Here is a 226028-nt window from a genome sequence, read left to right as displayed (position 1 = left end):
CCAGGGGTGGAAGGCGGAGAACGCCCAGCGCCGCATGGACACCCTCCTCAGCGGCAGCTACACCAGCGCCAACGTTGACGGCGTCCTGTCCCCCAACGACACCCTGGCCCGTGCGATCCTGACCTCGGTCAAGGCCGCAGGCAAGCCGATTCCGGTGGTCACCGGGCAGGACTCCGAGGTTGAGTCGGTCAAGTCCATCCTCGCCGGCGAGCAGTACTCCACCATCAACAAGGACACCCGCAAGCTCGTTGAGCACGCCATCACCATGGTCAAGGACCTGCAGGCCGGCAAGAAGCCTGAGGTCAACGACGACAAGTCCTACAACAACGGCAACAAGGTGGTTCCCGCCTACCTGCTGGAGCCGGTCATCGTGACCGCCGCCAACGTCAAGACGGCCTACACGGACGATCCCGTACTCGGCCCGATCACCAAGTAATACCTTCCTTACAGGAACAGCCCGGTCCCTTCATGGGGACCGGGCTGTTCCCTTTAACGGGCGTTCGTGCTCCTGTTACTGATTCACGGTCAGCACTCCCGGCCCGGTGAACTGCACGGCATGGTTCTTGACCGCCTGCGGCGTGGTGAACGCCTTGTAGCCGTAGACATCCGCCGGGTTCCAGCCCACGTCAGTGGTGAATTGCCAGCCCGTCCAGTCGGGAGCGGGCGAACCGCTGGCCTCGGCTTCGGCGAGCGCCGTTTCCCGGTGCTGTTCGAAGGAGGCCCTGGCGATCGCATTGAGATCCGCCGGCTTGCCGTTGAACCAGGAGCCCGTGTCGCTGAAGCGATGGCCGTTGTAACTGCTGACCGTGATCGACGGGTCGGCGCCGGGCCCGGTCAATTCGAAGGCATTGCGTTCGGAGAAGATCCGGGACTCGTAGCCGGCTCCCAGGAAGTAGCTGCTCCCGCCCTGGGCTTCGCTGGTGAGCGGATAGTTGGGGTCGTCAGTGCTCCCTGTGAAGTAGTTGTTGACCACGTGCACCTGGCCAAACCGGACGCGGGGCGCACGTTGCTGCAGGTTTTCGAAGTAGTTGCCGATGTAGCTAACCCGCAGCTTGCCACCGTCCTTGTCCACGTGTTCGTCGCCTGAACCCAGCAGCATGGTTTTGTCGTGGTTGGAGAGCCTGCTGTTGGAAATCGTCACGAAATCCGTGCCGTCCTTGAGGTCCAACAGGCCATCGTGCCGGTTGGCCGGTTTGCCGTTGGGGCCCAGCGGCGCCTCACTGTCGGGGAAGCGGCCATCGGACAGACGCACGTGGTCGATCCAGAGATGGTCGGACGTCACCGAGGAAACCGCATCGAACCGCGCGTTCCAAGCACCGTTTCCGTCGTCGGGTGACCAAGTCGTGAAGTAGTCGACCGGAGCCTCAACGCTCAGGTTCCGGAGCACGACGTTCGTGGCGCTTAGCATCACGATATTGGCGCCCACGAAGCCTGAGTCCGCACCCAGCCCGATCACGGTGGTGTTGCTGGGGATGCTGACCTCGATCTGTCGCTTCATGTTGTTGCTTCCGGTCTGCCGCAACTGCCGCTGCTTCTTGCAGTAGTCGAACGCCTGGTCGCTCCACACTTTTCCGTTCGGACCGAAGCAGGAGATGTACTTGGCAATGTCGTAGCCTGCTGCGTAGTCCTGCTCGCCAAGGATGCGCCCGTCCAATGCCTGGTTACCGTCGATGGTTCCCTTGACGTAGATGACCTTGGGTGCAGTGGGCTGGCCGTTATTGGCCAAGGCCGCTTTCAATTCACTGAGCGTGCCTACCTCGTAGCGGCTTCCGGCAGATGCGCCGGCACCGCCGTCTGTCCCGCGTCCGACGGCAGCCCAGCCGGTAGGTTGTGCGTGGTGCGGACGCCGGGACGCAGCCCTTTTCCAGCGCTTAGACACGGCGCATGGGGGCCCGTTCGGTCGCTGGGCGACCTTCCGCGCCCGATGCGCCGCGATGCGCGCCTACAAAAAGGGCAGCGACCCCGCTGTTGCCGGGCACCAGGAGGATTGCGGGTCTTCGTGTAGGAGCGCATCGCCGACCAGAGCAGCGCGCAGGTCGCCCAGCGACCGAAGCGGTGCGCCGGGAGGTGTCTAAGCGACGGCGAAGAGCCGCATTCCTCCGTCCGTTGCAGTCGCCGGACTCGGCTGCCTCCGGAGCCCTTCACAGCCCAAACACAGCTTCGGCCGGATACCCGCACAGGATGCACGGCGAAGGTTGATGCGAAGCCGGCCCTCCGCGCCGGCCCCTGAGTCGTAGGAGTAACGTGAGCGTCCTTGCCCGAAGCGTAGGCAATGCCTTCAGAAACAAGGTCCGCACCGCAGCCGTCGTTGCGGTGCTGGCCGTCGCCATCGGCCTGGCCCTGGCCATGCTGGTGGCCAACCAGGCGGTTGGAGCCAAAGTCCAGGAGCTCAATGCCTCCGTGGGCACCGTCCTGACCGTCAACCCCGCCGGCGGGCAAGGCTTCGAAGGCGGCGGGGAACCGCTCACCACCGGGCAGGCAACCACCGCCGCGGGCGTTCCCAACGTCAGCGCCGTCGTCGGAACCTCCTCACTGCGCCTGCGGAATGCAGCAGCGGCGGCAGCGCAGGCGTCCAGCCAGGCAGGACAAACCGGCCAGGCCCGTTCCGGAGGACAGACCGGCCAGGCAGGCCCCGGCGGCCAGGCCGCAGCCACCCTCACCACCAGCCTTACAGCCGCAATGGATGCCGGCACCCTGGGCAACCGCAACCAGCAGGCCAACGGGACCACGGGATCCACCGGGACCACGCAGCAGCCCAGGTCGCTGCCGATCACCGCCACCGGCATCGGAGCTGAGGTGGACGCCACGGGCAAGGCACTGAACATCACCAAGGGTGCGGGTCTTGGGGACTACACGGCAGCATCCACCGGGGCGCTGCTGGGCACCACCCTGGCGGAGAAGAACAACCTCAGCGTCGGATCCACCTTCACCATCAATGACCAGAGCTACACGGTTTCAGGGTTGTTCGACGCCGGCACCGCCTTCGGCAACAACGCCGTGTACATCACCCTCCCCACCGCCCAGACCCTGGCCGGAACCCCCGGTGAACTGTCCAGCATGATCGTCACGGTCAACTCCATGGACAACGTCGCCTCCACCAAGACGGCGCTGCAGGCCGCCCTGGGCACCGACAAGGCCGATGTCACGCAGGGCCAGAACCTGCAGACCGCAGTCAGTTCCCTGGACAGCGTCAAGAACATCTCCTTCATCGCCTTCATCGCCGCGCTGGGCACCGCCGGCCTGATCATCCTGCTCATCATGGTGATGCTGGTCCGCGAGCGCCGCCGCGAAATCGGCGTGCTGAAGGCCATTGGGGCGCCCAACCGGACCATCGGGCTCCAGTTTGTCCTCGAAGCCCTGGTCCTGGCGGCCCTGGGCAGTGCAGTCGGCGCAGCCATCGCATCGTTCGCCAGTGGCGGCATCGCGTCCGCCCTGATCAGCAGCAACAGCACCACCGCTTCTGCCAGCGCCGGCCGTGGCTTCCCGGGCGGGGCTGGAGGCTTCCGCGGCGGGCAAGGTGGTCCCTTCGGCGGCGCTTCCCAGCTGCTGAACTCCGTGACCGCAAGCGCGTCCCCCGGTGTCATCGCCGGCGGCATAGCGGCCGTATTCGGCGTCGCCATCATCGGCGCCCTGGTTCCCGCGCTGCTCACGGCGCGCATCCGTCCCATCGAAGTCCTGCGAGGAGAATAGCCATGATTGAAGTCAAGAACCTGATCCGCACCTTCAACTCCGGCGACCGCACCATCAAACCCGTCAACGATGTCAGCTTCGTCCTGGAGCAGGGCACCCTCGCCTCGATCGTGGGCAAGAGCGGCAGCGGCAAAAGCACCTTGTTGTCCCTCCTGGGTGCACTGGACAAGCCCACCAGCGGAGACGCCGTCGTCAATGGCGTCAGCCTGGCCAGTTTGCCGGACAGCAAGCTGACCGAATACCGCCGCCGGGACATCGGCTTCGTGTTCCAGCAGTTCAACCTGATCCCCAACCTGTCCGCCGTGGACAACGTCATGCTCCCCATGGAGTTTGCAGGGGTCCGGAAAGGGGCCAGGCTGCAGCGCGCCCAGGAACTGCTGGAACAGGTCCAGCTGGATCCGTCCAAGCACGAACGGCGCATCAACAGGCTTTCGGGCGGCGAGCAGCAGCGTGTGGCCATCGCCAGGGCACTGGCCAACGAGCCCAAGCTGATCCTCGCCGATGAACCCACGGGCAACCTGGACGAGCAGACCGGGGACCACATCATCGAACTCCTCAGCTCACTGAGCCGCGACCACAACACCACAATCCTGGTGGTCACCCACGACAGGGTCCTTGCGAACAAGACCGACCGCCGCTTCCGGCTGCAGCAGGGCAAGCTGACGGAAGAACCGGTGCGGGACCGGGCGGTGGCTGCCACCGCCTGACGCGCGCAAAAGGGGCCAAAGGTGGGGCGGGCGCTTCCATCTTTGGCCCTTTTCCGTTTCCTTCTCCGGCCGGCCCGCACTTCCGCATTCCTTCCACATCCCTGTGACAGGATGGCAACTATGACTGCTCCCATCGCCACGCCATGGCTGTCCAGCCAGCCCAACCAGGATCCCCGCGCCGCAACCGGGAATCCCCTGCGCTGGGGAATCATTGCAACCGGCAGCATTGCGCGCGCCGTCTCACAGGATCTGGCGCTGCTGGAAGACGCCGAGCTGTATGCGGTCAGTTCCAGGACCCAGGACACCGCCGATGCATTCGCCGTGGCCTACGACTTTGCCAAGGCGTACGGGGACGACGGCGGTGTGCCCGGCTACCAGCGGCTGCTGGCTGATGACGCCGTGGATGTTGTGTACGTTGCCACGCCGCACGCACAGCACCATGAGATTGTCCTGGCCGCCCTCAACGCCGGCAAGCATGTACTCTGCGAGAAGGCTTTCACCATCAATGCGCGGGAGGCAGCGGAGCTCATTGACGTTGCGCGCAGCCGGAAGCTTTTCCTGATGGAGGCGGTCTGGAGCCGGTTCCTGCCTTCGATGCAACGGGCTTTCGAGATCGCAGCCTCCGGGGAACTGGGTGACATCCACTGGGTCACGGCGGACCTTGGCTTTCCGGCACCGTACTCCCCCACCGCCAGGCTGTGGGCACGGAATGACGGCGGGGGCGCCCTGCTGGATCTGTCCGTCTACCCGCTGTTGTGGGCGCTCGGTACGCTTGGCTTCCCGCAAACCGTCAGCGCCACCGGGGTGGTCAATGACGATGGCGTTGACGCCCAGAACGCCATGACCCTTGGCTACGACCATGCCGCCCAGGTACAGCTCACCTCCTCGCTCCTGGCCCACGGCCCCCGCACGGCCACCGTGGCGGGAAGCCTCGGTTTCCTGCAGAGCGTGGGTTCCATCAACAACCCGCGCGAGCTCCTCATCGCCAAAGGGTGGGAGGACCGCCGGACGGAAAGTTTCGACGTTGTGGGCAAGGGTTACGCCTACGAGCTGCGCGAGGTAGTGCGCTGCATCCAGCAGGGACTGACCGAAAGCCCGGTCATGCCCCTGGAGGACACATTGAACACCATGCGCCTTTTCGACGGCGTCCGGGCCCAGCTCGGAGTCACTTACCCCAACGACAGGCATTAGAAGCTTCGGCAAAGGGCGTACGACGGCGGCGAGCAGCTTGCGGAGTCAGTGTCAGCAAGGTGGTGGGTTGTCTTTGCGGTTGACACTTTTTCGATTGCGTTCCCGCCATTTGTAAATTCCCTTTAGCAGACGCTGGACTTCCAGCAATAAGCAGTCTTAGTATTTAGGGGCATCAATTGCACCGGTCACTGGGGGGTGGTTCGCATGGCTCGTATGAGTTCTCCATGGCGTGCCGTGCGCCCGGCGCTCCTAGCCGGAGCCGCCGCAGTGACCTGGCTGACGCTTTCTTCCACCGCTGCTTCCGCGGACACCGGGCCCGACTCCTCGTCCCTCCTTGGCGGCGTCACCAGCTCGGTTTCATCGTTGGCCCATGATCTTGCGGACACCATTTCGCCGGCTCCTTTGGGTTCCCCGGCCGGCCCTGCTGCAACCCCCGGGCTGTTGCGGCCCGTGGTAACCCCGGTTTCCGGACTTGCGGACAACCTCATCGCCTCCGTCCCGGTAGTGGAGCAAGTGGTTCCTGCGGGAACGGTCTCTACTGTTTCGGCTCCCCTTATTGAAGTCGCCGACGGCGTGACAACGGGTGTTGTGCAGGTCGTCGTAGACCCTGTAGCCGAGGCAGTCCCGGCGCTCGAACCGGCGCTCCAGCCCGTGACCGACCTTCTGACTGGTGCCGCTCCGCTGCCAGTCCCCCTTCCCGAACAGCCAGTTGACCTCCAGCAACCAATCGAGGGAGTCCCGGCGGAGCTTCCGGCTGCGGAAACTCCTGCTCCTGCGGCGGCTCCTGCCGCGGCGGAAGCATCCGCGGACGTGCAGCAGCCGGTAATCGAAGTGGATCAGGAAGCCCGGGCCTTGGCTGACGCATCGTCAGCCGCCGGCGGCGTAATCCTGGAAGCCCGGGACGCTGCTGGGCTGGCTGGAATGCTGGTTCTGCAGCCGGATATGTCTGACCCCGTTGCGGATGAGCCTCTTCCCGCTGACCCGGCTCCGCTGCCTGCAAACACTCCTGCGGCCCCGGCATCCGGCACGGGAAGCGGTGGGTCGTCAGGAGGCGCCTCCGGTGCCGCCGCATGGCTGAGCCCCTTTTGCTTCAATGTCGAACTTCCCGGCATTGTCCTGGCCGGGGATGCCTCTGAGCACGCTCCTGCGCCGGTGTCCTTCGACCCCGGTTCTTCTCCTGACTAGTTGATGCCCCCTGCCCGTTCATGGGCAGCACGTGGCTATGCCGGCAGCTGACCAGCGCCGGACAACATCAACTTTTCAGGAGTAAGCATCATGAACTGCACCCTTCGCAGGGGGCTGCTTAGCACCCTCTTTGCCGGCGGCCTGCTGGCCTTCGGCTGCGCTGCGGCCAACGCCGCGGACACCACCACCAGCGGGACGGACCTGTCCGCTTCCGCCCTCATCTCGGCGGCGGCGCCCGCTGACTCGACGTCATTGGGCCTGCTGGGTGACCCAACGCCGGCCAGTTCAACCGGTGTCGCCGCCGCAGTGGACGTCAACCTCGGCCTCGGCGGGGTCACCGATCCCGTCACCGCGCCAGCTACAGGTACGACGGACGGCACCACGGCAAACCTCGCCGTCGACGCAGCCGTGAACCTCGGCCTGGGCGGCGTAACCACTGACCCGGCCACCACCGGCACAACCGATGTCGCAGCCGCAGCGGACGTCAACCTCGGCCTCGGCGGGGCCACCGATCCCGTCACGGGAACCACGGACGGCACCACCACCGACCTCGCCGTCGACGCAGCCGTGAACCTCGGCCTGGGCGGCGTAACCACTGACCCGGCCACCACCGGCACCACCGATGTCGCAGCCGCAGCCGACGTCAACCTCGGCCTCGGCGGGGCCACCGATCCCGCAACCGGAACCACGGACGGCACCACCGCCGACCTTGCCGTCGACGCAGCCGTGAACCTCGGCCTGGGCGGTCTCAGCACCGGTGACGCGGCGGCCGGGGTTGATGCAGCTGTTGACCTTGGTGCCGATCCGGGCACTGGAACGGGCAACGGCGGGCTGGATGCTGTAGTTGACCTTGGCATTGGCCTGGGACTTGGAGGTGACACCAACACCGGCACTCCCGGCACCACTGATCCCGGTACCACCAGCCCGGGCGACGGCACCACCGGTGACGCCGGCACGCTTGATCCCGGCACCCCCGAGACCAGCACCCCGGGTTCGGACGACCCCGCGGGCAACGGCGGCGCCGCCCCCGGCGATAATTCCACGGGCATGAATGGCGGCACCGATACCTCCGGCAACGGGAGCGTCTCCGCAGCTCCGGCCGGCTCCACAGCTGTCAGCGGCGCCATCGCCCCTGTCACTGCTCCCCGCAGCACCGCGGGGAACGGCAATTCTGCCCTTGCCAACACGGGAGCTGCCCACGCCGGGCTCGCCAACACGGGCTGGGACGGAACGCTGGTTCCCCTGGCGCTGCTGCTCCTGGCCGGCGGACTCCTGATGCTCCGCAAGCGCAAGGTGTCGTAGAGCCTTTCAAAGACAGCACAACAACCGCCCGCACCCGTGCGCTTGAAGCAGCAGCACTCCGCGGGCTGACGGAAGGAGTACAACAGCCCGGAAACGAAAGAACAGTACAAAACACGTCTTCAGCACACGTGTCCTTGTAGCCAATGGTCCGGTGGCGGAAGTGCTTGAATCCGCCACCGGGCCGTCGGCGTGTCGCAACGTGAACGCCTTGGTCAATCGCTGGTTCGGCCGTCCCGCCCGTATAATTTGAGGTACATCAGTGCCGCAGCGCACCGGGAGGAACGGTCATGGTGGCGGAATCGCCTAGCTCCATCAAGAATGAAGTTGTCGGCAATCGCTATCGTTTGGGTGACGTGATAGGCCGTGGGGGAATGTCCTCGGTTTACTGTGCCAGGGATGAAAACCTAGGCCGCGACGTCGCGTTGAAGCTCTTCGCGCCGCAGGCTCCGGATGCCGACGAGCTGAAGCGCCAGGAAGCCGAGATCCAGCTCCTCGCCACCCTGAACCACCCCGGGCTGGTAACGCTCTTCGATGCCGGCATCGATGACCGCGTCCCGGACGAACCCCGGCCGTTCCTCACCATGGAGCTCGTGGAGGGCCAGGACCTGCGCAGCCGCATCCGGCACAGCCGCGTGCCCCTTGAAGAGCTGTCGGTGATTGGCGCGGGAATTGCCGACGCCCTGGCCTACGTCCACGGCCTGGGCATCATCCACCGGGATATTAAGCCGGGCAACATCCTCCTGGTTCAGATCCGCCCGGGTGAGCCGCTGCGGCCCAAACTCACGGACTTCGGCATCGCCAGGATTGTCGATTCCACCCGGCTCACGGCTACGGGCACCATGGTGGGCACCGCCGCCTACCTCAGCCCTGAGCAGGCCCTGGGCCAACCGCTGTCGTCAGCAACGGACATCTATTCCCTGGGCCTGGTGCTGCTGGAGTGCATCAAGGGCACCGTGGAGTACCCGGGCAGTGCCGTGGAATCAGCTGTTGCCCGGCTTCACCGTGCCCCGGAAATCCCGGACGACGTCCCCGCCGAATGGGCAGACCTCATCCGTTCCATGACGGCCATCGAGCCGCTGGAGCGGCCGGCGGCGGCGGATATTGAGACGGCGCTGCGCCAGGCCCTGGTTTCCCCGGCGTCGACGCCGGGAGAACTCGCCCCGGAAACCACCCGGGTTCTTCCAGCGATGCCCTTCCACCCGCCCACCATCACCGCCGAGGAATCAGTGGACGAAGTGCGGGAGGCGGCAGAGGCCACGGGTGCGATTTCCCCCGTGTCGTCCCCAGAGTCATCTGAGCGGACCCCTGCTTCGCCGTCCGCTGCCGGCTCGGCGGTAACCAGCCCGGCCACCGCCAAGGCTTCCAAAAAGCCGCGGCTGTCCCGGACGCAGCGCATCTGGCTGGCGGTCGTACTCGGTGTCCTGGTGATCGCCGCAGCCGCCGCAGCGGTGATGATGAGCATCTCAGCCCGCCCGGCCGACGTCGTACCCTATCCCACGGTGACCGGTGTCCTGGGCGACCATCTCCAGGAACTTCAAAAGAGCGTGGAACCGTGACCCTGCTGCAGCCAGCTCCGCAGCGGCTGTTGGTGGCGTGCTCAGCGGCGCTGATCGCGGCGGGCGTCCTCAGTGCGTGCGCGGCCCCCGGGAACGGGCTGCAGCGCGAAGCCGCCACGCAGCTCCAGGCGCGGGTGCTCGAAGTGACCCAGGCGTCGTCCCAGAACAATCCTGAATCAGCGCTGCAGGCACTGGCCGGCCTTGAGGCGGACCTCGCCGCGGCGCAGGCGAAGGGCCAGGTTTCCGAGGAGCGGCGGCGCAGCATCACCACCGTGGCCACAGCTGTCCGGGCAGACCTCAACGATGCAGTTGCAGCGCAGAGGGCAGCAGCCGCCAAGGCTGCCGAGGACGCCCGCGCTGCCGCCGGCCAGGGATCGCAAGCCCCCTCCCCCGCACCGGAAGCACCCGCGTCGCAGCAGGCACCTGCTCCGGCCCCGGCTCCGGCGGCAGACCAGGGCAACACGTCCGGCAACGGCGGAAATGCCGGCAAAAACAACAGCGACAAAGGCAAAGGCAAGAACTAAGTCCCGTTCGTCAGTAAGGCCTTATCACTTAACAGCAGGAAGCGGGGCTCCGGAAGGTTATCCGGAGCCCCGCTTCTCTGTAACCACGGCTGCCGCAGCAGCCCGCCGCTAGCTCAGGCTGGCGATGACCTTGTTGAGGGTGGCGGAAGGACGCATCACTGCGGAAGCCTTGGCGTCCTCCGGGCGGTAGTAGCCCCCGATGTCCACGGGTGAGCCCTGGACCTCGGCCAGCTCGCCCACGATCGTTTCCTCCTTGGAGGAAAGCTCGCCGGCGACCGGGCTGAACGCGGCGGCCAGGTCGGCGTCGTCCGTCTGCTTGGCCAGCTCTTCAGCCCAGTAGCGGGCCAGGTAGTAGTGGCTGCCACGGTTGTCCAGCTCGCCTGCGCGGCGGCTCGGGGACTTGTTCTCCAGCAGGAAGGTGCCGGTGGCGCGGTCCAGGGTGTCTGCCAGGACCTGTGCCCGGGCGTTGCCCGTGGTGGTGGCCAGGTGCTCGAAGCTGACGGCCAGGGCCAGGAACTCGCCCAGGCTGTCCCAGCGCAGGTGGTTTTCCTTCAGCAGCTGCTGGACGTGCTTGGGGGCGGAGCCGCCGGCGCCGGTCTCGAAGAGTCCGCCGCCGTTCATCAGCGGAACAACCGAGAGCATCTTGGCGCTGGTGCCCAGTTCCAGGATGGGGAACAGGTCCGTGAGGTAGTCGCGGAGCACGTTGCCGGTGACGGAGATGGTGTCCTCGCCCTTGCGGATGCGCTCCAGCGTGAAGGCGATGGCCTTGACCGGGGCCATGATCTGGATGTCCAGGCCCTCGGTGTCGTACTCCTTCAGGTACTCGTTGACCTTGGCGATGAGGTTGGCGTCGTGCGCGCGGTCCTCATCCAGCCAGAACACGGCCGGGGTCTGGGAAGCACGGGCGCGGGTGACGGCCAGCTTGACCCAGTCGCGGATGGGGGCGTCCTTGGTCTGGCAGGCGCGCCAGATGTCGCCCTCGGAAACCTCGTGTTCGAGCAGGACGTTGCCGGAGCCGTCCAGGATCTGCACCGTGCCGGCTTCCTGGATTTCGAAGGTCTTGTCGTGGCTGCCGTATTCCTCGGCTGCCTGCGCCATGAGGCCAACGTTGGGGACGGTGCCCATGGTGGTGGGATCGTAGGCGCCGTTGGCGCGGCAGTCATCGATAACCACCTGGTAGATGCCGGCGTAGGAGCTGTCCGGCAGGACGGCCAGGGTGTCGGCTTCCTTGCCGTCCGGGCCCCACATGTGGCCGGAGCTGCGGATCATGGCGGGCATGGAGGCGTCCACGATGACGTCGGAGGGGACGTTCAGGGTGGTGATGCCCTTGTCCGAGTCCACCATGGCCAGGGCGGGGCCGTCTTCCAGGCCCTTCTTGATCAGGTTCTGGACGCCTTCGCGGACATCCGCGGGCAGGTCCTCGAGGCTGCTGAGGATGGCGGCAAGGCCGTTGTTGGGGCTGATGCCGGCGGCGGAGAGCTGCTTGCCGTAGGTGTCGAACAGTTCGGAGAAGTAGGCCTTCACCACGTGGCCGAAGATGATGGGGTCCGAGACCTTCATCATGGTGGCCTTGAGGTGCGCGGAGAAGAGCACGCCCTCTTCCTTGGCGCGGGCTACCTGGGCCTTCAGGAACTCGTCCAGGGCGGCGGCGCGCATCACGGTGCCGTCGATGACCTCGCCGGCCAGGACGGGGAACGCCTTCTTCAGGACCTTCACCGAGCCGTCTTCGCGGACCAGCTGGATGGAGATGGTGCCGTCCTTCTCGATGACAACGGACTTCTCGTTGGAGCGGAAGTCGTTCTGGCCCATGGTGGCCACGTTGGTCTTGGACTCCGGGGTCCAGGCGCCCATGGAGTGCGGGTTCTGGCGCGCGTAGTTCTTCACGGACAGCGGCGCCCGGCGGTCGGAGTTGCCTTCGCGCAGGACCGGGTTGACAGCGGATCCCTTGATCTTGTCGTAGCGGGACCGGATGGCGGTTTCCTCGTCCGAGGACGGGTTGTCCGGGTAGTCCGGCAGTGCGTAGCCCTGGCCCTGCAGCTCTGCAATGGCAGCCTTCAGCTGCGGAATGGAAGCGCTGATGTTCGGCAGCTTGATGATGTTGGCTTCCGGCGTCTTCGCCAGTTCACCGAGTTCAGCAAGGGCGTCACTGATCTGCTGTTCGGGCGTCAGGTAGTCACCAAAGACGGCGATGATGCGGCCGGCGAGCGAAATGTCGCGGGTCTCCACCTCCACACCTGCTGTCGAAGCGAATGCCTCGATGATGGGCAGGAACGAATAGGTAGCCAGCATCGGCGCTTCGTCGGTGTGGGTGTAGATAATCTTGGACATGCGCGGGCGTCTCCCTGTGGGTCGGCTTGGTTGTGAAAAATTCGGTCTATTTCACCATGTACAACTTACCCGAGGACGCCACTTCAAACCTTAACGGGGCTCCCGCATTACCGCGGTGAGAGCAGGATTACAGCGATGGAGAACGTACGACGCCGGGCCGGGCCCCCGGGTGCCCGGCCCGGCGTCGCTCCTTCCAGCCCTTAAAGGACGCCGGAAGGGCCCTAAGTCGCTTTCTGATATCTCACTACTGTGTACAAACTTGACTGGTAACGATAAATTCGCTGAGTCACTCCCGATCCCGGGCCCAACCCCGTTCAGACAGGACAACAATGACACGCACCAGGTCTCTGGCCTCCGGCCTCCTCACTCTCTCGGCGGCGGCAGTGCTGGCTCTCGCTTCCGCCGGCGGGGCCTCTGCCGCCCCCGCTCCGTCCGACGGGAAGGCAACGCCGTCCGTCGCCAGCGTCACCGTTGACGCCCGCGGCGCGGCAGATTACTGGACCCCCGAGCGCATGCAGGGTGCCGTCCCCGGCGACACCCTGGCCGCCAAGGCATTTGAACGCGGCAACCGTTCCAGCGTCCTTTCCGTAGAGAAGGGCAAGCCCTCCACCACCAAGGGAACCAAGGGCAAGCCCACCATCGCCAAGAGCGAGAACCCCGTCTCGCACATCGGCAAGGTCTTCTTCACCATTGGCACCACCAACTATGTGTGCTCCGGCAACGCCGTCGCCTCGGACAACGGCAGCACCGTGGCCACTGCCGGACACTGCGTGAATGAGAGCGGCGCCTACGTCACCAACTTCGTCTTCGTTCCGGAATACGAGAACGGCAACGCGCCGTACGGCAAGTGGGCCGCCAAGGCGCTGTACGCGCCCACCCAGTGGGTCAGCAACGGCGACATGACCTATGACACGGGCTTCGCCGTCGTAAACCCGGATAGCGACGGCGCGCTGCTCACGGACGTCGTTGGCGGCTCCGGCACTGCCTTCAACCAGGCTTACGGACTGACCTACAAGGCATACGGCTACCCGCAGGCCTCACCGTTCAACGGCACGTCCCTGTGGAGCTGCACCGGTAAAGCCACGAAGGACACCAACAATCCTCAGTTCGGCACGCAGGGCATCCCCTGCGACATGACTGGCGGTTCCTCGGGCGGTCCGTGGTTTATCCAGACGGACTCCACCACTGGCTCCGATGGCGTGCAGAATTCCGTCAACAGCTACGGCTACAACGGCTCAGCAGTGATGTACGGCCCGTACTGGGGCTCCGTCATCGAGGCCACCTACACCAATGCAGCAGCCTCCTAGCAAGCCCCAGCCGGATGACGAATCCGTCAGCCACGTTGACCTGACCCAGTCGCGCGAGGAGGTCCTCGAGTACTGGACGGAAGAGCGGATGGCGGAAGCCAAGCCCCGGGAGATCCAACTCCCGGAGCCGGGCCCCCGTCCGGACCACCAGGACTAAGCCAGCAACACGACGGCGCCCGTCCCCGCGAAGGGGACGGGCGCCGTCGTTGTAAATCCGGGCACACGCCGCCAGGTTCCCTGGCCAGGCGTGGGATCAGTGGAAGAAGTGGCGGGCTCCGGTGAAGTACATGGTGATGCCTGCCGCGTTCGCTGCCGCGATCACCTCTTCGTCGCGGACGGAGCCACCGGGCTGGACCACGGCGCGGACGCCGGCGTCGATCAGGATCTGCAGGCCGTCAGCGAACGGGAAGAACGCATCGGAGGCTGCCACGGCGCCGCGCGCCCGCTCCGGTGCGCCGGCACCGCTGGCGTTGGACGCGCCGCCGGCACCTTCGACGTCGGACTCCACCGTGACGCCCAGGGTGTTGGCCCGCTCCACTGCCAGGCGGCAGGAGTCCAGGCGGTTTACCTGGCCCATGCCGATGCCCACCGCGGCGCCGTCCTCGGCGAGGAGGATGGCGTTGGACTTCGCGGCCCGGCAGGCGGTCCAGGCGAAGGCGAGGTCCGCGAGGGTCTTGTCATCGGCGGCTTCGCCGGCGGCGAGGGTCCAGTTGGCGGGGTTGTCGCCGTCGGCGTCCACCTTGTCCGTGACCTGGACCAGCATGCCGCCGGAGACCTGGCGGAACTCCGTGGGGTAGCGGCCGTAGCCCTCGGGCAGGGCGAGCAGGCGGATGTTCTTCTTCTTGGAGAGGATTTCCACGGCTTCCGGCTCGAAGCCGGGGGCGATGACCACCTCAGTGAAGATGTCCTTCACAGTGTTGGCCATGCCGGCGGTGACGGTGCGGTTGGCAGCGATGACGCCACCGAACGCGGAGACGGGATCGCAGGCGTGGGCCTTGGCGTGGGCATCGGCGATGGGGTCCGCAGCGCCAGCGGAACCAACGGCAACACCGCACGGGTTGGCGTGCTTGATGATGGCGACGGCGGGCTCGGCGAAGTCGTAGGCGGCGCGCAGTGCGGCGTCGGCGTCAACGAAGTTGTTGTAGCTCATGGCCTTGCCGTGCAGCTGGTCAGCCTGGGCGATGCCCATCGGCGCAGCCTTGTCCACGTACAGTGCGGCCTGCTGGTGCGGGTTCTCGCCGTAGCGCAGCACCTCGGAGCGTTCCAGGGACAGGCCGGCGTAGGCGGGCCAGTCGATGACGCCGTCGCCGTCCTCGTCCAGGAACTGGCTGGCGGTCCAGGTGGCCACCGCGTTGTCGTAGGCGGCGGTGTGCGCAAATGCCTTGGCTGCAAGGCGGCGGCGGGTCTTCAGGTCGAAGCCGCCGGCGGCAGCGGCCTCCACCACCTGGCCGTAGAAGGAGGGGTCCACCACAATGGCGACGGCGGCATGGTTCTTCGCGGCCGACCGCACCATGGCGGGGCCCCCGATGTCGATCTGCTCCACGACATCGTCCTGGGCGGCGCCGGACTTGACCGTCTCGACGAACGGGTAGAGGTTCACCACCACCAGGTCGAACGCTTCGATGTCCATGCTGGCGAGGGTTTCCATATGGGCAGGGACGCGGCGGTCCGCCAGGATGCCGCCGTGGACGCGCGGGTGCAGCGTCTTGACGCGGCCGTCCAGCATCTCGGGTGAACCGGTGACTTCCTCCACCTCCTGCACGGGGATGCCCGCGGCAGCGATCTTCTTGGCGGTGGAACCGGTGGAGACGAGCTTCACGCCGGCGGCATGGAGGCCTTTGGCGAGCTCCTCCAGACCGGTTTTGTCGTAGACCGAGATCAGGGCCCGGCGGATGGGTACACGGTCAATGGATACGCGTTCATGCTGCGTGAAGCTCACAAATGTCTCCGTCTTATCTCGCGGAACGAGGCCGCGGTTGGTGGGGATAGGGCCAGTTTATCGCGATGGGCGCGGTTGCCCGTGTGTCTGCCGGAGTGTGAACGCTTGGGGGCGGGCTAGAGTTTTCAACAGGAGGCGGCGATGAATACTTACACCACTGTGCCCAGCGGCGAACAGGTGGTCCAGGAACTGCCCTGGCGATGGAAAGTCCAGGGCAGGATCTTCCTGGTGGGGGGCCTTGGCTTCATGTTCGACGCCTGGGACGTGACCCTGAACGGCATCCTGATTCCGCTGCTGTCCAAGCACTGGTCCCTCTCCGCCGGCGAGGCCGCATGGGTGGGCACCTCGAACCTGATCGGCATGGCCCTCGGTGCCTTCATCTGGGGCACCATCGCGGACACGGTGGGGCGGAAGAAGGCCTTCACCGCCACCCTGCTGCTGTTCTCGGTGTTCACCGTGCTCGGCGCGCTTGCCCCCGACTTCATCTGGTTCTGCGTCTTCCGGTTCATGGCCGGGTTTGGTTTGGGCGGCTGCATCCCGGTGGATTATGCCCTGGTGGGTGAGTTCACTCCGCGGAAACAGCGCGGGAAGGTGCTGACCGCTATGGATGGGTGGTGGCCGGTAGGTGCTGCCCTGGCCGGCTTCGTCTCGGCGGGGCTGGTGGCCCTCTCCGGCGACTGGCGCCTGACCCTGCTGGTGATGGTGCTGCCCGCCCTGCTGGTCTTCTGGGTCCGGAGGAGTGTGCCCGAGTCCCCCTTGTTCCTGATCCGTAAGGGCCGCCGGGAGGAAGCGGCCCGGATCATCGACGGGCTGGTGGAAGCCACGGGCGCCGAACCCCGCGCTTACAGCCTTCCCGACGCCAAGGACGTGCCGCGGCTTTCCGCCGGCAGCGCCTGGACCCAGCTGCGCTCCGTGTGGCGGTTTAACTGGAAGATCACCACGGCGGCCTGGGCCCTGTTCTTCAGCATCCTGCTGGTGTACTACCTGTCCCTGACGTGGATGCCCCGGATCCTGATCGGCGCCGGATTCGCCGAGTACAAAGCGTTCGTCACCACTGCCTCCATGGCCGCCGTCGGATTCCTGGGCGTGGTGGTGGCCGCCCTCCTGGTGGAACGGGTGGGGCGCAAATGGATCCTTGCCATCACCGGCCCCCTGTCCGCCCTGACCCTGGTGATCGTGGCGTTCGTGGTGGACATCCCCACGGCCGCGGTGTTCTGGCTGCTGGTGTTCGGGTTCGTGGTGCAGGTGGCCATCCCGGTCCTGTACGCCTACGTGTCCGAGCTCTACCCCACCGAACTGCGCGGCACCGGCTTTGGCTGGGCGTCCACGTTCTCCCGGCTGGGCGCAGGGTTTGGACCGCTGATCTTCGCGAACTACTTCTGGCCCGAACTCGGGCTTGCCACGTCGTTCGCCCTGGCCGGTGCCCTGGTCCTGGCGTCGGTGCTGTGGATGGCGTTCTTCTCCCCCGAAACCCGCCAGCGCCGCCTGCAGTAGCCCGCTAGGCGGAGGCGGAGTAGGCGGGGTTCGCGGCGAGCTCGGCCAGGGTTGAGACCAGGAGCCGGCGCTCCACCACCTTGATGCGCTCGTGCAGGGTCTCCTCGGTGTCCGAGTCCTCGATGGCCACCGCTTCCTGGGCGATGATGGGGCCGGTGTCCACGCCGGCGTCGGCCCAGTGCACGGTGCAGCCGGTGACCTTGACCCCGTACGCCATCGCGTCCCGTACGCCGTGGGCCCCGGGGAATGCCGGGAGCAGGGCGGGGTGGGTGTTGAGGTACCTGCCCTTGAACGCATCAATGAAGCCGGGGCTAACGATCCGCATGAACCCGGAAGACACCACAACGTCCGGCTCGTACGCGGCCACGGCGTCGGTGAGGGCCGCGTTCCAGTCGGCGCGTTCCGGGTAGGCCTTAAAGTCCACCACAAAGGTGGGGATGCCGGCGGCAGCAGAACGTTCGACGCCGTACGTCCCCTGGCGGTCGGCGCCCACCGCCGCGATTTCCACGTCGAGCTCCCCCGCCTTGACGGCGTCAATAACGGCCTGGAGGTTGGACCCGGTTCCGGAAACGAGGACGACGATACGCATTGGTCCAGCTTAGGTGCACGCTCGCGTACGCTGGAAAACATGAACAGCGAACCGGGCCGGAGCGGGCCGCAGCAGGTCAAACCCCCGCTCAGCGAGGGGGCCAAGGCTTCCCTTGCCAAGACCCGAACCCTGTTCCGGATGTTTGTTGTCTCGGTCCTCGGCGCGTTCTTCGTGTACCAGCTGGATGTCGGCTACCTCTGGCTGGCCACAGTGCTGACCGCCGTTGGCCTGGTCCTGGGCATTGTCCTGCTGGTGCGGGCCATCCGGTTGAGGGAATCAAAGCTGGTCCTCTTCGGCACCATTTCCGGCCTGGTGGTGGCGGCCGTCATGGTGCTGCTTATAGTCACCACTTTGGTCCTGTACGACCAAGTGCGCGAATACCAGGCCTGCCTTGGCCGGGCACTGACGGACCGGGCCGCCCACGCGTGCATGGTGCAGTTCCAGGACGTCCTGCCCACAAAAGTGCGCTAGCCGGGAATTGGGTCCTAGTGGACCAGCTCCGCGTCCCGTTCCACGGCGCTGCCCTTCTCCCGTTCCAGCCACGGTCCGGCTGCGTAGCCAATGACGACGCCGATGCCCACCTCCGCGGCCACCCACAGTCCCGTCCACAGTGGGTCAGGTCCGATGTCCGTCAGGCGGCCAAGGCCGGCTGAGCCCCTGGCGAGCCAGGCCAGGCCCACGGTCAGCAGTCCGGCAGCCAGGCCGGCCAGGACTGCGAGTACCAGCGTGGAGGCGCTGGCCGTGAACCAGCGGGCGTGGATCTTGATGGCGAGCCATTCGTCAAAGTGGTTTTCGCCCTCCCGAAGGAACCACCATCCGGCCATGACGCCTGCCAGCACCGGAACCACCAGGGCCACGAAGGCGTAGTCGAGGGACCCTGACGGGATGGCCGACAGGACGGGGACGGACGGAACCGGCCCGACCGCGGTGGCCAGCGGACCCACGTGGGAGCCTGCTCCCATGGCGAAACCGGCGCCGGAGGTCCAGGCGAGGGCAAAGACGACAAGGTTGGGCAGGAAGCCGAGCTGTGCGATGGTGAGGGCCGCGCCTCCCACCGGGCCGGCGTCGAGCGCTTCATAGACGGACACCACGAGGTTCCAGTGGATGAACAGGTCGACCGCCAGGAGCGCAGCGGCCAAGGTGAGGGCGGACATCACGGCCACGAATCCGGCTTTCGCCACGGAGGCGAAGTACGAGCCCGCCCAGCGGGAATGCTGGCTGGTGCGCGAGATCCAGTCCACGGCGTCGACGCCGATGAGCCGGCTCCACGAACCTGCTTCCCGTCGTGCCCCGATCACCATGCCCAGCCCGTACGGAATCAGGGGAATCAGCAGGGCGTACCAAAGATTGATGATGACATCGGCAGTGCGGCAAACAAACCCGGTGGCCGCGCCGAAGGCCGCATAGACCACCCATGACCCCAGCAGCGCCTGCCACAGCTGGTCGGTATAGGAGGCGCGGGCCAGCCGGCGGCCGGCGCGCCAGGCCAGCAGGAACGGGATGAGCGTCAGGCCCAGGGGAACCAGGCTCAACATGCCGGAGCCGCCGTGGGAGGCGGCCTCAGGTCCGGCGCCCGCGAGTTCCAGCGGCACGCCGTGGACCAGGAGCCAAGACTGGCCGGCCAGCCTGGCAAGGACCTCGAACTGTCCGTTCTGGAAACCGGCGGTGGCCCACACGGCAACGATGGGCGCCACCACCACCAGCGCGGAAATAACGGCCGCCTGCCCCGTTTCAAGGGCACCCTGCAGCCACAACGGCATGGGAAGGCCACGGTCTCCGGTCTGATCAGCGCGCAGTTTCATCGTGTTCCATGGTGTCACGGAGGGCCCGTCGTGCCCGCGAACGACAGGCTCAGCGGCAGCACTGATAACCAAGCAAATACCCCACGGCCCGGCGCTTTTAGGGGGGCACAGCCGTAAAATTGGTAGCAACCAGCACCCGCCGCCCCGCCCAGGGGGTACTGCGATTTCTGCTGGCGCCGCTGGTCAGTGCCGGCAACGGGCCCGGATTGTCGTAAGCCGGGAAAACAGGAGCCGCGAATGAGAGATGAACCGTAAGTTCTGAAGATATTCGTCCTACTGGCTGGTGCAGCCACCGCTCTCAGCGCGGCTGCACCAGCATCTTAAAACGGTGCGGCGCCGGGAACCTCCAAGTAGGCTCCCGGCGCCGTTCACCATGTCAGGGCTGCTGCTCCCACCAGCCGGCCCAGGGGAACAAGGGGACCGTGTCCCCCGCTCCGATCAGCGGCGGGTGTCGCCGTCGGTGTCGATGTGTTCCTTGCGGACTTCTTCGTTGACGGTTTCCTCGTCGCGGACAGTTTCCTTGTCCAGCCGGACCCGCTCCACCGGAACGGCTTCCTTCTCCACCACCGGGCGTTCCTCGTGGAGGACCACCTCGTGCTCTTCTTCGCTGATGGCAGGCCCGTCGAGGGCGGCGCCGCGGTTGGCGTCCGTGATGGGCTCGCGCTCCACGCGGACCTCTTCACGCTCCACCGGGATGGTCTTGGTGACATTCTCGGTGGTGACGTACTTCCGCAGCCGTGCGCGGCCGGTGGCCTGGCGCTCCGTGCCCACGTGCAGCTGCTCCTCGGAGCGCGTCATGGCGTCGTCCGTGGTGGGCCCGGAGGTGTCGTGCCCAACCGTTCCGCGGGACTCGGTATCGCGCTCGGAGCGGATGCCGGCCGTGGGGGTGCCTGCATTGAGGTCGGCATCGCCCTGGAGGTCGGCGTCGGTCCTGGTTCCGGAGCTGGCAATGTCGGAAGTTGAGTACCCGGTGGTCGCCTCGGTGTACGTCTGTGCACCGTTACGGTCGTAGTAGGTGTAGAGCCGGTCCTCTTCCTCGGGGCTGAGGTGGCCGTCGGCGTCCACGCGGGGAGCGTCCTTGACGTGTTCCTTGCTGTAGGGAACCACCAGATCCTCACCCTGTTCGTGTGCGCCTTCAACCGGCACGAAGGATTCGGACGTACCGAAAAGGCCCGTCTTCACGGTGACCCATGTGGGCTCACCCGTGTCGTCATCTGCGTACAGCTGGCCGATCGATCCAATCTTCGAACCGTCGGACCCGACGACGTTGCCGCCCTTGGTGAGCAGGTTTTCAAGGTTTTCCCTGTTAAGCATGACGTCTCCTTGGATTGTCTTTGCACTGGGTCTGCCAGCAGTGGATGTGATGGACCGGGGCATACTCCCGACGTCCAGTTCCTGCCCCCTTGCTTGAGGCTCTGCGCTGACTGCCCCACTACCGTAAGCATGCTTAGCATCGAATGCCAAGCCTACTTAGTAATTTTTTTGGATCCGGATGCAGCTGTTCACCCCGGCTTCTCCTCCGGGTCATGCTTTCTCCCCCGTCATTTCAAGGAAGGCGCCCACGGTTGAGGGGTGAGGATCGCAATTGTCGCTGAATCATTTTTGCCGTTGATGAACGGTGTCACGCATTCCATCCTGCGGGTCCTGGACCATCTCCAGGAGCGGGGTGACGACGTCCTGGTCATCGCCCCTTCCGCCCATGACGGGGAGCCGGCCGTCCAGGTCAAAGGCGCCGAAGTGCACAGGCTTCCGGCGGTCCCGCTGGCCGGTTACACGAATGTCAGGGTGGCGTTGGGCGGTGTGCACCGGGTCAAGCGAATCCTTGCCGAGTATGCGCCCGACGTGGTGCATCTTGCCTCTCCCTTCGTGCTGGGATGGCGTGCGGCGCAGGCTGCCAGCCAGCTGGGAATTCCCACCGTGGCCGTCTACCAGACGGAGGTCCCCAGCTACGCCGCCCGTTACGGCGTGCCCTTCCTGGAGAACTGGGCCTGGACCCGGGTGGAGAACATCCACCTGCTGGCCACCCGCACCCTGGTGCCCTCCACGTTCGCGCTGAACCAGTTGCGCGGCCGGGGCATCCCGCGGGTCCGGATGTGGCGCCGCGGCGTGGATACCGAGCGGTTCTCGCCGGAAAAGCGCGACGACGGCTGGCGGGCTTCGGTGGCCCCGAACGGCGAGCGGATCATCGGCTATGTGGGCAGGCTCGCGGTGGAAAAGCAGGTGGAAGACCTCGCTGCCCTCTCCGGCATTCCCAACACACGGCTGGTGATTGTGGGAGACGGACCCCAGCGCCAGGCCCTCGAGACGGCACTTCCCGGCGCACTGTTCACCGGTTTCATGGGCGGTGAGGAACTGGCCCGGACGGTGGCATCCTTCGACCTGTTCGTCCACCCGGGCGAGTTCGAAACCTTCTGCCAGACCATCCAGGAGGCCATGGCATCGGGTGTGCCGGTGGTGGCCACAGGTCGGGGCGGCCCCTTGGACCTGGTGGAAAATTCACGGACCGGGTGGCTCTACGAACCGGGCGACCTCTCGGCCCTGCGCGCCCGGGTGCAGGACCTGATGGGTGACGACGCCAAGCGCCGGGCCTTCGCATCGGCCGCACATGCCTCGGTCCAGGACAGGACATGGCCGGCGCTCTGCTCAGAACTGATCCACCACTACGAAGAAGCCATCGCGGCGGCCGGGCCAGTGCCGGCAGGCTCAATCAACACCAAGGGAGCGAACCTTTGAAAATATCTGTGATCGGCTGCGGCTACCTGGGCGCCGTCCACGCCGCAACGCTGGCATCCATGGGCCACTGCGTGGTGGGCATCGACGTCGATCCCGGCAAGGTGCGGCAGTTGGCGCTGGGCTCCGCGCCGTTCCACGAGCCAGGGCTGGACGAACTCCTCCAGGACGGCCGCACCACCGGGCGGCTCCAGTTTTCCACGGACCCGGCAGACGCCAGGGGTGCGCAGGTGCACTTCCTCTGCGTGGGAACGCCGCAGGAGAAGACGTCCGACGCCGCCGACCTCACGTTCCTGGTCTCCGCCACGGAAGCGTTGCTGCCGCACCTGGCCCCGGGGGCCGTCGTCGTGGGCAAATCCACAGTCCCGGTTGGCACGGTGGACGTGCTGGGCGCCATCCTGGCGCCGCGGCCCGACGTGTTGCTCGGCTGGAACCCGGAATTCCTGCGGCAGGGCACGGCTGTGAAGGACTCGCTGGTGCCGGACCGGCTGGTGTACGGCGTGGAGGGCGGACGGTCCGCCGCCTTCAACCCCGCCACCGGGGTGCCGCTGGGGGTAACGGCGGTCCTGGATGCTGTCTATGAACCGCTGCTGGCCGCCGGAATCCCCCGCTTGGTGTGCAGTTTCGCCACGGCGGAGCTCATCAAGTCCGCCGCCAACGCGTACCTGGCCACCAAGGTCAGCTTCATCAATGCGGTGGCGGAACTGTGCGATGCCGCCGGCGCGGACGTAAGCGAAGTCAGCGCGGCAATGGGCCTGGACCCGAGAATCGGAAGCCGGTACCTGCACGCGGGCCTGGGCTTTGGCGGCGGCTGCCTGCCCAAGGACATCCGCAGCTTCCGCACCCAGGCGGCAATGCTGGGCGTATCCGCCGTGGAGGACTGGATGCGCCTGGTGGACGGGGTGAACCTCGGCCAGCGCGCCCGGGCCGTCAGGCTCGCGGCGGAGCTCTGCGGCGGGGCCCTGGCCGGGCGTTCAGTCACCGTCCTGGGCGCTTCCTTCAAGCCCGAGACGGACGACATCCGCGACTCCCCCGCCCTCGATGTGGCAGACCGGCTGGCCGCGGCCGGGGCCCACGTGACGGTCACGGACCCCAAAGCGGTGAACCTTGCCTGGCGGCGCTACCCGCGCCTCCGCTTCGAGGCCTCCACGGAGAAGGCGCTCCAGGACGCCGAGCTGGTGCTTTTGCTCACCGAATGGGACGAATACCGGCGGCTGAGCCCCTCCCTTGCCGGCCAACTGGTACGACGGCGGGTGGTCCTGGACGCGAGGAACGTCCTGGATGCGGAAGCCTGGCAGGAGGAGGGGTGGGTTGTGCGCGGCCTGGGGAACTCCGCCGGAACTTTGAACCCCGACAGCCCGAGCACGGGCACCATGGGCGCCGGCACGTGGAACGCAGGCGATTTGAAGGATGCGGCTGCGGGACGCTGAGTTTTAGCCCAGGAGCCCCAACTCGGCGAAGGCCAGCGCAACCCCGTTGCCGGCAGGCGCAGCGGTAACCCTGTCCGCCACGGCCAGAACGGCGGGATGGCCGCCCGCCACGGCAATGCCCACACCCGCGTACTCGAGCATTTCGATGTCGTTGGCACTGTCGCCAATGGCCACGATATCCGCACGGTCCAGGCCAAGCCGGGCCTCCACCACCTGGATGCCTTGGGCCTTGTGCGTGCCGGCCATGAAGATCTCCCCCGCACGCTCACCCAGCGCCGAGAGGGAACTGGGGATCAGCCCCACCTCCGGGCCAAAGGTTTCCAGCAGGCGGGTCAGCGGCACCGGTGAATCGAAGCACGAGATTTTGGCGAAGGACGTGGCCCGGAGATCATCGCTGTACTGCATCGGGCCCAGGATGTCCTCAAGTGGATCCACATCGGTGCTGAGGATCCCGTCATGTTGTGGACGGCCGGCGAAGATGGGGCCCAGTACCTCCCGCAGCCGCCGGTCCACTCCCGTGCGGCCGTGCAGGGCCTCCGGAGCTTCCAAAATGTAGGCGGCATTATTGGCGTCCAGGGTTTCCACAATGCGTGCGGCGAGATCCGGCTCGAAGCGCGCGTCCTTGAGGATCTCGCCGTCGACTTCCACTCTGGCTCCGGCTCCCGTGATGGTGCCGTCAAAGCCGGCGTCCAGAATGTGCCCCGGGACCATGGACAAGGGGCGCCCGGTGCAGACAAAGACCAGGTGGCCCAGCTTGCGGGCCGTCCGCACGGCGTCCACGTGCGCTTCCGGTGCGAGGCCGTGGTCGGCATAGGTGCCGTCAATGTCGAGGAAGATGGCACGGGGCCTGGCGGTCTGGCTGGGCATGCCTGCGCTCCTTGGTCTGTTGCCGGAGTTGCCATTTTATCTTGGGCCCCGGGCCCGGCCGCAGGCCCAGGCAGTGCAGCAGCGGGACCTGCAAGGGTCTCCCCGCTTATAAGTTTGCGCATTTCTGCTGAAAAAATGACAGCCATCCTGTGATATTCAAAGCCTTGCAGAATAGTAAGCCTGCTGATTGAATGTTCACACCGGAAATGGGGGCCCGGCACAACTTACTGACAAGGAGTGGCAACATGGGCATTATCGGTTTTCTTATTTTGGGCCTGATTGCTGGAGCCATTGCAAAGGCCATCCTGCCGGGCCGCCAAGGTGGCGGTTGGCTGGTGACCATGGTCCTGGGGGTTGTCGGGGCCATCCTGGGCGGCTGGATCGGCTCGCTGATCTTTGGCGGCGGCCTGGCGGAATTCTTCGATCTCAGGACTTGGCTGCTGGCCATTCTGGGCTCGATCATTGTGCTGCTGATCTACGGCGCAGTCACCAACCGCAGCGGCCGCCGGGTGTAGCCGCTCCCACATAATCCATGAGAAAGAAGCGCCGGACTCCGAAAAGGAGGCCGGCGCTTCTTCCGTCCCGCAGGTGTGCTAATTTGCAGTCCCGCTTTCCCACCCTATTTTCGCCATGGCCTTTATGATGGCGAAGGGGTGGTGTAATGACCGGTTTTCCAGACCGTGGCAACAATGTGGCATTACAAACTTTTGGCGTGGTCATGGACGCGAGTCCGGACGCGCTGCTGGCTATAAGCGGTGACGGCACGGTCCTGGCGGCCAACGCTGCGGCGGCGAGGCTTTTTGGCCTTCAGCAGGACTCCTTCACCGGCCTGGACCACCGAACGCTGTTCGCGGCGGGCTCCCGGGACCAGCTTGCCCACTTGCTGCACCAAATCCTGACCCGGCCCGGGGAATCCGCACCGCCCAGGGACATGACGGGGCTGCGCGGGGACGGGACAGAGTTCCCCCTGGAACTGGCAGCGGCTCCGCTCCCGGGACAGGAAGCGGCTGCCGCCGCCGATGCCGGCCCTGGCAAGGCAGGTGCCGGCCAGGCAAAGCCCACCGGGCTCCTGCTCTCGGCCCGCGGAACAGCGCACCGCGCAGCAGCGGACGCAAACCTGCGCGATGCGATGTCGCTGCTGACCGCCACGCTTGAGTCGACTGCCGACGGAATCCTGGTAATGGGCATCGACGGGCGGGTGGCCGGTTTCAACGAACAATTCCTGTCCATGTGGAGCCTTCCGGCGGAAATTTTGGAAGCGGACAGCGATGCGCCTGCGATGCGGCTGGTCATGGAGCAAGTGGCAGACCCTCTGCCATTCACGGCGCGGCTGGGCGAACTCCAGGACGACCCCGCCGCCGAAAGCCACGACGTGGTGGAACTGCGCGACGGGCGTACCTTCGAGCGCTATTCCCGGCCGCAGCGGGTGGGCGAGAAGATCGTGGGCCGGGTGTGGAGCTTCCGCGATGTGACTCCTCGGCGGAAAGCGCAGGAGCAGGCACACCAGGCCATGATGGACCTTGCGGTCCAGGCGGAGAAGCTCCGGGCCATGGCGTTCCAGGACCCGCTGACAGGGCTTGCGAACAGGGCGGTGTTCAACGATGCCCTGGCCGAGGCGCTGCAGGAACCCCGGCTGAAAACCGTGGATGTCCTGCTCCTTGACCTGGACGATTTCAAGGAAGTCAACGACATCCTCGGCCACCAGGCCGGCGACGACATGCTCATCGAAGTGGCCCGCCGGCTCCGCGGCTGCGTCCCCACCGCGGATGTGGTGGCCAGGCTCGGCGGCGACGAATTCGTGGTGCTCCTTACAGCCTGCCCCGATGCGGACGCGATCGCGGCGTGCATTGTGCGCTGCCTGCACGTCCCCGTGACCATCAGCGGCACCGTCCTCAGTCCCAGCCTCAGCCTGGGGGTCGCCTCGCTGGGCCAGGACAGTGTGGGGCCCTCCGAACTGCTGCGGCACGCTGATATTGCCATGTATGCGGCAAAAGCTGCTGGCAAGAACCGGTTCCTGCGCTTCCACCCGGACATGATGCAGGCACTGGTGCAGCGAACGCACATGGAGAGCGGACTGCAGCTGGCCGTGCCGCGGGGCGAGATCACCGTGGACTTCCAACCGATCGTCTCCCACCGCATGGGCCAGGTGGTCCAGCTGGAAGCGCTGGCCAGGTGGGACCGCGGCGGCGAGCGGGTGCCGCCGTCGATCTTCATTCCACTGGCCGAACGTACCGGGCTGATCGGCGAGATCGGAGCCGAAGTGATGGCAACCGGCATGGTGCAGCTGGCCCGGTGGCTCAGCGAGGATCCGTCCCGCTCCCTGGCTGTCAACGTCTCCGGCGTCCAGTTGCAGGAACCGGATTTCGCCGAGAATGTCCTGCAACTGGCGGAGGCCAGCGGCGTGGCGCCCTACCAGCTGGTCGTGGAAGTCACCGAGAGCGTCTTTTTCGACGCCGACTGCAGCCTGATCCAGCAGCTGAGCACCCTCCGGGATGCCGGTGCCCGGGTGGCGCTGGACGATTTCGGTACTGGCTATTCCTCCCTGGGCCGGTTGCAGGACCTGCCAGTGGACACGGTCAAGATCGACAAGACCTTCGTGTCCATGGTGCGGACCGGCAACGAGCGGCTGCCCATCCTCAGCTCGATGATCAACATGGCACACAGCCTGGGCCTGACAGTTACCGCGGAAGGAATCGAGACCGCGGCACAGGCTGACTACCTGACCGCGCTGGAATGTGATTCGCTGCAGGGCTACCTGTTTTCGCTGCCGGAACCGGGCGAACGCCTCGGCCAGGCGCTCCACCACGCGGAAGAGGCCCTGAACGCCCTGAAAGGGCGGTGAGCGGAACCGCCGGGGAGTTAGGCTGCTTCCTTGCGGCCGGGGCGCGGCTTGGTGGGCGCAGGGGCAGAACCGTTGGGCTGTGCCGGCTCGGCAGGTGCGGATGCCCCGGAAGTGACAGGGTCCGACGGCGGCGCGTCGTCAAAGTGCCCAGCGGCAGGTTCGGAGCTGGTTGCCGCAAAGCCGGCAGGTGCCGGGGCGGCCGCGCGGTTCCGGCGCCAACGGCGGATCAGGTCGGCGGCGGCGAGCAGCCCTGCGAGGGGGGTCAGCACGGCGGACGCGTAGACGAAGAGCATCCAGGTCAGCGTGGTCAGCGGCGGCTGGTTGTTGTTGAGCAGGGACAGCCCGCCCAGCAGGCCGACGATCCAGAACAGCAGAACGGCTGTCAGCACGGCTCCGGCGGGGAAATACTGGTTGGTCACGACTTTTTTCAGGGTTTCCATGCACTTCCTCCTGCCTGGCCGGGGGGGGGATCGGCAAAAGCCGCTCAAGAACAAGTATGGGGCCCGGTCCGCACGAAACCGGGTAAGACGACACGGCGAGTGATGAACCTAACGCAGCCACCCGCCGTCGTACGTATCCATGCTCCGAAAAGGCGGGCCGGAAGCCCTTCCCCCAACGGAAACTGCCGAATACCGTAAAGCCTGTCCGCTCGATATCTGGAGGCTCCCATGCGCAATGTCACCGCCGGCCTGTTCCACTCCGTGGACGGCGTGGTGTCCGACCCTTTCAAGTTCCAGTTCGACAGCTTCGACGACGAGCTGGGCGAAGGACTGACCAGGATGATCAACAACGTGGACACCGTGGTGCTGGGCCGGGTCAGCTACCAGGAGTGGGCCGGGTACTGGCCGAACGCCTCAGCTGACCAGGACTTTGCGGCATTCATCAACCCCGTGGAGAAGTTCGTGGCCTCGCGCACGCTGACGGAACCGCTGGAGTGGCAGAACTCCCGGCTGATGGATGCGCCGCTTGAGGAGTTCGTGGCCGGTTTGAAGGAGCGCGACGGCGGCGAGATCGCCGTGTGCGGAAGCATCTCCGTGGTGCGGCAGCTGCTGTTCGCCGGGCTGCTGGACTCGCTGCAGCTGATGACCCACCCGGTCATCGCCGGGAGCGGCCGCCGGCTGTTTGAGGACGGCGACCCGCTGACCCGTTTGGTGCTCCAGGACCAGAAAACCACCAGCAAGGGCAATGTGCTCAGCACCTACGGGGTGCGCGGCGAGTAGCCTGGCGGGCTTAGGCGGCCAGCGGCGACCCGAACAACTCCTCTGCCAGCCGCGCCAGATGCTCCGGAATATCGGCTTCCGCCCCATGCTCGCCGCGTCCCAGGAAGACGGCGGTGCCGCGGATCCCGTCCAGGTCCAGGCCGCATTCGTGCATCAACTGCCCGGCCCGGAAGTTGACCGGCAGGAGCATGGTGACACTTTCGGCGTTGAGGTAAACGTGCCAGTCGCCGCGGATCACCGACTCCAGCGGCCCGCCCACCAGCGCTTCCAGGGCCTGCAGGTCGGCTTCCACCTGCTCGATGCGCATGGGTTCTGAATTGCCGGCCGGTACTACCAGTGCTGTGTAAGTTTTGTTGTCCATCGTTCTGTCTCCACTTGGTTTAACATCTGAGGAGACAGCGGTGTTCCCGGAAAATTAGGCGTGGGCCGCCAGGCGCGTGATGTCCCGGGGGCTGGTCCGGCAGCAGCCGCCGACAATACGGGCGCTGAGTTTCAACCAGTCCCCGGCACCGGCGGCAAGGCTTGCAGGGATCCCAGTATTCCCGTCCGCGGTCCAGGTCTTGGTTGCCGCGTCGTAAGTTTCCCCTGAATTGGGGTACGCCAGCAGCGGTTTGTCCGTACGGCTGCCCAGCGCGGCGAGCGCCGGGCCAACCAGGCCAAGCGGCACGCAGTTGACACCCACCGCGGCGACATTCGGCTCCTCGCCGACGAGCTGCGCCACGTCGGCGAGGGGGGTGCCGTCGCTGATGTGGGCGCCGTCGCGCAGTGAAAAGGAGAACCAGCAGTCGACGCCGTACTCCTGGGCAAGTGCCAGCAGGAACTTCGCTTCGGCAAAGGAGGGCAACGTCTCGAAGGCAAGGAAGTCCACGCCGGCCTCCACCAGCGTTGCGATCCGGGCAGCATGGAAGTCCCTGAAGTCCGCCGGAGTAAGGGAATAGTCCCCCCGGTATTCGGATCCGTCGGCAAGGTAGGCGCCGTATGGGCCCACGGAGCCCGCAACCAGCAGCGGCCCGGCGTCCGGGTGGTCCGCTCGGCGCTCCTGCCGTGCCTCATCCGCGAGCCGGACAGACAGCGCCACCAGCTTGAGGGATTCCTCCCTGCCCATTCCCCGCGCGGCAAAGCCTTGGGGCGTTGCCTGGTAGCTGGCCGTGGTGGCGATGTTGGCGCCGGCGGCGAAATAGTCCCGGTGCACATCCCGTATCAGCGCCGGTTGTTCGAGGAGAACCTTGGCAGACCACAGGGGATCATTCAGGTCGCAACCCCGGGCTTCCAGTTCCGTGGCAAGGGCACCGTCGGAGATCAGCATAGAGGAGGATTCCAGGGCAGCGGAAAGAGCAGCAGCGGTAGGCATGTGATCACTATAGGCATCTACTCATGCTTTTAATGAGTGTGACCAGCCCCGAGCGATCCGGCCCCACTTAAAGGGCCGGCCGGATCGCTAGACTCGCATCCATGTCGAAGACCTCCAGTATGGGCCGCGGAATCGAGGCCCTCCTCGCGGTGGGCACCCGCCAGCCAGGCCGGTCCGGCGGCGTCACGGCAGCCGTCATCGCCGCCCACCTGGGCCGGGACCGCAGCCAGGTGTCCCGCAGCCTGCGCACCGCTGAACAGGAAGGTTTCCTCGGCCGCACCGCGAAGCGCACCTTCACGCTGGACTGGGGCGTTTTCACTGACGCCCAACTCCTCGTGGAACGCCGGCTCCAGCAGGACGGAGGTAGCGCACTGGACGCGCTGGCCGCCGAAACGGATGAGGCCTGTTTCCTTGGGATGCTCCGCGGGGACAGTACGGTAACCATCGGCGAGAGCGTCCCGTCCAGCAGCAACCTGGTGGGGTCATGGCTGGGACGCCCTTACCCCGCGTACTGCAGCGACGCCGGCCAGGCGGTCCTGTGGGAAGCCCCGGACGCAGAAGTCCGCCGGGTGTTTTCGAAGGTGGAGTTCACACGCCATGGTCCCAATACGCCCGCAAGCGTGGAAGAGTTCCTTGAGCGGCGGCAGGCGGCCCGCGGCCGGGGCTACTCGATCGTGGATGAAGAGGCAGAGCCCGGGCTGTATTCACTGGCCGTGCCGGTCCGGGACTTCAAGGATGATGTGGTGGCCGCCCTCCAGATCGTCGGGATCAAGGACCGCCTGGCGCCGCGGCGGGAACAATGCGCTACCGCCCTCATGGCCCGGGGCTCATGGCTTGAATCGAGGCTCGGCTACCGAGGCTAAACCTCCTTCAATGCACCGAGGCCTTGGGCGGCGGACGCAAGCACCGCTGCCGCCACGTCCAAGCCCGCTCCCAGCTCTGCCCGGGTTCCCAGGACACTGAGCGCGCCAATAATCGAACCAGTTGCGTCACGCACAGGAACCGCGAGTTCCACTACCCCGTGTTCGTATTCCTCCTCGGCGGCAATGAAGCCCGCCGTTCGGTCACGCACCAAGAGGTCCCAGATACCGTCCGTGGTGTGGGCAGCCCCGGGCCCGCCGATGCCGATGTAGTTCACGCCTGCAAGCAGTCCGCCCAGGCTGTTCCGGTCTAAGTCCCACAGCAGCGCCCTGCCCGCACCGGTGCACCATACCGGTGTAACCATCCCCGGCACCACAAAGCTGCCGGGCACTGCCTCATTGCTGGAAGCTCGCAGCAGGATGACGCGGTATCCGTCGCGGACCGAGAGCCGTGCGCGCAGTCCCAGGTCAGCAGCCAGCGCCTCGAGCTGCGGTCCCGCTCCCCGGACCCAGCCGGAGTTCAAGGACGCTGCCAGGCTGAAGAAGCGCGGACCGGTCCGGAACGGCCCGCGCTCCGGACGCTCCAGCAGTTCCAGGCCACACAACTCCTGCGCCAGCCGCGACACCCGGCTCTGCTCCATGCCAAGCTCTGCGGCGAGCTGCGAAACCCCCAGCGGTGGCTGTCCACGCTTTTCGCGGTCCACCACCAGCCGCAGGATCCGCAATCCCTGGGCCATCGAGGACGCCTCGGCGGTTGATTCCACGCTTTCCGCCCTCCCGTCCGCTGACAACGGCCCCATTGTTCCACGTATTGCGGAAAGGCCGGCGGCCGCCAAGGGCAGGACACCGACGACGGCGCCACGCCACACGGGCGGGCAGCGGCACCTGCCGAGCTGCCGGCGTCGCCCGTTCCGGCCTAGCTTTCTGCCCGCACGGCCCTGCGTCCATGCCGGAGGTGGAAGTAAACATAGCAGGCGGCGACGAACGGGATGCCGAAGTACAGGGCTGCCGCTTGAGCCGGGTCGAGTGCGATGCCGACCAGGGAGATAACGCAGAGGGAAAACGCGAGGATGGGGACCAGCGGAAACAGCGGCGCACGGTAGGGCAGGGCGGAGACTTGCCCGCCGGCCCGGATGAAGGCGCGGCGGTGGAAGTAGTGCGAGGCGGTGATGGACATCCAGACGCCCACCACGGCGAAGCCCGCCACGGAAACCAGGACCAGGTACACCGTTTCCGGGGCCACCACGCTGCTGAGAAGTGAGGCCAGGCCGCCCACCATGCTGACGCAGAGCGCAACGAGGGGAATGCCGCGGCGGCTCAGCTTCTTCAGGGCGCGGGGTGCATGACCTTCGTCGGCAAGTGAATACAGCATCCGGGCACAGGAGTAGAGGCCGCTGTTTCCCGCCGAGAGCAGGGCCGTGATGATGACGAAATTCATGATGTCCGCCGCAAACGGCACGCCGATCGCGGAAAAGACGGTGACGAACGGGCTTTCGTCCAGGCCCACCTCGGTGTACGGGATGGTGGCGGCGATGACCGTAATGGCGCCACCGAAGAAGATCAGCAGCCGGATCACGGTGGTCCGCAGCGCCTTGGGAATGGCGGTAGCGGGGTCCCTGGTTTCGCCGGCGGCGACGCCGATCAGTTCCGAGCCCGAGAAGGCGTAGAAGACGGCCAGCACCGTGACCAGGATGCCGGTGAAGCCGTTGGGGAAAAGGCCCGATTCCGTGGCGAAGTTCTGGAGCAGGAAAGGGTGGTTGCCGCCACTGCTGAGCGGGTGGAAGCCGAACAGCGCCGCCCCGCCCAGGGCGATCAGGCCGATGATGGCGGCCACCTTCACGATGGCGAACCAGAACTCAGCCTCGCCGAAGAACCGGGAGGAGACGGCGTTGAAACCAAAGAGGATGGCAGCAAAAACCAGGCACCAGACCCACACTTCAACGTTCGGGAACCAGCGCTGCATGAGGAGCCCGGATGCGGTGAACTCGGAGCCGATGGCCACTGCCCAGCACAGCCAGTACAGCCAGGCGGTGGCGAACCCCGTGGCCGGCCCGATGGAACGCGCCGCGTAAATGTGGAAGGCACCGGAGACCGGGTAGGCGATGGCCAGCTCGCCCAGGCACGCCATGACCAGGTACACCACGAAGGCACCCACCAGGTACGCAATGACGGCGCCAAGCGGACCGGCCTGCGAGATGGTGTACCCGGAACTGACGAAGAGGCCGGAGCCGATGACCCCGCCCATGGCAATCATCACCAGGTGGCGGGGACCCATGGAACGGCGGAGGGCGGATTCTGCCTCCTGCGGCGCCGCAGGCCTCGCGTCCAGGGTGAGTGGGGGTGTGGGTTCCACGAGTCTCCAAACGAAGAAAAGCACGGTGTCAGTGCCGAAAGTAGCACGGTTGCCGAATTTAGCAGCATCAGAAGCATGGAAGCATGCTCATATTGCACGGCGTTACGTCGGGCGACCACCCGAGGAAAGGTAGCGACGGCGGCGTGCGGCGGGATGTCGTCGTCGTGCGCTGGCTACCGCGGCGCGTAAAATGGTCCAGTCATGCACTGTTCCTACTTTGATGCCGGCACCTGCCGCTCCTGCACCCAGATGGGCAGGCCGTACGGCGAACAGCTGGCCGGCAAGCAGGCGCACTGCCAGAACCTCCTCTCCGACCACACCGGGCTCGAATGGCTGCCGCCCGTGGACAGCCAGGAGTCGGGCTTCCGCAACAAGGCCAAGATGGTGATCGGCGGGACGGCGCAGAACCCCACCATCGGGATCCTGGACGCGGACGGCCATGGAGTGGACCTGCGCAAGTGCGGCGTCTGCTCCCCCGGGCTGCGCGCCGTCTTCCCGGTCCTGGCCGGCTTCATCCGCAGGCTGCGCCTCACGCCCTACGACGTCCCCAAGCGCACCGGCGAACTCAAGCACGTCATCCTTACCGAGTCCCCGGACGGGGAGGTCATGCTCCGCCTGGTGCTGCGCTCCGAACAGGTGCTGCCGCGCATCCGCAAGCACCTTCCGGACCTCCTGGCAGCCCTGCCGCAGGTGAAGGTGGTATCGGTCAACCTGCTCCCCGAGCACAAGGCAGTCCTGGAAGGCGAGCGCGAGATCCTGCTGACGGAGCAGGCCACCCTGAACATGCGGGTCAACGGCATCAACCTGCATCTCCGCCCGCAAAGCTTCTTCCAGACCAACACGGAGATGGCTGGGGCGCTGTACCGGCAGGGGCGCGAATGGGTGAACGAGCTGGCACCGGCCTCGGTCTGGGACCTGTACTGCGGCGTGGGCGGCTTCGCCCTGCACAGCGCCGCCTCCTCCCGCACGGTGACGGGCATCGAGGCCAGCAGCGAGGCGATCGTCTCCGCCCGGTTGAGCAGCGACGAAGCAGGCCTGGAGGGGATGGAGTTCCAGGCCGGTGACGCCACGGCATTCGCCCTGGCCGCGGAGCAGTCGCCGGAACTGGTAATTGTGAACCCGCCCCGGCGCGGCATCGGCAAGGAGCTGTGCGGCTGGCTGGAATCGTCCGACGTGCAGCACGTGGTCTACTCCAGCTGCAACGCCCAGTCCCTGGCGCGCGACCTGGCCGCCCTTCCCTCCTTCACCGCACGGCGGGCCCGGGTGCTGGACATGTTCCCGCAGACCACGCACTACGAGGTGATGGTGCTGCTGGAGCGGACTGCGTAGGCATCAACGTTCGGCAGGCTCAGGAGCGGACGCGTTCGACGGCGGCCGCGCTGGCTTCCCGGCCGATGCTCCGGAGCCCGGCAGCCACCCCTTCCGCGTCGGTGGCGGAGCGGTTCTGGCTCAGTTTGTCCTTCGCCTCGATCCGGCTAATTACCAGCTCCACGCCCACGATGGCCCGCAGTTGCCCGGCGATGAACTTCTCAGGGGCGTCGTCCACCGCCCACGGCTCCTCCCGCCCGCCCTCGTGCAGCCCGGTCAGGTGCCGGACGTGCCGTGCCAGCCAGCCGGCGTCGTCATGCACCACCAGCTCGCCGTACACGTGGACAGCGCTGTAGTTCCACGTGGGCACCACCCGGCCGTGCTCAACCTTGGAGGCGTACCAGGACGGTGAGATGTAGTCGTCCGGCCCGTGGATAATGGCGAGCGCCTCGCCAGTTGGGGCGCTGGACCATTGCGGGTTGTTCCGCGCCATGTGGGCCTGCAGCGCCCCGTGGTCCCCCACAACGGGGTTGAAGGCAAACGGCAGCAGCGTTGCCAGCAGGCCCCGGTCCGTCATGGTTACCAGGTTGGCGGCGCCGGGGCTTGCGAGGAGGTTCTCAACGGCGTCAGGACGGGCAGCGAAGTGGGCAGGAATGTACATGTCAAGGTCCTTTCGATGGTCAGGAGGTTGTCTTGAGCCGGACGCGGACGGCCGCGGCGGCGCAGAGGATGACGGCAAGGGCGCCGATGACGGTGGTCCAGGTAAGGGCCTCGCCGAGCAGGAGGGCCGCCCAGCAGATGCTCATCACGGGCTGAAGCAGCTGGATCTGGCTCACCTGGGCCATGGGCCCGATGGCCAGTCCGCGGTACCAGGCGAAGAAGCCCAGGAACATGCTCACCACGGCGAGGTAGCCGAAGGCGGCCCACTGCACGGGGGTGGCCGACGGCGGCTGGTCCAGGACCGAAATCCCGGCCAGTACCAGCATGGCCGGAGCGGCGAGGACCAGCGCCCACGCGATGGTCTGCCACGATCCCAGTTCCCGGGCCAGCAGGCCGCCCTCCGCGTATCCCACCGCTGCGCAGGCGACGGCGCCGAGCAGCAGGAGGTCGGCCCAGTGCAGGTGCCCCACACCGCCGGACTGCAGGAACGCGAAGGACACCGCCGCCAGGGAGCCGAGCAGCATCACCGCCCAGAAAGCGGGGCGTGGGCGTTCGCGGGTACGGAGGATGGCCGCCGTTGCCGTGGCCGCCGGCAGCAGGGCGATGACCACCGCGCCGTGCCCCGCCGGGACTGCCGTGAGTGCGTAGGAGGTGAGCAGCGGAAAGCCGACGACGACGCCGGCGGCCACGAGCGCGAGGCGCAGCCAGGTGCGGGGTTGCGGCGGCCGCTGGCGGGTGATGGCCAGGGCTGCGGCGGCGAGGAGTGCGGCCACCACGGCCCGGCCGGAACCGATGAACAGCGGCGGGATCCCGGCGACGGCTACCCGGGTGAACGGGACGGTGAAGGAGAAGGCCGCGACGCCCAGGAGGCCCCACCATAGCCCGGCTGCTCCACGCATTCGGACCGCAGTTGGCGGCGGTATCACTCGGCGTTTCAGCGCAGTAGCGCTACTATGTTCTTTCATGAATAACGGTAGCAGCTCGCGGATCGTTGCGGCATTGCGCCAGCGGATCTCGGACTCCGCCCCGGGCGCACGCTTGCCGTCCACGCGGCAGTTGGTGGCGGCGTACCAGGCCAGTCCCGTGACGGTGCAAAAGGCGCTGCAGGTGCTGACCGCGCAGGGACTGATCGACAGCCGGCCGGGGGTGGGCACCTTTGTCCGGGCCGTCCGCACCGCACGGCCGTCGGACTACGGCTGGCAAACCGCTGCGCTGCGGCCGCCGTCGGCCCCGCTGCCGTCGCCGTCGACCACCATGCGCAACGTTCCGGGCGACGCCATCTGGTTCCACTCCGGTTATCCGGACCGTGAACTGCTGCCGGAACGGCTGGTCCGCTCCGCCCTGGCCCGGGCTGCGCGCGGCGACGCCGCCCTGTCCAGGCCTCCGGCCGCCGGCATGCCCGAACTGCAGCAATGGTTCGCCCAGGAACTGGGATCGGCGACCCCGGTGGGCATCACTCCCCCAACCCCGAATGACGTCATTGGGCTGCCGGGAAGCCAAAGCGGGCTCAGCTCCATCTTCCGGGCGCTGGTAGGTGCCGGCCAGCCGCTGCTCATCGAATCCCCGTCCTACTGGGGCGCCATCCTGGCTGCGGCCCAGACCGGGGTGCGGCTGGTTCCGGTGCCCAGCGGGCCGGAGGGACCGGACCCGGCGGACGTGGAGCGTGCCTTTGCCGAAACCGGGGCGCGCGCCTTCTACGTACAGCCCAACTATTCGAATCCCGCCGGTACCCAGTGGTCCCGGGGCCGTGGCGACGAGATCCTGGAGGTGGCACGCCGCCACGGGGCGTTCCTGGTGGAGGACGACTGGGCGCACGATTTCGGCATTGCCTCGGACCCGATGCCGCTGGCCACCAGGGACGATTCCGGCCATGTGGTCTACATCCGGTCCCTGACCAAGAGCGTTTCCACCGCCATCCGCGTCGCTGCCGTGATCGCGCGCGGACCGGCGCGGGAACGCATTCTGGGCCACCGTGCCGCCGAGTCCATGTACGTGAGCGGGCTGCTGCAGGCGGCGGCGTTGGACGTGGTGACCCAGCCCGGCTGGCAAACACACCTGCGCAGCCTCCGCCAGCAACTCCAGTCGCGCCGTGACCTGCTGGCCACCAGCATCCGCGAGCTCGTACCGCAGGCTCACATCGACAGCCTGCCCAAGGGCGGACTCAACCTGTGGGTGCGGCTGCCGGACACCACCGATCTTCCCCGGCTGGTGCGGGACTGTGGCGATGCCGGCGTCATCATTGCCCCCGGCACAGAATGGTTTCCTGCCGAACCAGCGGGGGCCTTCATCCGGCTCAACTATTCAGGCCCGAACCCTGGCGCCTACCCGGACGGAGCCAGGATCATCGGCGAGGCACTGGCACGGCAGGCCTGAGTTGGTCCGTTTCGGCCCGGTGCATCCGTGGCGGAAGGGACTAATGTTTTGAGTAAAGGTACCGGGGGAAGGCGTGGGCGCTTCAGCCTTTCCTGGGAACAGCGGCCGCTATATTCAGCAGCCCGGCTACCGGGAACCAGCTCCCGTACAGAGGACAAACCGCTGCAGGAGGTAGCACGCGGGATCGTCGACAGTCCAAGCGACGAGCACTAGGAGCCTCTTGTGGATGAAATCGCCAAGCCCCAGGAACAGGCGCAGGCAACCCGGCAAGCCATGGAAGAAGCCGGGATCACCCTTAGTGCCGTCTGGATGCGCTACTTCAGCTTCACCGGTGCCGCCGGTGAATACGAGATTGATGCCTACCTGAACGGGTCACTGGAGCTTCCGGCCCACGAACGGGACCTCGTGTCGCACGCGGTCAACGAGCTCATCAAAGAGCTTCCTCCGCGGCGGATGGCCCCCTACAGCCCCAACGGCAAGCGGCCGGCGCCGGGGCCGAAACCGACGCACGACGGCGCGCGGCGAGACTGTCGACGCCAGCCACGACGGGCACCGGGACGGGACCACCAGCCCCAGCCACGACGGGCACCGGGACGGGAACCGCAAGGCCCGAGCGGACGGATCACGGGACAGGTCACGGGGCCGGCCGCAGGACGAAAAATGACGGCCGCCCGCCATCCCTAAGGGTTGCCCAAGGAATAAATCAAGGTTTGCGCTTAACCCGTTCTCCCCCCGCGGGCGAAGCTACGCTGGCCGTGCCAACGTATCCAGCACACGCAATTGGGGGAAAACTATGCCCGGCTTCCACAACTTCGCCCTGCCCGATTCACGCCGCCAGGAAGACCCAGCTCCGGCAGGCTCCCCACTGCGGAAGGGCACGCACAAGGCGCTGGGCGCCGGGGCCGCGGCCGCCGTCGCGCTTCTCCTGGCCGGGTGCGGCGCACCCCAGGCCTCGCTGACCTCCGCCGCCGGGCCAGCCAGCGACGCTGCCTCAGCAACACCCACGGCGGCACGCACCGCCAGCACTCCCCTCGCCAGTACTCCTTGCACGGCTGTCAACGCCCATCAGGTCTCTGCCGGCACCAGCTACGTGTGCACCAGGGACGAGTCCGGCAAGCTGGTGTGGCTCGAAGCCGCCGAATCCAAGCGGGTTACCGACAAGATCGCCGCCGCGGAGGCAGCGAAAGCGGCGGCAGACAAGGCAGCAGCGGAGAAGGCGGCGGCAGACAAAGCGGCAGCCGATAAAGCCGCGGCAGACAAGGCAGCAGCTGACAAGGCCGCCGCGGACGCCGCAGCAGCCCGGCAGGCCGCCGACGCGAAGGCGGCCCAGGACGCTGCAGCAAAGGCAGCTGCGGAGGCAGCTGCGAAGGCCGCGGCTCCTCCGGCTCCTGTGGCACCAGCTGTTCCGGGGACCAACCCGGGCTGCGACCCGAACTATTCAGGCTGCGTCCCCATCGCCTCCGACGTGGACTGCGCCGGCGGAAGCGGCAACGGACCTGCCTACGTCCGAGGCCCGGTCCAGGTCATCGGACGGGACATCTACGGGCTGGACGCGGACCACGACGGCGTGGGCTGCGAATAGGGCGTGCTCAGGCGAACGCCTTGACCAGTTCTTCGCTCTTCTCCCACAATCCGCGCGCCAGGACGGCGTCGTATGCCTGGGGGTTGGCCTTGGCCAGGGCGCGCTTGGCGTAGTAGGCGCCGGAAATCCAGTCCGTGCCGGCGGTGCCGTTGATCAGCCACAGCATGGTGTCGGCACCCTGGTCGGGGCTGAGCATGAAGCGGTTCAGCAGCGTGGTGTACACGTGCCGGAACGGGCTTGAAGACTCCGCCGCGAAGTTGGTGCGGACCACGCCGGGGTGGAACGCCGCCGTCGTAATCCCTTGTTCGTGGAAGCGGCGGTGCAGCTCGGAGGTGAACAGGATGTTGGCCAGCTTGCCGGTGCCGTAGGCGCGGTTGGTGCTGTAGCCGTGCTCGGCCGTGAGGTCGAAGAGGTCCAGCTTGCCGAAGTTGTTGGCGGCGCTGGAGGTGTTGATCACCTTTGCGTTGCTGGCGGTGAGGGTGTCCATGAGGAGGGTGGTGAGCAGGAACGGCGCCAGGTGGTTGACCTGGAATGTGGATTCGTTGCCGTCCACGGTGAGGGTGCGCTTGCCCATGATGCCGCCGGCATTGTTGGCCAGGACATCGATGCGGGGGTAGTTGGCCTTCAGTTTTTCAGCGAGGTCGCGGATCTGGGCCAGGTCGGCGAAGTCGGCCAGGTAATGGTCGGCGCCGATGTCCCCGGCCAGCGCGCGGGTCTTTTCCGCGGACCGGCCGACGACGACCACCTGCTCCCCTGCCTTGGCCAGGGTCCGTGCTGCTGCCGCTCCGATGCCGTCGCTGGCGCCGGTGATCACGATGGTGCGAGGAGTCAAGGGGTGTCCTTTGGTCGGCGGGCGGCGCACCGGCGTGGCGCACCAAGGGGCATAACGACGGCGGGGCGGCCGGTGTTCCCACCAGCCACCCCGCCGTCGCTTTGCTTTTTCGGGATCAGCCCACCGCGCCGGCCACCAGGAAGATGACCGCCGCAACCGCGAAGCCCATGACGCCGATCAGGGTTTCCATCACGGTCCAGGTCTTCAGGGTGTTCTTGACGTCCATGCCGAAGAAGCGGCCCACCAGCCAGAAGCCGGAGTCGTTGACGTGGGACACCACCACGGAGCCGGCGGCCACGGCGATGACCATGGCGGCGATCTGCATGCCGTTGAGGCCACCCGCAGCAACCGCCGGAGCAATCAGGCCGGCGGTGGTGGTCAGGGCGACGGTAGCCGAGCCCTGGGCGATGCGCAGGATGGCGGAGATCAGGAACCCGGCCAGGATCAGCGGGATGCCCACGTTGCCCAGGACATCGGCCAGCGCCTTGCCGATGCCGGAGGTGCGCAGGACGCCGCCGAACATGCCGCCGGCGCCCGTGATCAGGATGACGGAGCAGACCGGCCCCAGGGAGGATTCGAGCAGCCTCTCCAGGGAGGCGGCGTCACGGCCGCGGCGGGTGCCCAGCACCACCAGCGCCGCGAGCACGGCGATCAGCAGCGCCACCGGGGTCTCGCCGAGGGTGCGCAGGACCTGGAACCACTGTTCCTTCTTGACCGACTCGTCCAGGGCTCCGGAAGAAGCCAGGGTGTTCAGGCCGGTGTTGAGGAAGATCAGCACCAGCGGCAGGAGCAGCAGGCCGATGATAGTGCGGAACTTCGGCGGGTGCGCCTCGGCCTCGGCACTGGCGTGTCCCAGGATCTCCGGGACCGGAAGGACCAGCTTCCTGCCGGTGTACAGGCCGTACAGGTAGGCGGCGACGTACCAGGTGGGGATGGCGGTGATGAGGCCGGCGATCAGCACCAGGCCGATGTTCGCGTCGAAGAAGGCCGCTGCTGAGACGGGACCCGGGTGCGGCGGCAGGAAGATATGCATCACCGAGAAGGCACCGGCGGCGGGCAGGCCGTAGCGCAGCACTCCCCCGCCCAGGCGGTGGGCGACGGCGAAGACCACGGGAAGCATGACCACCAGGCCGGCGTCGAAGAAGATGGGGAAGCCGAAGATCAGCGAGGCCAGGCCCAGCGCGAACGGTGCACGCTTTTCACCGAAGACACCGATCAGGTAGTCCGCCAGGACCTTGGCACCGCCGCTGGTCTCCACGATCCGGCCCAGCATCGCGCCCAAGCCCACCAGCAGCGCCACCGTCCCCAGGGTGGTGCCGAAGCCGTCCACCAGCACCGGAACCACCTTGTTGGCGGGGATGCCGGTGGCGAAGGCCGTGGCGAGGCTGATAAGGATCAGGGCAATCAGGGCGTGCATCCGAAGCCGGATGATCAGGAACAGCAGCACAAGAATCGCTGCCGCGGCGATGAGCAGCAGCGGACCTGCGCCCAGCGTCTGGGTCCATCCTTCGATGGTCATGGTTCTCCTTTGAAACAGGGTTGGGGATTGGGGGGTCAGGACGCCTGGGGCGCCTGGCCGGTGGGGAGCTTGAGGGCGTTGACGACGGCGGCCGCCAGCTCTTCCGGTGAGCGCGCGATGTCGAGGCGGAGGCTGCCGGCGTCGAGCTCTTCCTGGGTGAGCGGCTCGAGCGTGGCCAACTGGCTGGGCAGGAGCGTGGGGGGCATGAAGTGCCCTTCCCTGCCCTGCATGCGCCGGCTGATCAGGTCCGCGCCGCCGTCGAGGTGGAGGAAGATGACGCGGCCGTTGGCTTGGGACAGCAGGTCCCGGTAGCTCCGCTTGAGGGCGGAGCAGGTGAGGACTGTGCTCTTGCCCGCAGCAGCCTGGGCGGACATCCAGCCGCGGATCTCCTGCAGCCAGGGCCAGCGGTCTTCATCCTGGAGCGGAATGCCCTGCGTCATCTTGGCGATGTTCGCTTCCGGGTGGAACTCATCCGCTTCCGCGCACGCCCAGCCCAACTGCTGGGACAGTGCTGCCGCCAGGGTGGATTTGCCGGATCCGGCAACGCCCATGACCACAAGATGCGTGGCTGGATACTGCATGTCATACCTCCGGAGAAGACGTCATTGGCTTTCGAAGAAGCTCACTGCGGGCCTGCATGGAACAGGGCCAAGCGATAAGGTATCACCTTTTCTGGCCATAGATACTATCTATTCGTGTCACAAGTCATACCTTTGCCGCTTCTCCGGGTATTCTTGGAGGGCGCAGCGGCGCGTGACGAGAGCGGGGAAGAATGTCGATGGCGACAATCCAGGACGGCGATGGGATGCACGACGGCGGGCCCTCCCCCGCCGCCCAGGGCCGGGTCATTGAGGCGGTCGGCGTGGCCATCGCCTCCGGGGACCTTGCCCCAGGCAGCCGGCTCACCCTTGAGGGGCTGCAGCAGGAGTACGGGATTTCGCGGACCGTGGCACGCGACACCATGAAGGTCCTGGAATCTATGAACCTGGTCTATTCGCGGCGGCGGGTGGGCATCGTGGTGCAGGAGCCGTCACTGTGGAATGTGTTTGACCCCAAGCTGGTGCGGTGGCGCCTGGCGTCGGACCGGCGGGATCTGCAGTACAGCAGCCTCACCGAGCTGCGCATCGCCGTGGAGCCTATCGCGGCTGCCGGGGCGGCGCGCCGGGCCAGCGCGGCCGAGCGCGCCCAGCTGGTGTCCCTGGCGGCCGACCTCCGCCGGCTGGGCGAGGCCGGCGACCTGCAGTCCTTCCTGGCCGCCGACATTGCCTTCCATCAACTGCTGCTGCGCAGCTGCGGCAACGAAATGTTCCGTGCGCTCGAGGGCATGGTGGCCGAGGTGCTGACCAGCCGGACCAAACAGGGCCTGATGCCGTTCAAGCCGAGGGCCGAAGCTTTGCAGGCCCACGAGGACGTTGCCGCGGCCGTGGCAGGCGGGGACACCGCGGCGGCGGAACAGGCCATGCACCACATCCTCGACGAGGTCCGCGAGGCGATGGGGCTGCGCTAGCGGGCATCCGCTGGCACGCGTGGGTTAACAAAAAGCAGGACCTGCCGAAAATTCGGCAAGCCCTGCTTTTTGAGAAACCTAACGGTCCCGGATCCCTGGGAAATTAGAGAGCCTGGATGTTGGTGGCCTGGGGACCCTTGGGGCCCTGCTCGGTGTCGAAGGAAACCTTCTGGTTCTCTTCGAGGGAGCGGAAGCCGGAGGAGTTGATCGCGGAGTAGTGTGCGAACACGTCCTGCGAGGAGTCGTCCGGGGAGATGAAGCCGAAGCCCTTTTCAGCGTTAAACCATTTGACGGTACCAGTAGCCATTATTTTGTCCTTCGTGAAGGTGGAGGGGATGTCCCGACTTTCGGGCCCTCCGGCGTGGGGTGTTCAAAAACCGCTACTTCAGAAGAACACGGACTTTCGACCGCGCGTACTGCCTGAACTACCAACTGCATAAACACAACAACGGGTTCAACACTACAGGAGATTGGGCCCACACCTAATCGCTCCCCAGTTCAGGCGCGCATTACGCCTCCTCCCCGTCCTCCAGGGCCGTGCTGTACCGGGTGAACCCGGGACGAAGCCGGACGGAGCGGGCACCCACCATGGCAATGTCCTCCCACAGCACCAGGAACGATCCGCGGTGCCGCCACCGCAGGATCCGGGCAATCATGTGCGGCCGGGTGAGGCCGTTCCGTTCGTACCCCATGAACGAGGCCGCGCTGTGCGGGCCCACCACCAGCCCCAGCAGCCGCGGTTCGGCCATCAGCTGGTGCGGGGCCCCGTCCAGCACGAACCGGACGTCGGCCACTCGGCCCAGCCGCCCGCCGTCGGCATCCAGCACCGGGGTGCCCAGCAGGTCACCAAGGATCATGGCGGCCTCCCGGAATGCGTCCGATGATCTTGTCCCGGACCCACCGCTCCACCCAGCTGGCGTCCAGCGGCTCACCCTTGACGCCAAGCTTCACCACCACGCCTACCTCCGCGACGTCCTTCCACGGGATGCGGATCAGCCGGGACGACGGCGGCCTGCCGCCGAAGATGCGCGTCCCCAGGACGGAACCGGTCAGCAGCGCCGTGATCACCGGCACGGGCGTCCCCGGGGCGATCTCCACGTCCAAAGCAGGCCCGCTCACCTCAAGGTCGTCCACGGTGGTGACCGGGACGCCGTCGTGGTCCAACACCTGGCGGTCCATCAGGTGCAGCTGCGCATCGAGGATCCGCCCGGCCACGTGCGGGGCCCTGGGCAGCGGGGCGGACGTCATGAGCCTGCTCCTGTCACGATCATGAGGGGGATGGCAGCGATGGACGCCACCAGGATGATCACCAGGTAGACCATGCCAAGGAGATTCACCGCACGTCCGTTCACGTGCTCGCGCATGTACTGGCGGTCGTTGGCCACGATGAGGATGGGCAGGTAGGTCAGGGGCAGGGCGATCGCGGAGAACACCACCGAGTATTCGGTCACCAGGACGGGGTCGACGCCGGTCGCCAGCACGCCGATGCCCACCAGCAGGCACACGATCATGGACAGGTGGAAGCGGGCGGCCTGGGCGGGGCGGCGGAACTTCCCCCAGGACCAGCCAAAGAACTGGGCCAGGGTGTACCCGCTGGAAAGGGTGGTTTCCAGCGCCGCACCGAAGGTTGCAGCCACCATGCCCACTAGGACGAACGCCAATCCGAGCTTTCCGGCGCCCTCGGCCACGGGCAGGACCACTTGGGACAGCGAGGTCACCGAGATGCCGGCGGGCAGGAGGACGATGGCGGCGCACACTGCGATGGACACGGACAACAGGCCGCCCAGGGGGAAGCCGACCAGGACGTTGATCCTGGACTGCGCCAAGTCCTTGACGCTCCACTTTTCCTCCACCGCACCCGAGGAAAAGAAGAACACTTCGTAAGGGGTCATGGCAGCGCCGAACAGGGCGATCGCGTAGTAGCTGTAGGACCACACCGTTTCCTGTTGCGGCACCATGGGCGCCAGCTGCGCGGCGAGCGGGCCCCAGTCCGGTTTGAGCAGGAACACCGCCACCGTGAAGATGACCAGGGTCAGTCCCAGCAGGCCGGTGACGTTCTCCATGATGGAGAACCGGACACGCCAGATCACCAGCCACACCGCTACCGCCGCCACCGGAATCCACAGCAGATAGTTGACGCTGCTGGCCAGTTGCAGGGAAAGGGCAATGCCGCCGATCTCCGCGGTCACGGTCATCAGGTTGATGAGGAACGACGCCGCGAGGTTGGCCAGTCCCGCCCGGGCGCCCAGCCGTTCGCGGATCACCTCGAACGTGGCACGTCCGGACACGGCAGCCACCCGCCCGGACATGTTGGCGAACAGGCAGATGCCCACCACGCCCACAACCACCACCCACACCAGGGACAAGCCAAAGCGGGAACCCACCACGGCGTTGGTCACCAGGTCCCCGATGTCCACGAACCCGCCGATGGCGGTGAGGATCCCGAGCGCGACGCCGAGGAGCCGCTTCACTTGTCCCCCACCTTGTCTTTGAGCTGCTTGAGGGCGTCCTGCGCGTCCGCGAGCGCCTTGTCCCCGCCGGGAAGGGAGGGGGTGCCGCCGTCGTTCGCTGCCAGTGCCGCGCGCGCCGTGGCGAACCCCGCCGCGCACTGGTCCAGCACGTCCAGTGCCTGCTTCTGCGTTTCGCGGTCCTCCGGCGAGGCGGGCGACAGCTTCAGGACGGTGCTGCGGCTGGTCTGGACCTCCTTGAGCTCATCGTCAAGGCTGGTGGAGGCGGCGGCCTTCGTGAGTTTTCCGTCCATGTCCTGCCGCAGGGCGATGCGGGCCGTGGAAACGGCGGAAAGGCTGTCCTTCACGGCGCTGGACACCGACTGGCTGGTGCCGCCGCTGCAGCCGGTCAGGAAAGCGAGGCTGAGGACGGCGAGGGACACGAGCTTGGCGGCCCGGACCGGGAAGTTGGCAGCCGGGGCTGGCGTGTTCTGCACCGTTGCCTCCAGCCTCCGGACCCACGGATCATGCCGCCTGGCAAGTCAGCGGAAATTAGTTGCCTTGAGCTATATATAGCACTCCCCCCGGAAGTTTGACCTGCTCAGAAGGGTATTAATTACCCGCTGCCCCATGGCAGCGCCGGCCCCTCGACCCCGCCGGCAAACGGGCATATCCTGCATCGAGATCCTGCGGAAAAGACCCCAGCCACCGGGAGATGAAGCCATGGACATGCCCAAGGCCACCGAGGAAGAGAAAGAGCGGTTCCGCCGCGTCGTCCCCGACCACCCGGGGGTGGTGGTGAAGCCGATGTTCGGCAACCTGGGTGCGTTCGTCAACGGCAACATGTTCGCCGGGCTGTTCGGCTCCACCATCGGGGTAAAGCTCTCCAGCGAGGACAAGGAATTGCTGGAATCCTCCGAGCGGACCCTGCCGTTCGGTCCGGCGGACCGGCCCATGGGCGGGTACACCGGGCTGCCGGAAGTGTGGAATGAAGAGGGCGACGGCGACGAGGCCAGGGCACGGGCATGGGCCGAGAAAGCACTGGATTACGTCGCGTCCCTTCCGCCCAAGGAGCCCAAGGCATCAAAGGCGCGCAAGGTCTTGCCGTGAAGCCGTTTCGCGTGATCCTGCTCCCCGGAAGTGTCCTTCCCGCCGGGCCCGCCTACGGCAGGCTGCTGGAAGTTCTGGGAGCTGACGTGGACGCCGTCGCCAAGGACCTGGAGCTCTACAACGGGGACGCACCGCCGCCCGGGTGGAGCCTGGACACCGAGGCAGACGGCGTGCTCCGCGAGGCCGACGCCCGCGGCTGGGATGCCTTCCACCTGCTGGGGTACTCCGGTGGCGGCGCGGCGGCCTTGGCGCTGGCAGCCAAGCACCCTAAACGGCTCCGCAGCCTGGCGTTGCTCGAGCCGGCGTGGGCGGGAAACTGGGACTGGAGCCCAGCGCACATGGCGCTGTGGCAGCGCTACGGGGAACTGCATAACCTCCCGCCGGAGGAGTTCATGCCCGCCTTCACGAGGCTGCAGGTGAAGTCCGACGCCGTCCTGCCGCCTCCCCCGCCCGGCCCGCCGCCGTCGTGGATGGCCAAGCGGCCGGCTGGGATCAGCGCCTTCCTGCAGGGTTTCAACACGTACCAGCTGGACCGGGACAGCCTGGCTGCCTTCACCCAGCCGGTGCTTTTTGTGCTGGGCGGCATGAGCAGTCCGGACGAGCAGGGTGACAACGCGGACCGGCTGTCCCGCCTCTTCCCCGACTTCCGGCTGGAAGTATTCCCCGACCGGCACCATTTCGACCCGCCGCACCGGGCGGAGCCAGAGCGCGTTGCGGGGCTGCTGCGCGCGCACTGGGCTCGGGCGGAAGCGGCCGCGTAGCGTACCGGGACCTTCTCCTCTTTTTCTGTGCCTACCCCGGGGACTGGACTGGAAGGCAGGGCAGGAAACCGCTCCTGCATGAAAGGAGACAGGGAATGACCAGGAACGTTATACGGAGCACCAGGATCAACGCCCCGGTGGACAGGGTGTTTTCATTCCTGAGCGACCCGACGAACTGGATGAAGGCCTTCCCCGGGGACAGCGACGTCACCCAGCTGGACGTTAAGCCCGATGGCGAAGGCACCTCGGCGCGTTGGTCGGCCAAGATGTGGGGCCTGCCCATGCACATCACCCACGAGTACCGGGAAGTGGTTCCCAACAAGCGCATCGTCTCCGGCACATCGGTGGGGCCCACGCTCACTTTCACGTTGGAGCCGGTGGAGGACGGGACCGAGTTGACCGTGGAGGAGAGCCTGGACATCCCCGCACCCCTGGTCCGGGTACCGGCGCAGGCCCTGTTCGCACGGTGGGCGGAAACGGATATCCAGGGCATGGTGGCCAACGTCAAGGGCCTGGTGGAGGCCGGGATGAAGACGGCGCCCGAAAGCGAAGCGAAGTTCACGCAAAACCTGGCGTGGTCCGGCTCCGTCATCATCGATGCCCCGCTGCCGCAGGTTTTCGACCTGGTCAGGGATCCCCGGGTCTGGCTGGGCCCGGACGTGCAGATCTCCGAGTTGAAGACCACGCCCGAGGGTGTGGGGACCACCTTCCAGGCGGCGTGGAAAGTCCTGGGAATCCCGCTGAAAACGACGCACGAGTACACGGAGTTCGCCCGGAACGAGCGCTTCACGTCAAAGGCGGCTCTTGGGCCGGTGTTCACGGTGGAAGTGGCGCCGGCGAACGGCTGGACCAGGCTCAGCATGCGCTCCGACGTTGTTCCGCGGAACATGGCGGAGGCAGCGGTTGATGCCCTGGTCATGAAGATCTCCGAGCGCAGCCAGACCGAACTCCTGGCCAGCATCAAGGCGACCGCGGAGGCACAGGCCCGGTAACACCTCTCCCGCGGGGTGGCAGGTGGCGGCAATGTTCCCGCCGACGGCGGTACTCCTGGTGATTGCGGTGCTCGCCCGGGTGGTGCTCGGCTACGTCGTGCCATGGACGGCGGTGCTGGGCAGGTCCGAGCGGCCGGTGGTCAAGGATGCCAACGGATCGTGGTTCACCTGGTGCGTTGCCAGCCAGTCGGTTGCAGTGGCGGCAGCGTCCATTGAGCCCCTCGCCGCCCCGGACTGGCGCGCCGCCCTGGCGCTCGTCGCCGTCGTGGCCTGGTCCGTGGGGCTCATTCTGTATGCCGCAGTGGGGATTTTCGTCTCACTCCGGCTGATGACCTACCCCATCCGGCCGCAGGACCTTCGCCCGCAATACTTCGTGGCCATGGGCGCCATGGCCATCAGCGTCCTGGCCGGAGCCCGGATCGTGGAGATGGCCGGAGCACCCATGGTGGATGCAACGCGGGGGCTGGTGGCGGGCGCCTCAGTGGTGTTCTGGTCCTTCGCCTCGTGGCTCTTCCCTGTGCTGCTCGCCGCCGGCTGGTGGCGGCACGCGCTGCACAAGGTGCCGTTGTCCTACGAGCCGGGGCTGTGGAGTGTCATCTTTCCCTTGGGAATGTACGCCGTAGCGGGGATCTACCTGGGCCGCGCGGACCAGCTGCCGCTGGTGGCAGCCATTGGCCGGGCCGAGCTGTGGCTGGCGGTTGCGGCCTTCCTGGCCACGCTCGCCGGGATGCTCTGGCACCTGTGGGCAACGCTGCTGGCTCCGTCCCTGCCGCGAAGTGGCACTTAGCGGCAGTATCGGCGCGCGCGGGATTGCCGTTAGCTGCCATCTCGCGGGATGGAGGGCCGGGCCGCTCTGCCTGCCAGGTCCTTCAGCTTGCCCGGGGTCCGGGGCCGTGCGTCTTTTGCCGCCCGTCGCGGTGGGCGAGGTAGGCGTATACCACCAGGGCGGCGCCGGCCACGATCATCACGGCCGGGAAGGCGAAGTCCGCAGGGATCAGGAGGGCCGTGGCCTGGAGGACGAAGATCAGTCCCATCACGGTCAGGATCCCGGCCGGTATCAGCGGCCATTTCATCCGTTCCACCTGGGTGCTGGCTTCATCGATGCGGACGGGAATCAGGGAGAGCACCCCGAAGGTGGCCGCCAGGCCCAGGAAGAGGACGGCAGCGGTGGGCGTGCCCTGCAGTTCCTGCGGGAGGGCGACGATGACCGCCAGGGTGAACATGACACCGGACGGAATCAGGGCCCACCAGTTACCCGGTTCCCGCAGGTAGACAGCGGCGAAACCGGCACCCATGAAGAGGAACAGGAAAGCTGCTCCCCACGCGCCACCCGTAAGCTGCGTGGTGGTGATGACCGCGGCCAGGCCCAGGAACACGGACCCGGGGATGGCCGCCCACCAGTTCTCCCGGCGCCGGAAAAAGAGGGACAGGAACAAGACCCCAACTGCCGCGAAGATCAGCGGCGCCACGAAGGCCGCCGTGTCCATGACGCCGAGCCTGTCCAGCAGCAACAGCACCCCCAGCGCCATGAGGACGATGCCTGCAGTGATGCTTGCGTTTGCCGATTTCACCCTGTGCCTCCCGGGTCCGGCACGCGGCCGCACGCCGCGCTCTCCACATCAGGCTAGGACGGGGCCCGAGCCCGAAAACAGGGCCCAAAGCCCCCGCCTTCCACCGGGTACGGGAGGGCCTGTTCTCAGGACGGGACTTTCAGCCCTATAGCCAGGCGCGGGGCGCTTGGCATTCTGGTAGAGGCGCCGTCCGGGTCCTCACATTGCGAGGCCGGACCGGCATTCCCCATAAACCCCCAGTGACATTGCGCCGGAGGCACCGTCAAGGTTGCCGCCGGCGTGCAGGCGCACCCTGCAGACTGGCTGGATTTTGAAAGGACCCGCATGTCCGCTGATATCCTCGCCTTCCGCCCCGCCCGAGTATCGCAGGCGGAAGCGGCACGCCGAAGGGCGATGCTGCTTCATCCTTCCAACTTCACCCCGGCACCGTCGCCTGCAGGTGAAACGGATGACGCGGCCGAGAAGGTCAAAGCGCTTGCCGTCCGGTTCGAGTGCTTCCACAAGGAACTCGTAGAGGGCGGTGTGCCGGCCGATGAGGCACGGACAGAGGTGGCGCGGGCGGCGGCCCGGGACATCTGGGACGGGTTCGCTTCCCAGCTCCGTGGACACCGGGCCGCCGGGCAGCAGATGGATGCCAACGTCCTTGCCGTCGCGCTGGCATCGATACAGTGCATGACCCAGGCCCTGCCCCGCCACCCCGGGGATGTTGTTTATGCCAGCCGTACGATCAGCACCGCCCGCCGCCGTCTCCAGTACAACGGCGGACTGCTGCACCGCCTGCACCCGCACCGCAACCCGGCTTTCACCGACGCCGTCATCACGCTCCAGTCGCTGGAGCTCTTCCTCACCGGCGGGCAGCAGAAGGCTGCCTGAGCCAGGGCGAAAGATGGCGACCATGGCAACAGCGGACGAGTACAAAGCAGTACACGGCGGCGAGGAACCGCCGGGCGGGCAGGACATCGGCGGCGAGCTCGGAGATGGAGGCTGCAACGTGATCTCCAAGGACAAGGGCGGGGTGGTGGGCCGCTGGAATTCATGGGAGACTGCCAGCGTGGCGCTGAACCGGCTGCAGGAGCTTGGCGGCCGTTATGAGTACCGGTTGGAGGAGTCCCACCAGTGGGTAAGGGGACCGGACCACAGCACCACCTGTTCGGTCTGCGGCATCACGCGGGACCTTCCCGCTTCCGCCGGCACGGCGCTGGGAATCGAGTGGCCCTAAGTGCCGGATGATTCACTGACGATCCTTTCGGAGGGGCGGCGGCACGGAGTGTGCGGCCGGAAAGGACATCAGTCCTACGAGAGCGTCTTGATGGATACACCAACAGCACCCCCTGATGAGGCCCAGTCCCCTGCCCCGCCCATCCGGGTCTTCATCCTCAATGACCACAAAATGGTCCGGCAGGGACTTGGCGACATGCTCGAACATCTCGGGTTCGAGGTGGTGGGAGGCAGCGGCTCCGCGGCAGAGGCCCTCCGCCTCATCCATGTCCTGCAACCGGACATCGCGGTGCTGGACGACAGGCTGCCCGACGGCACAGGCATCGAGGTGTGCCGCGAAATACGCTCCAGCGCCCCTGACGTCCGATGCCTGATCCTGACCGGCTGGGATGAACAGCACGCCGTGAGGGCAGCAGTCCTGGCAGGCGCAGAAGGCTACGTCGTCAAGAGGATCGGTGATAACACCGCCCTGGTCGAATGCATCCGGAGCACAGCCGCAGGCATTCCGGCCATCTGGCCAGGTGTCCGGGAGAGGGTGGCGGAAAGTCTCTACGCAACGGCTTCCGCTCCGTGGCTCAAAGTCATGACGCAGACAGAGCGGGACGTGCTGGCCCTCATGGCGCGCGGACTCACCAACCGGCAGATAGGGCAGGACCTCATGCTGTCTGAAGCCAATGTTGCCGGCTATGTATCCTCAGTGCTCCAAAAGCTGGGCTTCCGGCGCCGGGGCCAGCTCATCCCGGCGCCCATCCCCCGCGCCTGGGACCTGCTGCCCTGACAACCCACTGCGTGCGGCACCTCCACAGCACCCGCACTCAGCCGGCCGCGGGAGCGGTCCATGTCACGCAGGTGCCTTTCCCGGGGGTGCTGTCAATGGTGCAACTGCCGCCCAGGCGCTCGGCCCGGTTCTTCATGTTGTTCAACCCGCTGACCCGTTCGGGATCCTTGAAGCCGCAGCCGTTGTCGCGCACCGTCAGGACCACCTCGTCCTCCTGCGCAGCAAGCAGGATGGAGATGTCCTCCGAGCCCGAGTGCCTGACGGCGTTGCTGACGCTTTCGTGAAGCACGCGCAGGAGCTGTTCTGCAACGTCGTCGCCCACGGCGTCGTCAACCGGTCCGGAGAGCTGGATTCGAGGCAGGAACCCGGCCGCGTTGGCAGCTTCCTGGACCGCGCGCAGCACCCGTCCGCTGAGCAGCTCCTTGTCGGGTTCCCGTGCCTGGAGGGAGTAAATGGTGTCGCGCAGCTGGTGGATGCAGTCGTCCAGCTCACCGGTAATGCCGGCGATGCGGCGCTCGTGGGCAGCAGGATCTGAGGTGTAGCGGCGCAGGCCCTGGATGCTCAGCCCGGCTGCGAAGAGCCGTTGGATCACCAGGTCGTGCAGGTCCGCTGCAATACGCTCCCGGTCGATGAACAACGCGTGCTCTTCACGCAGCTGGTTCGCCTTCAGCAGGTCAAGCGTCAGGCCGATCCTGGACGCGAACACCGCGCTTTGTTCAACATCGACGTCCGTATACCGGGCCCCGCCGGGCCCCCTGGCCAGGACCAGCACACTGTCCCGGTGGCCGTCACTGTTGCTTCCGAGGGCAGCCACCAGCACCGGGCCAAGCTTTTCCGCCGAAACAGGATCGAAGACCTGCAGCGGATCACCCAACGCCTTTGACTCCCCCGTTTCCAAAACTTCGGAGAGGACGGCAGCGGCCGGCAGTTCATGTCCGCCGGGCACCGCCTGGGCACCCACCAGGGTCCGGCACTTAATGGTTCCGTCTTTACCTGCCGAGGCGATCAGGGCCAGCACCGAGGATGAGGCATTCAGGGCCCGTTCCGCGATCATGTCCAGGTTCTCGGTGTCGGACCGTGGCTGGTCCTTCAGGCGGTCGCTGACTTCCATCCCTGCTTCCAGCCAGCGCTGCCGCCGCCTGCTGTCATCGAACAGTTTCGCGTTCTGGATAGCCACGCCGGCGGCGGCCGCGAGGGCGACAGCCAGGTCTTCGTCCTCAGCCGTAAACTCCTGGTCGCCGTTCTTTTCGGTCAGGTAGAGGTTGCCGAAGACCTCGTCCCGGACGCGGACCGGCACGCCCAGGAAGGTGTTCATGGGCGGGTGGTTGGGCGGAAGGCCAACGGCTATGGGAAGTTCGCCCAGGTCGCGGAGCCGCAGCGGTTTGGGTTCGCGGATGAGCTCGCCCAGCACGCCGTGACCGGTGGGCAGGTCGCCGATGACCCGCGCCCCTTCTTCGTCGATGCCCACCGTAATGAAGTGGCTAAGCTGCTGGTCGTCACCGATGACGCCCAGGGCCCCGTATCGGGCGCCTACGAGTTCGCACGCCGACTGGACCAACCGGTCCAGCACCGCTTCAAGGCTCAGGTCCTCGGTCATGGAGACCACCGCGCCGAGCAGACCTTCGATGTGTTCCTGGGCCCGGACAAGGTCATCTGCACGCTCTACGAACTCCCGCAGGAGTTCCCGGGTCCGCCGCCGTATGGGTTCACGCCACATTGTAAAAAACGCTCCAAACTGAACGCATTCACGGCGGTCTGCATCACCTTCGAATACATAAAGACGAGCCCCAGCGTCTCTTCCTCCATGCTAACAACCCGCGGCGCTGCGTGGGCTAAAGATTACGGACGGGACGTTTCCGCCGGTTCCTGCGCACCGCAACGGGTGGCCTCAAGGCCGGAATCCTGACCGGAATGCTGAACCGGAACGCCCGCCGGGAGATGTGGTGGGTGGCGTGCCGGCGCTGCACGGGCGGCGGCGTAGCCGGCAGCTGCTGCGCACCGCGGGCAAAGAACCACTGCTTGGCCAGCTCCACCAGCACCAGGTACACCACCACCATGCCCAGCAGTGCCAGGAAGAACGGCACCGGCAACGGGTCGAAGCCCAGGACTCCGGCCAGGGGTGAAAGCGGCAGGAACACGCCCAGGGCCACAACACCCAGGGACGCGGCCAGCAGCCCGGTTGACGGCCGGCTGCGCAGGAAGGGCACGCGCCGGGTGCGGATGGCGAAGATGATCAGGGTCTGGGTGGCAATGGATTCGATAAACCAGCCTGCCCTGAACTCCCCCGGGGCTGCATCGAACACGAACAACATCAGGGCGAACGTGGCAAAGTCGAACAGCGAGCTGATGGGCCCGAAAAGAAGCATGAACCGCCGGATGAACGCGATGTTCCAGTGCGAGGGCGCCCGCAGCTGTTCTTGGTCCACGCGGTCCCCCGGGATGGCCAGCTGGCCGGAGTCATAGAGCAGGTTGTTCAGCAGGATCTGGCCGGGCAGCATGGGCAGGAAGCTCAGCACCACGGAAGCCACGGCCGCGCTGAACATGTTGCCGAAATTGCTGGAGGTACCCATCAGCACGTACTTGATGGTGTTGGCGAAGATCCGCCGGCCCTCCATCACGCCGTCCGCCAGGACGCCGAGGTCCTTGTCCAGAAGGACGACGTCGGCCGCGTCCTTGGCAACGTCCGTTGCCGTATCGACGGAAATGCCGATGTCCGCCTTGTGCAGTGCCAGGGCATCGTTGACGCCGTCGCCCATGAAGCCCACCGCGCCGCCGCTTTGCCGCAGAAGGGTGATGATGCGCGCCTTCTGTTCCGGGGAGACCCGGGCGAAGATGGTGGCGGTACGCGCGGCGGCTGCGAGGTCGGCGTCGGACATGCCCTCCACCTGGGCGCCGGTGAGCGTGCCGCCGGAGATGACGTCCAGGTCCGCGCAGACCTTTTCGGCCACCTTGGCGTTATCCCCGGTGGCGAGTTTCACCGAGATGCCGAGAGCCTCCAGCCGGTCCAGCGACTGGCGGGCGTTGGCCTTGGGCCGGTCCAGGAACACCAGGAAGCCGGCCAGGGTGAGGCCGTGCTCGTCAGCCGGGGTGAGCTTTGCCAGCCCCGCGGCGGGGCGGGTGGCCACGGCCACCACCCGGGCGCCGGCGTCGAACTGTTCATCCAGCATGGCCTGCACGGCCGGCGACGTGGGGCCGCACAGGGCCAGCACGTCCTCCGGCGCCCCCTTGGTGACGAGCTGCGCGGCGCCGCCCGCCGCCCGGACCAGCACGGTGGTGCGGCGGCGCTGGTGGTCGAAGCCGATCAGGTCCAGCCGCTCGAACCGCCCCGGTTCAAACGCGTCCGCGCCGGGACTCTCCCACAGCGCCGCATCCAGGGGGTTCTGGCCTGCGGAGGAAGCCTTGGCGCCGGCGTAGTCCGCCTCGGTGGCCAGCAGGCCAAGGGTGAGCAGGCCGTCGTCGGACGTTCCACCGCCGGCCGGAAGCGCGTGGGTGAAGCTGATCTTCCCCTCGGTCAGGGTGCCGGTCTTGTCCGTAACCAGGATGTCCATGTCCCCCAGGTCCTCGATGCACACCAGCCGCTTGACCAGGACCTTCCGCTTGGCCAACTGGCGGGTGCCGGTGGCCAGGCTGGTGCTGACGACGGCGGGCAGCAGCTGCGGCGTGATGCCCACCGCGATGGCCAGGGAGAACAACAGCGATTCCAGCAGCGGGCGGTCCAGCAGCAGGTTGGCCACGAAGATCAGCGAGGTCAGCACCACGGCCACCTGCAGCAGCAGGAACGAGAACCGTTTGAGGCCCAGCTGGAACTCGGTCTGCGGCTGCCGTTCGCCGAGGCCCAGCGCAATCCGGCCGAACTCCGCGCGGCCGCCGGTGGCCACCACCACGCCGCTGCAGCCGCCGGACTGGACCAGGGTGCCCATGAACACGCAGGAGGCGAGATCGGCAAGGGCTGCGCCGGCGGCGACGGGGGCGGGGTCCTTGGCGGTGGGCTGGGATTCCCCCGTGAGGATGCTTTCGTCGCAGTGCAGGTTGTTGGTGGTGAGGAGGCGGATGTCTGCCGGGACGATGGCGCCCAGGGAGAGATGCACGACGTCGCCCGGTACCAAGGCGGTGACGTCCACTTCCTTTGTGGCGCCGCCGCGCTGGACGGCGGCCTGGTGGGTCACCCGGGAGTGCAGTGCCTCCGAGGCGAGCTCGGCACGGTACTCGTTGATGAAACCCAGCCCCACGCTGACCAGCAGGATTACGCCGATGACGATCGAGTTGGTGGCGTCGCCCAGGAACAGGGACAAGCCTGCGGTGATGATCAGGAGGATGAGGATGGGGCTGGCGAACTGCCGGCCCAGCACGGCCCAGGCGTTGGCCCGGTGGGTGCGGACGGCGTTGGGACCGAGCTGCTCCAACCGGGCGGCCGCCTCCTCCTCACTGAGGCCGCCGGGACCGGACCCCAGGCGGGCCAGGGTCTGTTCGGCCGTCAGGCTTGCGGCGTCGGGGATCGGCAATTGGAGGGGGCTGGACTCCAGGACGTTCAGGTCTGTCATGCCGGATCCGTTCAGACATGTTGGACTGGGAAATTGCCTTTACCGCACTAGGGTACGACTCGCGTCTGACAGCCGTCGGGACAACTCCGTGGTGCTCCGTGAAAACCGGGCCTCGCGGCGCCAGCTTCATAGTGCCCGCTCCCCCAGCCACCCTGTGACCGCTCTGAGGAACTGTTCGGGCGCGGTGGCGTGCACATTGTGCCCCGTCTCCAGGGTGACCAGGGTGCAGTCCGGGATCAGATCCGCGGCCTCGGCCAGGAGTTCCTGTGGAATGTGGCTGCCATGCCCGCCGCCGACCAGCAGCGTGGGCATGGGAATTTCGGGCAGCCTGGGCCACCAGCGGCGCGAGGGGTCATTGACCTGCCCGGCGATGGCGGTGACGACGGCCCAGTCGAAGGGCAACTCGCCCGGGGGCTGTTGGGGCAGCGCACGCTTGCGCGGGTAAGGCGGCGGGGCGTCCTCAACGATGAGGCGGGCCAGCCGGCCGGGCTGCGCCAGTGCAACCAGGTAGGCCACCACTCCGCCCATGGAATGCCCCACCAGGATCACGTCGTGGAGGTCCAGGGCGTCCAGGACAGCCAGGACATCGTCACGCATGAGTTCAAAGGAATACGCCCCGGGCCAGCCGCTGCCCCCGTGGCCGCGAAGGTCGACGGCGAAGACCCGGAAGTCGGCTGCGAGGGCTCCGGCAACCGGTTCCCAGTCCAGCGCTCTGTCGCCCAGGGCATGCAGCAGCACCATGGGCGGGGCGACTGCATCGCCGGACTCCCGGACGCTGACCGTCACACCGTCCGCTCCCGGCAGGGTCAGGGTTTTCATGCTGTGCGGCCTGGGTCAGCCGGACTTGGCGCCTGGTTGGGCGGGCCGGGGCTGACCGCGTGGCCCAGGATGTGGGCAAGGGAGGGGTTGAACCGCTGCACGGCGAAACCGAACCGTTCGTGGTCCTGGACAGTGAACCCTGCTGCGGTGATGGCGGCGAAGGTGTCCCGGTTGAGGTGGCAGCCGCCCATGAACCGGCCCCACACCGGGGTCAGGACATCTTCAGCCCTGGCCAGGAGAGGGTGGGCGGAGCGGACGTGCTCATAGTAGGCCAGCGTCCCGCCCGGACGCGCAGGACGCGGCGGATCTCTGCGAGCGCAGCGGCCTGGTCCTTGACGCTGCAGAGGACAAGGCTGGCCACGACGGCGTCGGTGCTGCCGGTTTCCGCCGGAATCTGCTCCGCGGCGGCATCGACAACGGTCACCGGAACGCTGGCTGATGCTGCCGCCTCCTGCGCCACGTCCCGCAAATAGTCGTCCGGTTCCAGGGCCAGGACGTGGGTGACGGTGGAGGGGTAGAGCGGGAAGGACGAACCTGCCCCCGCTCCAATCTCGATGACGGACCCGTGCAGCCCGGCAAGGATGCGGCGGCGGTGCTCGGCTGCCCCGCGGCGGTCCATGCCGCCAACCACCGCGCGAAAGCGCGGGCGAAGAGCGGGTGCTGCAGGCTGTCCATCCGGTTCCTCCCAGGGGCTGCTGCGGGCATACCCACCTTTAACTACTTGAGGCTGAGGACCTCGTCAATCGGCCGGCCGTTGACGTATACCAATGCGCTGGTGGCTCCCGAGGCGGCCATGGCGGTGTACTCCAGCTGCGCCTTGGCCCTGGGGATGTCGCAGACGCCGCCCAGCATGAACTGCCCGGAAAGCCAGATGCTGATGGTGCTGCCGTTCAGCTCGCCGCCCAGGTACGTCAGGCTGGACTGGTACAGCACGTTGATCAGCCCGGACATCCCCACGTCGCGCTTTTTGTTGGCGAGCAGTGTCTCCACGCTGGGCCGCACCTGGTCGGTGAACCGGACCGGCCCCGTGGTGGTGGCCACCAGGCTGTCACCGCAGCCAATCCGGGGGCCGGAGACTCCGTTGTCGTCCACGGCCACGTAGTAGATGGTCAGCGGGCCGGTCTGCTCCGGGAGGCCGGTGGGCTGGGGTTCCTGCGTCGGCTGGGGCTCCTGCGCGGGTGGCGGGCCGGCTGGGGCGGACGACGGCGGAGGGGCGGCAGCGGTGGTGGGCGCGGCTGAGGTGCTGGGCGGCGGCGTCGGGGTCGCCGTTGCGGTGCCGGTCGCCGTCGTACTTGGGGTGGCGCTGGTGGTGGGGCTCGCCGACGGTGCCGCGGAACTGGTGGTGGGCGACGGGCTGGGCGGGCCGAAGCACCCGGTGAGGAGCAACAGGCCGCTGAGCCCGAGAACGCTGAGTGCCGTATGCCTGGGCCTGGTCATGATGCCCCCTTGAATGTGGGCCCCGCGGTTGCGGAACCCACATTCAAGCTACGCCTGAGGTTTATGGGGAAACAGGGACTTAAGTCCGAGCGCCCCCGCTTATGGATGCACCAGCACTTTCACCGCGGTGTCCTTGTGGTTGATGAGGGTGTCAAAGCCCTGCTCCACCAGGTCCTCCAGCGCGATCCGGCCGGTGATGAACGGCTTGAGGTCCACCTTGCCTTCCTGCACCATCTTGATGACCGCCGGGTGGTCCCGGACATAGGCGATGGTGCCGCGCAGGTCGATCTCCTTGAGCACGATCTTCTGCATGTCCACGGTGGCCGGCGCACCCCAGATGGACACGTTGACCACCACGGCCCCCGGCCGGACGGCGTCGAGCATGGTGTCGAGGACCGCGTTCACGCCCGCGCATTCGAACGCGACGTCCGCCCCGGTGCCGCTGGTGAGCTCGCGGACCCGCTCCGGCACGTTCTCCTGGCTCGGGTCCAGCACGTGGTCGGCCACGCCGCTGGAGGTGGCCTTCTCCTTCCGGGCCTGGGTGAGCTCGCTGATGATCGTGGTCACGCCCATGCCCTTGAGCACGGCCGCGGTGAGCAAACCGATGGGCCCGGACCCGCCCACCAGGGCCACGTCGCCTTCTTTGACGCCGCTGCGCGCCACCGCGTGATGGGCCACGGACAGCGGTTCGATCAGGGCGGCCTCATCCAGCGGGATGTTCCCGATGGGGTGCACCCAGCGCTGGTCCACCACGATCTTCTCGCTCAGCCCTCCCCCGCCGCCGGACAGCCCGATGAAGCCCATCTGCCGGCACAGGTGGTAGCTGCCGGCCTGGCACATGTCGCAGGTCCCGTCCACGAAGTAGGGTTCGACGACGACGTTGTCACCCACTGCCAGCCCCTCCACGCCTTCGCCGACTTCAGCCACAGTCCCGGAGAATTCGTGCCCCAGGGTCACCGGGGATTCCTCGTGGGACAGCGGGTGTGGATGCCCGGGTGCGGGACAGAAGATAGGCCCCTCCAGGTACTCATGCAGGTCGGTGCCGCAGATGCCGCACCACGCGACGTCAATCTTCACCGCACCGGCCCGCAGTTCCGGTTCAGGGATGTCCTCGATCCGGATGTCCTTGCGGGCATGGAAACGTGCTGCCTTCATGATGGGTTCTCCTTAGCGGGTGTGGTGGCTGGGCTGCAGTTCGTAGACGGGGGTCTCGAGTCCTTCCATCCGGGCCTTCAGCTGCAGCGCCAGGTAGGCGGAGTAGTGCCGGCTCTGGTGCAGGTTGCCGCCGTGGATCCAGAGGTTGGGCACATTGGTGGGCTTCCACATATTGCGCAGCTCCCCTTCCCAAGGGCCAGGGTCTTTTGGCGTGTCTGAGCCGTATCCCCAGCATTTGCCCACGCGGTCCGCGATTTCAGGCGAGACCAGGTCGGCCAGCCAACCGTTCATGGACCCGTAGCCGGTGGCGTAGACAATCAGGTCCGCCTCCAGTTCGGTGCCGTCGTCCATCACCACGGCGTTGCCGGTGATCTTGGTGACCTGCCCGTTCTTCAGCTTCACCCGGCCATCGATGATCAGCTGGGAGGCGCCGACGTCGATGTAGTAGCCGGAGCCGCGCCGCAGGTACTTCACGAACAGGCCCGAGCCGTCCACGCCGAAGTCCAGGTCGAACCCGGCGGCCTCCAGCTGGGAGTAGAACTCCGCATCCCGCTTGGCCATCTCCTGGTACACCGGCACCTGTGCACCGGGCAGGACGCGCATGGGCAGCGAGGCGAACAGCAGGTCCGCCTTCTCAGTCGTCACGCCGGCCGCGAGCGCCCGCTCCGAGTACAGGTCCCCCAGCGCCAGATCCATCAGGGATTCGCTGCGGGCGATGTGGGTGGAGGAGCGCTGGACCATGGTGACGTCGGCGCCGTGCTCCCAGAGGTCGGCGCAGATGTCGTGGGCCGAGTTGTTGGAGCCGATCACCACGGCCTTCTTGCCGGTCCAGTCCCCGCCGCCGGGGTGCTGGGAGGAGTGCCGCTGCTCGCCCAGGAAGGTCTCGGCGCCGTCGAACTTTGGAATGTTCGGGTAGCCGGAGACGCCCAGGGCGAAGATGAGCTGCTTGGGCCGGAGCGTCACTGGTTCGCCGTTGCGAAGGACGCTGACCTCCCATTCCTGCGTGCCGTCGTCGTACGCTGCCTTGACGCACTCGGTGCCGGACCAGTAGTTCAGCTCCATGATGCGGGTGTAGTGCTCCAGCCAGTCGCCGATCTTGTCCTTGGCGGCGAAGACCGGCCAATCGTCAGGGAACTTCAGGTAGGGCAGGTGGTCGTACCAGACGGGGTCGTGCAGGTGCAGGGACTTGTAGCGGTTGCGCCAGGAGTCGCCGGGGTTCTGGTTCTTTTCCACGATGATGGTGGGCACGCCCAGCCGCTTCAGCCGGGCCGCGAGCCCGATCCCGCCTTGCCCGCCGCCGATGATCACGCAGTAGGGCTGCTCCTCGTAGCCCAGCCGGGCTTCCTGCTCCTCCTTGAGCTCCTTCCAGGATTTGCGTCCGCGGACGATCTGGTGCGCCACGCCCTGCTCCCGCCGCGGGCCCTTCTTCTCCTCGAAGCCCTTCAGCTCCTGCATGGTGGTCAGCAGCGTCCAGCATTTGCCGTTCCGGAGCCGGAGGTGGCCGTAGCCGCGGGCGGCGCCGGTTTCGAACGTGATCCACGCTTCCACGTTCTCCGCGTCCCCGGTTGCGTCCTCGGCGAGCGCCCAGTCGGACGGCTGCACCCGGTCCAGCGTGGCATGGAGCATGCGCCGGATATCCGCCTTGCCTTCCAGGGTTTTGAGGTTCCAGGTGAACGCCACGAAATCCCGCCAGTAGGTATCATCCTCGAAAAGTTCCAGCGCGGCGTCCACGTCGCGCCGCTGCAGCGCGTCATCCAGGCCGGAAAGCCAGGCCTGCGCGGCAGCGGTGGGTGTTTGGGTCATCTCCACTCCTTTGTGCTGTTCCTTGGGCTCCGCCTGCCCGATATGCTGGGGCGGGCGTGAGCTGCATCACCATTTGAACCCGGCAGAGGTAACAGCGGCGTTACACCGATCCGGCAAGGGCGCCGGCTGTGAGGAGGAAACAGTGGACCACGGCCTGAGGTTTTCGGACCCGGCAACGTATGCACGGACGCTGCGCCGCGCGCACGAGCTGGTCATTTCCGGCGTCCCGCGGCCGGAGATCCCCACCCGGCTGGTCGATTCCTGGCACCGCTCCATGGCCCTGGGCATCAGCCCGGACCAGCACAGCCCGCGGCATCTGCACGAGGTGGCAGAGGTGCTGGAACTGCGGCGGGAGCACCGGCTGCAGCAGGTGATGCCCGCGCTGCACGACCTCCTGGCCGATGACTCCCGCTCCGGCCGCCATCTGCTGGTGCTCACCGATGCCGGCGGTGAGATCCTGTGGCGGGTGGGCAGCCCTTCCGTGCTCCGCCGGGCCGACCACCTCGAATTCCTGGAAGGGGCCGACTGGTCCGAGGCCGGCATCGGCACCAACGCCATCAGCGAGGCCCTGGTCACCGGTGGCCCCGTGCAGCTGTTCTCCGCCGAACACCTGGTCCGCACGCACCACGAGTGGGCCTGCACCGCGGCGCCCATCACGGACCCGGCCACCGGGCAGGTGCTCGGGGTCCTGGACGTGTCCGGACCCTTGGACACCCTCAGCGCGGACACTTTGCGGATGGTGCGGTGCGCCGTGCGGGTGGCGGAGGCTTTGCTGGGAACGTCCGACGGCGGCACGCCCTTGGGAGCTTCGTCCCCCGTCCGCACGTCCCGGCAGCCTGTGGCCCATGTTGTCCGGCCGGCTGCCGCCGTCGAGTCACTGGAACTGCTGGGCGAGAAGCCTGCCGCGGTGTTTGCCGATGGGAGCCGCTTGTCCCTTACGCTGCGCCGGGCGGAGATCCTGGCGCTACTGGATTCACGGTCGCAGGGCTGGTCAGCGGAGGAGCTGGCCTATGAACTGCATGGCGACGCCGGAACGCCCCAGGCCATCCGCACCGAGATGTTCCGGGTGCGCTCGATGCTGGGCGAGGCGGTGGAGTCCAACCCCTACCGGCTTGCTCCCGCGCTGGCTGGTCGTTCCGACGCGGCGGGCGTGATGCGTCTGCTGCGCGGGGGCAGGGTTGCCGAGGCTCTGGAGGCGTACAGCGCTCCCCTGCTCAGCCGGTCCGGCGCCCTCGCGGTGCAGCTGCTCCGGGACCAACTGGACATGGCGGTTGGATCGGCTGTTCGGGCCAGCGGGGATGCCTCGCTCCTGGTGCGGTGGTTGGCCACGGATATGGGGGCCGCTGATTCACTGGCCGTCGAGGCACTAGGCCGGCTGGTGGGCCGCAGCGATCCGCGGTACCTCGCGTCCCGGGCTGCGTGCCCCGCCGGTTAGGCCCGCCGAGACCCGGCCCTCACCATACCGAATCGCCGCGCAGCACGGCGTCGCTGCCGCCGTCGACGTAGACGATCTGCCCGCACAGATGGGTGTTCTCAGCGCTGTTGAGCCAGGCGAGCAGGCGGGCCACGACGATCGGCTCGGCAATCCCGTTCAGTGGCATTGGGACCACTTTCAGCAGCGACTCCCGTCCCTGTTCGGTATCGATCATCCCGGCGGTCATAGGAGTGGCAATTATTCCGGGAGCCACGGCGTTCAGCGGAATTCCTGCCCCGGCCCACGGTTCTGTGGCGGCCTGACGGCGGACCCACCGGGACAGCGCCAGTTTCGTGGAACAGTAGATGAGCCCGCCGGTGGCCGGTTCCTTGGCCAGGAACTCGGCGCGGGCCATGGCTGCCTGCTCGTCTCCTGCGGTCAGCCGACCCACCAGCTCTTCGTCGCTGGCCATGAGGGCTGCCATGGATGAGACCACCACCGCGCGTGGGGCTTCGGATTCCCTCAGCAGGGGCCGGAGTTTTTCGAGTGTTGCTACTGCTCCAAAGAAGTTGACGGCAACAGTCGGCGGCGCCGCGGATGCGAGTCCGGCATTGGCGTAAATGGCATCGATCCTGCCGCCGCTGACTTTTCGTACAGCGTCCACCATGCCGGCGCGCCCGTCCGCCGTTGCCAGGTCGGCCACCACCTCGGTGTCATGAAGATCCACGCCTATGACGCGTTCCCCGCGCTGCTCGAGCAGTTCCCTGGTTGCCTTGCCGATGCCGGAGGCTGCGCCGGTAACAACAGAGGTGCGGGGCATTATGGCTTCTTTCGTTGGCTGGATAGGTCCGGCGCCAACTATGCCCGGCAGGGCGAGACCGGGGCCAGAGTCTAAAGGCCCCCACCTACCCGGGAGGCCGCAGGAAGTTCACAGTTCTTGTCACGGCGTTAACCACCCATTCACATCCTCCTCAAAACCTGTACAGAAGCTGGAAATACCTTGGGAGCCATGGACAACGTCTCCCGCAGAACCCTTATCTCCGCCGGCCTCGGCGCCGGCCTGGTCGCCGCACTGCCGAGCGCCGCCGTCGCCGTTTCCACTGCTGACGACGCCGGCCTCCGCACCGATCCCTTCATGCTCGGCATCGCGTCCGGCGAGCCGTGGCCGGACGGCTTCGTCCTCTGGACCCGCCTGGCCCTGAACCCGGTGGCGGAGGATGGTCTGGGCGGCATGCCGTCACGTCCGGTTTCCGTGCAGTGGGAGGTTGCCGAGGACCAGGGCATGCGCAACGTGGTGGCCCGCGGGGTGGAGCAGGCCCGCGTCGAAAACGCCCACTCGGTGCACGTGGAGCTGCGCGGGTTGAAGGCCGGCCGCGAGTACTTCTACCGTTTCCGCGCCGGCAGGCACCTCAGCCCGGTGGGCCGCACCCTGACCAGCCCGGCGCTGCACGAGACACCGGCCGCCTTGGCCATGGCGTTCGCCAGTTGCGCGCAGTACGAGCACGGCTATTTCACCGCCTACCGCCGCCTGGCCGAGGACCACCCGGACCTGGTGCTGCATCTGGGCGACTACCTGTACGAATACAAGAAGGACAGCTACGTGATCGGTGGCGGCAATCCGCGCGACCACGAGGGCCCGGAGACCGTCACGCTGGAAAGCTACCGGCAGCGGCACGCGCAGTACAAGGCCGACGCCGACCTGCAGGCTGCGCACGCCATCGCACCCTGGGCAGTGGTGTGGGATGACCACGAGGTGGACAACAACTGGGCGGACGACGTCCCCGAGAACAAGGACGCCGGGCAGCTCAACGACAGCGTGGAGCACTTCCGGCAGCGCCGCGCCGCCGCGTTCCAGGCGTACTACGAGAACATGCCGCTGCGCCCGTCGTCGCTGCCGGCCGGCCCGGACATGAAGATCTACCGCAGGATCCAGTGGGGCCAGCTGGCCAACTTCCACATGATGGATACCCGGCAGTACCGCGACGACCAGCTGGCCGGCGACGGCTGGAAGAAGAACGTCACCGAACGGCTGGCGGAGAACCGGACCATCACCGGCGCCGAGCAGGAGGAGTGGCTGCTGGACGGCTTCCGCAACTCCACCCAGCGCTGGGACATCCTGGGCCAGCAGGTCTTCTTCGCCGAGCGAGACCGCAACAAGGCACCGGAGATCGACGACGTCTCCATGGACGGCTGGGACGGCTACGCAGCCTCGCGCCGCCGCATCACCCAGGGCTGGGTGGACGCCAACGTCCGCAACGCCGTCGTACTGACCGGCGATGTGCACCGGCACTGGGCCAACGACGTCAAGGTGGACTACAAGGATCCCGCCTCCCCCGTGGTCGGCGCGGAGCTGGTGTGCACGTCCATCACCTCCACCGGCGACGGCAGCGGCTCCACCACGGACGCCACCATGGCCTGGAACCCGCACCTGAAGTTCTACAACGACAACCGCGGCTACGTGAACACCCGCATCACCCGCGACGCCATGACGGCCGACTTCCGGGTGCTGGACCACGTCACGACGCCGGGCGCACCGGTTGCCACCAAGGCCTCCTTCGAGATCCGCGACGGCGTCCCGGGGCTTCAGGCGCGCGCCTGACCTTTAGTGATGGGCTGGCGGGACCTTCGGCACTTCTGGTGGCGGGGGTCCCGTGGCCTCTGCAGCGCGCCGAGTCCGCCACTTGAAAAGAAGGTAGCCCTGAGCAACAAAAACAGGTACTAGGGGCTCTTGTTAGGGGATCAATTAGGGGCCTACCCTAAATCCCCTAGGGGTTGCGTCGGGCTGGGCCGGCGGCAGGACTCCGGCAAATAAAAATGCCACTGCGGCATCAAGTCCCAGGAGCCGGCCATGAAGAACGAAGTTTTCCCAGGTTGGTTACGGCAGGCAGTGGTCCTGGCCCTGGTAGCGGCCGCCGCGTTGATTGGAGCGCCGCCGGCATCTGCCGATCCCGTCTACGGAACCCAGAGCATCGCTTACTCCGGGGTGGCCAATCCGCCGACGTCGGACAAGCCGCAGAGCAAGCTGTGGTGGAATGACGGCTCCTGGTGGGCGGACATGTGGACCAGCGGCAGCGGCTGGAGCATCTACCGGCTGGACCGGCCCAGCGCCACTTGGGTGAACACGGGCGTGGTCAATGACACCCGCGGCAGCACCCTGGCAGACACCATGTGGGACGGCAGCCACCTTTACATCGCCTCGCACGTGGTGACCGTCTCCACCGACGCCAACCCGAAACCCTCTGTCGCGGGACAGCCCGCCTACCTTTACCGGTACAGCTACGCTGGCGGCAAGTACACGCTCGACGCCGGGTTCCCCACGGTGATTGCCAACAACAGCAGCGAGTCGATGACCATCGCCGAGGACAGCACGGGCGCCATCTGGGCCACGTGGACGCAGGTGGCGGGCAACAGCACCAGCGGTTTCACCAACACCGTCTACGTCAACAACTCGGCGCCCGGCGGCTCCAGTTGGGCTGCGCCGTTCGTCCTCCCGGTCTCCAACCCGCATCCGGCACCGGATGACATCTCCGCCGTGGTGTCCTACAACAAGAACAAGATCGGAGTGATGTGGAGCGACCAGCTCACCGGCTCGGTGTGGTGGGCCTCGCGCACGGACGGGACCTCCCCCACGGCGTCATCGTCCTGGAACTTCCAGCCTGCCATCCGGGGCCAAAACCAGGCCGACGACCACCTGAACATCAAATCCCTGCAGTCGGATACCAGCGGCCGCGTTTTCGCCGCGGTGAAGACCAGCCTGAACGATGTCTCCAGTGATCCCACGCTGCCGCAGTTGCTGCTGCTCGTCTTCAAACCGGGCACGGGATCCTTCACGCAATCGACCATCTCCACAACGGGTGATTGCGTCAGCAGGCCGCAGATTGTCCTGGATACACAGAGCAACCTGGTCCACGCTTTCCAGACAGCTCCGCCCACATCGGTCAGTGGCTGCGCGTACTCCGGGGTTGCCGGCAGCATCTACGAGAAGACCGCGTCCATGGACAACCCTGTGTTCGGCAGCGGCCGCGGGACTCCCGTCATCCAGAGCGCGTCGTCGTCCAACATGAACAATGTGACCACCACCAAGCAGGGCGTGGACAGTTCCACGGGCATCGTGGTCATGGCCAGTGACGACGTGGCCAAGCGCTACTGGTACTCGGACCGTCCGCTGGGGCCGGCGGTCACAGCACCGGTGGCATCGTTCACGGCCTCCCCCACCTCCGGCACGGCGCCGCTGAACGTCGCCTTCACTGACACGTCCACCGGCACGCCCACCTCCTGGGCCTGGGACTTTGGCGACGGCGGCACCTCCACCGCGCAGAACCCCGCCCACAGCTACGCGGCAGCCGGCACCTACACGGCCAAGCTCACGGCCACGAACAGCGGCGGGTCCAGTTCTGCCACCACCACGATCACCGTCAGCTCCTCCTCCACACCGCCGCCGGCCACAGGGGTAGGCGTCGTCGGCTCGTCCACCACTTATTCGGGAACGGCGGCTTCCGCCGTCTCCATCGGTGCCCCCGCCGGAACCGCTGCGGGTGATGTCCTGGTTGCCTCCATCACCACGGACCTGAATCCGACCATGGCCTCCGTCCCGGCAGGCTGGACTCCCCTGGTCAACGGCCTGGGCATCAACAGCACCTCCACCTCCGGGGCACGGGTCTTCGTCTACTACCACGTGGTGGGCGCCTCGGATCCTGCCAGCTACGCGTGGACCCTCAGCACCGCCGTGAAGTGGGGCGGCGGCATCACCGGCTACCGGGGCGTGAACAACACCACGCCACTTGATTCCTCCGTAGCCACAGCGGTGGACGCCACCTACAACGCCACCAGCATCACCGCCCCGAGCGTCACCACCGCCACCAACGGCGCCATGCTTGTCGGTGGCGTGGGATGTGACTGCGCATCCCCCGTGGTTTCCTCTGCTCCGGCCGGCTGGACCCAGCGCTGGCAGGCGGCCGGTGGGCAGATCGCCGAACTCGCAGACAAGGTGCAGGCAACCGCCGGAGCCAGCGGAACAGCTATCTGGACCCTGAGCGGTGCGCGTGCAGTTGCCGCCTGGCAGGTCGCCCTGAAACCGGCCGGGTAGGGCATCCCTTACCCGGCAGCGCGGCTAACTGACGCTATTTTACGGCGCCGGCGGCGTTCACCCGGCCGTAGGCCCAGTACGTGCCGGTGCCGGCAACCTTGTCCGCGGTGGATTCCACGTCTGCCCGGATGGAGGTATTCGTGGCGCCCGGATGCGAGCTCCACGCGAGCGCCGCCGCCCCTGAGACGATGGCCGAGGACATCGAGCTGCCGTTGCCCACGTCGTAGCCCTGGGACCGGTTGTTCTGGGTGGCCAGCACGAAGGGGTGGTTGGGGAAGGTGGAGTAGACGTAGACGCCGGGAGCGGCAACATCCACCCAGCTTGCGCCGTAGGTGGAGAACGAGGCTTTGGCGTCGTTATTGTCGGTGGCACCGACGGCGATGACATGGGTGTACGCGCCCGGGTAGATCTTGGTCTGGTTCCCACCGTTGCCGGCAGCCGCCACCAAGACCACGCCCTTGTTCCAGGCGTTGTTGACGGCGGTTTCCAGGGTCCGCGATGCCCGCACCCCCAGGCTCATGTTGATCACCTTGGCGCCGTTGCTGACCGCCCAGTTGATGCCGTTCGCAAGGGCAGAGCTGGAGCCGACGCCGTTGTCGTCCAGGACCTTTCCGGCCAGAATGGTGCAGCCCGGGCAGACCCCTGCCACGCCGATGGTGTTGTCGGTGGTAGCGGCGACGCTGCCGGCCACGTGGGTGCCGTGGCCGTAGTAGTCCTCGGCCACGGGGTCCCCCGCCTTGGTGGCCGAGCCGCTGAAGTTGGCGCGGGCCACCACCTTGGGGGCGATGTCCGGGTTGTCGCTGGCGACGCCCGAATCGAGCACCGCGACCTTGATGCCGCTGCCGGTGGTCACGTTCCACGCTTCGACGGCGTCCACGTCGGCGTCGGGTGTGCCGGCAGGAATGGTGAGGTCGCCTGCGGTGTTGGTGAACGACTGCCCGTCGTTCTGCAGGGCGTACTGGCGCGGGAAGTACTGGTCGGAGGTGAAGGCGGACACCGGCTGGTCAACTTCTGCGTACTCGACGGCGGGGTCCCGGCTGAGTGCCTCGATAAATCGGTCTTCGCTGCCGGCGGGCACGCTGACCAGCCTGGCGCCCGTACTGCCAACGTCCACGCCGTCCAGTCCGCGCCTGTGCAGGATGCCGGCGGCAGCGCCGTCGTCGTAAAACTTTACGAGGACGTGCCCGGGCTGGGTGGACGTGCCAGCGTTGGCGGGAAGGGCAAACGGGACGGGAGCAAGCACCATCAGTGCTGCCGTGAGGCCGGCGGCGAAGAGTTTTCTCATGCGGGCCATCTTGGCCCCCCGCACCGGGACCCGATAGGGGCAGGAGCCCCCAAAGTGCTCCGTTTCCTGCAACGAAGGCTCTGGCCCCACAGTCCCGGCCGACCCTACACTGGCGGGATGGAGGCGGTGGTCGGCGGCGTGCCCGTCCATTTCGTTGAACATGGCAGCGGAACACCCGTCCTTGCGCTGCACGGCGCGGGAGTGGACCACCGGGAGATTGCAGGCGGCCTGGAACCGATGTTCGGCAGCATCCCCGGGTTCCGCCGCCTGTATCCGGACCTGCCGGGGATGGGCCGCACGCCGGCTCACGCGTCGCTCAACAGTAACGACGACGTGCTGGACCTCCTGCTCGGTTTCATCGACGGCACAATGGGTGATGAACCGTTCCTCATCATCGGCCAGTCGTCCGGCGGGTACCTTGCCCGCGCGGTGGCCCACCTGCGTCCCCAGGCGGCCGGGCTTGCGCTGATCTGCCCGGTTGGCGCCCACACCGGCGGCGTGCCCAAGCATGAGGTCCTGGTGTCGGCGGTTCATCCTGCCGGCCTCGACGCGGAAAGCGAGGCCTCTTTCCGCAGCTATTTCGTGGTCCAGACGGACGAAACGCTGGAACGGTTCCTGCAGTTCGTGGCTCCTGCGGCAGCTCTCGTTGACGGGCCGGGGTTGGCCCGCATTTTTTCGCGCTGGGAGCTGCGGGACCGTGCGGAATCGGCAGTGACGTATCCGCGTCCCGTGCTGGTCCTGGTGGGGCGGCAGGACGCCACCGCCGGCTACGCGGATGGGTTGGCACTGGCCCAAGGCTACCCGCGCGGCACCTTTGCCGTGCTGGACCGTGCCGGGCACGCCCTGCTGCATGAGCAGCCCGCCCTTGTCCAGGCCTTCCTCGCCGAATGGATTGAGCGGGTGCGCGAAGACTCGGCCCGGGGGCAGCCGGGCTCACGACTCCCCTGACCAAGGCGACGCCGCGAACCCCGCCGGGGGCCGCCGTCGTACTTCCCCACAAGCCGTTGTGTGCCGTGGAGGCCGGGGCTACGATGCTCGCGGGGAGAGGTCCTTCGTCTCATTGACTAGCAAAAATAGGGGCCCACAATGACCGACTTCTTCACCATGCAGCCCGGCGAAACCGCGCCACCCCTCCCCGCCGGGCCCGTCCTGTGCACGGGAACCGCTGCCATGCGGCGCATCCACCGGTTCTTCCTCTGGGCCTACGGCGAGGCGCCCGGACTGGTGCGCTCCGCTGCCGCCGGTGACACCGCGAGGGCCGCCTACGTGGGGGAAGTGCTGGGGAACTTCGACAAGGTGCTCCACCTCCACCACGAGGGCGAGGACCTGCTGATGTATCCGCAGCTGAAGGAGCGGGCGCCGGCGTGCGTGCTGCACGTGGGGCAGATGCTGGAGCAGCACCGGCAGGTGACGCAGCTGCTGGATGCCATTGAGCCGGTGCGGCTGCGCTGGATGGCGACGGCGGACGAGGACTCCGCGTCGGAGCTGGCCGCACTGTACGAGGACCTGTCAGCGGTCCTCAACCTGCACCTGCGGCGCGAGGTCACCGAGATGATGCCCGTGGCGGACCGGGTGATGAGCGAGAAAGAAGCCGCGGCGGTGGGGCAGCACGGGGTTAGGGCACTCGACAAGAGGTTCATGGTGGGGTACCTGGGCATGGTGCTGGCCACAAATCCACCCGCGGACCGGAAAGAACTGTTCAAGGAGATCCCTCCCCCGGTCCGGCTCGCCTACAAGCTGGTGGGGCGGCGGATGTACCGGAAGCAGTACGCCACCCTGTTCCCGGGTCGGCCGGTGCCGGAGACGCTTTGAAAGTACGACGGCGGTGGGCGGCTTTTGGAAGCCGCCCACCCGCCGTCGGACTGCTCTTGTCGGGCTTGCTAGTCCCCTTCCAACTCGCCCCGGACAAGGCGCCGCGTAACCTCGGTGAGGAGCCCGACGCCCCGCAGTGCGTCGTCGTCGTGCGTGAACTCAGCCTCGTTGTGCGAGATCCCCTCCACGCTGGGGACGAAGAGCATGACGGTGGGAACCACGTCCTTCATGTTGGTCGAATCATGCCCGGCGACGGTCATCACGTCCGCGTGGCTGTAGCCCAGGCTGTCCGCGCTGGCCCTGCCCAGCGCTGCTCCCTCGGGCTGGTAGGACACCACTCCCCAGTTGTGCGTCAGGTCCAGGCGGATGTCCGTACGGGAGTCAGCCTCGGCGTCGATGATCCTCTTTTCGAGCCGTTCCATAGCCAAACCAAGCACGGACTCGTCCGGCGAGCGCAGGTCGAGGTTCATCAGTACCTGCCGGGCGATGGTGACCGGCGAGTTCGGCAGGACATACAGCTCGGAGACCGAGGTGTGCAGCAGCCCGGGCTCGAATTCCGCGGCCAGTTCACGCGCGGCGGTGATGACCAGCGCGGCGCCGAAGAGGGCGTCCCGGCGGTCTTCCATGCGGGTTGCGCCTGTGTGCGACTGTGCTCCGTCCACCGTCACCCGGTACTTGCTGGCGGCCCACGTCCTGTCCACGATGCCCACCTGGGTGCCGCTTTCCTCCAGGTTCCGGCCCTGCTCGATGTGGATTTCGGCGTAGCGGGCAACCTGGGCGAGGACGGGCGCGTTCCCGTCCGGGGCAGCATGTCCTGCCGCAAGGGCCTGGGCCACGGTTGTCCCCGCGGGATCGGTGGTGGCGAGGGCATCCTCCAGCCGCAGTTTCCCGGTGAAGACGCCGCTGCCCATCATGCTGGGCTTGAAGCGGCTGCCTTCCTCGTTGAACCAGTTCACCACGGCCAGGTTGTAGGCGGGCTGGAGCTTGCCGGCCCGGGCTTCCGCCACCACGCGGGCGCCGGCATGGGCCGCTGCGAGCACGCCGTAGGCTCCGTCATACCGGCCGGCCAGCGGTTGGGAATCCAGGTGCGAACCGACCAGCACGTAGGGGGCGCCGGGGACCAGTTCCACGGTGCCGAACTGGTTTCCCGCCCCATCCACGGTTTCGGTGTAGCCGTTCCGGGCCAGCCATTGGCTGAACCAGGCCCGGGTGGCGTGGTCTTCCGGGGTTCCGGCCTGCCGGTCCACGCCGCCGCCGGGCGTGGCGCCGAAGCTCGACATCGTGGCGAAATCCGCAAGGAACTGCTCGTCGGTGGTGCTCATGGGGTTTCCTTTCCTGTCAGCGCCGGCTCAAGGTCTGCGAGGCGGGCCGGGGCTGGCAGATTTTCTGCGCCGAAACGGATGTGGCCGCCCACCATGGTGGCCAGCACCCGCGTGGCTGAAATGTTGGATGGCTCGACGGCGGTGGGGTCCTGGTCGAGGAAAACCAGGTCCGCCAGGTACCCCGGCGCCAGACGCCCCTTGATGTGGCCGGTTCCGGTCGCGGCGGCGGACCCCGTGGTGTAGGCGGCCAGCGCCTCCGCCGCGGTGATCCTTTCGTGCGGCCCGTAGACCTCGCCCGACGGCGTCAGGCGTTCCACGAAGGACTGCATCACATCCAATGGCCTGCCGTTTGACACGGGACGGTCCGAGCTGCCCGGCAGGGTGACGCCACGCTCCAGCAGGCTCTTGCCTGGGTAGGACCAGGCGGTGCGTTTGGGACCCAGCAGGCGGGCCATGCCGTCGCCGAACTCGGTGATGAAGTGCGGCTGCGGGACCAGCACGATTCCGGCATTGGCGATCCTGTCAAGCTGGTCGGGCCGGACCACCCCGCCGTGCTCGATCCGGTTGGGCTGTGCATTGAGCCCGAACTTCTCCTGCGCCTCGGTGATGATGGCGATGGCATGGTCCACGGCGTGGTCGCCGATCGCGTGCATCGCGATTGCCCAGCCGGCGCGGTAGGCGGCGAGCGCCGATGCGCGCAGCTGGTCCGCGTCCATCTGCAGGTAGCCGTGGTTGTGCGTGCAGCCCACATAGTCCTCGGTCATATAGGCCGTGCTGCCCAGGAGGGACCCGTCGCTGAAGATCTTCACGGGGCCCAGCCGCAGCCAGTCGTCGCCCAGCCCGGTGCGGATGCCGGCGTCCAGGGTCCTGGAGGCCGGGTCGTCGGCGTGGCCGGGAACCTCGTGGAGGGCGTCCATGACCAGCATGGGCTGCATCCTGACACTGAGCAGCCCCTTGTCCCGTGCGTTCAGGTAGGCCGCGAACTCGCGCGGAGAGTAACCGATCCAGCCGCCGGCGATTCCTGCGTCCGTCACGCTGGTGAGCCCTTCGGAGAGGTAGTGGGAAGTTGCCAGGTCCAGCGCTCGCTCAATGGTCTCCAGCGGGTACGGCAGCAGGATGTCCTGCACCAGCCGCATGGCATTTTCCTCCAGCAGCCCCGTCGGCAGGCCGTCGTCGCCCAGGACCACAAGTCCGCCGTCGATCGGGGCTGTGAGATCGCCGTGGGCGGCGACGAGCTCCAGCGCCGCACCGTTGAGCGTGCAGGCGTGGCCGGACGAGTGCTTGATCCACACCGGGCGTCCCCCGGCCGCCGCATCCAGCCGGTGGCGGTCCGGTTGCCGGCCGCCGAACAGCAGCGGGCTGAAGCCGGATGCCACCACCCATTCGTCGGGAGCCTTTCCGGCGGCCGCCTCGGCGATGATGTCGTACAGTTCGTCCAGGCTTGCAGCCGCCCCCGCGTTGGCCTCCATCAGCCCGAGGCCGAACCACACGCTGTGCGCATGGACGTCGTTGAACCCGGGGACGATCGTGGTGCCGGCGGCATCGATGATCTGGCGGGCATGGCTTGCCAGCGCATCGTCCGGATCGACGTCGAGGATCTTGCCGTCATGGATGAGCAGGCTGGTCGCCGTGGGCCGGGACGCATCCTGGGTCAGTATGTGGGCGTTGCGGATCAGGAGATCGACGGGCATGAATCCTCTTTGATAGGCCTCCGGATGGCGCGGAGGGTTCAGGGCAGGGGCCTGGAAGTGGCGCTGCGCTCCATTCAACTCTGTAATTTTGCTGCCTTCAATGGACATCAAACGCGGCCTTGGCGCCCTAACTTAGGCTTTTGCATAAAATGGGTTGCATGACACCCCACGACAACGCTGCCGCGCGCCCCTCCGGCCCGGTGATCAGGGAGTTCAATCCGGGCCGGCCCATGGAGCCGGAATGGACGGAACTGCTGGAGAGCCTCTGGAAGGAACGCTCCCGGCTGGTGGATGACTTCCTGGAACGCTTCTCCGCGATCTCCTACGGGGACGCACTGGTTCCCCAGGATGACGTGTACCGGACTGCCGCGGACACCATGGACATGTTCCTGTACCAGATGGCCGGGTTGGAGCTGCCCACGGACCTGCAGACCCTGCCCCGGGAGGTGGCGGCCCGCCGGGCGCGCCAGGGTGTGCCGCTGGACGCATTTCTTGAAGCAATCCGCAATGACTTCCGCGTTCTCTGGAGGGGATTGGAACGGGTGGCCCGGGACCAAGGGATCAGTGTCCTGGTGGCCAACATGGACCGGGTCCTGGACGCCGTAGAGGGGTATATCAGCAGCATCCAGCAGGCCTATGCCGAGGAAGAGGCACGGCTGGCCCGCAACAAGCAGCTGTACCGCCAGCGCCTGCTGTCCCGGCTGTTCAACGCCGAAGCAGGCAGTCCCGGCGATACGCAGGACCTCGCCACGGCCCTCGGAGTGCAGGCCACCGGTACCTTTGAAGTGCTGGCGGTGACCTCCGACGCGGTGGCGCAGGCCCAGCGGCAGTTCGAGCCGGACCACCGCATCTATATGTACGAGAACACCGGCGTCCTGTATGTCTTTCGCCAGCAGCGCAAGGGCCGCACCTGGCGCGAGGAAGGCCCAGGCTTCCCCGCCGGATACGTGCCCGATGTTGACGGGCTGGCGGCCGTCCCGGCCGCTTCCGCATCGGCGCTGGTGCTGGCGCGGCAAAAGCCCCGGGGCACCGGGCTGGCCACGATGGAGGATACGTGGATGGGCATCGCCGGGGGCCTGCTGGAGCAAAAGTTTCCGGGCTTTTCCGCCCCCATAAAGCAGGCCCTGGACAGGTGCACACCGCTGGAACGCCAGCGCCTGTTGCAGGTGGCGTGCAGTTACGCCCGGACCGGATCCATCAAGGAAACCGCGGAGGAACTGTTCTGCCACCGGAACACCGTGGTCAACCGCCTGCACAGCCTGCACGAGGTCATTGGCCTAGACCTCACCGTCCCGGCGGAGGCCGCGCGGGCCCTTGTTTCGCTCAGCCGATACAGCGAATTCACGGATTGATTTGTGAAATTGCCCATCTAGAGGCCGAAAAGTGGGTGGAAATTGTCATTGTTTAGGGCTTTATCACTCACCTAATGTCGAAGGAACCACCGCAGCGAGCAGGCCAGCGCCTTTCGACCGCCGCGGGACCGGGACGCAAGACTCAACCCGCTCGAAAGGGCCCACGCTGTGACCACCTCGAATTCACTCCCCACCGCCGCAGGCGCTCCTCCGGTGATCTCCGGCAAAGACGCAGGAAAGATCGCCCGCGCCGCCTTCGTCGGAACCGCCCTGGAATGGTACGACTACTATCTCTTCGGCACGGCCGCTGCGTTGGTTTTCAACCGGCTCTTCTTCACCAACATGGACGCCACGGCAGCACTGCTGGCCTCCTTTGCCACGTTCGGCGTCGGCTTCGCAGCCCGACCCCTCGGTGCCATGATCTTCGGTTATATCGGCGACCGGTACGGACGCCGGCCGGCCCTGCTGACCACCATCGTCATGATCGGCACGGCCACTGCCCTCATTGGCCTGTTGCCCGACTTCGGCAGCATCGGCCTGGCTGCACCCATCATGCTTGCCATACTGCGACTGGTCCAGGGCCTCGCCGTCGGCGGCGAGTGGGGCGGCGCCGTGACCATGGCTGTGGAGCACGCCCCGGTTGAAAAGCGCGGCCGGTACGCCGCCCTGGTCCAGGTGGGCTCGCCGGTGGCAACGTTGCTGGCTTCCGGCGCCTTCTCACTGGTATTGCTGTTCCCGTCCGAAGCCTTCGATGCCTGGGGTTGGCGTATTCCGTTCCTGCTGGCCTTCCCAATGCTGGGTATCGCGCTCTGGATCCGCTTGAAGGTGGAGGAATCCCCCATCTTCAAGGATCTGCTGGCCCAGGGTGAAACGGCCAAGGTGCCGGCGTTCGAGGTCTTCCGCCACGCCGGCGGCCGGCTGCTCATCGCCGTACTCGCCGCACTGCTCGGCGTCGGCGGGTTCTACATGATCACCACCTTTGCGGTGAGCTATGGCTCCAACACCCTCAAGGTGGACCGGAACGTCATGGTCAACGCAACACTGGTTGCCGCAGTGGCCCAGATCGGCGTCACCTTCGTGATGGGCCGGCTCGCCGAGAAGATTGGACCGGGCAAGGTGACCATGTGGGGCGGCATCGTCAGCGCCGTCATGTCATTTCCCCTCTTCGCGATGATCGACACCAAATCCCCGTGGATGATCACCCTGGCCATCACGGTAGGCATCATGCTCATCGCGGTTGCCTACGCCGTCAACGGCGCACTGCTGACCGACCTGTTCCCGGCGAAGCTGCGCTACTCCGGCGTGGCCCTGGGCTACAACATCGCCGGTGCCACCAGCGGGTTCATGCCCCTGCTGGCCACCGCCATGTTGGGCATTTCCGGCAACCAGTCGTGGGGTGCAGCCCTGATCCTGGCCATCATCTCCCTGCTCACCGCCGTCGGCGGGTTCTTCGGCGAGCGCCTGCGCGTCCAGGACAAGAAGCTCGTCACCAGCTAGGACGGACGGCCGCGGCCCTTAAGCCGTTGTCCCACTCACACCAATCACCCAAGGGGAGCCGTCCGGCGGACGGCTCCCCTTCCCGTTAGGAGTCCACCATGCTCAATGATGATCAGACCCGCCGCATCCTGGATGCGGTGGACGCTGCCTTCGACGACCAGCTTTCCTTCACCCAGGACCTTGTGAAGCACCCGTCCCTGCGCACGCGGGAGGGCACCGCGCAGGACCTCATGTACGGGGCCATGGAGGGCCGCGGCCTGGAGATGGACCGGTGGGAACTGAACACTGAAGAACTGTCGGCCCATCACGGTTTCGGGCCGGTGACGGTTTCCTATGACGGGATGACCAACGTCGTGGGCACCTACCGTCCGGCCGAAGAGCGGGGCCGGTCCCTCATTCTGAACGGCCACATCGACGTGGTGCCCGAGGGCCCGTCCGAGGCGTGGTCCCGCTCCCCCTGGGACGCACCCATCATCGACGGATGGCTGTACGGCCGCGGTGCCGGCGACATGAAGGCAGGCCTGGCGGCTAATCTCTTCGCTTTCGATGCTGTCCGCTCCGCAGGGTTCGAGCCGGCAGGCCGCATCCACTTCCAGTCCGTCGTCGAGGAGGAATGCACCGGCAACGGTTCCCTTTCCGCCATGATGCGCGGCTACGAGGCCGACGCCGTGATCATCCCCGAACCCGAGGAGGACATGCTGGTGCGGGCCAACGTGGGCGTGCTGTGGTTCAAGGTCAGGGTCACCGGCAACCCAACGCATCCGCGCGAAATGGGCACCGGCTTCAACGCCATCGACGCCGCCTACACTGCAATATCCGCCCTGCGCGAGGTGGAGGAAAAGTGGAACGCGGACCGCGGACAGCACCGCTACTTCGAGGACCTTGACCACCCCATCAACTTCAACTTCGGCGGCATCGCTGGCGGGGACTGGCCTTCCAGCGTCCCGGCCTGGTGCGAGTTCGATGTGCGGGCTGCAATCTATCCCGGCATTGTCGCGGAACAGGCCTGGCAGGAACTCCAGGACTGCCTCGAGTCCCTGGGCCGCGGGCCAGACACAATCACCGCCGTCGGCGAAAAGACAGGGTTCTTCTCCGAGGGCTACGTGCTGGAGCCCGGGACTGACGCCGAGGCCATGCTGCAGCGCACGCACGCACAGGTGTTTGGCCGCGAGCTGGAAAGCTTTACCACCCCGGGTTACCTGGACGGCCGGGTCTTCGCTCTTTACGCCGATACGCCCGCGCTGGTTTACGGCCCCGTTTCTGAGGCGATCCACGGGTTCGACGAACGCGTCTCGGTCGAGTCCATCCGCCGGATCACCAAGAGCATCGCGCTGTTCATCGCCGACTGGTGCGGCATTGACGGGCAGCCGGGAACCCCGGTGCAATAAACCACGACGGCGGGTGGCCGGCTTTTGGAAGCCGGGCACCCGCCGTCGTACTGCTGATGGTCCCCCGTCCGGCGCTACAGGCAGACGGGCTGGTAGGCAGGGTCCGCCGGACCGGACGGCTGGGCAAGGGCGTTGCCTACGAGCTGGTGCACCACCGGATCATTGGGCGCCTGGTCATGTTCAATCACGTCGGCCGGGCACTTGTCCTGGATGGTGATGTTGGTGACCTGCCGCGCGGAGCCGTTCAGGAACTGGCTGTTGTAGGGGATCACCACCTCGTCGTGGGTGGTGGAGATGACGGTGTAGGCGGGGCCTGCGACGGTGTCGCCGATGGAGTTGAGCTCCTGCATAAACGGCGAGCCGGCCTGCTGATCTGCACAGGCGGCGCAGCCTGCGGCGGTGTAGTCCGGCGTGGGAACCAGGTCCGGCGGCGGCAGGATCACGCCTTTGGTGCCGTGGTTGGACGGGGCGATGCCGACGAGCTGGTGTACGTACTTGGCCCCGCCCAGGAAGCCCATGTAGTACCGGGGCATCATGCCGCCCTGGCTGTGTCCCACCAGGTCCACCTGCTTGGCGCCCGTCGCGGAGCGGACCGCGTCCACGAAGGGTGCCAGCTCCTTGGCGGAATCTTTCACGGGAGCTGTGGCGTAGACGCCATTTGTCTGGCCATAGTTGAGGGCGAAGACGCAGTACCCCTGGCTCTTGAGGACCGGCGAGAGCGTGGACCAGTTCTTCTCCATGCTCTCGAACGTTCCGGGCACCAGGACCACCGGATACGGATGCGCTGCCGACGGTTTGCAGGACCAGTCATTGGCACCTGGCGGGGAGATATCAACGGCGTGGGCGGGGACTGCAACCAGGGATGAGGCCAGGACTGCGGCGGCAGCAACGGACAGGGCCCGGGAAAGGAATGACATGGAAACCTCTTTGTTCGTCTGTCTTTGGGCGGCCCGAGCTGATGGCTTTGGGGGTGTCCATCAGTTCCGGCCGGGGTTTCCCATGCTGGCAGCGCTGCCGCTCCTCCGCAGCGGAAGTGCACGGATGTGCGGCGAAAAAGGGTGCGAGGATGTGAGGCTGTTGCCACCTAATCGTGACGCAGAACACAGCGTTGTTACTGGTGAGAAGGTAGTTTTCGTAGGCCCCGGCGTTGGTCGGCCTCCCACAGGCAGCTGCACGAATGTGCAGCTGCCTCGCTATGCTCACCCCCGGAATCAGGCCCTAGTATCCGCGGGCTGGCCCCCTGAAGGCTCCATCGGCGTCGCGGGTGGCACATCCTTCTCCGTAAACCGGCTCAGGTATCCGGACCGGGACCCGTGGACGTGTGCGGCCATCCCCTGCTCGGCTGCCTCGGAGTTGCCGGCGTCGATCGCTGCCATAATGCCCCGGTGCTCGGCCCAGGATCGTATGCCGCGGGAGTCCACGTCGGAGGCGTAGAGCCACTCGATCTTGCCGGAAATCTGGCGGAGCAGCGCGGTGAGGGACGCGCTGCGGCTGAGTTCAGCGACCCCCAGGTGGAACCGGATGTTCAGCTCGGGCAGGAGCTCCACCTGCCCGCTTGCCACCGCTTCATCGCCCTCGTCCAGGATCGCCGCCAATTCCCGCCGCGTCTCCCACCACTGGGTATCCGGGCCGCCAGCGGAGAACTGGGCGGCCGCCCGCCGGGCAGCCCGGCGGGCGGTGGCGGCTTCCAGGGCCTCGCGCACGGCGAAGAGGTCGTCGGCGTCGTCCACGGGTATCTCTGACACCGTGGACCCGGCGAAGGGCTTCGACTCAATGAAGCCCTCCACCTCGAGTGCCCGCAGCGCTTCGCGCACAGGTACCCGGGAGATCCCGTATGTCGCGGCGAGGGACGCCTCGGTGATCCGTGTCCCGGCGGGAAGCTTTCCGAAGATGATGTCCCGCCGGATCTCGTCCTGGACGCGGGCCCGTGGGGTGGGGTCGCCGCTAGCGTCCTGCCGCATACCCCTGCGCTCCCCTGGGGTTGGCGGCGGCCATGAGGACATCCGTCTCGGGATCACGCACCACCGAGGACAGGCGGCCGAGCGCCCAGTCCCCGGCCCGGGTCACCACGTGGCCACGTTCCTCCAGTTCATTGATCACGTCGTCGCCCAGGCGGTCTTCAACCACGGCACCGCCCGGCGTCCAGGTACGGGGCCAGAAGGATCCCGGGATGGAGGTGGTGTGGAGGGCGGGTGCGTCCACGGCCTGCTGGGGCTCGTAACCGCCCACGATGGTGCGCAGCAGGTACAGCAGCTGCCACTGGTCCTGCTGGTCACCGCCCGGGGAGCCGAGGGCGGTCACCGCTTTGCCGTCCTTCAGCACCAGCGTGGGCGTCAAGGTGGTCCGGGGGCGCTTGCCGGGGGTCAGGGTGGACGGTGCGCCTTCCTCCAGCCAGGTCATCTGCAGCCGGGAGCCCAGGCAGAAGCCGAGTTCGGGGATGGCCGGGGAGGACTGGAGCCACCCGCCGGAGGGCGTGGCGGAGACCATGTTTCCCCACTGGTCCACGACGTCGATGTGGCAGGTGTCCCCGCGGGTTTCCCCGGTGGGCATCACCGTGGGTTCGCCAACGCCGGCGAAGGCAGGCTCGCCGTTTTCCGCGAGCGACGGCGGGAGGTACTCCGTGCGCAGCGGCGGGACGAAGGGTTCGTGGCCGGGGACGTTGCCGGGCCGGAATTCGTGTGAAGCCTTGTCGCCGATGAGCTTGCGGCGTTCCGCCGCGTACTCGGCGCTGAGCAGGTAGTCCATGGGCACTGTGGCGTCGCCGTAGTAGGCCTCGCGGTCGGCGATGGCCAGCTTCTGCGCCTCAAGGATGGTGTGCGCGCCGATGGCCGTGGACGGGTCCAACCGGTCGTCGTCGAACCCGTCCAGGATGGCGAGGGTCTGCAGCAGCGCCGGGCCCTGCCCCCAGGGCCCGGTCTTGGCGATGGTGTGGCCGCGGAACCTGAGGGTGGTGGCGGGTTCGTAGCCGGCGGAGAAATTGGCGAAGTCCGCTTCGGTCATGACGCCTGCGTGATCGGTGCCGGACGAGTGGCGGTGCGGCTCGGCGAGGAACTTCACTGCGGCCTTGGCCACGAAGCCCTCGCGCCATTCCCGGCGGGCGGCATCGATGCGCGCTTCCCGGGAGACTGCCGCGTCCGTCTCTCCGGCGGCGACGAGCCGGTCCATGACGTCGGCGTACGCAGGGTTCTTGACGATGTCGCCGGCTGCGGGGATCTTCCCGTCCGGCATCCAGAGGGCGGCCGACGTCGGCCAGTGCTCGGTGAAGAGGTCGGCGACGGTTTCGATGGTGGTGCCCACGCGGCCCACGACCGGGTGCCCGTTGCGGGCATAGCCGATGGCGAAGGCCAGCACGTCCGCCAGCTCCCAGGTGCCGTGGTCCCGGAGGAGCAGCAGCCAGGCGTCGACGGCGGCCGGCACGGCTGCGGCGAGCGCGCCGGCGCCGGGCACCAGTTCCAGTCCTTCGGCCAGGTAGTGCTCGCGGGTTGCGGCGGCCGGGGCAGGGCCCTGGCCCATGAGCACCATCGGTTCCGACGGGTTGTCCGCCGTAACGAACACGCCGGTCATGTCCCCGCCCGGGCCGTTCAGGTGCGGCTCCACCACGTGCAGGACGAAGGCACCGGCGACCGCGGCGTCGAAGGCGTTGCCGCCGCGCTCCAGCACCGCCTGGGCGGAGGCGGTGGCGAGCCAGTGGGTGGAAGCGGTCATGCCGAATGTGCCTTGGAGGGTGGGGCGGGTGGTGAAGCTGCCTGGGGGCGTGTAGGTCACTTGCTATGTCTTTCGGCTGGTGGCGGCGGAGTTTGCGGGCGCGCAGGGCGTCGGAACGGAGTCACAATCAACTCCTATGACCGAGCACGGAAACTGGATTGAATACAATCCCTGAACGAACATATCGTTGGTATACCTTCGGTTCAAGGACGTATTGGAGAATTCCGGTGAGGAAACTTTTCTTTGGCTCGGCTGAGCGGCTGCACCTCGTGCTGATGCTGGCCCTGACGTTTTCCACCGGAGTGGTGGACGCGATGGGCTACCTGGGCCTGGACCGCGTGTTCACCGGGAACATGACCGGCAACGTGGTGCTGCTGGGCATGGCCATGGCCGGCGGAACCAGCCTCCCGGTGCTGCGGCCGGCGCTGGCACTGGCCTTCTTCATGCTGGGCGCAGCCCTGGCAGGGCGACTCCTCCGGCGCAATGGCGAAGGCTGGTCGCCGCAGACCTCCGCCGCCCTGTCCGCGGTATCGCTGGGCCTGTGGGCACTGACGGTCTTCGTGCTCCTGGCCCCCGTACAGGCCGACCACACACTCGGCAGCATCGTCACCAGCGCACTCGCCCTGCTCATGGGAACCCAAGCGGCGACGGCGAAGCGCCTGAAGGTCGCGGAGATCACCACCGTGGTGGTCACCTCCACCATCACCGGCCTCGCCTCCGATTCCCGGCTGGCAGGCGGCAAGGGAACGTTCTGGCAGCGGCGTGCGCTGGCCATCGCCCTGATCATGCTGGGCGCCTTGGCCGGGGCGGCAGCACTGCATGTGCACCTGGCGCTTGCACTGGCACTGGCTGCGGTGATCGCCACGGCAGTCACGGTGACGGGGCACGTGGCGCATCACCGCGCGGCGGCAGCAGCCAAGACCGGCGCGGAGAGTCCCTCGCTAACCCGGGACTGAGCGCATTCGCAGGGGGCAGGCGGCCACTGCTTGGCGGCCGTGATTCGCCGAGTCCCTGCCCGACCGGTTCTCCTCCAGCCAACAATGGCTTCGGGAGACCTTTAGCCGAGCCGCACAGCTCCGATGACGTCCTCGGCGCGCAGGACGTGCGCGGTTGCCTGCACGACGTCCCACCTGCCGTAGGTTGAGGGGTCGAGGAACTGCTCCCAGCTCCGCTCGAGATCCCTGCGCAGATCCTCGGGCCACTCCCGGAATCCCTTGTGGAGCACACCGGCTGCCCGCTTGCGCTCGTTGAGTTCGTCCCAGATCCAGTCCAACCGCGCGCCATAGTCATCGTCGCTCTCGCCCGGCAATTCAAGCACGTGAGGTGTGGCGCCCAGGGCGCGGTGCCAGTCCGAGAAGTGGGACAGCAGAACCCTTTCCCGCTGGATCCGGCAGGTCAACAGGACGTCGCCGCGGTGCTGCCTACAACTGTCCACCAGGTACTCGCGGGTAATGCGCGCCCAGAACCAAAGGGCCCCGTCGCCGCTGGTGGGAAGGCGGCGGTCCATCTCCCGGAACATCCACGCATAGGCGTCGGCGAACAGCGGCTCCGCTCGGCTCGAATCCGGGATGAGTTGCCCGGTGGACAGGAGTTCCTCCAGGGCCTCCTCGGGCTGGAAGGTGTGGAGCAGGAGACGGTCGGCCTTCAGGTCGTAGCCGACGCGGCCTGCGGGAACTGCACGGTCCGCGCGGGCGCTGGTAACGGGAAAATTTGGCACGCGCTGAGCCTACGGCTGGCAGCTGACAATGACGACGGCGGGCGGCCGGACTGCACGCCAACCTCCCTCACTTGCGCGGTTCGCGCAGCAAGCCTTGCGCTAATCGCGCAGGAGTAGCTATGATCTACATCATGCTTCGGGCCTGCAGCCCGACCTCCCTCTCCCCCACACAACAATGAGGTTGCACATGTCTGTCCCCATCAAGGCCACCATGGAAAAGGTTCCTGGCGGCATGATGCTCATCCCCCTGCTCATCGGCGCCGTGCTCGGCACCTTCGCCCCGGATTCGGCCAAGTTCTTCGGTTCCTTCACCGGCGCGCTCTTCACCGGCGGCACCACCATCCTCGCGGTGTTCTACGTATGCATGGGCGCCAGCATCGATATCAAGGCCACCCCGTACATCCTGAAAAAGGGCGGCGTCCTCTTTGGCAGCAAGGTCCTGTTCGCCATCATCATCGGCGTCGTCGCCGGCCGGTTCATGGGTGAACTCCCCATCGACGGCGGCCTGCTGTCCGGCCTCTCCGTCTTGGCCATCCTGGCCGCCCTCAATGACACCAACGGCGGCATGTACATGGCCCTCATGGGCCAGTACGGCAAGCCCAAGGACGTGGCGGCCTACTCCGTGATGACGCTGGAATCCGGCCCCTTTCTGACCATGGTGACCCTCGGCGTCGCAGGTCTTTCGGCCTTCCCGTGGCAGGCACTGGTGGGTGCCATCATCCCCCTGCTCCTCGGCGCGATCCTGGGCGCCCTGGACCCGGCCATGCGGAAGTTCCTGTCCTCCGCGGCACCTGTGCTGATTCCGTTCTTCGCCCTGGCCCTGGGCTTCGGCCTGAACCTGGGCCAGGTCCTCAACGCCGGACTGCTCGGCGTGGCCCTGGGCCTGTTCGTGCTCATCGCCGGAGGCGCCGTGCTCTTCTTCGCGGACAAGCTGACCGGCGGGTCGGGCATTGCAGGCCTCGCGGCAGCCACCACGGCCGGCAACGCGGCCACCGTTCCCATGCTGGTGGCCGCTGCCAACCCGGCCTACTCCGCTGCAGCCGGCCCGGCCACCGTGCTGGTGGCCGCTTCCGTAGTGGTGACCGCCATCGGCTGCCCCCTCATGGTCGCTTGGTACGCTAAGCGCCTGAAAGCCAAGCAGCCCGTGGAAACCCCCGAGGTGTCCCCCGCAGTATGAACACCACCGCAGCCAAGCGCTGGGCCATCATCGCCGACGACCTGACGGGAGCGGCCGATGCGGCCGCAGCCTACGGACCCACCCACAGCAGTTCCGTGATCCTCGATCTGGACTCCACGTGGCCGGACGCGGACATCCTCTCGGTCAACACCGAGAGCCGCTACCTTTCCGCCGAAGATTCAGCAGCGGCCGTCACTGCCGCCGTCGCACGGGCGCTCGAACAGGACCGGCAGGTTTTCAAGAAGATCGACTCGCTGCTTCGCGGCAACGTCGGTGCCGAGGTTGCCGCAGCACTGGCTGCCGTCAGTGGCGGCGGCAGCGGCCTGGCCATTGTGGCCCCCGCCTTCCCGGGCACCGGAAGGACCACGCTCGGCGGGATGGTTCACGTCAACGGTGCGCGAAACGCGCAGGGCAGCTTCGACGGCGACATAGCGGCAGCCCTCGCCGCCGGAGGTCTTTCTACGGAACTAGTGGACCGGGAAGCACACCCCACCCCGGCGGACCTGGCCACGCACCTTCGGGACATGCAGGACCGCGGAACTGACGCCGTCGTACTTGACGCTGTAACTGACGATGATCTGAGGCGAATCGCCGCCGCGGCGGCCCTGCTGGACTTCCCCACGCTCCTGGCGGGTTCCGGCGGGCTGGCCGGGCACATTGCCCCACGCGGGGAAGGACAGAATGTCCTTGCGGACCAGGCGCGGTGCGTGACGCGTACGCTGACGGTGATCGGCAGCTATTCCGGCCTCGCCCGGCAGCAGACGGATGCGCTGGTCGCCGCAGGTGCCCGGCACATCACGCTGGACCACCAGACACTCGAGGATCCGTCAGTCGCGCGCGAAGTTGCGGCGGCGATGCTGCGGACGGACGTGGTGTTGACGCCGGATCCCATGGGCGCCGTGGACAAATCGCAGGCGCTGGTGGTGGCGGATGCGCTGGCACGGGCCACTGCGGCCGGCGTCGAACACTGCGAGGCACTGGTCCTGACGGGAGGGGAAACCGCCACGGCCGTCCTGAAGGCCCTGGGTGCCGGAAGCTTCACCGTCCTTGGGGAGATCGAGCCGGGCGTCGTCATGAGCCTGCTGCCGGAGCCCCTCCCCCTGCTGGTCACCAAGGCCGGCGCGTTCGGCGATGCCGGCACGCTGGCCAGGACCACACAGTTTTTCTCTAGCACAACGACTGAAATGAGTACCAAGTAATGGGACGCCCGATCGTAGCCATCACCATGGGTGACGCCGCCGGCATTGGCCCGGAAATCATCGTCAAGGCCCTGGCGGACAGCGAACTCCGGTCCAAGGCACGGATGCTGGTCGTCGGCGATCTCCGCCGGCTGCAGCTCGCCGCGGACATCGTCGCCAGCTCGCTGACCCTGCGCAAGGTGTCCGAGCCGTCGGAGGCACTGTTCCAGGAGGGCACCATCGATGTGCTGGACATCGATTGCATTCCGGCGGACCTCGCCTGGGGTGAGCTGTCCGCCGCCGCCGGACACGGTTCGTACCTCTTCATCGAGAAGGCCGTGCAGCTGGCAATGGACCGCCAGGTGGATGCCATCTGCACGGGACCGCTAAACAAGGCGGCCCTGCACGCGGCCGGACACAAGTTCCCCGGGCACACGGAACTCCTCGCCGAACTGACCGGCACCGAGGAAGTGTCCATGATGCTGACCGCGCCGAAGATGCGCGTCATCCACGTGACCACGCACATCGGCCTCATCGACGCCATCGCCAAGATCAACGGCGACTTGGTCTACCGGACCATCAAGCGCGGGTATGAGCTGCTGCGCACCTCCGGCATCGAGAACCCCCGGATCGCCGTGTGCGCCATCAACCCGCACGCGGGCGAGAACGGCCTGTTCGGCTACGGCGAGGAGGCGGAGAAGATCCAGCCGGGCATCGAGAAGGCCCAGGCGGACGGCATCAACGCGTTCGGCCCGCTCCCGGCGGACACCCTGTTCTTCCTGGCCGGCCGCGGCGACTTTGACCTAGTGGTGGCCCAGTACCACGACCAGGGGCACGGCCCCGTGAAGGTGCTGGGCCTGGAGAACGGCGTGAACATCACGGTGGGCCTCCCCGTGGTGCGGACGTCCGTGGACCACGGCACGGCCTTCGACATCGCCGGCAAGAACATCGCAGACCACGAGTCGCTGCTCGAGGCGCTGCGGCAGGCAGTGGACCTGGCACCTGCCCGCGACGAGGCCTAAGCACTATCAGAAGCGAAACGGCCGGTCAGCGCTGCTGGCCGGCCGTTGCCGTTAATGCAGGGGGCCGGAACTAGCATGGGTAGCACTGCCACCGCCATGCCCACGGGAAGGAGACCGGGAATGCTCAGCGCAAACGCGCGGCGCGAGGAGATCTACCACCTTGCCGTGACCACTGGCCTTGCCTCCGTGGAGGAGCTTTCCGCCAAGTTCGGGGTGACCGCGTCCACCATCCGCCGCGACCTGGCGCTGCTGAATTCGCAGGGCCGGCTGGCCCGTACGTACGGCGGAGCGATGGCGCTGGGCGCGCACCCGGAGGCGTCGCTGCGGCAGCGCACCGGCGAGGCGTTCGAGCAGAAACATGCCATTGCCCGCTGGGCGGCGTCGGTGATCCAGCCCGGGGAGAATATCCTGCTCGACGCCGGCTCCACGGCGGGTGCCCTGGCGCACGAGCTGCGGGGGTTTGATCGGCTGTCCGTGACCACGCCGGGCCTGAATACTTTGCAGGAGCTCGCCGATAGCGACGGCATCGAGGTGGACTGCCTGGGCGGCCGGCTCCGCGGCGTCTCGCAGAGTTTCGTGGGGCCGCTGGCCGAGGCGGCGCTGGAGCGGATGAGCTTCGACCGGGTGTTCCTGGGCGCCGACGCCGTCACCGCCGAGGATGGCATCTGCGAGGCCGACCACGCCCAGACCCGGCTCAAGGAGCTCATGGCCAGGCGTGGGCGTGCGGTTTATGTTTTGGCGGACTCATCCAAGCTTGGACTTCGGCCTTTTCATGCGTGGGCCCGGCTTACTTTGCCCTGGACTTTGGTGACGGACGACGGCGCCGTCCCCGCCCAGGTGCAGAAGTTCCGCGACGCGGGGGTACAGGTTGAGGTGGCCTCCGTTTCCGGCTAGGTCCCGCTGGGTAGGCTACTTCTACAACGAAAGAAACCCCCGAACGATATGGAGACGCTCATGCACGCCGTGCTCGAATACACCTACGCCGACGACTACCTTGAGTCCCGCGAACAGCACCGCGCAGACCACCTCCGGGCCGGGTGGGCAGCAGTCGAACGGGGCGAGCTTCTGCTGGGCGGGGCAATTGGCGAGGGACCTTTCAAAGGGTTGCTGATCTTCACCGGCGAGAACCCGGTTGAGGCCGCAAAGGCCTTCGCCGCAGCCGACCCCTACGTGCTCAACGGCGTGGTGACAGCCTGGACCGCCAGCCCGTGGACAACGGTGCTCGGGAACGAAGCCGCCACGCCCGTGCGCCCGTAACCATCGGCCGGCCCCAGTGGGGCAGGACTGGATGTAGAGGACGCCACGCGCGGCAGCCCCTACAGATACTTACCTAAAACACCCGCAAAGGTGTCGCCGGTGGCAACAAGCCATTCGACCAGTTCTTGTGACTGGTGCGGGTCAAGGAAGTCGCCCGGTCGAGCGACGAAAAGCGCGGACGCCTTACGGCCGGGCTTTTCGTCCCACTCCAAGCCAAAACCCAAGTCGGCTTCGATAGCGTCGCGTTGGCCCAGCAACTTCAGGTACAAGCCCTTGTCGTTTCGAATCCAGAAATGCGCCGAGGCATTTTTCTTCTCGGAGTTGACTTGGAGGGAGATGACTCCGCGAGAGTCTCCCATGCCTACGTCGTACCAGTTTTGAGGGAAGGGCTTTCGCCAAGAAACTATGTTCGTTGCGTTGGCAAGACCGTGGTCGCGGACCCGTTCGAAGAACTCGATTTGGGACTGCTTTAGCATGCTCCGGCTATCTCCACGAGGCTGGCTACCCTCTTTTCTCCGGCGCACGGCAACGGCCTCCTCATCGACGTCGAGACCCGCTGCTTCCGCCAGTTCCTTCGCTCCGATAAATTGCTCAGGAAGTGCGCGGCCATCTGCATCGAACCTTAGCCCTTCCTCTTCAAGCACCACACGTGGGTCATCCAAGCGACCGGGCTCAGTCCATCGGAAGCCGGGTGAAATGGTGCCTCCAATCTGCAGGACTCGCCAAGCGTTGGCCAGCGGATAGTTTGCCAGGATCCCAGCTAAGGGCTGAGCCCAGGTGCCGGCGACGATCGCTACTTCGCCATACGAAGTCCACCGCCCTGGTGGAATCTCGGCGATGATTGCCGCAATCTGGGTGCGCAACGCTGAAGGCTCGTAGTCCACAAGGCCGAGACTTTCGTCCGGCCCCGGCCACAACTCAATGATCTTCTCAGCTAGTTCAGCGCTACGGGACCTGATCTCGTTTACGCCCCACGTGGAATGCGATGCGATGGACTGGTTCATCGACAGGCCGCTCTTGCCGAGCATGTCGCGTTTCTCGTCGAACGGCTTGTTGCTGAGTTCGCTGTTGTACCCGCTTAACGTGAGGTTACCGAGGGTATGGACCAAGCGCTCGTGTTCGTATGCAATGTCGGCTTCAGGGCTGAACCCCTCGGCAAATGTCTCGCGCACGGGTTCGGTCATCTGTTGCGGTAGAACATGCTCGATAGTGAGGTGCTTTGGATCAAGCTCAACGATTTCCTTTGGCCGATAGGCCTCCTCAAGCCACTGGAGAATCAGCTTTTTCTGTGGTCCCCGGCCCTGCCAATAAAATGCCACGGTCTGGGCGGCTTCTCGGACCTGCTCATCAGTCGCGAAATGCTTACGACCGCGAGACAAGTACTCACGTAAAGCAAGGTCAACATTTGCCGCGTCACTAATCGCGCTGACAGCCTGGAGCAAGGTTCGGTTGAGGTTGGCGGTAGCCCGCCCGATTACAATCCTTCTCACAAAGTAGGACTCAAGATAGGTCAGCGCACGCACCACTTCATCGTCAGCTGCCGTTCCCGCAGCCCGTCGCGCAAGGATTTGCATGACCACCGGATAGGCTGTGGTGGAACCCCACGCCCTTATTCTTGCCAGACGTCTCCGGATCTGAGTGTGCTTCTCACCAGCAGGCTCAAGAATAGTCGCCAGCACATCACCCAACTTGGCGATACGGACGATTTCAGCCTCTACCTCAGACACAGTTTCCAGCTTTTCGAGCCGGCGCTGCTGTCCGATGTAAGTATCAGATTGCTTAGCGCGCTCGTCACGCTGTGCTAGGTCAAGCCAGAACAACAACTCGAGGTTTTCGGAATCCAGTTTCCTCTCAAGCGGAAGCCAAATATTGCCATAGACGGCGTCAGCACGGTCGCCAAGCCTCATAAAAAGGTAGTTCTTGAGCAAGTCGCTCTGTGTTAGCCGAAGCCCGGTGTTGTTCAAGGACTCGAAAATCCTATGCGCATTATCCGAGGGTTCAGCTGTGACCACCACCAGTGCCAGACCCCGCACCACTGCCGCCTCGAGTAGCTGCAAATCGTGGGGGTCGTCCGAATCATCAATTCCGGCGATCTTAGAACGAAAGAACCTGTATGCGTTGCCGATGGAATCTTCCCCGCCAGCCTGGGGCGCACGGTTGAGTACAGCCGTGTAGGCGGACCGGTCCGTCTGGGTGGGCAAAACCTTCATTGGTTTTCCGCTGTCGAAGACATTGATCAGGTACTGGGCATCGATACCGTTGGCTCGTTCGGGCTGTCCCGTTTCCATCAGATGGTCGCGAAGTGCCGCCAGTAGAAGTGTCAGCGTGGTCAGACGCTGCTGACCGTCAACGACCAGGAACTTGTTGACCCCGATGGCGCCGACGTCTGGGCTGCTCGCGAGTACGAGCGAACCGATGAAATGTGAAGCCTGAGGATTTTCCCCAAGTGCTCGCTCCAATTCCAAGACGTCCAACCACAACTGCTCAAGCTGCCTTTTACCCCAAGAGTAAACACGCTGATATAGCGGAACCTGGTATTGCTTTTTGCCCTCGAGGACGCCGGCCAGCGTCCCGTTTTCCGCTCGAACCACTCGCGCCTCCCTCTAGTACTGGAATGAGGTTACAGTCAAAGGTCCCCCTGCCCCACGAGCCTCGCCTAAGAACGCGGCGGCCTCAAAATTACTCTTCTCCTCGCCGCTTCAAAGGCTTGTTGATATTCACAGGCGAAAACGCGCTTGAGGCCGCCAAAGCCTTGGCTGCCGCCGATCCCTGCGTGATCAACAGCGTCGTGATGGCGTGGACTGTCAGCCCGTGGAGCATAGTCCTGGGAAATGAAGCGGCCTCTCCGTGCGCCCGTAAGACCCAAAGTTGCGCCGAAGGGACACTCGTCGCGGTGCCGTCCCGACCGGATCGCCAGGTCCTGCGCAGCGGGCCCCATCTGGCTTACCCCGGCCAATCGTTCGGTCCAAAGCTTAGGAAAAACTGAGCTAAACCTGGGACATCGGCCTGGGCGAGGACTATAGGATTTCGTGGGCATCCCTGGCAACGGACGCCCGGCGAACAAAAATGGGGGTTTATAAATGCAGGAACTCGGCCGCATCTACTGGACCCGGCAAGGCCTTCGTTTGACGTACTCGGCGGTGTTGGTTTGGCTCGCCGCCTCGGTGATGACGGCACTCATGGCAAAGGGAACACCGGTTTCCGGATCGGGGCCATCCGTCGCCGCTGGAGCGTTGCGCGGCATTTTTGACCGCGTCGTCTCCGCAGCTGCACTCCCCGTTGTAGTCGTAGTCGTGCTGGGTATCGCCGCAGCCGTGATCACACGGCGGGATGTGCGACGCCGCGACCCGGTTCGCCGATTCACCCGCCAGCAGCGCCGCGAAGGGATGGCCCGGGCCAACGGCCTATGCGAGTTGGAAGCCGGGTTCGGTCGTCGCTGCGGCCGCCCGGCAGAGCATGGCGACCACTTCTACCCGTGGTCCAAGGGCGGCTCCACCAGCCTGCAGAACTTTGTCGCGGCCTGCGCCAAGTGCAACCGCACCAAGCGCGCCAACATACCGTCACCCGGCCAACAGCGCCGGATGGAAAGACGACGGCGGGAGTACCTGCCGCCGTCGTCATCAGTCAGTGTGGGCGAACGCCAGCCGCTCCCCTAACCGAGCCAGTCAACACGATGTCTGGAGCAGTGGGGCGCGTCGCCCGGATTTTCGGATACACCTGCTCGGACAAGCTCTTAGTCTGCCAGTTTCGACCATCTCCACGTCGATATCGCCCTGAGAAAAAGGCAAAGTGACCACAAACGACAGTGCTTTATCCACCCATAACGCAAACCTGAAGCGGAAGAATCCTGTTCGCGATGAGGGTGAGAGATCCCTGGCGCACCTTCTTCCCGCCATCGCGGCGCAATGGGACAAAGATAAGAATGCATTTCCCCCGACACATGTGCGGCCGGGAAGCAACAGGAAGGTGTGGTGGATTTGCGAAAAGGGACACACCTGGCTAACGACGCCGTATGTACGGGCAAAAGGTCACGGCTGCGGGGCTTGCAGTGGAATGAAGGCCAGCGACGAAAACAACTTGGCCGGGGCCCGTCCGGACCTTGCAGCTACATGGCACCATCAGCGGAATTGGACGCAGCTAGGCAGGTCTCTCACTAACACAACTCCCCAATCAAACCGCAAGGTCTGGTGGATATGCCCGAAAGATAGAAGCCATGAATACGAAGCTTCTCCGTCCGCGCGATTTCGCGGTAGCGGGTGTCCGTTCTGTGCTGGAAAGAAGGTCAACGATTCCAACAGTGTCGCTGGCGTGAGGCCGCTCTTAGCAATGGAGTGGGACCCCCGAAATGAAAAAGGACCAGGCGAGGTCGCTTACGGGAGCGACTACAGAGCATCCTGGATATGTCGAAAAGACGCATCACACAGGTGGGAGGCTGTCGTCAGTTCCCGTCCGGCAGACGGAGCAGGATGCCCTTTCTGCAGTGGCAGGCGCCCCACCGATGAGAACCGCTTAAGCATCAACCGACCCCAGCTGGCCCAACAATGGCATCCAACCAAGAACGGAAAACTTACACCCACAGAAGTGTCCGTAGGAAGCAGTCGCCGTGTTTGGTGGGTGTGCCCGCAAAACGCTGAGCACGTCTGGTCGAGCTCTGTCGTTGCTCGCGCACGGGATCAGGACGGCTGTAAATGGTGTGCACCGGCAGTGAGGTCTAGAATTGACGTCGCGCTCGCATGTGAGTTCGAAGCGGCGTTCCCGGGAGAAGTGGACCCTCAAAAACAGAAGCGGATTGATCTGGGCCACAACCGACCGCATACCGTGGACATTTTCATCGAATCATTGAAGCTTATAGTCGAGTTTGATGGCTCCTATTCTCACCAGGGCAAATCGCATGAACAACGCGACACCTCAAAAACGAAAAAGCTTTGGGACGCCGGGTTTCGGGTGATTCGTATTCGCGAAGAGCCCTTACCCCTTTTGGACGACAAGCATGACATCGCCATCTCGCTACAGAGGGTTCCGGATGCGCGGGCCATAACCACTTCGGTCCTCCAACATATGGTCGAGCTTGACTGGATCCACCCACAAATCGCTGCTCGCCATCTGCAGACCTCCGCCGCAGATGTCGCAGAGAAGGCCTCCGCGCTTTATGAATCTCTGCCTTCCACCGAAAAATTTGTGCCCCTGAGCGCAAGGGCCTCAAGAAAACGGAGAGCCACTGTCGAACATCTATCGACTTTCTTCTAACTACACTGCGCCTGAGAACTCTGGATTGTTGTGCATCGGTTGCTCGACTTCAGAAGCATAAGGATAGACGATACGGCCTTAATATTGCGCCGGTCACCTGTCCGTGATGCAGCAGTTCCAGTCCCAGAAGCCGCACGCCAGAGCCCGGCGGGCAACCGAAGCCATGTCAATCCAGGAGCCAGCGCTTCCAGCGTCGCTGTCCGGGTTCGGGTTCCGGATCCTCCCCCAGGGCCAGCGCCGACTGCACGATGTCGCCCGCGGTGAGCGTCATCACGGCATCCCGGTCGAAGGCGTCGAGGCTTTGCCCTTCGGCAAGCGAGAGCCGCAGCGCCTGGCGGTTCAGCGCCTGCTCGAACAGGGCGCGGGCAAACCGCGCATTGCCGGAGTCCTCCCTGGCCTCGAGTCCTGTGAAGATGCGGCGCAGCATCTCCTCCGCCCCCGGCTCCAGCATTTCCCGCATAGGACGTTGTTCGCAATTGTGTCGTTGATCTACTTTGTTGCTCTGGGATTAAGCCATTCATCAAAGACATCGAAAAGACGACGCACTGAATCCTCGTCAAGGATGTCATACTCAAGAAAACCGACACCGTGGTGTCCCTTTCCTTTCAGATCGCGCACCTCCGGCAGGCCAACATAATTCTCGGGCTCTACGGGCAATACGATCCTTGGGTGATCCCTGAACCCTTTGACTATGCACGCAAAAATCTGTGACCTTTGCCCCTTAGTGACATAATGGGGAGAAACCTCCGATTGTTCACGTCTGTACCCTAAATAAGTTAAGCGATTTACGTATTGAAGCCCCGGGTTCCGTTCTCGTAACCCGTAATCGATCGACTCGAAGAGCTCGAGAAATGTTTTGCTGGCATTCGGAAAAATTCTTTGCATATACCAACTCTGCGGGTGAATATGGAGGATATTGTGAAGTAATTCCTCCGAGGTGACTCCCTTTCTACGAGACGCAGCTGCTAGAAAATCGTCGATATCGCTCATTACAGCCTTCCTCCAGCTCGTTTGCGCCGCGAGGACCACTTACTGCGTCTATGCCTTCAATGACCGACCGCTCGTAACCTCCAGCCCTCCTAGCTTAGACGCGAACATTGCACGTGTAAGGCGGGACTGCCCCCGGTTTTGTTACTCATTGATCTAGCGAACTGTGCTCGTGGAATGTCGACCATGCCCGCGGCATATGGGCCGGAGCTCTGCAAGGATGTTATTGATGTGGTCCGTAGCAGCGCGGCGGCGCTGGCGCAGATTGCGAGGGAGCTCGGGTTTTCGCCACCACCCTCAATCACTGGATTACGGTCGCCGAACGTGGGTATGTGGCCCCGGGCCCGTGACCGTGGAGGCGGCCGAGGTGCGGGAGTTGATGATGTGAAACCGGTTGTCGGAGCAGGAGAAAGAGATTCTGCGCCGGGCTGCTGCCTATCTGGCCAGGGACATCAACCGAAAGTGATCTGCCCGCCGGTGCAATGGCAACGACGGCGGGAAAACTCACACCCGTCGAATATAAAAAATCAACCGGACCGCGCTTACAGCGGCTTAGGACGTCGGGTATCAAAGCCGGGGGCATTCCCGAAACCGATTCATAAGGCGGGTGAACTCCGAGCCAGCCGCTAGGCAAATCATTTTCGGCGTCTGTGAATGATCCCCAGTTCTGTCCGGCAAAGGTCTTGTAGCTTTGCCACGCCGGACATCACCGCAACATTGCGTTGTTCCAGCTTGCCCGCCCGTCCTGGATCATCAAGCTCAAGGGCGACCGCATCCTTGACGAGCTCAATGAGCTCGTTCCCTACAGCCCTCGCAGCCCTACGTACATCTTCGTCTCCCACCAGAAGTATTCGGGCGAGGGGAAGGCGTTGGTCTTCCATAGCTCTCTCAAGACCAGGGACGTCTGTGGGACGCGTTAGCGGAACTTTGTCGTAAGCGGTGTAGACGGCGTCAATGAAGGATGAATAAACTTCAACCTTTTCGTTCCTAAGCCAACGGTCGTACTCTTGTGTCTGCTCAGATTTCATCTTGTGCAGCCCGAAGGCTCCATTGATAATTGCCGCCCCCGCCGCCCCGCCGATAAGCGACAGAAGAGGCACCAAGTAAATTTGAAGCTCCATAGAGCCAACGTTAGCTGTTTCCCTCCAACAACCTGTATAGGTATGCATTGATAACGTGCTCACACGAGTTCAGGGGTTAGACGGATTCGTTCTGCCCCCTTGTGGTAGCAGCCATCCAACCCGCTGAAGTTAACGACAATTTCCGCGCTTGTTAGGTCCGATTTATCAGCGATGGTCGAAAAGTAGGCTATTTCGCGGACTCTGTATACTCAAATGGTTTCGGGGCCTCGTCACGTTCCGGCCCGGCTGACCTAACTACGAGCTGACTTCAGGAGTCTGGGCCGCCTCCTCCGAGCCCGCGAACCGAGGCTCCTCGAGCCAATCGGCGATCGTCTGAATTAGGCGTTCTTGTCCGTCCGCCGCGGCCAACGCCATCAGGTTGAGCGGGAGCGCTGTCAGCTCGATGTCATGGCCTCCGAGCTCCGAAGCGACCTTCCACACCGTCGGTTCCTGGTCCATCGCGACGGGATACGTGAGCGAGACGCGACGGCATCCAAGCACATGCCCCGCGGTGAGCACCTGGTAGGTGTCGGAGGACTTCGGCCGGGTGCCGAGTACCTTGTACTTCGAATCGGTGACGGCGATCGGCCTGCCGCCACTGTCGCGGAAGACTACGTCGGGCACGGTCTCGAGCAGGCTCCCCTGCCCGGAGACGAGGGTTCCGAACTTGATCGAGTGCTTGCTGACACGCTCTCCCCGTCGGCCGGCGGCTCGACCGCAGAGCCAGTAGACGTAGTTCTCGTAGATCGTGTCGGACTTCCACAGGAACCCGGAGAGCGCGTGTTCTCCCAACGCGTGGTGTACGCCCGCGCCGTCGAGCAGCAGCAGCCCGACGACCCGCGCCGGCTCCAGGCCGCGGTGCTGTGTGCCGAGCTCGATGCGCTGGGCGTCGACGAGGTGCGGCGGGAGGCTCCCGACGTGCGAGAGCCCCGCTGCGATCTCACGAAGGGCTCTCGCACGGCCAGACGACTTCACGGTGGCCGCAAGGCAGTCCGCGGCCCATCTCAGCAGCCGCGCCAATGGCGTGTCGTCGGTGAACAGGTCCGCGACGTACGGGATGCTCCAAGGCCGCGCGATCCATTCCCCGAACCTGGTCGTGTCCAGGGCTCCTCGAAGCGTTGGCCCCGAGGCGCTCTCGACGAGATAGCCGCGGGGCAGGCCCCGCGCGCCGCCCTTCGCATACGACGCTAGGAACATTTCTGCGAGGAGGTCTGGCATCGAGAGGGAATCGACCTCGTTCGCCGCGGTGAAAGCGTCGTCTACGTGCCCGCCTTCGACGACCGAGAGGATCCGCCAGAGCACAGACTGCCAGCGCCCCTGCACGTTGCTCAGGAACTTCGGTGCGATCTCGACGTCGGTGGATCCGACTCGCACGACGCCGGTGACGGCCTCAGCTCGGAGACGCACCTGGCCATCGCCGGAGTCGTCGACCCGGATCGGATCGTCCTTCAGGTTCAGGGCGCGCTTCCACCGCGTATTCGCCTCCGCCAGGGCCCGGAGGTCGATCTCGTGGGTTCCGCGTACGACCGGCGACCCGTACTCCTGCAGGCGTATGCGCCGCTGCGCGGTCAGCGCGCCAGCCACCTGAACGACCGTTTGATCGCGTCGAGCCCGAGTTCGCTCACTCTGACCGGAGCGAGCGTTCGTGCTGACGTGGAGCCGTTCTTCGAAGCACGCAGCCGCCACGCGTATTCGCCCGTCGACGGCGCTGAGTCGACGCGGAGGAGGTTCATCAGCTGCTCCGGACGCCCCGAATACCTGTCTTCGAGCTGCGGGTACAAAACGTCGTCCCATGATTTTGCGAGGCTCGTCCACAGAGCATCGTCAGGCACCGCATGCACTTTGCCGCTGTCGTCCGTCGACGTCGCCGAGATCGGCGTAAGCAAGCCATGGCCTAGCTCGAACTCCGGTCCGAGGTCGGAGGCGATAACGACGTTCAGCCGGTCGAGCAGCAGGTAACCGGTGTCGAACAGGCCAAGGTTGCTCCAGTTGCTGTCATCGGGCACCGGCACTGTAGCCGGGTCAATGCTCCAGTGCGCTGCCAGTGCGTCGAGGTCTGGGCGCATCTCAATTCGGTCAAAGCGTCGTGCCAGAGCGCTGTCGATGGGCACCGCGGCTCGATCGACGCTGTTCATGGTCGCGACGATGAACACGTTCTTCGGGAAGGTGAATCCTTCGGGGATCGTGGCGACGCTCCCGCCGGGCCGATGGATCGCTTCGCTGGTGCCGCTTTCGAAGGACAGCTGCCTCAGGGGGACGGGAAGGGGAACCGTTCCTCCGTCGCGGTAGTCGAAGTCCAGGAACGTCATAAACTCACCAAAAATACGCGCGGCGTTGCCGCGATTGATCTCGTCGATAAAGATCACAACGGACTCGTACGACGAATCAGCGTCTACGAGCTCCAGAGCCGCGTCAAGGAAGACGCCAGACCAGGGCTCCAGGCGCGTGCCCTCGTCGTCCATCGCGGGTCTGAGCCCCAGAACGAAGTCCTCGTAGCCGTAGGATTGGTGGAACGTCGTCCACACGACCTTCGCAGGCAGCGGGATCGTGATCTGCTGCTGAGGGCGGCTGAACGGACTGGTCGCATTGCTGGCGTTCATGAGGATGCCGCGCGTGGCTTGCGGGGGCTGCTGGAGGGCCTGGAAAAGCTCGCTGATCAGCCTGGTCTTGCCGGTCGCTGGCGGACCGTAAAGCAGGACGTTCCTCCCGGCGCCCCACGAGGCGAAAATGTCGTCGATCTTGTCGGCCACTCCCCTACCTCAGCCCGCGAAGATGATGTCGCCGACGGTACGCCCTTGCGTGAACAGGTCCCAGGAAGGGTCGTGCCTGTCCATAGCTGCCGGTCGTCGACCTTTCTTGAAACCTGCGTAAAAGTCCCCGTCAAAAGTCTTGGCGATGAAGATACGCAGGCCGCCGTCTGGGAAGAATGGAGCGGCATCCTCCTTGCTCCGCACGTCATCAGGCGCGGTTGGAAATCCGCTCTCCACCGTCCACGCCGGGTGTCTCTGCGCCCCGGCCATCTGCCGGTTCTGCCGGACGATGCGCATTCGGCCACCGTGCTTGCTCTGGAACTCGATCGGTCCGGAGGCACCAGGAACGCCTATGACGCCGGCCTGGATCGTGAACGGCAGCGACCCCAAGGTGCTGAGACCCAGGAAATCGAGCGTTCCGGGCACCATCGACTTCGGGATTTCAAAGTAGAGCGATCCATGCCCGCCCTGGGTGACGCTGGGATGCCTCTCTACGTTATAGAACTCACCTACGGGGACGTTGCGCCACCAGATACTCTCGATGTCGATCAGCTGCTGCCCTGTCAATTTACCTCCAAATGATACAAACGCTCCAGGACGGCTCCATTTTTCACCCGACCGTTGCTCCGATACCGAACATGAGGCTGCTCATGCACGGAAACCTTACCGAATTCCTCAAGAATAGCCATCAGCTCCGCGTCCCGAACTTGACCGTCCTCGCTGTATGAGATGAATACGTGGGCGGTGTCGAGGTGCTTCAGAGTGCGTCGGAACGCCTGGCCCGCGCTACGTCTATAGCAGAAGTCCGACGCCTGATCCATCCACGGTCGCAAACCCCCGTCTCCTGCTGCGATGGGCTCGTCGCCCTGGGCCAAGGTCTCTAGGATGTGGTAGTTCCCCGCGTATTGGCGTTTCGTGTACGGAGGATCCAGGTAGACCGCGTCTGTCCCCAGCGACGTCGCAAGCTCTTCCACTGGCCCTTGCATCACGCGGTGCTCTCCGGGCGTCCACTCGAAGTCGAGAGGCTCAAAGACCATCGGCCGCAGTGCCGTGCTCGAGAGCGCCTTGCGGAAGTAGCCGTAAGTTCCGCTGATGTTGGCGACCTTGTTGGTCGACAGCAGCAGATGCTGCAGCATTACGCTGTGCTCCAGCTCGGTTAGCTCGCCTGCCGCATTAAGCGAGGCGATGCCAGCGCGCAGACCGTCAATGTGGGCGGCGTTCTCGGCTGAGAAGTACAGTCTGGACGCGCGCCCGTTCGCCGGAGCCCCGGAGGCGCCGAACTCCCTGTGGAAGTAGCCTTTCACGGGCTGCACACGGCGCATCCACGCGAGCGCGCCGCGATAGCCGCCGAGCGCTTCGAAAGCTGGGGCTTCCTTTGCCAGCAGGCGAGTGCGCGCATGCACGACCGGGAACGTAAGGACATCAGAGGCAGTCACGCCATAACCGGCACGTGCTAACGCCACGGACACCGAGGCGGTTCCGCACATCGGGTCCGCGATCGACGCGCCGGCCGGCAGAACGCTAGATATCTCGCCGACGATCCAGTCCGTCAGCTTCGTCTTGTTACCGAGATAGCGATACGACATCGAAGTCGGAGCTCCGTTCTCCGGCAGCCGGGGCCAGTCGCTTGTTCCTCACGACGATCCTGTCGTACATGCGTCGGTAGCCATTGCCGCCTGACGAGAGGTAGAACCGCGGTCCGCCCTGCTGGTAAGTGCCCTTGGCAGCGATCTCCGACATGGGTCGTCCCATGGTCTTGCTGGAACCGACGATCTCGAACTGATCAGGGTTGTACTTGTCAATAAACGTAATCGGCACCCCCATGAGCCCTGCGTAATCAAGCGGGATGTCCGAAGTGCGCCCCACCTCGATCGCCTCGAAGTTCGCGTAACGGGGGTACTCTTCCTCCCGGAAGCGTCGAGTGAGCTCCAAGTCCTGGTGACGCCCCTCGTAGTCGAGGTTCGTGAACCAGCGAACGCCCTTGACGCGTATGTACCGATTGCCTTCTTCGTCGATTCTGGTGCTCGCCGCCTCCAGTGGGTAGTCGTTCGGCACGCGGAACTCGCGGTCGCCGCTCCTAATGCTCGGGCCGTACCACACCTGGTCGTTCTGGAAGAGCGGGAAGATCTCTTTGTAGGTCAGCGCGTTCATGTTGCCCAGGATGATGAACTTCTTGTCGTGCTCGACGAGCTGCGCGACGTACTCTCGGAACAGGGAGAACGGAGGATTGGTCACCACGATGTCCGCTTGTCGGAGCAGGGCGATGCTCTCCTCAGAGCGGAAATCGCCGTCTCCGGCGAGATGGCGGACGCCGATCTCTTCCGCGTCGAGCGTGCCGTTGCCATTCTTATCGCCCGTGTACTCGAGCCAGACCGCGCTTTCCGACTCGCCGCTGCTGAACCTCTCTGAATCGCTGTTCTTGTAACAGGTCGCGATCAGCTTCTTGAGCCCGAGTTCCTCGAAATTAGTTGCGAAGAAGCGGAAGAAATTGCTCACCCGAGGGTCGTCGCAATTCAGATATACGACCTTGCCGTTGAAGTGCTCGGTGTAATGACGGAGTTCCTTCTCGATGTCGCACAACTGGGTGTAGAACTCATCCTTCTTCGCCCGTCGGGCGTCGTGGAAGTCGCGATTCCACACACTCTTCTCCATCTTCGTCCTTTTCTCTATATACCGCAGGCACGCGACGAAAATCGTCTGCGCACCGTCTTACATGCTATCGGCGGCCCTTCTCGGCTGATCAGAGCCACGTCCACAGCAACAACGAATCAGCTCACCGCTTGCCGACAGGGCGTTCCAGCAGTCCGGGCGGGCGCCTCCAGAGACTCGCACTCGACGCACACAGCCAGACCGAGCCGCAGGCAGTCCAACAGTTCAGCCTTTGTGGCCGGCCTTTCACTCGCCTCTGAGCTCGTCCCGTCCCGGCACGGCCTCGCAGAACAGCAGCGGTCGTGGTCGCGCTAGTACAGATGATGGGTCACGTAGCGGGCCATCTTGGTCATGCCGAAAATCTTGCCAGTGACGTATGACATCGTCGCTTCGAGCCCGGCAGCGCCCCAACAATACATCAGTGCCATGCAGAAGCTGCGTCAGCACAGGTACTCGAACGGGTCAGTCGACGACCGAGTTGATCCCCTGCTCCGGGCAGACGAACCCGATTCATACGCCTGACTCGTCCGGGCCGAAGCAGAGGTCCGGCTCGGAGTCGCCGGCGCACTTCCCGTACGCCCGGCAGCCATGGTCGACGGGCACGCGGGTCCGCAGCCCGTCGGGGTCGTCCTGGATCTCGCGGTACTCCATGCCCTAGATCCTACGCAGTGGCGATCCGTCGAACATGCGAGCAGCAGCCGCACCAGCCGAAAGACAGATACGGCCGCAGCTCGCCCGAAGGTCAGGGCGCCGTCTCCACCCAACCCATGCCCGAGCTGCCCGTCTCATGCATCCACTCCTTGCCGCAGGCGGCGCAGCGGTAGTCCTGCTCGTCCGCGACCATGCCGGAGCCGCCGAACTTCCGGAAGCCCCCGACCCGCTCGAGGCGCGCGTGCGGCGGGATGTTGCGGCCTTTCGTGCCCGTGTCGACCAGCTTCCAGCAGTCGTCGCACATCGCCTCCTTCACGAGCTTGACGATCTCCGGGGCCACACGGAAGAGGTGCGCCTGGCGAAAGCCTGAGCCCTCGGTGTAGTCGGCCTCCATCGGGAACTCGGCGTCCTCGGGGAGGCTGCCGCGCTCGACGAGCTCGGTCGTGATCGTCCGCAGGGGTTTGGTCCAGTTCTTCAGCTGCCGTTTGGGCTCGTAGCCACCGATCCGGAAGATCTCCTCGCGGCTAATCTCGCCGCCGTTCCTGATGGCCTGATTAAACGACTCGAGCTGCACGTCGTTGCCGCGACGCCGAAGCATCTCGCGGAGCATCAAGACCAGGTCCAGCGTCCAACCGGTTGAGACAGCGTCCGCCCACGACGAGTCGTCTCCGCTCACCGCGCTCGGGCCGGCTCCCGCGCGCATCGAGCGCACGAGTGCCAGCACGTGGCCAACCTCCTCCGGAGTGAGGTCACTGATGTCGAAGTTCAGGGTGTCTGCCATACAATTTCTCCTTGATCGGCCTCCCGACGAGTCACTTCCTACGGTCTCGCGTCAGGGAGGCTGGTTCTATGTCCGCAAGCCGCCAGTATAATAGGCACTGTACTACAGTTATTGCCGCTAGCTCTAGATAACGCCCTGTAATTGATAGTATTGCGCCAAACAGTCGAACCTCTCAGGTTCTCAGCAGGGAGGCTTGGACAGTGCGCGAAGGGGCATTCCGCCAGTCACCACTTCTCACGATTACGGGACTGGGCGCCGCGCGCAAACTGTCATTGGGCCACCGCAGCTGCAGTCGCAAATACATCAGCCGGCATAGGCCGGCGCAGCTTCCAGGTAATCGCGATCGGCCTCTCCCCCGAGTGCTGCACGTAGTCCACCTGTCCTAGGCAGGTATACGGAACTGTCAGCCCGGTCTCGTCGTCCGCTGTGTCCCTGGTGAAGATCAGAACCTTCGAGCCGTGGGAGGCCCGGTCAAGGTAGCGCCGTCCGCTCGGGCTGGTTGGTGATGTCGCATTCTGCGATTCCCAATGAAACAGTTCGGGGCTGATGGCGTAGTCCTTGTACATGGTGGTTGCCGAGTGCTTCTTGTCGTCCTTGTTCAGGGTGACAAAGAAGGCGTCGGTAGAAGTTGCAGGACACCATGCAACGCCTTCCCGGTGCTGGACGTTCTTGCCCTGTTCCAGCGAGCCGTACTGCAGCGCAGCCAGAACCTCCTCGCGCCGGTAGGTGGCGTGGGACAGCAACGGGATATGCTGCAGCCCTGCGCCAAGGCTTTTCGCTGCATGTTTCGATGCAGCCACTCCCAGCACCACCACCTGGCGGATCTCGCGGCACACAAACTGGTAGCCGCGCAGGTGGTCCAGGCCGTCGTCGTACGTCTTGAATCCTCCGCCGTCATCCCACAGCGTGTAAAAAAGCATGCGAGCAAAAGCCTGCTCGCGCATGCCGAGCTCCGCGTAGCGGGGCGCGTCCGGAGCAACCAGCATGGAATAGGCGGCGGCACGTTCCGGATCGTCCACGTGAATCAGCGCGGCCATGCGGCCCAGCAGCTTCTTCTCCTCCGCATCCGACAGCTCCTCGAGCTTCCCGCGGAGCACGGTCTCCAGGGGTGACAGCCCTTCGATGAGCCCTGCCTGGCGGAGATAACCCGTCCACGAGTCCCTGGTGGACCGGTAGATCGTCTTCACGTCGTTCCCGGACCGCTCCAGATAGGCCTCCAGCTCGGTCTCGGCATACGAGGCAATGTCCCGGACCAACTGCGCCCGGTTGAACCGGAGCTGCGCCTTGATGTTGTCCAGCACCACCTTTTGCGCCACCCGGTCCAGCACGATCTGGGAGCCGGACGGCAGGTACGGAAACTCGTCCTCGACGGCCTTCTCCAGCTCCTTGCGCCCGTATCCGGTTAGCGCCCGGTAGCGCAGATCAAAGCGGAACTCGCGGCGCTGCTGGCCGATGAAGTCCAGGACCGTCAGCACCGCCTTGCCCTCGGCACGGCGGAGCCCGCGCCCCAGCTGCTGGAGGAAGACCGTAGCGCTCTGCGTGGGCCGTAGCAGCAGGATGGTGTCCACCTGCGGAAGGTCCAGGCCTTCATTGAAGAGGTCGACGGCAAAAATGCAGTTGATCTCCCGCTGCCCCAGGCGCCGGAGGGCCTCATCACGGTCAGCGTTGTTAGTGGTGCCGTCGACGGCGACGGAGGCAATACGGGCCCTGTTGAACACCTCGGCCATGTAGCGGGCGTGCTGCACCGAGACACAGAAGCCGATGGCCCGCATTTGGTCGGTGCTGGTAACCTTGTCCCGGAGTTCGCGGATCACCTTGGCGGCGCGGGCGTCGTTACCCGTATAGAGGGCGCTCAGCTGGTTGGTGTCATAATTGCCGCGCTTCCATTCCAACTGGCTCAGGTCCACGTCATCAGAGACGCCGAAGTAGTGGAACGGGACCAGCAGGTCAGCGTCTAATGCATCCCACAGCCGCAGCTCGCTGGCGGTACGGCCGTCGAAGAACTGCTTGGCGACGTCGACGCCGTCGCCCCGTTCCGGTGTCGCCGTAAGCCCGAGGAGCTGCGGCGGTTTCAAATGGTCCAGCAGGCGGCGGTAGGTGGGCGCCATCGCGTGGTGGAACTCATCGATGACGACGACGTCGAAGAAGTCGGGCTCCAGCTGCTCGATGCCGAGGGAAGACAGCGACTGGACGGACGCGAAGATGTGCTTCCACTCCCGCGGCTTGTGCTTCCCCACGTAAAGCTCACCGAAGGCGCCGTCCTGCATGACGTCACGGTAGGTGCGCATCGCCTGCTTGAGAATCTCCTGCCGGTGGGCGACGAAGAGTAGTTTTAGGTGTCTGCCGGCAGCTTCGCTTAGCCGTTTGTAGTCCAGAGCGGCGATGACTGTTTTGCCGGTGCCCGTGGCGGCGACCAGAAGATTGTGGTTGAAACCCTTGAGCCGCTCCGCTTCCAGGTCCTCCAGCATCTCCTCCTGGTGGAGGAACGGCTGAACCTCAAGCCCGGTGGTTGCATCCGGCGCCGCGGTTCGCCGGCCGCCGTTGCGTTCCAGCGCAGCGTCTAGTTTTTCGCCGTCGCGCTCCGGATCGTAGCTTTGGAAGGCGCGTTGCTCCCAGTAGCTGTCGAAGGTGACCTCGAACTTCTGCAGGAGGGCAGGCGTTGCGACGGAACTGAGCCGGACATTCCATTCCAGCCCATCAAGGAGGGCAGCCTGGCTCAGGTTGGAGCTGCCTACATAGGCGGTGTCGAAGCCGGTGTTACGGCGGAACAGCCACGCTTTGGCGTGCAGCCTTGTTGCCTGGGTTTCATAGCTGATCTTCACTTCGGCCCCATACCTGGTGACGAGCTCGTCAATGGCGCGACGTTCCGTAGCGCCCATGTAGGTGGTGGTGATGACTCTCAGCCTTGCTCCGCGCTCTTTCAGTTGTTCCAGGGCCGGTTGCAAGAGCCTGAGGCCGGTCCAGCGGACAAAGGCGCAGAGAAGGTCCACTGTGTCGGCGGACCCGATTTCGGCCCGGAGTTCCGCGGCGAGGTTGGGTTCGTCCTTGCTGTTGGTGAGCAAGGCGGAATCACTGAGCTTGGTGGTGGGACGGCGGAGCTGCCGGTGCTTGAGGGTGTCCGGCCGATGGAGTGACTGGAGCTGGATGGGGCCCTCGACAACACGGTCGCCGTGTTGCAGCTGGTGAAGTAGGCGGTTGGCGAGGCCGACTCGATCATGCGGCTTTGCTTCCAGCAGAGCTTGCCGGACGGCGTTCGCCACATGGCGAGATAGGACCTCCGGGACATTTTCGTCCTCGACAATTACAAGGAGTGGATCCAGTCCGGGGGTACGATTTAGCAGTTCGCCGAGTGCATCAGTGTTGAGCAATTCGTATAGGCCCTCGGGCAGCTTTTCTCCTGCCTCTCCCCCAACAAAGTTAGTCACTGCGCCAGGGTATTGCCTTTTAGCGCCCTGGCCAACGACACCGCACGAATTAGCTACCTCTGACAGCCAGCGAAGTCCATCCAAAAGAAGCAATTAAAGTAGGGGCATGAGCAAGGAAAAACCCGATCACGAGGTCCGCCCCGTCACCCAGCAGGTGGAAGAAAAGTTATTACTTGGCTCTTCCTACTCCTACCAGCAAGGCATCATGCAGGTCAGCAGTCAAAGCGCCGAGGAGCTTGGCCAAGCTGACGACGATTGATACCTGACAGCCTCGCGGCGGTTCTCTCGTTCTTGCTGTTGATAGCTCCCGGCATCGTTTGGGAGCTGCAGCAGTCACGCCATGAACCAGCCGTAAAACAGTCAGCACTCGTCGAGTCCTCGCGGGTCGTGCTGGCATCATTGATCGCCACGAGCATCGCGGCAGCAATCATGCTGCCGCTGGCATGGATTCCGCTCTATGAAACCCTCGACGTAGGTGATGACGATCCGCTTACTTCGCTTCGAACATCAGTACCCTTCTTAGGCGCTGCCTTCGCTACTTGCGGTATGGCATGTGGGCTAGTTCTTATAGCCGCCGCATGGCGATGGCGGGATCGTGAGGCCCCAATATCTCAGGTGCGTGTCTGGCATAGGGCGTTCGTAGGTTGGAAACCAAGAAAGAGTGCTAATCCGTATCTGTCGATCGAGTTAAAGAACGGAACCGTCTGGCGCGGCTCGCTACTGGCCTTCGATAGCGACCCAGAAGACGACCAGCGGACAATCGCTCTCGGCGCTCCCCTGTTTCGTAGGCGACACGGGACATACCAGAATTCTGCTCGAGTGAACAGCGAAGCAAGGACAGCGATAAGTTCAAACCGGTGGCTGGTCAGTACGGGGTAGTGATTTTGGCGGAAGGTGATATTCGATCCATTCAGGTCGCTTATCCTTCAGCCCACGAGTTATAGCCGGAACTAAGCAGATAGTGCATGCATGCGGAGAAACAAGAGATCTCTCACGCTAGCAGCGGACTATGCCGTCAGCCGCAGTGAGGACAAGGGGCCGTGACAAATACCGATACCACCAATACTGTGAACGATCCCAAAAGGCCTATGAAGCTTCACGCCGTATTTGTTTTGGGATTCGTGGCATCGCTCGCCGTTATCACCGGATTGGCGTGTTGGCGTAACGCTTTTCTTCTCTTACCGAAGGCAGCAGACCGCTGAAGAAACCCAGAGGATCGGGGCGGAGGCTCAGCAGACAGCGGCACGGGCCCAAGCGGTGGCAGCAGCGGCGCTGCAACTATCAACCCAACAGCACGATTTAGATCAACAACGCCGCCAGGATGCTCTGACCTCAAGCCTTCGTGACAGATATGCAAATGCCGCTCAGCAACTGGGCTCGGAACACTTAGCGGTCCGGTTGGCTGGCATCTACAGCCTGGCTGCTCTAGCCGACGACTGGGCAGAAATCGACTATAAAGATGAACGCCAAGTCTGCATCGATCTCCTCTGCGCATACTTTCGGTCTCAATCCGACGAGAACGTGGTGACCCGCAAGGAACTTGTTGATGCAACTTTCCAAGTAGTAAGGGAGAGGTTGGAACTCGAGGAGGACGAACGAAAGTTTTGGGGTTCAACCCGCATCAAGCTGGTAAAGCCCGGCATCCTTCCCATCCTTGGGCCACTCAGACTTCAACCAAAGGGTGACTTGACGATCGAAGAAGCGTTGGTCACGCAGCGACGAATACGGGATGTTCAAGTCAGGGGTGGCAGATTCAGGCTCACTAAGATTCGCGCCATCCGTCAGGTGCTTGCCTTTCTTAGAGGCAAGGTTGCAGACGGAGGCCGGATTGGGATCGAATTACAACCACGAATCGGTGAAGACCATAGGCAGCAGACACCTCCGAACATAAGGTTTCAGGCCTTCACAATAGAGAAGGGCATGATTTCCATCGTTGCGAAGGGGGCGCAAGTCACCTTCAGCGACTGCATATTCGAGGTGGGTGCCGCGTTGGACATCGACGTTGCTGACCAAGATGGCCCGTACAGGGGTCGCGTATACTTCAAAGACTGCACGTTCCGAACGAACGTGTTTGCGGACGAAGATTGGGAACCAGGCGAGGACCTTTACCAACTGAGTACCGACTTCCTGACAGTGGACCGCCGATGCAAGTTTGAAAACGGCGCGCCTGCGCTGGAGTCGTTCCCTCCAGCAGAGCGTCAAGGCTAAGGTCGCGAAGCCTTTATAGGATCGAACACGCCTAGTCTCGGATCAAGGCGCCCACCTGGAACCTGCTGATCCTGCCTCCGGGATTCAGGCTGAACAGCGCTCTTCATGACCGCCAGTGCCCTCTGTGGAGATGTTTGGCGTCATCTCGCGCAATGAAGTCGTTGCCCGCTCTAGTACGGCACCTCCGCAGAGGAAAGCGCGCCCGATCAAGCCGGCCCACGCGTTCCCAGTGCCTTGAACCCTGCGAGGAGTCGATGAGCACTGGCTGTTTTCCGCCCTCACATGATCCGACACCCGGCAGTTCGTCCCGCTTCCGGTGATTCACCCAATTCGCCGATGCCGGCAGGGCCACGAGCCCGAAGGTGCTCAGCAGGCGTGCTGCTACGGGTGGATGTGACCTGACCGGAAGCGGCGCCGACAGGAAGATTTAGAGTTTCGTATCCACGAACGCCTTTGCACTGTACCGGCAGGCAGGGGGCACTGAGTGGAAGTACTCAGCGCCCCGCCTCCGTCACCGGTAGGGAATTGAGCTGACTTCGACCTTCACGTCGTGATAGCCCAGGAATCCAAGGAGTTGCAGGAGGCCAAACTTAGCCTCCTGCGGGTACGGGGTTGGTCCAATGTTGATCTGCCTGATCGGCAACCGCTCCATTATTTGGGCGCCACCCTGCTCAGGAAACTCTCGGCGCCGTCCCCGCGTCCCACCCTTTGGGATGCCCAGTTCGACGTATGGAATCAGCCCATAACGCCCTGGCCTATGGAGTACGTACTTCCAAGCGGGCGAAACTTCAGCAAGCGTCCGTAATTCCTGCTCGTCGCGGAAGGCGTTGTCCTTGATCCGATTCAATTGGCCAAGGAGCGAAAGCAGTTGCATATAGAAGGAGAAGCGAAATTTGTTGGCGCCTTGCTTAGCCACGTCAAGGGCGCCACGCAAGTCGGAGAGCGCCTGCGCGATAATCTTTTCCTGCTCGTCGCGTTCGTAGACCATCGGATCCCACCCTTCAACGGATTGCCCGTCTTGGTCTGGGTCAAACTCAAGCTGCCCGTTAGGATCCCTCGGGCCATCCTTGTATCCCGGCGGGGGAAACGGGTGGCTGTCGCTCTTGCTCTGGGCACGCACCCCAAGCTCCACGTCACGGTCCAAGCCGACAGCGAAGCTAACTTCGTCTTGGCCGTAGTACCGCCACATTGTCAGGCTGTCTCCGCTTTCGCAGGCTGACAATATGAAGTGCTCCTCGCGGGGTGTGCTAAAGCCTTCGAGGCTTTTTTCAAGCTCCTCCCGTATATCCGCGTACTCGTCGAGTTCCCACACTTCCTTCAGCCTGTCGCTACCACTGACCAGCTCTTTAAAGTCGTTGAGATATGCAGCAGAACTAGCCCGAAGTACGTTGTTCTTGAGGATCCCGTCCAGCCCCAGGCCGTTGGTGTAATGCCACACCAAGGAGCCGTTTCCCGTCATGTTATCGTTCGTCATTTGTGGCGACATTCCCCCTTTGTAAGAAGCCTCAGCCCGCACTGGATGAGGTCATCGCTACGTTATCTGATTCGCATGCCCGGCATCCCGGGACCCTCCGTTGGGACTACGGGTCAACCTCGCCGGAACCGACCGGCCGACACCAGCACCGACGAGCTAAAAAGCCCCTAAAGGGCCACTCTTCTGAAAGTTCATCTGCAAAGCGTCCCCTCCGCACCGTCACGCGAGGAACTCACAGGCTCATTGGATCGGTTGCCTTGAAAAAGTGTGACAAGTCAAGACAGGTTCAAGCAGGCAAAGACGTGTTTGGCTGCCGCCTGCGATGCGCGCGGAACCAAACGAGGGCGCTCGAATCACACTACAAGGTATGGCTCAGAAGCCAACCAAAATGCGGGGCTACTAACTACAACAACACGTTTTAGTAGCTGAGCGAAAGACAAGAGGCAATTACTACCGGCCCCACAGGCAGCTCGCACTTACAAGTCGGAGCCTCGCCGCGCAGGACACCTCACTGAGAGGCTGCCGCGAAGGCATTGAGCCGGACTGGCAACTGGGGTGCTAGTTATGGAAAGAGATGCCCGATCAAGGCTAGGGCAAGTTTCATGTTGCGGCCTTTGGCTGGCACACCCCATTCTTACGTCTGGTTCATGGCCGGGCACGACCGTAAGAAGACCCTGGAGCACCTCTGCAATCGCTTCTCTGCATGCGCCTTGGCCATATGCAGCCAATTTCAGACACCATCAGTACTGTAAGACGCGAACCGGACTTTTGCGGCAGGTGGTACGGGCTGACGGCTAGGCCACATCCAACAAGACACAACGAAGACGGACGAAATAGCTGGACGCCCCATCCTGTGCCTTGGACCCAGAAGTGTCCGAAACCGTCTGCCTTAGTCGATGAGTACCGGCTGCCTGTCACCGTCCAGAGATTCCGCACGAGGACGAGCAGCCCGCTTCCGCTGGTTCAACCAGCACCCCACTGCCAGCAACGCCACGAGTCCAAAGGTGCTCAGAAGCTGGGGGCGGGAGTCCTCGCCGATGAAGCCCACCGTGAAGATCGCCGCGAGGATGAGCAGACCGAGGGAAGTGAGCCACGGGAAGCCGGGCATCCGCAAAGGAAGCTCCGTTCCCTCGCGGTCGGCGCGCAGACGCAGGGCCAGCTGGGCCAGGAGCGCGGACGTCCACACCAGCAGGCAGGTTGAGCCCACGATGTTGAGCAGGACGCCAAGGACCATCTCGGGGAAGGCCAGCTCCAGCACCACCGTGACAACGCCGAAGGCAACGCTCGCCAGGACCGCGATCACCGGCACCCGGGCCTTGGACACGAAAGCAAGCCAACGCGGCGCCTCACCACGTTCCGCCAGGGAGAACGCCATCCGCGAGGCACCGTAGAGGTTGGCGTTGAGCGCCGACAGGAGAGCCGCGACGGCAACCAGGGTGATGGCGGTGGCCGCGCCGGGCATGCCGGCGGCGTCCAGCACCGCGGCGAACGGGCTTTTAAGCCCCTCAGAACCCACCGGAACCACCGCAGCGATCACGAAGATGGCACCAATGTAGAAGACCAGGATGCGCCACAGCACCGTCCTGACTGCTTTCTTCACGCTGCGGGCAGGCTCTGCGGTCTCGGCTGCCGCCACGGACACAATCTCGGTACCGCCGAACGCGAACGCCACCACAAACAGCGCCGTCGCGATCCCGCCGAAACCACTCGGCGCGAAGCCCTCCCCCATGAAGTTGCCCAGGCCCGGCGACTGCACGCCCGGCACCAAGCCGAAGAGCAGGGCAAAGCCCACCAGCAGGAACCCGACGATCGCCGCCACCTTGAGCAGCGCGAACCAGAACTCGAACTCACCGAAGTTCTTCACGCTGGTCAGGTTCACCGCGGTGAGCACCACGATGAACACCAAGGCCATCAGCCACACCGGCAGCGCCGGGAAGATCGTGGCCAGCAAGCCCGCCGCACCCAGCGCTTCAGCGGCGATGACCACCACCAGCTGGATCCACCAGAGCCAGCCCACCGTGGCACCGGCCACCGGCCCGTACGCCTTGGCGGTGTAGACGGAGAAGGCGCCGCTGTCAGGGTTGGCCGCGGCCATCTCGCCGAGCGCCCACATCACCAGGATGATGAGCGTGCCGGCCACGAGGTAGGAAATCAGCACCGCCGGGCCGGCGGCCTGGATGCCGGCACCGGAGCCGATGAACAGGCCGGCACCGATCGCGCTGCCGAGCCCCATCATCGTGAGCTGGCGGGGTTTCAGCGCCGCGCCGAGGGCGCGGTCAGACGTCGTTGTCTGTTGTTCCATGGGGAGTCCTCTGGTTGTGGGTGGAACGGGTTTGGTGGAAGGTCAGGGAGTTGTCAGGCCGCGTGGGCTGCGAGGAGCCGGAGCACGCGGTTGTTGGAGGCGGGGTCGGCAACGGTGATCCGCGCCCCGTCGCCCGCGTATGCGCGGACCAGGATGCCTGCGGCGTCGAACGCGTCCACCAGCCCCGCCAGCAGCTGGTCGTCTGCGCGGATCCACAGGAAGTTGCCCTGGCTCGGCTGCAGCGTCCAGCCCTGGGCTTCCAGTTCAGCGGTCATCCGCGCGCGCTCCTGCTTCACAGCAGACACCCGCGCTTCCACCTCCTCCCGCGCGTCCAGCGACGCGATCGCCGCCTTCTGGGCCAGCGCGCTCACGGCGAACGGCAGAGCGGTGCGGCGCAAACCTTCGGCGATTGCCGCCGTCGTAATGGCGTACCCGACGCGCAGGCCGGCAAGCCCGTAGGCCTTGGAGAAGGTACGCAGGATGCAGACGTTCGGGTACCGGCGGTAGAGCGCCAGGGAATCGGGGCCGCTGCCGGCGTCGGCGTACTCCACGTAGGCCTCGTCAATCACCACCAGGATGTCGGAGCGGACGGACTGCAGGAAGGCCTCGAGGCGGTCGTGGCTGATCGGCACGCCGGTGGGGTTGTTGGGGGTGCAGAGCAGGATCACCTTGGTGCGGCCGGTGACTGCGGCGGCCATGGCGTCGAGGTCGTGGCCCTCGGCGTCGTCCAGCGGGACGCGGACCGGCCGGGCGCCGGCCAGCTCCACCAGGATGGGGTACGCCTCGAAGGAGCGCCACGCGAAGACCACCTCGTCCCCGGCGTCGCACAGTCCGGTGATGATCTGCTGCAGGACGCCCACGCTGCCTGGCCCCACAGCTACCTCCGCGGCGGTGACGCCCAGGTGCCGGGCGAGCCGTTCGCGGAGTTCGACGGCGGCCATGTCCGGGTAGCGGTTCATCCTGCCGGCTGCCTCGGCCACCGCGGCGGTGGCTGCGGGCAGCGGCTCGTAGTGGCTTTCGTTGCTGGCGAGGGCGGCGATGTCCACGCCGGCGCTGCGGCGGCCAGGGACGTAGGCGGGAAGTCCGGTGACGGCGCTGCGGAGGGTGGGAAGCGCGGTTCTTGGTTCGGCCAGGAGTTGTTCGGGGCTCATGACGTCCGATCATGGAAGTGACCCGGGACACATTGCAAGGTACGCTCTGGTGCTTGGGACTTCTGCTCAACTTCTAGTACTTCTGGTGAAAATATGACCATCGCGACCTCTCGCACCCTCGATTCGCTCGACGGCAGGATCATCCTTGCCCTGGACAAGGACCCCGAAGCCAGCGCCCTGGCACTCTCCCGGACACTCGGCGTCGCCCGCAACACCGTCCACGCCCGGCTGGCGCGGCTGGAGCGCAGCGGTGCGCTCCGCTCGTTCAGCCGACGGCTGGACCCCGCCGGGCTGGGCTACGAACTGATGGCGTTCCTCTCGCTGTCCATCAGCCAGACGCGGACCGGATCGGTGGAGAACGGGCTCGCCGCGATCCCGGAGGTCATTGAGGTGCACGCCACCACCGGCGACGCGGACCTCATGGCCAAGGTGGTGGCCCGCGGCACCGCCGACCTCTACCGCATCACCAACGAGATCCTGGAGATCGACGGGATCGAGCGGACCAGCACGGCCATCTCCATCCTGGAACTCATGCCGCCGCGGTACGACGGGCTGATCAGCCGGCTGTCCAAGGAGGAAGCCTCCTCTTCGGGCTAGCCCCTAATTCCTGAACACGAAACGTGGTAAGGGCACACACCCCCACGCGGCTGTTACCCTGCGCAAAGGCGCGGCCTAGGCCCGAAAGAGCCGCGCCGGCTCTGCCGTTGGCCCTGAAGGCACCTGAAGCGGGCCAGCCCGATAAAGCACAAAGGGGGCACCTGAAGGTGCTCCCCCTTTGTAATCTGCAAGACCTTCCGGAGCGCGCCTAACGTTTGCCAGCCCTGTTGATGAATACAGATTTCGGGCGGAGCGAGCTGACTTTGTGGATGGTCGAAATGCTTGGAAGGGATCGCATGAGCGTGGCTAGGGGTATGCCGGGGCCAGCATGGATTGCGACCCCTCCCGGGGAAGTGGCTTGGTCGAGGCTGAAGCTTGCCAGAGTGAAGTCAGCTGCCCAATCAGGTAAAGCGAGGGGTGTCGGGTAGAAGTAGAGTGCCAGCACTGATTCGACTCCGTACCCCGACAAGTCGACCAAAATCGCGTTGTTGTGATCCGAAGCAAACGTTAGTGGTTCCAACGCCTTGACGCCGCCAATACTTTCGGCACCAATTTTCGTCCGATCGTAGACGACGCCGTGAATCATCAGTGACTCGACCCCGGGGCGATCCAAGGTATGAATTACGTCCGCGGGCTTCTCCATGTGTTCCCAAGGAAATAGCCCTGGGAGACGGGCGGCAACGGAGAAAATCTGGACGGCATCAAGTTCATCGAGTGAAGGTAGATGGACGGTGTTCCTGCCGGCACCACCTACAAAACCCTGAGGCTGGACAGAGCTCATGCCTGACCGATGGTAGTGAAGCTTCGGCCTGTGCTCGCTACCTGTCTGGACATAACTTCCTTTGTCCGGGAGGAAGGTTCCGGGGCGCGGTGACAGCAAACGGGACGAAGTGATAACTCCCCAATTCTGCAAGTGGGGTAATACCATGATGCCGCCGTCTTTTTTGTCCACTGAAACGGACAACAACTTGCGGGTAGCGCGCTCCGAAAACAGCTTTATATGAACACCAAGGCTCCGTTGCCTTGAAAGTTTCTTCAAAGGTTGATGGACCACATTGCCCTCATGACTTTCTTGAGATGTCCGAGTACTGAGGCTATCCCTTCGAGAGCTACCCCGCCGCCAAGCCTGCGTGCATGAATGATGGCGTGTCAATGGCCATTAGTTCCTGCCCACGGGCGGCCATTTAAAGTGCCCGCCGGTGGCCAGTAAAACTGCCCGGTGATGGCCAACAGATCTGCCCACTGAAGGTTCTCGGCGGGGTTGGCCATTGTCGGGTGGTGTTAGTTCAGTTGGGTGACTCCTTTTCCGGCGAGGGCCTGGGTGAGGCGGATCGAGTCGCCGCTGGTTTGGCAGACGTGGGCGTGGTGCAGGAGCCGGTCCACGGTTGCCGTGGCGAGGGTTTTGGGCATCAGTTCATCGAACCCGGCGGGGTGCAGGTTCGAGGAGATCGCGACGGAGCGTTTCTCGTAGGCGGCGTCCACGACCCGGTAGAGTCCTTCGGCGGCGTCGGTGGCCACCGGCAGGAGCCCGATGTCATCGATCACGACGAGTTCCGCGCGCAGTATCCGGGCGACGGCTTTGGTGACGCTGTCGTCGGTGCGGTGTGCGCGGATGAGGGCGCCGAGGTCTTCGAGTCTGAACCAGGCAACGCGCATCCCGGCTTCGACGGCTTGCTGGCCGAGGGCTTCGAGGAAGAACGTTTTCCCGGTGCCGGAGGGCCCGCAGACGACCAGGTTCTCGCGTCGGGTGATCCATTCCAGCGTCCGGAGCGCTTGCTGGGTCGGCGCCGGGATCGACGAGGCCGCGGGGTCCCAGGCGTCGAAGGTTTTGCCGGTCGGGAAGCCTGCCGCCTTGCGTCGGGTGGCGAGCATGGACCGGGCCCGGCCTGCGGCTTCTTCGGTGAACAGTGCCTTGATGATCTCGGTTGGTTCCCAGCGCTGGGCGCGGGCGGTCGCGATGAGTTCCGGTGCCAGTGCCCGGGCGTGGGGCATTTTCAGTTGCCGCATCAGTGCTTCGAGGTCGGCCGGCAGGGCCGGGGCGGTGGTGTTCGTGGTGGTGACCGGGCTCATCGGCTCTGCTCCTTTGCGGGGGCGCTGGACGGCTCGGCGCCGAGGCCTGCCCAGGCGCTGGTGCCTTGGGTGAGGGACCTGGTTTCGTTAGCGGCGTGGGTGGTGGTGCGGCGGATGTTCGCGTTCAGGATGGAGGGCAGGTCGCCGTGGGCGAACCGGCCGTGCAGCGCGGCGTCTCCCAGGGCACGGTCCACGGACTCGGTCCCGGCGATCTTGGCCAGGGTCACGGCCTCGGCCATTTTCATGTTCATCCGGCCTGTTCCTGCAGCCGCGGCTTCCACGAGCCAGGTCTTGGCGCCGGCGCCGATGGCCAGGAACTCGGCTTCACCGGCGGTGCGTGCCTTCACGGCGTAGTCGCCCGGGGTTCTGGTACTGGTCCCTGGGAAGTGCTCCTCGATGACCGCGGGACTGCCGGGCCTTGCCCGGCCGTGGCGGGCGACTTCGACCGGGCCGGTCGGGCCGTGGTGGACGATGATGACCTGTTCGTCAGGGCCGGTGCCGTGGGAGCGGACGAACACCTTCGCGCCGAGCAAATGCGACGGCACCGAGTACTGGGCGTTCTCGAAGGAGACCATCGGGGTGTTCTCCGGGACTATACGGGCCAGCCCGAACGCGACCGTGTGCGCGGTCTCCGGGATCCGGTGCAGCCGGGCCGCTTCCTCCGCCAAAACCATTGCGGGTTTACGTCGGGTGGCCCGGTGTTCGCGGTTGTTGACCTCGTCCATGAACGCCTCGCAGGCGGCCTCCAGCTCGGCAAAGGAAGCGTAACCGGGCCTCAGGTTCGTGTCGGTGGGCACGAGGTCGGCTTTGGCCAGTTTCACCGACGCTTCGACTCCGCCTTTCGTTGCAGGGTCCGCGGGCTGGCAGGTCAGCACGGTGACCCCGTAGTGCCGGGCGAAGTCCAGGGTCTGCTGGTTCCGCACCGGAACCCCTGCGACATGGGCCGTTGTCACGGTTTTCTCGTTATCGGTCAGCACATACGTTGGTGCCCCGCCCAGAATCCGGAAGCACCGGTCCAATGCGGCGAACACGCTCGGCGCGGTCCGGTCCCGCAACGGGATCACGATCCGGAACCTTGAGAACGCCAGCCAGGCAACGAACAGAATGGTTTTTACGCCGCCGATCCGTGGCCCGTCGCCGAAGTCGTACTGCAGCCACATCCCAGGCTCGGTGATCCACGGCCGGTGCACACGGGTGTGTCCGAGCCGCCACGCGGCCTTGACCTGCGCGATCGCCCGGCGCGTAGACCGCTCCGACCCCCCGTAACCCAGACCGAGCAGCTTCTCGTGGGCCTTATCGGCGCGGATCCGGCCCTTGGACGCCTCCACCCATTCCTCGATCTTAGGCAGGTAAGCGTCCGTGCCCCTGGGCCGGGGCGCCGGTTCTGCAATTGGCCGGCCGGCGTCCCGCGCGGCGACGTGCCTGGCTACAGTGTGGTGCGAGCAGCCCGTGAGTTCCGCCGTGGCGCGCAACGATCCGGTCAGATCGTAGGCAGCAAGAATTTCCATGATTTCTCCGTCATGCTTCATACAGGGCCTCTTCCTGGGACGACATTTGGTGCGACTAGACACCGTCATCAAATCCCGGGGAGAGGCCCCCGCCGCTGAAGACGCGGCAGGTTCAGTTGAGGAAGTGGGCAGATCTCATGGTCACCGATGGGCAGTTCTACTGGCCGTCAGTGGGCATTTTCGTGGCCGCCTATGGGCAGTTTTTCATGGCCGCTAACAATGGCGGAGCTATGAGCTTCAGAAACCTCGCTACGAGAACGCAAATGGCACTAACAGTCTCGGTAGCGGAAGATGAAGACGATGAACTACCTCACCCATGACCGCCCCCTCTTGTTCGATACCCCCACTGGGATGCAGACGGGAGTCCTGACGACCTCCTGGCCTGTCGACAGGCCTCCCCTCACCGTACAATCCGGTGTCGCCTGGCACTACACCTCTCTATCCGCTCTGGATGGCATCGTGCGGAGTCAGGAGCTGTGGGCAACCAACTGGCGAGCCACGAATGACAGTAGCGAGTTTCGCCACGGCATCGGCTTCCTTGGAGATGCCTGGGCCGCCTTGGAGCAGGGTGGAGAGGTGGATGAGCGGACACGGGCGCTCCTAGCCGAAGCGGGACCGATCGAAAATTATGTGGAGTACTTCGATGACGTCCACATATTGTGTGCCGCGCGGGAACAGGACAGTCCGTACCAATGGAACTCTTATGCCGGTGGGTCTGACGGGGTGGCGCTGGCGTTGGATCTCAGAGTGCCGTTGGTTAGCGATGTGGATGATCGGCCGCGTCGACGTGAGGACCCTGAGCTTTTTGGAATGCAGTGGCTAAAGGTCATCTACTCCGAGCGGCAAAAGCGGCTAGCGGCTGCCAGGTTCGTGCGGGAAATCAATGAGGATGTCCGAGGCGGCATGGAAGTTACCGTGGAGACGCTAGTGGCCCTGAACGTCCTAACAGCACTGAATTTCAAGCACCAGGGATTCCGGCACGAGCGGGAGACTCGCTGTGTCGCGCTCTGCGCTGGTGTGGACCTGCGGCACATGCCCCAAACGCCCGCAAAGACCATTGTGCCCTGGAAGGGGTCGCCGAGTTATGGCGAGGAAAAACATCGCCCCTTGCCCATTACGGAGGTGATGGTTGGCCCGCGAACACCATCGGGGTCGGCCCAGCGGGTGCGTGAGGCGTTCCTGTCAGCAGGCCTTCAGGCCGTGCCAGTGACCAGAAGTAGCTTGCCCTTTCGGTAGCGGCAAGCATGAAGCATGAGAGGGTCCCACAGTCGGCAACGGCGACCTACTTTGATCGTTCCATGCGACACCAACCACACCTGGGCAGCAGGCGCCTGCTCCAGCCCAACTTGCCATTATCAGGATTGGTCTAGCTCTTAGTCCCACGGCTGATAATCTGCATTGGCCCCGCATTACATCGGATGCGGCATACGTGGAAAATTCATCATATTTGGGGGAACCGTGAAGGACATGGCCAAGAGCAGCGGCGGGCAAAAATGGCCGACTTGGAAAAAAGTCGCAATATTCGTGCAGCTTGGTGTGGCGGTGATTGGGACGTTGATCCTGCCCATCTCGTTTCTAAAGTGGGCGGAAGTTTCTCTTGCTGGTGGTGATCGGACGTGGGCAGACCGCTGGGAGGAGTTGTCCTACGGCGTGGTTGCCCTTGGCCCAACACTATTCGTAACAAGTTTTCTTGCGATGGCCAGCCAGTTTCTGCGGTTTGAGCGGTGGGTGGTCAGGGTTGGTGCGATTCTGTTGGCCGCTATCATCCTCGGTTTGCTGCTTCCGGTCGGACCGAAGATTCTTATATCGCTCGCACTGAGTCTTGTGGGTGTGCTTTATTCCGTGGCCGCAGACGCTTTCACTCCGGATAGCTCCGACAAAACAAAGAGCGATGATGACATGGGGGACGTTGACGGGTCGCAGGAGGCCATTGCAATGACTGAAGCAGCTGACGCCTCCGTCATCGCAGCTCAAACGGTTGAGGCAGACACTCCGAGTAGAGGTAAGTAGCCACCCTGGGGTCAAGGTGCGACTCCAGCCAAATGGAACCGCCCGCTGCATGTCTAACTTAGCTTTACCGGTGCGTCGCGGAACCAGCCGACAGGCGCCTTCTTCGGTTCCAGGTGATCCGGTTCGCGGTGTTCTTTCATGTCGCAGTTGTAAAGCGTATTCCTGCCGCCAAGCCCGCTTGCCGTGCAGGAAGGGCCCTCGGTCCAAATGTTCGGGACGCGTGCCACAACTGGGCGTTTTGTCACTCCATGTCACTCCTGCTGCTAAAAATCCCAGCTGAAATCTTGTCTCTTGCCGATTTCGTGGGCTGGCCCACACGCTTCCTCCATGACTTCACTTACCGTGTCCGGCCGTGTGGCAGAGGTTCTCAGCAGCTATGTCAGCGACGTCTTCGGCGTCATGGGTAACGGCAACGTCTACTTCCTGGACGCGGCAGAGACGCAGGGCCTGCGCTTCACGCCCGTCCGGCACGAGGGCGCCGCCATCGCCGCGGCCGACGCCTACTACCGCGCCTCGGGACGGCTCGCCGCGGGCACCACCACCTACGGCCCCGGCTACACCAACGCGCTCACCGCCCTCGCCGAGGCGGTCCAGGCGCAGATCCCGGTGGTGCTGGTCACCGGGGACGCACCCACCAGCGGCGTCCGGCCCTGGGACGTGGACCAGGCGGCCATCGCCGCCGGCCTCGGCGCGGCCACCTTCACTGTCACGCGCGACGCCGCGGGCGCCATCACCCGGCAGGCGGTGGAGCACGCAGTCACCCGGCGCACCGCCGTCGTGCTCGCCATCCCGTACGACCTCGCGGCACTCGAGGCTGGCGACGAGGAACTTCCGGAGCCGGCGGCTTTGAAAGTGACGGACGACGGCGGCACGGACCTTTCGCGGGTCGCCCGCCTCCTCGCCGGTGCCAGGCGGCCGCTGATCCTGGCCGGCCGGGGAGCGCACCTCGCCGGAGCCGGGCCTGAACTTCGCGAACTCGCCGACCGGCTCGGCGCACTGACCGCCGGAACCGCCCTGGCGCTCAACCTCCTCAATGGCGAGGGGTACCTGGGGGTGGCCGGCGGTTTCGGCACCGACAGCGCAGCCGGGCTCATGGGCGAGGCCGACGTGGTCCTGGTTGCCGGGGCGAGCCTGAGCCCGTTCACCATGCGGTTCGGGCACCTGCTGGGGCCGGATGCGACCGTTGTGCAGATCGATACGGCGGTGGAACCGACGAACCCGCGGGTAGATGTGTTCGTTCAGGCGGATGTGAAGGTTGCTGCTTCGCGGCTTCTGTCCCTGGTTGATGGCGAGGCTGCTGCCGGCGCGTGGCGCGCTGAGGCTTCGCGGCGGCTGGATGTTGGGCCCGGCCATGCTGCCGGTTCTACTTCGACCGTGGACGGGCGGCTGGACCCCCGCGCTCTCGCAACCGCGCTGGATGCAGTGCTGCCGGAGCGCCGCACGGTGGTGCAGGACGGCGGGCACTTCATCGGCTGGGCGCCCATGTACTGGAACATCCCGCGGCCGCAGGACCTGGTGATGGTGGGCACCGCGTACCAGACCATCGGTCTGGGCCTTGCCAGCGCCGTCGGGGCGGCCCGTGCGGTGGAGGACGACCGCACCCTGGTGTTGGCCTCCGGCGACGGCGGGTTCCTGATGGGCCTGTCCGACCTCGAATCGCTGATCGGCGCCGCACGCAGCGCGATCGTGGTGATCTACAACGACGCCGCGTACGGGGCCGAGATCCACCAGTACGGCTCGCAGGGTCTGACCGAGAAGCCGATGCTGATTCCCGAGGTGGACTTCAGCGGCGTTGCCCGGGCTTTGGGTGCCGAATCTGCGGTCATCCGCTCGCTGGATGACCTGTCAGCGCTGCAGGAGTGGATCAACGCCGGCGCTCGTGGGACTTTCGTCGCAGACTGCCGGATCACGTCCAGCGTCCGGGCGCCCTGGCTTACCGAGTGGATGGCGGCCTCGCACGCAGCGAAGGCAGCTGTAGCGGGTTAGTCGACTGGCCCAAAGTTCGATGACATCCTGATTGAGCCAAGCGAAGTTTGAGAGTTTGCCAGCCGACTTGATGAGGAGGACGCGTGGAAGAGGAAGAGCCCTGGTACTCCAAACTTCGGAAGCAGTGGAAGCCGGAGCGGGTGAACTTGTTGATGATCGCTGAAAGCGCCCCAGCTGATGGTGGCAATGCTGTGAATCGCAACTTTTTCTATCGATCCGACCGGCTTGGTCCAGACAATTTGTTCCGCGGAGTGGTTGCCGCGATGTACGGGACTACGAACGACGTCTTGAAACATAGCGGTAAGCGTCCATGGTTGGAACGTCTCCGTGATGACGGTTTCTATCTCATTGACCTCGCTTCTCACCCGGTCAATAGGCTAGGGACGGCCGAGAAGCGCCGAGTGCTGAGAGATTCCGTTGTAGATTGCGTTGCCCGAACAAGGCAACTCGACCCGGCTGGCGTGGTTATCGTAAAGACAGATCTATTTCCACTACTTTCTGTCCCCTTGGTTGAGGCCGGCCTTCCCCTACTGCACGACAGACCTATTCCTTTTCCTCTCGGACACACTCGTGCGGAGTTTGTCGCAAGATTCGACGCGGCCCGATCAGACCCCTCGGTAGAACCTGGGTCCGATCGCACCTGACAATGCACATGAGGTCAGACGACGGACCGCCTCCCTTATTGCAGAGAACAAAGCGCCTACCTCTGGCCGGGAGAGGTCTCGTATCCCAGGGGACGGAGGACAGTTTCTGTGGATCGATTTGTCCAAGACTGTATCCAGCACCGACTAGCATCACTGACATCGTTTACGACTGCCGGCCGGATGCCCGTCAACTATCGTCGCTGTTACGTCATAAGCCACTGAGTCCGTGGGCGGATCGAGCCTCCAGCATCCGTCAGTCACTATGACGCCGACCAACGGGACGTCTTCTCCGCCGCTTTGGACATCCGCTGATCCAGCATTTTGGTCGGTGCTGGGCCCGGTTCCCAATGGCGTCCTTGTCTCCGCCGCAAGCTGCGTCGCATCTTCCGTAACGAGCGGGACCTCGAGCTGGCCCCTCTTCGTGCGATGCCAGCGCCGCACGAGCTGTTTGCCTCCGGGAAGTACCTTGCTACGCCACAGCTCCTTCGCCTGCGGGATGACGACGTTCTGGGCGAAGGGTATTACAAGATTGTCGACGCCAAGATTGGCAATTTCGGCGTATTCCTTGTGACGCAGCTCCTCGGCCTCTTCTTGGCGCCTGAGCCTTGCCTCATGTTCGCGGTTCAGCCACTCGTCGAACTCGCGATCGGCCTCGGGTTCGTTTGCTGGCTCTACAAGCCTAGGATTGCGGTATTGGGTGATAAGGGAACCGTCAGCGTTCCGAGCCCCACCCGAGCTTAAAGAGTCAAGGGGTATGAAATTTCCGTCCTTGTCGTACTGCGCAACGTCAACCAGCACTTGCCGAAACTTGGACTTATCACTACTCATTGCCCCTCCAATGGCTCAGGCTGAGCCTATACCTTGAGGTGGCCGGGGCCTAGCTATTCGCAAATTCATGATGAGTCCGCCTCTGCGTACTTGCCTTAAGGTGCCGACTGCTTCCACACCCATAAGAACTGGTGGACAAGTGGAGGTGCCGAGATACTCCGATCAACAAGCTGGAATGCCTTATCGTCCGGAGAGGGAAACCCCGCATTAAGATAGTGGTTCCAGCGCCCAGTAATCCGATGCAGGCAGTTGTGTCTTCCTTATCGGGACGGGACTGACGACGGCTCCTACAGCCGCCGCCACATCGGAAACGATTCCCGCATCCGCTCCACCGTTTCCAGCGACACCTCGACTGCGCGGTCTGCAATGGCTGCCCGTCGCGGCTGGGAAAGCATGCAGGTTGCTTCCAAGGCCATCGACTCACTGACCAACTGATCCGCGCCTGCCGGACTCCGTCCTAAATTACAGCGGCGGCCCGCTTGCCAAAGTGCCTGACTCCTACGGGAACCGGCTTAGGATTTCCTCCATGAGGATTGCCGTCGCAGGGGGAACCGGTACCGTAGGCCGCCACGTTGTGGCCATTGCCAGGGACGGCGGGCACGACGTGGTCAGCCTCAGCCGCGCGGAAGGTGTGGATCTGGTCAACGGGCGCGGCCTGGACCAGGCGCTCCAGAGTGTGGAAACGGTCATTGATGTCACCGGCATCCAGACCCTGTCCACGAAGAAAGCCGTGGACTACTTCACCAACGCCACCCAGAACCTGCTGGCGGCGGGGACAAAGGCCGGTGTGAAGCACCATGTGGCGCTGTCCATCGTGGGCATCGATAACGCCAATTCCGGACTGTACGCCGGCAAGCTGGCGCAGGAAGCCGACGTCCGGCACGGCGGCATCCCCTGGAGCATCCTCCGGTCCACCCAGTTCCACGAATTCGTGCCAATGTCCATCAAGACCGCCTCTCTGGGGTCGTTGGTGTTTGTGCCCCAGATGCGCACCCAACCGGTCGCGGCAGAGGAGGTGGCCGCCGCCCTGGTCGACGCGGCTGAAGCGGGGCCGAAGGGACGGCTACCGGACCTCGGTGGCCCGCAGGCTGAACACCTGAAGGACCTGGTCGCGGCCTATCTGGCGAAGACGGGGCAGAAGAAGCGGATTGTCCAGCTGCGCCTCCCCGGCCCCATGGGCAAGGCAATGCGCAACGGTAACCTGATCCCGGCGCCGGGCTCCGCCGTCGGACGCCAAAACTTCCGGGAGTGGCTCGAAGCCACAAGCCCGCCATAGGAGCCAGCCCAGTCTGCACTCGCCCCGCCGGCGGCGCATCTATCCGGCCGGCGCAGCGTCACCGGCCGGGACAAGCCGGAAAGTGAACTCGGTGTCTGTTCTTTCGAGCGGGCTGAAGCTGATGTCTGCTCCCTTGGTGGGCAGCGACAGAGGAGTCCTGACCGGACGCCCATCGCACGGCACCCGGACCGGGGCCAGGACCTCGGCGCCCGTCGTCGTCGCCACGGACAGCTGGGCAAAGGAGGCTCCCGCGCAGACGAAGTCCAGGTTGTACCGGCCCGGCTCCGCCATAAGCGTGCCCTTAGTGGTTCCGTTTGCAATGTTCGTGCCGCGCAGCTCACCCCGTTCCGGCGGCTGGAGCAGCTGGCCTGACCACTCCGACAAGTCCTCAAGTTCCGAGAGCCTGGGGTCCGGGTTGGGCTGGATCCTGACGCCGGTGGCGGACGGTTTCCCGGTGCGGGGGATGGCGCTGATGGTGACCGGCCCGCCGTCGTGCCTGAAGAACCGGTCCAGCGCGGAACTGCACCTGAACTCGGAAGCCTCCGGGACGCCGTCGTCCCGCACAATGGTGAGCTTGGCACCATAGACCCCCGCGCACGCACCGGTGACCATGTAGTCCCCCGGCGCCAGTACCAGGAACAACTTTCCCACCGGTTCCGCTTCCGATGGCATGCCTGGGTCAGTTGGCGGGGCACCGAGGAGCCGTGCCACCTCCGCCATGTTCTCCTCAAAGGAGCGCTGCTGTGGCGTTACGGTGGCGGTCGGCGACGGCCCACGTTCGTCCGGGCCCGTGTATTCACACCCGGCAAGGACCAATACCGCAACCGCACCTGCAAGAACGGCGCCCCGGCGCCGGCCCGGCTTTCCCCCAAAAGCTGACATGGTCCGAGTCTAGGGCCTGAACCCCTGCCAGGCCCGGCGTGCGATATGCCACTTCCCCGCTCGATCCGGAATAGCCCGGCCAAGCCAACTGGTTGTCGCAGTCATGAAGGCAATCACTTACAGCGAATACGGAAACCCTGACGTCCTCGAGTACGGCGAGCAGCCGATGCCCAAGGTGGGGCCCGGGATGGTCCTGGTCAAGGTCAAGGCAGCCGCGGTGAACCCGGTGGACTGGAAGATCATGTCCGGCGGGCTGGACGGCGCCATGGACCTGCAGTTCCCCGCGATCCCCGGCTGGGACGTGGCCGGCGTTGTGGAGTCGGTGGGGATCGACTCCCGGCAGTTCCAGCCCGGCGACGAGGTCATCGCCTACGGCCGCAAGGACTACGTGCACGGCGGAAGCTTTGCCGAATATATCGCCCTGCCGGAGCGGGTCCTGGCGAAGAAGCCCGCGGCGCTTGATTGGAACGAATCGGCCGGACTGCCGCTGGCCGGACTTACCGCCTACCAGGTGCTCAACCGGCTGGGTCTGAAGTCAGGCGAGAGCGTGCTGATCCACGGCGGAGCCGGCGGTGTGGGTTCACTGGGCATCCAAATCGCAGTCGCCTTGGGCGCCAAGGTCATCGCCACCGCATCGGAGAAGAACCACGAGTTCCTCCGCTCCCTGGGCGCTGAGCCCGTCACCTACGGAGACGGACTCGCAGACCGCGTACGCGCCCTGCGCCCCGACGGTGTAGAGGTGGTGGCGGACTTCGTGGGCGGAAACCTTGAAGCCACACTGGCGGTCCTGGCCGACGGCGGCCGGCACGCCTCCATCGCCGACAGCGACGTGGAAGAGCACGGCGGCCAGTGGATGTGGGTCACCCCCGTAGGTTCCGACCTGCAGGACCTGGCTGACCTGGCGGACAGCGGCAAGCTCCGCGTTGAGGTTGCCGGGGTCTTCCCGCTGGACAAGGCCGCCGATGCCTTCCGGTCCAACATGGAAGGCCATACCCGCGGCAAGATCGTGATCTCAGTGGACCAGGACTCCTGACCCGCTAACTGCTTGACCGAAGGCTCCGTCCCCACGGGGATGGAGCCTTCGCCATGCCCTTCTTTCGTGAGAGGCTGGGAAAAACTCACATGGGGGACACTGTGAATATTGGTTGGATGCTGCTCAACGCGGCAGTTTTGATTGTGCCGATCGCCATCGGCGCCGCGTTCTTGTACTGGATCATCCGGCTGGGCGTGAAGCACGGCCTGCGTTCGTACTACGCGGAGCGCAGCCAGAAGGTCACCATCGACCGCTGAAGCCGGGACTACCCCCGCATCTGCAGGTCCGCCCACACCAGACGGTGGTCGCTGCTGGGGAACGGGTAAACACCGGTCAGCCGTGACAGCGGATCCCCCTGGGACGGCCAGAACACCCCGGCGTCCAGCACTTGCGTCCCCCGTGACGGCAGCACGTAGTCCGTGCGCAGGTTCCCCGGCGCGGAATCCGCGAAGTCCGCCGTGTCGTACCGGGGGTCACCCTTCTGGCCGGCGTTGGCCCCGCCCTGCAGCACCGCCGCTTCCGGTCCGCCGGCGGAGGTGGGCAGCGGGTCAACGATGCGTTTGGAGCCGAGGAGCTGCGTGATCGCGGAGTCCACGGAGTCGCCGTCGAACGGGTCCGCGTTCTGGTCCCCCACGATGACGAACGGTTCGCTGGGCCGCAGCCCGCGCTTCTGCCCCTTGTCGTCAACGATGTAGTTCCCCTGGCCCGGTGTGACATAGTCAGCCCAGAAGCGGATTTCGTCGTGGTTGCGGCGGCCGTTCCGGTCCTCGGGGCCGTCGAAGGTGGGCGGCGTGGGGTGCGAGGCCAGAACGTGCACTGTTTTGCCGCCCACCGTCACCGGGACGTCCCAGTGCGACTTGCTGGACAGGCGCACCGCCTCAAGTTCCTCCTTGGAGTACCAGCCGGCCGGCTCCGGTGTGGCCGGGTTGTCCGGCAGCAGTGCCCCGGGCATGTCCTTCCACAGGAAGTTCCGGAACGTCCTGACGCTTTCCGTGTCGATGGGGTGCTTCGAGAGGATGGCCATTCCGTACTGTCCCTCGAAGGCACCGAAGCCAAGGGCATCGTCCCCGCCGCCCACTTTCCCGTCGTTGTTGAGGTCAAAGCCGGACGGAACGCCCGTGTTGGACGGTGCCACAAAGGCGTAAGGGTAGTCGACCGGAGCGGCACCGTTCTGCCCCTTCGCCAGGTAGTTCTTGCGGAAGAGGTCCACCGCCCTGTTGTCCGGCACGTAGTCGAACTCGTTGAGCAGGATGACATCCGGGTTCGCCCGCTGGATGACCTCGGCCACGGTGCGGGCTTGGGCATTGTCCGGAGTGGAAAGGTCCGTTTCCAGTTCGCCCGCGTGGGCCCGGTTGAGCGACAGGTTGTAGGTTGCCACCCGCAGATCCCCGGCCTGGCCTTTGCCGGGTGCGGCGTGCCCCGGCGCTGCGAGGCCGGCGGTGAGGCTGGCGGCGGCAGCTGCGGCGGTGAAGGCGGCGGTCAGAATGCGTCTGGTGGACATGGTGCTCCTTGGCGGCGGAATAGGGCGGCGCGTTCAACTAAGCCTCCAAGGTGACCAGCAGGCATCCACCAGCCGAACGGGGACCGGCGGGCGGGAGCCGCGCCGTGGACAGCGCCCAAAGTAGGGCATTTCTCCCCTGCGCCCAGGCTGCCTCCGGGTTTACCGTGATTCGCATCAGCGTCCACCGCCGTCGAGGAGTTGCCATGGCCGGGTTTGTGCAGATCATCGAATTCACGTCCTCCCGCATCAAGGAGATCGAAGAGCTGGGCCGTCCCTCCCGAACCGAGGGAAGCACGGCGCCCACGTTCCGCCGCATCGTCGCCACGGCGGACAGGGACCATCCGGGGCACTACTTCACCATCGTGGACTTCGACTCCTTCGACTCGGCCATGGAGAATTCCGGCCGGCCGGAGACCTCGGAGTTCGCTGCCAGGATGGCAGAACTGTGCGACGGGCCGGTGACCTTCCACAACCTGGACGTCATGTGGCAGGACGCCGGAGAAGGAACGGGCAACGGCTAGCAGCAGGACATCCCTTCCGTGCGCCCCGAGACGGACCCCGCCCGTGCCGACCTTATTCTGGACTTCGGCGCGCTGGCGTCCGCCCCGCTGGCAACGGCTGGCGGCAAGGCCCTCAACCTCGGCAAACTTGCTGCAGCCACTCTCCCGGTGCCGCCCGGCTTCTGCCTGACCACCGCCGCCTACCGTCTGGCCGCACCGCAGGAGCTGGCTGAGATTGCCGCCCGCCTGGACGGCATTAACGGCTTTGACCAGGAAGAACAGCACGACGACGGAAGCGGACTTCCGGAGGAAGAACGGAACCAGCTCGCACGGTCAGCCCGGGAGACGATGCGGGCAGCCCCGGTACCGCCCGCCGTCGATACCGCCGTCCGCGACGCCTACGCCGCGATGGGCGGCGGACCGGTGGCCGTGCGCTCGTCGGCGACCTCCGAGGACCTCCCGTTCGCCAGCTTCGCCGGGCAGCAGGACTCGTTCATGGACGTCACCGGGGCCGGCGCCGTCGTCCAGGCCGTCCGGAACTGCTGGGCCTCACTCTGGACTGACCGCGCGGTGGCCTACCGCGCAGCCAACCGCATCAGCCAGCGCGAGGTGAGCCTCGCCGTCGTCATTCAACGCATGGTTCCCGCCGCCACGGCGGGCGTGCTATTCACCGCCAACCCCGTCACCGGCACGCGGACCAGGACCGTCATCGATGCCACCTCGGGCCCGGGGCAGGCCGTGGTGTCCGGGGCGGTCAATCCGGACCACTTTGTCCTGGACACGGCGTCCGGGCGGGTCCTGCAGCGGCCGCAGGACGGCGCACCCACCCTGACCGACGTGCAGCTACGGGAGCTGGCATCCCTCGGCAGCGCCGCCCAAAAGCTGCTGGCCGCGCCCCAGGACGTGGAATGGGTCATCGACGGCGGCGGCAAGGCGTGGCTGACCCAGTCGCGGCCTATCACCACCCTGTATCCGCTGCCGGAGGAAGCAACACCCGCACGGGCCGCCGACGGGCAGACCCGCGCCTACCTCTGCGCCACCCTCCTGCAGGGGCTTACCCGCCCCATCACGCCCATGGGCCTGTCCGTCCTGGGCATCATGCGGAACACCAAGGGGCCGTGGAAATACGCGTGCCCGGGACTGCGCCTGTATGTGGACCTGACGCCGGTGATGCGCAACAAGTACGGCCGCCGGTGGCTGCTGCGCATGCTGCCGCTGGCGGACGGCAGGTCTGCGGCGGTCTTTCCCGCATTGCTGGAGGACCCCCGGTTCAGCGTTGTCCGGTCCACTCCCGGCAGGCGGGGCAGAACGCGCCGCGGCGGGACGCCGGCAGCGGCAGGGCAGGCGAAGGCGGTCGCCGGAATCAGCAGCCTGTGGACGATCGTTGCCCTTTTTCCCGCCATGGCCCGGGCAGTTCTGCGGCCGGAAGCGGAACTGCGCCGGGCACGGCGGTACCAGAAACAGTTGGAAACCCTGCTGAAACTGGCAGAACCGGCCACGCCCGAGCAGCGGCTGCAGCACGCGGAGGGCGTCCTGGGCAGTACGGTTGACGGGATCATCGAGTCCTCCCTGCCGGGTCCGTCCGCCGGGTACGTGATGCTGGCCGCCGCCCGCAGGCTGCTGCGCGGGATCGCCAAGCCGCGCGAGCTGGAGGCAGTGCTGCGCGGGCTGCCGCACAACGTGACCACCGAGATGGACCTGGAACTGTGGCGCCTGGCCGTGGCGGTTAGCGAGGACGCGGACGCCCGGCACGTGTTCACGGAGCTGCGGCCGCACGAGCTCGCGGCGCGTTACCGGGCGGGCACCCTCCCCCGGGTTGCCCAGGAGAGCCTGCACGGGTTCCTGGGCAGGTACGGCCACCGCGCCGTCGCGGAGATCGACCTCGGCATGCCCCGGTGGGCGGAGGAACCGGACCACCTGCTGGGCATGGTGTCGAACTACCTCCGCGTGCAGGACCCGGAGCAGGCACCGGACCGCCAGTTCGCCCGCGCCGCCGCCCACGCCGATGAGCGCGTCCGCGAACTGGTGGGCAAGGCCACGGCCCGGAGCCGGCTGCGGGGGCAGCTGCTGGCGCTGAGCCTGCGCCGCGTACGGCAGCTCTCCGGGCTGCGGGAACTGCCCAAGTTCTACATCGTGCTGGTGATGGCCGAGATGCACCGGCAGCTCGACGCCATCGGCGCCGAGCTGGCGAAGGCCGGCTCCATCGCCGCCGCCGGCGACGTCTTCTTCCTGGACTTCGACGAACTGCGCGTGGCCCTTCGCGGGGCGGACCTCCGGAAGCTGGTGGCGGAGCGCCGCCGGATGTACGGCGTCGAGCTGCGGCGCCGCCACGTCCCGCGCCTTTTGCTCTCGGACGGCACCGACGTGGAGGCTGCCGCGGCGGCCCGGACCGCCGCGCTTTCCCAGGCTGCCGCCGTCGACCGCCTCACGGGGACGCCGGCGTCGGCCGGCACCGCCACAGGCAAGGCCCGGGTGATCCTGGATCCCGTGGGCGCCCACGTGGAACCGGGGGAAATCCTGGTGGCCCCCTCCACCGATCCGGGCTGGACCCCCTTGTTCATGACGGCAGGAGCGTTGGTCATGGAGATGGGCGGTGTCATTTCCCACGGTGCGGTGGTGGCGCGGGAGTACGGGATCCCCGCCGTGGTGGGCGTCGCCGACGCCACCACTCAGCTGCGCGACGGCCAGGTGGTGACAGTGGACGGGGCCACCGGCACTGTGACGTGGTGACGCCGCGCTGGGTAGCAATAAACTCCCGGAACCTCCCGCCAGGACGGGACTTAAGCCCTGTTTCGACCGGCCGGTCCGGTCCTAGACTTAAAGCGCCTGCAGGTAACCATCAGATGACGCCGGGTTGTTCAGGACATGGGAATGTCCGAGCCTTCTCTTAGCGAGATCGCAAAGGTACCTGCAGGTTTTGTGTGTCCTGGAATCCGTTCGCGAAAAGCCTGCCGGCACCGGGACTTAGGCCCTTGCGGCGTGCTGCAAGCCATCCCGCGGAGCCGGCAGCCCGCCGTCGTAATTTCCGACGGCGGGACGTGCCTCAGGCGCCTGACCGCCCTACTGCCCCGGCGCCCGGTAGGACGGCGTCTTCTTCACCGCTTCGTCGAGGTCCTCCACTGTGAGGAGCGGCTTCAGCCGGACGTTGACGTTTCCGGTCGAGTTGATGAGCAGCGACAGTGCTGCCGCACTCGCATCATCGGGCGCCTCGAAAACGCCCAGCACGTCGTAGTACCCAAAGGCGTAATAGAAGCTCTCCAGCGTTCCACCCACGGATTTCAGCGCCTCCGACAGGGCATCGCGCCGGGCGGTGCCGCCTTCCCGCATGAGCCCCTGGATGCCCTGTCCCAGGTACGTCGCTTCAAACATATACTTCGGCATGGCCTTTCCCTTCCGGCATCTCCACTGCGGCGCTGCACCCGCGAAATGTGAATGCTTGACGCCGTTAACGCGGACCGTATGCCCCGGCTCAGGGGCAGTCAATGCACCGGCATACCCAATAGCAGAAGTGGGGCAGGGCGCCCCACGTACGGAGGTTCAACTCTCGGAAAGGACAGTGGCCGCCTGGGCCGTTCGGCCCTAGCAACGGGCCGGGGCCGGGACGACGCTGGAACAGGTAGGCGTCGGGGCTTTCGCCCGCGTGCCCTGCGCTGATCCGCTTTCCTGAGCGCGGGCTCAAAGGACTTCCGATCATGTCTGTTGCAGGAGGACGGCTCCCCCGCCGCCGTCGGGCGCCGGCGCTCGAAGGCCAACACAGTGACGCGCTGCGCACCGGCCTCCTCGCCGCCGGGCCGCTGTCCTCGGTGCTCTATGTGGTGTTCACCGACGGCATCGCGGCATCCCAGTGGGCAGGGTACCGCCGCAGCGAACAGATGGTGAGCGAACTCTTCGCCGTCGGCTCCCCCGGCTACAGCGTCACGGCCCCGTTCACCTGGCTCTACACGGTGGTGTTCACGGCCTTCGGCGTGGGCGCCTGGATCTCGGTCCGCGGCAAGCGCGCCCTCCGCATCGGCGCCGGACTGCTGATCGCCTACGGGCTGTGGAACATCATGGGCGCCATCTTCCCGCTCCGGATCGGTGACGACACCTCCATCCCCATGCACATCGTGGTCACCAACATCCAGCTCGCCCTCATGGTCGCCGCCATGTGCTTCGTCGCGGCAGGGTTCCACGGCTGGATGCGCGTCTACTCCATCGTCTCGCTCGCTGCCTCCGCGCTCCTGGGCATCATCGCGTTCATGGCAGCCCCGGGACCGAACCTGGTACTCGGCATCAGCGAGCGCATCAGCATCGGTGCATTTCTTCTGTGGGTGGCAGTCCTGGCGTTCGTGCTGTGGAAGCGGACGACGGCGGCGGGCGGCAAGGCGGAACCGTCATGACATACGTCAACGGACTCGGCGACGTGCAGGCGGGAGACATACCCACCGCCGGCGGCAAGGCGGTGGGGCTCGGCGGCCTCATCCAGGCCGGGCTTCCGGTCCCGCCTGGGTTCGTCCTCACCACGGACGCGTACTCGGCGTTCGTCACGGAGAACAATCTGGGGCAGGCCATCCAGGAGCTGGCCGACCTCCCGTCCGACGCATCACCGGAGGACTATGAGCACGCCTCAGCGCTGATCCGGACCCTGTTCAGCAAAGGCGTCATGCCCCCGGCCATCGAAGTCGAGCTGAAGGACGCCTACCAACTCCTCGGCGGTGGAAACACGGCGGTGTCCGTCCGCTCCTCCGCCACCGCCGAGGACCTCGCCTCCGCCAGCTTCGCCGGCCAGCAGGAAACCTACCTGAACGTCCGGGGCCTCGAAGCGCTGGGCACGGCGGTGATCAACTGTTGGGCCTCGCTTTGGACGGCGCGTGCCATGTCCTACCGTGCCCGCGAAGGGGTGCTGCCGGACCAGGTGCGCCTCGCCGTCGTGGTCCAGCAAATGGTGGAGGCCGACGCAGCCGGGGTGATGTTCACCGCCAACCCCGCGAACGGCCGGCGTGACCAGACGGTGATCAGCGCGGCCTGGGGCCTGGGCGAGGCCGTGGTCAGCGGGGCAGTCACCACCGACGACCTAACCATTGAGACCACCACCGGCAAAGTCCTCACCCGGCAGACGGCCGACAAGGAACTCATGACCGTCCTGACGGAGAACGGAACGGCGGAGCAGAAGGTGGCGGAAGCCCGCCGTCGTGCGCCTGTCCTGGACGATGCCCTTGCAGCCGAGCTTGCCGGCTACGGGCAAAGAATTGCCGACCACTTCGGCGCGCCGCAGGACATCGAATGGGCGCTGGCGGACGGCCAGTTCTTCCTGCTCCAGTCCCGGCCCATCACCGCACTGCCAGAACCCGCCGCCGACATCCCCACCGAATGGCCGGTCCCCTACCCCAGGGGCCTCTACTTCCGGGCGAGCATCGTGGAGCAGATGCCGGAGCCGCTCTCCCCGCTCTTTGCAGACCTCATCGACGGCTCGGTGTCCCGCTCCATCTCCGCCCTGATGAACGACGCACTGGGCCAGCACTCCCTGCGCGAGGGCGACGTCCGCTTCCCCACCATCAACGGCTACGCCTATTACTACTACCGCACCTGGCCCATGCTGCGGATGACGGCCCGGACGATCCCTGCGATGCGCGCACTGTTCGGCGGCGAGGCGCACATGGGCATCAACGGCTGGCGCGACTATTCGCATCCACGCTACGAACGGATCATCAAGGACTGGTCCGTGAAACCGCGCGCGGAGCTTCCCGGCGGGCAGCTCCTTGCCGGCATGCAGGCACTCCTGGACGCCGGCACCGTCTACTACACCGCGGTGCAGTCCGTCATCCCAATGGCCGACATGAGCGAACTCGCCTTTCGCGGCTTCTACAGGACCGTCCGGCGGGAGGGCGATCCCCCGGCCCAGGAGTTCCTCTTGGGCTTCGACAGCGAACCGATCCGGGCGGAGAAGTCGCTGTACGACCTGGCAGGGTGGGCGCGCAGCGATCCCTCGCTGGTGAAGGCTTTGCTGGAAAGTACGACGGCGGAACTCGCCAAGTGCCTGCGCACCGGTTCCGCCCCGGCCGGGGTGGAGGACGCCATCTGGCAGGAATGGCGGATCACCTTCCAGGAGCATCTGGCCCGTTACGGCCACGCGGTCTACAACCTGGATTTCGCCAGCCCGGTTCCCGCCGACGACCCGACCGCGCAGCTGGAGACGGTGAAGTTCTACCTCCGCGGGCAGGGCACCGACCCGCACGAGCGGCAGCGGCTGCTGACGGAGCGGCGGGAGTCCATCACCCGCGGGGTGGCTTCACGGCTGGGTCCGCGGCGGCGGGCACTCTTCTTACGTCTGCTGAAGTGGGCACAGGAGACGGCGCCGGCCCGCGAGGACGCTCTGGCCGACGTCGGGCTTGCCTGGCCGTTGCTGCGGCGGATGCTGCTGGAGCTGGGGCGGCGGCTGGTTGCTTCTTCTGTTATCGCTGCGGCGGACGACGTGTTCTGGCTGCGCTTTTCAGAGCTGCAGAGCGCGGTGGACTTCGGGCTGGCGGAACCGGAAGCCGGCGTGGCCCTTGCCGGAGCGTCCCGTCCGGTCCGTGCTGCCGTCGTGGAGGAACGCCGGATGCTGTGGCGCGGGCAGGCGAAGGCCGCCGCCCCGCAGATGCTTCCGCAGAAGGCGTGGATGGAGAAGGCGTTCGGTTCGATGATGCCGGGAGGCCCGCAGCAGCAGGCCGGCGACGTGATCAAGGGGACCGGCGCGAGTGCCGGCCGGGTGACCGCGCCGGCCCGGGTCCTGCGGGGGCCGGAGGACTTCGGCCGGATGCAGCCCGGCGAGGTGCTGGTGGCCCGCATGACCACCCCCGCATGGACGCCGCTGTTCGCCATGGCGTCCGGTGTGGTGACGGATGTGGGAGGTCCGCTCAGCCACAGTTCCATCGTGGCCCGCGAGTACGGCATCCCCGCGGTCCTGGGAACCGGCGTAGCGACGCAGCGGCTGGCCGACGGCCCAAAGGTGAGCGTAGACGGCGACGCAGGGACGGTCACTGTCGTGTGAAGCCCTGGCCGCCATGCGGCACCCAGTACGCGGACGCCGCCGCACTCGTCTGTGTCGGCCAGCCGCGGTACCGTGTCTGGCATGAGCACCCAGGACACCCCGGCCCAGATCGGTGACCTCCCTCCCCTCGGCCGGCCCGCCAATACGGCGCTGCTGCAAGCAGACATCACGACTCTCAGCAAGATCGCAAACCACTCGCGCAAGGAACTGCTCGCCCTTCACGGCGTAGGACCCCGCGCCATCCGGCTCCTCGAAGCGGCGCTCACAGAGCATGGGCTCGCATTCAACGAGCCCACGTAGGAGTGGCCGTTTCTAACAAATGCCGCACCAGGTCTGCCGCGAACCTGGCAGGCGGTCCCGGAGAGGAGCCAAACCGGCGCCGCGCTGTCTAGCGTTGAGGGCACCTTCACCGGGCAACCGAGACAGATACTTCTTGTCGCTATAGTTCGGCCCATGATCGTTTGGCTCAATGGCACCCACGGAGCAGGAAAGACAACGACCAGCGCATTCGTGCAGCAATTGCTGCCTGGGTCGCGCGTGCTCGATGCCGAGAAAGTTGGTGAGGTGCTCATGGACATCAAGCCGGGACTTCCTGCCACGGACAACTTCCAGCATTGGGAGCCGTGGCGGCCGCTCGTTATCGAAACCGCTCGGCGCGTTCTCGAATACACCGGAGGCACACTGGTGATGCCGATGACTGTCTTAGTCGAGAGCTATTGGAGGGAGATCAGAGATGGTCTCGCTGGATACGGCATACCGATCCGGCATTTCGTGCTCCATGCCGATCAGGAGACACTCCGCGACCGCATCCAGAACGACCAAGTTCTCGGTCCCTCGACGTTCCGCTTCGCGTACTTGGAGCCCTATGCTGAGGCAGCCCGCGGTTGGCTGCACGATGAAGCCGAAGTCATCGACACCACACACATCACACCGGAACAAGCAGCCCGGCAGATCGCGAATTCTGTGCTTAGTTTCTGAGAGCGCGGAAATTGCGAAATGCTCGTGTCCATCCAGGGATCCTTAAACGCAGGACTACCAGAGCAGGTCGAGTGCGAGCACATCGACGCCGTGCCTGTCGGCCAGCCATCCGTCAATAACTTCGCCCAGCGCGGCCTCGTGGCCAGCGAGTCCGAGTCGTATCGCATCCTCTGACATGGTGGAAATGTGTTCGTGTCCGTCCTCGGGTGCACCATGCGAACACTTCGAGCACATCAGCCGGATCCCAGACCAATTGTCGAGCCCGAGGCCCCGCTGTCCGAGGAGGTCCGACAGCGCGTGGATATCCTCATCGGTCGCACCTGCTATCTGCGCCTGCCATGTGGGAAGGCCGGAATCTTCAAGACGCTCCAGCTCGTCGAAGACCGACACCTCCTGTCCATCGAGCCTCCGGGTCCCTTTGGGTTCCCCGTCCTGCAGGACAGTATCCCGGAATCGATGGCCGGACTCCGGCAGGGGGACGCTCGCGATGATTGCGTGGGCCGGACTGCGGCGCCAGCACCAGACCACCTCAGCCTCTCCGACCGAAAACAGGATTTGGTGAGGGAGGCTGGCCTGGTCGGGATTGAGCCGGATGGGAGCCATGCCGCAGTCGACGTCGATGGGCCCGGCCTCGTTTTGAAATCTGTGCAGACCGTAGGCGGCCCACGCATCCCTGGCTTTGGACCAATCACCCAATGCTGTTGACGCGATGCCCATGTTCCAGGCAGCAGGATTGGCGCCGTCGAACTCCTCGGCGTCCTTAGGACTAAAGAGCTTCAGTGCCTGCGCGTTGCGGTCCAGGCTTTCCGGCCACTTGCGCAGGGCTTTGGACAGCAGACCGGCCTGAAACCAGCTGTAATAGGACTCGGGCGTCAGCTCCAGCAACTCCGAGGCCAAAACTGTCGCGAGGCTGGAGTCCCCCACCTCATCCGCAGCCTTCCAGTCTGACCACACGTCGTGCGGTGTCCGTTTCTTCCTAAACCCCGGCCAATTGCTTCCCACCTTCTGAACAGTAGCAACATGCATTTCTCTGCCCGACAGCCACGGCGAGCCCGAAGCCGCAGGAACAGGGTTCAGAACCACCCATGCTGGCCGCACCGCCGAATGATGGCAACCCTCGGCGCAGTAATACGCCTGGCGTACGGACCGGTGGACCGGGCCGCGGGTCAGCTGCCGTCCATGATTCGGATGACAGCCCTTTCTGCGGCGCGCCTCACCCTCAGCCGGGAATCACCGGCCAGATTTGCCAGCAGCGGGAGAGCGGAGTCGATCCGGTGACGAGCGCAGACCTTCGCTGCCGCCTCCCGCACCCGCCAGTGTTCGTCGCCCAGCGCTTCTACCACCGCCGGTCCCGCCGAGGCATCGTATGCGTACAGCAAACCGCGCGCCGCCCACACCCGAAGCCAGTAGTCCGGCCCGCTCTCGCCGCCGGTCACCGCCCATCGTGCCGGCGGGCCACCCAGGGCATAGATTAGCTGCGCGTCAGCCTCTGAACCCCGGAGGAGCGCGACGCACCCGGCGATTACTGCCTTCGTTCCTCGGGCGGCGCATTCGCGTTTCACGCTCTCACGCGGGGATATGCCCCACTGGGATCTGCTCCCCATGCGCAGAGGTTACCAGTCGGGGTGGGCAGCAAATACGGGACAGTCTCTACGAGTGGCTTGACGGAGGCCAACATCGGAGACAGGTGCGTTCGTTGTTCCGCCGGCTCCGCGACTTTGAGGGCAGAATGTTCGGGTGAACAAAAACCGGCTCGAGGCCTTCAGCGACGGCGTACTGGCCATCATCATCACCATCATGGTGCTGGAACTGCACACCCCGGAGGAACCCACGTGGGCCGGCGTCGCCGCCATCCTGCCCACACTCTTCACCTACCTCCTGAGCTTCGTGTACGTGGGGATCTACTGGAACAACCACCACCACATGATCCACCTCACCAGCCGTGTGAACGGCACCATCCTGTGGGCCAATCTGCACCTGCTGTTCTGGCTGTCGCTGTTCCCGTTCACCACGCGGTGGATGGATGAGTCCGGCTTCCTGCAGGTCCCCGTGCTGCTGTACGGGATCAACCTTCTGTGCGCTGCGATCGCTTACTTCATCCTGGAACGGCGGCTGATCGCAGTGCAGGGCAGGGACGGCGCCCTCGCCCGGGCAGTCGGGAAGGACTGGAAGGGCAAGGCCTCGCCGCTGATCTACCTCCTCGGGATCGCCCTCACGTTTGTTCAGCCGCTGCTGGGAGTGGCCGCCTTCACCGTCGTGGCGCTGATCTGGCTGGTGCCGGACCGGCGGGTGGAACAGTTCGTCGTCAAGGCCCACGAGGAGAGCGCCGGCTAGAGTCGCCGCTGCTAAAGATCCGTCAATCAGGACCAGAAATCAGAAACCAAGGTGGTTTCCTCCTGCATTTCCGTGCCCTCAGTGACTTTGCCGTCCACAATGCTGAACACGATGACCTGGCGTTGGTCCATAGTCTTGCCGTCGCGCTCCGCGTGCGAAAACTGGACGCCAACCGTGTACCTGTCACCCGCTGCCACGTCCTCCACCGTGACCCGCATCGAACCGTTGGAGCGTGTAAAAAGTTCGCCGAAATAGGACAGGATCGCCTCCCGGCCCTTCTTGTCACCGGACAACGGACCTGTGCCGCCCACATGCCAAACCGCATCTTCAGCAAACAGATCCCTGAGCGTATTCATGTCCCCCGCACTGAATGCTTCATAGCCCCGCCGAACAAGTGCGGCGTCTTCCTGTGCTCCCATTTTGGGTACCCCGATCCTCCTCGCTGGATGCTTGCGAGGAAACAGTAGGCCCGGGCTGGGGACCAGTCGAGGGGGTGCAGCCCCCGACGTTGCCCCCACTTTTTGGCCGGGCCGTACCTAGCAGCGGGAGCGGGGTTTCTCGAACTGAAAGCCCCCGCGCGTAGGGACTTTCCGCCCTTTCCGGGCCCACACCACGCGGGTAGCTTGACGCCATGAGTGACCGCGACGACTTCCTTCAGTGGATCAGGACCACCCTGCATGACGCGGAAGTTGCCCTGCACAACGGAGATGCCAACCCCCGGCGCGCCCTCTGGTCGCACACGGAGCCGGTGAGCATTCTGGGAGCGCTGCGCAATGCCTATGGGCTGGAAGAAGTGGAGCAGACCTTCCGGTTCCTGGAAGACAGATTCTCCAACTGCTCATCATGGGAGCTGGAGCTGCAGGCGTGCGACGTCATTGGAAACGTTGCCTACACCGCAGGTATCGAGCGCATCTCCTTCCACCGGAACGGCATGCCCACAAACCTCACCCTCCGGGCCACCCAGGTTTACCGGCGCGAAGACGGCCAGTGGAAGGTGGCCCACCGGCACGCCGACACAGTTGGGGTGTGACCACTTCGCCAATAGGGGCTCCGGGATCGGGCAGCTGCTCCGGCTACTCCCCCATGCCGGGGTGCACGGGAACAAAGTCCACTCTGTTGCCCGGGTTGGTCCTGCTTGCCGGAGCCCGGTTGAACCCCTTCGCGTCGAGGCCGTTTTTGGCACGGAACTCGGCGAGCGCAGCGTCGTAGGCGTTGTTGAGGGCCTGGCCTGAAAACTCGCCGGTGCTGCCGTCGTTGAAGGCGATCCGGATGCGGACGCTGGCCGGGTAGTGCCGGTTCATGCGGACAAAGCCGTCGGCGTCCTGCTGGAGGGTGATCACGGAATCCTGCTTTCGATCGTGGGGGCAGACTCAAGTTTGCCGCAACTGCCTTGAAAACCCCTTGGCTGCCATTGCCATACTGTGCCATGGGGATGACACGGCGTGGAACATGGCTGCGGTACGGACTGCTCTCGGTCCTGCTGATCGGGATCCACCTGGTCATCGCGTGGTACTTTTCCGACGGCGTTTACCAAGGCGGCGCGAACGTCCCACTCCGTAAATTCCCGGAGGACGTCGACGTCTTCTTCGTCCTGACTTTCACGCCCACCTTTATCGGGCTCAAGTTCCTGTGGTACGACTCCGCAGTGCGGTCCTTCACCAAGGGCTACAGGCCGCCCGCGGTGATGGTGGTCTTCATCGCCGGCTACGTGGTGGCCCTGGCAATTGACATTGCATGCCTCGTCGCGGCGTCGAAACCCATTGCGGACTCAGGATTCGCGGTTTTTGGCTCGATTCTCCAATCGCCGTTTGTACTCATCCTGGCCGGGGCGGTCGTCGCAGGTTTGGCACTGAACAAGGACTTTCCCCCGGAGACGCAGCCGGGCACGCCCCGTTAACCTCCCCTCCAACTCGCCGCACCCATAGCGCAACCTGCCCTCCCTAGCGTGGACGGGTCACCCGGCCCACCCGCCGGCCCCGCACCCCCTTTGGAGGAACACCCATGCGCCACGTCCTGACTGCCGCGGCAGCCGCCGCCCTCATCGCTTCCATGGCAAGTCCCGCCGTCGCAGCCGACGGCACCCAGGCCGGCACGCCGTCGTCGAACGCTGCCGGAACCGCCACCTCGGCCATCAAAACCAACGAGCGCAACGGCTCCTTCGACCTGCAAAGCCACCGCGGCGGCCGCGGCCAGTGGACCGAGGAGTCCCTGGCGGCGTTCGGCAACTCCCTGGCCCTGGGCGTCACCACCCTGGAGCTGGACACGCACCTGACCGAGGACGGCAAGGTGGTGGTCTGGCACGATGACACCATCCAGGCCAACAAGTGCATCGACACAGCCCCTGCCACCGCCGGCGACCCCGAATTCCCCTACGTGGGCCGGCGCGTCGCCGACCTGTCCCTGGCCCAGCTGAAGACACTCAACTGCGGCTTCAAGCAGCTGCCCGGGTTCCCGGAGCAGGACGTGATCGAGGGCAACCGGATCGCCGAGCTCAAAGACGTCTACCAGCTGGCCCGCGACCGCAAGGCGGACAAGGTCCGCTTCAACGTCGAAACCAAGGTCAACGACAGCGAGATCGGCGGCCCCGGCATGGAGTCGCTCACCCGCGCCGTCGTGGCGGAGATCGAGGCCTCCGGCATGGCCGACCGCACCACCCTGCAGTCCTTCGACTGGTCCTCGCTGAACCTGACCAGGCAGATTGCGCCGGACCTGACGCTCGTGGCGCTGTCCAGCGGCGATGCCTGGATGGGCGTTGGCAAGCCGGGCGCCAGCCCGAATCTGGGTGGCATCGACATCGACGACTACGACGGTTCCCTTCCCAAGGCGGCCGCCGCCCAGGGGTACGACGTCGTCTCCCCCACGTTCAGTTCGGTCACCCCCACGATGATCGCCGAGGCCCACGAACTGGGCCTGGCCGTCATCCCGTGGACCGTGAACACCACCGCCGACATGACGCGGCTGATGGACATGGGCGTGGACGGCATCATCACCGACTACCCCACCCGGCTGCGCACCGTCATGGAGGAACGCGGCCTGAAGCTGCCGAAGGCGTACCAGGGCTGAGCCCTTCCCGCCTCTTCTGGGCACACGGCCGACGGCGGCACTCAACGCTTGGGTGCCGCCGTCGGCCGTTCCGCTGCTGGCTATCCCGCCGGAAGCGCTGCTGGCGCGGGCACGGCGTCGCGGAAGCTGTTGCCGGTGGAGTACTTGTCGAACCTCCACGGGTTGGCGTTGTTGCGGACGCTCTGGAACGTCACGCCGTCGAAGACCGAATCGGTGAGGCCCTTGATGTTGGCCGGGTTGACGTTGCGAAACACCACGTCCTGGAAGGTGAACTTGCTGAGCGTAGCCGTTCCTGCACCCAGGGCGGGCCCGGCCTGGATGTCGATCACCGGCTTGCTGTCGGAGACGGCCATGCCGCAGGTCGGCGAGTTGTTGCCGTCCACGGACACGTTGCGGACAGTGACGTCCTTGAAGGTGGCGGAATCGGCGGCGATGTACCCACTGGGCGACTGGTTATAGCTGAGCGTCATGATGAACGCGCTGCTGCCCATGCACGCCATGGCGGTATCCCGGAACAGGAAGTTCCGCCCGCCGCCGGCCATGTCCGAGGTGCTCTTCATCCGCAGGCCACCGGTCTCCACCTTGTACATCACGTTGTCCTCGGCCAGGACGCGCTGCACCCATGCCGCGGTGTTGGAGCCCACCGCGATGCCGCCGTGGCCCATTCGCATGTAGTTGTTGAAAATCCAGACGTCCTCGCTCGGCCGGCCCTGCGCACCGTACTTACCCTGGCCGGCGGCGAAGTTGACCTGGTCGTCGCCGGTGTCGAAGAAGTTGTTGACCACAATGCCGTTGCTCGTCCCGCCGAATTCCAGGCCGTCGCCGTTGTTGGTGTTGAAGGTGGTGTGCCGCATCCCGTTGACGGTGGCATTGTTGCTGTCCAGGATCATCACGCCGTGGAACGCCGGATTGTCCGCCGTGACGCCCTCGAGGTAGAGATTTTCCACTCCCATGAACGTCATGAGGCTGGAGCGGTACTGGCCGTAGAGGACCGAATCCTCGAGCATGTCCGGCTTGTTGACGATGCCGGTCAGGGCGTCCGGGTTGTCCTTGGCGTTGCGGAACTGGTTGGCGGCGAGCAGGCCGTCGTCGAGTACCTTGCCGGCACTGCTGGCCACGTACTGCGGCAGCTCATTGCCGGCCTCGTCCACGATGGTTCCGGCGCTGGTCCGCTTCCAGCCGTTGCCGTCCACCACGCCCTTGCCCGTGATCCGGACATTGCTGGCCACTGCTCCTGGTTCGCGGCTTTCCTTGGACCTTCCGTTGTTGTCCGGGAGGACGTTAAGGAGCGACGGCGGCCGCAGGTAGTTCCGGTATTCGGCTTCCGTGGGCTGCGGGTCCGGCACGGGATAGAGGTAGTAGCCCTTCTCCAGCGGGTAGTCCTCTGGCCGGTCCGAGCCCAGCAGCCTTGCCCCCTCTTGAAGTTCCAGCGTCATGTTGGAGTGCAGGAAGAGCGCGCCCGTCCGAAAAGTGCCTTTGGGTACGACGACGGTACATCCCGGGGTGCGGCAGGTATCGATCGCTTTCTGGATGCCGGCGGTGTCCAGGGTGGTGCCGTCGCCTGTCGCTTTGTAGGCGGGGTCGGTGACGACGTTGATATGCCGTTTGGACGTGGTGGTGATGGTGATGGTTTCACTCGCCGGGGTTTCGGAGCCGTCGGCGCGAACGCCGGCAACGCTGAAGGTGTAGCTGGTGCGCGGCGACAGGCCCGTCACGGTAAAGTTGTGGGCCACGGTCCTGGCGTGGAATCCGTCTGTGTCCCTGGCCCGGAAGGCGTCAACGTATTCCTGCGCCGGAGAGTGCTGCCGTGCGTTGTCCTCTGCGGTACCGATCGGGGTGCCATTCCGGTAAACGCGATAGTCCACCAGGTCGCTGTACACATCCGGCTTGTTCCAGACCAGCAGCGTGGTGGTGTCATCCGTAGCTGCCGCGGGAACGCAGAGGTTTTGCGGGGCCCGGCCAGCGCCGGTCTCCAAGTGGACGCTGGTGCTGGAGCATACCGGGGAATCGCTGCTTGGCGGCGCCGCCGAGCCGGGAGCGGCGACCGCTGTCAGGGACGTCAAGCCGATGAGCGCAGCTGAGGCGGCGCCCAAAAGACGCCGAGCTTTCATTCGTGGGGTTCTGGAGACCTGCATGTCATCCTTTCCGGAGCACGACGATGAGCCCCGAACTGAGTAGGGAATTCGGTGAGACCTTCGCAAAGTAGACGCAGCGCCAACCCAAGAAAGCGCTTTCTCAGGCTAGGCTAGTGTGATCCGCTTCACCCCGTCAAGGACCGCACTGCCGTCTTGCGGGCACCTGCACAGCTCATACTGGAATCAACGTCACGGCACCTGACCATGAAAGGCACCCGCATGCCTGCCCGTTTCCTCCCCGCCCATCCGCCCACGCTGCACCTGGTGCTCATGCTGGTGCTGACGTTCTCCACCGGCGTTCTGGACGCGGTGGGCTACCTGGGCCTGGACCGGGTGTTCACGGCGAACATGACCGGCAACGTGGTGATCCTGGGCATGGCGCTGATGGGCGGCGACAACCTTCCGGTCCTCGGACCCGTCGTGGCCCTGGCCGGGTTCATGACCGGCGCCATGATCTCCGGGCGGGTCCTGCGGCCCAGCACGTCGGGCTGGAATCACCGCACCACCGTCCTGCTGGTGGGCGTCAGCTCGGTGATGGCGGTCGTGGCAATCCTGCTCCTCAGCGGCATGAACCCCAGGAGCAGCGAGGCGCTGACCGTCGCCATCACCGGCACGCTGGCGGTGGCCATGGGCCTGCAGGCGGCCACCGCGCGGCACCTCAACGTCAGGGACGTCCCCACCGTGGTGGTTACCTCGACCATCACCGGCCTGGCCGCAGATTCACGCCTGGGTGCCGGTACCCACCCATTCTGGGGCCGGCGGCTCGCGGCCATCGGACTCATCATGGCCGGCGCGGCGGTGGGCGCCGGGTTCGTGCAGCTTCATCTTGGGCTTGGGGTACTGCTGACCGCGCTGCTCACCCTTTGCGTCGCCCTGCTGGGCATGAGCGCCACGAAGAGGCATGCGCTCCGGCACTCGCAGGAGACGGCGACGTCGGCACCCGGCCGGGGTGCCGCCGTCGTAAACCCTGATTCCAAAACCGAACGGTAGCCGCCGGTCTACTGCTGAGGGGTCGCCACGTCCCACCAGTCCAGCACCCGCGTGGCGTGGAACGTCAGCCACTTGGACGGCTCACCTGGCGGCGCGTCGATCTCGAACCACACCCGCCCGGGCGGGCGGTACTCCTGAAGCCAGGTGCCGTCCGGCTGCCGGGCGTTGCGGAGCTGGCGGATGGCGTCGGCCAGTCGGGGGTCCGGGGCGGCACCGTCCTGCAGGGCTGCGGCCCGGAAGTAGTCCAGGGCATGCAGGCCGCTGTAGAACCACCGAAACGGATAAGCCAGCCGCGTCACCCACGGAGCCACCGGCTCGCCCGTGGTCAAGCGGTAGAGGAGCCGGCGATCCAGCAGGTACTCCTCACCGCCCTGCCGGGCGGCGCGCAGCTCATCCGAGGCACCTGTGGCCGCCTCATAGTAGAGCAGGCCCTTGAGCGAGTTGATCGTGGAGTGGACCGATGAGCGCTGCGACCCTTCCACCCATTCACAGTTCCAGCCGCCGTCGGGCAGCTGGTGTTCCACGAACCACTGCGCGATGCCCGCCACGTCCGCGCCGAGCCAGGCGCCGTTGGAGAGGGTGAACGCGTTGATGCAGCAGTCCACCTCGCCGTCCCAGTAAGGCAGGTCCTCGTACTCCCACCGGCTGTTGGCGGCAAGCTTTTCGGCTGTGCCGGCGAGCGCGGCCGGATCCAGGCCCCACTCCCTCAAGGCATTCAGGGACCAGGTGGTGGCGGTGTACGGCTGGCCGGCTCCCTCCGCGGCTTCGGGTCCGTTGAAGTCGAAGTCGGCGGGAAAGTAGGCGCCGCCGGCCCACTGCCCGTCCGGGTCCTGGCGCGACAGAAGCTGCGCGCCGAACCCCTCGGTCCGGATCCTGGCCCGGGTGGCCTCCCACCGCTCCGACGGGGCACCTGCCAGGTCACGCTCCACCTGCCACTTCAGGGCGGGGTCGGAGTCGAGCAGCCAGTTGAGCAGAGCTGGGTCCACGGCCATAGCGGGGAGCCTACCACCCGCGGGCCTCCCGGGCGCGGCGACCGGAGGCACCAAGGCCCAGTGCCGCCGTCGTTATTTCTAAAGCGGCTGTGAGGAATGGGTCAGCCCTCGCAGGCCACCCCGTCGCCGTCGCCGTCCAGCCCTGAGCGGTATCCGGGTGAACCTGCGTGAAGTGGGGCGGCCCCCGCAGCTACCGCCTCAGCGCAGTTGGCGTAGTAGACGGTGGTGGTGGCCGAGGCGTGTGCGACGGTGGCCGGTGCCGGCTGGCCCGGGCAGGTGGCGAGGACGCCGGCGATCGCGTCGTGCTCCGCCTGAGTCACCCACAGGCTGTACCGCGCCTTCACCGAGACCTGCCGCGCCACGTAGTCGCAGCGGAAGCCCTTGGCCGGCGGCAGCCAGGTGGCGGCGTCGCCGTCGCCCTTCTGCTGGTTGGTGGGCCCGTCCGTGGCCTGCAGGTTCAGCGGGTCGTTGGCGAACGCCGTCCGCTGCTCCGTGGTCAGCTGCTGGGCGCCCTTCTGCCAGGCGTCGCTGAGCGCCACCACGTGGTCGATCTGCACGGCGCTGCTGGTGGTGGTGCCGCGGACGAAGTCGATGACGGTGCCCGTGTAGGGATCCGCGAGCACGCCGGTCTTGACTGTGCAGGGGACGCTGTTGACGTAGGTGATGTCCGTCAGGTCCCGGTTGAGGATGTCGTTGCGGGTGTCGCAGCCGTTCTGGTCCACGTCTGCCCACGTTGGCCCGAACAGCGACCGCTCATACCCCGTCTTGGGCGCGCGGCCCTTCACCGGAAGGGTTTCCAGCAGGTCCGCCGCCTGGACTGTTGCCGTGGTGGTGCTGTCCGCTGCGACCGCCGGCAGGCTTGCGCCGAAGAGGGCCAGTAAGGCGGAGAGGACGACGGCGGCAGTCCAGCGGGTGCCGGACGCGGGCGTGGTCCTGGGCAAGGACGTGTGGCTGGACATGCAGTTTCCCCCGGGTTATGCACGAAAAGTTAGGGGCGTCAGCCCCCCATACCTGCTGACGCCAGAGAAAAGCCTAGCGGCGGCAATTCGCCCGAATCGCCGGTTCTACCGGAACTGGGCCAATCCTTCCCGACTCCTGCGCTTAAGCTGCGACGGCGGCTTCCAAGCCGTATGCCGCCGTCGTGAGCTCTGCTGGCGGTTAGGGGCGGAACAGGTTCTCGAAGGTGCCGGAGGTGATGGGTGAGCAGGTGTTTTCCAGGCAGCCCAAGTGCCACATGTGCTCAATGGTGGAGAGCAGGGTGTAGTGGTCCGAAAGCTGATCCGTTGTCTTCTTCGGACCCTCGGCCGAGTTGATCACAATGGCGGGGGCGTGGCCGCCGCCGAGGACTGCGCCGTTCTGGCCGACCGGGCTGCCGGGGCCGCCGGTGGAGCCCGAGTAGTCGTTCTCGTCCCAGGCCAGGACGATGCTGGACTTGGTCGTCTTCCAGGTTGCGGAGTCCATGATCTGTTGGACGGTCTGCTTGACGTAGTTGTCGCCGAGCTGGATCGCACCGTGGTCCAGGCCGGAGCCCGGGTACCCGCACTGGGGGATGCCCACAAGGGCGGCGCCCGACGGGGAGACGCCGTGCATGTCGTGGCACTGGTTCGGGCTGATCCACGTGAAGTTCGGCACGTTGCCGCTGGCCAGGTCAGCCTTCAGGTTGTTTTCCTGGGGCACGATGTTCTGCAGGCGCGGGCTGCCGGGGTAGTTGATGTCCGAGAAGTACATGAAGGGGTTGTGCTTCTGGGCGTACAGCTTCACCGTTGAGGAGCCGATGGTGGGCGCGTATTCAACCTGGGAACCGGGGCTGGGAAGGCTTTCCATGTAGGCCTTCCAGCTCAGGCCCTTGTCCTCAAGCTGGTCCACGATGTTCCTGCCGGAGAACATGTGCGGGGTGGATGCCGCGCTGGCCGCCTGGGCCTGGGTCAGGAGCCCGGTGGCCCCCGGGTCCTCGGAACCAGGGACGAACTCTTCCGGGGCGCAGGTCACATCGGCGCCGGCCTTGCAGTCGTCCCAGACGCCCTGCGAGCTTCCCGAAATGGCAGCCAGGTAGTTGGGCATGCTGGGGTGCGTCACGCCGTGGTAATTCGTGGCGATGTTGTAGCGCTGGGCCAGGTTGTTGATGAAGGGCGCGTCGGCGGTGTTGCCGATGACCTGGTCGTAACCGTGGTTCTCCATCATGATCACGAAGACGTGGTCGGGGCCGTTCTCCCCCTGCCCGCTGGCCTGGGCGGTTCCGCCCGACGTGGTCTGCGCGTCGGCAGGCACTGCGGCGCCGACGGCGGCGAGGCCAGTGATTGCGACGGCGGCAGCAAGCGCCAGGGCGCTTGTCCTCCGGCTCTTGAGTGCATTGGGCATGGCGAAATCCTTTCGGTGTGCGGGCGCAACGGAGCGTCCGGTTTCTCGGCGGTGCCGCAAAGTGGGTGCGAGTGGGTGGCAGGGCCGGCCGGCGACAGCGTCCGGTCCTGCCACCAGTTCCGGCCGGGCTATTGGCCGAGCTGGGGGTCGCTGGTCAGCGGGCCGCCGTTTTCGAGGCGGCCGGCCAGGACACGGACGAGCTTGGGGTCAGCGGCGGAGGTGACTGTGAGGTCGTACCAGCCGCCCGGCGTCGGGATGACGACGGTCTTTGCCTGTCCGGGATTGAGGGAAAGCGTCTGCGAACCCGAGCCGTACGCGTCCTTCAGGGTGAGGGCTGCGCCGGTGGTGCCGCCGTTCTCGATCCGGAACTGCGCGTGCGGGGCCTTGCCGTCAGCGGTGACGGACACGCGGATGTCCGCGGCCGCCGTCGTCCCCGCAAGCCGGCGGAACCACCCAGCCGGGCCGTGCATCTGCACGTCGTACTCGGCACCCAGCGCCCACGAAGCATCCAGTGAGGCACCTGCGCCGATGGTGTAGGAGTACGGACCGGCCGGGAGCAGGCTCGACCGGACCTGCACGTGTGCGCCCAGCGTGCCCCGGTTTACCCACCTGCCGGTGAGCTGGCCTGAGGCGATTTTGGTTTCGAGGTCCAGGGCGTAGCCCAGCGGTCGGGACGGGCGGGTGCCCTTCTCCTGCGCGGGCATCGAGTTCATGGCCGGAGGCGTCGGAATGTAGCTCGGGTGGCGCTCTTGGTCGGCCGGCTTATAGGCCGAGGTGTCCGGCAGCGCAGGCGCCGCTCCCCCGGCCTTGGAGAATTCGAACGCGCTCGTAAGGTCCCCGCTGACCGCCCGGCGCCAGGCAGTGATGTTCGGTGACGCCACCCCGAACCGGGCTTCGAGGAACCGGACAATCGAGGTGTGGTCGAAGGTTTCAGAGCAGACCCAGCCGCCCATGCTCCACGGGGAAAGGACGATCATGGGCACGCGCACGCCCAGGCCGAAGTGACCGGGGACGTCCTTGTCGCCGAAGTACGTGGGGCTGCCGTCGTACCATTCACCGGCAGTGGAGACCGTGGAGGCGCCCGGAATCTGCGGGGTGTTCGGGTGCGGCGGGACGATGTGGTCGAAGAAGCCGTCGTTCTCGTCGTACATGAACAGGACGGCCGTCTTGCTCCACACGTCGGCTGAGGAGGTGAGGATGTCAAGGATGTTGGCCGCATACCAGGCGCCAAAGTTCGGCGGCCAGTTTGAATGCTCGGAGTAGGCCTCGGGGGCCACGATGTAGGAGACCTGGGGAAGGTTGCCCGACTTTACGTCCTGGCGGAGGATGCTGAAGAGGTCATCGCCGGCCTTGGCGTTGGTACCGGTCCGCGCCTTCTCATACAGCGGGCTTCCGGGTTTCGCGTCCTGGTACTGCTTGAAGTACAGGAGCGAGTTGTCCCCGTAATTGCCGATGTACGCGTCCTTGGTCCAGCCTTCGTAGTGTGCCGGGTCAAGGCCTTCCCCGACGTCCTGGTAAACCTTCCAGCTCACCCCGGCCTTCTCAAGCTCCTCGGGGTAGGTGCTCCACCAGTAGCCCTTCTCGCTGTTCCAGAGGTCCGGGCCGCCGCCCTTGCGGTCCGGGTCGCCGCCGCCGGTGAACATGAAGTACCGGTTCGGGTCGGTCGGGCCCAGGACGGAGCAGTGGTACTGGTCGCAGACCGTGAAGGCGTCAGCGAGGGCGAAGTGGAAGGGAATGTCCTGGCGTCCGTAGAACGCCATGGTGGCGTCCGTCTTCTCCGGGAGCCACTTGTCGTACTTGCCGTCATTAAAGGCCTCCTGCGTGAGTTTCCACGAGTGATCCAGGTCCTCCATGAACTGCATGCCCAGGTTGGGCGCGTCCGGGTGGAACGGCGTAACCTCCCGCGTGGCGTTCGCCTGGTGGAAGGCGTCCTTGCCCGAGGGCAAGAGGGCAGGATGCGGGTCCGAGAATCCCCGCACGCCCTTCAGCGTGCCGAAGTAGTGGTCAAAGGCACGGTTCTCCTGCATGAAGATCACCACGTGCTCAATGTCCTTGATGGACCCGGTGGCGCGGTTGGCCGGGATTTCCGCCGCCCGTGCAATGCTCTGGCCCAGCATCTGTGACATAGCGGTACCGGCGGCCCCGGCGGCGGAAAATTGGAGAAAACGACGGCGGTTGAGACCTGCCATGAGGACGCTCCTAATGCGTTGGCTTTTGATGTCCCCCGCCGGAGACTCTGCCAGCGCACGGTTACACCTCCATGTACCCGGGCTGAACAATAAGCAGCCTTCCGGGCACGGGCGGGATTTCGCTTCGCCGCACTGGACTTGGGGCAGAATGGCCGGTGTGAGCACACCGGGAGCACCCATAATGAGACCAGCGAAAAGACGCAGAGGCCGCCTTGGCACTTTGGCGGTGGTCCTGATCGTATTGCTCGTCGGTCCCGGCCTGATGGTGGCGGGGACCGTCATGATCGATGCTGATGCCGAACTGGCCCGCACCGGGGTGCAGAGCGCCGGCACCGTCACGGACTTCAATGACACCCAGCGCGCCTCCAACCGGGACATCAAAGTCCGCTACACCTCCTTGGACGGGATTGAGCACGTTGTGTCGGCAAGCGTCGACCACGACCAGCACCCGACGGTCGGCGACTCCGTCACCGTGGCCTATGACAGCCAGCAGCCATCCCGCGCCGTGGTGCTGGGCTTTGAAAGCGGCGGAGTAACCCTGCGCGGAGTTGGAACGGTCCTGACCCTCGTGGCGACAGGCATAGGGCTGATCGCCCTCGTCACCAGGGTGTCCAGAAAACGCAGGACAGGGCGCAGCTGATGTCACAAGCAGGAAGGGACTGGATGCAGGCGTACGGAATGCCGCCGAAAAAGCACAAGGTGTGGCCATGGGTGGTGGGCGGAGCGGCCATCGTGGTGCTCTGCATTGGAATCATGGTGGTATCGCTGATGCCGATGATCAACGGAGGTCCGGGCCGTGAAACGGCACGGATCGAGGAGATGGTCTCCATCGCGGATGGAATCCCCACCGGAGACGGCTGGGAGGTGACTGCGGCAAGCGATCCGAAGAACGATCCCGGATGTATCCCGCTGGAGAACCCCTGCCACAGCCTGGGCAGGACCTGGTCGACCCCGGTGCAGGTCACCGTGGACGACCTGCGTGCTTCGACCGGCTACAGCCTCAAGACATTCGCCAACCCGGACTGTGCCTTCGGGACAGTGCATGAGAACCTCAACATCTCACTCTGCGTCCGCTCCTATGAAGTGGTCCTCCGCATGCACGACTAGTCACCCTTTCGTGCGACCCCTGACCAGTTCAGGAGACGCCGACGGCGGCACCCAACCCGAGTGCCGCCGTCGTCCGTCCGGCCGGACAGCCAGCCCGCCGGCTAGCGGGGCGTGCCCGCCGTGGAATCCGCGTCCTCCTGTGTCACCTCACCGTGCGCGGCCCCGCCGCCGCCGAGCCCGCCGCGGGTCTTGGCCAGGCTGGCCACCGTGGCAACGAGGATGGTTGCGCCGATGAAGAGCAGCGAGAGCCAGATGGGAATTTCTGGCACCCAGAGGAGCGGCTGGCCGCCGTTGATAAAGGGCAGCTCGTTGACGTGCAGGGCGTGGAAGAGCAGCTTCACGCCGATGAACGCGAGGATCACGGCCAGCCCCTGGGCCAGGTAGACCAGCCGTTCCAGCAGTCCGCCGATGAGGAAGAACAGCTGCCGCAGACCCATCAGGGCGAAGGCGTTGGCGGTGAAGACGATGTACGCTTCGCTGGTCAGGCCGTAGATCGCGGGGATCGAGTCGACGGCGAAGACCAGGTCCACGAAGCCGATGGCGATGATGGTGAGCAGCATGGGCGTCACGTAGCGCTTGCCGTCCAGGTTCACGGTGAGCCGGTCCCGGTGGTACTCCGGGGTGACCGGCAGGACGCGCCGGACCAGTTTCATGAACTTGCCGTCGGCCGGGTTGGCGTCGTGGCCGCCGAACGCCTGCTTGTATGCGAGGAAGAGCAGCAGGGCACCGAAGATGTAGAACACCCAGGAAAAGTTCTCGATCAGCGTGGCGCCGATGGCGATAAACCCGCCGCGCAGGATGAGGGCGATGATGATGCCCACCATCAGCACCTTCTGCTGGTACTTCTTGGGCACGGCGAACCCTGTCATCACGATGAGGAAGACGAACAGGTTGTCCACCGAGAGTGCCTTCTCGGTGAGGTAGCCGGCGAAGTACTCGCCACCGAACGTCCAGCCCGAGACCACGCCGATCCCGACGCCGAACACCAGCGCAAGCCCGATGTAGAACGCCGACCAGCGGGCGGACTCGCCAATGGACGGTTCGTGGGGTTTGCGGACGTGGGCGAAGAACTCGTAAACGAAGAACAGGATTGTCACGGCAATGGTGATGATCCAGATGAGCGGTGTGACCTGCATGTGGGTACTCCAAAGGGGTTGGCGCTGATATGTACGCCAAGGTCTCCTCCGCCCGGTGGAACCGGAGCCGCTGGCCCGGGATGCTTCGCTGCATCCGTATTGACGGGCCATGCACAGTCGGGAGTACTCCCCTTGATGGGTTAAATCGTACCTGAACAACGGGCGACGGCGGCACCCGGTTCCGGAGGCCGCCGTCGTCGATCCCTGCTTGGGCAAGCCCTACTTCAGTTTTGGCACCAGCACCGGCGTGTTCTTCTTGTACGCCTCGTAGTCGGCCTGGCCGCCCCACTTCCTGTCCGCCTTCTTCTCCAGGGGCGGCACCCCGCTGCCCTTGATCAGCAGCAGGGCCACGAACACCGGGGAGACCAGCGCCGCCCATTGCCAGCCCTGCAGTACGGGCAGGGCGATGATGGCTACGCCCACCCACAGGGTGATCTCACCGAAGTAGTTGGGGTGGCGGGACTTGGACCACAGGCCGGCGCTGATGAAGCGGCCCTTGTTGGCGGGATCGTCCTTGAAGCGGGTCTTCTGCAGGTCCGCCACGGTTTCGATGGTGATGCCAACAGCCCACACCAGCAGGCCCACCCAGAAGAACCAGTCCAGGCCCACCTTCTGGTCCGAGGTGATGGCCACCCACGCGAGTGCCGCGGTGAGGACCACCCACAGGCCCTGGATGGTCCACGTGTTCAGGAAGCGGAAAAAGTCGGGCTTGAGCTCATCGAACCGGTCGTCCTTGCCGTGCTTGCGGATCCGCAGGAATAGAAAGCTGCCCAGCCGCGCGGCCCACAGCACCACCATGGCCGCCAGCAGCATCCCGCGCGCGTCCACCCCCGGGGACGCCGCTACCAGGAACACCGTGATGGAGATGTACGTCAGGGCGCCGGTGAGATCGTAGAACTTCTCCGTCTGCGCCTTGAAGGACGGGATGAACACCAGCCACTGGATCACGAACGCGATGGCAACTCCCATAGCGAAGACGGGCAACCCGCCGATCCTGGAGCCGCCCTGGCTTCCTGCGAGGGCGATGAGCACCGCCACCACCACGGCGATAACGGTACTGATGAGGGCCTTGCGGCTCTTGTCGTTCACGGACAGGTTCCTTTCCCCTGGCCGGCCGCGCGCTGCTGCACGGTCGGTCCCAAATACTCCTGCTAGTCTTTCTTGTATTCAAATAAATTTGATGACTAGAGGACAATAACTACTATAAGCCTGCTGAGGAGGAACCATGACTCCGCCGTACCACCCCGCCGCGTTCGCGCTGCAGGCTTTGTTCGACCTCGCCAACGAAACCGAGCGGGAAGTGGCCCGCTGCCTGCAGCTGAACCTCACCGACTACCGCGCCCTCTCGGCGCTGGCCCAGTCCGGCCCGGTCACCGTGGGCACGCTTGCCGAAAAACTGGGCGCCACCGCTGCCACCACCACCGCCATCGTGGGCCGGTTGGAAGCGCGCGGCTACGCCGAACGGCTCCGATCGGAGGAGGACCGGCGGCACGTGCACGTCAACGCCACCCCCGCCGCCACCAAGGACATCATGGGCCTGATGCGCCCCCTCATGGACGCCACCAACCAGCACATCGAAGCTCTCCCCCGCGCCCGGCAGGACGCCGTCGAAGACTTCCTCAACGTTGCGCTGAATCTCATGCAGGACCACCTGCACTCCCTTTCCGAGAAGGACACCCCTTGAGAGAGTTCACCTCCCCGCCGCTGGCCGACCTTTCCGGACACCGGAACGCCACGGACTTGCTGATGCAGCGCTTCCGCACCTCCCCGGACCACATCGCCTTCGAGGTCCGGGCAGGCGGGGCCCCCGTCACCGACCCCTGGCGGCAGGTGACCACGGGGCAGTTCGTGGACGAGGTCCGGGCCCTGGCCAAGGGCCTGATCGCCGCCGGCCTGGAGCCCGGCGACCCGGTGGCCATCATGTCCCCCACCCGGTACGAATGGGCGGTGGCGGACATGGCAGCCTGGTTCGCCGCCGCCGTCGTGGTTCCCATCTACGAAACCTCCGCCCAGCCGCAGGTGACCGCCGTCCTGGAAGATGCCGCCGTCCGGCTGGCCATCGCCGGCACCGCCGCGCATGCCTCCCTGCTGGAACAGGGATTCGCCGGTGCGGGCATGGCGCACCTGGGCGTCTGGACCATGGATCCCCGACCGGGCGCCGACCTGGCAGCCCTGGTCCAGCGCGGCGCGGACGTGCCGGACGGCGACGTGGAGGAACGCCGCCTGCTGCACGACCTCGATTCGGTGGCCACCATCGTCTACACCTCCGGCACCACTGCGGCCCCAAAGGGTGCCCTGATCACGCACCGCAACTTCGTGGGCCAGATCCTCAACGTGGGCGCCGCCTACACCAGCGTGGTCCGCGAGGGCGGCAACACCATCATCTTCCTGCCCATGGCGCACGTCCTGGCCCGCGGCCTGCAGCTGATCTGCCTGGCCAACGGCATGCGCATCGCCCACCTGTCCGACCCCCGTGACGTGGTCCCCGCCCTCGGCGCACTTCGACCCACATTCCTGGTGGTGGTGCCCCGCGTCCTGCAGAAGATCCAGGCCTCCGCTGCCGCCGCGGCCGCCCGGAAGAACCTCGGGCGGGTGTGGGCGTTGGCGCAGCGCACGGCCGTGGAGTGGGGCAGGTTCGCGGAAGCGCACGACGCCGACGCCTCCCTGCGTCCCGCACTTGGGTTGCGTGCGCGGCGGGCCCTGTTCGACCGGCTTTTCTACGCCCGCCTCCGCGCGCTGGTGGGTGGCCGGCTGGACTGCCTGCTCTCAGGCGCCGGGGCGTTGGACGCCGAACTCTCCCTGTTCTTCCGCGGCCTGGGCCTGCCGGTCATCGAAGGCTACGGACTCACCGAAACCACCGCCCCGCTCACCGGCAACCTGCCCGGCGCCATCCGCTCCGGGTCGGTCGGTGTACCGATGCCCGGCACCACCGTGCGGATCTCGGAGCAGGGCGAGGTGCTGGCCCGCGGGGTGGGCGTCTTCGCCGGCTACCGCCGTGCGTCCGACAATGCCAATGCTTTCGTGGACGGGTTCTTCCGCACCGGCGACCTGGGGTCGCTGGACCCGGACGGCCAGCTCACGCTCAAGGGCCGGATCAAGGACGTGATCGTCACCGCCGGCGGCAAGACCGTGGCCCCCGCCATCTGGGAAGGCCTGGTGGAGGGCGATCCGCTGGTGGCACACGCCGTCATGGTGGGCGAGGGCAAGCCCTACCTGGGCGGGCTGGTGCTGCTGGACCTCGAGTCCGTGGCAGCCTGGGCCCAGCGCGAAGGCATCGCCGACCTCGCCGGGCTGCGGATCCCCGAGGACGGCAGTGCGGTCCAGGTTGAGGATGAGCGGCTGCTGGGGATGGTGGGCAAAGTGGTCACTGCCGCGAACGCCCGGCTGGCCCGGTCGGAACAGGTGCGCAAATTCGTGCTGCTGCTGGCCGACCTCAGCGAGTCCCACGGCATGGTCACCCCCACCATGAAGCTCAAACGAGCCGTCTTCACCGATCGCGCCCGCCACTTCGTGGAAAACCTCTACACCGACGCAAGGAGCAGAGCATGAGCCCCCGCACCAGGAACTGGCTGACCGCCTACTTTGTCACGGCCCTGATCTTCGCCGTGCTGGACGTCGCGTGGATCCTGCTGGTGGCCAACCCGCTGTACCAGAGCCAGATCGGCGGGCTGCTGGCGCCCAAGGCCAACCTGCTGGGCGCTGTGCTGTTCTACGCCATCTTCGTGGCCGGGATCGTGCACTACGGCGTCCGGCCCAACGCTGCGGATGTCTCGCTGCGGCAGCGGGTCACGGGTGCCGCGTTGTTCGGGTTCTTCACCTACGCCACCTGGGCGCTGACCGGGTTCGCCGTGCTGAAGGACTTCACCGCGCTGGTGGCCGTGACGGACATCCTCTGGGGCGCGGCGGCCTGCAGCCTGGTCACGTGGGTGACCGCAACGGTCCTGCGCCGGCGGACTACGAAACCTGCGGCTGCCTGATGGGGCCATACGCACAAACTGGCCCAGTTTTCAGGGCCGAACCGCGGTAACTCAACGGTCCCGCGGACGTTGTCCCTGAAAACTGGGCCAGTGTGATGTGCCAGGCAAGCTTGGCGGGCTATCCGAACAGCGCAGCCACCTGCGTCAGCGTCTGGAAAACGCCGTAGGCCAGCGGGATCCCCACCAGGACCCAGCCCAGGACCAGCCTGCCGGTGGACCGCTTGACGGGCTGGGCGTCGGGGGTGTGTGCAGTGCTGCTCATGTCAGGCCTCCATGGATGATGTGTGCCGCTCGGGGCGGGATTCGTGGAATCGTGCGTCGACTGGTTTGACCAGCAGGTTGGCGATGAAGCCGATGACCAGCAGCGCCACCATGGTCAGCAGCGCGGGCTGGTAGGACGCGGCGTTCAGCTGGCCCGGCTTGCCTTGCGCGTCCAGGATCGAGTTGACGATCAGCGGCCCGGCAACGCCCGCGGCGGACCATGCGGTGAGCAGCCGGCCGTGGATGGCGCCCACCTGGAAGGTGCCGAAGAGGTCCCGCAGGTAGGCCGGGGCGGTAGCGAAGCCGCCGCCGTAGAAGGAGATAATGACGAACGCCAGTGCCACGTACAGGATGGTGGTGGTGGAGCCGGCCAGCGCCAGGATGATGTACAGCACCGCACCGACGCCCAGGTACATCATGTAGATCCGCTTGCGGCCGGTGACGTCGGACGTGGCGGACCAGGCGAAGCGGCCGGTCATGTTGCCGATGGACAGCAGGCCCACGAAACCTGCCGCTACGGCGGCGGTGACCAGGGACTTGCCGTCGGACTGGCGGAAGAAGTCCTGGATCATGGGCGCTGCCTGCTCCAGGATGCCGATGCCGGCGGTGACGTTGCAGAACAGCGCCACCCATACCAGCCAGAACTGCGGGGTCTTGATGGCGTTCTTGGCGGATACGTTCTCGGTGGTTACCAGTTTTGCCGCCTTGACCTTGGCGGGGTCGAACCCGGCGGGCCGCCATCCCTCCGCGGGCACCCGGATGGTGAACGCGCCGAAGAGCATGTACACGAGGTAGACGGCGGCGAGGGTCAGGAAGAGCTTGCCTACGGCATCGCCGCTGGCCACCCAGCCCTGCGCGCCGGAGTTGGGATCGTACGCCTTGAGCAGGGCCTGGGATACCGGGCTGGCGATCAGCGCGCCGCCGCCGAAGCCCATGATCGCCATGCCGGTGGCCAGGCCGGGACGGTCCGGGAACCACTTGATCAGCGTGGACACCGGCGAGATGTAGCCGATGCCCAGGCCGATGCCGCCCACCACGCCGTAGCCCAGGTACACCAGCCAGAGCTGGCGGGTGAAGATGCCCAGCGAGCCGATCAGGAAGCCGCCTACCCAGAACATCGCGGAGGTGAACATGGCCATGCGCGGCCCATTCCGGTCCACCCAGGTACCCATGACAGCGGCGGAGAGCCCCAGCATCACGATGGCGATCGAGAAGATCACGCCGACCTCGGTCAGGCTGGCACCGAAGTGCTTGACCAGCGCGGTCTTGTACACGCTGGTGGCGTACGCCTGCCCGATGCACAGGTGGACGGCGAGCGCGGCGGGCGGCACCAGCCAGCGGTTGAAGCCCGGCGGGGCGATGGAGTGGTCACGGTCCAGGAAGCCCATGGTTTGATTCCCTTTGCTTGTGGAAGACGTCAATGTCTGATCGGGCCAGAGGCCAAAGGCCTTGGTTTAGCCCGGCCCGTTGCCTTCGGCAATCATGATGCAAATCATCAGCAAACGTACTGTTGGCGCGCCGAACGGCGGGTTTTTTGTGCCGAGCGGCATGACGGCGGTGGTCAGGCCGCCTTGATGGGTGACGTGCTGCCTGCGGATGCCGCCTGGCCTTCCCGGGCCAGGAAGGCGGACAGTTCGCTAATGGTGCTCATCAGCGGGGCAGGGAAGACCACCGTGGTGTTCTTATCCACGCCGATCTCCACCAGGGACTGCAGGTTGCGGAGCTGCAGTGCCAGCGGGTGGGCCATCATGGTGTCGGAGGCGTCGCCGAGGGCGCCTGCGGCGATGGCTTCACCTTCGGCGGCGATGATCTTAGCCCTCTTCTCGCGTTCCGCCTCCGCCTGCTTGGCCATGGCGCGCTTCATGCTCTCGGGCAGCTGGATGTCCTTCAGCTCCACCAGCGTGACTTCGACGCCCCACTCGACCGTGAGCACATCCAGGATTTGGCGGATATCAGCGTTGATCCGCGCGGTCTCCGACAAGGTCTGGTCCAGGGTGTGCTGGCCTACAACTTTCCGCAGCGTGGTCTGGGCGATCTGGTCGATGGCCGCGGCCACGTTCTCGATGGCGACGACCGACTTCACGGCGTCCACCACGCGGTAGTACGCCACGGCTGAGACGTCCACGCTGACGTTGTCCTGGGTGATGATGCCCTGGGACTGGATGGGCATGGTGACGATCCGCAGGCTGACCAGCTGCAGCCGGTCGATCACCGGGATGATCAGCTGCAGGCCGGGCTCCCTCACACCGACCACCCTGCCAAGCCGGAAGAGCACGCCCTTCTCGAACTGGCGCACAATCCGGACAGCCATCCGCGCGACGATGAGCAGCAGGATGACCACGACGATGACAACCAATGTGGTGGGGTCCATCAGGATCCCCTCCTGAATTGCTGGCGGGACCTGCCGGAACCGGGCCGGCGCCGTGACAGATGTCCCGGCTCCATTCTCCCACCAACCTTGAAAGAGAGAGCTTCAAACCTGCTGTAGGTTGATGCTGGACTCTCACTTACCAACAACGGGGCAGGGATCGCATGGACGCGGACGTCATCATCATCGGCGGCGGGCTGGCCGGGCTGGTGGCCTGCAACGAGCTGGTCCGGGCGGGCAAGCGTGTGGCCATCGTGGAGCAGGAGAATGAGGCCAACCTGGGCGGACAGGCGTTCTGGTCCCTGGGCGGGCTCTTCCTGGTGGACACGCCCATGCAGCGCCGCCTGGGCGTGAAGGATTCCTTCGAACTGGCATGGCAGGACTGGCAGGGATCGGCGCAGTGGGACCGGCTGTCCGGCCACCTTCCCGAGGATGAGTGGGCGCGGCAGTGGGGCCGCGCGTACGTGGAGTTCGCCGCCGGCGAGAAGCGCAAGTGGCTGCACCAGCAGGGCATCCGGTTCACGCCGCTGGTGGGCTGGGCCGAGCGCGGTGACGGCAGGGCCGGCGGCCACGGCAACTCGGTCCCCCGCTTCCACGTCCCGTGGGGCACCGGTACCGGCGTGTCCGGGCCGTTCGCGGACAAGGCCCGGGAGGCGGCTTCCGCAGGCAGCGTCCGGTTTTTCTTCCGGCACCGGGTGGACGGTTTAACGTACGACGGCGGCACGGTCACCGGGGTGCGGGGCTCGGTACTGGCACCTGACGCGTCCCCGCGCGGGGTGTCATCGACCCGGAAGGTAGTTGGCGACTTCGACCTGCGGGCGCAGGCGGTGGTGGTCGCATCGGGCGGGATCGGCGGCAACCACGACCAGGTGCGCCGGTGGTGGCCCACACGGCTGGGCACGCCGCCAAAGAAAATGGTCACCGGGGTGCCGCAGCACGTGGACGGCCGGATGCTGGACATCGCAGAGCAGTCCGGCGTCCGGCTGGTGAACCGCGACCGCATGTGGCACTACACGGAGGGCATTCAGAACTGGAACCCCGTCTGGCCAAACCATGCCATCCGGATCCTGCCCGGCCCGTCCTCCCTGTGGTTCGACGCGCTGGGCCGCCGGCTCCCCTCCCCCGGCCTGCCCGGCTACGACACCCTGGGCACCCTGAACCTCCTGCGGACCACCGCCGACATCCAGCGGTATGACCATTCCTGGTTCATCCTCAACCAGCGCATTATCGAGAAGGAGTTCGCCCTCTCCGGATCCGAGCAGAACCCGGACATCACCAACCGCGACCTCAAGTTGCTGCTCCGGACCCGGCTGGGTGCCGGCGCCGGTGCCCCCATCGAGGCATTCAAGGAGCACGGAGCGGACTTCGTGGTGGCGGACAACCTGGCGGACCTGGTCCGCGGGATGAACGGGCTGACGGACGAGCCGCTGCTGGACTACGCACACGTGCGGCGGCAGATCGAGGAGCGCGACGCCGAGGTCCGGAACCCCTACTCCAAGGACGCCCAGGTGGCGGGCATCCGCAACAGCCGCCGCTTCCTGGGCGACCGGCTCTTCCGGACGGTGAAACCGCACCGGATCCTGGACCCGAAGGCCGGGCCGCTGATCGCGGTGCGGCTGCATGTGGTCACGCGGAAAACCCTCGGCGGGATCCAGACCAACCTGTCAGGCCAGGCACTGGGACACGACGCCGCCCCCATCCCGGGCCTCTATGCCGCCGGCGAGGCGGCCGGGTTCGGCGGCGGGGGCGCCCACGGCTGCAACGCCCTCGAAGGTACCTTCCTGGGCGGCTGCATCTTTACCGGCCTCACGGTGGGCCGCAGCCTCGCCGCCGCGCTCTGACCCCGGCCCGGCCGGCCTGCCTGGCACCCAGGCCGAACGTCCTCACTGCCCGCGGGCTCAACCGCACCTGTGGCACTGACGGGGCGTCCCGCCGTCGTACGCTGCTCCTGACGCGGCCAGCCGCTAGGGCTGCGCCCGCCGCACCAGCCGGAACTCGGGCAGCGCCTCCCATTCCGGCGGCAGGGTATTGCGCTTGCCGTCCGGCCGGAAGCCCAGCTTCCGGTAAAAGGCCAAGGCCCGGGGATTGTTCTCCAGCACCCACAGGTAGGCCGGGCCGGATCCGACAGCAGCGCTCACCAAGGCTGCGCCCAGCCCCGTCCCGTAGGTGCGCCGGAGTGTGTAAATGGCGTAGAGCTCCAGCGCCTCGGGGGCATCGTCCTCCCGGCCGGGGCCGGCATCCGCGTAGCCCACCAGCTGGTTGTCGGCGTCGAAGGCGAGGATCCGCGGCTCATCCCTGGCCAGGAATTCACGCCGCCGCGCCACCCGTTCCGGGATGGTGGCCCTGCGCCGCTCAAAGAAGTCGGCCGAGAGCAGGTGCGGGTAGCATTCCTCGTGCGCCAGCGTCTGCATGAGCACCACCGCCTCGGCATCCTCCGGCGTGGCCTGGCGAAGTCGAAAGTCCATGGCGCCAGCCTAGCCAGCGCACCGGCGTCCGGCGTGCCATCCCCCGCACTTAAGATGAGGCATGGACATCGAAGGCGTGCTTTTCACAGCGGTGGGCGCAGCGCTGATCCTGCTGATGATCGCCGACGTCTTCCTGACGCTGCTGTACCCGCATGGCTCGGGTCCGGTGGGCCGGACCATTATGCGGGTGTTCTGGCGGGTCTCAAGGAAAGTCCGGGGCGGGGCCTCCTCCGTGGCCGCGCCGCTGGCCATGGCTGCCGTCATCGCGGCGTGGGCTGCCCTGGCCGCGGTGGGCTGGGCGCTGCTGTACCTTCCGCACCTGCCGGGCGGCTTCTCCTACTCAGCCGACATTCCCCGGCAGGCCGACTTTGCCGAGGCGCTCTACATTTCGCTGGTGGCCCTTTCCACCGCGGGGTTCGGCGAAATCGTGGCCATCCACCCGGTCCTTCGGCTGGTGATGGCCTTCCAGGCCGTTGCGGGTTTTGGCCTGCTGACCGCCACGGTTTCCTGGATCCTGCAGACCTACCCCGCGCTGAGCCGGCGCCGGGCGCTTGCCCACCAGCTGAACCTGTTCCGGGAAGCGGCTGGACCCTCCGGCATCGCCTCCCTTGAACCCCGCCATGCAGCGGGGCTGCTGGAATCGATGGCGGAGAACGTGGCCTCCGTGAGCATCGATCTCCGGTCCTTCAACGAGACTTATTACTTTCACGAGGTGGAGCAGCGGGGTTCGCTTCCGGCAACCCTTGCCTACGCCTATGGGCTCGCCTCCGAGGCCCAGGGCAGCGACAACCCGGAACTCCGGTTTGCCGGCAGGATGCTCTACGCCGCGCTGGATGACCTGGCCGAGGTGCTGCGCGGGAAGTTCGGCCACGTGGGAGACACCTCCTCGGATGTCTTCGACCACTACGAGCTCCATCACCGGCACCGGCAGCCGCCGGAGGAGCGGAAATGACGGACCGCGTCTGCAGCCGACGCCTGTTTGGGGACACGCGGCTGGCGGCGGGCCGGTCAGCTCCGCGGACCGGAGGATTCCCGCACGATGAGGTCGCAGTCTACGATCTGGATTCCAGGACGGGGCAAACCGTCCAGCACTGACAGCAACGCTTCACCCGCGCGGCGGCCGATGGTGGAAAGGTTCAGGTCCACGCTGGAAAGATGCGGCCGGTACCCGTCGGTAAACGGCGACCAGTTGTCAACGCCAATCAACGCCACGTCGTCGGGGATCGACCGGCCGTGCCGCTCAAGTTCATAGGCGGCACCGCGGGCAATCTGGTCGCTGCCGCAGAAGATGGCGTCCACGTCGGGGTGGTTTGCCAGCAGGGCGCGGACCCCGTTGTGGCCCCATTCCTCGCTCCAGCTTCCATACCAGACATCCCCTACCGGCTCCAGTCCCTGGCTGGCCATGGCGGCAAGAAAGCCCTCCGCCCGCATCTTCGCGGACGCATGGTTTTCCAGCCCAGTGATGTGGGCGATGCGGCGCCTGCCGGTCTTGACCAGATGGTCAACGGCACGGCGGGCGCCGCCACGCTCATCAGCGGTGACGGAGCAATCCTGGGGATCAGTGGACGGCGCGAAGGCGTAAATGACCGGTACTGGCAGGTTCTCCGCGAGCGGGGTCCGCGGATCCACTTTGCGGCCGACGGCGATAATCCCGTCGACCTGGCGTGCCAGGAGCGTGCGCACATAGTGCTGCTCCCGGATGGGATCGTCCCTGCTGTCGCAGAGGAAGCAGAGCATTTCGCCCAGGCCGAGCGCATCCTCGACGCCGCGCAGTATCGGAATGCTGAAGCGCCCATAGCTGTCGGTGGTAATAACCCCTACCGTGTAGGTCCTGCCGCTGCGGATGCTCCGGGCTGCGCCATTGGGCAGCCATCCGACCTCCTCCGCGGCCGCACGGACCCGCAGCCGCGTCGATTCCCGCAACTGTCCCGTGCCGTTCAGGGCCTTCGACACCGTCCCGGTTGAAACCCCCGCCAGCGCGGCTACTGCCGCTATGCCGGAATTACGGAAACTATTTTCCGACATACCTTCCCCTCCTGATGCGGAACTACAAGCAGCTTCGCTTGCATCAACGCTTGTAATCCTTGTGAATCCTATCAGAAGCCGTTGACAGGTGAGACGCAGGTCACTTAGAGTCGGGCCTCGGAAGACGATTTCCTGATTTTCCTTTTCGGCTTTCCGGATTCTGTCCCATCCCCCTTCAATTCAGACTAGGAAGAGGTCATTGATGACATCTGTTCACGACATGACGGCACCGGCGGCAGGACAGGGCGCCGGCAACGGGACGGCGGCAGGACCCGTCGGGGCAACAGCCTCCGGTCATTACGCACTGCGCCCGCTCGCCTTTGATTCCGTTCGGCTGAGCCCGGAGGGGCATCTGGGCAGCTGGCAGGAGCTGAACCGAACCGCCACCATTCCCCACTGCATAGCGAATGTGGAATCAAGCGGTGCCCTCGACAACTTCCGGCGCCTGGTGGGTGAAAGTGACGCGGCGTTCCGCGGCTTCTGGTTCCAGGACACGGACCTGTACAAGACGCTGGAGGCGGTGGGCTGGGAGGCAGGACGCCGGGCGGACCCGCAATGGGAGGAGTACCTGGCGGCCATGGGTGAGCTGCTGGCCAAGGTACAGGAGCCGGACGGCTACCTGAACACCTGGGTCCAGGGCGTTGAACCCGGGCAGCGCTGGGACAAGCTGCAGTGGAGCCACGAGCTGTACAGTGCCGGCCACCTGCTGCAAGCTGCCGTCGCAGTGGCCCGCACCACCGGCGATGGAGCGATCGTCGAGGTGGCCCGCCGCGTCGCTGACTGTGTGGTGGAAGCCTTCGGCCCCGGCGGTGCCGAAAAGATCGACGGACACCCGGAAGTGGAAACCGCGCTGGTGGAACTCTTCCGGCTGACCGGTGACAAGCGGTATCTGGACACCGCCGTCCGGCAGCTGGAACTTCGCGGGCACGGGATCCTGCCCGACGACAGGTTTGGCCGCCAATATTTCCAGGACCACCTTCCAATCCGGAAAGCGGCCCACGAAGCGACCGGACATGCAGTGCGGCAGGTCTACCTCTCCACGGGGGTAGCGGACGCCTATCTGGAAACAGGGGACCAGTCCCTGCTGGAGGCCGCGGAGGCACTCTGGGAGAACGTCTTCTCCCAGAAGGCCTATCTGACGGGAGCGCTTGGATCCCGCCACCGGGATGAAGCGTTCGGCGACGCCTACGAGCTGCCGCCGGACCGCGCCTATGCCGAAACGTGTGCTTCCATCGCCAGCCTGCACTTCAGCTGGCGCCTGCTGCTCGCCACCGGCAACGGAAAATATGCCGATGAGATGGAGCGGGCGCTTTACAACGGCATCGCCGCTTCAACCTCCATTGAGGGCAACAGCTTCTTCTACTCCAATCCGCTGCAGCTTCGCACCGGCCATGACGGCTCCACTGAGGACGCCCCGTCCGAGCGCCTGTCCTGGTACGCGTGCGCCTGCTGCCCGCCGAACCTCGCACGCCTGGTGGCTTCCCTCCACCATTACCTGGCCACACAGGATGAATCCGGGTTGCAGCTTCAGCTGCTCCACGACGGAGAGGTACGCGCCTCGGGTGAGCTTTTTGGCGGCGAGGTAAAGGTTGCCACGACGACCGAATATCCATGGGACGAAACAGTGGGCATCGCAGTCACGGCACCCTCGGGCGAATGGACTCTCTCGATACGGATCCCGGCCTGGTGCAAGGAACCGGAGGTCACGATTGACGGGGTGCGTACGGCAGCCACCCCCGACGCGTCCGGCTACCTGCGGCTGCACCGCAACTGGGAAGGCAGCACGGCGGTCCTGCTGACGTTGCCTATGCCCGTGCAGCGTGTTAGCGCTCACCCCCGAGTGGATGCCGTCCGCGGCACAGTCGCACTGGTCCGCGGGCCCATCGTTTACTGCCTTGAGCAGCATGACCAGCCGGACGGCATCGTGCTCGAAGATCTTGCGATCGATGCTTCGGCGCCAGTCGAGGTAGTGACCGACGGGGACATCCCAGGCGTGCACACGCTCCTGAAGGCGAGGGGCGTCGCCCGTCCCCCAGCGCAGCAGTCCCTTTACAGCACCGCCGGTGCGGGCACAGGGGAACACCACCCCGTCACGCTTACCGCAATTCCGTACTACCGCTGGGCCAACCGCGGCCCGGCCGCCATGCGGGTCTGGATCCCCGTCGCCTAGCTGCACCTCCGACACATCCCTTGAAAAGGAACGGCAAATGAAACGGACAAAACTCGCTGCAGCACTGGCGCTCGCAGCATCCCTCACACTCACCGCCACCGGCTGCGGCGGGTCTTCCGGCTCGGACTCCCTGGAGTCCTCGGGCCAGGAACCAAGCGGGACCATCACACTCTGGGCACGCGATTCGCAGAAAGGGTTCATGGACATCCTCGCCGACGCGTACAACAAGTCGCACAAGGCTCAGGTCCAGGTCACCATCGTGCCCAGCGGGAACTTTGTACAAAAATTCGGCACCGCCACCGCCGGCGGATCCGGGCCGGACGTGGCATCGATTGACCTGGTATACCTGCCCTATTTCGCCTCCACCGGCGTCCTGCAGGACATTACCGACGAGGCATCGAAGCTGCCATACAAGGACAAGCTCAGCCCGTCCCATGCCCGCCTCGCCACCTGGGAGGACAAAACCTACGCCCTGCCCTTTACGGCCGAAGCGTCCGTGCTGTTCTACAACAAGGAACTCTTCCAAAAGGCAGGCCTGGATCCCGCCAAGCCGCCGGCCAACTACGACGAGATCCTCAACGCCGCCAAGAAGATCCGCGCATTGGGCCCGGACACCTACGGCTTCACCATGGCCGGACAGTGCGGCGGCTGCAACATTTTCGAGTTCACCCCCAGCGTCTGGGCCAGCGGCGGCGACGTGCTGTCCGCTGACGGCAAAACCGCTAAGCTCGACTCCCCCGAGGTGACCAAGGCACTGACGTTTTACAAGCAGATGCACGACGCCGGCGTGATGCCTGAGGCGGCCAAAACCGACTCCGGCACAGCCCAGCCCGCCCTGTTCCAAGGCGGGAAAGTCGGCATGGTGGTGCTCGGGGCCTTCTTCACCCAAACCCTGAACACGGACAAGAAAATCGACTACGGCATCGCCCCCATCCCCGGCGAAAACGGCGGGTCCGCCTCGTTCGCGGGCGGGGACAACATCGCGGTCACTACCGGGTCCAAGAACAAGCCTGCCGCATGGGACTTCGTCAAGTGGGCCACCGGCGACGAAGCCCAGACCCTGCTGGCCAAGAACTCAATCGTTCCGGTCAGGACTGACCTCGTCAAGAGCGTCTACGCCTCAGCTGACCCGCGCAACCAGATCTTCAGCAAAGCGCTGGAAACCGGAAAGACCCCGTACAGCGTGGTGGAAAACAAGTTGTTCAACGACAACAACGGGCCGTGGGCCACGATGATCAACGAAGCCGTTTTCGGCGGCGGCGACGTGCAGGCCGCACAGCAGAAAGCGCAGCAGTCCGCCCAGCAGATTATCCAGACCGGACCATGACATTCCACGGGTGCTGCCGCAGGCCGCGGCAGCACCCGTCTTGTCCTAAAGGAGACCCACCTTGGCACACAACACCACCCTGACTGCGCGGCCCGGCCGTCCAAACCGCCCGTCGCTGGCTCCACGCCCCCAGCGCCGCCGGCAGACCCTTTCGAGCGGGCGAAGCCGGCTGGGCGCAGCCGTGGTCGCTCCCGCGCTGATCCTCCTCACTGTCTTTTTCTTCCTGCCCGTGGTCCTGATGCTGTGGATGTCACTGAACCGCTGGCCGTTGCTGGGAAAGATCAGCTTCATCGGCCTGGGCAACTACACGGCCGCATTCCAGGACCAGGACTTCCTGCGGGCAGCCGGGTTCACCCTTCTTTACACGCTGATCATGACTCCCCTGCTGCTGGTCATCGGAATCGCGCTGGCACTCCTGATCCGACGCCCCGGAAAGGCATCCAAGGTATTCCAGTCCATCTACTTCCTGCCCGTGGTGGTCGGTTTCGCCGCTGCAGGCTACCTGTGGCTCTTCATGGCCCAACCCAATATCGGTCCCATGCTGGATCTGCTGACCCGCAACGGGCTGGCCTCGCACTCGGACAACTGGTTCGGCACCTTCACCACTGCTCTCGGCATCGTTTGCGCGATGGTGGTTTGGAAGGTTGCGGGAATGCAGATGCTGCTGCTGAACTCAGGCCTGCAGTCCATTCCGGTGGAGCTCGAGGAAGCGGCCAGGATCGACGGTGCCAGCCGGACGCAGGTGTTCCGCTACATCATCCTGCCGCTCCTGCGGCCCACCCTTGCCTTGGTGCTCGTCTTCTCGGTGGCCGGTTCCCTGCTGGCCTTCGACCAGTTCTACATCATGACCAGCGGTGGTCCAGCGAACCAGACCATCACCGCGGTGTACCACATCTACCGCGTTTCCTTCCAGGGCTTCCAGCTCGGCTACGGCGCCGCGCTCTCGGCCCTGCTGATGATCGTTCTGGCCATCGTCAGCGCCATCCAGATGCTCATCCTCCGCAACTCTGATCACAACTAGTCCACCACGTCGGAAATGGACCCCTCCATGACTACCTTGCAGTCAACCCTCCGCCCGGTGCCCCGCGCAGCCTGGTGGATCATCAACATCAGCCTCGCGGCCCTGTTCCTCTATCCGTTCTGGGTGGTGGTCTCCCAGTCGATCAAATCTCCCGCGGAGGCCGCTGCCGCGCCACCCACCCTGTTCCCCGGAACCTTCTCGTGGGGGAACTTCGCCAAGCTGTTCAGCAATGAGAACGGCGGTGCCGGCTTCATCCAGCAGCTGGGCAACAGCGTGCTGGTCTCCATCGGCGCCACGCTCCTGACCATCGTGCTGAGCACCCTGGCCGGCTACGGCTTCGCCAGGCTCCGGTTCAGGGGAAGCAACCTGCTGTTCTTCGCCACGCTGGCCACCTTTATGATCCCGTTCCAGGCCGTCATCACCCCGCTGTACCTGGTGCTGCACCAGATCGGCCTCACGAACAACCTCCTGGGCCTGATGCTCGTCTACACCACCTTCAACCTGCCGTTCGGCATCTTCCTGATGCGAAACTCATTTGCCGCGCTCCCCACCAGCATCGAGGAAGCTGCGTTGGTGGACGGGTGCGGGGTGCTGAGGGCGATGGTCCGGGTACTGCTTCCAGTGGCCATTCCCGGGGTCATCAGCACTGCGCTTTTCACCTTCTTCGCCTCCTGGAACGAGTTCTTCGCAGCGCTGATCCTCATGACGGACCAGTCCAAGTACACGCTTCCCGTTGCCTTGAACGTGCTTTCCAGCGGCACCTTTGGGACGTTGGACTGGGGAGCATTGCAGGCCGGGGTGGCTGTGACCATCGTCCCCTGCATCGTCATCTACGTCCTGCTCCAGAAGTACTACGTGGGGGGCATGCTCACGGGTGCCATGAAGTAACGCCGGCGCAGCAGCAGCAGAGGATCCGCAGCCAGTTCCGGCTGGAATCCGTTGTGGCTGCTGGAGGCCCGGCGTAAACTCAGGCCACCCATCCACGCGGAGGCGAAAGCCATGAAGACCATCCGGACCCAGGCCCTTGCAGCAGAACACCACGCCACGCTCACGCCCGGCGACGAGGAGCGGTTCTCAGGGTACGGCGTGACGGGCCTGACCTTCAGCACAGCCCACGTCCTGGCCATGCGCCGCTTCCCGTGACCAGCGTGGGGCCCGACTACACCTCGGTCTGGCTGCGCCGGCCCTCGGGTTCGTGGACCATCTACGCGGACGCAGCCCCGGACGTTTCCTGCGCCCGCTACTTCGGTGCCGCGCTGAAGGAGGCCGTGCAGTGCGATGTAGGCGTCGACTGGACAGGCGACACTTCCTTCACGGTGACGATCGGCCAGGACGTGGACCTCGCCTGGGATGTGGAACTCGGAGCAACGCCGCTGACCGCTGCCATGAGCGCGGTCATGACAGCGCTCCCCCATAAGATCCTGTCGAACAAGGCCTTCCTGAAAACCATGGGTTCGGCCGCAGGCCCCATGCTCAGCGCCGGACACCTCGGCCTGACCGGCAGCGTACCCAACCACCAAGGCTTCCGGGCCAAACCCCGGCGCATGTGGTTCATCTCCCGCAGTACCGCAACCCTGGGCGGCAAGGACCTCGGCCTGCCGCAGCCATTGCAAATCCAGTCACGGTTGGGTGACTTTTGGATCCCCCAGCGCGGCATATTCGTGATCGGCGCCTCGTCCTTTGACCGCTTCGATCCCGCACAGCACCTACCGGCCACCGCGCGCAAGCCCGACTAGCCTGCTTGCTTGCTAGGGTCTGCGTATGGCATCCCACTCCCATTCGATGGACTACGTCATCAATGAGCCCGAGCGCGTGCAGTTCGAGTTCTTCCTGGACGAGCACCGGGCAGCGCTCAATGAGTGCCTGGACGGCCTGACCGAAGAGCAGGCCAGGCGCCGGCTTGTCCCCTCCCGCACCACGCTGCTGGGGCTGGTTAAGCACGCTGCCTTCGTGGAGAAGGTGTGGTTCGATGAGGCCTTCACTGGCCGCCCGCGGAGCGAGATCGGCATTCCCGCCACTCCGGACGAATCCTTCATCCTGGACGGCGGCGACACTGTTGCCTCTGTCCGGGAAGCACATCTGGAAGCCTGCGCCGCGTCCCGGGCCGCAGCCGCCCCGCTAGGCCTGGACGCGATAGTGACCGGCAACCGGCGCGGGCCCGTCCCGCTCCGCTGGGTCTACCTGCACATGCTGCGCGAACTGGCCCAGCACTGCGGCCACGCGGACATCCTCCGCGAGCAGATCCTTGCAGAGGACAACGTCCGCAGGACCCCGTAGCCTACCTCCGCCTCCGCCGGGGCTTGTGCAGTGACCGGACGTGAATGGGCAGGAACCGCCGCGGACCCGCCATCTCGCCCCGGTGCGTCAGTGCCACGGCGGCAACCAGCAGCCACATCGATGCCGCCTGCCCCCACGGGTAGACCTGCTGGGGGATTCCGGGTGTCAGCGGGTTGAGGATGAACTGGAAGGCCGTCAGGCTGGCGTGCATCAGCGCCGCGACCAGGATGCTCCCGGTATGGTCGTAGACCCAGACCATGAGCACCCGGTAGGCAGTCAATTGCCCGAAGAGGACCGCGGCAACCCACAGCGGCATGAAGACGGCCAGCGGCACTCCGCCGTTGGTCCCGCCGCCACCCCAGTAGTTCACGAAGAAGTGCCAGCCGCCCCACGCCACCCCCACCAGGACCCCCGTCCAGAGAATGCTGTAGTGCTGCCTGGCCCTGGGGATGGCGAACCCCGTCCAGCCGATCTCTTCGAAGAGCCCGGCCACCAGTCCCAGCACAACCGCCAAGACGAGGATCCCGGTCCTGTCCGGTTCCGTGACGATCCGCGGCGCGTAATTCGGGGAGGAAATCCACAGCACCAGCACGGGCACCGCCAACGCCGCGGGCGCGACCAGCAGGGCGACGAGGTACCAGTGCGCCTCCACCCGCCAGGTGAGCAACCGCGCCCGGAGGTCACGGTACCCGGCCCTCCCCGACACGACACCGGTCAGGACCAGGCTGGCCACTGCGGGCCCCAGCAGCATGGCCGGAACCGTGGCGGGGATGGTGCGCTGGAACTGTTCCGGTGTAGGCGACAGTCCTCCAGTGACCGCCCACACGGCCGCTACGATGGCGCCCCAGGACAGGAAAAAGGCAAGGCCGAAGTACCACGGCAGCTGGTGCCTGCGTATCGAAGCCGCCACGGCATGCATGGAGTCCCTCCGCCTTTCAGGCCACGAGCCGGGCCACCAACTCCCCGCGGCTGCCCACGCCCACCTTCTCAAAGACCGACTTCAGGTGGTCGTGGACCGTGTGCGGGGAAATGAACAGGTGCCGGGCGATCTCCGCGGTCGGGTTTCCGGACAGTACCTCCAGGCAAACGTCCCGCTCGCGGGCGGTCACGCCGTACGCCATCAGGAGCAGGCCGGCGAGCTCGTGGGTGGTGGCGGGCTCCACCGTGACCACCATCTGTTCCGGATCATCGCCGGTAATCAGCCGGCTGGCCTGCAGCATCACCCAGTTGTTCCCGGCGTCGCGCATCCTGGCGCGCGCCGTGCCGGACGCTGCGGCATGCGCCTGCGCCACCACCGCATAGAGCGTCTGGCTGAAGCGGCCGGGTGCGGCATCCTCCACCGCGGCAAGCCAGGAGGCGGCGGCGGGCGTGGCCGCGCGCAGGTCGCCGTGCAGCCCTGCCAGGACAATGACGGGCCCGACGGCGGCTGGTCCCGTTGGGTGCGCCACGCGGACAACAGCCCGGGTCGCCGCAGCCAGGGTGGCGGTCACTGCACTGAGGAACTCCACCTCCCGGTCCGTGAAGTCGCGGCCGCCTTCCCGGAAGATGCTGCCCACTCCCCAGCACGCCTCGTCCACCCGGAAGGCGGCACGCAGCTCGTGCTCCAGGCCCAGGGGCCTAAGGAGGTCATTGATGCGGACGCTGCGGACCACGTCCCGGTGCGGCACGTCCGAGATTCTGGCGACCGGACGCGGGCGCCGCAGGAGCTCGACGAAGGTGTTGGGCTCCTGGCCCGTGTACTCGGACTGGGCAAACCGGAGGAAGTACTCCTCGAACTGGCGCTCGCCCACCGGCCACGGCTGCCAGTTGGTAATGGTGGTCATCGCCATCGAGTCGGGGTCGACGCCGGCCCAGCACCCCTGCTCGAACGGCACCTCCCGCTGCACGACGGCGAGCGCCGCGGTGTAGAGGTCTGCCAGGTCCATCCCGCCTGCAGCCATGGCGGCGATCTCCCGCCGGGCACGCTCCGCGCGCTCCTCCCACATACCTCCAGTATCCGCGCGGCGGGCGGTGCTGCAATCCCCAATTTGGAGGGTTTTCCCAAGCACCCCGAAACCCCCGGAAAGGGGATCGCGGCGGCTCGTGCCGCCGTCGTACTTTTCCTCCAAGGATGCCGTACAAGCGGCACCCCCTATGAATGGAGGCTGCAATGGGACAGGCACGCGACGTCATGGACCGGCTGATGGCGGCCATGGACGCAAAGGACAGGGAGACACTGGCGGCCTGCTTCGCCGTCGACGCCGTTCTCCGGACTCCCGGCCAAGGCGACATCCGCGGCCGGGACACGATCGCGGACTACTTCTTCCACTTCTGGGAAGCCATGCCGGACGTCAGGTACGAACGGACAGCCACGCATGAGGCCGGGGACGTGGCCGTGGTGGAGGGCTTTGTGTTGGGCACGAACACCGGGCAGCTGGGCCTCCCCAACGGCGGGACCCTGCCGCCAACCGGACGGCAGGTCAGGGTGCGGAGCTGCGACGTGGCCGCGGTGGAAGCAGGCGTGATCATCTCGCATCACGCCTACTTCGACCAGATGGAACTCCTGGGCCAGCTGGGGCTGCTGCCCGAGCCGGCCCAGGGGTAACCGGGCTACCTGCTATGCGCCGGCAGCAGCGGCAACACGCGGAGTCTCCTCCGACGCGCCGGCGAGCCGGATCCAGGTGTCCACCACGGTGTCCGGGTTGAGCGAGACGGAGTTGACGCCTTCCTGGACCAGCCATTCGGCGAAGTCGGGGTGGTCGCTGGGGCCCTGGCCGCAGATGCCGACGTACTTTTTGCGGGCCCGGCACGCCTTGATGGCCATGCTGAGCAGCTTCTTCACGGCCGCATCCCGCTCGTCGAAGCTGTTGGCCACGATTGCCGAGTCGCGGTCCAGGCCCAGGGTCAGCTGCGTCATGTCGTTGGAGCCGATGGAGAAGCCGTCGAAGTGCTCTAGGAACTCGTCGGCGAGCAGCGCGTTGGACGGCAGCTCGCACATCATGATCACTTCCAGGCCGTTCTCGCCGCGGCGCAGGCCGTTCTCGGCGAGCAGTTCGATGACGCCCTGCGCCTCGTCCAGGGTCCGCACGAAGGGGATCATCAGCTTGACGTTGGTCAGGCCCATCTCGTTGCGGACAAAGGACAGGGCCTCGCACTCAAGGTCGAAGCAGTCGCGGAAGGACGGCTCCAGGTAGCGGGAGGCGCCGCGGAAGCCGATCATCGGGTTCTCTTCGTGCGGCTCGTAGGCGGGGCCGCCGATGAGGTTGGCGTACTCGTTGGACTTGAAGTCGGACATGCGCACGATCACCGGCTCCGGCGCGAACGCCGCGGCGATGGTGGCCACACCCTCGGCCAGCCGCTTGATGTAGTACTCGCGCGGGCTGGCGTAGGCGCTGATCCGCTCACGGATCTCGGCGGCCACGTCCTCCGGCTGGCTGTCCAGGTTCAGCAGTGCCTTGGGGTGGATACCGATCTGCCGGTTGATGATGAACTCCAGCCGGGCCAGGCCCACGCCGTGGTTGGGCAGCTGGGCGAAGGTGAACGCCTGCTCCGGGGTGCCTACGTTCATCATCACCTTCACCGGCGCCTCGGGCAGGTTGGTGATCCCGGTTTCCTCCACGCTGAAGTCCAGCAGGCCCTGGTAGATGGCGCCGGTCTCACCGTCGGCGCAGGACACGGTGACTTCCTGGCCGTCGGACAGGGCGTCGGTGGCGTTCCCGGTTCCGACGACGGCGGGGATCCCCAGTTCGCGGGCGATGATGGCTGCGTGGCAGGTGCGTCCGCCGCGGTTGGTGACAATGGCGGAGGCGCGCTTCATGATCGGTTCCCAGTCGGGGTCGGTCATGTCCGCCACCAGCACGTCGCCGGTCTGGAACGAGGCCATCTGGTCGATGGAGGTGAGGATCCGGACCTTGCCGGCGCCGATCCGCTGGCCGATGGCGCGGCCCTCCACCAGCACGGACCCGCTTTCGTTCAGACGGAACCGGCTCATGCTGCCGGGAGCGCGCCGGGACTGCACGGTCTCCGGACGGGCCTGCAGGATGTACAGGCCACCGTCGGTCCCGTCCTTGCCCCACTCAATGTCCATGGGACGGCCGTAATGCTTTTCAATGGCGACGGCGTGCCGCGCAAGCTGCTCCACGTCGTCGTCCGTCAGGCTGAAGCGCTTGCGCTGGGACTCTTCCACGGGCACGAAGTCGATAGTGCGGCCGATCTCGCTGCTGTTGGTGTACGTCATCTGCAGGGCCTTCTCGCCCAGCCCGCGTTTGAGGATCGCCGGGCGGCCTGCCTCCAGGGCGGGCTTGTAGACGTAAAACTCGTCCGGGTTCACGGCGCCCTGCACCACTGCCTCGCCCAGCCCGTAGGAGGAGGTGACGAAGACGGCGTCCTTGAAGCCGGACTCGGTGTCCATGGTGAACATGACGCCGGAAGCGCCGACGTCGGAACGCACCATGCGTTGGATGCCCGCCGAGAGTGCCACTTCGGCGTGTTCAAACTTGTGGTGCACGCGGTAGGCGATGGCGCGGTCGTTGTAGAGCGAGGCGAAGACGTCCTTGATGGCCTGCAGGATGTTCTCGATGCCGCGCACGTTCAGGAAGGTTTCCTGCTGCCCGGCGAAGGAGGCATCGGGAAGATCCTCTGCAGTGGCGCTGGAGCGGACGGCCCAGGACAGGTCCTCGGAGCCGGCATGCTTGTCCACCAGCTGCTGGTAGGCCTCGCGGACCTGGGCCTCGAAGTCCGGCAGGAAGGGCGTCTCGCGAACAAGGGTCCGGATCTCCTGGCCGGCTGCGGCCAGGGCGGTCACGTCATCGGTGTCCAGCCCCACCAGGCGGTCGGCGATCTTCTGGTCCAGCCCGGAATCGGACAGGAACCGGCGGTAGGCGTCGGCCGTGGTGGCGAAGCCGTCCGGGACCTGGACGCCGGCGGACGTCAGGTTCTGGACCATCTCGCCCAGGGAGGCGTTCTTGCCGCCCACCTTGTCCAGGTCCTTGAGTCCGAGTTCAGAGAACCACAGAACGTCTGTCGTCATGTTTACTGCTCCTTTGCAGAGGGTGGCGTAGGCATGGCCGGCCGCTCACGGTAGTGCCGGCCGGAAGGAAAACCCTGCTAACAGTTTCAGGTCTGCAGCGGACTTTCCACATCATGTGGGCTACGCCACGTTTGTGAAATTGGGGGCTAATGCTTCAGGTTCATCCGCTGCAGGATTGTGGCCGCCATCTCCTCCACGGAGACGGTGGCCGAGTTCAAATACGGGATCCGGTGCGAGACGTACAGCTGCTCGGCGCTGCGCAGCTCAAACCCGCACTGCCGCAGGGACGCATACGGCGAGCTGGGGCGCCGTTCGGTGCGGATCTGGCTCAGGCGCAGCGGGTTGGAGGACAGGCCGAAACACTTCGACACGAAAGGCCGCAGCGGCTTGGGCAGCCCGTCCCGCTGGAAGTCCTCATCCACCAGCGGGAAGTTCGCGGCGAAGATCCCGTGCTGCAGGGCCAGGTACATGGTGGTGGGCGTCTTGCCGCACCGGGACGGGGCCACCAGGATCACCTGGGCCTTTTCCAGCGCACGCAGGCTCTGGCCGTCGTCGTGCTCCATGGCGTACTCCACTGCCGCCATCCGGGACTGGTAGCGCGCGGCGTTCCCCAGCCCGTGCGCCCTGCCCGGTTCACCGCTGGCAGGGGTGCCCAGCGCCTGCTCCAGCACACCCACGTGGGTGCCGATCAGGTCCACCATGGCGCCCTTGCAGCCGGCCAGGATCTGCCGGATTTCGCTGCTCACGGCGGTGGAAAAGACCAGCGGCTGCGGCCCGGTGGCGGCCAGGTTGTCGATGGTCCGCACCACGGACCGGGCCTGCTCCTCGGTGGTGATGAAGGGAATGGTGACGCGGTCGAAGTTGTCCACCGGGAACTGGGTCAGCAGCGTATTGCCCAGCGTTTCCGCGGTGATACCGGTACTGTCCGACAGGAAGTAGACAGGCCGCAGGGCAGCAGTGGTCAGAGCATCATTGGTCATGGCAGAACTTTAGCGGGCAATGATGACGTCCAGCCTGCGCGGGCCGTGGACCCCCTCCACGCGTTCCAGCTCGATGTCGCTGGTGGCACTCGGCCCGCTGATCATGGTGATGGGCCGGGTCCCGTCGATCCGGCGCAGCGCCTCGGGCAGGATGCCGGCGATGTCCGCGGCTTTCACCACACAGATGTGGTGGTCAGGGACCAGGCTGATGGCCCGCCGGCCCTGGTTGGCGCTGCCGTCCAGGATGATGGTTCCCGTCTCGGCCACGGCCACGGCACTGCCGGTCACCACGGCGTCGGTCCCGTCCAGGTCTGTGACGCTGAGGGGCTCCCCCGCTGAATCCACGCGGCGCCGGGACCGGGCGTCGTCCATCCCTTCCAGCCAGCCGCCGTCGAGCCCTTCGGGGACCACGTAGCTGCGCGCCCCCTCAAGGAGCGACGCGATCGTGGCAGGCACCTCGGCCTCGGCTACCACGGCCACCTGCGCCTTGTAGTCCACCAGCCGGTCCACCAGGAGTTCGATCAGCTGGTCCGCACCCATCCCGGACGCGGACCGGTACTCTCTGGGGATCTGCGGCGCCTCGGGGCTGTCCTGCAGTGCTGTGCGGATCCGGGCAAGGATGTCTTCGCGTGCGGTCATTGCTGGGTTTCCTTATCGTCTCGGGACGGCGCTGCTTGAGACGGCGCGGCGGACTTGTGCTCCTTGGCCCACCAGTCCCGGAAGGACTGGGCCGGGGGCGCCGGGATGTCGCGGCTCTGGGTCCAGCCGCCGGCGATGCCGGGCAGCTTCTTGATCTTCTTGTCCCGTCCGGCGGCGAGGCGGCCCAGCGGCAGTCCCTTCTCCACCAGGCCGAGGTGCTTGCCGGAGGACAGCGCCCAGGACGCCGCCTTCATGCCCACGTCCATCTGGCTGGGGACCTTCCTGGCCCCGCGCTTGCTGTCCACGTCCACGCTGCGCAGGTGCACCAGGATGTCCGGGATATTGATTTTCACCGGGCAGGCGTCGTAGCAGGCCCCGCACAGGGAGGAGGCGTAGGGCAGGGAGTTGTTTTCCTCCGCCTCGATGCCGGTCAGCAACGGGGAAAGGATGGCGCCGATGGGACCGGGGTAGGTGGAGCCGTAGGCGTGCCCGCCGGTCCGCTCGTACACCGGGCAGACGTTCATGCAGGCGCTGCAGCGGATGCAGTGCAGCGCGGAGCGGCCCATTTCATCCGCGAGCGCGGCGCTGCGGCCGTTGTCCAGGAGGACCAGGTGCACGTTCTGCGGCCCGTCGCCCTCCATGACGCCGGTCCACAGCGAGGTGTACGGGTTCATCCGCTCCCCCGTGGAGGAGCGCGGGAGCAGCTGCATGAACACTTCCAGGTCCTGCCGGGTGGGCAGCAGCTTCTCGATGCCCATCACCGTGATCAGGGTTTCCGGCAGGGTGAGGCACATGCGCCCGTTGCCCTCGGATTCGACGACGGCCAGGGTGCCGGAGTCAGCCAGGGCGAAGTTGGCCCCGGACACGGCAACCTTGGCGGTGAGGAACTTGCGGCGCAGGTGCTCGCGGGCCGCCATGGCCAGGACAGGCGGATCGTTGGTGAGTGCCGGATCGGCCCCCGGCATCTCGCGGAGGAAGATGTCCCGGATTTCGGTGCGGTTCTTGTGGATGGCCGGAACCAGGATGTGGCTGGGCTTGTCGTGGTCCAGCTGGACGATGAGCTCGGCGAGGTCGGTTTCGAAGGCCTCGATTCCCTGCTCCTCGAGGTACTCGTTGAGCCCGATCTCCTGCGTGGCCATGGATTTGACCTTGACCACCTCAGTTTCGCCGGTCTCCCGGACCAGTCCGGCCACGATCTCGTTGGCCTCCCTGGCGTCGCGGGCCCAGTGGATCACGCCGCCGCGTGCGCTGAAGTTTTTCTCGAACTCCTCCAGCAGGTCGGGCAGCCGGGCCATCACCGACTCCTTGATGGCGGACCCGGCATCGCGCAGCTGCTCCCAGTCGGGCAGTTCGGAGACCACGGCCTGGCGCTTGTCACGGATGGTGTGCGTGGCATGGCCAAGGTTGGCCCGCAGCTGGGCGTTGCCCAGTTCTCGGTGGGCCGACTTGGGAAAGGATTCGCCTGCGAACAGGTTGCCCGAGCCGAAGGCCGGAAGTGCGGGCATGCCCAAAAAGGTGGTCATCGGAGGGCCTTTCCGGTAGAGACACGGACTTCGCCGGTGACGGACGCCGGTTCTTCCATGGTGCTGGCGAGGATTTCCGCCAGGTGGAGGGTGGTGGTGGAGCTGCCCTGGCGGGACAGGCCGCCGCCGATGTGCATCAGGCAGGAGGCGTCCCCGCCGGTGCAGAGCTCGGCGCCGGTGGCCTCGACGTTGGCCGCCTTGTCCTGAAGCATGGCCGAGGAGACATCGGCGTTCTTCATGGAGAACGTGCCGCCGAAGCCGCAGCACTGATCCGCCTCGGGCAGGTCTGCGAGGTCAATCCCCTGCACGGTCCGCAGCAGGCGGGACTGCCTGTCCCCGAGCCTCAGCAGGCGCATGCCGTGGCAGCTGGGGTGGTAGGTGACCCGGTGCGGGAAGTAGGAGCCCAGCTGGGCGCCGGCATCGGTTACGCCCAGCACGTCCACCAGCAGTTCGGACAGTTCGTAGGTTTTGGCTCCGACGGCGGTGGCGCGGGCTTCGAGCGCGGTGTCGCCGCAGGAGCGGGCCACCATGGGGTGCTGGTGCTTGACCGAGGCAACGCAGGAACCGGACGGGGCGACGGCGACGTCGTAGTCCGCGGTGTCGAAGGCGGCCACGTGGTTGGCCACCACGGGGACGGCTTCCTTGAGGTAGCCGCTGTTGACGTGCATCTGGCCGCAGCAGGCCTGGCCCCCGGGGAACACCACCTCGTGTCCCAGGCGCTCCAAAATCCTGACGGTGGCCTTCGCCGTGGCCGGGTACATCGCGTCCACGATGCAGGTGGCGAACAAGGCAATTCTCATGGCGGCCTTCCGGGAATAGGGGAATTGGTTTCTATGGTCTGACCACAGTAGACCACGTGACGCCAGCCACTTACAACCCTGGCCTGGATGGTGAAGCGGCTCACAGGCCGGAGGAATTGTGGGCTACACTTCCGTGGTCGGACCATTGTGGTCTGACCAAACACACCCCCAACACCCTCAACGTGGAGGAACTCTGTGGACCACTTCACCCCCAGCACTGACCCGGTGCTGAACAGCGTCGCCTGGTCGGCCATCGTCGCCCTGCTGCCGCTGCTGACCTTCTTTCTCCTGCTCGCCGTCGCCAAGACCAAAGCCCACGTGGCCGGCGGGTTTGCCCTGCTGGTGGCCCTGGTGGTGGGCATCCTGGCGTTCAAGATGCCCGCCGGCCTGGCGCTCCTGTCCGCAACCCAGGGCGGCGTGTTCGGAGCCTTCCCCGTACTGTGGATCGTGGTCATGGCCGTCTGGCTGTACCAGGTGACGGTGCTCAGCGGCCGCTTTGAAGACCTCCGCCGGGTCTTCGACGTCATCGGCGGCGGCGACGTCCGCCTGCAGGGTGTCCTGATCGCCTTCTGCTTCGGCGGCCTGCTCGAAGCCCTTGCCGGGTTCGGCGCGCCGGTGGCCATCACCGCCACCATGCTGTTGGCCCTCGGCCTTCCCCCGCTGCGGGCCGCCGCCGCCGTGCTGGTGGCCAACACCGCTCCCGTCGCCTTCGGCGCCATGGCCATCCCGATCACCACCGCCGCCGGGCTCACCGGCCTGCACGCGACGGACATCGGCGCCATGGTGGGCCGCCAGGCACCGCTGCTGGCAACCTTCGTCCCGCTGATCCTGCTCTTCATCCTGGACGGTCGCAAAGGCCTGAAGGACTGCTGGCCTGCCGCATTGGTGGTTGGATTCTCCTTCGCCGCAGCGCAATTCCTCTGCTCCAACTTCTTCTCGTACGAACTCACGGACATCATGGCCTCACTGGTGGGCCTGGGCGCTGCTGTCCTGTTCTTCCGGATGTGGAAGCCCCGGGGCACCGCAGCAGCACGCGACCGGCTGGGCGTGGCCGCGGAGGCCGTTGCCGACGCCGGAACGCCGGGCAACCACGGTGCGCGGAGCGCCGCTTCTGGCAGCGTGGCCACCGTGGAAGCTGCCGACGGCGAACGCCTCACCCCCGCGCGCACCTGGCTCGCCCTGTTCCCCTACTTCCTGGTCATCCTGGTGTTCGGCATCGCCAAACTCTGGAAAATCGGCGTCGACCTCCCCGCAGCCCTCGCCGCCACGGACGTCAAGGTCCCCTGGCCGATCCTCCACGACGCGCTGGTGGGCGCCGACGGCAAGCCCCTCTCCTCCACGGTCTACGTCTTCCAGTGGCTGTCCAGCCCCGGCACCCTCCTGCTGATCACCGGCCTGATTGTCGCTGTCGTCTACGCCCGCTTCGATGACCACGGACGCTTCCCCATGACCGTGGGCAATGCCGTGGCCGAAATCGGTCGGACCATCTTCAAGATGCGCTGGGCCGGCCTGACCATCATCACGGTGCTTGCCCTTGCCTACGTCATGAACAACTCCGGACAGACGGTCTCGATCGGCGTGTGGCTGGCCGGCACCGGGAGCTTCTTCGCGTTCCTCTCCCCCGTGCTCGGCTGGCTGGGCACTGCCGTGACCGGTTCGGACACCTCCGCCAACGCACTGTTTGCCAAGCTGCAGCAGACCGCCGGCGTGAATGCAGGCATCGACCCGAACCTGCTGGTGGCCGGCAACACCGCCGGCGGGGTGGTGGGCAAACTCATCAGCCCGCAGAACCTCGCCATCGCCGCCACCGCCGTCAACCTCGACGGCCAGGAATCGGTCCTTCTGCGTAAGGTAGTCGGATGGAGCGTGGGGTTGCTCCTGGTGCTGTGCACCATCGTCTACCTGCAGTCCACCCCAGTCCTGGGCTGGATGCTCCCCTAGCCAGTAGCCGCGGTCCATTGCCCGCGCAAAACCGGAGTGCGGGTCCGCCGCGGCCCGCACTCCCCCACCCAGAGGATCGCCCGTGACAACCGCCGCAGCCGGATCAGCCCCCCGCCGTCGAACCCACGACGCACTGCTGAAGGACATTGAAGCGGACCTGCGGGCCGGCAAGATCAAGGTCGGCGACCGGCTCCCGGGCGAACGGACCCTGGCGGAAAACTACGGAATCTCCAGGGCGTCCGTCCGCGAAGCCATCCGCATCCTCGACGCCATGGGCGTGGTCCGCAGCTCGGTGGGCTCCGGCCCCACCTCCGGTGCCATCGTGGTTTCCGATCCGTCCGCGGGGCTCTCCTCAGCGCTTCGGCTGCACGTTGCCAGCAACCGCCTGCCGGTCGAGGACATCGTCCAGACCCGCATCCTCCTGGAAACCTGGACTGCCCGTACCGGCGCCGCACGCGAAGGCGGCGACGCGGAACGGAAACAGGCAGCCCAGCTGCTGGAGGCCATGGACCAGTCCCAGCTGGACCGGGCAACCTTCCACGAGCTGGATGCCCGGTTCCACGTGGCATTGAGTTCGCTTGCGGGCAACGAGGTGATGGCCACCATCATGGAGTCCCTCAGCGGTTCGATCGTCGACTATGTCAAGGGATCCATGGACGCCATGGAGGACTGGCCGGACGTCCTGGAAGTCCTGCGCACCCAACACCACGGAATCTTCGATGCCGTCCAGTCCCGCGACGGCGAGCTCGCCGCGCGCCTGCTGCGCGAACACATCGAATGGTTCTACCAGCGGGCCGGGGACGCCAAGCCGCCCCAGCCCCACACCATCAGCTAAGTTTTTTTGGAGTTACGCATGCGAACCGCAACGGCAGGAGCCGGAACACCCATCGACCAGCTGGAGCTGGATTCCGTCAGCACGCGGGACCTGGACCGCCAGGCCATGGCCCACGACGCCTCGCACTACCTCCTGGTCCCGCAGGGGGTGGCCACTCCACGCGATGCTGCCGGCGTCGGCGCCCTGCTGCGGCGCAGCCGGGAGCTCGGTCTTCCCGCCACCTTTCGGTCCGGCGGCACCAGCCTGTCCGGCCAGGCCCTGAGCGACAGCCTGCTGATCAACACCCGCCAGCATTTCCGCGGCGTTGAGGTGCTCGACGGCGGCGCCCGGGTGCGCGTGCAGCCCGGCGCCACGGTGCGCAGCGTCAATGCCCGGCTGGCCGCGTTTGGACGCAAGCTCGGCCCGGACCCTGCCTCCGAAATCGCCTGCACCGTGGGCGGTGTCATCGCCAACAATTCCTCCGGGATGGCGTGCGGCACCGAGTTCAACACCTACCGGACGCTGGAATCAATGGTGCTGGTGCTGCCCTCGGGCACGGTTATCGACACCGCTGATGCGGACGCCGACCGGAGGTTGCGTGAGCTGGAGCCGGACCTCCACGAGGGGCTGCTGAGGCTGCGCCGCCGGGTGGTGGGGAACGACGAGTCCGTCCGCATCATCCGTTCACTGTTCTCGATGAAGAACACCATGGGCTACGGTGTGAACTCCTTCCTGGACTACGAACGTCCCGTGGACATCCTGATGCACCTCATGATCGGCAGCGAGGGAACCCTCGGCTTCGTGGCGGAGGCTGTCTTCCGCACCGTCGAGGTCAAACCCGCCGTCGCCACCGGGCTGCTGGTCTTCAACACCCTCGACGCGGCGATGGGAGCCCTGCCGGACCTGGTGTCCACCGGCCTCGCCACCATTGAACTCATGGACGCGGCCGCGCTGAAGGTGGCCCAGGCTGCCGCTGACGCCCCCGCCGCCATCAGCACCCTGCCGGTCCGGGAACATGCCGCACTGCTGGTGGAACACCAGGGCTCGGACGCCGCCGAGCTGTCCGGCAAGCGGGCAGGCTCGCAGCAGCTGTTCGATTCGCTGGACCTGGCCACACCCTTCGGGCTCACCTCGGACCCGAAAGACCGGGCTGCCCTTTGGCACGTGCGCAAAGGCCTGTACACGGCCGTGGCCGGCGCCCGCCCGTCGGGAACTAATGCGCTGCTGGAGGACATCGTGGTGCCGGTTCCCGCCCTCGCCGGCACCTGCGGCGAACTGACGCGGCTCTTCCACGAACACCAATACAAGGAATCGGTGATTTTCGGGCACGCCAAGGACGGAAACGTCCACTTCATGCTCAACGAGCGCTTCGACGATCCGGCCCAGCTGCTGCGCTACCAGGCCTTTACCGACGAGATGGTGGACCTGGTCCTTGGCGCGGGCGGTTCACTCAAGGCCGAGCACGGCACCGGCCGCATCATGGCGCCTTTCGTCCGCCGCCAGTATGGCGATGAGCTCTATGCAGTGATGCAGGAAATCAAGCGGCTGATCGACCCGCCCAACCTCCTGAACCCGGGCGTGCTGCTCGCGGATGAGCCCCTCTCCTACATCGAGAACCTCAAAGTGGCCCCCACCGTCGAGGAGGAAGTGGACCGCTGCGTCGAGTGCGGGTACTGCGAACCGGTGTGCCCCAGCAAGGACATCACGCTTACTCCGCGCCAACGCATCGTGCTTCGGCGCGACATTGCTGCCGCCGAGCAACGCGGCGACCACGCCCTCGCCGCCAACCTGCGCAAGGACTACGACTACGACGGCGTGCAGACCTGCGCGGCGGACGGCATGTGCGTCACCGCCTGCCCGGTGCTGATCAACACCGGGGACCTGGTGCGGCGGCTGCGCAAGGAAAACGCCAACACGCTCGCCGCGGCGGGCTGGAACAAGGCCGCCGAAAATTGGGGCGCCGTGACCGCCGGCGGCGGGCTGGCCCTGACGGTAGCCAAGGCCCTGCCGGCGCCGCTGCCTAAGGCCGCCACCGCCGTCGGCCGCGCCCTGCTGGGGACGGAAACGGTGCCCGCCTACACCGCCGTACTGCCCGGCGGCGGTTCCAGGCGCAGCGCCCGGCCGGCCCCGGACAGCATCGCCGTGTTCTTCCCCGCCTGCATCGGCACGATGTTCGGCCCGGCGGATGCCGCGGAAGGCGCCGGGAAGGGCTCGGCCCAGGCCTTCCTGGACCTCTGTGAGCGCGCCGGTGTGCGGGTGACCGTTCCGGAAGGCATCGAGAGCCTGTGCTGCGGCACGCCGTGGAAGTCCAAGGGCTTCTCCCAGGGCTACGACGCCATGGCCGCCAAGGTCCTGGACGGGCTTTACGAGGCCAGCGGCCGGGGCAAGCTGCCGGTGGTGTGCGATGCCGCCTCTTGCACGGAAGGCCTGGACACCATGAAGCGCCTTGCGGCTGCGGGCGAAGAGCGGTACGCCGGGCTGCGCTTTGTGGACTCGGTGGAGTTCGTGCACCAGCACGTTCTGGGCCGGCTCACGGTGACCGCGCCGCTGGGTTCCATCGCCCTGCACCCCACGTGCTCGTCCACCCAGCTGGGGACAAACCCGGCCCTGCTCGAGATCGCCGGGGCGGTGACGGACGACGTGTTCGTGCCGCTGAACTGGGGTTGCTGCGCATTCGCGGGCGACCGCGGCCTGCTCCATCCGGAACTGACGGACTCCGCCACCGACCGGCAGGCACGCGAGATCAACGAGCGGGAGTTCGACGCCTACGCCTCCACCAACCGCACCTGCGAGCTGGGAATGTCCAAGGCGACCGGCCACTCGTACCGCCACCTGCTGGAAATCCTCGAGGAGGCCACCAGGCCCTGACCCATCCCGCTAGACTGGCCGGGCAAGGACGGATTGGGGGATCCAGGGCGGTGGCGCCGCTGTTTTGCCTGGTCGGTCGCAGCCAGCGGACCCAAGGACCACCGATGACTTTCTTCCAGGACTTTCCCGTCCCTCCCCTGCCGCCCCGGCCCCGGAACACCAGGCACGTCCCGCCGCCCTGGGTAGCCGCACCCGCTTATGAAGTGCCGGCTGTTGTCCACCTTGGCAAGTTCGTGAGCCGGACTCCCAGTATCGTCGTGGCGCTCAAAAGCGCCGAAGTCTTCTCCACTGGCTGCCTGTTCAACCTGTCCTGGGTCTTCCGCAGGGCGGACCAGACGGAGGAGGACTGGGCCGAACTGCAGCACCTGTTCTTTCATCAGGGCAGGGGTTTTCGCGGCGGCAGCGGGAGGCAGAGCGGACTCCTGTTCGGCGTCGAATTCCCCGACGGTTCAAAGGCCAGCACCGGCAGCCAGCTACCCTACGGATTGATGGAACCGGGCACCAACCCGGAACCTCCCGTCCTCGCCCTGAACGGCGGCGGTGGCGGCGGGGGCGATGAAGAGTTCTCCGGCAGCGGCACCCTCTGGCTGTGGCCGCTTCCCCCGGCCGGGGATCTCCGTCTGGTTGCCCAGTGGACGGATTTCGGCCTGGAGGAAACGTCCCTCATGCTCGACGGCGGCGCCTTGCGGAGCGCCGCGGCGTCCGTTCAGCCGTACTGGCCGGAGGAGGAGCAGTGATGGGTGACCTGACTGGGCTTGTCCTGTTTGCGCTCTTCGGAGCGATCTTCTTCTACATCCTGTACGGCGTGGTCCGCGCCGCAGTGCGCGACGGCATCCTCCAGGCAGACGAACGGCGCAGGCAACATGCCGCGGAACAGCGGGAACGGCTCGGCGGCTAACTGTCAGCAGGCGGCTGGGACGTCCTCCGGTTCCTCAGCCCCGTCCGAAAGCGCGGACACGATGCTGCCGTAGCCCTGCAGGAACATCCGCCGGCCCTGGCCCTCGTCGGTCCACACCCAGATGATGGAGCAGTCGGAGGTCACCGCATCCACCACGCCGGTGCCGGCCAGGGTTCCTTCGGCGAAACGGACCCTGTCCCCCACCGCCAGCCGCGGATGCCTGGTCCGCTTCCTCCGAGGCCTGGGCGTGGCGGGTTTTCCTGCCGGCGCAGGGTCTGACGGGCAGGTGCTGGCGTTCTGGCGCATCGGCTTCCTCTGGCTCGCGGGCGGACAGTCAGCTCATTACGACCCTGCCCGCTGCTCCCAGGTCACGCCCTCCGGCGTGGTGCAGCAAGACTAACGCGGCGGCACTCCCGGATGCACAAACGGCCCCCTCGGAACGGAGTATGACTGCTCCGTCTCGAGGGGGCCGTTGGCGTCGTAAAGGAAATTCAGTCCAAAGCCGCCACGGATCCCAGCGCGTCCCACGCGAAGCTGGCCAGCCAGTGGGTGGACATGAAGTCGCCGCTCTCCAGCCCGTGAAGCCCGGCCTTCAGCAGCGGGTCCAGCGCCTCGTTCAGTACAGCCGCAGCGGCGGACGCCTCCGGGCTGCCGGATTCCCGAAGCGTGGCGATGATCCGTGCCACCTGTCCGGCGCGGGTCAGGTTCAGCCCGTGCAGGTGTACCAGGTAGCCGTCGGTTTCATCCGTAACACTGACCGGCTGCAGGATCCGCGACTCCGCGGAAAGCTCCGGAAGGAACGCTGCGAACCAGGCGGCGAACTCATCAGCGGTCAGCACGCGGCGCATCAGGTCCGCCTCGCTGAGTCCTGCGGAGAGGAAGTCCTGGCCGCTGAGCTCCCAGTCTCCCGGCCAGCCCCGGTCGTTTCCGAACCAGGTGCGGGCCGCTTCCTCGCACGCCTTCGCGGCATCGGAGCGGCCCAGCGAGCGGAACGCGTCCAGCATGTAGCCCACACCGAAGGCTGCATTGGTGTGCAGCCCATGCCGAACCGGGTACTGTGCCTTGGCCATCCACGCGGCGCTGAGGTCGGCCACGGCATCCACCAGTGGCTCCAGTGCGGTGCCCCACCCACGCAACTGAGGATCTGAAGACGCGGAGCACGTCGCGGCCAGCCGCATCAGCCACGCCCAGCCGTACGGCCGCTCCCAAGAGGGGTTGGCCAGCAGATAGTCCCGCTCCACCGCCAGCTTGGCCGGCGTCAGGTTGGCGCCCACCGCTTCCCTCAGCGATGCCTCGGTGGGGCCGTCCACCCAGGGTGCCGCGCCGCCGTCGGACGCTCCCTCTGGAGCAGCTCCACCAAGGGGTGACCCGGGGGTGCCGCCCAGCAGGCTGGCTCCCAGCCAGTGCATGTGCACGCAGGAGTGCCAGTCGAAGGAGGTGTAGAACGCGGGGTGGATCTGCTCGGGGGTGGGGCGGTCCCCGGCGGAAACCTGGGTGTGGTGCGCGGAGTGCGGGAAAGGCTCGGAGAGGTTGCCCAGCACCACGGCCGCGTAGTCCGGTGCCGCCTGTACGCGAAGATCGTTGTCCATCATGCTCCTTTGGAAGGCAGGGTTAGTGGAAGGCCAGGAAGTACATCAGTGCGACGTTGACCGCCAGCAGCGGGATGGCTGTGCCCACCTGCGCCGTGATGACGCCGTACTTGTTCTTCATTTCCAGCAGCGCGGACGGCACCAGGTTGAAGTTGGCAGCCATGGGCGTGCAGAGCGTGCCGCAGAAGCCCGCGAGCATGCCGATGGCGAAGATGATTGCGGGGTCGCCGTGGAAGGTCTGCACCAGCACCGGCCAGCCGATGGCCGCGGTCATGATCGGGAAGGCGGCAAAGCCGTTGCCCATCAGCACGGTGAAGAGGAACATGCCGATGCAGTAGACCAGCACGCCGGCGATCAGCGAGCCCTTGGGCAGCAGCCCGGAAGCCAGGTTGCCCACCGCGGTTCCCACGCCGGCCTTGGTGAAGAGGATGCCCAGCGTGGTGAGCATCTGCGGCAGCAGCGCCGCCCAGCCGATGGACTCGAGGATGCGGCGGCTTTCGAAGATGGGAGTGGCCGGGTTCTTCGGCTTCAGAATCAAAAGGGCGACGACGACGGCGGCCACGGCGCCAATGGCCAGGGCCACCAGCGTGGTGTTCTTGGGGTCGAGCAGCGGGGTGCCGCCGATGTTCAGCACGGGCGCGGCCAGCACCAGGATCACGGTGACCAGCGGCAGCGTCAGGGCCGGGATGAACAGCTTGTTGCCGAAGCGCTTGGCGTAGGACTCACGCTCGGGGCCGGTGGAGGTGCGGGGCTTGCCGTGGCCCAGCAGGCCGGTGGAGGCCAGCACCACCAGGACCAGGACGGCGACGCCCAGGATCCAGCCCGGTGCGGTGCCCGCCTGGACCCAGGTGCTGTAGAAGAAGCACAGGCCCAGAATGCCCCAGAAGGCGGAGCTGCCCCAGCGGCGGGGGTGGTTGGCGTCGGCGGCAATCAGTGATGCCCAGGCGACGAACAGAATGCCGATCAGCCAGTAGACGGCTTCAACATTGATCATTTGGCTTCTCCTGCGGCTTCCTTCGGGGCGGTGAGCTCGTACTCGCGGTATTCCTTGTCCAGCTGCTTGTCCAGGCGCAGGAGCCGGAAGCCGTGGATGAGGAACGCTGCGATGGCGGTGGGGATGGCCCACAGGGCCAGCTGGAGCGGCTCCAGGTGGAGGTGGTACGTGGTGTCAACGAACGTGGTGATCAGCAGGATGGAGCCGACGGCGACGAACACGTCCTCGCCGAAGAACACGCCTACGTTGTCCGCGCCGGCGGAGTGGCCCTTGATCTTCTCGCTGATCTTTTCCGGCACGTGTCCGTAGCGGCGCAGCGCGGCGCCCTCGGCCATGGGGAACACCAGCGGGCGGACGGTCTGGGCGTGGCCGCCGATGCTGTTCAGGCCCACGGCGGCGGTGATCTGGCGGACGGCCAGGTAACCGATGAGCACTCGGCCCGCGGTCAGCTTGGCCAGGCGGCCGATGAGCACCTTGGCCTGCTCCTGCAGCCCGAAGAATTCGATGATGCCCACCACCGGCAGCACCGCCACGAAGATGGTGACCGAGCGGCTGCTGGCAAAGCCGGTGCCGAACGCGTCGAGGATCTGCGCGGGGTTCATGCCGCCCAGCAGTGCGGTGACGATGCCGGCGACGGTGACGACAATCAGGGGGTTCAGGCGGATGGCGAAGCCAACGATCACCAGCAGCACCCCGATGAGTACAAGCATGACTATCCCTTCCCAGGGGACCCGTAACGGGTCTTTCAAAGTGGGGGCCGGCGCGTCTGTGCGGTTGGTCGTTGGGGTGACGGCGCCGAGGGGCGGGAGCCCCGGTTGCGTTGGGACTGCAGGCTTGTGTGAGCTGCAGAACAACGGTGTGATCTAAAGCATAGCTTTTTGTTCAACAATCCTGCAACCCCTTCTGGGGAGGGAGGGTTAGCGGCCGACGGCGTCCAGCAGCTGGGCCTCGGCGCGGTCCAGATAGGTGGCCAGGAAGTCCGCTGCCGCGGCTTTGTCCCCCGCCTCCAGGAGTTCCACGATGTGCGCGTTGTCCTCCACGTAGGGCTCGTGGAAAGCCGGGTTGGCGGCCATGGAGTGGAACACCAGGCGCATCTCGGCCAGGACCTGGTCCATCAGGCTGTTGAGCCGTTCGCTGCCGGCGCGGTCCACGATGGCACGGTGGAAATGCTGGTTGGCCCCGGCCATGCCGGGAATATCCCCTTCCGCGGCGGCGGCCCTGGCGGCCTTGATGATGGCCGGCAGCGGCTCAATGGAGGTCTCGCCGGACCACAGCACCGCGGCGGGCTCCAGGAAGCGGCGCACCCGGTAGATCTCGCGGATGTCGTCCGCGGTGGGGTGGGCCACGAAGACGCCGCGGTTGGGGATGCGGGTGACGATGTGCTCGGCGTGCAGCGCGGTGAACGCCTCACGCAGGGTATTCCGCGACACGCCGAGGGCCTCGCGGAGGGCTTCCTCTGCGAGCTTGGAACCGGGCTTGAGCAGGCCGGCCTCGATACGGCTGCGGAGCTGGGCGGCCACCCAGAGGCCCGTTTCGGCATGCTTGGTGGTCCTGGCCTGGGCTTGGAGATCGGCCAGTACCTCGTCAAACGTCATGGCACCACGATATCGGCCCGGGCCTGCCCGAAAGTGCCAGTGCTCCCCGGCAGACCGTCCCGCTTTTCGCGGTTACCCGGCTGCGGACCGTCGGGCTCACCCGATGGTGGCGAGCACCTGGCCGGGCGCCACGGAGTCTCCCGCCGCAGCGAACTGCTCCCCCAGCGTGCCGGCACGGTGTGCGGCGACGGCGGTCTCCATCTTCATGGCTTCGAGCACCAGCACCGTCTCGCCTTCCTCCACACTGGACCCGGGCGCAGCCAACCACTTGACCACGGTGCCGGCCATGGTTGCCAGCAGGTCGCCGTCGTTCTTCTCTGCCTGGGCCTCAGCGTGGTGCTCCGAAGCGTCCGCAGCCCGCCGGCCGCCGCCGTCCAGCAGGGAGTCCAGGAGCGCCTTGGGCAGCCCCAGCTCCATCCGTTTGCCGTCCACCTCGATGCCGATGGTCCGGCGGGGCTCTTCGGGAGCGGCGGGGCTGAACGCAGGGTCCGCGTCGAGGGCGGTGGTGAATTCGTTCTCGATCCAGGTGGTGTAGACGCCCAGGGTGTCCGTGCCAGTGAAGTCGGGGGCGTCCACCACGGCGCGATGGAAGGGCAGCACGGTGGCCAGGCCGCCGATCCGGAACTCGCGCAGGGCGCGGCGGGCCCGGCGGAGGGCTTGCTGCCGGTCGGCCCCGGTGACCACCAGCTTGGCCAGCAGGGAATCGAATTGTCCGGGTACCACGGAGCCGGCGCGGACTCCGGTGTCCAGGCGGATTCCGGGACCATTGGGCACCTCAAACCCGGTGACCGCGCCCGGGGACGGCAGGAAGCCGCGGCCCGGATCCTCGGCGTTGATGCGGAACTCGAAGGCGTGGCCGCGGGGTTCCGGATCCTCCAGGACGGGGAGCTTCTCCCCCGCCGCGATGGCCAGCTGGGCCGCCACCAGGTCCACGCCCGAGGTCTCCTCGGTGATGGGATGCTCCACCTGCAGGCGGGTGTTGACCTCCAGGAAGCTCAGGAAGCCGCTGCCGTCCAGCAGGTACTCCACCGTGCCCGCGCCGACGTAGCCGGCCTCCCGGCAGATGGCCTTGGCGGAGGCATGGATTTCGGCCCGCTGTTCGGGGGTGAGGAAGGGCGCGGGGGCCTCTTCCACGAGTTTCTGGTGGCGGCGCTGCAGCGAGCAGTCGCGGGTGCCCACCACCACCACGTTGCCGTGCGTGTCCGCGATGACCTGGGCCTCCACGTGGCGCGGCCGGTCCAGGAACTTCTCCACGTAGCATTCGCTGCGGCCAAAGGCGGCCAGGGATTCGCGTACCGCGGAGTCGAAGCTTTCCTCGATGTCGGCCGGGTTCCGGACCACCTTGAGGCCGCGACCGCCGCCGCCGAAGGCAGCCTTGATGGCCACGGGCAGGCCCACCTGTTCGGCGAAGGCGCGCACCTCTTCGGCGCTGTCCACGGGGCCGTCACTGCCAGGTGCCAGCGGGGCGCCGGCGCGGACCGCCACCTCGCGGGCACTGACCTTGTCGCCGAGCAGCCGGATGGTCTCCGGGGAGGGTCCGATCCAGGTCAGGCCGGCGTCCATCACGGCCTGGGCGAAGGCTGCGTTTTCGGACAGGAAGCCGTAGCCGGGGTGGACGGCGTCGGCGCCGCTCTTTTGGGCTACTGCGAGGATCTTTTCGATGTCCAGGTAGGTTTCCTGGGGCTTGGATCCTGCCAGCGCATAGGCTTCAGTGGCGGCTTGGACGTGGAGCGCGTCGGCGTCGGGATCCGCGTAGACGGCCACGCTTTCCAGGCCTGCATCGTCGCAGGCCCGCGCGATCCGGACGGCGATTTCGCCGCGGTTGGCGATGAGGACTTTACGCATGGGAGGTTTCCTTAAGTGTTTCGGGCAGTTCTGCCGGAGGCGCTGCAGCGGCGAACCGCACGGAGCTGCCAGGGGGAAGTTGGGCGGCCTTGTCCAGGTCCGCGTGGACGACGACGGCAATCACCGGATACCCGCCGGTGACCGGGTGGTCGGAGAGGAAGAGCACGGGCTGGCCTTCGGGCGGCACCTGGACAGCGCCGCGGACGGTTCCTTCGCTGGACAGTTCGCCGTCCCGGGTGCGGGTCAGCGCCTGGCCCGTCAGTCGCAGGCCAATCCGGTTGGACTGCGGCGTGACGGTCCACTCCTGCTTGAGGAAGTCCTGCAGGGTGCCGTTGCTGAACCAGTCCTGCCGTGGTCCCGGGACCACGCGCAGCACGGTGGCCTGGTCCTGGTGCGGGAGGGGAGACACTTCCGGGTGGCCCACCACGCTGCCGGGCTTCGCGACCTGCACGGGCAGGACGGTGCCGGACTGAAGCGGTTCGGGGCCAACTCCCGACATGGTGTCCGTGGAACGGCTGCCCAGTGCATCGGGTCCCCCGATTCCGCCGCGGACGCCCAGGTACGAGCGGAGTCCCCTCGTCGCGTTTCCGATTGTGAGCTTCTCGCCGGCCAGCAGCGCGAAGGGGGCGTCGCACGCGGGGTGCCGTGCCGCCGTCGTGGGTTCTGCCTTGGTACCAGGCGTGATCTCCAGTGGGACCTCTGCTCCGGTCACAGCGAGGACCTGGTCTGTGAGGGCTTCCAGCTCGAGTCCGCCGAAGAGGAGCTCGATCCCGGCAGCGCGTTCGGCGTTACCCACCAGGCGGTTGGCGCGGCGCAGTGCCCCGCGGTCCATGGCACCGGCGCTGCTGACTCCCAAGGACGCGAAGCCGGGGCGGCCCAGGTCCTGGACGGTGGCCTGGAGCCCCGGCTTGCGGACGATGAGGCCCGCGCCCGGTGCGTCCGCGTCATTTTGCCTGGTGGCTGCTTCCACACCGGTCGCCTGGGACGCGGCCCTCACGGCTGCCTGCGCCCGGACGGCATTGAACCTGACGGTATCCCCGGGGCGGATCAGGGCGGGGTTCTCCCGGCCAAGGTCCCACATCACGGCATCGGTGCGGCCGATCAGCTGCCAACCGCCCGGCGACTGCCGGGGGTAGACCGCCGAGTAGGCGCCTCCCAAAGCAACGGCGCCCGCGGGCACGGCGGTCCGCGGTGACCGGCGGCGGGGAACCTCCAAGCTGGGGTTCTCACCGGTGAGGTACGCGAAGCCCGGCGCGAAGCCGGCAAAGGCAGCAGTCCAAAGCTGGCCCGTGTGGGCGGCCACCACTGCCTCGCAGCCCAGGCCGGTGAGCGACGCCACCTCCTCCAGGTCGTCGCCGTCGTACACCACGTCGATGGTGACCAGCGCGCTCTCGATCTCAGCAGGCGCGTCAAGGTCGAGGCTGCGAACGTGGGCGGCCAGTCCCCGGACAGCCTGCGGCGAATCCGCGGTCACCAGGATGGTGGCTGCGGCGGCGATGACGTCGATCTGGCCCGGCTGCGGGTGGGCGGTGAGCTGGCCCTGGAGGCTGAGCACGGCATCAAGGGACGAGAGCTCAACCAGGATGGCCCGGTCCCCGGCGGGGCGGATGCCGGTCACTTCCCCATGGACGGACTTACTGTCCGACTGCTGCTGCGTGGCGGTCATGGGCTACGCGAAGCTCTGGATCTGGATGCCCGCATTCTCCAGCGCGGAGCGGACGGCGGCAGCCATGGCCACGGCGCCGGGGGTGTCTCCGTGCAGGCAGATGCTTTCCGCCTTGACGGGGACCAGCGATCCGTCGGTGGCGCGGACCACGCCGTCGCCGGCCAGCCGCAGGACGTGTTCGACGACGTCGTCCACCTCGTGCAGCACGGCGCCGGCTTCCCGGCGGGAGACCAGGGTGCCGTCGGGGTTGTAGGCGCGGTCAGCGAAGGCCTCGGCAACGGTCCGCAGTCCGGCGGCGTCGGCCTGGCGCTGGATTTCGGAGTTGGGAAGGACCATGAGGGGCAGGGTGGGGTCCACGGCAAGGATGGCGGCCACCACAGCGGCCGCCTGCTGCGGGTGGTTCACGATGGTGTTGTAAAGGGCGCCGTGGGGCTTGACGTAGCGGACGGCGGTTCCGGCGGCGAGGGCCACGGCCTGGACGGCGCCGATCTGGTAGACGACGTCTGCCGTCAGTTCGGCCGGGGTCATGTCCACGTAGCGGCGGCCGAACCCTGCCAGGTCCCGGTAGCCGGGGTGGGCGCCCACGGTAACGCCGGCCTTAACGGCTGCCTGGCACGTGGCCATGATGCCCACGGGGTCGCCGGCGTGGAAGCCGCAGGCTACGTTCGCGCTGGATACGCTTTCAAAAATAGCGGCGTCATCGCCGAAGGACCAGTTCCCAAAGGACTCGCCGACGTCGCTGTTCAGGTCGATGCTGGGCATTGTGATCTCCGTCTCGGATTGGTGTCCTTCAAGAATGCCCTAAAAACTCAGATTGTTCAACAATCCGCAGCTCCTATTACCAACGCCCGCTCACATCCTGCAGGCTTTCCTGCGGCGCCCGCTCACGTCCTGCAGGGTTCGCTGGAGGGGCCGCGGATGTGCCTCGAGAAGGACGTGAGCGGGGATTCCTGATTTTCCTGTCAGAGGTGAGCTGGGGTTGGGTGTTTACCCGTCAGAGGTGAGCGGGGGTTCGTGTCCTGGCTGCCGGAAGTGAGCGGGCGTTTCGCACGTGCGTTGTTGGTTTAAATGTGGGAGGCCCCAACCATGTGTGGTTGGGGCCTCGACCTAATAGTTGTTCCGGCGGTGACCTACTCTCCCACACCCTCCCGGGTGCAGTACCATCGGCGCTGTGGGTCTTAGCTTCCGGGTTCGGAATGGGACCGGGCGTTTCCCCCACGCTATGACCGCCGTAACCCTTTCACCCGTCACCAACCCCGTCGGGAGTGGTGTGGGAAGACTTGTGTGGTTACAACATTGTCCGTGTTGTTGGACTGGTGGTGTTGTTATTCAGTTATGGTTCCGCCAACAGGGTTGTTGGTTGGGAACCACATAGTGGACGCAAGCAGAATTTGTATGTTTCTGTGTGGTGTAAGTTGTTGGCCTATTAGTACCGGTCAGCTTCACGAGTCGTTAGTCCTCGCTTCCACATCCGGCCTATCAACCCAGTGGTCTGGCTGGGGGCCTCTCACACACAAGGTGTATGGAAATCTCATCTTGAAGCGAGCTTCCCGCTTAGATGCTTTCAGCGGTTATCCCATCCGAACGTAGCTAATCAGCGGTGCACTTGGCAGTACAACTGACACACCAGAGGTTCGTCCGTCCCGGTCCTCTCGTACTAAGGACAGCCCTTCTCAAATTTCCTGCGCGCGCAGCGGATAGGGACCGAACTGTCTCACGACGTTCTAAACCCAGCTCGCGTACCGCTTTAATGGGCGAACAGCCCAACCCTTGGGACCTACTCCAGCCCCAGGATGCGACGAGCCGACATCGAGGTGCCAAACCATGCCGTCGATATGGACTCTTGGGCAAGATCAGCCTGTTATCCCCGAGGTACCTTTTATCCGTTGAGCGACGGCCATTCCACAATGTACCGCCGGATCACTAGTCCCGACTTTCGTCCCTGCTCGAGATGTCTCTCTCACAGTCAAGCTCCCTTGTGCACTTACACTCGACACCTGATTGCCAACCAGGCTGAGGGAACCTTTGGGCGCCTCCGTTACTTTTTAGGAGGCAACCGCCCCAGTTAAACTACCCATCAGGCACTGTCCCTGACCCGGATTACGGGCCGAAGTTAGATGTCCAAAGTGACCAGAGTGGTATTTCAACGATGACTCCACCCGAACTGGCGTCCGGGCTTCAACGTCTCCCACCTATCCTACACAAGCCACTCCGAACACCAATACCAAACTATAGTAAAGGTCTCGGGGTCTTTCCGTCCTGCTGCGCGTAACGAGCATCTTTACTCGTACTGCAATTTCGCCGAGTTTATGGTTGAGACAGCGGGGAAGTCGTTACTCCATTCGTGCAGGTCGGAACTTACCCGACAAGGAATTTCGCTACCTTAGGATGGTTATAGTTACCACCGCCGTTTACTGGGGCTTAAATTCTCAGCTTCGCCCTAAAGGGCTAACCGGTCCTCTTAACCTTCCAGCACCGGGCAGGAGTCAGTCCGTATACATCGTCTTGCGACTTCGCACGGACCTGTGTTTTTAGTAAACAGTCGCTTCCCCCTGGTCTCTGCGGCCCCGATCCCCTCCCACCAGCAATGTGGTGTTCAAGGTTGGGGCCCCCCTTCTCCCGAAGTTACGGGGGCATTTTGCCGAGTTCCTTAACCATAATTCTCTCGATCGCCTTGGTATTCTCTACCTGATCACCTGTGTCGGTTTGGGGTACGGGCGGCTAAAACCTCGCGTCGATGCTTTTCTCGGCAGCATAGGATCACCGAATCCCCCCATACGGGGGTCCCATCAGATCTCAGGCTATATGAATGGCGGATTTGCCTACCATTCGCCCTACATCCTTAGACCGGGACAACCATCGCCCGGCTCGGCTACCTTCCTGCGTCACACCTGTTAATACGCTTGCCTCCCGGGATCAGGTCCTGCGCTCCACCAAAACCCTTCACCCACAAGGGGTGTCAGGCAGGTTTCGGGCAGTTAGTATCCCCCGCTCAGCATGGGCGGTTTTTCGCCGGTACGGGAATATCAACCCGTTGTCCATCGACTACGCCTGTCGGCCTCGCCTTAGGTCCCGACTTACCCAGGGCAGATTAGCTTGACCCTGGAACCCTTGATCATTCGGCGGACGGGTTTCTCACCCGTCTTTCGCTACTCATGCCTGCATTCTCACTCGTGTAGGCTCCACCACTGGTTTACACCGCAGCTTCACCGCCCACACGACGCTCCCCTACCCATCCACACTCCTGAACCACGAAGGCTAGGAACAAGTGTGAATGCCACAACTTCGGCGGTGTACTTGAGCCCCGCTACATTGTCGGCGCGGAATCACTTGACCAGTGAGCTATTACGCACTCTTTTAAGGGTGGCTGCTTCTAAGCCAACCTCCTGGTTGTCTGGGCAACTCCACATCCTTTCCCACTTAGCACACGCTTAGGGGCCTTAGTTGGTGGTCTGGGCTGTTTCCCTCTCGACTATGAAGCTTATCCCCCACAGTCTCACTGCTGCGCTCTCACTTACCGGCATTCGGAGTTTGGCTGACGTCAGTAACCTTGTAGGGCCCATTAGCCATCCAGTAGCTCTACCTCCAGCAAGAAACACGCAACGCTGCACCTAAATGCATTTCGGGGAGAACCAGCTATCACGAAGTTTGATTGGCCTTTCACCCCTACCCACAGCTCATCCCCTCCATTTTCAACTGAAGTGGGTTCGGTCCTCCACGACGTCTTACCGTCGCTTCAACCTGGCCATGGGTAGATCACTTCGCTTCGGGTCTAGATCACGCCACTCACACGCCCTATTCAGACTCGCTTTCGCTACGGCTGCCCCACACGGGTTAACCTCGCGACGTAACACTAACTCGCAGGCTCATTCTTCAAAAGGCACGCCGTCACCACAACAAAGATGGCTCCGACGGATTGTAAGCACACGGTTTCAGGTACTGTTTCACTCCCCTCCCGGGGTACTTTTCACCTTTCCCTCACGGTACTGGTCCGCTATCGGTCATTAGGGAGTATTTAGGCTTATCAGGTGGTCCTGACAGATTCGCACGGGATTCCTCGGGCCCCGTACTACTTGGGATACTCTCACAGGCGGTACAAACACATTACGGTTACGGGACTAACACCCTCTCTGGCCGGCCTTTCAAAACCGTTCACCTATGCGCGCACATCACACCCCACCAGCCCGGCAGAACTGGTATGGAAAGTCCCACAACCCCGACCATGCAACGCCCGCCGGCTATCACACATGGAACGGTTTAGCCTGATCCGCGTTCGCTCGCCACTACTAACGGAATCACTATTGTTTTCTCTTCCTGCGGGTACTGAGATGTTTCACTTCCCCGCGTTCCCCCCACGCACCCTATGTGTTCAGGTACGGGTCACCAAGTCACTCGCGCGCTCGGCGGGGTTTCCCCATTCGGACACCCTGGGATCACAGTCCGGTTATCGACTCCCCCAGGCTTATCGCAGATTCCTACGTCCTTCTTCGGCTCCTAATGCCAAGGCATCCACCGTGTGCTCTTAAAAACTTGACCACAAAGATCAAAAACAAGCTCACTCGAGAGAACCACGAAACCAACCACACCAAAGTGCGGCCAGATCCAGGTTCAAATATCTTGGAAATTGCTTCTTATACAAGATGCTCGCGTCCACTATGTAGTTCTCAAACAACAACCCCACACCACACAACCCACACACACAAAGCACGTGAACCGTCATGGCAGGGAAACCAGAAACAAACACTCCCGAAGGCCTAAACCCCCGGTCCTGTTGCCTCAGGACCCAACAGTGTGCCAAACACTAAACCATCCCCACCCGCACCCCACCGTTCCAGAACCACCAGGGTTCGTACTAGAGAAGAAGCGCAGGAAGAAACAGCCGCTATTTGTTGATATTCCACCCATGAGCACCCGCCACGAAACGAGCGTCCGTGCAACGGGCCTTTACTCCTGACAACCCCCACCACCAACATGCGTCCGTGATGAGAAAGTTGTAGGTGCTCCTTAGAAAGGAGGTGATCCAGCCGCACCTTCCGGTACGGCTACCTTGTTACGACTTAGTCCCAATCGCCAGTCCCACCTTCGACGGCTCCCTCCCACAAGGGGTTAGGCCACCGGCTTCGGGTGTTACCAACTTTCGTGACTTGACGGGCGGTGTGTACAAGGCCCGGGAACGTATTCACCGCAGCGTTGCTGATCTGCGATTACTAGCGACTCCGACTTCATGGGGTCGAGTTGCAGACCCCAATCCGAACTGAGACCGGCTTTTTGGGATTAGCTCCACCTCACAGTATCGCAACCCTTTGTACCGGCCATTGTAGCATGCGTGAAGCCCAAGACATAAGGGGCATGATGATTTGACGTCGTCCCCACCTTCCTCCGAGTTGACCCCGGCAGTCTCCTATGAGTCCCCACCATCACGTGCTGGCAACATAGAACGAGGGTTGCGCTCGTTGCGGGACTTAACCCAACATCTCACGACACGAGCTGACGACAACCATGCACCACCTGTAAACCAGCCCACAAGGGGAAAGACTGTTTCCAGCCCGGTCCGGTTCATGTCAAGCCTTGGTAAGGTTCTTCGCGTTGCATCGAATTAATCCGCATGCTCCGCCGCTTGTGCGGGCCCCCGTCAATTCCTTTGAGTTTTAGCCTTGCGGCCGTACTCCCCAGGCGGGGCACTTAATGCGTTAGCTACGGCGCGGAAAACGTGGAATGTCCCCCACACCTAGTGCCCAACGTTTACGGCATGGACTACCAGGGTATCTAATCCTGTTCGCTCCCCATGCTTTCGCTCCTCAGCGTCAGTTAATGCCCAGAGACCTGCCTTCGCCATCGGTGTTCCTCCTGATATCTGCGCATTTCACCGCTACACCAGGAATTCCAGTCTCCCCTACATCACTCTAGTCTGCCCGTACCCACCGCAGATCCGGAGTTGAGCCCCGGACTTTCACGGCAGACGCGACAAACCGCCTACGAGCTCTTTACGCCCAATAATTCCGGATAACGCTTGCGCCCTACGTATTACCGCGGCTGCTGGCACGTAGTTAGCCGGCGCTTCTTCTGCAGGTACCGTCACTCTCGCTTCTTCCCTACTGAAAGAGGTTTACAACCCGAAGGCCGTCATCCCTCACGCGGCGTCGCTGCATCAGGCTTGCGCCCATTGTGCAATATTCCCCACTGCTGCCTCCCGTAGGAGTCTGGGCCGTGTCTCAGTCCCAGTGTGGCCGGTCACCCTCTCAGGCCGGCTACCCGTCGTCGCCTTGGTAGGCCATTACCCCACCAACAAGCTGATAGGCCGCGAGTCCATCCAAAACCACAAAAGCTTTCCACCAACCACCATGCGATGGAAGGTCATATCCGGTATTAGACCCAGTTTCCCAGGCTTATCCCAGAGTCAAGGGCAGGTTACTCACGTGTTACTCACCCGTTCGCCACTAATCCAGGAGCAAGCTCCCTTCATCGTTCGACTTGCATGTGTTAAGCACGCCGCCAGCGTTCATCCTGAGCCAGGATCAAACTCTCCGTTGAAAACAAACAGACACAACCAAAACCACCGGAAATAACGGCAAAAATTGGCTGCACAAAATTTGAAACCAGCTAAAAACACCAAACCAGCACCACAGGGGCGGCACGATTCGGCAAATTCAACCAATTACATACATAATCGGTATCAACAAACTTGGCACACTATTGAGTTCTCAAACAACAGACACACCCGGCACCACCCAAACCAACGTTCAGGATCGCTCCGGAGCAACTTTTCAAACTTACCCGATCCCCCACAGCTTCGCAAATCCGCCTTCCAGCGGGCAAAACTTCAAAAGAACCGGCCCCACCCATCACCAGCACGCCACAAAAGCGAACCATTTTCCAGGCTGTCATCAAGGGGATTGGCCGCTATTTTTCCGCTTCAGCGGCGGCGACTCAGAAAACAATACCCGCACACACCCCCCACCGCAAATCGGACGCTCCATCGGCAGAATCCGCGGAATCTAGAGGCAGGAAGGGCCATTGAGGCACCCAGGCCGGCTGCCGTCGTCGTAATTCCCTTGTGTGGTCTCCGGCACAGGCGGCACTGCCCCTTCGTCGGTGCCCCCAACAAGTAGCCGACCTGTAGGAAACGCGTATCGATTACTCGGGCTCAGGGAAGTTGTTCGGCCCTAGAGTCGTAACCGGAGCTGGCGGCGAAGGTGTTCGCCCGAGACCACGAACGCCTCCCCCAGCCGCCGCCAGCTCCGCACCCAAGGTGGAAGCCCGACGATCTCCCGCGGGACGAACCTCAAGATTGCAGCAATTAGTCGCGATATTGGACTAAGCGCCTTTCGCGCCAACCTTCGCGTTCCTAGAGTGTCCCTACGGCAATAGCCAGGGGACCGTCCCCAGAAGGATCAATCCAAGGGGGACACATGGGCGAAGGTATTCCACAGGCCAACGCGGAAGATTCAAGCGCGGCGCCTGCGAGGCGTGTAGTTCCTGTTCCTGCCCCGCCCGGGAAGCCCTTGGCACGGCCCCGCGTGATTCAGCAGAATTCGGCTTGCATGCGTAGGGAACATGAGGTGCAACGGCTGATCCGTGATCTGGCGGTCCTTGCAGCCTCCCGTAGTCCCCAGACTCCATAAAGCCGTATCCAGTCCGGCGGTTCCGGAACGGCTGAATGCCCGGGCAGGTGATAAGCCATGCCTGTCCCCGGTGTCCCGGTTCTAAAGACCCTGTTTCCGCACTTTGGCCCGCCCTAGTCTGGCGTCATCGATCACATCAAGGAGGCATTCATGCGCACAGCAGAACCAATGACCGAGACCGAACGGATCCACCGTCTCTCCGAGAACCTCCTGACTCAGCTGTCCAGGGGCAGGGAATGGGCCACGCCGGGTGTCCAGGCTGCGCTCCAGAGAGCCGTGGCCGGGCTGGATACCGGCATTGAGACTGCCTCCCCGCGCCTCCAAGCCTTGTTGCGGCGGCTGGCGGATGAGCTGGCCGGCGGAGTAGAGACCCTCACGCCCCGGGTCCAGGAACAGCTGAAGCGCGTCGGGCCGAAAGTGATTGCACCGGCCCCAGTCCAGGCCCGACGGTCCGGACCCAAAGTGTGGTTGTGGATTCTCGGGCTTGCTGCCCTCGCCGCGGGGGCAGTCGTCTGGCGCTCAACACAGGCGTCCAAGCAGAAGCCAACGCCAACGAGTGAGCAGGAAGCCGGCGGCAAGGATCCTAACGTCGACGCGGACCTCACCGCAGGACGAATGTAGAAGCGGTTGCGGAGTTGGTCGGAGACCTCTGCAACAGCTGGGCGGGTACAGAGACCACCCATGCGCGATCACCCAAACGAACGCGGACGGCAATGATCCTCGAACAAGACGAGCCGCGGATACTCCCACCAAAGCAGGAGCATCCGCGGCACGGTTAGTACTGCGTCGGTCGCTTACCGTTCGCAGGCAACGCCGTCGCCGTCACGGTCCAGAGATGAACTGTATCCGGGCTGTCCCCTGTACAAGGGTGCAGCGCCGGCATTTTTCGCAGCTGTGCAGTTGGCGTAGTAGGCAGCCGGGGCCGGAGCGGGTGCCTGTGCTGCCTTCTGCGCTGCGGCGGCTTGCTCGGCGGCTGCCCTTGCAGCCGCGTCCCGTGCTGCCTGATCTGCTGCAGCTTTTGCAGCGGCAGCCTGGTCGGCCGCGGCCTTGTCCGCAGCAGCCTTATCAGCCGCAGCCTTGTCCGCAGCAGCCTTGTCCGCGGCAGCCTTCGCGGCCGCGGCCTGTTCTGCAGCAGCCTTATCAGCCGCCGCTTTTTCGGCGGCCGCCTTCTCCGCAGCCACATCGTCGAGGTTCTTGACGCCGAGATGCACCGTGGATCCCTTCTCTGCCTGCGCACCGTTGGCAGGATCCTGGGAAACCACCTGCCAATTGCTCTTGACGATGATCGACTTGCCCTTGGCGCTGTCCACGGCCTCAACCTTGAAACCCAGCTTTTCCAACTGGTCCTTGGCTTTGTCCAGGGTCAGGTTGACAACGGCCGGGACCACCACTGTCTCCGTTGTTTGCGAAACAGCCGTTGCGGTTGCCGTTGCCGTCGGCTGCGTCGCCGCCTGCTTGCCGCCGCAACCGGTCAGCATGAGGCCGGCCAACACGGCCAGGGCCAGAGTCTTCTTCAACCTGCCAACTGCAGGAACTGTAGTTTCTTTCACTTTTCCCCCTAGGAATGCGTGTGATGGTGGTGGGAATTGCCCGGATCGATCCGGGCAAAAGGCTTACTCGCAGGCGATGCCGTCAGAGTCGCGGTCCAGCGCTGGGCGGTAGCCAGGCTGGCTTGCGTAAATAGGTGCAGCTCCGGCTGCCCTCGCCGCGGTGCAGTTGGCGTAGTAGGCAGCGGCAGGTGCGGGAGCCGGCGCGGCAGGTGCCGGGGCAACCGGCGCCGGAGCGGCTGGAGCCGGAGCCGGCGCAACGGCCGCCGGCGCGGGAGCCGGGGCAACGGGAGCAGGAGCAGGAGCAACAGCAGCAGGTGCCGGTTCAGCCGCGGCAGCCGCTGCAGGCGCTGCAGGCGCAGGAGCCGGAGCCTGCTGGTTTGTCGGAGCCAACTGCCCGGCACAGTCACCCAGGATCCCGGCCATTGCGTCGTGTTCGGCCTGGGTGACCCACAGCCCGTACGTGGCTTTCACGGAGATCTGGCGCGCGACGTACTCGCACCGGAAGCCCTTGTTCGGCGGCAACCAGGTGGCCGCGTCGCCGTCGCCCTTTTTGATGTTGGTGGGCCCATCGGTGGCCTGCAGGTTCAGCGGGTCATTCGCAAACGCCGTGCGCTGTTCCGGGGTGAGCTGCTGCGCGCCTTTTTGCCACGCATCGCTGAGGGCCACCACGTGATCGATCTGCACAGCAGTGCTGGTGCCGGAGCCGCGCACAAAGCTGATGGTGGTACCCGTGTAAGGATCCGCGAGGGTGCCCGACTGCACCTTGCACGGCACACTGTTCGTGTAGGTAATGCCGGTGAGGTCGCGCTTGAGGATGTCGTTTCGGGTATCGCAGCCGTTCCGGTCCACGTCCGCCCACGCCTGGCCGAACCGTGCCCTGTCGTACCCCGTCTTTGGCGCCCGGCCCTTGATGGGGAGGGTTGCCAGCAGGTCCAGCGCCTTGGTGGCGTAGGCAGGCTGGGCGTTCGGGGCGGTGGCAGTGACGCCGGCGGCAAGAACGTACGGGTTCTCCGGGTCCAGCGGTTCACCGGTTTCCTGCGCGGTGGGAGCAGGCGCGGACGACGGCGACACCTTGGGTGTTGCTGTCGGGCCCGCCTTCGCCGGCGTCGCCTTGGCAGTGCTCTCCGAGGAGGCCGCCTTGAGGTCCGCGCTTGCAACACGCGGCAGGGCGACAGCACCACCGATGAAGAGGGCCAGTGACGCAACGACAGCGACGGCGCCGGCCTTCCGGTTCGCGGGAAGCCAAGCCCAGGAGCGCCGTCCCGTGAGGAGGACGTACAAACCGGTGAGGGCAAGTGAAATGGCCAGGACGACCAGGGCACCGCCGAATCCGCCGCTCGCTGCTCCGAGGAGCACAAACAGGACGGTAATGGCGCCAACAATGAAAGTTGAAGCGCGGGGTTTTCGCGGCGGCTTCGGTGCCGGCGCGAAAGAGGAAAACCCGTGAAGGGTTTCGTAGTCGGACATTCTTTCCCCAATTAGAAGGGGCGTCGATTGCCGATGCCCCCGCATATGCCGGGCCTGCTGCTAAGCCCGGCAAAACTCATCATTGAGGAGCCTAAACGTCGTGGGAGGCGGGAACATTGGGCTTTTTCAATACTCGGCGAACATTCAGCCAGTCTTGATGCGACCTTGAGGAAAAGGCGTCGCAAAGGGCGTGCTGCCCTTCACAATTCACCGCAGACCAGCACGGTAACGCGTCTGTGCGGCTGCCACTCCCCATAAGCAAATGGCAGGGATAAAGTGGCCCGCATGCAGATGCGCCTTGAAGTTGTTCAGGTCCCGGTGTCCGACGTCGACAGGTCCAAAGCCTTTTACACAGAAAAGCTGGGCTTCACCCTGGACCATGATGTGGAGCACCTCCCCGGCATGCGCGTGGTCCAACTGACTCCCCCGGGTTCGGCCGCATCCGTGGTCATCGGCACCGGGATGACCACCATGGCACCGGGCAGCCTCGAGGGACTGCAACTGGTGGTCCCGGACATCACGGAGGTCCGCAGCGAACTGGTCCGCCGCGGGGCAGACATCAGCGAGATCCAGGACCTCGGCGGCGTCCTGTTCGCCTACTTCAGCGATCCGGACGGCAACCGCTGGGTGATGCAGGGCCAGACGCAGCAGCACATCCGGGACGCCCACAAGTCCTAGGGAGCGCCGCTGCAAATGCGCCGGCGTCCGGGCCGGACACTTGGGCGCAACCCGGCGGGCGCTATTTCCTGGGCGGCGGCGCCGTAGAGCCGCGCACAACCAGCTCCGTGCCCAATTCAATACGTTGGGGCAGTTCCTCGTCACCGTCGAGATGGCGGAGGAGCGCCCTCATTGCGGTCTCCGCCATCTGCACCACGGGTTGCCGGATGGTGGTCAAGCCGGGTTCTACCCATTCGGCTGCTGGAATGTCGTCAAAACCGATGATGGACAGGTCCTCCGGTATGCGCAGCCCCGCAGCACGCGCAGCCCGGTAGGCGCCAAGGGCCTGGCCGTCGTTGCCGGTGAAAATCGCCGTGGGCCGGTCCGGCAGCTCCAGCAGCTTCCGCGCGGCAGCCTCGCCCGCTTCCATGGAGAAGTCCCCGGGAACGATCAAGGCCGGATCCAGGGCAATGCCTGCCCGGCGCAGCGCGGAAACATAGCCGTCCTCCCGGGCGCTGCTGCACTGCAGGTCCTCACGGCCGCCGATCATAGCGATCCGCCTGTGTCCCAGTTGCAGCAGGTGCTCCGTCGCCGAATAGCCGCCCTCCCAGTTGGCTGCCCCCACCGTGGTGAGATCCGGTCCGGGTTGGCCCACCGGATCTATGAGCACTACCGGTATTCCCAAGGATTTCACGCGCTGGATCTGCTTGGCGTCCAACTGGTAGACGGCCATCAGCAGGCCGTCCGACTTCCGCTCGGCCAGGTTGGCCAACCAGGGCCGGATGCGCGAACCGTCCAGGTTCAGGCTGCTGACCACGGTTCCGTATCCGGCGTCCTGCGCCACCCGCTCAACGCCTTCGATGATTTCCAGCGCCCACTCAGAGCCCAGGCCCGGGAACACCAGGTCCACCAGCCCGGCTTTCTGCCTGCGCTTGGCCGGGCGCCGGGCATAGTCACGCTTGGCAATGATCTCCTCGACGCGCGCCCGGGTCTCCGCCGCCACATGCGCGTGCCCGTTCAGCACCTTCGACACGGTGGGAACGGAAACCCCTGCCTCGCGGGCAATCTCGCTGATCGTCGCGCGCCTGGTGTCCTGCTTGCTCACCACGGAGACCGCCCTTTCACCCGGGTCACGCCCGGTGCTGGTTATCGGAAAGTTCCCACGTCCGTATCCGGCCACACATGCCGTAGATTCTGCGGTTTTCCCGTTTTCCCATCGTAGTTCGCGCATTCGCCAGATAGATACTTTCCGCCGTGTCCAGGGAAACAAGCTGCTGCCGCGTCAGCTCGGCCTGCCGGGCAGCTCCCTCAGCGAGCAGGTCAGCCCACGTCGCCGTCCTGCCGGACACCAGGCGGGCCGCCGCGGCGTGGAACCCCGCCAGTGCCGACGGCCCGGAGGCAAGCACCGCCTCCTTCAGCGCCAAGTAGCCTTCCAACGCCAAATCACGACGGCGGCGGGCGGCTTCCTCTCCGGCTGCCAGTCCGGCGTCGGCGTCCTTGTGTTCCAATGCCGCAGCGCGGCGGTAGGTGTCCGCATCCCGCAGGTGCTCCGGCGGGAAGGTCATCACGGCGTCGCCATGTTCGGGAAGTCCCGCGTTCTGCATCACCACAAGGATTTTTAGGTCGCCGGAATCGTTGATGGCGCGGTGCACGGTGCCGGGCGTGAACCACAGGACCGTCCCGGGTTCCAGGGGGCTGGACGTGAAGCCCCGGGAGTCCAGGGTTTCCAGCCGGCCGGTTCCTTCGAGCACCACGTACGCTTCCGTGGATGCCGTGTGCAGGTGCGGTGACCCTCCGGCTGCTCCGTCGGCTCCGGGCCAGTCGTAGACGCTGATCTCGGACAGGCCGGTGGCGCCCGGAAAGGAAGAGGCCACGCTCACCGCCAACTGCGCAGCGCGGCGCCGGCGGCAGCGGCCAGCGCCGCGGCCCGCCCCGCGTCCACGCCACCGTCGGCAATCACCACGGCATAGCGGTAGGTGAGCGGCGAGCCCTCCCGCAGCGGCACCTCCGCGCTGAAGAAGGGCGCCGAGCCCAGGCAGGCGAAGATGGAGGACCGTGCAAACCATTGGTTGGGTGCACCGGGGTTTGAAGGGTCCTCCACGAACGCGATGGTTGATGACCGGCAGGTGCCGTCGTGCTTCCCGGTGAAGGCGATCCACGGCGAACGGCTGCCCATGAACTCATCCGTCCCGGCGCCATCCTGGCTGCGGAACTCACCGCCGGTGAAGGACCGGGGACCGCGCCAGAAGAGGCCGCCGTAGCCGGCATTGTCCCGTCCCTCGGTGGTGGGGCTGCCGATCTGGAGGTCCGCGCCGGAGATGTTGCTCATGCGGGTTTCGAAAAGAATGGCATAGGCCCCCGCGGTGTCGCTGCCGTCTCCGTCCTCCAGGAGCCGGACGCTGAACCGTCGGGTTTCCGCGATGACCGGCTCGCCTTCCTGCGACGTCCAGGTGAGGGACTCCGACACCGTGATGCCGGCGCCGGACTGGTCGATTCCCGTGAAGGATTCGTGGGTCATGGCGCCGTTGTTATCCAGGTTGGCGTATTCGGTGGCACGCGTGTAAGTGGCCCCGCCCCAGAAGTTGTGCCGCCCCACGTTGGGCAGTGCCCAGGAAAGGCCCTTGTGCCAGACATGGTCCCAGGGACGGGAAATGGTGACCTCATCACCGGCCAGGGTGGTGAGTGGATGGAAAAACGGCCGCGGGCTCTCGTACTGGTGGTCGGTGGGCTTGTAGGTATAAGTGGCGATGGGACGGCCGTCCGCAGTGAAGGTGAGGGCGCTGCCGTCATCCTGGAAGCTGAGCCGGGCAGTGGAGACGGCGGACGGGGCGGTGGCGGAGGTGGTCACAGTGGGTCCTTTGGAAGTGGGATTTAAACGGCGGTGTCGACGGCGGTCCAGTTGAGGGCGGTGGCGTCCAGGACGCGGGTGCCCAGGCCGTCGCCATCCATGCCTGCGTAGAACGGGTGGCCGGGAACGATCTGGCCGCGGCGTACCGGCTGCCCGGTAAAGGCGGAGGCGTAGATCGCGGCAGCGAGCTCCAGTGTCTGCCGCGCGGAGTCGGCGCCGGCTGGAAGCGGCCGGCCGGCGTCGAGCGCGTCATACATGGCCAGGAACTGCGCCGCGTGGCCGCTGCCACGCTCCAAAGGCTGGCCTTTCCACGCTGCAGTCACCTCATCCTCGTGGCCCGGCGCCCCGGTAACGGTCCAGTTGTCCGTGCTGTAGCCATAGAGGTGGCTCAATTCAACGGTGGCGAATTCGCAGTCGATCCGGATGTCCGAGGTTTCCCGCGGCGAGAGCAACGAGTTGGTTATCGTCGCCACTGCGCCGTTCCGGAACCGGACCAGTGCGGCCGACAGATCCTCAGTGGACGTGGCGCGGGCCTGCCGCACTGCAACCGCTGTCACTTCCTCCCAGGGACCCATGAGATACAGCAGCAGGTCGAACTGGTGAATCCCGTGGCCCATGGTGGGGCCACCGCCCTCAGCGTTCCAAGTGCCGCGCCAGGGCAGGTCCCAGTAGCTGTCCGGCCGGTACCAGAGAGTGTCGCACCGGGCCACGAGCGGGCGGCCGAAGTCGGAACCGCCGATCAGGTGTTTCGCCGCGGCCGACGCGTCACCGAAACGGTGCTGGAACACGCAGGAGAACTGGGCGCCGCCCTTGGCCTGCGCCGCCTCCAGCCGGTCGAAGTCCGCCAGGCTGAGGGCCGGGGGCTTCTCAGAGAGCACATGGACGCCTGCTTCCAGGCATTCGATGGCCTGGTCGATGTGGAACATGGGCGGCGTGCAGAGGTGCACAATGTCCGGCTTTGCCTCCGCCAGGAGCTCTCCCAGGGTGAGATAGGTGCCGGGGATGTCATGCTTCCCGGCGAACGCGTCCAGCCTGCCCTGGTCCACGTCGCAGGCTGCCACGAGCTGGGCCCTGCCATCGGTCCGGGCCAGGTTGTCCGCGTGAACCGCCGCGATCCCGCCGGTTCCCACAATGGCCACTCTGTACGTCCGCATGTTCTCTCCGTCGTTGCAGTGAAATAAGTAGCAGGCAGGCACCACAAGTAGCTTGCCGGGTTCAACTTCGCTCTGACGCGCCTACTGAAGCCAGGACAGGAATTGGAAACTTTCCATAGCGCCGGCGATGTTTCCAACCTGGACGCCCGCACAGATACCTTGCTTTAGCCTCAACCCTAAGAATTCTGCCCATCCAGAGTCAATGCTTTGACCCTAGAAACTAAACGCAAGTTTCTGATAGTTTCTTAGAAACTTCTTCCGATCCTAGGAGACGCCCGTGACAAGCGGTGCCGCCGAAAAACAAGGTCCCACGTCCTCTCCTGCCAGTGGCCGGCCGGATCCCGCCGTTGAGCACCTGTCCGTTGATGAGTTGGTGCAGCAGATGACTCTGGAGGAGAAGCTGGCGCAGCTGGTGGGCGTCTGGGTCAATGCCTCCAGCGACGGAGACTCAGTGGCTCCCCTGCAAAACGAGATGGCTGGTGAAGCGCGCTCCTGGGAGGACGTGATCGCCGCCGGCCTGGGCCAGGTCACCCGCATGTACGGCACCGTTCCCCTGGAACCGCTTGAGGGAGCCCGCCGGCTTGCCGCCGCCCAGGAGCAGATCATGGCGGCCTCCCGCTTCCGCATTCCCGCCCAGGTACATGAGGAATGCCTCGCCGGGCTGGCCGCATGGAAGGCCACCGCTTTTCCTGTTCCGCTTGCTTGGGGGGCAACCTTCAACCCCGTCTTGGTGCGCCGGATGGCCGGCCTGATCGGTGACCAGATGCGGGCACTGGGGGTCCACCAGGGCCTGGCGCCTGTCCTGGACGTGGTACGCGATCTTCGCTGGGGCCGCGTGGAGGAGACTATCGGCGAGGACCCGCATCTGGTGGGGACAGTAGCCAGCGCCTACGTCTCGGGCCTGGAGGGAGCGGGCATCGTTGCCACGCTCAAGCACTTCGTGGGCTACTCCGCGTCCCGCGCAGGGCGGAACCACGCGCCCGTGTCCATGGGTCCGCGCGAGTTGGCCGACGTGATGCTGCCCCCGTTCGAGATGGCGCTGAAGCACGGCGGTGCCCGGTCGGTCATGCACGCCTACACCGATATCGACGGTGTTCCCGCGGCCGCCAACCGTGCCCTGCTCACCTCGCTGCTGCGCGACGAATGGGGCTTCGCCGGCACCGTAGTGGCGGACTACTTCGGTGTCGCCTTCCTTGACGTCACTCACGGCGTAGCTGCCGATTCCGGCGAGGCGGCAGCGCTGGCATTGACTGCAGGAGTGGACGTGGAACTGCCCACCGTGAACTGCTACGGCCGGCCGCTGCTGGAGCGGGTCCGTTCCGGCGCGGTGCCCGAGTCCCTGGTGGACACCGCCCTGCGCCGGGTGCTGCGGCAGAAGCAGGAGGCGGGGCTTTTATCGCCGGGCTTCGACCCCTCTCCCCCTGTCCTCGCCACGGGCTCCATCGACCTGGACCCTGCGGCCAACAGGGAGCTGGCCCGGGAGATTGCCACCCAGTCCCTGGTGTTGCTGACCAACAGGAAGCACGACGGCGGGCCATGCTTGCCGCTGCCCGCTGCGGCCCTCGCGTCACTTGGCGTAGTGGGGCCCTTGGCACAGGATCCGTTCGCCATGCTGGGGTGCTACTCATTCGACGCGCACGTTGGCGCCTCGCACCCGGACGTTCCCATGGGCATCAGCGTTCCCACGGTGGCTGCTGCGGCCGCCCAACGCTACGGATCGGTGCGGAGCGCTGCGACCGGAACCTGCGAGGCCATCACGGAGGAACAAATCGCGGAAGCCTGTGGGATTGCCGCGTCCGTGGAAACCTGTGTGATCGTGGTGGGCGACAACGCCGGTCTTTTCGGCCGCGGCACGTCCGGCGAAGGCAACGACGCGGCGGATCTTCAGCTGCCGGGAGATCAGCACCGCATGCTGGTCCGGGTGCTGGCCGCCGCAGAGGATGCCGGGACGCGGGCTGTTGTTGTGGTCCTCAGCGGCCGGCCCTACGCACTGGGCGACTTCGCTGGGCGGCCCGCAGCCATCGTGCAGGGATTCTTTCCCGGTGAGGAGGGCGCGGAAGCACTTTGGGATGTGCTGTCCGGAGCGGCGAACCCGTCCGGCAAACTGCCCGTTTCCGTTCCACGTACCTCCGGCGGCCAGCCTGGAACCTACCTGCACAGCCGCCTTGCCGGCCCCTCCGGCGTCAGCGCGCTGGATCCCTCGCCTCTGTTCCCCTTTGGCCACGGGCTGTCGTACACATCGTTCGCGTTCTCCAACCACCAGGCCAGCACGTCCACGATGTCCACGTCCGGCACTGTAAGCGTGGCCGTGTCTGTGGCCAACACCGGCACAGTGGACGGCGCGGAAGTGGTACAGCTCTACCTGGAGGACCCCGTGGGCGAGGTTGTGCGGCCCGATCGCGAGCTCATTGGCTACGCGCGGGTTGAGCTGGCTGCCGGCGCCTCGGCGCGGGTGGAGTTCACGGTGCACGCGGACCGGACCTCTTTCACGGGCCTGGACCTGAAGCGGGTGGTGACACCGGGCCTGGTGAAACTGCATGTCGCCACCTCCAGCACGGCAGACGTCCATACCCACGAGGTCATCCTGCACGGTGAACGCCGGGTGGTGGGCTTTGAACGGGAGATGCTGACGCCGGTAACCGTTAACCGTTAACCGTTAACCGGCCTTAGGTTATGGCCCTGCGCCCCGGCCGCTGGCGGTGAACTTGTCCTCCACCAGCTTCAGCAGCGGCCGGGCGTTCAGGCATACCAGGATTACCACCGCGCCGGCGAGAAACGGCAGCAGGTAGGCGGTGGTCAGCAGGAGCAGCGTTGCGGTCACGAACAGGATGCCCGCCGTGCCCAGGGACACCCGCTTCTGCGCGCCGAAGCTGTAGAGGGCCAGCTTGTAGAGGTCCCGGGTTCGGAACGAAAAACGGGACAGCAACAGCAGGGCGTGCACGGCTGAGGTGGCAGCCAGCAGTGCCAGGACAAGCAGCACCAGCCGGAGCGCCGGCGCAGCAGGATTATCCGGCCCCAGGGCCGCCGGCAGTCCGGCCAGGTTGACGCCGATGACTGCCAACACCACCAGGCAGGGTGTCCAGACCTTCAGCGCAGGAAGGAAATTCAGCCGGTAGCTGCGCACAAAGTCCCGGTACACGCCGCTGTCCGGGCCCCCCAGCAGCCGGTTGAAGGCGTACATGCATGCCGCCAGCGCCGGCCCAACGGGCAGAAGTGCGACGACGACGGCCCAGGCACCCAGGACCGGGGCTGCCAGCACCGCGACCAGCAGCAAAACATTGGCCAGCACCAGCAGGGCCGAGCCCATCATGACGCCGGCCGCGGTGCCGGCCGCCCTGAAAAGGGGGCCGGCACCATATGCCGCTTTTTTCTGAGCCACCAACTGCCTTTCGGTCACCGCGTAAGGTCCGCTGCCGCCGTCGTACGCCCTACTTCTTGTCGGCGTACGCCTTGTACGCCTTGTTGGCCAAATCTACATACTTGCCCATGCCCTTGCTGTCCAGCTCTTTCACGTAGGCATCGAATTCGGAGATGGGCCGCTGCCCGGTGATGAACTTCAGAGTGTTTTGCTTGACGTTGTCCTTGAGCGGGGTCAGCGTCAGTGTTGCCTGCTCACGGTCCGCATCGCTGTAGGGCACGGGCGGCGAGACGGGGCGGGGAGTCTTGCTCTTCATGGCCTTCTGGAATGCCAGTTCCTCAGCATCAAAAGTGGACTGCAGCAGGTCCGTGGTGCCGCCGTAGGCAAAGTTGCCGCCTGAGAAGCCGTAGTCCACCCGCAGGTCCTTGGTGCCGGCGGGGTTCAGGCCCTGGAAGTTGATGTCCTTGGCCAGCACCCGCTTGCCGCCCTCTTTGTTGTAAGTGGTGCCCTGCACGCCCCACTTGGCGAACTCCTGTCCTGCGTCGCTGTAGAACAGCCAGTCGATGTACTGGATCAGCGCCACGAAGCTGTCCTTGTCCTTCACCGACGAGTTCAGCATGATGCCGTTCTCCAGCCGGGAGCCGCCAATGATGTTGCCTGCGGGGCCGCCGGGGACCGTTATCTTGCCCACGGTGAAGTTGCCCTTGCCCAGGGACTGCTCCATGGACGTGCGGTAGGTGATGATGTTCTGGGAGTTGGCACTGATCACGAACGACTTGCCGGAGGTGAACTTCTGGATGGCTGAATCGTCGGTCTGCGTGAAGCTTTCCGGGTCCATCAGGCCTTCCGAGACCAGCGAGTTGAAGTACGTCAGCAGGTCCTTGAACGCTGGGGTGCTGGAGGCGAACTCGAACTGCTTCTTGGAATCGTTGAAGGCCAGGCCGTCCACCAGGCCCCAGCCGGCTACGGTGCCGAAGGAAGTGGCGGCGATGTTGAGCACGCTGTTGCCGTTGAAGCGGTCCGAGAAGGGCACCACGTCCGGGTGAGCCTTCTTGAGGGCACGCAGCACGTCCCGGAACTCGTCCCAGGTCTTGGGTTCGGCGAGGTTTTCCTTCTGCAGGATGTCCTTCCGGAATGCCAGGGAGTAGTCCGGCCAAAGTTCCTCATGCAGCCCCGGCAGCACGTAGTACTTGCCGTCCTGTTGCGTGAGCCCGGCGATTTCCGGCTCCAGCTTCCACTTCTTCACCTTGTCCTGGAAGTGCGGCATCAGGTCCACATAGTCACTCACCGGCAGCACGGCCCCGGAGGACACGAAAGCCGATTCCTCGCCGGGATAGGTCTTGGCGATGATCTCCGGAGCCTTCCCGGAGCTGATGAGCAGGCTGCGCTTCTGGGCATAGTCGGCGAACGGCACCACCGTGGCGTCCAGGGTCACGTTGTTGTCGCTGGCCATCTTGGTGAACAGGAGCCAGTCCTTTTTATAGGGGTACGTGGGCTGGTCGCTGAACAGGAAGGTGTAGGTCAGAGGTGTGGTCGCCTTGAACGTGTCCCCCAGCTTAAAGCTGTCCATTGCGCCGGTGCGGGCTTTGGAGGTATCGGCTTTGCTGCCGGATTCGGAGTCGCAGCCTGCCAGCGCCAGGCCGAAGGCTGTAAGCGCGGAGAGGCCGAGGAAGTCTCGTCTGCGGATCATGGGCTTTCCTTTCATAAGGGGGTTATTCCTTGACGGAACCGAGCATGACGCCCGAGAAAAAGTACTTCTGCACAAAGGGGTAGACGCACAGGATGGGGATGACGGTGAGGATGATGGTCACGGACTGGATGTTCGCGGCGATCTGGCCCATGTTCTCCGTGGTGCCACCTGCAGAGCCTGCTGTGGTGACCCCGGCGATCATGTTGCGCAGGTAGATGGTCACCGGGAACAGTTCCGGCTTATCCAGGTAGAGGAACGCCTGGAACCAGGAGTTCCAGTTGGCCACGGCGTAGAAGAGCACCATTGTTGCAACAATGGCCTTGCTCAACGGCAGGACCACCTTGAACAGCACGCCGTACTGGGTGAGGCCGTCGATGGCGGCCGCTTCCTCCAGTTCCCGCGGCATGTTCTCGAAGAACGACTTCATGATGAGCAGGTTGAAGACACTGATGGCGTTTGGCAGCACCACGGCCCACAGCGTGTCCCGCAGGCCCAGCGAGCTGATCAGCACGTAGTTCGGAATCAGGCCGCCGTTGAAGAACATGGTGAACACGGCGATGCCGATGAATGCGCTGCGGCCCTTCAGGTCCTTCTTGGCGATGGCGTAGGCGAAGGACGTGGTGAGCACCATGGAGATGGCCGTAGCCACCACCGTGTAGAGCACTGTGTTGCCGTAGTTACGCCAGAACGTCGAATCAGCCAGGATCAACTTGTAGGTCTCGATGTTGAAGCCCATCGGGAACAGGTTGACCTGGCCGGCGTTGATGAAGCCTTCGCTGGAGAAGCTCTGGGCCAGGATGTTCAGGAACGGGTAGAGGGTCAGGAACACCACCACCAGCAGGAACGCCAGGTTGGCCACCCGGAATACCCGCATGGCGCGGGAGACCTTCATGTCCTTGACCAGGACGCCGGTCTCTTTGGCTGGTGCTTTGCTGCCGCGCTCTTTCAGTGCGGTTTCCTTCACGGTTGCCCCCTTCACCACAGGCTCGTTCCGGCGAGGCGCTTGGATAAGGCGTTCGCGGAGAGGATCAGCGTCAGGCCGATGACGGATTCGAACATCCCGATCGCGGCCGCATAGCTGAAGTTGCTGGATTCCAGGCCCACCCGGTACAGGTAGGTGGAGATGACGTCGGAGGTTGCGTAGTTGAGGGGGTTGTAGATGAGGAGGATCTTCTCGAAGCCCACTGCCATGAACGTGCCGATGTTCAGGATCAGCAGCGTGATGATGGTGGGCCGGATGGCCGGCAGCGTCACGTGCCAGGTTTGCTGCCACCGGTTGGCTCCGTCGATCCGGGCTGCCTCGTACAGCGACTCATCCACCCGCGTCAGCGCGGCGAGGTAGAGGATGGCACCCCAGCCCATGGTCTGCCACACCTCGGAGCTGATGTACATGGGCCGGAACCAGGCGGCCTCCTGCGTGAAGTTCACTGTGGTGCCGAACAGGGCGTGGCCGATCTGGTTCACCGTGCCCGTCATGGAGAAGTTCTGCAGGATCATGCCGGCGATGATCACCACAGACATGAAGTGCGGCAGGTACGTCACCGTCTGGATCAGCTTCTTGAACTTCTGCGAGCGCAGTTCGTTCAACAGCAGGGCAAAGATGATGGGCATCGGGAAGCAGAACAACAAAGTGAGCACGCCCAGGATGACGGTGTTCTGGAATGCCTGCCAGAAGCTGGGATCGTTGATGAACAGGGTGACGTACTTGAGCCCCACCCACCTCTCACCGAAGATGTTCCCGCCGGGCTGGAATTGCCGGAACGCGATGACGTTGCCGACCATGGGCAGGTAGCGGAACACCGCGAAGTAGGCCAGCGGCAGCAGCACCAGCGTATAGAGGCGCCAGTCCCGTTTGATGGCCAGCTTCCAGCCGCCGGGTTTGTTGCGGGGTTTTCCGGTCCCCGCCTCCGCATCCTTGGGGACCGATTCGGGGGGTACTTCCAATCGCATGGCCATGTCTGCTCCTACCGGCCCGTTGTCAGGGTTTCGTTGTCTGTGGGTGTTTCCTGCAGCACCAGTACGCCGTTCGCGGCAAGTTCAACGGTGCCGGTGACCGCGGCGCCGGTGATGCCGTCCGTCCCACCGGATCCAACGTCCACCCTGGCGGGGGCATCGTTGTGGTTCAGCACCAGCAGGTAGCTGCGTCCGTTGCCCGTACGACGGCGGACCTGCACTCCCAGCGGCACCTCCAGTTCCGGCCGGATCCCCGCAGCCGTCCGTTCGGCGGAGAGGAGTTCCTCCAGGAAGGCGTCGTCCACACGGGCGGACAGATAAGTGGCGGTGCCCCGGCCGAAGGTATTGCGGGTGACGGCGGGCATGCCGGTGAGCCGTCCCGATGCGTAACTGGCAACCACCTCCGCCGTCGTGGTGTGAAGGTGCTCAGTCCAGTAATCCGCGGAAGCCGTGCCGCCGTCGGCCGTTGTCAGCTTCACTGCCTCGCCTTCACCTGCGAGTGGGTGCATCTCCTCGCTCCACGCACCCAGGACATTACGGAGCGCGCCGGGGTATCCGCCCAGCCGGATGGTGTTGTCCTGGTCCACGATGCCTGACAGGTAGCTGGCCACCAGGCGCCCGCCGCCGGCTACATAGTCTTCGATGTTCTGCGCTGCACGGTCTGTCAGGAGATATGTGGCGGGCAGGACCACCAGGCTGTACTGGCTGAGATCTGCCTTGGTATCCACGAAGTCCACGGGGATGTTTCCGTCAAAAAGCGGCCGGTACAGGCGGAGGACCTCCTGCGGGTAATTCAGATCCGAGCGCGGGGAATTGCCCAGTTCCAGGGCCCACCAGCAGTCCCAGTCGAACACCAGCGCCACCTTGGCGCCGACGCGGGTGCCGGTGATGCCCGCCAGGCCCTTCAGTTCCCGGCCCAGCTCGCAGACCTCCCTGAAGACACGTGTGTTGGGTCCGGCATGGTTCACCATGCCGGAATGGAAGCGTTCGGTGCCGCCCTTGGCCTGGCGCCACTGGAAAAACAGGATGGAGTCTGCGCCCTGGGCGATGGCCTGGTAGGATCCCAGCCGCATCTTGCCGGGGAGCTTGGAGACGTTGACGGACCACTGGCTGACGGCGCCCGTGGCCTGTTCCATCACCAGCCAGGGCTGGCCCCGGCGCAGCGAGCGCATCAGGTCGAAGTTCAGGGCCGCGGCCACGTGTGCGTCTTCTTCCCGCGGGTCCGGATAGATATCCAGGGCCGCCGCGTCCTCTTCCGCTGCCCAGGCCCAGTAGTCGTTGTTCTTGTAGAAGCGCATGAAGTTGGTGACGATGGGCAGGTCCGGGGTATGCCGGCGCAGGATGTCCCGCTCAGCTGTGAAGTGCGCCAGCATGCTGTCCGAGGTGAACCGGTGGTAGTCCAGGCGGCGGGAGGGGTTTGACCAGGTGCGGGGCTGGGCGGGCGCGTTCACTTGTGACCAGTCGGAGTAGACCTGGCCCCAGACGTCCGTACTCCACGCCCGGTTCAGGTCTTCCAAGTTGGAGTATTTCTCCTGCAGCCATGAGCGGAAGGCCCGATCGGCGTGCGGACCGTAGGAAACCGGGCCGTATTCGTTGTTGACGTGCCACATGCACAAGGCCGGGTGCTGGCCGTAGCGCTCCCCCATCTTTTCGGCCATCGCCAGCGACTTTTCCCGGTATGCGGGGTGGGAAACGTCGAAGTGCTGGCGGGACCCGAATCCAAAGGTGCTGCCATCAGCCAGGACGGGGAGGATGTCCGGATGCTGGGCGATCAGCCACGCCGGCGGGACCGCGTCAGGGGTGGCCAGATCCACACCAATCCCGTTCGCGTGCAACAGGTCCATGATGTCGTCCAGCCAGCCAAATTCATAGACCCCGTCTGCTGTCTCAAGCCTGCTCCAGGAGAAAACAGCCAACGTCACCAGGTTGACGCCGGCTTCCTTCATGAGGCGAACATCGTCGTTCCACACCTCCCGGGGCCACTGCTCCGGGTTGTAGTCGCCGCCGTAGGCGATCCCGCCAAGGCGCTCATGCAGGCGTTTGAGGCGGTGCTGGGAGGTGCTGGCGCTGTGCTCGCTGGTCATCATTGTCCTTTGGTTGGCATGTTGGCCGCGGCACCCACCAGTGCGACCTGCATCACAGAGAAAGTATCGTAAAGTTTCAGCAATAACAACAGGGGCAGGGGAAGTGGGAGATAACTATTTATCCGCCTTGCTGCCGGGATGAGGGCGCCAACAGTGGGCAGAGGCCCCATTTCGATGCAGGAGCAACACCTTCCAGGCACCGCAGCGTCACCGGTTTCCAACTGAGGGATGGAAAGTATCGGAAGCCCGCGGGTACGAACGGAAATATTCTGACACCTCATGGGGCGTGCAGCCGCCCATCGTGGAACGTGAGGGTGCCGCCCGGTAAGCGGTCAGAGGAGAGCGGGCGTCATCGGAAATCCCGCCCAAGGTGAGCGGGCGTCATCGGAAATCCCGCCAAAGGTGAGCGGGCGTTGATGGGTTACTCCGAGTCAGTTGCCCGGGGCGGCTTGCCCCGGCCCAGGCTCCCGCACGTCCTGGACCACTTCGTTGTGCCGCAGGAACCACGGCTTGAACGGCGGGTCGAAGCGGGCGAACCGGGGCGGGCCCACGGGCGTCAGTCCGGCCAGAGTCAGGGCGGCCTGTAAACCGTTGTTCCGCTTCTCAAATGCAGAGCCGGAACCGCTGCCCGAGAATCCCACTACCGCGGCGAGCGAACCCGGCACCGCCCGCACCCTGACCTTGGGGTCGGCGGGTACGGGGGCGGTTTCAGCCGTCACGCCCACCGGGAGCACAAAGGCCACCGAAAATTCAGCGGGCTGGTTGGAGCCGGGCAGCGGACCACTTTGCAGCACCGGGGCGGTCATGGCCAGCTTCTGCGGCCCCGGCTGCGACTCTTGGAGCACGGGGGCGGTCATGGCCAGTTTCCGGCGGGCAGTGTTGTTGCCGCTGATGTAGTTGAAGAGATACCGGAAGGCGGCGTTGCCCGCGCGGTCAAAGCCGGCTGTCACCGTCACTTCGGCGACGACATAGTCCGGATACCGGCGCAATTCGAAGTGCGGATAGCGCCGGACCAACTCATAAGGCTGCTGCTCGGTCATGGTGAAGCAGAGCCTACGCCGGCCGGGCAGGCGCGGCCAGACCGAAGGACTCTACCGGGCCGCGGCCACACGGCTTGTTTCATGGCCCGAACATGTTGCCAAGCCCACGTTGCCCACTATTGCCCTTTGATAAGCAAGCGAAGCATAATAGTTAGCAGAACTAATTAGCACTGCTAAGGAATGCCAGCAGGAGGCGCACCCGCTTTTATGTCAGCCACCCAAACCAAGAACGCGGCAGCCGCCGACCCCGCCGCCCCCGATACCCTCGCCATCGATCTCCGCACGGCCGTGATGCGCACTTCGCGCCGGCTCCGCGTCGAGGCCACCGGCGACGCCATCACCCCCGGCCAGTACACGGTCCTCGCCCTGCTCAACGGCAGCGGCCCCAGCACTTTGCGGGATCTAGCCAAGAGTGAGCACGTCCAGGCGCCTTCCATGACCAGGATCGTCAACGCGCTGGCCGACCAGGGCTTCGTCACCAGGAGCGCCGATCCCGACGACGGCCGGCAGGTCCGCGTGGACATCACCGACGCCGGCAGGACAGTTTTGGCGGAGGCGCGGAGCCAGCGGACCGCTTGGCTGGCCCAGCGCGTGGCAGGCCTCAGCGAGGAAGACCGGCTTATCCTCAGCCGCGCGGCCCGCATCATGCAGGAAATGAGCGGCAAATGAGCGCGATGTTCCGGGCCCTCGAAAACCCCAATTACCGCATTTGGGCCAGCGGTGCGATCGTCTCCAACATCGGCACCTGGATGCAGCGGGTGGCACAGGACTGGCTGGTGCTGACCGTCCTCACCGACCACTCGGGTGCCGCCGTCGGCCTCACCACGGGCCTGCAGTTCCTGCCCATGCTGCTGTTCGGCCCCTACGGGGGCGTGCTGGCGGACCGGTACCGCAAGCGCATCATTCTCATGTGGACGCAGCTGGCCATGGGATTCACTGGCCTTGCCATCGGACTCCTGGTGGTCACCGGCACCGCCCAGCTGTGGCATGCCTATGTGGCGGCGTTCTGCCTCGGCCTGGCCAGCGCGGTGGACGCGCCGGCGCGGCAGGCCTTCGTTTCCGAGCTGGTGGGCCAGGAAAACATCTCCAATGCGGTGGCCCTGAACTCCGCGTCCTTCAACACCGCCAGGCTCACCGGCCCGGCCATCGCCGGGGTGCTCATAGCGTGGGTGGGCACCGGACCGGTGTTCCTGCTCAACGCCGCCAGCTTCGCCGCCGTCCTGATTTCGCTGTTCCGGATCCGCGTCGCCCAACCCGCCCCATCCGCAACGGGAGAGCGGAACAAGCATCAGGTGGCCGAAGGCATCAGGTATGTGCGCCGCAGGCCGGACCTGATGCTGATCATGGTCCTGGTGGGCATTTTGGGCGCGTTCGGGATGAACTTCCCCGTCATCAACTCACTGATGGCCACCACCGAGTTCAGCATGGGGCCAAGTGAGTTCGGGCTCCTCGGCTCGATCATGGCCGTAGGCACACTCGCCGGTGCCCTCCTGGCGGCACGCCGCTCCGGACCCCGGCTGCGGTTCCTGCTGGGAGGGGCACTGGGACTGGGGATTTCCACCATTTTGGGCAGCATCGCACCAACGTTCTGGGTCTACGCCGCAATCCTGATTCCCGTAGGCCTGGCGTCCATCACTTTCCTGAACAGCTGCAACACCAGCATCCAGCTCTCAGTGGAGCCGCGGTTCCGCGGCCGGGTGCTGGCCCTGTACCTGGCCATCCTCCAGGGCGGCACCGCCATAGGTTCGCCACTGGTCGGCTGGATCGGAAGCCAGTTCGGCGCCCGCTGGTCCGTCGCGGTGGGCGGCATCGTGGTGCTGCTCGCAGGTATCGCCGCCGTGGTCGCGGTCACCAGGCGTAACCGGCTCACCCTTCGCGGCGCGCTCCGCCTGGCCCTGGGCCGGCGCGAGCCCGCAGTTTGAAAGGGCTCCAGCTCAAGAAGCCTGCCCGGCGGGCGGCAGAACTGCGGACCGGCGCACCAGCTCCAGTTCCACAGACTGCAGGATGGCATCAGCTTCGCGAAGTCCGGCACCGGAGCGTTCGATGGCACGGCGCAGCATGAGGAGGTCGGCGGCCGGAACCAGAGCCCAGCCGTCGAAGGCATGGAAAACCCGGCCCGGTGCCGTAGCGCCAGGCCGATAGAACCAGGATCGCGAATGTTGAGCTCTAACTTCTTGAGCTGTGAATTGTTGAGCTGTGAATTTCATCAGGGCGGGCTCTCATGACTGCCTGGCCAGCTGACTGCTCAACACGGTAAGGAAAAAGATAACCAGAACAGGGCCGCTATGTCATCGGGTTTCTATAGCGGTTGGATTTATGACGGCGCTTTGCTGACGATGTCCACCGAGACTTCCACCGCCGGTACCGTTCCCCGGTTCTCCAGCCAGTGGTTGGTGCTCCGGTCCTCCGGCCACCCAACCCCCGGCCCATAGTCAGTGGCCACCCCGTCGCGGTGGTCGGTAATGGTCCCCTGCAGGATGTACACGGTGCCGGGCCGGCCTTTGTGGTCATGGAGTGGGCCGAAGACGCCGCCGGGCTCGATGGTCACCATCCTCATCCGCAGCTGCCGGCCTTGCATGCCATCGATCTCGCCGGCGAGATCAACGGTTGCCAACAACTCCACTGAAACGCCCTTCGTCCCAGGCACCGCTTCTTCCTCGCCCATCGCCTTTCCTTCCCTTTGGACCACGTACGACGGCGGCGCCGGGCTGCCGCTGCCACACACCCGGGTGCGGGTGCTTCGGGCGGCAGGTGCCGGCGTCGTACCTTGATTGATGCGCCCTGCATTGGCGCGATGTGCCCTCAGGCCGGCAACGAGGAGATATTCAGGATGTTGCCCTCGCTGTCCACGAACCAGGCACCCTTGCCCATGCCCTCCATCGTGGCTATGCCGTTTTCGGTCTTGAGGCCTGGCATGTCGTAGTCCTCAAACACCACCCCGCGGGCACGGAGTTCCTCCACTTCCTTCTCCACGTCCTGGACACCCCACGCCATCTGGGTGTTTTTGGCCGAACCGGCGTTGTCCGTCCGATACAGCAGGAAGCCGGTCCCCTTGCCGCACCGGTAGATCAAATTCTCGTTTTCGATAGTCTGGGCTGGCTCAAGGCCCAACTTGTCCCGGTAGAACTCCTTGGCCCGCTCGATGTCCTTGGCAGGCAAGACGGCCATGAGTTCCATATCTTTGAGCATGACAAACAACTCTCCTTGCGGTTGCGATGGCGACGCTCTCCCCCGAGCCGGTCCGGACGTGGCCGCCGGGCCATGTGGCCGTCCTTCCCGCCGAGTGCCGGGGCGGCCACCTGGAATCCCGTTTTGCCGTGGTGGCAGCAACCATCGACGCGGGGTCCCCGAAGTCTACGAGGCCATTATGGAACCGAAATTCCCGCGGCGAAATAGGCGATTTTTTGGCGCACGAGGCCCCATCCGGCCGCTATTTTCGTGCCACCCAGATTGCTTTACGCAAGGCAGCACCAGCGACAGAGACCAGGGGAACCAGGCATATCAGGGCAGCGATGGTGTTGGGGCGGAAGGCCGGCCTGCCGTTCACCGTCCGGTAGACGCCGAGCGGGACAACGAAGCCGCCGCCGCCTCCGCCGGAGGCCCCGTCTTCCGGTTCCGTGCCGCCGCCGAAGCCGAACGACACCAGCGCAACGGGCACGATCTCCTCCCCGCCCAAGTTCACGGGAGCCCCGTAAGCGCGGGTGACGCCCATGTTCTTAAACGAGTCTGCAAGGGATGCGAGAGTGTCAGCCATGGCATCAGGCTAGGCAGCAGCTTCCGCAGCCGGAAGGACCATAAGTCCCGCTGAGGCCGGATCCCAGCACTCCCTACTTCCGGATTTCCGCCATCCTTAAGCGGACCATGTCCTTCACCACGTCCGCAGGAACAGGATGGTCGGCGGTGAAGCGGATGGTTCCCTTGGACAGCGAATACCCGTCCAGGCGGCCCGCCACTGCTTCGACCACTGCGGAGGAGAACGGGAAAATGGAAAGATGCCTGGCGGCGGCCACAGCGGCGATCAGGGGTTTGCCGTCCAGCTTCAGTGCCGGCATTCCGTAACTCATGCCCTCCGTGGCGTCCGGTGCCAGGGACCGTGCAAGCTCAACTACATGCTGCAGGCAGCCGCGGTCCGGTTCGGACAGCGCAGCCAGCGCTTCGTCGACGACGCCCATTAAAACCTCAGCCCTTCCTGGCCGCCACGGTGGATGCCAAGGCTGCAAGCCCCCGCTCGTAGTCGGCGCCCACCAGCTTGTCCATGTCCATGAACAGCGCGAACACCCTGCTCAGCCCCTTGTTCTCCCCGGTCATCCGCCAGGTCACCTCCGTACCGGTGTCTACGGGCGTGAAACTGAACGTGGTGGGGTTCAGTCCCTTGAACGGCCTGGTGAAGTGGAGCCGGATCCGGATCAGGCTGGCGGGTACGGATTCAGTGATCTCCATGGTGCCGCTGCCGGCCTTCCGGTTGCCGCTCCACTCATACCCCGCCCCCTCGCCCGCCTCGCTGCCGAAGTAGCGCCGGCTCATGCCCGGGTCAATCGTCTCCCAGGGGGACCAGGCGGTCCATTCATGGAAGTTGTTGACCAGCGGAAAGATCTCCTCCGGAGCAGCGGGGATCACGGCAGTACGGCGGACTTCAAAAGCGGGCATGGCCCCAGCATAGGGTGGGGAGCTGCCACACCAAAGGGTTGGGTTATGGGAGGACGACGTTCACCGGGTCCTGGCCCTCGAGCAGGAGCCCGATCTGCTTCCTGAGCAGCCGGACCATCCGGGGGAACATGGCAGAGCTTGCGCCGCCCACGTGCGGGGTGATGAGCACGCCGGGGGTGGTCCACAGCGGATGGTCGGCAGGCAGGGGTTCCGGATCGGTCACGTCCAGGGCAACCCGGAGGCGGCCGGTTAAGGCCTCAGCGAGCAGCGCGTCAGTGTCCGCCACCGGGCCCCGGGCCACGTTGACCAGCAAGGCGCCGTCCGGCATGGCCGCCAGGAACTTCGCGTCCACCAGCTTTTCGGTCTGCTCACTCAGCGGGACACTGACTACCACGATCTCGTGCAGCGGCAGCTGTTCATAGAGCGAATCGATCCCGTAGATAGTGCCGCGTTCATCTTCCCGCGCACGGCTGGCCATGCGGGTGACTTCGGTTTCGAACGGCAGGAGGCGTGCCTCGATTGCCTTGCCCACTCCCCCGTAGCCCACCAGCAGCACGCGCCGGTCGGCCAGGCTGGGGCGCTGGCTGTTGTCCCAGGTCCCGGCCTCCTGGTTCCGGACGAAATCCGGGATCCCGCGCTGGGAGGCCACCATCATGCCCACGGCGAGCTCCGCCGTCGACGTTTCATGCACCCCTGCCGCGTTGGCGAAGGTGACTCCCGCCGGCAAAACCGAGGCAACGCCGTCGTACCCGATGGACTGGCTCTGCACCAGGCCGACGTCGACGCCCTCCAGCGCGGCCAACGCCGTTGGCTTGCCCATGTAGGCGGGCACCAACAGGTCAAACCGCCCGTCCGGCGCCGGCCCCGTCAGGTCCCAGCGGACAAACTCGACGCCGTCCATCGGCTCGAGCGCGTCGATGAGCTTTTCGTCGGGCAGGCACACCCGCAGCCGGGCGGTCATGCGGCAACCATCAGTTTCACGTTGGCGGCGCTCAGCGCGTTCTCGATTTCCCGGGGTGGCGGCGCGTCGGTCACCAGGATGTCCACCGCATCGAACGCGGCAAGCCGTGCCAGCGCGTACCGCAGCATCTTCTGGTGGGTAGCCACCACCACTACCTGTTCCGCCGAATTCATAAGGGCGATCTTAGTTGCCCGTTCCACGTCCCGCTCAATGTAAAACGCCTCGTCATGGATCCCGGATACGCCAATGAAAGCTGTCTTGGCGCGCAGGCCGGCCGCCGCGCTCACTGTCATGGGCCCGTTGAAGGCCTGGCTGTCCAGCAGCAGCTCCCCGCCCAGGCAGATGGTGCGTGCCGCCGTCAGCTGCAGGCAGCGCTGGATGGCCGGCGCGGAGTGCGTAATGATGGTGCCGGTGAAGGCCGTGGGGAGCTGCTGCGCGATCTGGTAGGTGGTGGTCCCGGCGTCGAGGATGATCGCGTCCCGCTCCCCGATCAGTGAAACGCAGGCACGCGCCACCCTCAGCTTCGCGTCCGAGTCCTCCCGGACGCGGGCCGCGAAGTCCGCGTTCTGGCCATGGCCGTCAACGGCGCTGACGCCGCCATGGACCACCCTGGCCAGTCCCAGTTTGGACAACACGCGGGTGTCCCGCCGGACGGTCATGTCCGAAACTGCAAACGTTTCCGCCAGGTCGGTCGTGGAAATGAACCCGCGCCTGCCCAGTTCGTCCAGGATGGTGCGCTGGCGAGGCGTCAGCGCACCCTCTTTCCGTGCGGTGCTCATAACCCCTTCTTCCCTCCCCAATGTGCCGGGCCGCAGCCTGGCGGGATGTTGCAATTCCAACAGGTATCTTCTTATGAACGTACCCCGACGGCGGCATCGCCAAGCTCCACGGGGCGTCCTTCCGTAATAGAGCGTTCGGCCGCCAGGCCCATCCGCACGGACTGGAGCCCGTCCGCCACCGTGACTTCCACGGGCCCTTCGCCCAGGATGGCCTTCCGGTAGCCCAGGTGCTCATAGTAGGTGGAGCCATGGTGCGCACCTGCCGCGAGGACGGCCTCATCCACGGGAACCTCATGCTTTTCCGGACCCAGCGGGGACCGCGGGCTGAACTCAACGGTTGCTTCCGCCTCGTCACCGGGGATCCAGTGGTTGGCTGCAACCGGGATCAGGGTCTCGATCTTGGCGGCGTCACCCACGATCGAGATCCGCTCCTGGAACTTGGATCCTTCAGCGAACATGGACAGCTCCAGCATGGCCCGGCGGCCGCCCTTGAAGTCCACGATGACGTACGCGTTGTCCACCATGTCGGAGACCCGGCCGTCATAGACCTCGTCCATGTGGTTCACGTCGTGCCCGCCGCTGGCGTAAACGCGCACAGGTTCGTCCTGCAGGATCAGCCGCATCAGGTCGAAGAAGTGGCAGCACTTTTCCACCAAGGTGCCGCCGGTCCGTTCGGCGAAGCGGTTCCACGCGTCCACCTTGTGCAGGAACG

General features: G+C 65.5%; 204 protein-coding genes, 3 rRNA genes and 3 pseudogenes (2 of these 210 only partly in view). 94 read left to right on the top strand and 116 right to left on the bottom strand.

The genetic code is table 11. From position 1 onward, the window contains the following. On the top strand, nucleotides 1–436 hold the end of the coding sequence (locus ACIGJD_RS05590; protein WP_142130732.1) for a substrate-binding domain-containing protein. The gene continues 665 nt to the left of window position 1, outside the view; only the last 436 of its 1101 coding nucleotides appear in the window; the start codon falls outside the window, past its left edge; its stop codon occupies nucleotides 434–436. 75 nt (nucleotides 437–511) lie between these two features. Here the strand turns inward: ACIGJD_RS05590 and ACIGJD_RS05585 are convergent, their stop codons facing one another. Further along, nucleotides 512–1726: a pectate lyase family protein gene (locus tag ACIGJD_RS05585; protein ID WP_483688673.1), complete on the bottom strand. Its 1215-nt coding sequence runs from the start codon at nucleotides 1724–1726 to the stop codon at nucleotides 512–514. Between the two features lie 518 nt (nucleotides 1727–2244). On the opposite strand from ACIGJD_RS05585, the gene ACIGJD_RS05580 reads away from it, so the two are divergent. From ACIGJD_RS05580 to ACIGJD_RS05550, 7 genes are all read left to right on the top strand, one after another. Continuing rightward, nucleotides 2245–3690, top strand: coding sequence for an ABC transporter permease (locus ACIGJD_RS05580; RefSeq protein ID WP_483688672.1), 1446 nt, complete (start codon nucleotides 2245–2247; stop codon nucleotides 3688–3690). A 2-nt stretch (nucleotides 3691–3692) separates the two neighbouring features. Beyond that, nucleotides 3693–4397, top strand: a complete 705-nt coding sequence (locus ACIGJD_RS05575; protein WP_483688671.1) for an ABC transporter ATP-binding protein — start codon at nucleotides 3693–3695, stop codon at nucleotides 4395–4397. Nucleotides 4398–4517: 120 nt separating this feature from the next. Beyond that, nucleotides 4518–5588 (top strand): Gfo/Idh/MocA family protein, encoded by a 1071-nt coding sequence (locus tag ACIGJD_RS05570; protein ID WP_483688670.1) that lies wholly within the window; start codon nucleotides 4518–4520, stop codon nucleotides 5586–5588. Between the two features lie 213 nt (nucleotides 5589–5801). Next, a complete protein-coding gene (locus ACIGJD_RS05565) occupies nucleotides 5802–6773 on the top strand; it encodes a hypothetical protein (RefSeq protein ID WP_483688669.1) in 972 nt (323 codons plus the stop codon). 90 nt (nucleotides 6774–6863) lie between these two features. Further along, nucleotides 6864–8075, top strand: coding sequence for a hypothetical protein (locus ACIGJD_RS05560; RefSeq protein WP_483688668.1), 1212 nt, complete (start codon nucleotides 6864–6866; stop codon nucleotides 8073–8075). A 287-nt stretch (nucleotides 8076–8362) separates the two neighbouring features. Further along, nucleotides 8363–9631 carry a serine/threonine-protein kinase gene (locus ACIGJD_RS05555; protein WP_483688667.1) on the top strand — a complete coding sequence of 423 codons (1269 nt, stop codon included), beginning with the start codon at nucleotides 8363–8365 and terminating at the stop codon, nucleotides 9629–9631. Beyond that, nucleotides 9628–10155 carry a hypothetical protein gene (locus ACIGJD_RS05550; RefSeq protein WP_483688666.1) on the top strand — a complete coding sequence of 176 codons (528 nt, stop codon included), beginning with the start codon at nucleotides 9628–9630 and terminating at the stop codon, nucleotides 10153–10155. Before ACIGJD_RS05555 ends, ACIGJD_RS05550 begins: the two co-directional genes overlap by 4 nt. A gap of 108 nt (nucleotides 10156–10263) precedes the next feature. Here the strand turns inward: ACIGJD_RS05550 and ACIGJD_RS05545 are convergent, their stop codons facing one another. Further along, nucleotides 10264–12483, bottom strand: a complete 2220-nt coding sequence (locus ACIGJD_RS05545) for an NADP-dependent isocitrate dehydrogenase (protein ID WP_483688665.1) — start codon at nucleotides 12481–12483, stop codon at nucleotides 10264–10266. A 329-nt stretch (nucleotides 12484–12812) separates the two neighbouring features. Here ACIGJD_RS05545 and ACIGJD_RS05540 point away from each other — a divergent pair, with 329 nt between their 5' ends. Both ACIGJD_RS05540 and ACIGJD_RS05535 read left to right on the top strand, forming a co-directional pair. Further along, nucleotides 12813–13790, top strand: a complete 978-nt coding sequence (locus ACIGJD_RS05540; protein WP_483688664.1) for a trypsin-like serine peptidase — start codon at nucleotides 12813–12815, stop codon at nucleotides 13788–13790. Further along, nucleotides 13774–13947, top strand: a complete 174-nt coding sequence (locus tag ACIGJD_RS05535; protein ID WP_483688663.1) for a hypothetical protein — start codon at nucleotides 13774–13776, stop codon at nucleotides 13945–13947. Before ACIGJD_RS05540 ends, ACIGJD_RS05535 begins: the two co-directional genes overlap by 17 nt. 96 nt (nucleotides 13948–14043) lie before the next feature. Here ACIGJD_RS05535 and purH read toward each other — a convergent pair whose 3' ends face one another. Further along, nucleotides 14044–15729: a bifunctional phosphoribosylaminoimidazolecarboxamide formyltransferase/IMP cyclohydrolase gene (gene purH, locus ACIGJD_RS05530; RefSeq protein ID WP_483688662.1), complete on the bottom strand. Its 1686-nt coding sequence runs from the start codon at nucleotides 15727–15729 to the stop codon at nucleotides 14044–14046. A 141-nt stretch (nucleotides 15730–15870) separates the two neighbouring features. Here purH and ACIGJD_RS05525 point away from each other — a divergent pair, with 141 nt between their 5' ends. Next, nucleotides 15871–17223, top strand: a complete 1353-nt coding sequence (locus ACIGJD_RS05525; protein WP_483688661.1) for an MFS transporter — start codon at nucleotides 15871–15873, stop codon at nucleotides 17221–17223. Between the two features lie 4 nt (nucleotides 17224–17227). On the opposite strand, the gene purN is transcribed toward ACIGJD_RS05525, so the two are convergent. Continuing rightward, nucleotides 17228–17812 carry a phosphoribosylglycinamide formyltransferase gene (gene purN / locus ACIGJD_RS05520; protein WP_483688660.1) on the bottom strand — a complete coding sequence of 195 codons (585 nt, stop codon included), beginning with the start codon at nucleotides 17810–17812 and terminating at the stop codon, nucleotides 17228–17230. A 39-nt stretch (nucleotides 17813–17851) separates the two neighbouring features. Here purN and ACIGJD_RS05515 point away from each other — a divergent pair, with 39 nt between their 5' ends. After that, nucleotides 17852–18283, top strand: a complete 432-nt coding sequence (locus ACIGJD_RS05515) for a hypothetical protein (protein ID WP_483688659.1) — start codon at nucleotides 17852–17854, stop codon at nucleotides 18281–18283. Nucleotides 18284–18297: 14 nt separating this feature from the next. Here ACIGJD_RS05515 and ACIGJD_RS05510 read toward each other — a convergent pair whose 3' ends face one another. Both ACIGJD_RS05510 and ACIGJD_RS05505 read right to left on the bottom strand, forming a co-directional pair. Further along, the gene (locus ACIGJD_RS05510; RefSeq protein WP_483688658.1) at nucleotides 18298–19614 is read right to left on the bottom strand and encodes a cell division protein PerM; all 1317 of its coding nucleotides are present in this window, start codon (nucleotides 19612–19614) and stop codon (nucleotides 18298–18300) included. Nucleotides 19615–20052: 438 nt separating this feature from the next. Further along, a complete protein-coding gene (locus ACIGJD_RS05505; RefSeq protein ID WP_483688657.1) occupies nucleotides 20053–20928 on the bottom strand; it encodes a DUF2382 domain-containing protein in 876 nt (291 codons plus the stop codon). Nucleotides 20929–21186: 258 nt separating this feature from the next. On the opposite strand from ACIGJD_RS05505, the gene ACIGJD_RS05500 reads away from it, so the two are divergent. Together ACIGJD_RS05500 and ACIGJD_RS05495 are read left to right on the top strand one after the other, a co-directional pair. Beyond that, on the top strand, nucleotides 21187–22347 hold the full coding sequence (locus ACIGJD_RS05500; protein ID WP_483688656.1) for a glycosyltransferase family 4 protein: 1161 nt from the start codon (nucleotides 21187–21189) through the stop codon (nucleotides 22345–22347). Beyond that, the gene (locus ACIGJD_RS05495) at nucleotides 22344–23774 is read left to right on the top strand and encodes a UDP-glucose dehydrogenase family protein (protein ID WP_483688655.1); all 1431 of its coding nucleotides are present in this window, start codon (nucleotides 22344–22346) and stop codon (nucleotides 23772–23774) included. The genes ACIGJD_RS05500 and ACIGJD_RS05495 overlap by 4 nt, the downstream gene beginning before the upstream one ends. 3 nt (nucleotides 23775–23777) lie before the next feature. Here ACIGJD_RS05495 and ACIGJD_RS05490 read toward each other — a convergent pair whose 3' ends face one another. Further along, nucleotides 23778–24641, bottom strand: coding sequence for an HAD hydrolase family protein (locus ACIGJD_RS05490; protein WP_483688654.1), 864 nt, complete (start codon nucleotides 24639–24641; stop codon nucleotides 23778–23780). A 245-nt stretch (nucleotides 24642–24886) separates the two neighbouring features. Here ACIGJD_RS05490 and ACIGJD_RS05485 point away from each other — a divergent pair, with 245 nt between their 5' ends. Both ACIGJD_RS05485 and ACIGJD_RS05480 read left to right on the top strand, forming a co-directional pair. Next, nucleotides 24887–25156, top strand: a complete 270-nt coding sequence (locus tag ACIGJD_RS05485) for a GlsB/YeaQ/YmgE family stress response membrane protein (RefSeq protein ID WP_142130751.1) — start codon at nucleotides 24887–24889, stop codon at nucleotides 25154–25156. A gap of 146 nt (nucleotides 25157–25302) precedes the next feature. Then, nucleotides 25303–27483, top strand: coding sequence for a putative bifunctional diguanylate cyclase/phosphodiesterase (locus tag ACIGJD_RS05480; protein ID WP_483688653.1), 2181 nt, complete (start codon nucleotides 25303–25305; stop codon nucleotides 27481–27483). 17 nt (nucleotides 27484–27500) lie between these two features. Here the strand turns inward: ACIGJD_RS05480 and ACIGJD_RS05475 are convergent, their stop codons facing one another. Beyond that, nucleotides 27501–27923: a hypothetical protein gene (locus ACIGJD_RS05475; protein WP_483688652.1), complete on the bottom strand. Its 423-nt coding sequence runs from the start codon at nucleotides 27921–27923 to the stop codon at nucleotides 27501–27503. A gap of 228 nt (nucleotides 27924–28151) precedes the next feature. Between ACIGJD_RS05475 and ACIGJD_RS05470 the strand changes: the two genes are divergently transcribed. After that, nucleotides 28152–28703 (top strand): dihydrofolate reductase family protein, encoded by a 552-nt coding sequence (locus tag ACIGJD_RS05470; protein WP_483688651.1) that lies wholly within the window; start codon nucleotides 28152–28154, stop codon nucleotides 28701–28703. Nucleotides 28704–28713: 10 nt separating this feature from the next. Here ACIGJD_RS05470 and ACIGJD_RS05465 read toward each other — a convergent pair whose 3' ends face one another. Next, nucleotides 28714–29064 carry a DUF3846 domain-containing protein gene (locus ACIGJD_RS05465; protein ID WP_483688650.1) on the bottom strand — a complete coding sequence of 117 codons (351 nt, stop codon included), beginning with the start codon at nucleotides 29062–29064 and terminating at the stop codon, nucleotides 28714–28716. Nucleotides 29065–29118: 54 nt separating this feature from the next. Next, the gene (gene mmuM / locus ACIGJD_RS05460; protein ID WP_483688649.1) at nucleotides 29119–30054 is read right to left on the bottom strand and encodes a homocysteine S-methyltransferase; all 936 of its coding nucleotides are present in this window, start codon (nucleotides 30052–30054) and stop codon (nucleotides 29119–29121) included. 101 nt (nucleotides 30055–30155) lie between these two features. On the opposite strand from mmuM, the gene ACIGJD_RS05455 reads away from it, so the two are divergent. Beyond that, the gene (locus ACIGJD_RS05455) at nucleotides 30156–30917 is read left to right on the top strand and encodes an IclR family transcriptional regulator (RefSeq protein ID WP_483688648.1); all 762 of its coding nucleotides are present in this window, start codon (nucleotides 30156–30158) and stop codon (nucleotides 30915–30917) included. On the opposite strand, the gene ACIGJD_RS05450 is transcribed toward ACIGJD_RS05455, so the two are convergent. Beyond that, complete coding sequence (locus ACIGJD_RS05450; RefSeq protein ID WP_483688647.1) at nucleotides 30914–31678, bottom strand: IclR family transcriptional regulator; 765 nt, start codon at nucleotides 31676–31678, stop codon at nucleotides 30914–30916. The two genes, ACIGJD_RS05455 and ACIGJD_RS05450, sit on opposite strands and share 4 nt — an antisense overlap. Before the next feature lie 152 nt (nucleotides 31679–31830). Next, nucleotides 31831–33267, bottom strand: coding sequence for an amino acid permease (locus ACIGJD_RS05445; RefSeq protein ID WP_483688646.1), 1437 nt, complete (start codon nucleotides 33265–33267; stop codon nucleotides 31831–31833). Nucleotides 33268–33468: 201 nt separating this feature from the next. Here ACIGJD_RS05445 and rlmC point away from each other — a divergent pair, with 201 nt between their 5' ends. After that, a complete protein-coding gene (rlmC, locus tag ACIGJD_RS05440) occupies nucleotides 33469–34596 on the top strand; it encodes a 23S rRNA (uracil(747)-C(5))-methyltransferase RlmC (RefSeq protein ID WP_483688645.1) in 1128 nt (375 codons plus the stop codon). A gap of 19 nt (nucleotides 34597–34615) precedes the next feature. Here the strand turns inward: rlmC and ACIGJD_RS05435 are convergent, their stop codons facing one another. Both ACIGJD_RS05435 and ACIGJD_RS05430 read right to left on the bottom strand, forming a co-directional pair. Next, nucleotides 34616–35236: an FMN-binding negative transcriptional regulator gene (locus tag ACIGJD_RS05435; RefSeq protein ID WP_483688644.1), complete on the bottom strand. Its 621-nt coding sequence runs from the start codon at nucleotides 35234–35236 to the stop codon at nucleotides 34616–34618. A gap of 19 nt (nucleotides 35237–35255) precedes the next feature. Further along, nucleotides 35256–36134, bottom strand: a complete 879-nt coding sequence (locus ACIGJD_RS05430) for a DMT family transporter (protein ID WP_483688643.1) — start codon at nucleotides 36132–36134, stop codon at nucleotides 35256–35258. 64 nt (nucleotides 36135–36198) lie between these two features. Here ACIGJD_RS05430 and ACIGJD_RS05425 point away from each other — a divergent pair, with 64 nt between their 5' ends. From ACIGJD_RS05425 to ACIGJD_RS05415, 3 genes are all read left to right on the top strand, one after another. Next, entirely contained in the window at nucleotides 36199–37608 is a 1410-nt protein-coding gene (locus tag ACIGJD_RS05425) for an aminotransferase-like domain-containing protein (protein ID WP_483688642.1), read from the top strand. A gap of 222 nt (nucleotides 37609–37830) precedes the next feature. Next, nucleotides 37831–38292: a hypothetical protein gene (locus ACIGJD_RS05420; RefSeq protein ID WP_483688641.1), complete on the top strand. Its 462-nt coding sequence runs from the start codon at nucleotides 37831–37833 to the stop codon at nucleotides 38290–38292. Nucleotides 38293–38401: 109 nt separating this feature from the next. Beyond that, on the top strand, nucleotides 38402–39190 hold the full coding sequence (locus ACIGJD_RS05415) for a hypothetical protein (RefSeq protein WP_483688640.1): 789 nt from the start codon (nucleotides 38402–38404) through the stop codon (nucleotides 39188–39190). A gap of 7 nt (nucleotides 39191–39197) precedes the next feature. Here ACIGJD_RS05415 and ACIGJD_RS05410 read toward each other — a convergent pair whose 3' ends face one another. The 3 genes from ACIGJD_RS05410 to ACIGJD_RS05400 form a co-directional block, all read right to left on the bottom strand. Continuing rightward, complete coding sequence (locus tag ACIGJD_RS05410) at nucleotides 39198–40022, bottom strand: SDR family NAD(P)-dependent oxidoreductase (protein WP_483688639.1); 825 nt, start codon at nucleotides 40020–40022, stop codon at nucleotides 39198–39200. A gap of 115 nt (nucleotides 40023–40137) precedes the next feature. After that, nucleotides 40138–41541 (bottom strand): GntP family permease, encoded by a 1404-nt coding sequence (locus ACIGJD_RS05405; protein ID WP_483688638.1) that lies wholly within the window; start codon nucleotides 41539–41541, stop codon nucleotides 40138–40140. A 35-nt stretch (nucleotides 41542–41576) separates the two neighbouring features. Next, nucleotides 41577–42122: a gluconokinase gene (locus ACIGJD_RS05400; protein ID WP_483688637.1), complete on the bottom strand. Its 546-nt coding sequence runs from the start codon at nucleotides 42120–42122 to the stop codon at nucleotides 41577–41579. Between the two features lie 191 nt (nucleotides 42123–42313). On the opposite strand from ACIGJD_RS05400, the gene ACIGJD_RS05395 reads away from it, so the two are divergent. After that, nucleotides 42314–43048 carry a FadR/GntR family transcriptional regulator gene (locus tag ACIGJD_RS05395; protein ID WP_483688636.1) on the top strand — a complete coding sequence of 245 codons (735 nt, stop codon included), beginning with the start codon at nucleotides 42314–42316 and terminating at the stop codon, nucleotides 43046–43048. A 103-nt stretch (nucleotides 43049–43151) separates the two neighbouring features. Here the strand turns inward: ACIGJD_RS05395 and ACIGJD_RS05390 are convergent, their stop codons facing one another. From ACIGJD_RS05390 to ACIGJD_RS05370, 5 genes are all read right to left on the bottom strand, one after another. Next, entirely contained in the window at nucleotides 43152–43355 is a 204-nt protein-coding gene (locus ACIGJD_RS05390) for a cold-shock protein (protein WP_015936345.1), read from the bottom strand. A 202-nt stretch (nucleotides 43356–43557) separates the two neighbouring features. Next, nucleotides 43558–43905 (bottom strand): PRC-barrel domain-containing protein, encoded by a 348-nt coding sequence (locus ACIGJD_RS05385; protein ID WP_483688635.1) that lies wholly within the window; start codon nucleotides 43903–43905, stop codon nucleotides 43558–43560. After that, entirely contained in the window at nucleotides 43892–44296 is a 405-nt protein-coding gene (locus tag ACIGJD_RS05380) for a hypothetical protein (protein WP_483688634.1), read from the bottom strand. The genes ACIGJD_RS05385 and ACIGJD_RS05380 overlap by 14 nt, the downstream gene beginning before the upstream one ends. Beyond that, a complete protein-coding gene (locus ACIGJD_RS05375) occupies nucleotides 44293–45519 on the bottom strand; it encodes an Nramp family divalent metal transporter (RefSeq protein ID WP_483688633.1) in 1227 nt (408 codons plus the stop codon). The genes ACIGJD_RS05380 and ACIGJD_RS05375 overlap by 4 nt, the downstream gene beginning before the upstream one ends. Continuing rightward, a complete protein-coding gene (locus ACIGJD_RS05370) occupies nucleotides 45516–45992 on the bottom strand; it encodes a hypothetical protein (protein WP_483688632.1) in 477 nt (158 codons plus the stop codon). The genes ACIGJD_RS05375 and ACIGJD_RS05370 overlap by 4 nt, the downstream gene beginning before the upstream one ends. 226 nt (nucleotides 45993–46218) lie before the next feature. On the opposite strand from ACIGJD_RS05370, the gene ACIGJD_RS05365 reads away from it, so the two are divergent. The 4 genes from ACIGJD_RS05365 to ACIGJD_RS05350 all read left to right on the top strand — a co-directional run bounded on the left by ACIGJD_RS05365 (nucleotide 46219) and on the right by ACIGJD_RS05350 (nucleotide 49145). Further along, on the top strand, nucleotides 46219–46605 hold the full coding sequence (locus ACIGJD_RS05365) for a TfoX/Sxy family protein (protein WP_483688631.1): 387 nt from the start codon (nucleotides 46219–46221) through the stop codon (nucleotides 46603–46605). Continuing rightward, on the top strand, nucleotides 46602–47366 hold the full coding sequence (locus ACIGJD_RS05360) for an alpha/beta fold hydrolase (RefSeq protein WP_483688630.1): 765 nt from the start codon (nucleotides 46602–46604) through the stop codon (nucleotides 47364–47366). The genes ACIGJD_RS05365 and ACIGJD_RS05360 overlap by 4 nt, the downstream gene beginning before the upstream one ends. Before the next feature lie 95 nt (nucleotides 47367–47461). Next, the gene (locus ACIGJD_RS05355) at nucleotides 47462–48358 is read left to right on the top strand and encodes an SRPBCC family protein (protein ID WP_483688629.1); all 897 of its coding nucleotides are present in this window, start codon (nucleotides 47462–47464) and stop codon (nucleotides 48356–48358) included. A gap of 31 nt (nucleotides 48359–48389) precedes the next feature. Next, a complete protein-coding gene (locus ACIGJD_RS05350; protein ID WP_483688628.1) occupies nucleotides 48390–49145 on the top strand; it encodes a tellurite resistance/C4-dicarboxylate transporter family protein in 756 nt (251 codons plus the stop codon). Between the two features lie 82 nt (nucleotides 49146–49227). Here the strand turns inward: ACIGJD_RS05350 and ACIGJD_RS05345 are convergent, their stop codons facing one another. Next, entirely contained in the window at nucleotides 49228–49929 is a 702-nt protein-coding gene (locus ACIGJD_RS05345) for a hypothetical protein (RefSeq protein ID WP_483688627.1), read from the bottom strand. Between the two features lie 324 nt (nucleotides 49930–50253). Between ACIGJD_RS05345 and ACIGJD_RS05340 the strand changes: the two genes are divergently transcribed. The 3 genes from ACIGJD_RS05340 (at nucleotide 50254) to ACIGJD_RS05330 (ending at nucleotide 51925) form a co-directional block, all read left to right on the top strand. Next, nucleotides 50254–50802 carry a hypothetical protein gene (locus ACIGJD_RS05340; RefSeq protein ID WP_483688626.1) on the top strand — a complete coding sequence of 183 codons (549 nt, stop codon included), beginning with the start codon at nucleotides 50254–50256 and terminating at the stop codon, nucleotides 50800–50802. A 22-nt stretch (nucleotides 50803–50824) separates the two neighbouring features. After that, nucleotides 50825–51148 carry a hypothetical protein gene (locus ACIGJD_RS05335; protein ID WP_483688625.1) on the top strand — a complete coding sequence of 108 codons (324 nt, stop codon included), beginning with the start codon at nucleotides 50825–50827 and terminating at the stop codon, nucleotides 51146–51148. A 90-nt stretch (nucleotides 51149–51238) separates the two neighbouring features. Next, nucleotides 51239–51925: a response regulator gene (locus ACIGJD_RS05330; RefSeq protein ID WP_483688624.1), complete on the top strand. Its 687-nt coding sequence runs from the start codon at nucleotides 51239–51241 to the stop codon at nucleotides 51923–51925. 37 nt (nucleotides 51926–51962) lie between these two features. Here the strand turns inward: ACIGJD_RS05330 and ACIGJD_RS05325 are convergent, their stop codons facing one another. The 8 genes from ACIGJD_RS05325 to ACIGJD_RS05290 form a co-directional block, all read right to left on the bottom strand. Further along, on the bottom strand, nucleotides 51963–53642 hold the full coding sequence (locus ACIGJD_RS05325; protein WP_483688623.1) for a GAF domain-containing sensor histidine kinase: 1680 nt from the start codon (nucleotides 53640–53642) through the stop codon (nucleotides 51963–51965). Nucleotides 53643–53757: 115 nt separating this feature from the next. Beyond that, the gene (gene mgtA / locus ACIGJD_RS05320) at nucleotides 53758–56466 is read right to left on the bottom strand and encodes a magnesium-translocating P-type ATPase (RefSeq protein ID WP_483688622.1); all 2709 of its coding nucleotides are present in this window, start codon (nucleotides 56464–56466) and stop codon (nucleotides 53758–53760) included. A 126-nt stretch (nucleotides 56467–56592) separates the two neighbouring features. Continuing rightward, nucleotides 56593–57285 (bottom strand): alpha/beta fold hydrolase, encoded by a 693-nt coding sequence (locus ACIGJD_RS05315; RefSeq protein WP_483688621.1) that lies wholly within the window; start codon nucleotides 57283–57285, stop codon nucleotides 56593–56595. Continuing rightward, on the bottom strand, nucleotides 57282–57476 hold the full coding sequence (locus ACIGJD_RS05310) for a hypothetical protein (RefSeq protein WP_483688620.1): 195 nt from the start codon (nucleotides 57474–57476) through the stop codon (nucleotides 57282–57284). The genes ACIGJD_RS05315 and ACIGJD_RS05310 overlap by 4 nt, the downstream gene beginning before the upstream one ends. A gap of 20 nt (nucleotides 57477–57496) precedes the next feature. Then, nucleotides 57497–57904: a class I SAM-dependent methyltransferase gene (locus tag ACIGJD_RS05305; RefSeq protein WP_483688619.1), complete on the bottom strand. Its 408-nt coding sequence runs from the start codon at nucleotides 57902–57904 to the stop codon at nucleotides 57497–57499. Between the two features lie 98 nt (nucleotides 57905–58002). Then, nucleotides 58003–58722 (bottom strand): hypothetical protein, encoded by a 720-nt coding sequence (locus ACIGJD_RS05300; protein WP_483688618.1) that lies wholly within the window; start codon nucleotides 58720–58722, stop codon nucleotides 58003–58005. A gap of 99 nt (nucleotides 58723–58821) precedes the next feature. Further along, complete coding sequence (locus ACIGJD_RS05295) at nucleotides 58822–59877, bottom strand: 2,3-butanediol dehydrogenase (protein WP_483688617.1); 1056 nt, start codon at nucleotides 59875–59877, stop codon at nucleotides 58822–58824. Nucleotides 59878–59889: 12 nt separating this feature from the next. Next, on the bottom strand, nucleotides 59890–61680 hold the full coding sequence (locus ACIGJD_RS05290; protein WP_483688616.1) for an NAD(P)-binding domain-containing protein: 1791 nt from the start codon (nucleotides 61678–61680) through the stop codon (nucleotides 59890–59892). 142 nt (nucleotides 61681–61822) lie between these two features. Here ACIGJD_RS05290 and ACIGJD_RS05285 point away from each other — a divergent pair, with 142 nt between their 5' ends. After that, on the top strand, nucleotides 61823–63115 hold the full coding sequence (locus ACIGJD_RS05285) for a GAF domain-containing protein (protein WP_483688615.1): 1293 nt from the start codon (nucleotides 61823–61825) through the stop codon (nucleotides 63113–63115). A gap of 19 nt (nucleotides 63116–63134) precedes the next feature. Here the strand turns inward: ACIGJD_RS05285 and ACIGJD_RS05280 are convergent, their stop codons facing one another. Further along, the gene (locus ACIGJD_RS05280; RefSeq protein WP_483688614.1) at nucleotides 63135–63914 is read right to left on the bottom strand and encodes an SDR family oxidoreductase; all 780 of its coding nucleotides are present in this window, start codon (nucleotides 63912–63914) and stop codon (nucleotides 63135–63137) included. Nucleotides 63915–64103: 189 nt separating this feature from the next. On the opposite strand from ACIGJD_RS05280, the gene ACIGJD_RS05275 reads away from it, so the two are divergent. Together ACIGJD_RS05275 and ACIGJD_RS05270 are read left to right on the top strand one after the other, a co-directional pair. Continuing rightward, nucleotides 64104–65693, top strand: a complete 1590-nt coding sequence (locus tag ACIGJD_RS05275; protein ID WP_483688613.1) for an alkaline phosphatase D family protein — start codon at nucleotides 64104–64106, stop codon at nucleotides 65691–65693. A 249-nt stretch (nucleotides 65694–65942) separates the two neighbouring features. Then, entirely contained in the window at nucleotides 65943–68180 is a 2238-nt protein-coding gene (locus ACIGJD_RS05270) for a PKD domain-containing protein (protein WP_483688612.1), read from the top strand. A 34-nt stretch (nucleotides 68181–68214) separates the two neighbouring features. On the opposite strand, the gene ACIGJD_RS05265 is transcribed toward ACIGJD_RS05270, so the two are convergent. Further along, nucleotides 68215–69465 carry a S8 family serine peptidase gene (locus ACIGJD_RS05265; protein WP_483688611.1) on the bottom strand — a complete coding sequence of 417 codons (1251 nt, stop codon included), beginning with the start codon at nucleotides 69463–69465 and terminating at the stop codon, nucleotides 68215–68217. A gap of 117 nt (nucleotides 69466–69582) precedes the next feature. Here ACIGJD_RS05265 and ACIGJD_RS05260 point away from each other — a divergent pair, with 117 nt between their 5' ends. Together ACIGJD_RS05260 and ACIGJD_RS05255 are read left to right on the top strand one after the other, a co-directional pair. Next, nucleotides 69583–70413, top strand: a complete 831-nt coding sequence (locus ACIGJD_RS05260) for an alpha/beta fold hydrolase (protein ID WP_483688610.1) — start codon at nucleotides 69583–69585, stop codon at nucleotides 70411–70413. Between the two features lie 138 nt (nucleotides 70414–70551). Then, nucleotides 70552–71277: a hemerythrin domain-containing protein gene (locus ACIGJD_RS05255; RefSeq protein WP_483688609.1), complete on the top strand. Its 726-nt coding sequence runs from the start codon at nucleotides 70552–70554 to the stop codon at nucleotides 71275–71277. A gap of 68 nt (nucleotides 71278–71345) precedes the next feature. Here the strand turns inward: ACIGJD_RS05255 and ACIGJD_RS05250 are convergent, their stop codons facing one another. Both ACIGJD_RS05250 and ACIGJD_RS05245 read right to left on the bottom strand, forming a co-directional pair. Next, complete coding sequence (locus tag ACIGJD_RS05250; protein ID WP_483688608.1) at nucleotides 71346–72599, bottom strand: M20 family metallo-hydrolase; 1254 nt, start codon at nucleotides 72597–72599, stop codon at nucleotides 71346–71348. After that, nucleotides 72596–74290 carry an amidohydrolase gene (locus ACIGJD_RS05245; protein ID WP_483688607.1) on the bottom strand — a complete coding sequence of 565 codons (1695 nt, stop codon included), beginning with the start codon at nucleotides 74288–74290 and terminating at the stop codon, nucleotides 72596–72598. Before ACIGJD_RS05245 ends, ACIGJD_RS05250 begins: the two co-directional genes overlap by 4 nt. A 158-nt stretch (nucleotides 74291–74448) precedes the next feature. Here ACIGJD_RS05245 and ACIGJD_RS05240 point away from each other — a divergent pair, with 158 nt between their 5' ends. The 3 genes from ACIGJD_RS05240 to ACIGJD_RS05230 all read left to right on the top strand — a co-directional run bounded on the left by ACIGJD_RS05240 (nucleotide 74449) and on the right by ACIGJD_RS05230 (nucleotide 78527). Next, a complete protein-coding gene (locus ACIGJD_RS05240) occupies nucleotides 74449–75642 on the top strand; it encodes a helix-turn-helix domain-containing protein (protein WP_483688606.1) in 1194 nt (397 codons plus the stop codon). Between the two features lie 168 nt (nucleotides 75643–75810). Beyond that, on the top strand, nucleotides 75811–77139 hold the full coding sequence (locus tag ACIGJD_RS05235) for an MFS transporter (protein ID WP_483688605.1): 1329 nt from the start codon (nucleotides 75811–75813) through the stop codon (nucleotides 77137–77139). 98 nt (nucleotides 77140–77237) lie between these two features. After that, complete coding sequence (locus tag ACIGJD_RS05230) at nucleotides 77238–78527, top strand: ArgE/DapE family deacylase (protein ID WP_483688604.1); 1290 nt, start codon at nucleotides 77238–77240, stop codon at nucleotides 78525–78527. 74 nt (nucleotides 78528–78601) lie between these two features. On the opposite strand, the gene ACIGJD_RS05225 is transcribed toward ACIGJD_RS05230, so the two are convergent. The 3 genes from ACIGJD_RS05225 to ACIGJD_RS05215 all read right to left on the bottom strand — a co-directional run bounded on the left by ACIGJD_RS05225 (nucleotide 78602) and on the right by ACIGJD_RS05215 (nucleotide 82292). Then, nucleotides 78602–79444, bottom strand: a complete 843-nt coding sequence (locus tag ACIGJD_RS05225; protein WP_483688603.1) for an esterase/lipase family protein — start codon at nucleotides 79442–79444, stop codon at nucleotides 78602–78604. A 294-nt stretch (nucleotides 79445–79738) separates the two neighbouring features. Then, nucleotides 79739–80488 (bottom strand): GntR family transcriptional regulator, encoded by a 750-nt coding sequence (locus ACIGJD_RS05220; RefSeq protein WP_483688602.1) that lies wholly within the window; start codon nucleotides 80486–80488, stop codon nucleotides 79739–79741. Continuing rightward, nucleotides 80472–82292 carry a gamma-glutamyltransferase family protein gene (locus ACIGJD_RS05215; RefSeq protein ID WP_483688601.1) on the bottom strand — a complete coding sequence of 607 codons (1821 nt, stop codon included), beginning with the start codon at nucleotides 82290–82292 and terminating at the stop codon, nucleotides 80472–80474. Before ACIGJD_RS05215 ends, ACIGJD_RS05220 begins: the two co-directional genes overlap by 17 nt. Before the next feature lie 167 nt (nucleotides 82293–82459). Here ACIGJD_RS05215 and ACIGJD_RS05210 point away from each other — a divergent pair, with 167 nt between their 5' ends. Further along, nucleotides 82460–83188 carry a YoaK family protein gene (locus tag ACIGJD_RS05210; protein WP_483688600.1) on the top strand — a complete coding sequence of 243 codons (729 nt, stop codon included), beginning with the start codon at nucleotides 82460–82462 and terminating at the stop codon, nucleotides 83186–83188. A 101-nt stretch (nucleotides 83189–83289) separates the two neighbouring features. Here the strand turns inward: ACIGJD_RS05210 and ACIGJD_RS05205 are convergent, their stop codons facing one another. Further along, complete coding sequence (locus ACIGJD_RS05205) at nucleotides 83290–83949, bottom strand: DUF3841 domain-containing protein (RefSeq protein WP_483688599.1); 660 nt, start codon at nucleotides 83947–83949, stop codon at nucleotides 83290–83292. Nucleotides 83950–84136: 187 nt separating this feature from the next. Between ACIGJD_RS05205 and ACIGJD_RS05200 the strand changes: the two genes are divergently transcribed. The 5 genes from ACIGJD_RS05200 (at nucleotide 84137) to ACIGJD_RS05180 (ending at nucleotide 88583) form a co-directional block, all read left to right on the top strand. After that, a complete protein-coding gene (locus ACIGJD_RS05200; RefSeq protein ID WP_483688598.1) occupies nucleotides 84137–85126 on the top strand; it encodes a 2-keto-3-deoxygluconate permease in 990 nt (329 codons plus the stop codon). After that, on the top strand, nucleotides 85123–86325 hold the full coding sequence (locus ACIGJD_RS05195) for a four-carbon acid sugar kinase family protein (RefSeq protein ID WP_483688597.1): 1203 nt from the start codon (nucleotides 85123–85125) through the stop codon (nucleotides 86323–86325). The genes ACIGJD_RS05200 and ACIGJD_RS05195 overlap by 4 nt, the downstream gene beginning before the upstream one ends. Beyond that, the gene (pdxA, locus tag ACIGJD_RS05190) at nucleotides 86325–87326 is read left to right on the top strand and encodes a 4-hydroxythreonine-4-phosphate dehydrogenase PdxA (protein WP_483688596.1); all 1002 of its coding nucleotides are present in this window, start codon (nucleotides 86325–86327) and stop codon (nucleotides 87324–87326) included. The genes ACIGJD_RS05195 and pdxA overlap by 1 nt, the downstream gene beginning before the upstream one ends. 120 nt (nucleotides 87327–87446) lie before the next feature. After that, nucleotides 87447–88220: a DeoR/GlpR family DNA-binding transcription regulator gene (locus tag ACIGJD_RS05185; protein ID WP_483688595.1), complete on the top strand. Its 774-nt coding sequence runs from the start codon at nucleotides 87447–87449 to the stop codon at nucleotides 88218–88220. A 60-nt stretch (nucleotides 88221–88280) separates the two neighbouring features. Then, a complete protein-coding gene (locus ACIGJD_RS05180) occupies nucleotides 88281–88583 on the top strand; it encodes a YciI-like protein (RefSeq protein ID WP_483688594.1) in 303 nt (100 codons plus the stop codon). A 59-nt stretch (nucleotides 88584–88642) separates the two neighbouring features. Here ACIGJD_RS05180 and ACIGJD_RS05175 read toward each other — a convergent pair whose 3' ends face one another. Beyond that, the gene (locus tag ACIGJD_RS05175; protein ID WP_483688593.1) at nucleotides 88643–91174 is read right to left on the bottom strand and encodes a DUF4268 domain-containing protein; all 2532 of its coding nucleotides are present in this window, start codon (nucleotides 91172–91174) and stop codon (nucleotides 88643–88645) included. Between the two features lie 489 nt (nucleotides 91175–91663). Between ACIGJD_RS05175 and ACIGJD_RS05170 the strand changes: the two genes are divergently transcribed. From ACIGJD_RS05170 to ACIGJD_RS05160, 3 genes and pseudogenes are all read left to right on the top strand, one after another. After that, a complete protein-coding gene (locus tag ACIGJD_RS05170; protein ID WP_483688592.1) occupies nucleotides 91664–92239 on the top strand; it encodes an HNH endonuclease in 576 nt (191 codons plus the stop codon). A gap of 133 nt (nucleotides 92240–92372) precedes the next feature. Beyond that, nucleotides 92373–93224 (top strand): annotated as a pseudogene (locus ACIGJD_RS05165) (zinc-ribbon domain-containing protein); the annotation flags it as partial. Between the two features lie 123 nt (nucleotides 93225–93347). Further along, nucleotides 93348–93830, top strand: coding sequence for a DUF559 domain-containing protein (locus tag ACIGJD_RS05160; RefSeq protein ID WP_483689432.1), 483 nt, complete (start codon nucleotides 93348–93350; stop codon nucleotides 93828–93830). A gap of 166 nt (nucleotides 93831–93996) precedes the next feature. Here the strand turns inward: ACIGJD_RS05160 and ACIGJD_RS05155 are convergent. Together ACIGJD_RS05155 and ACIGJD_RS05150 are read right to left on the bottom strand one after the other, a co-directional pair. Beyond that, nucleotides 93997–94278 (bottom strand): annotated as a pseudogene (locus tag ACIGJD_RS05155) (AAA family ATPase); the annotation flags it as partial. Between the two features lie 41 nt (nucleotides 94279–94319). After that, the gene (locus ACIGJD_RS05150) at nucleotides 94320–94820 is read right to left on the bottom strand and encodes a hypothetical protein (RefSeq protein ID WP_483688591.1); all 501 of its coding nucleotides are present in this window, start codon (nucleotides 94818–94820) and stop codon (nucleotides 94320–94322) included. A gap of 183 nt (nucleotides 94821–95003) precedes the next feature. On the opposite strand from ACIGJD_RS05150, the pseudogene ACIGJD_RS05145 reads away from it, so the two are divergent. Continuing rightward, a pseudogene (locus ACIGJD_RS05145) lies at nucleotides 95004–95280 on the top strand (transposase); the annotation flags it as partial. Between the two features lie 172 nt (nucleotides 95281–95452). On the opposite strand, the gene ACIGJD_RS05140 reads toward ACIGJD_RS05145, so the two are convergent. The 9 genes from ACIGJD_RS05140 to ACIGJD_RS05100 form a co-directional block, all read right to left on the bottom strand. Next, a complete protein-coding gene (locus ACIGJD_RS05140) occupies nucleotides 95453–95938 on the bottom strand; it encodes a hypothetical protein (RefSeq protein WP_483688590.1) in 486 nt (161 codons plus the stop codon). A 255-nt stretch (nucleotides 95939–96193) separates the two neighbouring features. After that, nucleotides 96194–97522 carry a 5-methylcytosine restriction system specificity protein McrC gene (locus ACIGJD_RS05135; RefSeq protein WP_483688589.1) on the bottom strand — a complete coding sequence of 443 codons (1329 nt, stop codon included), beginning with the start codon at nucleotides 97520–97522 and terminating at the stop codon, nucleotides 96194–96196. Beyond that, entirely contained in the window at nucleotides 97507–98688 is a 1182-nt protein-coding gene (locus ACIGJD_RS05130) for an McrB family protein (protein WP_483688588.1), read from the bottom strand. The genes ACIGJD_RS05135 and ACIGJD_RS05130 overlap by 16 nt, the downstream gene beginning before the upstream one ends. A gap of 9 nt (nucleotides 98689–98697) precedes the next feature. Further along, nucleotides 98698–99255, bottom strand: a complete 558-nt coding sequence (locus ACIGJD_RS05125) for a hypothetical protein (RefSeq protein ID WP_483688587.1) — start codon at nucleotides 99253–99255, stop codon at nucleotides 98698–98700. Beyond that, entirely contained in the window at nucleotides 99252–100274 is a 1023-nt protein-coding gene (locus ACIGJD_RS05120; protein ID WP_483688586.1) for a DNA adenine methylase, read from the bottom strand. Before ACIGJD_RS05120 ends, ACIGJD_RS05125 begins: the two co-directional genes overlap by 4 nt. Beyond that, nucleotides 100252–101340: an adenine-specific methyltransferase EcoRI family protein gene (locus tag ACIGJD_RS05115; protein ID WP_483688585.1), complete on the bottom strand. Its 1089-nt coding sequence runs from the start codon at nucleotides 101338–101340 to the stop codon at nucleotides 100252–100254. Before ACIGJD_RS05115 ends, ACIGJD_RS05120 begins: the two co-directional genes overlap by 23 nt. Nucleotides 101341–101847: 507 nt before the next feature. Further along, a complete protein-coding gene (locus tag ACIGJD_RS05110; protein ID WP_483688584.1) occupies nucleotides 101848–101988 on the bottom strand; it encodes a hypothetical protein in 141 nt (46 codons plus the stop codon). A gap of 91 nt (nucleotides 101989–102079) precedes the next feature. After that, a complete protein-coding gene (locus ACIGJD_RS05105) occupies nucleotides 102080–102769 on the bottom strand; it encodes a hypothetical protein (protein WP_483688583.1) in 690 nt (229 codons plus the stop codon). Nucleotides 102770–103038: 269 nt separating this feature from the next. Further along, nucleotides 103039–106158 (bottom strand): DEAD/DEAH box helicase, encoded by a 3120-nt coding sequence (locus ACIGJD_RS05100; RefSeq protein ID WP_483689431.1) that lies wholly within the window; start codon nucleotides 106156–106158, stop codon nucleotides 103039–103041. A 142-nt stretch (nucleotides 106159–106300) separates the two neighbouring features. Between ACIGJD_RS05100 and ACIGJD_RS05095 the strand changes: the two genes are divergently transcribed. The 3 genes from ACIGJD_RS05095 to ACIGJD_RS05085 all read left to right on the top strand — a co-directional run bounded on the left by ACIGJD_RS05095 (nucleotide 106301) and on the right by ACIGJD_RS05085 (nucleotide 108402). Continuing rightward, on the top strand, nucleotides 106301–106453 hold the full coding sequence (locus tag ACIGJD_RS05095; RefSeq protein ID WP_483688582.1) for a hypothetical protein: 153 nt from the start codon (nucleotides 106301–106303) through the stop codon (nucleotides 106451–106453). Next, on the top strand, nucleotides 106450–107073 hold the full coding sequence (locus tag ACIGJD_RS05090) for a DUF6338 family protein (protein WP_483688581.1): 624 nt from the start codon (nucleotides 106450–106452) through the stop codon (nucleotides 107071–107073). Before ACIGJD_RS05095 ends, ACIGJD_RS05090 begins: the two co-directional genes overlap by 4 nt. A gap of 378 nt (nucleotides 107074–107451) precedes the next feature. Continuing rightward, complete coding sequence (locus ACIGJD_RS05085; RefSeq protein ID WP_483688580.1) at nucleotides 107452–108402, top strand: hypothetical protein; 951 nt, start codon at nucleotides 107452–107454, stop codon at nucleotides 108400–108402. A gap of 511 nt (nucleotides 108403–108913) precedes the next feature. On the opposite strand, the gene ACIGJD_RS05080 is transcribed toward ACIGJD_RS05085, so the two are convergent. The 3 genes from ACIGJD_RS05080 to hisC form a co-directional block, all read right to left on the bottom strand. Then, the gene (locus ACIGJD_RS05080; RefSeq protein WP_483688579.1) at nucleotides 108914–109876 is read right to left on the bottom strand and encodes a hypothetical protein; all 963 of its coding nucleotides are present in this window, start codon (nucleotides 109874–109876) and stop codon (nucleotides 108914–108916) included. An 889-nt stretch (nucleotides 109877–110765) separates the two neighbouring features. Next, entirely contained in the window at nucleotides 110766–112178 is a 1413-nt protein-coding gene (locus tag ACIGJD_RS05075) for an amino acid permease (protein ID WP_483688578.1), read from the bottom strand. Between the two features lie 53 nt (nucleotides 112179–112231). Next, nucleotides 112232–113329 (bottom strand): histidinol-phosphate transaminase, encoded by a 1098-nt coding sequence (hisC, locus tag ACIGJD_RS05070; RefSeq protein WP_483688577.1) that lies wholly within the window; start codon nucleotides 113327–113329, stop codon nucleotides 112232–112234. A gap of 93 nt (nucleotides 113330–113422) precedes the next feature. Here hisC and ACIGJD_RS05065 point away from each other — a divergent pair, with 93 nt between their 5' ends. Then, on the top strand, nucleotides 113423–113926 hold the full coding sequence (locus ACIGJD_RS05065) for an Lrp/AsnC family transcriptional regulator (RefSeq protein ID WP_483688576.1): 504 nt from the start codon (nucleotides 113423–113425) through the stop codon (nucleotides 113924–113926). A gap of 208 nt (nucleotides 113927–114134) precedes the next feature. Here ACIGJD_RS05065 and ACIGJD_RS05060 read toward each other — a convergent pair whose 3' ends face one another. The 3 genes from ACIGJD_RS05060 to istA all read right to left on the bottom strand — a co-directional run bounded on the left by ACIGJD_RS05060 (nucleotide 114135) and on the right by istA (nucleotide 117525). After that, nucleotides 114135–114707: a hypothetical protein gene (locus tag ACIGJD_RS05060; RefSeq protein ID WP_483688575.1), complete on the bottom strand. Its 573-nt coding sequence runs from the start codon at nucleotides 114705–114707 to the stop codon at nucleotides 114135–114137. Between the two features lie 500 nt (nucleotides 114708–115207). Next, nucleotides 115208–115996, bottom strand: coding sequence for an IS21-like element helper ATPase IstB (gene istB / locus ACIGJD_RS05055; protein ID WP_440746075.1), 789 nt, complete (start codon nucleotides 115994–115996; stop codon nucleotides 115208–115210). After that, nucleotides 115993–117525, bottom strand: a complete 1533-nt coding sequence (gene istA, locus ACIGJD_RS05050; RefSeq protein WP_483688574.1) for an IS21 family transposase — start codon at nucleotides 117523–117525, stop codon at nucleotides 115993–115995. Before istA ends, istB begins: the two co-directional genes overlap by 4 nt. 279 nt (nucleotides 117526–117804) lie before the next feature. Here istA and ACIGJD_RS05045 point away from each other — a divergent pair, with 279 nt between their 5' ends. The 3 genes from ACIGJD_RS05045 to ACIGJD_RS05035 all read left to right on the top strand — a co-directional run bounded on the left by ACIGJD_RS05045 (nucleotide 117805) and on the right by ACIGJD_RS05035 (nucleotide 121500). Then, nucleotides 117805–118740, top strand: coding sequence for a DUF2971 domain-containing protein (locus ACIGJD_RS05045; protein WP_483688573.1), 936 nt, complete (start codon nucleotides 117805–117807; stop codon nucleotides 118738–118740). Nucleotides 118741–118971: 231 nt separating this feature from the next. Beyond that, complete coding sequence (locus tag ACIGJD_RS05040; protein WP_483688572.1) at nucleotides 118972–119514, top strand: hypothetical protein; 543 nt, start codon at nucleotides 118972–118974, stop codon at nucleotides 119512–119514. A 327-nt stretch (nucleotides 119515–119841) separates the two neighbouring features. After that, entirely contained in the window at nucleotides 119842–121500 is a 1659-nt protein-coding gene (locus tag ACIGJD_RS05035; protein ID WP_483688571.1) for a thiamine pyrophosphate-binding protein, read from the top strand. 794 nt (nucleotides 121501–122294) lie between these two features. Here the strand turns inward: ACIGJD_RS05035 and ACIGJD_RS05030 are convergent. After that, on the bottom strand, nucleotides 122295–122972 hold the full coding sequence (locus ACIGJD_RS05030; RefSeq protein ID WP_483688570.1) for a hypothetical protein: 678 nt from the start codon (nucleotides 122970–122972) through the stop codon (nucleotides 122295–122297). A 526-nt stretch (nucleotides 122973–123498) separates the two neighbouring features. On the opposite strand from ACIGJD_RS05030, the gene ACIGJD_RS05025 reads away from it, so the two are divergent. Further along, nucleotides 123499–124248 (top strand): SDR family oxidoreductase, encoded by a 750-nt coding sequence (locus tag ACIGJD_RS05025; protein ID WP_483688569.1) that lies wholly within the window; start codon nucleotides 123499–123501, stop codon nucleotides 124246–124248. A 39-nt stretch (nucleotides 124249–124287) separates the two neighbouring features. On the opposite strand, the gene ACIGJD_RS05020 is transcribed toward ACIGJD_RS05025, so the two are convergent. Further along, nucleotides 124288–125130, bottom strand: a complete 843-nt coding sequence (locus tag ACIGJD_RS05020; protein ID WP_483688568.1) for a hypothetical protein — start codon at nucleotides 125128–125130, stop codon at nucleotides 124288–124290. Nucleotides 125131–125233: 103 nt separating this feature from the next. Here ACIGJD_RS05020 and ACIGJD_RS05015 point away from each other — a divergent pair, with 103 nt between their 5' ends. Together ACIGJD_RS05015 and ACIGJD_RS05010 are read left to right on the top strand one after the other, a co-directional pair. Further along, the gene (locus ACIGJD_RS05015) at nucleotides 125234–126163 is read left to right on the top strand and encodes an NADP-dependent oxidoreductase (protein ID WP_483688567.1); all 930 of its coding nucleotides are present in this window, start codon (nucleotides 125234–125236) and stop codon (nucleotides 126161–126163) included. Between the two features lie 89 nt (nucleotides 126164–126252). Further along, entirely contained in the window at nucleotides 126253–126420 is a 168-nt protein-coding gene (locus ACIGJD_RS05010) for a hypothetical protein (protein WP_483688566.1), read from the top strand. 8 nt (nucleotides 126421–126428) lie between these two features. On the opposite strand, the gene ACIGJD_RS05005 is transcribed toward ACIGJD_RS05010, so the two are convergent. Continuing rightward, nucleotides 126429–127664 (bottom strand): endonuclease/exonuclease/phosphatase family protein, encoded by a 1236-nt coding sequence (locus tag ACIGJD_RS05005; RefSeq protein WP_483688565.1) that lies wholly within the window; start codon nucleotides 127662–127664, stop codon nucleotides 126429–126431. Nucleotides 127665–127867: 203 nt separating this feature from the next. On the opposite strand from ACIGJD_RS05005, the gene ACIGJD_RS05000 reads away from it, so the two are divergent. Together ACIGJD_RS05000 and ACIGJD_RS04995 are read left to right on the top strand one after the other, a co-directional pair. After that, nucleotides 127868–128185: a hypothetical protein gene (locus ACIGJD_RS05000; RefSeq protein WP_483688564.1), complete on the top strand. Its 318-nt coding sequence runs from the start codon at nucleotides 127868–127870 to the stop codon at nucleotides 128183–128185. Between the two features lie 9 nt (nucleotides 128186–128194). Next, entirely contained in the window at nucleotides 128195–130894 is a 2700-nt protein-coding gene (locus tag ACIGJD_RS04995) for a PEP/pyruvate-binding domain-containing protein (RefSeq protein WP_483689430.1), read from the top strand. Nucleotides 130895–131224: 330 nt separating this feature from the next. Here ACIGJD_RS04995 and ACIGJD_RS04990 read toward each other — a convergent pair whose 3' ends face one another. After that, nucleotides 131225–131545 (bottom strand): GYD domain-containing protein, encoded by a 321-nt coding sequence (locus ACIGJD_RS04990; RefSeq protein ID WP_286402458.1) that lies wholly within the window; start codon nucleotides 131543–131545, stop codon nucleotides 131225–131227. 311 nt (nucleotides 131546–131856) lie between these two features. On the opposite strand from ACIGJD_RS04990, the gene ACIGJD_RS04985 reads away from it, so the two are divergent. From ACIGJD_RS04985 to ACIGJD_RS04970, 4 genes are all read left to right on the top strand, one after another. Continuing rightward, entirely contained in the window at nucleotides 131857–132543 is a 687-nt protein-coding gene (locus ACIGJD_RS04985) for a DUF998 domain-containing protein (RefSeq protein WP_483688563.1), read from the top strand. After that, a complete protein-coding gene (locus ACIGJD_RS04980) occupies nucleotides 132540–135173 on the top strand; it encodes a PEP/pyruvate-binding domain-containing protein (RefSeq protein ID WP_483688562.1) in 2634 nt (877 codons plus the stop codon). The genes ACIGJD_RS04985 and ACIGJD_RS04980 overlap by 4 nt, the downstream gene beginning before the upstream one ends. Before the next feature lie 81 nt (nucleotides 135174–135254). Beyond that, a complete protein-coding gene (locus ACIGJD_RS04975) occupies nucleotides 135255–135473 on the top strand; it encodes a helix-hairpin-helix domain-containing protein (protein WP_483688561.1) in 219 nt (72 codons plus the stop codon). A 153-nt stretch (nucleotides 135474–135626) separates the two neighbouring features. Further along, on the top strand, nucleotides 135627–136151 hold the full coding sequence (locus ACIGJD_RS04970) for an AAA family ATPase (RefSeq protein WP_376976717.1): 525 nt from the start codon (nucleotides 135627–135629) through the stop codon (nucleotides 136149–136151). Nucleotides 136152–136205: 54 nt separating this feature from the next. On the opposite strand, the gene ACIGJD_RS04965 is transcribed toward ACIGJD_RS04970, so the two are convergent. Together ACIGJD_RS04965 and ACIGJD_RS04960 are read right to left on the bottom strand one after the other, a co-directional pair. Then, nucleotides 136206–137075 carry a tetratricopeptide repeat protein gene (locus ACIGJD_RS04965; protein WP_483688560.1) on the bottom strand — a complete coding sequence of 290 codons (870 nt, stop codon included), beginning with the start codon at nucleotides 137073–137075 and terminating at the stop codon, nucleotides 136206–136208. A 242-nt stretch (nucleotides 137076–137317) separates the two neighbouring features. Next, nucleotides 137318–137755 (bottom strand): HEAT repeat domain-containing protein, encoded by a 438-nt coding sequence (locus ACIGJD_RS04960; protein ID WP_483688559.1) that lies wholly within the window; start codon nucleotides 137753–137755, stop codon nucleotides 137318–137320. Between the two features lie 133 nt (nucleotides 137756–137888). Here ACIGJD_RS04960 and ACIGJD_RS04955 point away from each other — a divergent pair, with 133 nt between their 5' ends. Then, nucleotides 137889–138485 (top strand): TMEM175 family protein, encoded by a 597-nt coding sequence (locus ACIGJD_RS04955; protein WP_483688558.1) that lies wholly within the window; start codon nucleotides 137889–137891, stop codon nucleotides 138483–138485. A 26-nt stretch (nucleotides 138486–138511) separates the two neighbouring features. On the opposite strand, the gene ACIGJD_RS04950 is transcribed toward ACIGJD_RS04955, so the two are convergent. Beyond that, nucleotides 138512–138904, bottom strand: a complete 393-nt coding sequence (locus ACIGJD_RS04950) for a nuclear transport factor 2 family protein (protein ID WP_483688557.1) — start codon at nucleotides 138902–138904, stop codon at nucleotides 138512–138514. A 212-nt stretch (nucleotides 138905–139116) separates the two neighbouring features. On the opposite strand from ACIGJD_RS04950, the gene ACIGJD_RS04945 reads away from it, so the two are divergent. Then, a complete protein-coding gene (locus ACIGJD_RS04945) occupies nucleotides 139117–139515 on the top strand; it encodes a YybH family protein (protein WP_483688556.1) in 399 nt (132 codons plus the stop codon). Nucleotides 139516–139558: 43 nt separating this feature from the next. Here the strand turns inward: ACIGJD_RS04945 and ACIGJD_RS04940 are convergent, their stop codons facing one another. Continuing rightward, on the bottom strand, nucleotides 139559–139825 hold the full coding sequence (locus ACIGJD_RS04940) for a hypothetical protein (protein ID WP_483688555.1): 267 nt from the start codon (nucleotides 139823–139825) through the stop codon (nucleotides 139559–139561). 86 nt (nucleotides 139826–139911) lie between these two features. Between ACIGJD_RS04940 and ACIGJD_RS04935 the strand changes: the two genes are divergently transcribed. Next, complete coding sequence (locus tag ACIGJD_RS04935; protein WP_483688554.1) at nucleotides 139912–140382, top strand: hypothetical protein; 471 nt, start codon at nucleotides 139912–139914, stop codon at nucleotides 140380–140382. 104 nt (nucleotides 140383–140486) lie between these two features. Next, nucleotides 140487–141548 carry a glycerophosphodiester phosphodiesterase family protein gene (locus tag ACIGJD_RS04930; RefSeq protein ID WP_483688553.1) on the top strand — a complete coding sequence of 354 codons (1062 nt, stop codon included), beginning with the start codon at nucleotides 140487–140489 and terminating at the stop codon, nucleotides 141546–141548. Nucleotides 141549–141628: 80 nt separating this feature from the next. On the opposite strand, the gene ACIGJD_RS04925 is transcribed toward ACIGJD_RS04930, so the two are convergent. Continuing rightward, nucleotides 141629–143659, bottom strand: a complete 2031-nt coding sequence (locus ACIGJD_RS04925) for a glycosyl hydrolase family 28 protein (RefSeq protein ID WP_483688552.1) — start codon at nucleotides 143657–143659, stop codon at nucleotides 141629–141631. A 243-nt stretch (nucleotides 143660–143902) separates the two neighbouring features. Between ACIGJD_RS04925 and ACIGJD_RS04920 the strand changes: the two genes are divergently transcribed. Beyond that, on the top strand, nucleotides 143903–144673 hold the full coding sequence (locus tag ACIGJD_RS04920; protein ID WP_483688551.1) for a YoaK family protein: 771 nt from the start codon (nucleotides 143903–143905) through the stop codon (nucleotides 144671–144673). Nucleotides 144674–144681: 8 nt separating this feature from the next. On the opposite strand, the gene ACIGJD_RS04915 is transcribed toward ACIGJD_RS04920, so the two are convergent. From ACIGJD_RS04915 to ACIGJD_RS04900, 4 genes are all read right to left on the bottom strand, one after another. Then, nucleotides 144682–145665 (bottom strand): prenyltransferase/squalene oxidase repeat-containing protein, encoded by a 984-nt coding sequence (locus tag ACIGJD_RS04915; RefSeq protein ID WP_483688550.1) that lies wholly within the window; start codon nucleotides 145663–145665, stop codon nucleotides 144682–144684. A 101-nt stretch (nucleotides 145666–145766) separates the two neighbouring features. Continuing rightward, on the bottom strand, nucleotides 145767–146624 hold the full coding sequence (locus ACIGJD_RS04910; protein WP_483688549.1) for a GmrSD restriction endonuclease domain-containing protein: 858 nt from the start codon (nucleotides 146622–146624) through the stop codon (nucleotides 145767–145769). Between the two features lie 199 nt (nucleotides 146625–146823). After that, nucleotides 146824–148023 (bottom strand): alkaline phosphatase family protein, encoded by a 1200-nt coding sequence (locus ACIGJD_RS04905; protein WP_483688548.1) that lies wholly within the window; start codon nucleotides 148021–148023, stop codon nucleotides 146824–146826. A gap of 128 nt (nucleotides 148024–148151) precedes the next feature. Then, a complete protein-coding gene (locus ACIGJD_RS04900) occupies nucleotides 148152–150212 on the bottom strand; it encodes a phosphocholine-specific phospholipase C (RefSeq protein WP_483688547.1) in 2061 nt (686 codons plus the stop codon). A gap of 226 nt (nucleotides 150213–150438) precedes the next feature. On the opposite strand from ACIGJD_RS04900, the gene ACIGJD_RS04895 reads away from it, so the two are divergent. Further along, a complete protein-coding gene (locus ACIGJD_RS04895; RefSeq protein WP_483688546.1) occupies nucleotides 150439–150852 on the top strand; it encodes a DUF3592 domain-containing protein in 414 nt (137 codons plus the stop codon). After that, entirely contained in the window at nucleotides 150852–151319 is a 468-nt protein-coding gene (locus ACIGJD_RS04890) for a hypothetical protein (RefSeq protein WP_483688545.1), read from the top strand. Before ACIGJD_RS04895 ends, ACIGJD_RS04890 begins: the two co-directional genes overlap by 1 nt. 101 nt (nucleotides 151320–151420) lie before the next feature. Here ACIGJD_RS04890 and ACIGJD_RS04885 read toward each other — a convergent pair whose 3' ends face one another. After that, on the bottom strand, nucleotides 151421–152455 hold the full coding sequence (locus tag ACIGJD_RS04885) for a TerC family protein (RefSeq protein WP_483688544.1): 1035 nt from the start codon (nucleotides 152453–152455) through the stop codon (nucleotides 151421–151423). 219 nt (nucleotides 152456–152674) lie between these two features. Further along, nucleotides 152675–153544 carry a DUF1295 domain-containing protein gene (locus ACIGJD_RS04880; protein WP_483688543.1) on the bottom strand — a complete coding sequence of 290 codons (870 nt, stop codon included), beginning with the start codon at nucleotides 153542–153544 and terminating at the stop codon, nucleotides 152675–152677. 136 nt (nucleotides 153545–153680) lie between these two features. Between ACIGJD_RS04880 and ACIGJD_RS04875 the strand changes: the two genes are divergently transcribed. From ACIGJD_RS04875 to ACIGJD_RS04865, 3 genes are read left to right on the top strand one after another with little or no spacing between them, the layout of a single operon-like run. Beyond that, a complete protein-coding gene (locus tag ACIGJD_RS04875; protein ID WP_483688542.1) occupies nucleotides 153681–154139 on the top strand; it encodes a MarR family winged helix-turn-helix transcriptional regulator in 459 nt (152 codons plus the stop codon). Next, nucleotides 154136–156004, top strand: coding sequence for an AMP-dependent synthetase/ligase (locus tag ACIGJD_RS04870; RefSeq protein ID WP_483688541.1), 1869 nt, complete (start codon nucleotides 154136–154138; stop codon nucleotides 156002–156004). The genes ACIGJD_RS04875 and ACIGJD_RS04870 overlap by 4 nt, the downstream gene beginning before the upstream one ends. After that, the gene (locus tag ACIGJD_RS04865) at nucleotides 156001–156432 is read left to right on the top strand and encodes a DUF2177 family protein (protein WP_483688540.1); all 432 of its coding nucleotides are present in this window, start codon (nucleotides 156001–156003) and stop codon (nucleotides 156430–156432) included. The genes ACIGJD_RS04870 and ACIGJD_RS04865 overlap by 4 nt, the downstream gene beginning before the upstream one ends. 118 nt (nucleotides 156433–156550) lie before the next feature. Here ACIGJD_RS04865 and ACIGJD_RS04860 read toward each other — a convergent pair whose 3' ends face one another. The 3 genes from ACIGJD_RS04860 to ACIGJD_RS04850 all read right to left on the bottom strand — a co-directional run bounded on the left by ACIGJD_RS04860 (nucleotide 156551) and on the right by ACIGJD_RS04850 (nucleotide 159064). Continuing rightward, a complete protein-coding gene (locus tag ACIGJD_RS04860; RefSeq protein ID WP_200830612.1) occupies nucleotides 156551–156694 on the bottom strand; it encodes an MFS transporter small subunit in 144 nt (47 codons plus the stop codon). 1 nt (nucleotide 156695) lies between these two features. Next, the gene (locus tag ACIGJD_RS04855; RefSeq protein ID WP_483688539.1) at nucleotides 156696–158081 is read right to left on the bottom strand and encodes an OFA family MFS transporter; all 1386 of its coding nucleotides are present in this window, start codon (nucleotides 158079–158081) and stop codon (nucleotides 156696–156698) included. Nucleotides 158082–158254: 173 nt separating this feature from the next. Beyond that, entirely contained in the window at nucleotides 158255–159064 is an 810-nt protein-coding gene (locus ACIGJD_RS04850) for a slipin family protein (RefSeq protein WP_483688538.1), read from the bottom strand. Between the two features lie 161 nt (nucleotides 159065–159225). Here ACIGJD_RS04850 and ACIGJD_RS04845 point away from each other — a divergent pair, with 161 nt between their 5' ends. Beyond that, nucleotides 159226–160902, top strand: coding sequence for an FAD-binding dehydrogenase (locus ACIGJD_RS04845; RefSeq protein WP_483688537.1), 1677 nt, complete (start codon nucleotides 159226–159228; stop codon nucleotides 160900–160902). Between the two features lie 123 nt (nucleotides 160903–161025). Here ACIGJD_RS04845 and ACIGJD_RS04840 read toward each other — a convergent pair whose 3' ends face one another. Next, a complete protein-coding gene (locus tag ACIGJD_RS04840; protein WP_483688536.1) occupies nucleotides 161026–161526 on the bottom strand; it encodes an N-acetyltransferase family protein in 501 nt (166 codons plus the stop codon). Nucleotides 161527–161587: 61 nt separating this feature from the next. Between ACIGJD_RS04840 and ACIGJD_RS04835 the strand changes: the two genes are divergently transcribed. Continuing rightward, the gene (locus ACIGJD_RS04835; protein WP_483688535.1) at nucleotides 161588–162478 is read left to right on the top strand and encodes a potassium channel family protein; all 891 of its coding nucleotides are present in this window, start codon (nucleotides 161588–161590) and stop codon (nucleotides 162476–162478) included. A gap of 56 nt (nucleotides 162479–162534) precedes the next feature. Here the strand turns inward: ACIGJD_RS04835 and ACIGJD_RS04830 are convergent, their stop codons facing one another. After that, complete coding sequence (locus ACIGJD_RS04830; protein ID WP_483688534.1) at nucleotides 162535–163551, bottom strand: LacI family DNA-binding transcriptional regulator; 1017 nt, start codon at nucleotides 163549–163551, stop codon at nucleotides 162535–162537. 202 nt (nucleotides 163552–163753) lie between these two features. On the opposite strand from ACIGJD_RS04830, the gene ACIGJD_RS04825 reads away from it, so the two are divergent. From ACIGJD_RS04825 to ACIGJD_RS04795, 7 genes are all read left to right on the top strand, one after another. Further along, the gene (locus ACIGJD_RS04825; RefSeq protein WP_483688533.1) at nucleotides 163754–165721 is read left to right on the top strand and encodes a glycoside hydrolase family 127 protein; all 1968 of its coding nucleotides are present in this window, start codon (nucleotides 163754–163756) and stop codon (nucleotides 165719–165721) included. A gap of 37 nt (nucleotides 165722–165758) precedes the next feature. Beyond that, on the top strand, nucleotides 165759–167048 hold the full coding sequence (locus ACIGJD_RS04820) for an ABC transporter substrate-binding protein (RefSeq protein WP_483688532.1): 1290 nt from the start codon (nucleotides 165759–165761) through the stop codon (nucleotides 167046–167048). A 61-nt stretch (nucleotides 167049–167109) separates the two neighbouring features. Beyond that, the gene (locus ACIGJD_RS04815; RefSeq protein ID WP_483688531.1) at nucleotides 167110–168069 is read left to right on the top strand and encodes a carbohydrate ABC transporter permease; all 960 of its coding nucleotides are present in this window, start codon (nucleotides 167110–167112) and stop codon (nucleotides 168067–168069) included. A gap of 27 nt (nucleotides 168070–168096) precedes the next feature. Further along, nucleotides 168097–168957, top strand: coding sequence for a carbohydrate ABC transporter permease (locus ACIGJD_RS04810; RefSeq protein WP_483688530.1), 861 nt, complete (start codon nucleotides 168097–168099; stop codon nucleotides 168955–168957). A gap of 111 nt (nucleotides 168958–169068) precedes the next feature. Next, complete coding sequence (locus ACIGJD_RS04805; protein ID WP_483688529.1) at nucleotides 169069–169212, top strand: hypothetical protein; 144 nt, start codon at nucleotides 169069–169071, stop codon at nucleotides 169210–169212. Further along, nucleotides 169209–169805 carry a hypothetical protein gene (locus tag ACIGJD_RS04800; RefSeq protein WP_483688528.1) on the top strand — a complete coding sequence of 199 codons (597 nt, stop codon included), beginning with the start codon at nucleotides 169209–169211 and terminating at the stop codon, nucleotides 169803–169805. The genes ACIGJD_RS04805 and ACIGJD_RS04800 overlap by 4 nt, the downstream gene beginning before the upstream one ends. A gap of 25 nt (nucleotides 169806–169830) precedes the next feature. Next, the gene (locus ACIGJD_RS04795) at nucleotides 169831–170346 is read left to right on the top strand and encodes a DinB family protein (protein WP_483688527.1); all 516 of its coding nucleotides are present in this window, start codon (nucleotides 169831–169833) and stop codon (nucleotides 170344–170346) included. A 1-nt stretch (nucleotide 170347) separates the two neighbouring features. Here the strand turns inward: ACIGJD_RS04795 and ACIGJD_RS04790 are convergent, their stop codons facing one another. Then, a complete protein-coding gene (locus tag ACIGJD_RS04790) occupies nucleotides 170348–171256 on the bottom strand; it encodes a lysostaphin resistance A-like protein (protein WP_483688526.1) in 909 nt (302 codons plus the stop codon). A gap of 25 nt (nucleotides 171257–171281) precedes the next feature. Next, a complete protein-coding gene (locus tag ACIGJD_RS04785) occupies nucleotides 171282–172331 on the bottom strand; it encodes a helix-turn-helix transcriptional regulator (protein ID WP_483688525.1) in 1050 nt (349 codons plus the stop codon). Between the two features lie 164 nt (nucleotides 172332–172495). Here ACIGJD_RS04785 and ACIGJD_RS04780 point away from each other — a divergent pair, with 164 nt between their 5' ends. Further along, nucleotides 172496–172930 carry a nuclear transport factor 2 family protein gene (locus tag ACIGJD_RS04780; protein ID WP_286402388.1) on the top strand — a complete coding sequence of 145 codons (435 nt, stop codon included), beginning with the start codon at nucleotides 172496–172498 and terminating at the stop codon, nucleotides 172928–172930. Between the two features lie 12 nt (nucleotides 172931–172942). Here the strand turns inward: ACIGJD_RS04780 and ppsA are convergent, their stop codons facing one another. The 5 genes from ppsA to ACIGJD_RS04755 form a co-directional block, all read right to left on the bottom strand. Continuing rightward, nucleotides 172943–175354 (bottom strand): phosphoenolpyruvate synthase, encoded by a 2412-nt coding sequence (gene ppsA, locus ACIGJD_RS04775; protein ID WP_483688524.1) that lies wholly within the window; start codon nucleotides 175352–175354, stop codon nucleotides 172943–172945. A gap of 146 nt (nucleotides 175355–175500) precedes the next feature. Beyond that, nucleotides 175501–176334, bottom strand: coding sequence for a pyruvate, water dikinase regulatory protein (locus ACIGJD_RS04770; protein WP_286402382.1), 834 nt, complete (start codon nucleotides 176332–176334; stop codon nucleotides 175501–175503). A 9-nt stretch (nucleotides 176335–176343) separates the two neighbouring features. Next, the gene (locus ACIGJD_RS04765) at nucleotides 176344–176973 is read right to left on the bottom strand and encodes a LutC/YkgG family protein (protein WP_483688523.1); all 630 of its coding nucleotides are present in this window, start codon (nucleotides 176971–176973) and stop codon (nucleotides 176344–176346) included. After that, a complete protein-coding gene (locus ACIGJD_RS04760; RefSeq protein ID WP_483688522.1) occupies nucleotides 176970–178496 on the bottom strand; it encodes a LutB/LldF family L-lactate oxidation iron-sulfur protein in 1527 nt (508 codons plus the stop codon). The genes ACIGJD_RS04765 and ACIGJD_RS04760 overlap by 4 nt, the downstream gene beginning before the upstream one ends. Then, entirely contained in the window at nucleotides 178493–179296 is an 804-nt protein-coding gene (locus tag ACIGJD_RS04755; protein WP_286402377.1) for a (Fe-S)-binding protein, read from the bottom strand. Before ACIGJD_RS04755 ends, ACIGJD_RS04760 begins: the two co-directional genes overlap by 4 nt. 195 nt (nucleotides 179297–179491) lie before the next feature. On the opposite strand from ACIGJD_RS04755, the gene ACIGJD_RS04750 reads away from it, so the two are divergent. From ACIGJD_RS04750 to ACIGJD_RS04730, 5 genes are all read left to right on the top strand, one after another. After that, a complete protein-coding gene (locus tag ACIGJD_RS04750) occupies nucleotides 179492–181237 on the top strand; it encodes an L-lactate permease (RefSeq protein ID WP_483688521.1) in 1746 nt (581 codons plus the stop codon). 82 nt (nucleotides 181238–181319) lie between these two features. After that, nucleotides 181320–182072: a FadR/GntR family transcriptional regulator gene (locus ACIGJD_RS04745; RefSeq protein WP_483688520.1), complete on the top strand. Its 753-nt coding sequence runs from the start codon at nucleotides 181320–181322 to the stop codon at nucleotides 182070–182072. 18 nt (nucleotides 182073–182090) lie between these two features. After that, nucleotides 182091–184919, top strand: coding sequence for an FAD-binding and (Fe-S)-binding domain-containing protein (locus ACIGJD_RS04740; RefSeq protein ID WP_483688519.1), 2829 nt, complete (start codon nucleotides 182091–182093; stop codon nucleotides 184917–184919). Nucleotides 184920–185023: 104 nt separating this feature from the next. Then, nucleotides 185024–185656 (top strand): hypothetical protein, encoded by a 633-nt coding sequence (locus tag ACIGJD_RS04735; RefSeq protein ID WP_483688518.1) that lies wholly within the window; start codon nucleotides 185024–185026, stop codon nucleotides 185654–185656. Further along, a complete protein-coding gene (locus tag ACIGJD_RS04730; RefSeq protein WP_483688517.1) occupies nucleotides 185656–185817 on the top strand; it encodes a hypothetical protein in 162 nt (53 codons plus the stop codon). The genes ACIGJD_RS04735 and ACIGJD_RS04730 overlap by 1 nt, the downstream gene beginning before the upstream one ends. A gap of 3 nt (nucleotides 185818–185820) precedes the next feature. Here ACIGJD_RS04730 and ACIGJD_RS04725 read toward each other — a convergent pair whose 3' ends face one another. The 11 genes from ACIGJD_RS04725 to ACIGJD_RS04675 all read right to left on the bottom strand — a co-directional run bounded on the left by ACIGJD_RS04725 (nucleotide 185821) and on the right by ACIGJD_RS04675 (nucleotide 200037). Beyond that, nucleotides 185821–186123, bottom strand: a complete 303-nt coding sequence (locus tag ACIGJD_RS04725) for a hypothetical protein (protein WP_483688516.1) — start codon at nucleotides 186121–186123, stop codon at nucleotides 185821–185823. A gap of 185 nt (nucleotides 186124–186308) precedes the next feature. Next, nucleotides 186309–187406: a DUF2891 family protein gene (locus tag ACIGJD_RS04720; RefSeq protein WP_483688515.1), complete on the bottom strand. Its 1098-nt coding sequence runs from the start codon at nucleotides 187404–187406 to the stop codon at nucleotides 186309–186311. 22 nt (nucleotides 187407–187428) lie between these two features. Continuing rightward, the gene (locus ACIGJD_RS04715) at nucleotides 187429–188400 is read right to left on the bottom strand and encodes a DUF979 domain-containing protein (RefSeq protein WP_483688514.1); all 972 of its coding nucleotides are present in this window, start codon (nucleotides 188398–188400) and stop codon (nucleotides 187429–187431) included. Beyond that, nucleotides 188397–189110, bottom strand: a complete 714-nt coding sequence (locus tag ACIGJD_RS04710; RefSeq protein ID WP_142130864.1) for a DUF969 domain-containing protein — start codon at nucleotides 189108–189110, stop codon at nucleotides 188397–188399. The genes ACIGJD_RS04715 and ACIGJD_RS04710 overlap by 4 nt, the downstream gene beginning before the upstream one ends. 207 nt (nucleotides 189111–189317) lie before the next feature. Continuing rightward, the gene (locus ACIGJD_RS04705; protein WP_286402357.1) at nucleotides 189318–189995 is read right to left on the bottom strand and encodes a GntR family transcriptional regulator; all 678 of its coding nucleotides are present in this window, start codon (nucleotides 189993–189995) and stop codon (nucleotides 189318–189320) included. 96 nt (nucleotides 189996–190091) lie between these two features. After that, nucleotides 190092–191840, bottom strand: a complete 1749-nt coding sequence (locus tag ACIGJD_RS04700) for an acetyl/propionyl/methylcrotonyl-CoA carboxylase subunit alpha (protein WP_483688513.1) — start codon at nucleotides 191838–191840, stop codon at nucleotides 190092–190094. Next, nucleotides 191833–193506: a 5-oxoprolinase subunit B/C family protein gene (locus ACIGJD_RS04695; RefSeq protein WP_483688512.1), complete on the bottom strand. Its 1674-nt coding sequence runs from the start codon at nucleotides 193504–193506 to the stop codon at nucleotides 191833–191835. The genes ACIGJD_RS04700 and ACIGJD_RS04695 overlap by 8 nt, the downstream gene beginning before the upstream one ends. Before the next feature lie 3 nt (nucleotides 193507–193509). Then, complete coding sequence (locus ACIGJD_RS04690; protein ID WP_286402348.1) at nucleotides 193510–194268, bottom strand: LamB/YcsF family protein; 759 nt, start codon at nucleotides 194266–194268, stop codon at nucleotides 193510–193512. A 355-nt stretch (nucleotides 194269–194623) separates the two neighbouring features. Beyond that, nucleotides 194624–194740, bottom strand: a 5S ribosomal RNA gene (gene rrf, locus ACIGJD_RS04685). Between the two features lie 171 nt (nucleotides 194741–194911). Further along, nucleotides 194912–198042: ribosomal RNA gene (locus ACIGJD_RS04680) — 23S ribosomal RNA — on the bottom strand. Nucleotides 198043–198514: 472 nt separating this feature from the next. Next, nucleotides 198515–200037, bottom strand: a 16S ribosomal RNA gene (locus tag ACIGJD_RS04675). Together the 16S, 23S and 5S rRNA genes form the textbook arrangement of a ribosomal RNA operon. Before the next feature lie 1241 nt (nucleotides 200038–201278). On the opposite strand from ACIGJD_RS04675, the gene ACIGJD_RS04670 reads away from it, so the two are divergent. Beyond that, nucleotides 201279–201749 (top strand): hypothetical protein, encoded by a 471-nt coding sequence (locus tag ACIGJD_RS04670; protein ID WP_483688511.1) that lies wholly within the window; start codon nucleotides 201279–201281, stop codon nucleotides 201747–201749. A 173-nt stretch (nucleotides 201750–201922) separates the two neighbouring features. On the opposite strand, the gene ACIGJD_RS04665 is transcribed toward ACIGJD_RS04670, so the two are convergent. Both ACIGJD_RS04665 and ACIGJD_RS04660 read right to left on the bottom strand, forming a co-directional pair. Then, nucleotides 201923–202678 (bottom strand): excalibur calcium-binding domain-containing protein, encoded by a 756-nt coding sequence (locus tag ACIGJD_RS04665; RefSeq protein ID WP_286402343.1) that lies wholly within the window; start codon nucleotides 202676–202678, stop codon nucleotides 201923–201925. Between the two features lie 63 nt (nucleotides 202679–202741). Beyond that, nucleotides 202742–204034 (bottom strand): GmrSD restriction endonuclease domain-containing protein, encoded by a 1293-nt coding sequence (locus tag ACIGJD_RS04660; RefSeq protein ID WP_483688510.1) that lies wholly within the window; start codon nucleotides 204032–204034, stop codon nucleotides 202742–202744. A gap of 396 nt (nucleotides 204035–204430) precedes the next feature. Here ACIGJD_RS04660 and ACIGJD_RS04655 point away from each other — a divergent pair, with 396 nt between their 5' ends. Then, the gene (locus ACIGJD_RS04655) at nucleotides 204431–204823 is read left to right on the top strand and encodes a VOC family protein (RefSeq protein WP_286402337.1); all 393 of its coding nucleotides are present in this window, start codon (nucleotides 204431–204433) and stop codon (nucleotides 204821–204823) included. A gap of 61 nt (nucleotides 204824–204884) precedes the next feature. On the opposite strand, the gene ACIGJD_RS04650 is transcribed toward ACIGJD_RS04655, so the two are convergent. Genes ACIGJD_RS04650 through ACIGJD_RS04635 form a run of 4 tightly spaced genes read right to left on the bottom strand, consistent with a single transcriptional unit; the run spans nucleotide 204885 to nucleotide 208804 of the window. Further along, nucleotides 204885–205910, bottom strand: a complete 1026-nt coding sequence (locus ACIGJD_RS04650; protein ID WP_483688509.1) for a LacI family DNA-binding transcriptional regulator — start codon at nucleotides 205908–205910, stop codon at nucleotides 204885–204887. Between the two features lie 22 nt (nucleotides 205911–205932). Further along, the gene (locus ACIGJD_RS04645) at nucleotides 205933–206676 is read right to left on the bottom strand and encodes a cupin domain-containing protein (RefSeq protein ID WP_483688508.1); all 744 of its coding nucleotides are present in this window, start codon (nucleotides 206674–206676) and stop codon (nucleotides 205933–205935) included. A gap of 2 nt (nucleotides 206677–206678) precedes the next feature. Beyond that, nucleotides 206679–207650 carry a DUF6807 domain-containing protein gene (locus tag ACIGJD_RS04640; protein ID WP_483688507.1) on the bottom strand — a complete coding sequence of 324 codons (972 nt, stop codon included), beginning with the start codon at nucleotides 207648–207650 and terminating at the stop codon, nucleotides 206679–206681. Nucleotides 207651–207673: 23 nt separating this feature from the next. Continuing rightward, nucleotides 207674–208804, bottom strand: a complete 1131-nt coding sequence (locus ACIGJD_RS04635; protein ID WP_483688506.1) for a Gfo/Idh/MocA family protein — start codon at nucleotides 208802–208804, stop codon at nucleotides 207674–207676. Between the two features lie 277 nt (nucleotides 208805–209081). Between ACIGJD_RS04635 and ACIGJD_RS04630 the strand changes: the two genes are divergently transcribed. Further along, complete coding sequence (locus ACIGJD_RS04630) at nucleotides 209082–211457, top strand: glycoside hydrolase family 3 N-terminal domain-containing protein (RefSeq protein ID WP_483688505.1); 2376 nt, start codon at nucleotides 209082–209084, stop codon at nucleotides 211455–211457. An 18-nt stretch (nucleotides 211458–211475) separates the two neighbouring features. On the opposite strand, the gene ACIGJD_RS04625 is transcribed toward ACIGJD_RS04630, so the two are convergent. The 6 genes from ACIGJD_RS04625 to ACIGJD_RS04600 form a co-directional block, all read right to left on the bottom strand. Beyond that, nucleotides 211476–212183, bottom strand: coding sequence for a DUF624 domain-containing protein (locus ACIGJD_RS04625; RefSeq protein WP_483688504.1), 708 nt, complete (start codon nucleotides 212181–212183; stop codon nucleotides 211476–211478). Between the two features lie 49 nt (nucleotides 212184–212232). After that, nucleotides 212233–213867, bottom strand: a complete 1635-nt coding sequence (locus tag ACIGJD_RS04620; RefSeq protein ID WP_483688503.1) for an ABC transporter substrate-binding protein — start codon at nucleotides 213865–213867, stop codon at nucleotides 212233–212235. 7 nt (nucleotides 213868–213874) lie between these two features. Further along, nucleotides 213875–214744, bottom strand: coding sequence for a carbohydrate ABC transporter permease (locus tag ACIGJD_RS04615; protein WP_286404306.1), 870 nt, complete (start codon nucleotides 214742–214744; stop codon nucleotides 213875–213877). 83 nt (nucleotides 214745–214827) lie between these two features. After that, nucleotides 214828–215808, bottom strand: a complete 981-nt coding sequence (locus tag ACIGJD_RS04610; RefSeq protein ID WP_286402317.1) for an ABC transporter permease — start codon at nucleotides 215806–215808, stop codon at nucleotides 214828–214830. A gap of 8 nt (nucleotides 215809–215816) precedes the next feature. Continuing rightward, nucleotides 215817–217889 carry a beta-galactosidase gene (locus ACIGJD_RS04605; protein WP_483688502.1) on the bottom strand — a complete coding sequence of 691 codons (2073 nt, stop codon included), beginning with the start codon at nucleotides 217887–217889 and terminating at the stop codon, nucleotides 215817–215819. Nucleotides 217890–218320: 431 nt separating this feature from the next. After that, nucleotides 218321–218929 (bottom strand): SOUL family heme-binding protein, encoded by a 609-nt coding sequence (locus ACIGJD_RS04600; protein WP_483688501.1) that lies wholly within the window; start codon nucleotides 218927–218929, stop codon nucleotides 218321–218323. A 207-nt stretch (nucleotides 218930–219136) separates the two neighbouring features. On the opposite strand from ACIGJD_RS04600, the gene ACIGJD_RS04595 reads away from it, so the two are divergent. Continuing rightward, nucleotides 219137–219598, top strand: a complete 462-nt coding sequence (locus ACIGJD_RS04595; RefSeq protein WP_483688500.1) for a MarR family winged helix-turn-helix transcriptional regulator — start codon at nucleotides 219137–219139, stop codon at nucleotides 219596–219598. After that, nucleotides 219595–220851 carry an MFS transporter gene (locus ACIGJD_RS04590; protein ID WP_483688499.1) on the top strand — a complete coding sequence of 419 codons (1257 nt, stop codon included), beginning with the start codon at nucleotides 219595–219597 and terminating at the stop codon, nucleotides 220849–220851. Before ACIGJD_RS04595 ends, ACIGJD_RS04590 begins: the two co-directional genes overlap by 4 nt. A 12-nt stretch (nucleotides 220852–220863) precedes the next feature. Here the strand turns inward: ACIGJD_RS04590 and ACIGJD_RS04585 are convergent, their stop codons facing one another. The 9 genes from ACIGJD_RS04585 to ACIGJD_RS04545 all read right to left on the bottom strand — a co-directional run. Beyond that, complete coding sequence (locus ACIGJD_RS04585) at nucleotides 220864–221136, bottom strand: hypothetical protein (RefSeq protein WP_483688498.1); 273 nt, start codon at nucleotides 221134–221136, stop codon at nucleotides 220864–220866. A gap of 107 nt (nucleotides 221137–221243) precedes the next feature. Continuing rightward, nucleotides 221244–221594, bottom strand: a complete 351-nt coding sequence (locus ACIGJD_RS04580; protein ID WP_483688497.1) for a cupin domain-containing protein — start codon at nucleotides 221592–221594, stop codon at nucleotides 221244–221246. 137 nt (nucleotides 221595–221731) lie between these two features. Then, nucleotides 221732–222118, bottom strand: coding sequence for a VOC family protein (locus ACIGJD_RS04575; RefSeq protein WP_483688496.1), 387 nt, complete (start codon nucleotides 222116–222118; stop codon nucleotides 221732–221734). A 241-nt stretch (nucleotides 222119–222359) separates the two neighbouring features. After that, the gene (locus tag ACIGJD_RS04570; RefSeq protein ID WP_483688495.1) at nucleotides 222360–222683 is read right to left on the bottom strand and encodes a hypothetical protein; all 324 of its coding nucleotides are present in this window, start codon (nucleotides 222681–222683) and stop codon (nucleotides 222360–222362) included. A gap of 73 nt (nucleotides 222684–222756) precedes the next feature. Continuing rightward, nucleotides 222757–223101 carry an iron chaperone gene (locus ACIGJD_RS04565; RefSeq protein ID WP_483688494.1) on the bottom strand — a complete coding sequence of 115 codons (345 nt, stop codon included), beginning with the start codon at nucleotides 223099–223101 and terminating at the stop codon, nucleotides 222757–222759. 7 nt (nucleotides 223102–223108) lie between these two features. Further along, nucleotides 223109–223576, bottom strand: a complete 468-nt coding sequence (locus tag ACIGJD_RS04560) for an SRPBCC family protein (RefSeq protein ID WP_483688493.1) — start codon at nucleotides 223574–223576, stop codon at nucleotides 223109–223111. 43 nt (nucleotides 223577–223619) lie between these two features. Further along, nucleotides 223620–224537 carry a 2-hydroxyacid dehydrogenase gene (locus ACIGJD_RS04555; RefSeq protein ID WP_483688492.1) on the bottom strand — a complete coding sequence of 306 codons (918 nt, stop codon included), beginning with the start codon at nucleotides 224535–224537 and terminating at the stop codon, nucleotides 223620–223622. Next, entirely contained in the window at nucleotides 224534–225316 is a 783-nt protein-coding gene (locus ACIGJD_RS04550; protein ID WP_483688491.1) for a DeoR/GlpR family DNA-binding transcription regulator, read from the bottom strand. The genes ACIGJD_RS04555 and ACIGJD_RS04550 overlap by 4 nt, the downstream gene beginning before the upstream one ends. A 71-nt stretch (nucleotides 225317–225387) precedes the next feature. After that, nucleotides 225388–226028, bottom strand: the 3' portion of a protein-coding gene (locus tag ACIGJD_RS04545) for a Gfo/Idh/MocA family protein (RefSeq protein WP_483688490.1). The gene runs 502 nt beyond the window's last position; the window shows 641 of its 1143 coding nt (coding positions 503–1143); the start codon falls outside the window, past its right edge; it ends in the stop codon at nucleotides 225388–225390.

It is taken from the genome of Arthrobacter sp. E1SS-5, assembly GCF_057073715.1.
This window is presented reverse-complemented; position numbering and strand designations above follow the sequence as displayed.

Excerpts from the sequence above, each read along its gene's own strand:
- ACIGJD_RS05480 (WP_483688653.1), top strand. The coding sequence starts at position 25,303 with ATGACCGGTTTTCCAGACCGTGGCAACAATGTGGCATTACAAACTTTT.
- ACIGJD_RS04915 (WP_483688550.1), bottom strand. The coding sequence starts at position 145,665 with ATGGCCGTGGACCCAGCTCTGCTCAACTGGCTGCTCGACTCCGACCCC.
- ACIGJD_RS05555 (WP_483688667.1), top strand. The coding sequence starts at position 8,363 with ATGGTGGCGGAATCGCCTAGCTCCATCAAGAATGAAGTTGTCGGCAAT.
- ACIGJD_RS05005 (WP_483688565.1), bottom strand. The coding sequence starts at position 127,664 with ATGTCCACCAGACGCATTCTGACCGCCGCCTTCACCGCCGCAGCTGCC.
- ACIGJD_RS05115 (WP_483688585.1), bottom strand. The coding sequence starts at position 101,340 with ATGGAGAAGAGTGTGTGGAATCGCGACTTCCACGACGCCCGACGGGCG.
- ACIGJD_RS04620 (WP_483688503.1), bottom strand. The coding sequence starts at position 213,867 with ATGAAAGGAAAGCCCATGATCCGCAGACGAGACTTCCTCGGCCTCTCC.
- ACIGJD_RS04725 (WP_483688516.1), bottom strand. The coding sequence starts at position 186,123 with ATGCGCCAGAACGCCAGCACCTGCCCGTCAGACCCTGCGCCGGCAGGA.
- ACIGJD_RS05075 (WP_483688578.1), bottom strand. The coding sequence starts at position 112,178 with ATGGAACAACAGACAACGACGTCTGACCGCGCCCTCGGCGCGGCGCTG.
- ACIGJD_RS05065 (WP_483688576.1), top strand. The coding sequence starts at position 113,423 with ATGACCATCGCGACCTCTCGCACCCTCGATTCGCTCGACGGCAGGATC.
- ACIGJD_RS05060 (WP_483688575.1), bottom strand. The coding sequence starts at position 114,707 with ATGAGCTCTGTCCAGCCTCAGGGTTTTGTAGGTGGTGCCGGCAGGAAC.
- ACIGJD_RS04840 (WP_483688536.1), bottom strand. The coding sequence starts at position 161,526 with ATGGACTTTCGACTTCGCCAGGCCACGCCGGAGGATGCCGAGGCGGTG.
- ACIGJD_RS05435 (WP_483688644.1), bottom strand. The coding sequence starts at position 35,236 with ATGTACATTCCTGCCCACTTCGCTGCCCGTCCTGACGCCGTTGAGAAC.
- ACIGJD_RS04590 (WP_483688499.1), top strand. The coding sequence starts at position 219,595 with ATGAGCGCGATGTTCCGGGCCCTCGAAAACCCCAATTACCGCATTTGG.
- ACIGJD_RS05025 (WP_483688569.1), top strand. The coding sequence starts at position 123,499 with ATGAGGATTGCCGTCGCAGGGGGAACCGGTACCGTAGGCCGCCACGTT.
- ACIGJD_RS04970 (WP_376976717.1), top strand. The coding sequence starts at position 135,627 with ATGATCGTTTGGCTCAATGGCACCCACGGAGCAGGAAAGACAACGACC.
- ACIGJD_RS05010 (WP_483688566.1), top strand. The coding sequence starts at position 126,253 with ATGGGGGACACTGTGAATATTGGTTGGATGCTGCTCAACGCGGCAGTT.
- ACIGJD_RS04560 (WP_483688493.1), bottom strand. The coding sequence starts at position 223,576 with ATGCCCGCTTTTGAAGTCCGCCGTACTGCCGTGATCCCCGCTGCTCCG.
- ACIGJD_RS04805 (WP_483688529.1), top strand. The coding sequence starts at position 169,069 with ATGAAGACCATCCGGACCCAGGCCCTTGCAGCAGAACACCACGCCACG.
- ACIGJD_RS04615 (WP_286404306.1), bottom strand. The coding sequence starts at position 214,744 with ATGAAGGTCTCCCGCGCCATGCGGGTATTCCGGGTGGCCAACCTGGCG.
- ACIGJD_RS04575 (WP_483688496.1), bottom strand. The coding sequence starts at position 222,118 with ATGCTCAAAGATATGGAACTCATGGCCGTCTTGCCTGCCAAGGACATC.
- ACIGJD_RS04550 (WP_483688491.1), bottom strand. The coding sequence starts at position 225,316 with ATGAGCACCGCACGGAAAGAGGGTGCGCTGACGCCTCGCCAGCGCACC.
- ACIGJD_RS04670 (WP_483688511.1), top strand. The coding sequence starts at position 201,279 with ATGCGCACAGCAGAACCAATGACCGAGACCGAACGGATCCACCGTCTC.
- ACIGJD_RS04595 (WP_483688500.1), top strand. The coding sequence starts at position 219,137 with ATGTCAGCCACCCAAACCAAGAACGCGGCAGCCGCCGACCCCGCCGCC.
- ACIGJD_RS04635 (WP_483688506.1), bottom strand. The coding sequence starts at position 208,804 with ATGCGGACGTACAGAGTGGCCATTGTGGGAACCGGCGGGATCGCGGCG.
- ACIGJD_RS05220 (WP_483688602.1), bottom strand. The coding sequence starts at position 80,488 with ATGCGGCAGGACGCTAGCGGCGACCCCACCCCACGGGCCCGCGTCCAG.
- ACIGJD_RS04950 (WP_483688557.1), bottom strand. The coding sequence starts at position 138,904 with ATGGGAGCACAGGAAGACGCCGCACTTGTTCGGCGGGGCTATGAAGCA.
- ACIGJD_RS04760 (WP_483688522.1), bottom strand. The coding sequence starts at position 178,496 with ATGACCACCTTTTTGGGCATGCCCGCACTTCCGGCCTTCGGCTCGGGC.
- ACIGJD_RS05270 (WP_483688612.1), top strand. The coding sequence starts at position 65,943 with ATGAAGAACGAAGTTTTCCCAGGTTGGTTACGGCAGGCAGTGGTCCTG.
- hisC (WP_483688577.1), bottom strand. The coding sequence starts at position 113,329 with ATGAGCCCCGAACAACTCCTGGCCGAACCAAGAACCGCGCTTCCCACC.
- ACIGJD_RS05335 (WP_483688625.1), top strand. The coding sequence starts at position 50,825 with ATGGCAACAGCGGACGAGTACAAAGCAGTACACGGCGGCGAGGAACCG.
- ACIGJD_RS05405 (WP_483688638.1), bottom strand. The coding sequence starts at position 41,541 with ATGACCATCGAAGGATGGACCCAGACGCTGGGCGCAGGTCCGCTGCTG.
- ACIGJD_RS04885 (WP_483688544.1), bottom strand. The coding sequence starts at position 152,455 with ATGCAGGTCACACCGCTCATCTGGATCATCACCATTGCCGTGACAATC.
- ACIGJD_RS05250 (WP_483688608.1), bottom strand. The coding sequence starts at position 72,599 with ATGAGCACCACCGACGAGCAGTTCCTTGCGGATTTCGCCACGATGTCG.
- ACIGJD_RS05035 (WP_483688571.1), top strand. The coding sequence starts at position 119,842 with ATGACTTCACTTACCGTGTCCGGCCGTGTGGCAGAGGTTCTCAGCAGC.
- ACIGJD_RS05260 (WP_483688610.1), top strand. The coding sequence starts at position 69,583 with ATGGAGGCGGTGGTCGGCGGCGTGCCCGTCCATTTCGTTGAACATGGC.
- ACIGJD_RS04700 (WP_483688513.1), bottom strand. The coding sequence starts at position 191,840 with ATGCGTAAAGTCCTCATCGCCAACCGCGGCGAAATCGCCGTCCGGATC.
- ACIGJD_RS04695 (WP_483688512.1), bottom strand. The coding sequence starts at position 193,506 with ATGACCGCCACGCAGCAGCAGTCGGACAGTAAGTCCGTCCATGGGGAA.
- ACIGJD_RS04945 (WP_483688556.1), top strand. The coding sequence starts at position 139,117 with ATGAGTGACCGCGACGACTTCCTTCAGTGGATCAGGACCACCCTGCAT.
- ACIGJD_RS05325 (WP_483688623.1), bottom strand. The coding sequence starts at position 53,642 with ATGTGGCGTGAACCCATACGGCGGCGGACCCGGGAACTCCTGCGGGAG.
- ACIGJD_RS05045 (WP_483688573.1), top strand. The coding sequence starts at position 117,805 with ATGAACTACCTCACCCATGACCGCCCCCTCTTGTTCGATACCCCCACT.
- ACIGJD_RS04855 (WP_483688539.1), bottom strand. The coding sequence starts at position 158,081 with ATGGGCTTCCTGGACCGTGACCACTCCATCGCCCCGCCGGGCTTCAAC.
- ACIGJD_RS05505 (WP_483688657.1), bottom strand. The coding sequence starts at position 20,928 with ATGCTTAACAGGGAAAACCTTGAAAACCTGCTCACCAAGGGCGGCAAC.
- ACIGJD_RS05110 (WP_483688584.1), bottom strand. The coding sequence starts at position 101,988 with ATGGAGTACCGCGAGATCCAGGACGACCCCGACGGGCTGCGGACCCGC.
- ACIGJD_RS05400 (WP_483688637.1), bottom strand. The coding sequence starts at position 42,122 with ATGCAGTATCCAGCCACGCATCTTGTGGTCATGGGCGTTGCCGGATCC.
- ACIGJD_RS05105 (WP_483688583.1), bottom strand. The coding sequence starts at position 102,769 with ATGGCAGACACCCTGAACTTCGACATCAGTGACCTCACTCCGGAGGAG.
- ACIGJD_RS05170 (WP_483688592.1), top strand. The coding sequence starts at position 91,664 with ATGCAGGAACTCGGCCGCATCTACTGGACCCGGCAAGGCCTTCGTTTG.
- ACIGJD_RS05565 (WP_483688669.1), top strand. The coding sequence starts at position 5,802 with ATGAGTTCTCCATGGCGTGCCGTGCGCCCGGCGCTCCTAGCCGGAGCC.
- ACIGJD_RS04910 (WP_483688549.1), bottom strand. The coding sequence starts at position 146,624 with ATGTCCAGCCACACGTCCTTGCCCAGGACCACGCCCGCGTCCGGCACC.
- ACIGJD_RS04795 (WP_483688527.1), top strand. The coding sequence starts at position 169,831 with ATGGCATCCCACTCCCATTCGATGGACTACGTCATCAATGAGCCCGAG.
- ACIGJD_RS04920 (WP_483688551.1), top strand. The coding sequence starts at position 143,903 with ATGCCTGCCCGTTTCCTCCCCGCCCATCCGCCCACGCTGCACCTGGTG.
- ACIGJD_RS04600 (WP_483688501.1), bottom strand. The coding sequence starts at position 218,929 with ATGACCGAGCAGCAGCCTTATGAGTTGGTCCGGCGCTATCCGCACTTC.
- ACIGJD_RS05510 (WP_483688658.1), bottom strand. The coding sequence starts at position 19,614 with ATGAAACTGCGCGCTGATCAGACCGGAGACCGTGGCCTTCCCATGCCG.
- ACIGJD_RS04960 (WP_483688559.1), bottom strand. The coding sequence starts at position 137,755 with ATGGGGAGCAGATCCCAGTGGGGCATATCCCCGCGTGAGAGCGTGAAA.
- ACIGJD_RS04825 (WP_483688533.1), top strand. The coding sequence starts at position 163,754 with ATGACATCTGTTCACGACATGACGGCACCGGCGGCAGGACAGGGCGCC.
- ACIGJD_RS04610 (WP_286402317.1), bottom strand. The coding sequence starts at position 215,808 with ATGGCCATGCGATTGGAAGTACCCCCCGAATCGGTCCCCAAGGATGCG.
- ACIGJD_RS05315 (WP_483688621.1), bottom strand. The coding sequence starts at position 57,285 with ATGAAAACCCTGACCCTGCCGGGAGCGGACGGTGTGACGGTCAGCGTC.
- ACIGJD_RS04720 (WP_483688515.1), bottom strand. The coding sequence starts at position 187,406 with ATGGACAACGATCTTCGCGTACAGGCGGCACCGGACTACGCGGCCGTG.
- ACIGJD_RS05355 (WP_483688629.1), top strand. The coding sequence starts at position 47,462 with ATGACCAGGAACGTTATACGGAGCACCAGGATCAACGCCCCGGTGGAC.
- ACIGJD_RS05290 (WP_483688616.1), bottom strand. The coding sequence starts at position 61,680 with ATGACCCAAACACCCACCGCTGCCGCGCAGGCCTGGCTTTCCGGCCTG.
- pdxA (WP_483688596.1), top strand. The coding sequence starts at position 86,325 with ATGGGACGCCCGATCGTAGCCATCACCATGGGTGACGCCGCCGGCATT.
- ACIGJD_RS04820 (WP_483688532.1), top strand. The coding sequence starts at position 165,759 with ATGAAACGGACAAAACTCGCTGCAGCACTGGCGCTCGCAGCATCCCTC.
- ACIGJD_RS05380 (WP_483688634.1), bottom strand. The coding sequence starts at position 44,296 with ATGACGTCCGCCCCGCTGCCCAGGGCCCCGCACGTGGCCGGGCGGATC.
- ACIGJD_RS04930 (WP_483688553.1), top strand. The coding sequence starts at position 140,487 with ATGCGCCACGTCCTGACTGCCGCGGCAGCCGCCGCCCTCATCGCTTCC.
- ACIGJD_RS05545 (WP_483688665.1), bottom strand. The coding sequence starts at position 12,483 with ATGTCCAAGATTATCTACACCCACACCGACGAAGCGCCGATGCTGGCT.
- ACIGJD_RS05465 (WP_483688650.1), bottom strand. The coding sequence starts at position 29,064 with ATGGACAACAAAACTTACACAGCACTGGTAGTACCGGCCGGCAATTCA.
- ACIGJD_RS04715 (WP_483688514.1), bottom strand. The coding sequence starts at position 188,400 with ATGATCAATGTTGAAGCCGTCTACTGGCTGATCGGCATTCTGTTCGTC.
- ACIGJD_RS04765 (WP_483688523.1), bottom strand. The coding sequence starts at position 176,973 with ATGACCGCACGCGAAGACATCCTTGCCCGGATCCGCACAGCACTGCAG.
- ACIGJD_RS05185 (WP_483688595.1), top strand. The coding sequence starts at position 87,447 with ATGCTCAGCGCAAACGCGCGGCGCGAGGAGATCTACCACCTTGCCGTG.
- ACIGJD_RS05340 (WP_483688626.1), top strand. The coding sequence starts at position 50,254 with ATGTCCGCTGATATCCTCGCCTTCCGCCCCGCCCGAGTATCGCAGGCG.
- mgtA (WP_483688622.1), bottom strand. The coding sequence starts at position 56,466 with ATGACAGACCTGAACGTCCTGGAGTCCAGCCCCCTCCAATTGCCGATC.
- ACIGJD_RS05180 (WP_483688594.1), top strand. The coding sequence starts at position 88,281 with ATGCACGCCGTGCTCGAATACACCTACGCCGACGACTACCTTGAGTCC.
- ACIGJD_RS05490 (WP_483688654.1), bottom strand. The coding sequence starts at position 24,641 with ATGCCCAGCCAGACCGCCAGGCCCCGTGCCATCTTCCTCGACATTGAC.
- ACIGJD_RS04935 (WP_483688554.1), top strand. The coding sequence starts at position 139,912 with ATGGGGATGACACGGCGTGGAACATGGCTGCGGTACGGACTGCTCTCG.
- ACIGJD_RS05385 (WP_483688635.1), bottom strand. The coding sequence starts at position 43,905 with ATGATCCTTGGTGACCTGCTGGGCACCCCGGTGCTGGATGCCGACGGC.
- ACIGJD_RS05195 (WP_483688597.1), top strand. The coding sequence starts at position 85,123 with ATGAACACCACCGCAGCCAAGCGCTGGGCCATCATCGCCGACGACCTG.
- ACIGJD_RS04735 (WP_483688518.1), top strand. The coding sequence starts at position 185,024 with ATGACTTTCTTCCAGGACTTTCCCGTCCCTCCCCTGCCGCCCCGGCCC.
- ACIGJD_RS04705 (WP_286402357.1), bottom strand. The coding sequence starts at position 189,995 with ATGACGTTTGACGAGGTACTGGCCGATCTCCAAGCCCAGGCCAGGACC.
- rlmC (WP_483688645.1), top strand. The coding sequence starts at position 33,469 with ATGCACTGTTCCTACTTTGATGCCGGCACCTGCCGCTCCTGCACCCAG.
- ACIGJD_RS04755 (WP_286402377.1), bottom strand. The coding sequence starts at position 179,296 with ATGAGAATTGCCTTGTTCGCCACCTGCATCGTGGACGCGATGTACCCG.
- ACIGJD_RS04980 (WP_483688562.1), top strand. The coding sequence starts at position 132,540 with ATGACATACGTCAACGGACTCGGCGACGTGCAGGCGGGAGACATACCC.
- ACIGJD_RS05040 (WP_483688572.1), top strand. The coding sequence starts at position 118,972 with ATGGCCAAGAGCAGCGGCGGGCAAAAATGGCCGACTTGGAAAAAAGTC.
- ACIGJD_RS04605 (WP_483688502.1), bottom strand. The coding sequence starts at position 217,889 with ATGACCAGCGAGCACAGCGCCAGCACCTCCCAGCACCGCCTCAAACGC.
- ACIGJD_RS05350 (WP_483688628.1), top strand. The coding sequence starts at position 48,390 with ATGTTCCCGCCGACGGCGGTACTCCTGGTGATTGCGGTGCTCGCCCGG.
- ACIGJD_RS04565 (WP_483688494.1), bottom strand. The coding sequence starts at position 223,101 with ATGGGCGTCGTCGACGAAGCGCTGGCTGCGCTGTCCGAACCGGACCGC.
- ACIGJD_RS05000 (WP_483688564.1), top strand. The coding sequence starts at position 127,868 with ATGGCCGGGTTTGTGCAGATCATCGAATTCACGTCCTCCCGCATCAAG.
- ACIGJD_RS04975 (WP_483688561.1), top strand. The coding sequence starts at position 135,255 with ATGAGCACCCAGGACACCCCGGCCCAGATCGGTGACCTCCCTCCCCTC.
- purN (WP_483688660.1), bottom strand. The coding sequence starts at position 17,812 with ATGCGTATCGTCGTCCTCGTTTCCGGAACCGGGTCCAACCTCCAGGCC.
- ACIGJD_RS04780 (WP_286402388.1), top strand. The coding sequence starts at position 172,496 with ATGGGACAGGCACGCGACGTCATGGACCGGCTGATGGCGGCCATGGAC.
- ACIGJD_RS05300 (WP_483688618.1), bottom strand. The coding sequence starts at position 58,722 with ATGACCAGGCCCAGGCATACGGCACTCAGCGTTCTCGGGCTCAGCGGC.
- ACIGJD_RS05310 (WP_483688620.1), bottom strand. The coding sequence starts at position 57,476 with ATGGGCGGCTGCCACCTCAACCGGGACACCTTCGCCGCCATCACCGCA.
- ACIGJD_RS05265 (WP_483688611.1), bottom strand. The coding sequence starts at position 69,465 with ATGAGAAAACTCTTCGCCGCCGGCCTCACGGCAGCACTGATGGTGCTT.
- ACIGJD_RS04655 (WP_286402337.1), top strand. The coding sequence starts at position 204,431 with ATGCAGATGCGCCTTGAAGTTGTTCAGGTCCCGGTGTCCGACGTCGAC.
- ACIGJD_RS05575 (WP_483688671.1), top strand. The coding sequence starts at position 3,693 with ATGATTGAAGTCAAGAACCTGATCCGCACCTTCAACTCCGGCGACCGC.
- ACIGJD_RS05395 (WP_483688636.1), top strand. The coding sequence starts at position 42,314 with ATGTCGATGGCGACAATCCAGGACGGCGATGGGATGCACGACGGCGGG.
- ACIGJD_RS04830 (WP_483688534.1), bottom strand. The coding sequence starts at position 163,551 with ATGTCGGAAAATAGTTTCCGTAATTCCGGCATAGCGGCAGTAGCCGCG.
- mmuM (WP_483688649.1), bottom strand. The coding sequence starts at position 30,054 with ATGCCTACCGCTGCTGCTCTTTCCGCTGCCCTGGAATCCTCCTCTATG.
- ACIGJD_RS05425 (WP_483688642.1), top strand. The coding sequence starts at position 36,199 with ATGAATAACGGTAGCAGCTCGCGGATCGTTGCGGCATTGCGCCAGCGG.
- ACIGJD_RS04985 (WP_483688563.1), top strand. The coding sequence starts at position 131,857 with ATGTCTGTTGCAGGAGGACGGCTCCCCCGCCGCCGTCGGGCGCCGGCG.
- ACIGJD_RS04860 (WP_200830612.1), bottom strand. The coding sequence starts at position 156,694 with ATGAGCAGCACTGCACACACCCCCGACGCCCAGCCCGTCAAGCGGTCC.
- ACIGJD_RS05305 (WP_483688619.1), bottom strand. The coding sequence starts at position 57,904 with ATGGACCGCCGCGGGGCAGCCGAGCACCGCCGCCGCATCCTTGCCGGG.
- ACIGJD_RS05225 (WP_483688603.1), bottom strand. The coding sequence starts at position 79,444 with ATGTCATTCCTTTCCCGGGCCCTGTCCGTTGCTGCCGCCGCAGTCCTG.
- ACIGJD_RS05330 (WP_483688624.1), top strand. The coding sequence starts at position 51,239 with ATGGATACACCAACAGCACCCCCTGATGAGGCCCAGTCCCCTGCCCCG.
- ACIGJD_RS05030 (WP_483688570.1), bottom strand. The coding sequence starts at position 122,972 with ATGAGTAGTGATAAGTCCAAGTTTCGGCAAGTGCTGGTTGACGTTGCG.
- ACIGJD_RS04835 (WP_483688535.1), top strand. The coding sequence starts at position 161,588 with ATGGACATCGAAGGCGTGCTTTTCACAGCGGTGGGCGCAGCGCTGATC.
- ACIGJD_RS05280 (WP_483688614.1), bottom strand. The coding sequence starts at position 63,914 with ATGCCCCGCACCTCTGTTGTTACCGGCGCAGCCTCCGGCATCGGCAAG.
- ACIGJD_RS05540 (WP_483688664.1), top strand. The coding sequence starts at position 12,813 with ATGACACGCACCAGGTCTCTGGCCTCCGGCCTCCTCACTCTCTCGGCG.
- ACIGJD_RS04785 (WP_483688525.1), bottom strand. The coding sequence starts at position 172,331 with ATGTGGGAGGAGCGCGCGGAGCGTGCCCGGCGGGAGATCGCCGCCATG.
- ACIGJD_RS04810 (WP_483688530.1), top strand. The coding sequence starts at position 168,097 with ATGACTACCTTGCAGTCAACCCTCCGCCCGGTGCCCCGCGCAGCCTGG.
- ACIGJD_RS04770 (WP_286402382.1), bottom strand. The coding sequence starts at position 176,334 with ATGACCAATGATGCTCTGACCACTGCTGCCCTGCGGCCTGTCTACTTC.
- ACIGJD_RS04740 (WP_483688519.1), top strand. The coding sequence starts at position 182,091 with ATGCGAACCGCAACGGCAGGAGCCGGAACACCCATCGACCAGCTGGAG.
- ACIGJD_RS04570 (WP_483688495.1), bottom strand. The coding sequence starts at position 222,683 with ATGGCTGACACTCTCGCATCCCTTGCAGACTCGTTTAAGAACATGGGC.
- ACIGJD_RS04990 (WP_286402458.1), bottom strand. The coding sequence starts at position 131,545 with ATGCCGAAGTATATGTTTGAAGCGACGTACCTGGGACAGGGCATCCAG.
- ACIGJD_RS05275 (WP_483688613.1), top strand. The coding sequence starts at position 64,104 with ATGGACAACGTCTCCCGCAGAACCCTTATCTCCGCCGGCCTCGGCGCC.
- ACIGJD_RS05015 (WP_483688567.1), top strand. The coding sequence starts at position 125,234 with ATGAAGGCAATCACTTACAGCGAATACGGAAACCCTGACGTCCTCGAG.
- ACIGJD_RS04690 (WP_286402348.1), bottom strand. The coding sequence starts at position 194,268 with ATGCCCAGCATCGACCTGAACAGCGACGTCGGCGAGTCCTTTGGGAAC.
- ACIGJD_RS05455 (WP_483688648.1), top strand. The coding sequence starts at position 30,156 with ATGTCGAAGACCTCCAGTATGGGCCGCGGAATCGAGGCCCTCCTCGCG.
- ACIGJD_RS05240 (WP_483688606.1), top strand. The coding sequence starts at position 74,449 with ATGACACCCCACGACAACGCTGCCGCGCGCCCCTCCGGCCCGGTGATC.
- ACIGJD_RS05525 (WP_483688661.1), top strand. The coding sequence starts at position 15,871 with ATGAATACTTACACCACTGTGCCCAGCGGCGAACAGGTGGTCCAGGAA.
- ACIGJD_RS05230 (WP_483688604.1), top strand. The coding sequence starts at position 77,238 with ATGCTCAATGATGATCAGACCCGCCGCATCCTGGATGCGGTGGACGCT.
- ACIGJD_RS05080 (WP_483688579.1), bottom strand. The coding sequence starts at position 109,876 with ATGACGAACGATAACATGACGGGAAACGGCTCCTTGGTGTGGCATTAC.
- ACIGJD_RS05535 (WP_483688663.1), top strand. The coding sequence starts at position 13,774 with ATGCAGCAGCCTCCTAGCAAGCCCCAGCCGGATGACGAATCCGTCAGC.
- ACIGJD_RS05430 (WP_483688643.1), bottom strand. The coding sequence starts at position 36,134 with ATGCGTGGAGCAGCCGGGCTATGGTGGGGCCTCCTGGGCGTCGCGGCC.
- ACIGJD_RS04580 (WP_483688497.1), bottom strand. The coding sequence starts at position 221,594 with ATGGGCGAGGAAGAAGCGGTGCCTGGGACGAAGGGCGTTTCAGTGGAG.
- ACIGJD_RS05365 (WP_483688631.1), top strand. The coding sequence starts at position 46,219 with ATGGACATGCCCAAGGCCACCGAGGAAGAGAAAGAGCGGTTCCGCCGC.
- ACIGJD_RS05295 (WP_483688617.1), bottom strand. The coding sequence starts at position 59,877 with ATGAAGGCAGCACGTTTCCATGCCCGCAAGGACATCCGGATCGAGGAC.
- ACIGJD_RS04555 (WP_483688492.1), bottom strand. The coding sequence starts at position 224,537 with ATGACCGCCCGGCTGCGGGTGTGCCTGCCCGACGAAAAGCTCATCGAC.
- ACIGJD_RS05150 (WP_483688591.1), bottom strand. The coding sequence starts at position 94,820 with ATGAGCGATATCGACGATTTTCTAGCAGCTGCGTCTCGTAGAAAGGGA.
- ACIGJD_RS04845 (WP_483688537.1), top strand. The coding sequence starts at position 159,226 with ATGGACGCGGACGTCATCATCATCGGCGGCGGGCTGGCCGGGCTGGTG.
- ACIGJD_RS05475 (WP_483688652.1), bottom strand. The coding sequence starts at position 27,923 with ATGGAAACCCTGAAAAAAGTCGTGACCAACCAGTATTTCCCCGCCGGA.
- ppsA (WP_483688524.1), bottom strand. The coding sequence starts at position 175,354 with ATGACGACAGACGTTCTGTGGTTCTCTGAACTCGGACTCAAGGACCTG.
- ACIGJD_RS04585 (WP_483688498.1), bottom strand. The coding sequence starts at position 221,136 with ATGAAATTCACAGCTCAACAATTCACAGCTCAAGAAGTTAGAGCTCAA.
- ACIGJD_RS05095 (WP_483688582.1), top strand. The coding sequence starts at position 106,301 with ATGAGCAAGGAAAAACCCGATCACGAGGTCCGCCCCGTCACCCAGCAG.
- ACIGJD_RS05570 (WP_483688670.1), top strand. The coding sequence starts at position 4,518 with ATGACTGCTCCCATCGCCACGCCATGGCTGTCCAGCCAGCCCAACCAG.
- ACIGJD_RS04905 (WP_483688548.1), bottom strand. The coding sequence starts at position 148,023 with ATGCCCAATGCACTCAAGAGCCGGAGGACAAGCGCCCTGGCGCTTGCT.
- ACIGJD_RS05560 (WP_483688668.1), top strand. The coding sequence starts at position 6,864 with ATGAACTGCACCCTTCGCAGGGGGCTGCTTAGCACCCTCTTTGCCGGC.
- ACIGJD_RS04710 (WP_142130864.1), bottom strand. The coding sequence starts at position 189,110 with ATGCTTGTACTCATCGGGGTGCTGCTGGTGATCGTTGGCTTCGCCATC.
- istA (WP_483688574.1), bottom strand. The coding sequence starts at position 117,525 with ATGAAGCATGACGGAGAAATCATGGAAATTCTTGCTGCCTACGATCTG.
- ACIGJD_RS05515 (WP_483688659.1), top strand. The coding sequence starts at position 17,852 with ATGAACAGCGAACCGGGCCGGAGCGGGCCGCAGCAGGTCAAACCCCCG.
- ACIGJD_RS04730 (WP_483688517.1), top strand. The coding sequence starts at position 185,656 with ATGGGTGACCTGACTGGGCTTGTCCTGTTTGCGCTCTTCGGAGCGATC.
- ACIGJD_RS05470 (WP_483688651.1), top strand. The coding sequence starts at position 28,152 with ATGCGCAATGTCACCGCCGGCCTGTTCCACTCCGTGGACGGCGTGGTG.
- ACIGJD_RS05020 (WP_483688568.1), bottom strand. The coding sequence starts at position 125,130 with ATGTCAGCTTTTGGGGGAAAGCCGGGCCGGCGCCGGGGCGCCGTTCTT.
- ACIGJD_RS05255 (WP_483688609.1), top strand. The coding sequence starts at position 70,552 with ATGACCGACTTCTTCACCATGCAGCCCGGCGAAACCGCGCCACCCCTC.
- ACIGJD_RS04875 (WP_483688542.1), top strand. The coding sequence starts at position 153,681 with ATGACTCCGCCGTACCACCCCGCCGCGTTCGCGCTGCAGGCTTTGTTC.
- ACIGJD_RS05200 (WP_483688598.1), top strand. The coding sequence starts at position 84,137 with ATGTCTGTCCCCATCAAGGCCACCATGGAAAAGGTTCCTGGCGGCATG.
- ACIGJD_RS05245 (WP_483688607.1), bottom strand. The coding sequence starts at position 74,290 with ATGCCCGTCGATCTCCTGATCCGCAACGCCCACATACTGACCCAGGAT.
- ACIGJD_RS04925 (WP_483688552.1), bottom strand. The coding sequence starts at position 143,659 with ATGAAAGCTCGGCGTCTTTTGGGCGCCGCCTCAGCTGCGCTCATCGGC.
- ACIGJD_RS05390 (WP_015936345.1), bottom strand. The coding sequence starts at position 43,355 with ATGGCTACTGGTACCGTCAAATGGTTTAACGCTGAAAAGGGCTTCGGC.
- ACIGJD_RS04900 (WP_483688547.1), bottom strand. The coding sequence starts at position 150,212 with ATGGCAGGTCTCAACCGCCGTCGTTTTCTCCAATTTTCCGCCGCCGGG.
- ACIGJD_RS05485 (WP_142130751.1), top strand. The coding sequence starts at position 24,887 with ATGGGCATTATCGGTTTTCTTATTTTGGGCCTGATTGCTGGAGCCATT.
- ACIGJD_RS04865 (WP_483688540.1), top strand. The coding sequence starts at position 156,001 with ATGAGCCCCCGCACCAGGAACTGGCTGACCGCCTACTTTGTCACGGCC.
- ACIGJD_RS05140 (WP_483688590.1), bottom strand. The coding sequence starts at position 95,938 with ATGGAGCTTCAAATTTACTTGGTGCCTCTTCTGTCGCTTATCGGCGGG.
- istB (WP_440746075.1), bottom strand. The coding sequence starts at position 115,996 with ATGAGCCCGGTCACCACCACGAACACCACCGCCCCGGCCCTGCCGGCC.
- ACIGJD_RS05415 (WP_483688640.1), top strand. The coding sequence starts at position 38,402 with ATGCCCGGCTTCCACAACTTCGCCCTGCCCGATTCACGCCGCCAGGAA.
- ACIGJD_RS05120 (WP_483688586.1), bottom strand. The coding sequence starts at position 100,274 with ATGTCGTATCGCTATCTCGGTAACAAGACGAAGCTGACGGACTGGATC.
- ACIGJD_RS04850 (WP_483688538.1), bottom strand. The coding sequence starts at position 159,064 with ATGGACCCCACCACATTGGTTGTCATCGTCGTGGTCATCCTGCTGCTC.
- ACIGJD_RS04890 (WP_483688545.1), top strand. The coding sequence starts at position 150,852 with ATGTCACAAGCAGGAAGGGACTGGATGCAGGCGTACGGAATGCCGCCG.